The organism is Desulfosarcina widdelii (assembly GCF_009688965.1).
GTDB classification, from domain to species: domain Bacteria; phylum Desulfobacterota; class Desulfobacteria; order Desulfobacterales; family Desulfosarcinaceae; genus Desulfosarcina; species Desulfosarcina widdelii.
The window spans coordinates 5,931,836-6,162,521 of sequence record NZ_AP021875.1; the positions used below are offsets into that span (position 1 = coordinate 5,931,836).

208 protein-coding genes, 2 pseudogenes and 1 riboswitch (2 of these 211 cut by a window edge) are annotated in these 230,686 nt (G+C 55.5%); of the genes and pseudogenes, 103 read left to right on the plus strand and 107 right to left on the minus strand.

Annotated elements, in window-relative coordinates; translation table 11 throughout:
* On the minus strand, nucleotides 1-1,507 hold the 5' portion of the coding sequence (locus GN111_RS27165) for an arylsulfatase (protein ID WP_197740433.1). Its footprint begins 119 nt before the window's first position; only the first 1,507 of its 1,626 coding nucleotides appear in the window; its start codon is at nucleotides 1,505-1,507; its stop codon lies beyond the left edge, outside the window.
* 524 nt (nucleotides 1,508-2,031) lie between these two features.
* Between GN111_RS27165 and GN111_RS27170 the strand changes: the two genes are divergently transcribed.
* The gene (locus GN111_RS27170; RefSeq protein ID WP_155306755.1) at nucleotides 2,032-2,409 is read left to right on the plus strand and encodes a response regulator transcription factor; all 378 of its coding nucleotides are present in this window, start codon (nucleotides 2,032-2,034) and stop codon (nucleotides 2,407-2,409) included.
* 34 nt (nucleotides 2,410-2,443) lie between these two features.
* On the opposite strand, the gene GN111_RS27175 is transcribed toward GN111_RS27170, so the two are convergent.
* From GN111_RS27175 to uvrA, 10 genes are all read right to left on the minus strand, one after another.
* Nucleotides 2,444-3,463 carry a PilZ domain-containing protein gene (locus GN111_RS27175; RefSeq protein ID WP_155306756.1) on the minus strand — a complete coding sequence of 340 codons (1,020 nt, stop codon included), beginning with the start codon at nucleotides 3,461-3,463 and terminating at the stop codon, nucleotides 2,444-2,446.
* 12 nt (nucleotides 3,464-3,475) lie between these two features.
* Entirely contained in the window at nucleotides 3,476-4,291 is an 816-nt protein-coding gene (locus tag GN111_RS27180) for a hypothetical protein (protein WP_155306757.1), read from the minus strand.
* Nucleotides 4,292-4,295: 4 nt separating this feature from the next.
* A complete protein-coding gene (locus GN111_RS27185; protein WP_155306758.1) occupies nucleotides 4,296-4,832 on the minus strand; it encodes a bacterioferritin in 537 nt (178 codons plus the stop codon).
* Between the two features lie 37 nt (nucleotides 4,833-4,869).
* A complete protein-coding gene (locus GN111_RS27190; RefSeq protein WP_155306759.1) occupies nucleotides 4,870-5,685 on the minus strand; it encodes a methylenetetrahydrofolate reductase in 816 nt (271 codons plus the stop codon).
* A gap of 30 nt (nucleotides 5,686-5,715) precedes the next feature.
* Entirely contained in the window at nucleotides 5,716-6,882 is a 1,167-nt protein-coding gene (locus GN111_RS27195; RefSeq protein WP_155306760.1) for a PAS domain-containing sensor histidine kinase, read from the minus strand.
* A gap of 199 nt (nucleotides 6,883-7,081) precedes the next feature.
* The gene (locus GN111_RS27200; protein WP_155306761.1) at nucleotides 7,082-7,345 is read right to left on the minus strand and encodes a hypothetical protein; all 264 of its coding nucleotides are present in this window, start codon (nucleotides 7,343-7,345) and stop codon (nucleotides 7,082-7,084) included.
* 173 nt (nucleotides 7,346-7,518) lie between these two features.
* A complete protein-coding gene (hrpB, locus tag GN111_RS27205; protein WP_155306762.1) occupies nucleotides 7,519-10,065 on the minus strand; it encodes an ATP-dependent helicase HrpB in 2,547 nt (848 codons plus the stop codon).
* 82 nt (nucleotides 10,066-10,147) lie between these two features.
* Complete coding sequence (locus GN111_RS27210) at nucleotides 10,148-10,915, minus strand: response regulator (RefSeq protein WP_155306763.1); 768 nt, start codon at nucleotides 10,913-10,915, stop codon at nucleotides 10,148-10,150.
* On the minus strand, nucleotides 10,869-13,274 hold the full coding sequence (locus tag GN111_RS27215; RefSeq protein ID WP_155306764.1) for a cache domain-containing protein: 2,406 nt from the start codon (nucleotides 13,272-13,274) through the stop codon (nucleotides 10,869-10,871). The genes GN111_RS27210 and GN111_RS27215 overlap by 47 nt, the downstream gene beginning before the upstream one ends.
* A 99-nt stretch (nucleotides 13,275-13,373) precedes the next feature.
* The gene (uvrA, locus tag GN111_RS27220; RefSeq protein WP_155308169.1) at nucleotides 13,374-16,220 is read right to left on the minus strand and encodes an excinuclease ABC subunit UvrA; all 2,847 of its coding nucleotides are present in this window, start codon (nucleotides 16,218-16,220) and stop codon (nucleotides 13,374-13,376) included.
* A 387-nt stretch (nucleotides 16,221-16,607) separates the two neighbouring features.
* On the opposite strand from uvrA, the gene GN111_RS27225 reads away from it, so the two are divergent.
* On the plus strand, nucleotides 16,608-17,234 hold the full coding sequence (locus GN111_RS27225) for a DUF3786 domain-containing protein (RefSeq protein ID WP_170302482.1): 627 nt from the start codon (nucleotides 16,608-16,610) through the stop codon (nucleotides 17,232-17,234).
* A gap of 103 nt (nucleotides 17,235-17,337) precedes the next feature.
* On the opposite strand, the gene GN111_RS27230 is transcribed toward GN111_RS27225, so the two are convergent.
* Nucleotides 17,338-18,081: a dienelactone hydrolase family protein gene (locus GN111_RS27230; protein ID WP_155306766.1), complete on the minus strand. Its 744-nt coding sequence runs from the start codon at nucleotides 18,079-18,081 to the stop codon at nucleotides 17,338-17,340.
* 445 nt (nucleotides 18,082-18,526) lie between these two features.
* Between GN111_RS27230 and GN111_RS27235 the strand changes: the two genes are divergently transcribed.
* Nucleotides 18,527-18,979: a GNAT family N-acetyltransferase gene (locus GN111_RS27235; protein ID WP_155306767.1), complete on the plus strand. Its 453-nt coding sequence runs from the start codon at nucleotides 18,527-18,529 to the stop codon at nucleotides 18,977-18,979.
* Between the two features lie 157 nt (nucleotides 18,980-19,136).
* Here the strand turns inward: GN111_RS27235 and GN111_RS27240 are convergent, their stop codons facing one another.
* From GN111_RS27240 to GN111_RS27265, 6 genes are all read right to left on the minus strand, one after another.
* A complete protein-coding gene (locus tag GN111_RS27240; RefSeq protein WP_155306768.1) occupies nucleotides 19,137-19,721 on the minus strand; it encodes a hypothetical protein in 585 nt (194 codons plus the stop codon).
* A gap of 22 nt (nucleotides 19,722-19,743) precedes the next feature.
* Entirely contained in the window at nucleotides 19,744-20,727 is a 984-nt protein-coding gene (locus GN111_RS27245; protein WP_155306769.1) for an alpha-ketoacid dehydrogenase subunit beta, read from the minus strand.
* Between the two features lie 33 nt (nucleotides 20,728-20,760).
* Nucleotides 20,761-21,723 (minus strand): thiamine pyrophosphate-dependent dehydrogenase E1 component subunit alpha, encoded by a 963-nt coding sequence (locus GN111_RS27250; RefSeq protein ID WP_155306770.1) that lies wholly within the window; start codon nucleotides 21,721-21,723, stop codon nucleotides 20,761-20,763.
* A 384-nt stretch (nucleotides 21,724-22,107) separates the two neighbouring features.
* Nucleotides 22,108-23,343, minus strand: coding sequence for a serine hydroxymethyltransferase (glyA, locus tag GN111_RS27255; protein ID WP_155306771.1), 1,236 nt, complete (start codon nucleotides 23,341-23,343; stop codon nucleotides 22,108-22,110).
* 2 nt (nucleotides 23,344-23,345) lie between these two features.
* On the minus strand, nucleotides 23,346-23,735 hold the full coding sequence (locus GN111_RS34530; protein ID WP_155306772.1) for a histidine kinase N-terminal 7TM domain-containing protein: 390 nt from the start codon (nucleotides 23,733-23,735) through the stop codon (nucleotides 23,346-23,348).
* A 423-nt stretch (nucleotides 23,736-24,158) separates the two neighbouring features.
* Nucleotides 24,159-24,395, minus strand: a complete 237-nt coding sequence (locus tag GN111_RS27265) for an ArsA family ATPase (protein WP_155306773.1) — start codon at nucleotides 24,393-24,395, stop codon at nucleotides 24,159-24,161.
* Nucleotides 24,396-24,695: 300 nt separating this feature from the next.
* On the opposite strand from GN111_RS27265, the gene hmcA reads away from it, so the two are divergent.
* From hmcA to GN111_RS27315, 11 genes are all read left to right on the plus strand, one after another.
* On the plus strand, nucleotides 24,696-26,369 hold the full coding sequence (gene hmcA / locus GN111_RS27270; RefSeq protein WP_155306774.1) for a sulfate respiration complex hexadecaheme cytochrome HmcA: 1,674 nt from the start codon (nucleotides 24,696-24,698) through the stop codon (nucleotides 26,367-26,369).
* Between the two features lie 18 nt (nucleotides 26,370-26,387).
* The gene (gene hmcB, locus GN111_RS27275) at nucleotides 26,388-27,506 is read left to right on the plus strand and encodes a sulfate respiration complex iron-sulfur protein HmcB (protein ID WP_155306775.1); all 1,119 of its coding nucleotides are present in this window, start codon (nucleotides 26,388-26,390) and stop codon (nucleotides 27,504-27,506) included.
* Nucleotides 27,506-28,723 (plus strand): sulfate respiration complex protein HmcC, encoded by a 1,218-nt coding sequence (hmcC, locus tag GN111_RS27280; RefSeq protein ID WP_231715574.1) that lies wholly within the window; start codon nucleotides 27,506-27,508, stop codon nucleotides 28,721-28,723. Before hmcB ends, hmcC begins: the two co-directional genes overlap by 1 nt.
* Before the next feature lie 83 nt (nucleotides 28,724-28,806).
* On the plus strand, nucleotides 28,807-28,950 hold the full coding sequence (gene hmcD, locus GN111_RS33460; protein WP_170302054.1) for a sulfate respiration complex protein HmcD: 144 nt from the start codon (nucleotides 28,807-28,809) through the stop codon (nucleotides 28,948-28,950).
* A gap of 73 nt (nucleotides 28,951-29,023) precedes the next feature.
* On the plus strand, nucleotides 29,024-29,707 hold the full coding sequence (gene hmcE / locus GN111_RS27285) for a sulfate respiration complex protein HmcE (RefSeq protein WP_155306776.1): 684 nt from the start codon (nucleotides 29,024-29,026) through the stop codon (nucleotides 29,705-29,707).
* A 142-nt stretch (nucleotides 29,708-29,849) separates the two neighbouring features.
* Nucleotides 29,850-31,238, plus strand: coding sequence for a sulfate respiration complex iron-sulfur protein HmcF (gene hmcF, locus GN111_RS27290; RefSeq protein WP_155306777.1), 1,389 nt, complete (start codon nucleotides 29,850-29,852; stop codon nucleotides 31,236-31,238).
* 50 nt (nucleotides 31,239-31,288) lie between these two features.
* The gene (locus GN111_RS27295) at nucleotides 31,289-32,200 is read left to right on the plus strand and encodes a universal stress protein (RefSeq protein ID WP_155306778.1); all 912 of its coding nucleotides are present in this window, start codon (nucleotides 31,289-31,291) and stop codon (nucleotides 32,198-32,200) included.
* A 226-nt stretch (nucleotides 32,201-32,426) separates the two neighbouring features.
* The gene (gene divK / locus GN111_RS27300) at nucleotides 32,427-32,780 is read left to right on the plus strand and encodes a DVU0259 family response regulator domain-containing protein (RefSeq protein ID WP_155306779.1); all 354 of its coding nucleotides are present in this window, start codon (nucleotides 32,427-32,429) and stop codon (nucleotides 32,778-32,780) included.
* A gap of 212 nt (nucleotides 32,781-32,992) precedes the next feature.
* Complete coding sequence (locus tag GN111_RS27305; protein WP_155308171.1) at nucleotides 32,993-33,445, plus strand: RrF2 family transcriptional regulator; 453 nt, start codon at nucleotides 32,993-32,995, stop codon at nucleotides 33,443-33,445.
* A 110-nt stretch (nucleotides 33,446-33,555) separates the two neighbouring features.
* Nucleotides 33,556-35,832 (plus strand): ATP-binding protein, encoded by a 2,277-nt coding sequence (locus tag GN111_RS27310; RefSeq protein ID WP_155306780.1) that lies wholly within the window; start codon nucleotides 33,556-33,558, stop codon nucleotides 35,830-35,832.
* 48 nt (nucleotides 35,833-35,880) lie between these two features.
* The gene (locus GN111_RS27315) at nucleotides 35,881-37,809 is read left to right on the plus strand and encodes a hybrid sensor histidine kinase/response regulator (RefSeq protein WP_155306781.1); all 1,929 of its coding nucleotides are present in this window, start codon (nucleotides 35,881-35,883) and stop codon (nucleotides 37,807-37,809) included.
* Nucleotides 37,810-38,378: 569 nt separating this feature from the next.
* Here the strand turns inward: GN111_RS27315 and GN111_RS27320 are convergent.
* The 9 genes from GN111_RS27320 to GN111_RS27360 form a co-directional block, all read right to left on the minus strand.
* Entirely contained in the window at nucleotides 38,379-40,781 is a 2,403-nt protein-coding gene (locus GN111_RS27320) for an ATP-binding protein (protein WP_170302483.1), read from the minus strand.
* Nucleotides 40,742-41,953 carry an amino acid ABC transporter substrate-binding protein gene (locus GN111_RS27325; protein WP_170302484.1) on the minus strand — a complete coding sequence of 404 codons (1,212 nt, stop codon included), beginning with the start codon at nucleotides 41,951-41,953 and terminating at the stop codon, nucleotides 40,742-40,744. The genes GN111_RS27320 and GN111_RS27325 overlap by 40 nt, the downstream gene beginning before the upstream one ends.
* Before the next feature lie 580 nt (nucleotides 41,954-42,533).
* A complete protein-coding gene (locus tag GN111_RS27330; RefSeq protein WP_155306784.1) occupies nucleotides 42,534-43,445 on the minus strand; it encodes an ArsA family ATPase in 912 nt (303 codons plus the stop codon).
* A gap of 5 nt (nucleotides 43,446-43,450) precedes the next feature.
* Entirely contained in the window at nucleotides 43,451-43,744 is a 294-nt protein-coding gene (locus GN111_RS27335) for a DUF7990 family protein (protein ID WP_231715576.1), read from the minus strand.
* 5 nt (nucleotides 43,745-43,749) lie between these two features.
* On the minus strand, nucleotides 43,750-44,178 hold the full coding sequence (locus GN111_RS27340; RefSeq protein ID WP_155306786.1) for a hypothetical protein: 429 nt from the start codon (nucleotides 44,176-44,178) through the stop codon (nucleotides 43,750-43,752).
* Between the two features lie 153 nt (nucleotides 44,179-44,331).
* Nucleotides 44,332-46,077, minus strand: a complete 1,746-nt coding sequence (locus GN111_RS27345; protein ID WP_155306787.1) for a carbon starvation CstA family protein — start codon at nucleotides 46,075-46,077, stop codon at nucleotides 44,332-44,334.
* Between the two features lie 30 nt (nucleotides 46,078-46,107).
* Entirely contained in the window at nucleotides 46,108-46,500 is a 393-nt protein-coding gene (locus GN111_RS27350; RefSeq protein WP_155306788.1) for a response regulator, read from the minus strand.
* Between the two features lie 252 nt (nucleotides 46,501-46,752).
* Nucleotides 46,753-48,132: a sigma-54-dependent transcriptional regulator gene (locus tag GN111_RS27355; RefSeq protein WP_155306789.1), complete on the minus strand. Its 1,380-nt coding sequence runs from the start codon at nucleotides 48,130-48,132 to the stop codon at nucleotides 46,753-46,755.
* Nucleotides 48,129-49,610 (minus strand): two-component system sensor histidine kinase NtrB, encoded by a 1,482-nt coding sequence (locus GN111_RS27360; RefSeq protein WP_155306790.1) that lies wholly within the window; start codon nucleotides 49,608-49,610, stop codon nucleotides 48,129-48,131. The genes GN111_RS27355 and GN111_RS27360 overlap by 4 nt, the downstream gene beginning before the upstream one ends.
* A gap of 261 nt (nucleotides 49,611-49,871) precedes the next feature.
* Here GN111_RS27360 and pyk point away from each other — a divergent pair, with 261 nt between their 5' ends.
* A complete protein-coding gene (gene pyk / locus GN111_RS27365; RefSeq protein ID WP_231715577.1) occupies nucleotides 49,872-51,386 on the plus strand; it encodes a pyruvate kinase in 1,515 nt (504 codons plus the stop codon).
* A 277-nt stretch (nucleotides 51,387-51,663) separates the two neighbouring features.
* Here the strand turns inward: pyk and GN111_RS27370 are convergent, their stop codons facing one another.
* Nucleotides 51,664-52,161, minus strand: a complete 498-nt coding sequence (locus GN111_RS27370; RefSeq protein WP_155306791.1) for a hypothetical protein — start codon at nucleotides 52,159-52,161, stop codon at nucleotides 51,664-51,666.
* A gap of 228 nt (nucleotides 52,162-52,389) precedes the next feature.
* Here GN111_RS27370 and GN111_RS27375 point away from each other — a divergent pair, with 228 nt between their 5' ends.
* Nucleotides 52,390-54,114 (plus strand): FAD-binding oxidoreductase, encoded by a 1,725-nt coding sequence (locus tag GN111_RS27375; RefSeq protein WP_155306792.1) that lies wholly within the window; start codon nucleotides 52,390-52,392, stop codon nucleotides 54,112-54,114.
* Nucleotides 54,115-54,200: 86 nt separating this feature from the next.
* Here GN111_RS27375 and rbr read toward each other — a convergent pair whose 3' ends face one another.
* The 4 genes from rbr to GN111_RS27390 all read right to left on the minus strand — a co-directional run bounded on the left by rbr (nucleotide 54,201) and on the right by GN111_RS27390 (nucleotide 56,747).
* Nucleotides 54,201-54,776, minus strand: a complete 576-nt coding sequence (rbr, locus tag GN111_RS27380; RefSeq protein WP_155306793.1) for a rubrerythrin — start codon at nucleotides 54,774-54,776, stop codon at nucleotides 54,201-54,203.
* 381 nt (nucleotides 54,777-55,157) lie between these two features.
* Nucleotides 55,158-55,355: a hypothetical protein gene (locus GN111_RS33465; protein WP_170302485.1), complete on the minus strand. Its 198-nt coding sequence runs from the start codon at nucleotides 55,353-55,355 to the stop codon at nucleotides 55,158-55,160.
* On the minus strand, nucleotides 55,319-55,513 hold the full coding sequence (locus GN111_RS27385; RefSeq protein WP_155306794.1) for a ferredoxin: 195 nt from the start codon (nucleotides 55,511-55,513) through the stop codon (nucleotides 55,319-55,321). The genes GN111_RS33465 and GN111_RS27385 overlap by 37 nt, the downstream gene beginning before the upstream one ends.
* A 328-nt stretch (nucleotides 55,514-55,841) precedes the next feature.
* Complete coding sequence (locus tag GN111_RS27390) at nucleotides 55,842-56,747, minus strand: adenylate/guanylate cyclase domain-containing protein (protein WP_155306795.1); 906 nt, start codon at nucleotides 56,745-56,747, stop codon at nucleotides 55,842-55,844.
* Between the two features lie 366 nt (nucleotides 56,748-57,113).
* A riboswitch (cyclic di-GMP riboswitch) is annotated at nucleotides 57,114-57,207 on the plus strand.
* A gap of 67 nt (nucleotides 57,208-57,274) precedes the next feature.
* Between GN111_RS27390 and GN111_RS27395 the strand changes: the two genes are divergently transcribed.
* Entirely contained in the window at nucleotides 57,275-59,500 is a 2,226-nt protein-coding gene (locus GN111_RS27395; RefSeq protein WP_155306796.1) for a PKD domain-containing protein, read from the plus strand.
* Between the two features lie 617 nt (nucleotides 59,501-60,117).
* Nucleotides 60,118-61,377, plus strand: a complete 1,260-nt coding sequence (gene ltrA, locus GN111_RS27400) for a group II intron reverse transcriptase/maturase (protein WP_231715578.1) — start codon at nucleotides 60,118-60,120, stop codon at nucleotides 61,375-61,377.
* Between the two features lie 105 nt (nucleotides 61,378-61,482).
* On the opposite strand, the gene GN111_RS27405 is transcribed toward ltrA, so the two are convergent.
* The 4 genes from GN111_RS27405 to GN111_RS27420 form a co-directional block, all read right to left on the minus strand.
* Nucleotides 61,483-62,733, minus strand: a complete 1,251-nt coding sequence (locus GN111_RS27405; protein ID WP_155306798.1) for a thiolase family protein — start codon at nucleotides 62,731-62,733, stop codon at nucleotides 61,483-61,485.
* Nucleotides 62,734-62,847: 114 nt separating this feature from the next.
* Entirely contained in the window at nucleotides 62,848-64,704 is a 1,857-nt protein-coding gene (locus tag GN111_RS27410) for an acyl-CoA dehydrogenase (RefSeq protein WP_155306799.1), read from the minus strand.
* Between the two features lie 381 nt (nucleotides 64,705-65,085).
* Nucleotides 65,086-66,585 carry an SDR family oxidoreductase gene (locus GN111_RS27415; RefSeq protein ID WP_155306800.1) on the minus strand — a complete coding sequence of 500 codons (1,500 nt, stop codon included), beginning with the start codon at nucleotides 66,583-66,585 and terminating at the stop codon, nucleotides 65,086-65,088.
* A 1-nt stretch (nucleotide 66,586) separates the two neighbouring features.
* On the minus strand, nucleotides 66,587-67,045 hold the full coding sequence (locus GN111_RS27420; RefSeq protein WP_155306801.1) for a MarR family winged helix-turn-helix transcriptional regulator: 459 nt from the start codon (nucleotides 67,043-67,045) through the stop codon (nucleotides 66,587-66,589).
* Nucleotides 67,046-67,471: 426 nt separating this feature from the next.
* Between GN111_RS27420 and GN111_RS27425 the strand changes: the two genes are divergently transcribed.
* From GN111_RS27425 to GN111_RS27470, 10 genes are all read left to right on the plus strand, one after another.
* Nucleotides 67,472-68,614 (plus strand): acyl-CoA dehydrogenase family protein, encoded by a 1,143-nt coding sequence (locus tag GN111_RS27425; protein WP_155306802.1) that lies wholly within the window; start codon nucleotides 67,472-67,474, stop codon nucleotides 68,612-68,614.
* Nucleotides 68,615-68,689: 75 nt separating this feature from the next.
* Complete coding sequence (locus tag GN111_RS27430) at nucleotides 68,690-69,826, plus strand: acyl-CoA dehydrogenase family protein (protein ID WP_155306803.1); 1,137 nt, start codon at nucleotides 68,690-68,692, stop codon at nucleotides 69,824-69,826.
* 150 nt (nucleotides 69,827-69,976) lie between these two features.
* On the plus strand, nucleotides 69,977-70,642 hold the full coding sequence (locus tag GN111_RS27435) for a TetR/AcrR family transcriptional regulator (RefSeq protein ID WP_155306804.1): 666 nt from the start codon (nucleotides 69,977-69,979) through the stop codon (nucleotides 70,640-70,642).
* Between the two features lie 6 nt (nucleotides 70,643-70,648).
* Nucleotides 70,649-71,200, plus strand: coding sequence for a PHP domain-containing protein (locus GN111_RS27440; protein ID WP_155306805.1), 552 nt, complete (start codon nucleotides 70,649-70,651; stop codon nucleotides 71,198-71,200).
* A gap of 236 nt (nucleotides 71,201-71,436) precedes the next feature.
* Nucleotides 71,437-72,585, plus strand: a complete 1,149-nt coding sequence (locus GN111_RS27445) for a thiolase family protein (RefSeq protein ID WP_155306806.1) — start codon at nucleotides 71,437-71,439, stop codon at nucleotides 72,583-72,585.
* Between the two features lie 11 nt (nucleotides 72,586-72,596).
* Nucleotides 72,597-73,778, plus strand: a complete 1,182-nt coding sequence (locus tag GN111_RS27450; protein ID WP_155306807.1) for a thiolase C-terminal domain-containing protein — start codon at nucleotides 72,597-72,599, stop codon at nucleotides 73,776-73,778.
* A gap of 180 nt (nucleotides 73,779-73,958) precedes the next feature.
* The gene (locus GN111_RS27455; RefSeq protein ID WP_155306808.1) at nucleotides 73,959-76,982 is read left to right on the plus strand and encodes a long-chain-fatty-acid--CoA ligase; all 3,024 of its coding nucleotides are present in this window, start codon (nucleotides 73,959-73,961) and stop codon (nucleotides 76,980-76,982) included.
* A gap of 152 nt (nucleotides 76,983-77,134) precedes the next feature.
* The gene (locus GN111_RS27460; RefSeq protein ID WP_155306809.1) at nucleotides 77,135-78,022 is read left to right on the plus strand and encodes a MaoC/PaaZ C-terminal domain-containing protein; all 888 of its coding nucleotides are present in this window, start codon (nucleotides 77,135-77,137) and stop codon (nucleotides 78,020-78,022) included.
* A gap of 81 nt (nucleotides 78,023-78,103) precedes the next feature.
* Nucleotides 78,104-79,264, plus strand: a complete 1,161-nt coding sequence (locus tag GN111_RS27465; protein ID WP_231715579.1) for an acyl-CoA dehydrogenase family protein — start codon at nucleotides 78,104-78,106, stop codon at nucleotides 79,262-79,264.
* 328 nt (nucleotides 79,265-79,592) lie between these two features.
* The gene (locus GN111_RS27470) at nucleotides 79,593-81,446 is read left to right on the plus strand and encodes an acyl-CoA dehydrogenase (protein WP_155306810.1); all 1,854 of its coding nucleotides are present in this window, start codon (nucleotides 79,593-79,595) and stop codon (nucleotides 81,444-81,446) included.
* A 574-nt stretch (nucleotides 81,447-82,020) separates the two neighbouring features.
* Here GN111_RS27470 and GN111_RS27475 read toward each other — a convergent pair.
* A complete protein-coding gene (locus GN111_RS27475) occupies nucleotides 82,021-83,223 on the minus strand; it encodes an ATP-binding protein (RefSeq protein WP_231715817.1) in 1,203 nt (400 codons plus the stop codon).
* 22 nt (nucleotides 83,224-83,245) lie between these two features.
* On the opposite strand from GN111_RS27475, the gene GN111_RS34535 reads away from it, so the two are divergent.
* Nucleotides 83,246-83,506: an RES family NAD+ phosphorylase gene (locus GN111_RS34535; RefSeq protein WP_353740192.1), complete on the plus strand. Its 261-nt coding sequence runs from the start codon at nucleotides 83,246-83,248 to the stop codon at nucleotides 83,504-83,506.
* 25 nt (nucleotides 83,507-83,531) lie between these two features.
* Here GN111_RS34535 and GN111_RS27480 read toward each other — a convergent pair whose 3' ends face one another.
* From GN111_RS27480 to GN111_RS27500, 5 genes are all read right to left on the minus strand, one after another.
* Nucleotides 83,532-84,935, minus strand: coding sequence for an efflux transporter outer membrane subunit (locus GN111_RS27480; RefSeq protein WP_155306811.1), 1,404 nt, complete (start codon nucleotides 84,933-84,935; stop codon nucleotides 83,532-83,534).
* 283 nt (nucleotides 84,936-85,218) lie between these two features.
* Entirely contained in the window at nucleotides 85,219-87,174 is a 1,956-nt protein-coding gene (locus tag GN111_RS27485) for a MacB family efflux pump subunit (protein ID WP_155306812.1), read from the minus strand.
* A gap of 64 nt (nucleotides 87,175-87,238) precedes the next feature.
* Nucleotides 87,239-88,435 (minus strand): macrolide transporter subunit MacA, encoded by a 1,197-nt coding sequence (gene macA, locus GN111_RS27490; protein WP_155306813.1) that lies wholly within the window; start codon nucleotides 88,433-88,435, stop codon nucleotides 87,239-87,241.
* 341 nt (nucleotides 88,436-88,776) lie between these two features.
* On the minus strand, nucleotides 88,777-89,016 hold the full coding sequence (locus GN111_RS27495; RefSeq protein ID WP_155306814.1) for a hypothetical protein: 240 nt from the start codon (nucleotides 89,014-89,016) through the stop codon (nucleotides 88,777-88,779).
* Nucleotides 89,017-89,078: 62 nt separating this feature from the next.
* A complete protein-coding gene (locus GN111_RS27500) occupies nucleotides 89,079-90,086 on the minus strand; it encodes a PilZ domain-containing protein (protein WP_155306815.1) in 1,008 nt (335 codons plus the stop codon).
* Between the two features lie 191 nt (nucleotides 90,087-90,277).
* On the opposite strand from GN111_RS27500, the gene GN111_RS27505 reads away from it, so the two are divergent.
* The 4 genes from GN111_RS27505 (at nucleotide 90,278) to GN111_RS27520 (ending at nucleotide 95,310) form a co-directional block, all read left to right on the plus strand.
* Nucleotides 90,278-92,128 (plus strand): GNAT family N-acetyltransferase, encoded by a 1,851-nt coding sequence (locus tag GN111_RS27505; protein WP_155306816.1) that lies wholly within the window; start codon nucleotides 90,278-90,280, stop codon nucleotides 92,126-92,128.
* 187 nt (nucleotides 92,129-92,315) lie between these two features.
* A complete protein-coding gene (locus GN111_RS27510; RefSeq protein WP_155306817.1) occupies nucleotides 92,316-93,293 on the plus strand; it encodes a CoA transferase subunit A in 978 nt (325 codons plus the stop codon).
* Nucleotides 93,294-93,496: 203 nt separating this feature from the next.
* Nucleotides 93,497-94,273 (plus strand): CoA-transferase subunit beta, encoded by a 777-nt coding sequence (locus GN111_RS27515; RefSeq protein ID WP_155306818.1) that lies wholly within the window; start codon nucleotides 93,497-93,499, stop codon nucleotides 94,271-94,273.
* A 35-nt stretch (nucleotides 94,274-94,308) separates the two neighbouring features.
* On the plus strand, nucleotides 94,309-95,310 hold the full coding sequence (locus GN111_RS27520) for a protein kinase family protein (RefSeq protein WP_170302486.1): 1,002 nt from the start codon (nucleotides 94,309-94,311) through the stop codon (nucleotides 95,308-95,310).
* Between the two features lie 14 nt (nucleotides 95,311-95,324).
* On the opposite strand, the gene GN111_RS27525 is transcribed toward GN111_RS27520, so the two are convergent.
* From GN111_RS27525 to GN111_RS27560, 8 genes are all read right to left on the minus strand, one after another.
* Entirely contained in the window at nucleotides 95,325-95,495 is a 171-nt protein-coding gene (locus tag GN111_RS27525; protein WP_155306820.1) for a hypothetical protein, read from the minus strand.
* 239 nt (nucleotides 95,496-95,734) lie between these two features.
* Nucleotides 95,735-96,166: an FKBP-type peptidyl-prolyl cis-trans isomerase gene (locus tag GN111_RS27530; protein WP_155306821.1), complete on the minus strand. Its 432-nt coding sequence runs from the start codon at nucleotides 96,164-96,166 to the stop codon at nucleotides 95,735-95,737.
* Nucleotides 96,167-96,208: 42 nt separating this feature from the next.
* Nucleotides 96,209-96,427, minus strand: a complete 219-nt coding sequence (locus tag GN111_RS27535) for a hypothetical protein (protein ID WP_155306822.1) — start codon at nucleotides 96,425-96,427, stop codon at nucleotides 96,209-96,211.
* A gap of 73 nt (nucleotides 96,428-96,500) precedes the next feature.
* Nucleotides 96,501-97,652: an osmoprotectant NAGGN system M42 family peptidase gene (locus GN111_RS27540; protein ID WP_155306823.1), complete on the minus strand. Its 1,152-nt coding sequence runs from the start codon at nucleotides 97,650-97,652 to the stop codon at nucleotides 96,501-96,503.
* A gap of 6 nt (nucleotides 97,653-97,658) precedes the next feature.
* On the minus strand, nucleotides 97,659-99,398 hold the full coding sequence (ngg, locus tag GN111_RS27545) for an N-acetylglutaminylglutamine synthetase (protein ID WP_155306824.1): 1,740 nt from the start codon (nucleotides 99,396-99,398) through the stop codon (nucleotides 97,659-97,661).
* A gap of 16 nt (nucleotides 99,399-99,414) precedes the next feature.
* Nucleotides 99,415-101,187, minus strand: coding sequence for an N-acetylglutaminylglutamine amidotransferase (locus GN111_RS27550; protein ID WP_155306825.1), 1,773 nt, complete (start codon nucleotides 101,185-101,187; stop codon nucleotides 99,415-99,417).
* Nucleotides 101,188-101,343: 156 nt separating this feature from the next.
* Entirely contained in the window at nucleotides 101,344-102,456 is a 1,113-nt protein-coding gene (locus GN111_RS27555; RefSeq protein ID WP_155306826.1) for a mechanosensitive ion channel family protein, read from the minus strand.
* 7 nt (nucleotides 102,457-102,463) lie between these two features.
* Nucleotides 102,464-103,318, minus strand: a complete 855-nt coding sequence (locus tag GN111_RS27560; RefSeq protein ID WP_155306827.1) for an HAD-IIB family hydrolase — start codon at nucleotides 103,316-103,318, stop codon at nucleotides 102,464-102,466.
* A gap of 286 nt (nucleotides 103,319-103,604) precedes the next feature.
* Between GN111_RS27560 and amrS the strand changes: the two genes are divergently transcribed.
* The gene (gene amrS / locus GN111_RS27565) at nucleotides 103,605-104,618 is read left to right on the plus strand and encodes an AmmeMemoRadiSam system radical SAM enzyme (RefSeq protein ID WP_155306828.1); all 1,014 of its coding nucleotides are present in this window, start codon (nucleotides 103,605-103,607) and stop codon (nucleotides 104,616-104,618) included.
* 15 nt (nucleotides 104,619-104,633) lie between these two features.
* Here the strand turns inward: amrS and GN111_RS27570 are convergent, their stop codons facing one another.
* Both GN111_RS27570 and GN111_RS27575 read right to left on the minus strand, forming a co-directional pair.
* Nucleotides 104,634-105,563 carry an Lcl C-terminal domain-containing protein gene (locus GN111_RS27570; protein WP_155306829.1) on the minus strand — a complete coding sequence of 310 codons (930 nt, stop codon included), beginning with the start codon at nucleotides 105,561-105,563 and terminating at the stop codon, nucleotides 104,634-104,636.
* Between the two features lie 22 nt (nucleotides 105,564-105,585).
* Nucleotides 105,586-105,987, minus strand: coding sequence for a hypothetical protein (locus tag GN111_RS27575; RefSeq protein WP_155306830.1), 402 nt, complete (start codon nucleotides 105,985-105,987; stop codon nucleotides 105,586-105,588).
* A gap of 362 nt (nucleotides 105,988-106,349) precedes the next feature.
* On the opposite strand from GN111_RS27575, the gene GN111_RS27580 reads away from it, so the two are divergent.
* The 9 genes from GN111_RS27580 (at nucleotide 106,350) to GN111_RS27620 (ending at nucleotide 113,650) form a co-directional block, all read left to right on the plus strand.
* Nucleotides 106,350-106,640, plus strand: coding sequence for a sll1863 family stress response protein (locus GN111_RS27580; protein WP_155306831.1), 291 nt, complete (start codon nucleotides 106,350-106,352; stop codon nucleotides 106,638-106,640).
* Between the two features lie 237 nt (nucleotides 106,641-106,877).
* Nucleotides 106,878-107,177: a sll1863 family stress response protein gene (locus tag GN111_RS27585; RefSeq protein ID WP_155306832.1), complete on the plus strand. Its 300-nt coding sequence runs from the start codon at nucleotides 106,878-106,880 to the stop codon at nucleotides 107,175-107,177.
* Between the two features lie 31 nt (nucleotides 107,178-107,208).
* Nucleotides 107,209-109,344, plus strand: coding sequence for a VTT domain-containing protein (locus GN111_RS27590; RefSeq protein WP_155306833.1), 2,136 nt, complete (start codon nucleotides 107,209-107,211; stop codon nucleotides 109,342-109,344).
* Nucleotides 109,345-110,031 carry an endonuclease/exonuclease/phosphatase family protein gene (locus GN111_RS27595; RefSeq protein WP_155306834.1) on the plus strand — a complete coding sequence of 229 codons (687 nt, stop codon included), beginning with the start codon at nucleotides 109,345-109,347 and terminating at the stop codon, nucleotides 110,029-110,031.
* A 246-nt stretch (nucleotides 110,032-110,277) separates the two neighbouring features.
* Complete coding sequence (locus tag GN111_RS27600) at nucleotides 110,278-111,012, plus strand: SDR family oxidoreductase (RefSeq protein ID WP_155306835.1); 735 nt, start codon at nucleotides 110,278-110,280, stop codon at nucleotides 111,010-111,012.
* A gap of 63 nt (nucleotides 111,013-111,075) precedes the next feature.
* Nucleotides 111,076-111,438, plus strand: a complete 363-nt coding sequence (locus tag GN111_RS27605; protein ID WP_155306836.1) for a hypothetical protein — start codon at nucleotides 111,076-111,078, stop codon at nucleotides 111,436-111,438.
* 207 nt (nucleotides 111,439-111,645) lie between these two features.
* A complete protein-coding gene (locus GN111_RS27610) occupies nucleotides 111,646-112,653 on the plus strand; it encodes a DHH family phosphoesterase (protein WP_155306837.1) in 1,008 nt (335 codons plus the stop codon).
* A gap of 263 nt (nucleotides 112,654-112,916) precedes the next feature.
* On the plus strand, nucleotides 112,917-113,162 hold the full coding sequence (locus GN111_RS27615; protein ID WP_155306838.1) for a hypothetical protein: 246 nt from the start codon (nucleotides 112,917-112,919) through the stop codon (nucleotides 113,160-113,162).
* Between the two features lie 83 nt (nucleotides 113,163-113,245).
* Entirely contained in the window at nucleotides 113,246-113,650 is a 405-nt protein-coding gene (locus tag GN111_RS27620) for a pyridoxamine 5'-phosphate oxidase family protein (RefSeq protein ID WP_155306839.1), read from the plus strand.
* A gap of 80 nt (nucleotides 113,651-113,730) precedes the next feature.
* Here GN111_RS27620 and GN111_RS27625 read toward each other — a convergent pair whose 3' ends face one another.
* Nucleotides 113,731-115,212 carry a BON domain-containing protein gene (locus GN111_RS27625; protein ID WP_170302487.1) on the minus strand — a complete coding sequence of 494 codons (1,482 nt, stop codon included), beginning with the start codon at nucleotides 115,210-115,212 and terminating at the stop codon, nucleotides 113,731-113,733.
* A gap of 245 nt (nucleotides 115,213-115,457) precedes the next feature.
* Here GN111_RS27625 and GN111_RS27630 point away from each other — a divergent pair, with 245 nt between their 5' ends.
* From GN111_RS27630 to GN111_RS27660, 7 genes are all read left to right on the plus strand, one after another.
* Nucleotides 115,458-115,724 (plus strand): hypothetical protein, encoded by a 267-nt coding sequence (locus GN111_RS27630; protein WP_155306841.1) that lies wholly within the window; start codon nucleotides 115,458-115,460, stop codon nucleotides 115,722-115,724.
* 89 nt (nucleotides 115,725-115,813) lie between these two features.
* Complete coding sequence (locus GN111_RS27635) at nucleotides 115,814-116,278, plus strand: universal stress protein (protein WP_155306842.1); 465 nt, start codon at nucleotides 115,814-115,816, stop codon at nucleotides 116,276-116,278.
* A gap of 209 nt (nucleotides 116,279-116,487) precedes the next feature.
* The gene (locus GN111_RS27640; RefSeq protein ID WP_155306843.1) at nucleotides 116,488-116,877 is read left to right on the plus strand and encodes a response regulator transcription factor; all 390 of its coding nucleotides are present in this window, start codon (nucleotides 116,488-116,490) and stop codon (nucleotides 116,875-116,877) included.
* Nucleotides 116,878-117,024: 147 nt separating this feature from the next.
* Nucleotides 117,025-117,687 carry a response regulator gene (locus GN111_RS27645; RefSeq protein ID WP_155306844.1) on the plus strand — a complete coding sequence of 221 codons (663 nt, stop codon included), beginning with the start codon at nucleotides 117,025-117,027 and terminating at the stop codon, nucleotides 117,685-117,687.
* Nucleotides 117,688-117,740: 53 nt separating this feature from the next.
* Complete coding sequence (locus GN111_RS27650) at nucleotides 117,741-119,027, plus strand: sensor histidine kinase (protein WP_170302488.1); 1,287 nt, start codon at nucleotides 117,741-117,743, stop codon at nucleotides 119,025-119,027.
* A 32-nt stretch (nucleotides 119,028-119,059) separates the two neighbouring features.
* On the plus strand, nucleotides 119,060-119,602 hold the full coding sequence (locus tag GN111_RS27655) for a YIP1 family protein (RefSeq protein WP_155306846.1): 543 nt from the start codon (nucleotides 119,060-119,062) through the stop codon (nucleotides 119,600-119,602).
* A gap of 68 nt (nucleotides 119,603-119,670) precedes the next feature.
* Nucleotides 119,671-119,892, plus strand: coding sequence for a hypothetical protein (locus GN111_RS27660; protein WP_155306847.1), 222 nt, complete (start codon nucleotides 119,671-119,673; stop codon nucleotides 119,890-119,892).
* A gap of 90 nt (nucleotides 119,893-119,982) precedes the next feature.
* On the opposite strand, the gene GN111_RS27665 is transcribed toward GN111_RS27660, so the two are convergent.
* Entirely contained in the window at nucleotides 119,983-121,389 is a 1,407-nt protein-coding gene (locus GN111_RS27665) for a UTP--glucose-1-phosphate uridylyltransferase (RefSeq protein WP_197740434.1), read from the minus strand.
* A gap of 386 nt (nucleotides 121,390-121,775) precedes the next feature.
* Between GN111_RS27665 and GN111_RS27670 the strand changes: the two genes are divergently transcribed.
* From GN111_RS27670 to GN111_RS27680, 3 genes are all read left to right on the plus strand, one after another.
* A complete protein-coding gene (locus GN111_RS27670) occupies nucleotides 121,776-123,002 on the plus strand; it encodes a cation:proton antiporter (RefSeq protein ID WP_155306849.1) in 1,227 nt (408 codons plus the stop codon).
* A 74-nt stretch (nucleotides 123,003-123,076) separates the two neighbouring features.
* Entirely contained in the window at nucleotides 123,077-123,766 is a 690-nt protein-coding gene (locus GN111_RS27675) for a MarC family protein (RefSeq protein ID WP_170302489.1), read from the plus strand.
* Nucleotides 123,767-123,960: 194 nt separating this feature from the next.
* Nucleotides 123,961-124,218, plus strand: coding sequence for a hypothetical protein (locus GN111_RS27680; RefSeq protein ID WP_155306851.1), 258 nt, complete (start codon nucleotides 123,961-123,963; stop codon nucleotides 124,216-124,218).
* Between the two features lie 13 nt (nucleotides 124,219-124,231).
* Here the strand turns inward: GN111_RS27680 and GN111_RS27685 are convergent.
* The 4 genes and pseudogenes from GN111_RS27685 to GN111_RS34040 all read right to left on the minus strand — a co-directional run.
* Nucleotides 124,232-124,555: pseudogene (locus GN111_RS27685) on the minus strand (DUF4010 domain-containing protein); the annotation flags it as partial.
* A 15-nt stretch (nucleotides 124,556-124,570) separates the two neighbouring features.
* Nucleotides 124,571-125,500, minus strand: a complete 930-nt coding sequence (locus tag GN111_RS27690) for a universal stress protein (protein WP_155306853.1) — start codon at nucleotides 125,498-125,500, stop codon at nucleotides 124,571-124,573.
* 112 nt (nucleotides 125,501-125,612) lie between these two features.
* Nucleotides 125,613-126,959 (minus strand): APC family permease, encoded by a 1,347-nt coding sequence (locus GN111_RS27695; protein WP_155306854.1) that lies wholly within the window; start codon nucleotides 126,957-126,959, stop codon nucleotides 125,613-125,615.
* Between the two features lie 107 nt (nucleotides 126,960-127,066).
* On the minus strand, nucleotides 127,067-127,318 hold the full coding sequence (locus tag GN111_RS34040) for a BON domain-containing protein (RefSeq protein ID WP_155306855.1): 252 nt from the start codon (nucleotides 127,316-127,318) through the stop codon (nucleotides 127,067-127,069).
* A gap of 281 nt (nucleotides 127,319-127,599) precedes the next feature.
* On the opposite strand from GN111_RS34040, the gene GN111_RS27705 reads away from it, so the two are divergent.
* A complete protein-coding gene (locus GN111_RS27705) occupies nucleotides 127,600-127,770 on the plus strand; it encodes a desulfoferrodoxin FeS4 iron-binding domain-containing protein (RefSeq protein WP_155306856.1) in 171 nt (56 codons plus the stop codon).
* A gap of 161 nt (nucleotides 127,771-127,931) precedes the next feature.
* A complete protein-coding gene (locus GN111_RS27710; protein WP_197740435.1) occupies nucleotides 127,932-128,309 on the plus strand; it encodes a SpoIIAA family protein in 378 nt (125 codons plus the stop codon).
* Nucleotides 128,310-128,470: 161 nt separating this feature from the next.
* Here the strand turns inward: GN111_RS27710 and GN111_RS27715 are convergent, their stop codons facing one another.
* The 4 genes from GN111_RS27715 to GN111_RS27730 all read right to left on the minus strand — a co-directional run bounded on the left by GN111_RS27715 (nucleotide 128,471) and on the right by GN111_RS27730 (nucleotide 130,633).
* Complete coding sequence (locus GN111_RS27715) at nucleotides 128,471-129,391, minus strand: SufB/SufD family protein (RefSeq protein ID WP_155306857.1); 921 nt, start codon at nucleotides 129,389-129,391, stop codon at nucleotides 128,471-128,473.
* Nucleotides 129,372-130,145, minus strand: a complete 774-nt coding sequence (locus tag GN111_RS27720) for an ATP-binding cassette domain-containing protein (protein WP_231715580.1) — start codon at nucleotides 130,143-130,145, stop codon at nucleotides 129,372-129,374. Before GN111_RS27720 ends, GN111_RS27715 begins: the two co-directional genes overlap by 20 nt.
* Nucleotides 130,146-130,151: 6 nt before the next feature.
* Nucleotides 130,152-130,283: a DUF3096 domain-containing protein gene (locus GN111_RS27725; protein WP_155306858.1), complete on the minus strand. Its 132-nt coding sequence runs from the start codon at nucleotides 130,281-130,283 to the stop codon at nucleotides 130,152-130,154.
* Between the two features lie 116 nt (nucleotides 130,284-130,399).
* Nucleotides 130,400-130,633, minus strand: a complete 234-nt coding sequence (locus tag GN111_RS27730; RefSeq protein WP_155306859.1) for a hypothetical protein — start codon at nucleotides 130,631-130,633, stop codon at nucleotides 130,400-130,402.
* A gap of 472 nt (nucleotides 130,634-131,105) precedes the next feature.
* On the opposite strand from GN111_RS27730, the gene GN111_RS27735 reads away from it, so the two are divergent.
* Nucleotides 131,106-131,849, plus strand: a complete 744-nt coding sequence (locus GN111_RS27735) for a PRC-barrel domain-containing protein (protein WP_155306860.1) — start codon at nucleotides 131,106-131,108, stop codon at nucleotides 131,847-131,849.
* Nucleotides 131,850-131,903: 54 nt separating this feature from the next.
* Here the strand turns inward: GN111_RS27735 and GN111_RS27740 are convergent, their stop codons facing one another.
* The 5 genes from GN111_RS27740 to GN111_RS27760 form a co-directional block, all read right to left on the minus strand.
* Complete coding sequence (locus GN111_RS27740; protein WP_155306861.1) at nucleotides 131,904-132,332, minus strand: OsmC family protein; 429 nt, start codon at nucleotides 132,330-132,332, stop codon at nucleotides 131,904-131,906.
* Between the two features lie 56 nt (nucleotides 132,333-132,388).
* Entirely contained in the window at nucleotides 132,389-132,679 is a 291-nt protein-coding gene (locus GN111_RS27745; RefSeq protein ID WP_155306862.1) for a sll1863 family stress response protein, read from the minus strand.
* A 126-nt stretch (nucleotides 132,680-132,805) separates the two neighbouring features.
* Nucleotides 132,806-132,982, minus strand: coding sequence for a hypothetical protein (locus GN111_RS27750; protein ID WP_155306863.1), 177 nt, complete (start codon nucleotides 132,980-132,982; stop codon nucleotides 132,806-132,808).
* Nucleotides 132,983-133,142: 160 nt separating this feature from the next.
* Nucleotides 133,143-134,519, minus strand: coding sequence for a dihydrolipoyl dehydrogenase family protein (locus GN111_RS27755; RefSeq protein WP_155306864.1), 1,377 nt, complete (start codon nucleotides 134,517-134,519; stop codon nucleotides 133,143-133,145).
* Between the two features lie 32 nt (nucleotides 134,520-134,551).
* Nucleotides 134,552-134,728: a hypothetical protein gene (locus GN111_RS27760; RefSeq protein WP_155306865.1), complete on the minus strand. Its 177-nt coding sequence runs from the start codon at nucleotides 134,726-134,728 to the stop codon at nucleotides 134,552-134,554.
* Nucleotides 134,729-134,808: 80 nt separating this feature from the next.
* Between GN111_RS27760 and GN111_RS27765 the strand changes: the two genes are divergently transcribed.
* Both GN111_RS27765 and GN111_RS27770 read left to right on the plus strand, forming a co-directional pair.
* Nucleotides 134,809-135,030, plus strand: a complete 222-nt coding sequence (locus GN111_RS27765) for a hypothetical protein (protein ID WP_155306866.1) — start codon at nucleotides 134,809-134,811, stop codon at nucleotides 135,028-135,030.
* Nucleotides 134,990-135,751, plus strand: a complete 762-nt coding sequence (locus GN111_RS27770; protein ID WP_155306867.1) for a hypothetical protein — start codon at nucleotides 134,990-134,992, stop codon at nucleotides 135,749-135,751. Before GN111_RS27765 ends, GN111_RS27770 begins: the two co-directional genes overlap by 41 nt.
* Here the strand turns inward: GN111_RS27770 and GN111_RS27775 are convergent.
* The gene (locus tag GN111_RS27775) at nucleotides 135,748-136,779 is read right to left on the minus strand and encodes a hypothetical protein (RefSeq protein WP_155306868.1); all 1,032 of its coding nucleotides are present in this window, start codon (nucleotides 136,777-136,779) and stop codon (nucleotides 135,748-135,750) included. The two genes, GN111_RS27770 and GN111_RS27775, sit on opposite strands and share 4 nt — an antisense overlap.
* Before the next feature lie 150 nt (nucleotides 136,780-136,929).
* On the opposite strand from GN111_RS27775, the gene GN111_RS27780 reads away from it, so the two are divergent.
* A complete protein-coding gene (locus GN111_RS27780; protein ID WP_155306869.1) occupies nucleotides 136,930-137,955 on the plus strand; it encodes an FUSC family protein in 1,026 nt (341 codons plus the stop codon).
* Between the two features lie 146 nt (nucleotides 137,956-138,101).
* Entirely contained in the window at nucleotides 138,102-139,112 is a 1,011-nt protein-coding gene (locus GN111_RS27785) for a YitT family protein (RefSeq protein WP_155306870.1), read from the plus strand.
* Between the two features lie 78 nt (nucleotides 139,113-139,190).
* On the opposite strand, the gene GN111_RS27790 is transcribed toward GN111_RS27785, so the two are convergent.
* The 6 genes from GN111_RS27790 to GN111_RS27815 form a co-directional block, all read right to left on the minus strand.
* Nucleotides 139,191-139,892 carry an ABC transporter ATP-binding protein gene (locus GN111_RS27790; protein ID WP_155306871.1) on the minus strand — a complete coding sequence of 234 codons (702 nt, stop codon included), beginning with the start codon at nucleotides 139,890-139,892 and terminating at the stop codon, nucleotides 139,191-139,193.
* On the minus strand, nucleotides 139,880-140,644 hold the full coding sequence (locus GN111_RS27795) for an ABC transporter ATP-binding protein (RefSeq protein WP_155306872.1): 765 nt from the start codon (nucleotides 140,642-140,644) through the stop codon (nucleotides 139,880-139,882). Before GN111_RS27795 ends, GN111_RS27790 begins: the two co-directional genes overlap by 13 nt.
* Nucleotides 140,637-141,644, minus strand: a complete 1,008-nt coding sequence (locus GN111_RS27800; protein WP_155306873.1) for a branched-chain amino acid ABC transporter permease — start codon at nucleotides 141,642-141,644, stop codon at nucleotides 140,637-140,639. Before GN111_RS27800 ends, GN111_RS27795 begins: the two co-directional genes overlap by 8 nt.
* 14 nt (nucleotides 141,645-141,658) lie before the next feature.
* A complete protein-coding gene (locus GN111_RS27805; protein WP_155306874.1) occupies nucleotides 141,659-142,573 on the minus strand; it encodes a branched-chain amino acid ABC transporter permease in 915 nt (304 codons plus the stop codon).
* 247 nt (nucleotides 142,574-142,820) lie between these two features.
* Nucleotides 142,821-143,993, minus strand: a complete 1,173-nt coding sequence (locus GN111_RS27810; protein WP_155306875.1) for an ABC transporter substrate-binding protein — start codon at nucleotides 143,991-143,993, stop codon at nucleotides 142,821-142,823.
* Nucleotides 143,994-144,186: 193 nt separating this feature from the next.
* On the minus strand, nucleotides 144,187-145,002 hold the full coding sequence (locus tag GN111_RS27815; RefSeq protein ID WP_170302491.1) for a Rossmann-like domain-containing protein: 816 nt from the start codon (nucleotides 145,000-145,002) through the stop codon (nucleotides 144,187-144,189).
* Between the two features lie 386 nt (nucleotides 145,003-145,388).
* On the opposite strand from GN111_RS27815, the gene arfB reads away from it, so the two are divergent.
* The 7 genes from arfB to GN111_RS27850 all read left to right on the plus strand — a co-directional run bounded on the left by arfB (nucleotide 145,389) and on the right by GN111_RS27850 (nucleotide 150,656).
* A complete protein-coding gene (arfB, locus tag GN111_RS27820; RefSeq protein ID WP_155306877.1) occupies nucleotides 145,389-145,802 on the plus strand; it encodes an alternative ribosome rescue aminoacyl-tRNA hydrolase ArfB in 414 nt (137 codons plus the stop codon).
* Between the two features lie 7 nt (nucleotides 145,803-145,809).
* Entirely contained in the window at nucleotides 145,810-146,175 is a 366-nt protein-coding gene (locus GN111_RS27825) for a translation initiation factor Sui1 (RefSeq protein WP_155306878.1), read from the plus strand.
* 72 nt (nucleotides 146,176-146,247) lie between these two features.
* A complete protein-coding gene (locus tag GN111_RS27830) occupies nucleotides 146,248-146,937 on the plus strand; it encodes an HAD family hydrolase (protein ID WP_155306879.1) in 690 nt (229 codons plus the stop codon).
* A 327-nt stretch (nucleotides 146,938-147,264) separates the two neighbouring features.
* Nucleotides 147,265-147,930 carry a molybdate ABC transporter substrate-binding protein gene (modA, locus tag GN111_RS27835; protein WP_231715581.1) on the plus strand — a complete coding sequence of 222 codons (666 nt, stop codon included), beginning with the start codon at nucleotides 147,265-147,267 and terminating at the stop codon, nucleotides 147,928-147,930.
* Between the two features lie 38 nt (nucleotides 147,931-147,968).
* The gene (locus GN111_RS27840; RefSeq protein WP_231715582.1) at nucleotides 147,969-148,700 is read left to right on the plus strand and encodes an ABC transporter permease; all 732 of its coding nucleotides are present in this window, start codon (nucleotides 147,969-147,971) and stop codon (nucleotides 148,698-148,700) included.
* Entirely contained in the window at nucleotides 148,697-149,761 is a 1,065-nt protein-coding gene (locus GN111_RS27845) for an ATP-binding cassette domain-containing protein (RefSeq protein WP_155306882.1), read from the plus strand. Before GN111_RS27840 ends, GN111_RS27845 begins: the two co-directional genes overlap by 4 nt.
* A gap of 133 nt (nucleotides 149,762-149,894) precedes the next feature.
* Entirely contained in the window at nucleotides 149,895-150,656 is a 762-nt protein-coding gene (locus GN111_RS27850; RefSeq protein ID WP_197740436.1) for a Rossmann-like domain-containing protein, read from the plus strand.
* Nucleotides 150,657-150,791: 135 nt separating this feature from the next.
* On the opposite strand, the gene GN111_RS27855 is transcribed toward GN111_RS27850, so the two are convergent.
* The 4 genes from GN111_RS27855 to GN111_RS27870 all read right to left on the minus strand — a co-directional run bounded on the left by GN111_RS27855 (nucleotide 150,792) and on the right by GN111_RS27870 (nucleotide 153,030).
* On the minus strand, nucleotides 150,792-151,229 hold the full coding sequence (locus GN111_RS27855) for a rhodanese-like domain-containing protein (protein WP_197740437.1): 438 nt from the start codon (nucleotides 151,227-151,229) through the stop codon (nucleotides 150,792-150,794).
* Between the two features lie 99 nt (nucleotides 151,230-151,328).
* Nucleotides 151,329-152,444, minus strand: a complete 1,116-nt coding sequence (locus GN111_RS27860; RefSeq protein WP_155306883.1) for a cytochrome c3 family protein — start codon at nucleotides 152,442-152,444, stop codon at nucleotides 151,329-151,331.
* Nucleotides 152,445-152,453: 9 nt separating this feature from the next.
* Nucleotides 152,454-152,669: a hypothetical protein gene (locus GN111_RS27865; protein WP_155306884.1), complete on the minus strand. Its 216-nt coding sequence runs from the start codon at nucleotides 152,667-152,669 to the stop codon at nucleotides 152,454-152,456.
* 10 nt (nucleotides 152,670-152,679) lie between these two features.
* A complete protein-coding gene (locus GN111_RS27870; protein WP_155306885.1) occupies nucleotides 152,680-153,030 on the minus strand; it encodes a NifB/NifX family molybdenum-iron cluster-binding protein in 351 nt (116 codons plus the stop codon).
* Between the two features lie 493 nt (nucleotides 153,031-153,523).
* Between GN111_RS27870 and GN111_RS27875 the strand changes: the two genes are divergently transcribed.
* Nucleotides 153,524-154,867 (plus strand): sigma-54 interaction domain-containing protein, encoded by a 1,344-nt coding sequence (locus tag GN111_RS27875; RefSeq protein WP_155306886.1) that lies wholly within the window; start codon nucleotides 153,524-153,526, stop codon nucleotides 154,865-154,867.
* A gap of 90 nt (nucleotides 154,868-154,957) precedes the next feature.
* Here the strand turns inward: GN111_RS27875 and GN111_RS27880 are convergent, their stop codons facing one another.
* From GN111_RS27880 to GN111_RS27915, 8 genes are all read right to left on the minus strand, one after another.
* A complete protein-coding gene (locus GN111_RS27880) occupies nucleotides 154,958-155,176 on the minus strand; it encodes a FeoC-like transcriptional regulator (protein ID WP_155306887.1) in 219 nt (72 codons plus the stop codon).
* A 216-nt stretch (nucleotides 155,177-155,392) separates the two neighbouring features.
* On the minus strand, nucleotides 155,393-156,748 hold the full coding sequence (locus GN111_RS27885; protein ID WP_155306888.1) for a sigma-54 interaction domain-containing protein: 1,356 nt from the start codon (nucleotides 156,746-156,748) through the stop codon (nucleotides 155,393-155,395).
* A 272-nt stretch (nucleotides 156,749-157,020) separates the two neighbouring features.
* Nucleotides 157,021-158,790, minus strand: a complete 1,770-nt coding sequence (locus GN111_RS27890; RefSeq protein WP_155306889.1) for an acetate--CoA ligase — start codon at nucleotides 158,788-158,790, stop codon at nucleotides 157,021-157,023.
* Between the two features lie 226 nt (nucleotides 158,791-159,016).
* Nucleotides 159,017-160,564, minus strand: a complete 1,548-nt coding sequence (locus GN111_RS27895) for a B12-binding domain-containing radical SAM protein (RefSeq protein WP_197740438.1) — start codon at nucleotides 160,562-160,564, stop codon at nucleotides 159,017-159,019.
* Entirely contained in the window at nucleotides 160,561-162,423 is a 1,863-nt protein-coding gene (locus GN111_RS27900; protein WP_155306890.1) for an ABC-F family ATP-binding cassette domain-containing protein, read from the minus strand. The genes GN111_RS27895 and GN111_RS27900 overlap by 4 nt, the downstream gene beginning before the upstream one ends.
* 31 nt (nucleotides 162,424-162,454) lie before the next feature.
* Nucleotides 162,455-163,420, minus strand: coding sequence for a M55 family metallopeptidase (locus GN111_RS27905; RefSeq protein WP_155306891.1), 966 nt, complete (start codon nucleotides 163,418-163,420; stop codon nucleotides 162,455-162,457).
* 362 nt (nucleotides 163,421-163,782) lie between these two features.
* Nucleotides 163,783-165,672, minus strand: coding sequence for an adenylate/guanylate cyclase domain-containing protein (locus tag GN111_RS27910; RefSeq protein WP_155306892.1), 1,890 nt, complete (start codon nucleotides 165,670-165,672; stop codon nucleotides 163,783-163,785).
* A gap of 372 nt (nucleotides 165,673-166,044) precedes the next feature.
* The gene (locus GN111_RS27915; RefSeq protein ID WP_155306893.1) at nucleotides 166,045-166,782 is read right to left on the minus strand and encodes a 1-acyl-sn-glycerol-3-phosphate acyltransferase; all 738 of its coding nucleotides are present in this window, start codon (nucleotides 166,780-166,782) and stop codon (nucleotides 166,045-166,047) included.
* A 186-nt stretch (nucleotides 166,783-166,968) separates the two neighbouring features.
* On the opposite strand from GN111_RS27915, the gene GN111_RS27920 reads away from it, so the two are divergent.
* Nucleotides 166,969-167,637 (plus strand): NUDIX hydrolase, encoded by a 669-nt coding sequence (locus GN111_RS27920; RefSeq protein ID WP_155306894.1) that lies wholly within the window; start codon nucleotides 166,969-166,971, stop codon nucleotides 167,635-167,637.
* Nucleotides 167,638-168,013: 376 nt separating this feature from the next.
* On the plus strand, nucleotides 168,014-169,054 hold the full coding sequence (locus GN111_RS27925) for a GAF domain-containing protein (RefSeq protein WP_155306895.1): 1,041 nt from the start codon (nucleotides 168,014-168,016) through the stop codon (nucleotides 169,052-169,054).
* A 274-nt stretch (nucleotides 169,055-169,328) separates the two neighbouring features.
* Here GN111_RS27925 and GN111_RS27930 read toward each other — a convergent pair whose 3' ends face one another.
* The 10 genes from GN111_RS27930 to GN111_RS27975 all read right to left on the minus strand — a co-directional run bounded on the left by GN111_RS27930 (nucleotide 169,329) and on the right by GN111_RS27975 (nucleotide 177,475).
* Nucleotides 169,329-169,988, minus strand: coding sequence for a cytochrome b/b6 domain-containing protein (locus GN111_RS27930; protein WP_155306896.1), 660 nt, complete (start codon nucleotides 169,986-169,988; stop codon nucleotides 169,329-169,331).
* A 2-nt stretch (nucleotides 169,989-169,990) separates the two neighbouring features.
* Nucleotides 169,991-171,625, minus strand: a complete 1,635-nt coding sequence (locus GN111_RS27935; protein ID WP_155306897.1) for a tetrathionate reductase family octaheme c-type cytochrome — start codon at nucleotides 171,623-171,625, stop codon at nucleotides 169,991-169,993.
* 209 nt (nucleotides 171,626-171,834) lie between these two features.
* Nucleotides 171,835-172,977: a rhodanese-like domain-containing protein gene (locus GN111_RS27940; RefSeq protein ID WP_155306898.1), complete on the minus strand. Its 1,143-nt coding sequence runs from the start codon at nucleotides 172,975-172,977 to the stop codon at nucleotides 171,835-171,837.
* Between the two features lie 74 nt (nucleotides 172,978-173,051).
* On the minus strand, nucleotides 173,052-173,396 hold the full coding sequence (locus GN111_RS27945; RefSeq protein WP_155306899.1) for a cytochrome c family protein: 345 nt from the start codon (nucleotides 173,394-173,396) through the stop codon (nucleotides 173,052-173,054).
* Between the two features lie 56 nt (nucleotides 173,397-173,452).
* Entirely contained in the window at nucleotides 173,453-173,767 is a 315-nt protein-coding gene (locus tag GN111_RS27950) for a DsrE family protein (protein ID WP_170302492.1), read from the minus strand.
* 29 nt (nucleotides 173,768-173,796) lie between these two features.
* The gene (locus tag GN111_RS27955; RefSeq protein WP_155306901.1) at nucleotides 173,797-173,970 is read right to left on the minus strand and encodes a hypothetical protein; all 174 of its coding nucleotides are present in this window, start codon (nucleotides 173,968-173,970) and stop codon (nucleotides 173,797-173,799) included.
* Between the two features lie 31 nt (nucleotides 173,971-174,001).
* On the minus strand, nucleotides 174,002-174,289 hold the full coding sequence (locus GN111_RS27960; RefSeq protein ID WP_155306902.1) for a hypothetical protein: 288 nt from the start codon (nucleotides 174,287-174,289) through the stop codon (nucleotides 174,002-174,004).
* A 15-nt stretch (nucleotides 174,290-174,304) separates the two neighbouring features.
* Nucleotides 174,305-174,550, minus strand: a complete 246-nt coding sequence (locus tag GN111_RS27965) for a sulfurtransferase TusA family protein (RefSeq protein ID WP_155306903.1) — start codon at nucleotides 174,548-174,550, stop codon at nucleotides 174,305-174,307.
* A gap of 21 nt (nucleotides 174,551-174,571) precedes the next feature.
* A complete protein-coding gene (locus GN111_RS27970; protein WP_197740439.1) occupies nucleotides 174,572-175,768 on the minus strand; it encodes a YeeE/YedE thiosulfate transporter family protein in 1,197 nt (398 codons plus the stop codon).
* Nucleotides 175,769-175,792: 24 nt separating this feature from the next.
* Nucleotides 175,793-177,475, minus strand: coding sequence for a DUF3373 family protein (locus GN111_RS27975; RefSeq protein ID WP_155306904.1), 1,683 nt, complete (start codon nucleotides 177,473-177,475; stop codon nucleotides 175,793-175,795).
* Between the two features lie 240 nt (nucleotides 177,476-177,715).
* Here GN111_RS27975 and GN111_RS27980 point away from each other — a divergent pair, with 240 nt between their 5' ends.
* Nucleotides 177,716-179,083, plus strand: a complete 1,368-nt coding sequence (locus tag GN111_RS27980) for a sigma-54 interaction domain-containing protein (RefSeq protein ID WP_155306905.1) — start codon at nucleotides 177,716-177,718, stop codon at nucleotides 179,081-179,083.
* 3 nt (nucleotides 179,084-179,086) lie between these two features.
* Here the strand turns inward: GN111_RS27980 and GN111_RS27985 are convergent, their stop codons facing one another.
* Nucleotides 179,087-180,226 (minus strand): ATP-binding response regulator, encoded by a 1,140-nt coding sequence (locus GN111_RS27985; protein WP_170302493.1) that lies wholly within the window; start codon nucleotides 180,224-180,226, stop codon nucleotides 179,087-179,089.
* A gap of 192 nt (nucleotides 180,227-180,418) precedes the next feature.
* On the opposite strand from GN111_RS27985, the gene GN111_RS27990 reads away from it, so the two are divergent.
* The 8 genes from GN111_RS27990 to GN111_RS28025 all read left to right on the plus strand — a co-directional run bounded on the left by GN111_RS27990 (nucleotide 180,419) and on the right by GN111_RS28025 (nucleotide 189,251).
* The gene (locus GN111_RS27990; RefSeq protein WP_155306907.1) at nucleotides 180,419-180,808 is read left to right on the plus strand and encodes a helix-turn-helix domain-containing protein; all 390 of its coding nucleotides are present in this window, start codon (nucleotides 180,419-180,421) and stop codon (nucleotides 180,806-180,808) included.
* Nucleotides 180,809-181,129: 321 nt separating this feature from the next.
* Complete coding sequence (locus GN111_RS27995) at nucleotides 181,130-181,393, plus strand: phosphoribosyl-ATP diphosphatase (protein ID WP_155306908.1); 264 nt, start codon at nucleotides 181,130-181,132, stop codon at nucleotides 181,391-181,393.
* A gap of 224 nt (nucleotides 181,394-181,617) precedes the next feature.
* Nucleotides 181,618-182,466: an ATP phosphoribosyltransferase gene (gene hisG, locus GN111_RS28000; RefSeq protein ID WP_155306909.1), complete on the plus strand. Its 849-nt coding sequence runs from the start codon at nucleotides 181,618-181,620 to the stop codon at nucleotides 182,464-182,466.
* A 232-nt stretch (nucleotides 182,467-182,698) separates the two neighbouring features.
* On the plus strand, nucleotides 182,699-183,115 hold the full coding sequence (locus GN111_RS28005; RefSeq protein ID WP_170302494.1) for a rhodanese-like domain-containing protein: 417 nt from the start codon (nucleotides 182,699-182,701) through the stop codon (nucleotides 183,113-183,115).
* Nucleotides 183,116-183,178: 63 nt separating this feature from the next.
* On the plus strand, nucleotides 183,179-185,338 hold the full coding sequence (locus tag GN111_RS28010) for a thioredoxin domain-containing protein (protein WP_155306911.1): 2,160 nt from the start codon (nucleotides 183,179-183,181) through the stop codon (nucleotides 185,336-185,338).
* Nucleotides 185,339-185,390: 52 nt separating this feature from the next.
* Nucleotides 185,391-186,086, plus strand: a complete 696-nt coding sequence (locus tag GN111_RS28015; protein ID WP_155306912.1) for a glycine/sarcosine/betaine reductase selenoprotein B family protein — start codon at nucleotides 185,391-185,393, stop codon at nucleotides 186,084-186,086.
* Between the two features lie 18 nt (nucleotides 186,087-186,104).
* The gene (locus GN111_RS28020; protein ID WP_155306913.1) at nucleotides 186,105-186,347 is read left to right on the plus strand and encodes a nucleoside/nucleotide kinase family protein; all 243 of its coding nucleotides are present in this window, start codon (nucleotides 186,105-186,107) and stop codon (nucleotides 186,345-186,347) included.
* Between the two features lie 147 nt (nucleotides 186,348-186,494).
* Nucleotides 186,495-189,251 (plus strand): ATP-binding protein, encoded by a 2,757-nt coding sequence (locus GN111_RS28025; RefSeq protein ID WP_170302495.1) that lies wholly within the window; start codon nucleotides 186,495-186,497, stop codon nucleotides 189,249-189,251.
* Nucleotides 189,252-189,268: 17 nt separating this feature from the next.
* On the opposite strand, the gene GN111_RS34045 is transcribed toward GN111_RS28025, so the two are convergent.
* Both GN111_RS34045 and GN111_RS34540 read right to left on the minus strand, forming a co-directional pair.
* Nucleotides 189,269-189,793 (minus strand): NUDIX domain-containing protein, encoded by a 525-nt coding sequence (locus GN111_RS34045; RefSeq protein WP_353740193.1) that lies wholly within the window; start codon nucleotides 189,791-189,793, stop codon nucleotides 189,269-189,271.
* A gap of 160 nt (nucleotides 189,794-189,953) precedes the next feature.
* Nucleotides 189,954-190,343, minus strand: a pseudogene (locus GN111_RS34540) (HhH-GPD family protein); the annotation flags it as partial.
* 263 nt (nucleotides 190,344-190,606) lie between these two features.
* Here GN111_RS34540 and GN111_RS28035 point away from each other — a divergent pair.
* Nucleotides 190,607-192,244 carry a HEAT repeat domain-containing protein gene (locus GN111_RS28035; RefSeq protein WP_155306915.1) on the plus strand — a complete coding sequence of 546 codons (1,638 nt, stop codon included), beginning with the start codon at nucleotides 190,607-190,609 and terminating at the stop codon, nucleotides 192,242-192,244.
* 56 nt (nucleotides 192,245-192,300) lie between these two features.
* On the opposite strand, the gene GN111_RS28040 is transcribed toward GN111_RS28035, so the two are convergent.
* Nucleotides 192,301-193,110 (minus strand): universal stress protein, encoded by an 810-nt coding sequence (locus GN111_RS28040; RefSeq protein ID WP_155306916.1) that lies wholly within the window; start codon nucleotides 193,108-193,110, stop codon nucleotides 192,301-192,303.
* A gap of 510 nt (nucleotides 193,111-193,620) precedes the next feature.
* Here GN111_RS28040 and rsxC point away from each other — a divergent pair.
* The 6 genes from rsxC (at nucleotide 193,621) to GN111_RS28070 (ending at nucleotide 199,286) form a co-directional block, all read left to right on the plus strand.
* The gene (gene rsxC, locus GN111_RS28045; RefSeq protein WP_155306917.1) at nucleotides 193,621-194,985 is read left to right on the plus strand and encodes an electron transport complex subunit RsxC; all 1,365 of its coding nucleotides are present in this window, start codon (nucleotides 193,621-193,623) and stop codon (nucleotides 194,983-194,985) included.
* A 28-nt stretch (nucleotides 194,986-195,013) separates the two neighbouring features.
* Nucleotides 195,014-196,006: an RnfABCDGE type electron transport complex subunit D gene (locus tag GN111_RS28050; RefSeq protein ID WP_155306918.1), complete on the plus strand. Its 993-nt coding sequence runs from the start codon at nucleotides 195,014-195,016 to the stop codon at nucleotides 196,004-196,006.
* Nucleotides 196,007-196,310: 304 nt separating this feature from the next.
* Nucleotides 196,311-196,982, plus strand: coding sequence for an RnfABCDGE type electron transport complex subunit G (locus GN111_RS28055; RefSeq protein ID WP_155306919.1), 672 nt, complete (start codon nucleotides 196,311-196,313; stop codon nucleotides 196,980-196,982).
* The gene (gene rsxE, locus GN111_RS28060; protein WP_155306920.1) at nucleotides 196,975-197,583 is read left to right on the plus strand and encodes an electron transport complex subunit RsxE; all 609 of its coding nucleotides are present in this window, start codon (nucleotides 196,975-196,977) and stop codon (nucleotides 197,581-197,583) included. Before GN111_RS28055 ends, rsxE begins: the two co-directional genes overlap by 8 nt.
* A 12-nt stretch (nucleotides 197,584-197,595) precedes the next feature.
* Nucleotides 197,596-198,387, plus strand: a complete 792-nt coding sequence (locus tag GN111_RS28065) for an electron transport complex protein RnfA (protein ID WP_155306921.1) — start codon at nucleotides 197,596-197,598, stop codon at nucleotides 198,385-198,387.
* Nucleotides 198,375-199,286: an RnfABCDGE type electron transport complex subunit B gene (locus tag GN111_RS28070; protein WP_155306922.1), complete on the plus strand. Its 912-nt coding sequence runs from the start codon at nucleotides 198,375-198,377 to the stop codon at nucleotides 199,284-199,286. The genes GN111_RS28065 and GN111_RS28070 overlap by 13 nt, the downstream gene beginning before the upstream one ends.
* A 99-nt stretch (nucleotides 199,287-199,385) precedes the next feature.
* On the opposite strand, the gene gdhA is transcribed toward GN111_RS28070, so the two are convergent.
* The 4 genes from gdhA to GN111_RS28090 form a co-directional block, all read right to left on the minus strand.
* Nucleotides 199,386-200,735 carry an NADP-specific glutamate dehydrogenase gene (gene gdhA / locus GN111_RS28075; RefSeq protein WP_155306923.1) on the minus strand — a complete coding sequence of 450 codons (1,350 nt, stop codon included), beginning with the start codon at nucleotides 200,733-200,735 and terminating at the stop codon, nucleotides 199,386-199,388.
* 171 nt (nucleotides 200,736-200,906) lie between these two features.
* The gene (locus tag GN111_RS28080; RefSeq protein WP_155306924.1) at nucleotides 200,907-203,876 is read right to left on the minus strand and encodes a PEP/pyruvate-binding domain-containing protein; all 2,970 of its coding nucleotides are present in this window, start codon (nucleotides 203,874-203,876) and stop codon (nucleotides 200,907-200,909) included.
* A gap of 179 nt (nucleotides 203,877-204,055) precedes the next feature.
* Entirely contained in the window at nucleotides 204,056-205,639 is a 1,584-nt protein-coding gene (locus tag GN111_RS28085; RefSeq protein ID WP_155306925.1) for an FMN-binding glutamate synthase family protein, read from the minus strand.
* Nucleotides 205,640-205,910: 271 nt separating this feature from the next.
* The gene (locus tag GN111_RS28090; protein ID WP_155306926.1) at nucleotides 205,911-206,666 is read right to left on the minus strand and encodes a GAF and ANTAR domain-containing protein; all 756 of its coding nucleotides are present in this window, start codon (nucleotides 206,664-206,666) and stop codon (nucleotides 205,911-205,913) included.
* 153 nt (nucleotides 206,667-206,819) lie between these two features.
* Between GN111_RS28090 and GN111_RS28095 the strand changes: the two genes are divergently transcribed.
* Nucleotides 206,820-207,947: a class II glutamine amidotransferase domain-containing protein gene (locus tag GN111_RS28095; protein ID WP_155306927.1), complete on the plus strand. Its 1,128-nt coding sequence runs from the start codon at nucleotides 206,820-206,822 to the stop codon at nucleotides 207,945-207,947.
* 209 nt (nucleotides 207,948-208,156) lie between these two features.
* On the opposite strand, the gene GN111_RS28100 is transcribed toward GN111_RS28095, so the two are convergent.
* Together GN111_RS28100 and GN111_RS28105 are read right to left on the minus strand one after the other, a co-directional pair.
* A complete protein-coding gene (locus tag GN111_RS28100) occupies nucleotides 208,157-209,290 on the minus strand; it encodes an NAD(P)-dependent oxidoreductase (protein WP_155306928.1) in 1,134 nt (377 codons plus the stop codon).
* Between the two features lie 144 nt (nucleotides 209,291-209,434).
* Nucleotides 209,435-210,217: a 16S rRNA (uracil(1498)-N(3))-methyltransferase gene (locus GN111_RS28105; RefSeq protein ID WP_155306929.1), complete on the minus strand. Its 783-nt coding sequence runs from the start codon at nucleotides 210,215-210,217 to the stop codon at nucleotides 209,435-209,437.
* Nucleotides 210,218-210,326: 109 nt separating this feature from the next.
* Between GN111_RS28105 and GN111_RS28110 the strand changes: the two genes are divergently transcribed.
* The 13 genes from GN111_RS28110 to GN111_RS28170 all read left to right on the plus strand — a co-directional run bounded on the left by GN111_RS28110 (nucleotide 210,327) and on the right by GN111_RS28170 (nucleotide 225,615).
* Nucleotides 210,327-210,557, plus strand: a complete 231-nt coding sequence (locus tag GN111_RS28110; RefSeq protein WP_155306930.1) for a ribbon-helix-helix protein, CopG family — start codon at nucleotides 210,327-210,329, stop codon at nucleotides 210,555-210,557.
* A gap of 5 nt (nucleotides 210,558-210,562) precedes the next feature.
* A complete protein-coding gene (locus GN111_RS28115; protein WP_155306931.1) occupies nucleotides 210,563-210,946 on the plus strand; it encodes a type II toxin-antitoxin system VapC family toxin in 384 nt (127 codons plus the stop codon).
* A gap of 11 nt (nucleotides 210,947-210,957) precedes the next feature.
* Nucleotides 210,958-211,599 (plus strand): metallophosphoesterase family protein, encoded by a 642-nt coding sequence (locus GN111_RS28120; protein ID WP_155306932.1) that lies wholly within the window; start codon nucleotides 210,958-210,960, stop codon nucleotides 211,597-211,599.
* 130 nt (nucleotides 211,600-211,729) lie between these two features.
* Nucleotides 211,730-213,217, plus strand: coding sequence for a sigma-54 interaction domain-containing protein (locus GN111_RS28125; protein ID WP_231715585.1), 1,488 nt, complete (start codon nucleotides 211,730-211,732; stop codon nucleotides 213,215-213,217).
* Between the two features lie 48 nt (nucleotides 213,218-213,265).
* Complete coding sequence (locus GN111_RS28130) at nucleotides 213,266-216,676, plus strand: DEAD/DEAH box helicase family protein (RefSeq protein ID WP_231715586.1); 3,411 nt, start codon at nucleotides 213,266-213,268, stop codon at nucleotides 216,674-216,676.
* Nucleotides 216,677-216,687: 11 nt separating this feature from the next.
* Nucleotides 216,688-218,190, plus strand: coding sequence for a type I restriction-modification system subunit M (locus GN111_RS28135; protein WP_231715587.1), 1,503 nt, complete (start codon nucleotides 216,688-216,690; stop codon nucleotides 218,188-218,190).
* A complete protein-coding gene (locus tag GN111_RS28140) occupies nucleotides 218,187-219,317 on the plus strand; it encodes a restriction endonuclease subunit S (protein ID WP_155306935.1) in 1,131 nt (376 codons plus the stop codon). Before GN111_RS28135 ends, GN111_RS28140 begins: the two co-directional genes overlap by 4 nt.
* Complete coding sequence (locus GN111_RS28145; protein ID WP_155306936.1) at nucleotides 219,317-220,960, plus strand: AAA family ATPase; 1,644 nt, start codon at nucleotides 219,317-219,319, stop codon at nucleotides 220,958-220,960. The genes GN111_RS28140 and GN111_RS28145 overlap by 1 nt, the downstream gene beginning before the upstream one ends.
* On the plus strand, nucleotides 220,960-221,844 hold the full coding sequence (locus GN111_RS28150) for a hypothetical protein (protein WP_155306937.1): 885 nt from the start codon (nucleotides 220,960-220,962) through the stop codon (nucleotides 221,842-221,844). The genes GN111_RS28145 and GN111_RS28150 overlap by 1 nt, the downstream gene beginning before the upstream one ends.
* A 226-nt stretch (nucleotides 221,845-222,070) precedes the next feature.
* Nucleotides 222,071-222,292: a DUF2188 domain-containing protein gene (locus GN111_RS28155; protein ID WP_155306938.1), complete on the plus strand. Its 222-nt coding sequence runs from the start codon at nucleotides 222,071-222,073 to the stop codon at nucleotides 222,290-222,292.
* Between the two features lie 153 nt (nucleotides 222,293-222,445).
* The gene (locus tag GN111_RS28160) at nucleotides 222,446-223,720 is read left to right on the plus strand and encodes a nucleotidyltransferase domain-containing protein (RefSeq protein ID WP_155306939.1); all 1,275 of its coding nucleotides are present in this window, start codon (nucleotides 222,446-222,448) and stop codon (nucleotides 223,718-223,720) included.
* The gene (locus GN111_RS28165) at nucleotides 223,668-224,519 is read left to right on the plus strand and encodes an SEC-C domain-containing protein (protein WP_170302496.1); all 852 of its coding nucleotides are present in this window, start codon (nucleotides 223,668-223,670) and stop codon (nucleotides 224,517-224,519) included. Before GN111_RS28160 ends, GN111_RS28165 begins: the two co-directional genes overlap by 53 nt.
* Nucleotides 224,482-225,615: an SAVED domain-containing protein gene (locus tag GN111_RS28170; RefSeq protein WP_197740441.1), complete on the plus strand. Its 1,134-nt coding sequence runs from the start codon at nucleotides 224,482-224,484 to the stop codon at nucleotides 225,613-225,615. The genes GN111_RS28165 and GN111_RS28170 overlap by 38 nt, the downstream gene beginning before the upstream one ends.
* A gap of 536 nt (nucleotides 225,616-226,151) precedes the next feature.
* Here GN111_RS28170 and GN111_RS28175 read toward each other — a convergent pair.
* Nucleotides 226,152-227,300, minus strand: a complete 1,149-nt coding sequence (locus tag GN111_RS28175; RefSeq protein ID WP_155306941.1) for a ribonuclease D — start codon at nucleotides 227,298-227,300, stop codon at nucleotides 226,152-226,154.
* Nucleotides 227,301-227,424: 124 nt separating this feature from the next.
* Here GN111_RS28175 and thrS point away from each other — a divergent pair, with 124 nt between their 5' ends.
* From thrS to fdhF, 3 genes are all read left to right on the plus strand, one after another.
* Nucleotides 227,425-229,341 carry a threonine--tRNA ligase gene (gene thrS / locus GN111_RS28180; protein WP_155306942.1) on the plus strand — a complete coding sequence of 639 codons (1,917 nt, stop codon included), beginning with the start codon at nucleotides 227,425-227,427 and terminating at the stop codon, nucleotides 229,339-229,341.
* Complete coding sequence (locus tag GN111_RS28185) at nucleotides 229,331-229,753, plus strand: VanZ family protein (protein ID WP_155306943.1); 423 nt, start codon at nucleotides 229,331-229,333, stop codon at nucleotides 229,751-229,753. Before thrS ends, GN111_RS28185 begins: the two co-directional genes overlap by 11 nt.
* A gap of 80 nt (nucleotides 229,754-229,833) precedes the next feature.
* On the plus strand, nucleotides 229,834-230,686 hold the beginning of the coding sequence (gene fdhF, locus GN111_RS28190; RefSeq protein ID WP_197740442.1) for a formate dehydrogenase subunit alpha. It continues 1,913 nt past the right edge of the window; 853 of the gene's 2,766 nt are visible here — the first part of the coding sequence; it begins with the start codon at nucleotides 229,834-229,836; its stop codon lies off the right edge, out of view.

Consider the following 230,686-nt stretch of genomic DNA (forward strand, 5'->3'; position numbering starts at 1 on the left):
CCTGCATCGGACCGAGGATATAGGCGCGGTCGATCACCCAGTCGTGGTAAGTGTTCGAGTTGTGCTGGGCTTTCTCGAATGGGTCACGCCTGAGATTGAACACTAACGGAAGACGCAGCTTGATGAACGGTTCACGCCAGATCTGCAACTGATGGGCACGGTTCTCCAGATAGACCGCCTTCCAATCCCCGACGCGGATGGCACAAACCTCGCCCCCATCGGTCACGTAGACGAACTCCTTTCGCGGGCTGGCCTTCTGGTCCTCGGCGATGGTCTTGAACGTGCCGGCCTTGGCGAGATAATCCAGCATGTTGTAGCCGTCGATGTAGTTTTTGTACTTGCGCCCGTTCAACTTAACGCCTTTTTTCAGCTTCTCCTTGATATCAGGCGCTCCGGCAGCCGCCGCAAAGGTCGGCAGCCAGTCTTCGTGGGCAACAATGCCATTGACGGTCGCGCCGGCAGGGAACTTGCCCGGCCAGCGGACAAACGCCGGCACGCGGAATGCGCCCTCCCAGTTGGAGTTTTTCTCGTTTCGGAACGGCGTGTTGGCTGCGTCCGGCCAGGTGTTGTAGTGCGGGCCGTTGTCGGTGGAGTAGAGCACGATCGTGTTCTCGGCCACACCCAATTCGTCCAATAATTCCAGAAGCTCGCCGACGTGCATGTCGTGTTCGACCATGCCGTCGTGGTATTCATTGGAATTGGGACCGGCAAGATTCTTGTGGGCTGCCTTCACGTGTGTGCGGAAGTGCATACGTGTCGCATTCCACCAACACATCCACGGCGTGCCGGACCCTTGTTTTCGTATGATGAAGTCCTTGGCGGCAGCGAGGGTTTCTTCGTCAATCGTCTCCATCCGCTTACGGGTCAGCGGTCCGGTGTCCTCGATTTCCTGTTTGCCATCGGGCAGGGCCTTGGCCTTGATAACCCCGCGTGGGCCGAATTGCTCTCGGAAGGTTTTACCGTTAGCTAGTTTCAAGTCGCCGGGATAGTCACGATTTTCCGGCTCCTCCTCGGCGTTGAGGTGGTAGAGGTTGCCCAGAAACTCATCGAACCCATGCATCGTGGGCAGGTGCTCGTTCCGGTCGCCCTGGTGATTTTTGCCGAATTGACCGGTGGCGTAGCCCTGGGCTTTGAGCACTGTGGCGAACGTGACGTCCGTCTTCTGCCAGCCCTGCTCCGCGCCAGGCATGCCGACTTTGGTCATCCCGGTGCGAACCGGCACGCTGCCGTTGAGAAACGCGGCACGGCCGGCGGTGCAGGACTGTTGCCCGTAATAATCGGTGAAGGCAACGCCTTCCTTGGCGATGCGGTCGATGTTGGGTGTCCGGTAACCCATCATGCCGCGGTTGTTGTGGCTGATGTTCCAGGTGCCGATGTCATCGCCCCAGATGACCAGGATGTTGGGCTTTTTGTCTGTTGCGCCTGACGCCGGCATGGCTGCGAATGCCAGCGCAACGGCAAGCGCCGCACACATCAGACAAAAAGTTCTTGTTGACGATGCTTTCATTGCTGTCTCCTTTCATTCTCTGTTATGATTTTTTGAGCTGGGATACTACTTGTGGCACTCGACGTGTTTTTGATGAACCGTCTCTAAGCAAATTCATTGCAAGCCATCAAAAGCAGAATCCACGGGGAGGAATGAGGATGGCCATAACTGAATAAATCAATAGATAGAACTTGTTGTCTTGCAACGAATCGAACAAACTACAAGCAAGTTTAAACTTAGGATTTTGATCATGCAATCATATTGGAATGTTAATTCTTTCAGGATAATTGAGAAAGCAGGATCAGCATTTATAATAGCTACGATGTGTCAACTTGCAAACATTTTATCGGTGCGATGCAAATTGGGATTGTAAAAAGCGTTGACCGTTAGCCCCGGTGATAAGGCCCATCCCCGCGTTGTAAATACCGTTGAAGCCGGGTTTGGATCTCTCAAAAAACTTGCAAAAAGATTTCGGATGGTCCTATTCTTATGGCAACGGCTTTTAGGGTGTTCAACGAAACCGCGACATTACGAGACCACCAACCATGATGCATCGCAAAAAAATTCTGATTGTCGATCCGTCACCCAATTTTCTCCGCCAACTGAAAGAGACCATCGAATTCCACGAAACCCTTGTGGACGTCGCCGATGCGCCCAATGCCGACCGTGCCAGGGAGGTCCTGAGAAAACACCTTCCCGATGTGGCCTTCATCGAAGTTGAGATGCCTTTGGATGAAGGCCTGGCCCTGATCCGGTCCATCCGCAGGTTGGCGCCGGACAGCCGGATTGTCGTGCTGACTGCCAATGCTTCAGAGGATTGCAGAACCCAGTCCCTGGAACATGGCGCCGACGATCATCTTCTCAAGGAAGCGGTTACCGGCATTCGGCTGGTCGATCTCATTCACGAGATCATTCGCCGGTGAGCAATCCTTTGCCGGAGCCGATTGCCGTTTACGGTCAGGAGGTGGGGGGGCTCCCCGGTGCATGGGCGGTAGGCGTGCAGCGGGATTCGGTCAAAGATCGGATGACCTGTTTCTGATAGAGCGTCAATGCTTCGAAGTGCACGCCGATCCCCTTGGGGTCCCGCCGAACCACCGTCCCTTTGATGCCGCAGGTTTTTTCCAATATGGGAGAGGAAAGGGATACGATCAGCCTCTGTCCCACTTTTAGTGGCTGTTCGGTTTCGATGTACACACCGCCTTCACTGATATCCCGCATATTGCACTGATAGGTCCAGTCACTGATATCATAATCAACACCCACCAGACAGTCGTAACGGTCAAATTTCCTCTGGTTGGGCCGCTGACTCTGTTTTTCGTCCAGGATGCGGCCGCTTTCCAGCAGCAGATTCATCAGTGGCGCATCGAACTCCTTTTTGATTTCGCAGGGCGCGTAGTCAATATCGATCAGCACGTTTTCCCATGTTAGAATGTGCAGGGCGGCGGCTTTGCCTTCGAGCAGCCCCATTTTAGCGGCGACGGGCTTGCCGCCGATTAGGTGGATGGTGCCCAGCTTTCCCTTGGCCGTGATCTGCAGGGTACAGGCGCGCCGCTCCAGTTCGAGCATCTGCAGAAATGAAGAAAGTGATATGCCCCGTACCTGTCCGCCGTAATCGATCTGAAGTTCGGTGAAAATCCGTTTGGTGAGCATGCTGATATCCAGGGCCTGATCGAAGTGAATGACCGAAGGCATCTGCCGCAGTTTGGTGCGGAGCATGGACGATGCATTGTTGGTCATGACGATGGCGCGGGTTTCCGGATAGTCAGCGCCCAATACGGACAGCAGTTCAAAGGTATCCATTTCAGGGAGGTGCATACCGGTGATCAGAACGTGGGTCTCGTAGGCGGCGAGGGTGTCGATGGCCGTTTGAATGTTAATCGCAGGCAGAACCTGTAGAAACGTGCTCTGGCTTTTCAAGAGTCCCACAATTGTATGGAGCGTAACGGGATCGTTGTCGACAATCAGGATGTTTTTCATCGGTTACCTGGCTTATCGTTTCGGTGTCAGGGTGAAGGATATGGTCCCCGGATAGGGGAACCGGTCCGTTTTTCGGATGCCGAGATCTTCCAGATCCTGATAAAAAAAGCATTTTTCTGCTGAAAAAACAAACAGTTTTTCGAAGCCGGCAAAGACTACGTCATATCCCAGGGGTGCCAGCACGGCCGCCACCGGCGCAAATACGCCCATGGCTTTCCAGCGGTTCCCGACCAGGGCATGGATTTCCATCTGGCTGAACCCCCCGGGATTTTCGAGGTAGCGCAGCCACGGTTTATAATCGGCAAAGGCCAGGATACTCTGTTTCTCGATCTCCCGGACGCCCATGAAGCTTGCTGCCCCCAGGCTTTCCAGGCTGAGTTCGGTTCCGAAGCGTTCATGCAGCGCTGTGATGAGATCGGTCAGCAGGGCTTCGAAGACGGAGATGGGCATGGCCGGATGGCTGGCGGAGGATTCAATGTGGAACGAAAGCCACGAATGAACGATGGCAGGAGATCCTTCGGCCCGGCGCCGCTGGCTCAGGCGCAGGGTAGCCCGATAGGGCCCCTCACTGGTCGAAATGGTGTGTTCGATCAGGGTCCCGTGATCAAAGGTCTTTTCGATCACCGGCACGGCGTTCGGGGCGGCCCGGGCGACCGGCGGGCAAGCCAGGGGCAGTAAGGCCGTTACGGTCACCAGCAGAATGAGGAATACGGCTTGCCATCGCCTGCGGCAGGCCGCAGGGACGGCCCTCCGGGACGAGAAATTTGCGCCCCGGAGAAGATCCGTCCGCGTGCACTCCGAAAAGAGGCTTTTAAACGACGCGTTCAAACCGTTATTCGCCTTCGCTGACGACAAATCCGCTGGGTCCGAGACCGGTGGCCGAGGATGTGCCCGCAATCTTGGCCAGGTAGACATTACCCAGTTTTCCGATATGGTTGTTGATGCTGTCGAAATAGTTGAAGTGGGCCTGCTCCTCGTCGATGATCTGTTCGAAGAGTTTCATGCTGACGCTGTCGCCGTTTTCGCGGCACACCAGTAAAAACTGGTTGTAGACGTCGATGGTGGTATCTTCAAGGTCGGCATCGAAAGTGTAAACCTTCTCCACTTCCTGTCCTCGGGTGACCTTCTGGTCCGGCTCCGAGGTGGGCTCTCCGCCCAGCTCCTTGATCCGCTCGGCAAAGGCTTCCGCATGGCGCATTTCGTCGATGGCGATGAGCTTCATCTTGCCGGCCAGTTCTCCGTAGTCCATGTCATCCAGGTTGTAATGCTGGTTCATGTATTGGGAAATGGCCGTGAGTTCCATGGCGCGGGCCCTGTTGAGCGCTTCGATTACTTTTGCCTTTCTCTTTTCTCTTGATGCTTGAGCCATTTTGATCTCCTTGTTTGGAATGAGTAAAAAAATCGCCCTAGATCTGCAGGATTTCGGGCATGATTTCATAGTGGTCGAAGGGCGGCATGATGCAGGCGCCGGCAAAGCGCGAGCGAGCCAGGGCAAATATTTCCCTGGCATTGGCCACACCCTCGGCTATGGGGTCGGCCGCTTCGTGCAGGCGTTTTCGCAGGGCTTCAGGCACGGCGATGCCGGCCACCTTGGTGTGAAGGAACTCCGCATGGCGCGGGGTGCGCAGCGGCAAAATGCCCATGACGACCGGAATCCCGAGGTCCCGCGTCACGGTCGTGATCTCATCGGCGCCGGCTTCGTCGTATACCGGCTGGGTGACGGCAAACTGGGCCCCTGCCTCCACTTTGCGTTTAAGGTGGGCCACCGCCCGTTCCAGTCCATTGGTCTCGGGGTGGCGGTCGAAGACCACGCCGGTGTGCATGCCGGCTTTTCGGGCCATTCCCACCAGCTCGTATACATCGGCGTCCCTAACGGTTGAGGTGTAGTGCCGGTCCTTGAGGGCCACGAAATCTCCCGTGGCCGCCAGCACCGTATCGATGCCCAGGGCCCTGGCGCCCCACAGCTCGCCCTGCAGTCCGAGGCGATTGTGGTCCCGGGTGGTCAGGTGCAAAATGGCCGGTTTGCCCGTGCGCTGCCGGATCAGGGCGCACAGGGCCATGGCGCTCATGCGAGGTTTGGCCACTGGGTTGGTGGCGACGCTGAAACCGTAAAAGGGCAGCTTCGCCAGCGGCCGCAAGGCGTCCAGAACGCTGGTTGCATCCGGTCCGTCCGGCGGAACGACTTCGATGGTGACGACAAAGGATTCCGTGTTCATGTTCATTTTTAGGTCCCCCGACGGCCTGCCGGTTGTCTATTTTCGAGGCAGTATATCGATGGCACGGTCCGTTGGCTTCAAGGGAATCCGCAAAGAAAAAGTGGTGCCTTCTCCAAGAGATGTGGAGAAATCGATTTTTCCATTCAGGTATTTCTCACCGAACAGTTTCATGGAGTAGGTTCCCAATCCTCTTCCCGAATCGGCTTTAGTACTCACGTTGCGTTGAAAGATGCGATCAACGACGCTTTTGTCAATAGCCCGATGGTTCCAGACGAAAAACGAGAGCGACCGGTCATCGGAATCGAACCAAACCTTGGCGGTTTCTCCCCTGTCTGTTGCTTCCAGGGCATTGACGATCATGTTGGTCAGCACACGGGTCAAAAGGAAAAAATCCGATTTGAAGCGAACCTGCAGGTTTTGATCGGAGAAATTGATGGCTCGCTGTCCGGCGGCCGGATGAGACGAAAAGACGGCCTTGAGTTCCGTGAAGATCTGTTCGACGGTAATCGGCGTCAGTATCAGCTGATAGCCTTCTTCCATCGTCTGGGTGAGATGTTTTTGCATCTGCACCTCCCTGGCGAGGCGCACCGCAAGGCGGTGAATACGCTGAATTTCCCGACGATTTTCGTGCGTGGTCCGTTTTGCCAGGATTTCGCTGTAACCCAGCAGGCTGTGGATAATGTTGCCGATATCGTGGAAAAAAACCCTGCCCAGGGCTTCCCACTGCTGCCTGTGGGTGATGTCCTGAATGAAAAGCAGGATCATACGATTTCCCTGCACCGTTATGGGGCAGGCCCGAACCCGGAGAAACAGGTCGCTTCGGATACTGTCGGACGCGACCTCGATGGCGCAGGTTCGTTCCACGGCTTCGTTTCGGGCCATACACGATACGATGGCAATAGCTGCACCGCAGGTTGCACAATACCTGGACGTGCCGCAGCCGCCTTCATTGGCATCGCGGTGAATGCAGCCGATGGCTTCTCCAGGGCGAAGCCCCAGGGCCAGTTCGGCGTTGTCGATGCCCAGCATGGAAAGAAACGCATCGTTTACGGCCAGGATCTGACGATGTTCGTTGAGTACCGCCACCAAACCGCTGACGGTATTCAACAGGCCATCGATCACCGGATTGGCGACAGCCGAATCGATATCCCGCTGGAGCGTTTTTCTGGGCAGCCGCTCGGCTGGTGCAAAGTATGTTTTCATCGACGGTTCAAGTTCGGATATGGGGTGCGAAATCCGCGCCGTTTTGTCTGTTAACGGGACATCCCCATGGAGCCCCGCCGGCCGAAACGCATTGTTTGTTTGAACTGATTATTAATTTATATTTCTGTTTTGCACAGGTCAAGCGTGGAAGCCTCACGGCGCCGAAACGGGGAGTACGTACGGTGCATGGTCGATCTCCTTATTTCCCCATGATCATCAAAAGCGGGATGAAAACCAGTCCGGCCAGGGCCAGATACAGGCCGTTTAAAATCCGCTGGTATTTGTAGCGGGCCTCCTGGTCCGGCTCCTCGCGGGTAAGCTTTTTAAACCTGCGGTAGTCGTCCAGCCAACCGGTCATCAGGTCCACGGGATACCCCTTGTCCTTGAGGGTCATCTTGATCTGCTGGAGGGAGTGCAATGCAAAAACGAAAGCGCCGATCAATCCAAAGTGCATCCAACTCATAAAAGCCGTCTCCTTGAAGGTAGGTGTTGCACGCGCGCGAATGCCGCCATCCGCGGGGTCGTCGCGTCTTCAACCAGCGGCCGCGGAAACCGGTTCGCCCTATGGGTGGAACAGATGACGAGTGTTCGGGAATCATTGCCACTTTAACACACATTGGTGTGCCGGGCTACCGTTCAGTTATGCCTGCGCGCCTTGACCCGGGAGGTTGGGGGTGCTGTCATGGGGTCGTCCGGCCAGGCGTGCTTGGGGTAGCGCCCCTTAAGTTCCTTTTTCACCTCCGGGTAGCCGTTTTGCCAGAAGCCGGCAAGGTCCCGGGTGATCTGGACGGGGCGGCTCGCCGGCGAAAGCAGGTGAAGGGTCAACGGCACCCGGCCGCCGGCGATGGCGGGTGTGGCCCCAAGGCCGAACATTTCCTGCAGTCGCACCGCCAGGACCGGTTCCGATCCGCTGTAGTCGATGGGACGCCGTGATCCGCTGGGTACGGTCAAATGGGTGGGCGCCAGTTTGTCCAGCCGTCGCTGCTGCTTCCAGTCGAGATGGCTCAGCAATGCGTCGGAAAGCGTTTTCGAGGACAGATCGCTCAACCGCCGCATGTCGCCAAGAAAAGGGGCCAGCCACACCTCCAGCCTTTCGGTCAGGGCGATGTCGCCGACATCCGGCCAGGGGCCGTCCGGCGCGTCGATGCGGGCCAGCATCGTCACCCGAGCCTGCCAGGTCCGCAGCTTTCGCGTCCAGGGCAGACAATCGATGCCTGTTGATCGGATGCCGGCAAGCATGGCGTTCGTCACCGCCTCGGAGGGCGGATTCCGGATGGTCTCGGTTGTAAAGACAATTGCGCCCAGAACCTGTTCGCGTAAGGCGGATACGGCCTGCCGCCGTGAATCCCAGGAGACGTTATCGCGCCATTGGACGCGGTGGGCAAACTGGTCGAGCAGATCTTCCTTTTCGGCGGCGGCGGCCAGGAAAATGCCGGCTTCCCGCCGGTTGCCGTCCAATTGCGGCGCCACCAGAAACGTACTGGCACCCAGCGGTTCGGACGGATCGAGAAAGGCGCCGCTCCCGCTGCTGAGAAGAAACCGTCCCGGACTGCCGGACCGTTGGCGGGCGATGCGGTCGGGGTAGGCCCAGGCCAGCAGCCGGCCCGGTTCGGTCCTCTTGCCGGGTCGACCCTTCATATTCAGACGGTGCTGAAGGACTGCGGACACATTGAGAATGCGTCTTACGGCCGCAGGGTCAACAGTGCCGTCGTGAATGCGAAATTGCTTTTTCTCGCGGTACGCCCCGATCGCCTCCAGGCGAAGCTTCAGGTCGGCGTCCCGCCAGCGGCCGGTAAAATGGATGGGATCGCGTTCGCTTAAAATGGCCGCCAGATCGCAGGCGGGTTGTCCCATATTCGCGTCCATTGCCGACAAAACCATGTGGGCCAGGCGGGGATGCAGGGGCAGTTCGGCCATGCGGCGGCCGTGGGCGGTGATTTTACCTTCGGCGTCCAACGCATCCAGATCGGCCAGCAGTTGCCTGGCATGGGCAAAGGCAGCCGCCGGCGGTTGGTCCAGCCAATTCAGGACCGCGGGATCGTCCACGCCCCAGACGGCCAGTTCCAGGGCCAGGGCGGTCAGATCGACATCGAGAATCTCCGGTCGGCTGTGGGCAGCCAGGGCAGGGGTATCCGCCTCCCGCCAGAGACGGTAGCAGATGCCGGGTCCCAGGCGTCCGGCCCGCCCCCGACGCTGGTCGGCCGACGCCCTGGAGACCGGCAGGGTGACCAACCGGGTCATGCCGCTGCCCGGATCGAAGCGCGGAGCCCGCTGCAGGCCGCCGTCCACCACGACCCGGATGCCTTCTATGGTCAGGCTGGTTTCGGCAATGGACGTTGCCAGAACAATCTTATGCCGCCCTTCCGGCGGCGGCGTGATGGCGGCATCCTGCCGATCCCTCGGCATGGTGCCGTACAGCGGGGCGATGGTCCAATCGTCGGGCAGATTGGCAGCCTCCAGCAGCCGAACCGTGCGACGGATTTCGGCGGCACCGGGCAGAAATGCGAGGATATTGCCTTCGCCGGCGCGTGCCGATTGCCGGATCACCCCGGCCATGGCCTGCTCCGGCGATTGGGTTGCCGGTCGCACACAATAGCGGGTCTCCACGGGAAACATGCGCCCGTCGCAGCGGATCACAGGCGCATCGTCCAGCAGAGCGGCCACCGGCGCCGGGTCCAGGGTGGCCGACATCACCAGCAGCCGCAGGTCTTCGTTGAGGACACCCTGAACATCCCGGCACAGGGCCAGCCCCAGATCGGCGTCCAGGTTGCGTTCGTGGAACTCGTCGAAGATGACCAGCCCCACGCCGGTCAGGGCCGGATCGTTTTGCAGCATGCGGGTAAGTACGCCTTCGGTGACCACCTCGATGCGGGTTTGCGGTCCGATGCGGCTTTCCATGCGGACCCGGTAGCCGACCGTTTGGCCTACTTTCTGCCCCAAGATCGACGCCATGTAACGGGCGGCGGCACGGGCGGCCAGTCGCCGCGGCGCCAGAAGCAGGATGCGGCGCCCGGCCAACCTCACTTCCTCCAAGAGGGCCAGGGGGACGATCGTGGTCTTGCCGGCGCCGGGCGGCGCCACCAGTAAGGCGCATGAGGCGACATTGAGGATCTTTCTCAGATCACCGAGAACTTCGTGTACGGGAAGCCGTTCGGCAGAAGGTTTGCGGGTTCGGGTTTGCATCGTGCCATGGGTATAGCACAGAAAAAGGCGGCGTGTATCGCCCGGAAAAAATGAATTGGATGGCGTGGGTCCATGTTAAAGGCTAATTTATGGCAGGAGAAGGGGTCGTCTCCCGGTCCAGCGTTTTCCGCACCATCGTTAACAGGATGCCGATTTCGTAGGGTTTGCTCACAAACCCCTGGGCCAGTTCGTCGAGAATGGTTTTGTTATCGCCTTTTGGGGCATCGCCGCTGGTGATCAAGACCGGAGTGGCGGCTTTTTTTTCTCTGAGCTTCTCCAGACAGCGTACGCCGCCCATGCCGGGCATATTCAAATCGAGAAGAATCAGATCGATCTTCTCGCCGAGTTCCTGGTAGCGGACAAGTCCCGATTCCCCGTCTTCGGCCTCGATGACCCGGTATCCGAATCGCTCCAGGATTTCCCGACCTACCTGACGCACCGCCTGATCGTCATCGACCAGCAGAATCGATTCGTGACCTTTCGGGTATTGTATTTCCTTGTCCGACGGTTTTTCTGCCGGGTGGGCCCCTACGGCGGCCGGAAAATAAATGCTGAATACGGTGCCTTTTCCGATCTCGCTATGGCAGTCGATATAACCGTTGTGGCTTTTTACGATGCCGTAAACCATGGCCAGACCGAGTCCGGTTCCTCTGCCGGTTTCGCGGGTGGTGAAAAAAGGCTCGAAGATATGCTCCCGGGTGTTGGTATCCATGCCGATGCCGGTATCCGTGACGGAAAGCATGGCATACGAACCGGGGACGGCGCCGACATGCGAACGGCAATAGGCGTCATCCAGGTCCACATTACCCGTTTCGATGATTAATGTTCCGCCGTCCGGCATGGCCGGCATTGATGCCCAGGTTCATCACGATTTGTTCGAACTGGACCCGGTCCGCCTCGACGATGCGCAAATCCGGCGCCAGCCGGGTTTCGATCCTGATCATGCGGGGAAGGGTGCGCTGCAGGAGTTTGACGGCTTCCCGCAGTTCCAAATTCAGATCCATGGGAACCAACTGGCTTTCGATCTTACGGCTGAAGGTCAACAACTGGCGGGTGAGTTCGCTGGCGTGGCTGCAGGTATTCTTGATGACGGTCAGCATCTCTTTTTGGCGGATCGAACATTGTTCATCCATCAACAAAAGTTGGGTGTAACCGGAAATGGCCTGCAGGTTGTTGTTGAAGTCGTGGGCGATGCCTCCGGCCAGGGTGCCGACGGCATCCATTTTTTGCGCTTGCTGGAGTCGGGCTTCCATGGCTTTCTGATCGGTGATGTCGCGGCCTTCAGCGATCAGCATCGTGGCCTTTCCGGAGTCGTCCATTACCGGTTTCAAAGAGAAGTCAACACAACGGCGCTGGTTGTCGGCGCCAATATTGATGACCTCCATGCGTTTGAATTGTCCCTGGCAAGCAGCGGCAACGGCATTTTCCAGTTTGTTGCGGACCGCTTCGTCATCCTGCCAGAAGGGTGTCTCCCAAAATTTTTGGCCGACGAATCGCTCCCCGCTGGCGCCGATGAAATCCAGTGCCGTCTGGTTGATGGATCGAATGCTGCCGTCCGGCGAAAGCACGCCAATGAACTGGTACGTCTGGTTGAACACGGCCTCGAACAGGGCTTCGCTTTTTTTCAGCGCTTTCTCGGTGGCCCGCTGTTCGGTGATGTCGAGGCCCGCTCCGACGATGAATTCGACTTCGCCGTCGGTGCCGGTGGTGACGGCACTGGACCATTGGATCAGGCGCTGCTGACCATCTTTGGTGATCCAGTGATTCGAATGCCGGTATCCCTGTTTCTTCCTGGAGAGATCGTCAAACGTAATTCTCAGATTCTCTTTTTCGGCGTCGGGGATCAGTTCGGCGAACAGATTTTGCCCCTCGATTTCATGGGCGGAATAACCGCTGCACTTTTGGCAGGCCCGGTTGAAAAGGACGATGCGGCCGTCGGGGGCGACCACGATGACCAAAGCGTCCACCGTTGAGAGAATCAGTTCGTTGAAGTCGTTGGCCTTCTGCAAGGAATCGGCCGTTGCGCGATGCTTATCGATTTCTGCTGTGAGATCGCCATGATACGATTGAAGTCGCTCTAAAAAGGCGTTGAATGTGCGCTCCAGGAGGCCGACTTCATCTTCGGGCCCCGGCGTGACCCGGACCGTCAGGTCACCCTGCTCGCCTTTGGCGATAATCGTCAACAGGTGGCGCAGCCGCCGGGTAATGGAGTCGCTGACGAAAAGGGTCAACAGGGCACTTAACAGGACCGAGATAAAGATGAAAGCGATGGTGACGTTGCGGGCATTGCGAATCGGGGCGTAGATTTCATCCATATAGCCCGATGACCCCACGATCCAATCCAGTTCTTCGATATGCCCGAAAAAGGCGAGCTTTTCCCGTAATCGTTGATCTCCCGGGTTTTTCCACCGATAGGTCACCTGCCCGGATTTTTGAGAGACCATTTTTTTAAAAAATTCGATGTCTTCGACCGGTAATTGGTAGAAGTTTTTCCCCTCCAACTCGGGATGGATGATGATGTCTCCCTGGCGGTCAACCACGAAGACATAACCGCTGTAACCGAATTTCAACTCCTTGACGTTGGTGCGGATTTCTTCCATGGGAAGAATCTGTCGGAATTCGTTCCGGTAAGTGGAGACGGAGATGATCCAGTCATAGGGTTCGAAATAGGCCATATACAGGGCTTTGGGCCGGGGGGCCGTTTCGCCGGGGTTTTGCCAGTCATATTCGAGATAGCCGGTCTTCAGACGGGTCTGTTGGCGAATAAATTCATGTTGGATAAACTTGTTGCCCTGCACTCCGGGGTTGGGATGAACGACGGCCACCCCCTTGCTGTCAATGCAGTAGATATAGCCGGTGCTGCCAATGGTCTGGCCCAAGAGAATGGTGCGGATGCGGCTGCGGGCCTGCGCTTCTGTCAGTTGTCCATCCAGATATTGTCCATGGATCAGTCGGGTGATTTCCAGATTGCGCTCGGCAACGGCGCGCAGGTAGTTGGCAATCGATGCCTTCGTGGCAGTTTTTACCAGATTGACGATACTTCGGGTGGCGTTGCTCAAGTCGCTTTCGATGTTGATCTCAATGGCCTTTTTCACAAGAACCAGGGCACCCAGGCCGCCGCTGGTAAAAAGGATCGTCGAAAGACTCAGATAAACCAGGAGCAGTTTGTTGCGCAGACTCAGGTCCGCGGTTTTTCTATATAGCTGCAATGGTTATCTCCTTTTCGAATACAAACGGCCTCTTGGTCTATTATTGACCAGTTCGGAGATAACTTAATGAACTCATGTAAGATTCTGCGGCGATATTGGCTATCTCCCGGTTCGGAGGATGTCGCGCAGAAACCGGCCGGTGTAGCTCTCGTGTACCGCGGCGACCGTTTCGGGCGTTCCCTGGGCCACCACCCGACCGCCTCCCTTGCCCCCTTCCGGCCCCAGGTCGATGATCCAGTCGGCGGTTTTGATCACGTCCAGGTTGTGCTCGATCACTACCACGGTATTGCCGCTGTCCACCAGACGATGGAGGACGGCCAGGAGCATTTCGATGTCCTGGAAATGCAGGCCGGTGGTGGGTTCGTCCAGAATGTAGAGGGTGCGGCCCGTGGCCCGTTTGGCCAGTTCCCGGGCCAGCTTGATGCGCTGGGCTTCGCCGCCGGAAAGGGTCGTGGCCGCCTGGCCCAGTTTGATATAGGAGAGGCCGACGTCCATGAGGGTGTCCAGGATGCGTCGGATGCGCGGATGGTTTTTGAACAGGTCCCGGGCCTGCATGACCGACAGGTCCAGCACGTCGGCGATGGAGTGGTCCTTGTACTTGATTTCCAGGGTGGCGTCGTTGAAACGCCGGCCCCGGCAGGTTTCGCAGGGCACGTAGACGTCGGCCAGAAAGTGCATCTCCACCTTGATGTAGCCGTCGCCGCTGCAGGCCTCGCAGCGGCCGCCCTTGACGTTGAAGGAGTAGCGTCCTTTCTTGTAACCGCGCATCCTGGACTCGGGCAACTGGGCGAAGAAGTCGCGGATGGGGTCGAAGACCTTGGTATAGGTGGCCGGGTTGCTGCGGGGGGTGCGGCCGATGGCTTTCTGGTCGATGTTGATGACCTTGTCCAGGTGCTGGAGTCCCTGAATCGTTTTGTGGCGGCCCGTTTCAAGCAGGGCGCGGTGCAGCTTGCCGGCCAGGGCCGGGTAAAGAATCTGGTTGATCAGGGTGGACTTGCCGGCTCCGGAGACGCCGGTGACGCCCACCAGAAGGCCCAGCGGGATGTCCACCGTCAGATGGTCGAGGTTGTTCTCGGTGGCATCGACGATGGTGATTTGCCGTTTCCCTGCTTTTCGCCGGGCGGCCGGGGTTGCGATCTCCTCGCGGCCGCTGAGGTAGCGGCCCGTAATGGAAGCCTTGCGGCGCATGATCTGCTTGGGCGTCCCCTGGGCCACGATTTCGCCCCCCAGGTGGCCGGCGCCGGGGCCGAAGTCCACGATCCAGTCCGACGCCGCCATGGTTTCGCGGTCATGCTCCACCACGATGAGGGTGTTGCCGATGTCCCGCAGATGGCCCAGGGTGTTGAGAAGTTTGATGTTGTCCCGCTGGTGCAGGCCGATGGAGGGCTCATCCAGAATGTAAAGCACGCCGGTAAGCTCCGAGCCCACCTGAGAGGCCAGGCGGATGCGCTGGGATTCGCCCCCGGATAGGGTGGGGCCCTTGCGGCTCAGTGAAAGGTAGTCCAGACCAACGTTGACGAGAAATCCCAGCCGGCCGGTGATTTCCTTGAGCAGTTCTTCGGCAATGATTCTGCGATTGCCGGAAAGTTCCAGGCCGGTGAGAAAGTCCCGGGCCTCCCGGATGGTCATTTCGGTGACGTCGATGATGGAATTCCCGCCGATTTTCACGGCCAGGACTTCCGGCTTCAGGCGTCTTCCGCCGCAGGTGGCACAGGGACGGGTGGAGAGAAAGCGGCCGTAGTACTTCTTGGCGTTTTCCGATTCGGTCTGCTTGTAGCGGCGCATGAGGGTATTGAGCAGGCCTTCGAAAGTTGTGGTATAGGAACCCTGGATTTTCTCCGCATTCCAGGTTACCGTCAGTTCCCGTCGCCCGGCACCGCAGAGGATCAGGTCCTTCTGGCGTTTGGGCAGACGCTGCCAGGGGGTGTCGAGATCCACCGCCCACTGCTCTTCCATGGCCCGCAGTTGTTCGGCGGTCCAGGAGCCGTTCAACCGGCCCTTGCCGGTAAAGTGGCCCTGCCAGGGGATTACGGCCCCCTGCCGGATGGTCAGCTTGGGATCGGCGATCACCTTGTCCGAATCCATGGCCAGGCGGGAGCCGATGCCGTTGCAGTCCGGGCACATCCCCAACGGGGAGTTGAAGGAGAAAAGGGGCGGGTCCAGTTCCGGGTAGGCGATGCCGCAGCAGGAGCGGGCTTCGCTCATGGCGATATCGCCCGCATCCATGCGGTGGACGATGATGCTGCCCTGCCCCAGCTTCAGGGCGGTTTCCACCGAATCGGTCAGCCGCTTGCGGAAGGCCGCATTCGGAGCGATTTTCAAGCGGTCGATCACGGCCTCGATGGTGTGCTTCTTGTAGCGGGCCAGGGTCTGGACGGCTTCGATGTCCTGGACCACGCCGTCGACCCGCACCCGGGCGTAGCCCTGCTGCTGCAATCGGGCGACGACCTCGCGGTGTTCGCCTTTGCGGTTGTCGATGACCGGTGCCAGAATCAGGATTTTGGTTCCTTCGGGCATCTCCAGGATGCGTTCCACCATGCTCTGGGCGTCGCCCTTGCCCACGGGGTTGCCGCATTTGACGCAGGTCTGCCGGCCGATACGGGCAAAGAGCACCCGCAGGTAGTCGTAGATTTCGGTGATGGTGCCAACGGTGGAGCGGGGATTCTTGCTGGCCGATTTCTGCTCGATGGAGATGGTGGGCGACAGGCCCCGGATGGTTTCGTAGCGCGGCTTTTCCATCTGGCCGATGAACTGGCGGGCGTAGGCGGAGAGGGACTCCACGTAGCGCCGCTGCCCCTCGGCGAAAATGGTGTCGAAGGCCAGACTGGATTTGCCCGAACCGGAGACCCCGGTGAAGACGATAAGCTTCTTTTTGGGCAGGCTGACATCGATGTGCTTGAGGTTGTGCTCCCGTGCCCCACGCACTTCGACGCGGTCTAGCTCCATGGCGTTCCGCTTGCCACGGCTTTTTTTGACCGTCGCCGTGGCAGTTCCGTTGGGATGGTGTTTCATCCAATCTTTCCCTATGCGTTCGACGGTGAACGCTAGCGCCCACCGGTTGCGATCCGATTGAAAAACCGGTTGCCATAAGGGCCGCCGGCTGTGATAAACATTAACGTCTCCTTAAGAAGCCCGATATCTTCGTTATGCTTCATCCCTCGTCGCTGCGGAGTATTGACCATACGCCTCACTCCTCGGGACTCGCAAGCCTCGATCTCGGGCTTCTTACGAAGACGTCACAAATATGGTTTTTGATCAATCTCGGTGAAAACAATAAGTATCGATCGCCCTTTTGTCCACGCGAACCATTGCTCATGCCACGAGGAGATGCCGATGACCTGGACTGAAAACGGATCGGTCTACGACGAAACTTACCGGAACTATTTGGAACAGCTTCGAACCAGAAATTTTAACGGTAAGGAGGCGGTCCTGGGCGTCGCCGTGGATGGCGAGACGGTGGTGGTGCCCTATTTCAATGTGTCCCTTCGACTGACCGCCGAAGGGTTGAAAGACGATGCCGGGCGTCGGCCGGATTTTTCCGACTGCGTGGTGGTGTGCCGCTACCTGCTCATGTGTCCGCCATTCGAACCGACGCGGAAAGAGTGGGTGGCCTACCGCGATTTTCCGGATGCCGGCCCGCTGACGGTTTTCTGGGCCGATACCGTGGAAAAGCCGCTGGCCGGGACATTCGCCGACAGCGTCGATGCGCTGCGAAAAGCGTGCGATGCGTTGGGCGGCGTCGATCCGGAGATGGCCATCGCCTGCGATCTGTGCCGTCGCTTCTCGCCGCTGCCCAAGGTGCCCTTGCTGCTGGTGTTCAACGACGCCGAAGACGGATTTCCGGCCGCCGCCTCGGTGCTGTTCGAAAAGCGGGCCTCAGCCTACCTAGATGCCGAGAGTCAGGCCATTTTGGGGCATCGTTTGACACAACGACTGGTCGTCGCCTCTGGAAAAGAATAGTTTTTATATTCAATCAAGCTTATGGGGGTAAACGGGGCCATCCTTGGCCCCGCGAAAGTGCCTTCCTGGCTTTGATTACCGATTGCAACTTGCTAATCACCGATCACCTTTTCAATGTTTCCGAGAGAAAGTCGACGAATCGCCGCCACGATTTTTTATCCGCAGTTTCGTGATACCGCTCTTGACCGAAAACCGTGAAGGCATGCTGCGCCCCACCGTAGGTGGTCATCTCATGATCCACGCCCGCCGCTTCGAGCTGTACGGCCAGATCGGCGAACTGCTCCATGGGAATTGCCGTATCCGCCGTGCCGTGCAGAATCAGGAATTTTCCCCGGGCGTTGGAATAATCCTGCCCCTCGGGGGTTTTCAACCCCCCATGGAAAGTGACGAAGCCTTTCAGGTCGGCACCGGAACGGGCCCATTCAAGCACCGCAGCGCCGCCGAAACAATAGCCTGCGGCAACGGCGTTTTCCACGTTGGCCCCCTTTTCCCTGGCCGTTTCCAAGGCACCGTTCATCAGCGCCCGCATTTTCTGTCTGTTTTTATACAGCTCACCGGTATGCTGCCGCTTGTCCGTGACTTCTGTCGGCCGCACGCCGGCACCGAACAGATCCAGGGCAAAAACGGCATACCCCAGATCGGCCAGCATGTTGGCCCGGATGACTTCATAATCCGTCAACCCGTCCCAGTCATGAACCAGCAGCACCAGCGGGGCCTGTTCAAAGGGGGTGATATAATAGCCCTCATAGGGTTGGCCGTCGATCTGGTAGGTTACCGGCGCCCCGGTGGCGCCATAGGCGGCGGTGGAAAAGGATACGAGTAGAAATATGATGATGAATTTTCGCATGGCGAACACTCCTTTTGGTTTTGATTTCAGTCCGGGCATAATCTGCCCTGATCTCCGATGGAGAGTCGAATCTCGTTTAGGTCGAATAATCGACTGTTCGATAAAATTAATACACGATGACTGTGAAGTCGAATGATCGGGCTGATGCTGGAACAAAAGACGGGGACAGGGGCTATCGTCAAGCGGCGAAACACTTTGATTGTGATATCCAGTAGATATATCTTCCAAAAACAGAATATCATCCTCTCTGGCTTGGGGTTTACTGCTTGATTTGATCGGTAAATCAGACCATAATGCCCCCGGACCAACAGAAAAACCCCTTTAAAAATCCAAATGTTGTCGATCCAGAACCGGTTCAGTCCAACAAAACTTTTAACGTCGGCTGCGTGCCACAAAAGCGCTTAATCGTCAGTGCTCTATCGCTTTATTAGAAGGAGCGAAAGTTTTGAATATTAGAAAAGCAGAATTAAAAGACTTATCCTATTTAGTTGATTTTACTTTGGAGGAGGCTCGTGAAGCTGAAGGCGTAATAAAGATACAGGAAACATTGAGTTTGGGGATAGAAACTGCTCTGAAGGACAATAAAATCGCTGCTTATTGGGTATTGGTTGATGAAGAAGATTATCCAGTAGGAAGCGTGTCTGTCGTAAAAGAATGGAGTGACTGGAATGCTGGTTATTACTGGTGGATACAAAGTATGTACCTTAAGCCTGAGTATAGAGGAAAAAGGCTAATGGCTCTGCTAGTCGAAACGGTAAAGAAGGAAATGTTTGTCCAAGGTGGTTTAGAACTTAGGTTATACGTTCATAAAAACAATACTGTGGCTAAAAAAGCATATGAAAAGTCAGGCTTCATTTACTCGGACTATGAAATGATGAAGTTGAGTTCAAAGCACTAAAGATCGTTTTATCACTCCGGCAAGTAAAGACACCAACTCCGTCATGCCGGACTTGATCCGGCATCCAGACTTTTCCTGGTTTCCGGCTTCCGCCGGAATGACAAATATTGGTTTTTTATGTTGCCACAATAATAATTGGTAAAATTCTTGGCGCGTCCTAATTTATGATTTCGATACAATCAGTTGCATGGGTCATCACTATCAGGTGACCTCCATCTTTTATTTTTTTACACGCTCCGGAACATGATATTACTTTGTCTTTTTCTCCATGTATGCGTTTAATTATACTTTGTTCGCCATCATAACCTTGCCAATTAAAAACCGCATGACACATAGCTCTAACAAATTCAGCCTCTGAGGAATTAAACATCGTCAAAATCTCATTTTTACATTTTCCGACAATCGCTTGTATCAATTTTATAGGGATGATTTCAGATAGAGGAGACAGTAATCTGAGTAAAGGATTGATTTCGTTTTTTGAAACGGCACTTCCGAACAAATAAACATTTCTTATGCCTAACTTGTCTGCAATCTCAAGCGAAACAATACCACCAAGAGAGGAACCTGCGACCGAGTCTGATTGCGTAATACCGTATCGCCTTATAACACTTTCTGCTACCTCGGAAATGGTTTTTTCACCATTATATTCCGGCCAGTTAATGAACTTGGCCTCTGCTATTTTTCGCCAAGGGCCAGAATACATGTTTGCATTGGCACCCATTCCCGGAAGAATATAAATCATTTTCTAATCACGAACACGTCCCTCATTTTACAATAATTTCTTTTACCGCCGAAATAAGATTTTTTTCGCTGGGAATGTAAAAACGTTCCAGAGGCGGACTGGCAGGGACCGGTATGTCAGGACCGGTCACCCGCCGCAGCGGCGCTTTTAAGCGATCAAAAGCCTCTTCCATCACCACGGCTGAGACTTCACCGGCAAATCCGCCGGTTCGAGTGGCCTCATGCAGTACAACCAGGCGACCGGTTTTGCGTACAGAATCAAGGAGCGTCTTTTTATCCATCGGCACAAGTGTGCGCAGGTCTACGATCTCCAGGTCAATCCCCTCCTGGGCCAACTGTTCGGCCGCCTTCAATGCCACCCCCACCATCTTGGACCATGTAACCAAAGTGACATCCGTACCCTGACGTTTAATGTCGGCCTTTCCAATGGGAATCAGATAGTCCTCCTCTGGAACCGGGCCGGGCACGAAATAAAGCATCATGTCCTCAATGAAAATTACGGGATTCGGATCCCGGATCGCCGATTTTAAAAGGCCCTTGGCATCGGCCGGTGTGGCGGGCATGACGACCTTCAGTCCCGGGCAGTGGGCCGCCCACGCTTCCAGGTTGTGCGAATGCTGGCAGCCGGCACCGAAGCCGGCACCGCTTTTGATGCGCACGACGAGCGGAAAAGCCGATTTACCGCCTGATAAGTACCGCAGTTTGGCGGCATGATTGACGATCATATCTGAAGCGAGGGTGAAGAAAGGATTGAACATGATTTCCACCACCGGCCTGAGCCCGACCGATGCTGCTCCTACCGCCAATCCTGCGATAGCCGCTTCTGAAACGGGAGTATCCTTCACCCGTTTCGCACCGAAATCTTTCAATAAGCCGTCGGTGGGAAGCATCGGGCTGCTGTGGATACCCACTCCGATTCCCTCTCCAGCCAGGAATACATCGTCATCCCGCAGCATTTCTTCTCTGAGTGCCTGATTGATGGCCTGTCCCATTCCAAATGACTGCATGCTTTTATTCCTTTCATTATGGAATGTTCTCGATTATGCGAATAGATCCTCAAGGGCCTCGGGTGGCTCGGGATAAGGGCTTTCCTCTGCAAAGCGGATCGCATCCTGCACAATGGTATCGATGCGTGTTTCCAGTTCGCCCAGTTCATCTTTGCTGATAAGCCCTTGGGCAAGCATTTCACCGCGCAGTTTAGGGATGGGGCACATTGCCTGCCACGCCGCGATTTCTTCCTTGGGCTGATAGATCTGCAGATCGGCTTCGCCATGGCCTCGCCAGCGGTAGGTTTTGTATTCGATCAGGGTGGGTCCACTTCCTGCAGCAGCGCGTACGCGGGCCTCCACGGCCGATTCGTATACTGCCAGCGCATCGTTGCCATCGACCACAACACCAGGAATGGCATAACCGGCGGCCCGGTCGGCGATGTTCGGCACGTTGGTGTGCTCTTCATAGCGCTGAGCACCGGCGTAGAGATTGTTCTCGCATACAAAAATTACAGGAAGCGCCCAGACACTCGCCAGATTCAGGGCTTCATGAACGGACCCCTCGTTGGCGGCGCCATCTCCGATAAAACAGACCGTTACCTGTTTTTCCGCCCGGTACTGTTGGGAGAAGGCAACGCCGACGGCAATGGGTGGTCCGCCACCGACCACGGTGGTTGTGCAGAGTGCATTGACTTCGGGTACCGCCATGTGCAGGGTTCCGCTTTTTCCCTTGTTGCAACCCGTGCGTTTGCCGAATATTTCAGCCATCAGTGTCTTGGGATCAGCCCCCTTGGCCAATAAATGACTGTGGCTGCGGTGGTTGGTGATGATCACATCCTCCGGTTGAAGTGCTGCACATACGCCCGCACCGACGGCCTCCTGCCCGGTACACAGGATCATCATTCCTGGAATCTTATGCTCGATCTTGCACAGTTCCGTCAGCTCCTCCTCGAACCTGCGGGAAAGCAGCAATGACCGGAGCATTTCCATCTTCTTTTGCCTGGGAATCTGCATCCTTCCCTCCTGACGGTGTTAATTTGACAGGATTATTTTGACCTAAATTAGGCGATTGTCGAACTTGCCGCAGAATCAAGGCAGCTGCTGCGGCGCTATAGTCGGCTATGCGCCGTAGCTGCTAACGCCGAAGATGCGGTGAGGTCGGCAATCCCGAAGCGGTTTCGCCTTTTGAGATGGAAAACTACAAACAAACTACTGAAATCATGGTGTTCGTCTATTTTCCGAAAAAGGCGAAACGTTTAATTTAGGGTTGATAAACGAGCGGTTAATTATTCAATTATAAAATCGTGTTGATGATAACACTACGCATACAAACTTGTCACTCAATAAAAAGCGCAATTACGAACCCCTAAAAGTGGTTATGGGAGGGAAATATCGACGTCAGGCGTACACCGGATACCGGCGGCACAGTTTTTTCACTTGATGGTTTGTTTTGTTCAGCACGGTCGGATCGTCCGACTGCGACAGGACCCTATCGATCATCCCTGCAATCGTGATCATTTCCGAATGACCCATGCCTCGAGTGGTCAGGCCGGCACTTCCTAAACGCAGGCCCGAAACGCTGCCCGGCGTACGAACATCGCTGGGGATCACATTTCGATTCAGAACGATGCCTGCAGATTCCAGTGCAGTTTCAGCCATAGCGCCGTTTAATTTTTTGGAAGTGAGGTCAATCAGCACCTGGTGATTATCTGTACCACCGGAAACGATGCGGTAGCCCTGGGCGTTAAGCGATTGGGCCAGTATCTTTGCATTTTCTACAGTCTTTTTCTGGATTTCAATGAAGCGGGGCTCCATGGCCAATTTGAAAATCAGGCCTTTTGCCGCAATCAGGTTCACCGCGCTCGTCCCCTGACATCCCGGAAAGACGGCCGCGTTCAGGCGTTGACCGAATTCTTCCCTGGCTAGGATCACGCCGCCACGACCGCCCATCAAGGTTTTGTAAGTCGTAAAGGTGACAAAATCGCAGCAGGGCACCGGACTGGGAATCACCTTGCCGGCCACTAAACCGGCTAAGTGCGCCATGTCGGCAAGGCAATAAGCGTTGACCTCCCTGGCGATGACAGCGATCTTCTCGTAATCGATCAAGCGTGGATAGGAACTGGCCCCAGCGACGATCATTTTGGGTTTGACCTTGTAAGCCAGGTCCCTGATCCGATCGTAATCGAGGCGCTCCGTTTTCGGGTCCACGCCGTAATGCGTAAATTCGAAGCATTTGCTGGTGATGGAAGCACGGTGCCCGTGGGAAAGATGGCCACCGTGGGGAAGCCCCATGGAAAGGACGCTGTCGCCCACATCGAGAACCGAAAAATAGACTGCCAAGTTGGCCGATGTTCCGCTATGGGGCTGCACATTGACATATTCTGCGCCGAAGAGCTCCTTTGCCCGCTGAACGGCGATATCCTCGATTTCGTCAACATGTTCACAGCCGGCGTGAAATCGTTTTCCGGGATATCCTTCTATTGTTTTGGTGTTCAAAATCGACCCAAGGACTTCCATGACGGACGGTGGTGCATGATTTTCAGCAGCTATCATATCGAGCGTCTCTTCGATACGGATTCTTTCCTTTTCGATCAGGGTTGCAATGCAGGGATCCTCTCTTTTCAAATGGGACATTTCTACTCCTTTTGCCGGACTCTTGCCATGTGAAAATTGTAATCGCGTCCTACATTTAGATGATGGGATTCGTTGGTAAAACACAACGGAATGAAAAAAAGTGTTGGAAAGGCAACCAGGCCAATCGAGCGGATGTTTAGCCAAGCATCCAAGCACGCGTATTCCAAACAAAAGGCAAGGCCGGCCACCGTTATCGTAAGCAGACAAATTTCCTTGATCTGGAACCAGAAAATTTTGCTTGGAAAATCCTCGGAGGCCATTCCCAGAGCGCTTGCGATCAACTTGATTACCATGACTACCATGATAAAAATCAAGCCTTTCGCTCCCGGGACATGCCTGTGGCGCCAGCTGTGGATTCCAATAGCCACAGCGAGTAAGGCCGCAGGCAGCATTGGTCACATGTATGGCGCGGTATGGTATAAACCGGTCATGCCTTATCGCAAGTACAAAATATCGTACTTTTCACCGGTAATGCCGTTGAATTGTCGAGTCGGGATGCAGCGGCAATCAAATACCATCGTATTTATGAATAGGGATAATTACTTATGACATATCCGATTTTTGCAAAAGATGTCAATTCTGTCCAACAAAGAGAAAGGCAGTGTTATCCATCTGTCATCTCCAACTTATGCCAGATTTCAGATTGATTCTAAGTTACCGTAGAAAGCTTGGACGCGCTTTACCTTCAATCGGTGATGGAACAAAATGCGCCGGGACCGTCGGCCGCCGCGTGCGTCAGTCCGGAAAGGCCGAGAATGCCCCCGGGAACCAGGAGACGCTTGGAAAGACGCTGAGTAGAAAAGATTTCGGCGATGTCATCCGGCGTCTCTTCCGGTCCCCATTGTATTGACCACGATACAGGAAATGGGAATATCGATGTCGGCCAGGCGCCTTTCGATGCACCGGGGTTCGGAGAGGCTGAGGCGCTCATTGTTCAGCACCAGCTTCACATGGGTGCTTGGGGACATGAAGCGGGATTTGAGACGGGTATGGCTTTCGATCCGTTCGTTCAGTTTTTGCCGGACCCGGTCGGCCTCGAACCCTGGACCCATTTTGATTTCGATATGATTTACTATTTCTCTTGGCCTGCCCTTTAATGCTCCTATTCAAATCTTTTACTATAATTCCGGTGTTCTAAAAAAAAGCAAATTGCATGGAAAATTTTTCTTGACTTGGTCCGTTTTATTCTATACCAAATTCGGAGGAATATATCCTACCTTCATGGTAGTAAATTATCCTACTCATTCAGTAGAATATGTCGGATCGACGATTTTCAATCGGTTCGGAATGGAGGTGCGATCGGCCGGAAACGTAGTTTTCACCAGAGTTCGTTTCAGGCAAAGGATGAGCGTATGTTGCATGACATCGGTAAGATGCGTTTGTTGATGGGCCTGCTGGCGGTATCCGGAATGGTCTTTTTCGCCTTTCAGGCAGTTGGTAGCGGGCCGGAAAAGGCCTCGGGGTCGCTTCGTTCCGATCTCGTCGAGATAACGACGAGGCTGCCGAAGGGCAGGAGCGAGATGGAACGCGTGATCTTCCAGCACGACAGGCACACCGCAGTGTTGGCGGAAGACTCCTGCGCCTCCTGTCACCCCAAGACGGAAAAGGGTATCGTGTTCCGGTTCCGGCAGATCGAACCTGTTGCCCCGGAAGAAGCCAAGGACCTCTACCACGAAGGCTGCATCTCCTGCCACAAGGAGACGAAGGCGGCCGGCAAAGATAGTGGGCCGCTGGCTGCGGATTGCCGGGTGTGCCACAAGGATGACACGAAGTACGCCTCCGGATGGTCCGAAATCATTTTTTCTAAATCACTGCACTACCGCCACGTGGCTTCCAATGCCATCCGTCCCATCGATGGCGCGACCGCCCGCAAGGACGGCGGGAACTGCAGTGCCTGCCACCACGCCTTCGACCTTAAGGCGGAAAAGCTCGCTTATGCCAGGGGCGAAGAGGGAAGCTGCGGCTACTGCCACAAGTCCGTGGCAACCCGGGATGACATGATTCGCCGCAACGTGCCCGCCATTCGTGAGGCGTCCCATGTCTCCTGCGTGGGCTGCCACACCGATCGGGCCGTGGAAAAGAAGAAAGGGGGGCCCACGACCTGCGCCGGCTGCCACGACAAGATCGAGCGGGCGAAGTACAAGGTGGTGGAAGAGATACCGCGACTGAATCGCAATCAGCCCGACGCCGTATTGCTGGCAACCGGCCTGAAAATGGCGGCGGCCGAAGGAACTCAGCCAAAGGCTGTCGTGGATGCCGTTGCTTTCAACCACGTCAGCCACGAAAAGGGCGTGGAATCCTGCAAAACATGCCACCATGCGTCTCTGGAAAGCTGCGGTTCCTGCCACACCCCCGGCGGAGACGAAAAGGGCGGCTACGTGCGCCTCGGGCAGGCCATGCACGGACAGGGCGCCAACGCTTCCTGCGTATCGTGCCACGAGACGTCAAAGCAGAATTCCTCCTGCGCCGGCTGCCACAACCAGATGCCTGCCAAGAAGTTCCAGGACACCAACTGCAGGCTCTGCCACAATATCGACCCGGTGACCATCACTCCCTTCGCAGGCGACAAGGACGGGTGTGCGAGGATAGCCGCGGAGGAAGTGGCAGCGCGCACGCGGACACTGCCCATGGTGGCCCGAAAGGACATCCCCGAGACAGTAACCATCGACGCCATGGTCAACCGGTTCGAGGCGGTCAAGCTGCCCCACGGCAAGATCGTCCAGGCCATCTACGACAGCCTCGGCGACAATCGCATGGCATGTTACTTCCACCGGGAACCTACCACGCTCTGCCAGGGATGCCACCACCACAGTCCGGCATCGCTGAAACCGCCGCGCTGCGCATCCTGCCACGGCGAGCCCTTCGTCGAAGGACCCGGCGGACGTCCGGGTCTACAGGGGGCCTATCACCTGCAGTGCATCGGCTGCCACGAGGATATGGGGATCGAAAAGCCCTCGGCCAACGACTGCTCGGCCTGCCACGCGAAACGCAAGCAGGGAGGGACCCCAAGAGCAACCTCTCAGTAACGCAGTATAGGAGTGAACATGTCTGTTTCCCGGAGAAAATTTCTCGGCTGGCTGAGCGCGGCCGGCGTCGGCACCCTGGTCGGGACCTCCGCCCGTGCGGCGGGCAACAAGCATTTCACCGGCTACCCCGGCAGCTTCGGCGTGCTGCACGACACCACGCGCTGCATCGGCTGCCGTCTATGCGAGAAGGCCTGCAACACAGTCAACGAACTGCCCGACTCCGACCCGTCCTTCGACGATTTGAATGTCCTCGAACAATCCCGTCGGACGGACGCGGCGCACTATACGGTGGTCAACAGGCTCGCCCCGGTTCGAGAAGGCGGCAAACCGCTGTATGTCAAGAAACAGTGCAACCACTGTTTGGAACCGGCATGTGCTTCGGCCTGCTTCGTCAAGGCGTTCAAAAAGGACCCCAGCGGCGCGGTCAGCTACGACGCGTCGCTCTGTGTGGGTTGCCGTTACTGCATGATCGCCTGCCCTTTCAACATTCCGGCCTACGAATACGACGAGCCGCTTACCCCCAGAGTGATGAAGTGCACCCTGTGCCAACCGCGGATCGAAAAGGGAAAGCTGCCGGGTTGCGTGGAGATCTGCCCCGGCGAGGCCCTGACCTTCGGCAAGCGCGACGACCTGATCGACATGGCCCGCCAACGTATCCGCAAATACCCGGGACGTTACGTGGACCACGTCTACGGCGAACACGAGATGGGCGGCACGAGCTGGCTCTATTTGAGCCCGGCACCTTTCGAGAAGCTGGGCATGCGCGAAGATCTCGGCGTCAAGCCCGCTCCGGAACTCACCGCCGGTGCGCTGGCCGCGGTGCCGGTCATCGTCGGGCTCTGGCCGGTGCTGCTCACCGGCGTCTACGCCATGGCCAGGCGCCGGGACCGCATTGCCGCAAAGGAATTGGCCGACGCCGTGGCCGCGAACCAGGCAGCCGCGGACGAGGCCCTCGCAGTCAAGATGGAGGAAATGCGCACCAAGGCGGCCAAGGAAAAGGAAGCGGCCATCCAGCGAGAGGTGAAAAAAGCGCTGGCCGAGGCCGAGGAGGCCCGAAAGGCGGCCGAAGAAGCCGCAGTCGCCGCTTCGGACGCCGACGCCGAACCGGAAGCGAGCGATAAGGAGGAGGACAAGTAATGTCTGAGTCGACCCACGCCTCTGCCCCCGTTGAAGTACGGCCCACCAAGCCGGGTTTGAACGTGTTCAAACCGCAGATGAACACGTTTACCGTGGTGACGGGCGCCCTTATTCTCATAGGCATCGTACTCACGATTCTCCGGTTTACTGGTGGACTGGGCGCAGTGACCAACCTTGACGACAACAACCCGTGGGGCATCTGGATCGGATTCGACCTGCTCTGCGGCGTCGCGCTGGCGGCCGGCGGCTACACGACATCGGCCGCCTGCTACCTGTTCGGATTCAAGCGATTTCACTCTGCCGTGCGTCCGGCCATTCTCACGGCTTTTCTCGGCTACGCGCTGGTGGTCTTCGCGCTGCATTACGACGTAGGACGCCCCTGGCGACTGCCCTACCCTATATTCTGGTCCCAGGGAACGTCGTCGCTCCTTTTCGAAGTAGGCCTCTGCGTTTTTCTTTATCTGACCGTGCTCTTTGTCGAATTCACGCCTGCGGCCCTGGAATGGGTAGGGTTGAAATGGATCCGAAAAATCGTCCTGAAACTGACGGTAGTGCTCACCATATTCGGTGTCATTCTTTCCACCATGCACCAGTCTTCGCTTGGGGCGCTGTTTCTTATCGCCCCGTCGAAACTCCACCCCCTGTGGTACTCGAGCTACCTGCCCGTGTTTTTCTTCGTTTCTTCCATGTTCGCGGGCCTGTCCATGGTGATCTTCGAGGGGACGCTGGCCCACAGGTGGCTGAACAACCGGATGGACGCCACCCACCTCAAAGAAGCCGACGGCGTTGTGCTGGGCTTCGGGAAAGCCGCCGCTTTTATCATGGCAGGCTACTTCTGTATGAAGTTCATGGGCGTCTCGCTGGACAACAACTGGGCCTACCTGGGCACCGGGTACGGAATCTGGTTTCTGGTGGAGATTTTCGGTTTTGTGGCCGCACCTGCTTTTATCTACGCCATGGGCGTTAGGGAGAAGAATCTCGTCATGATCCGCTGGGCCGCCGTATGGACGGTGCTGGGAATCGTGGTCAACCGATTCAACGTCTCACTGGTGGCCTTTAACTGGCATCTGCCGGCCGCAGAGCGCTACTTCCCCAGCATTCCGGAAATCGGCGTTTCGGTTTTCATCGTGACCGTCGGGCTGGTGGTGTACCGCTTTATCGCGGTCAACATGCCGATTCTACACGAGCACCCGGACTACACGGACGAGCATTCCTGAATCGTTAATTGAAGAATTCGTCCACTGGGTGAACGAGGCAACGATTCAACGAATCGACCGATCAACGAAGAACAGGAGTCAACATGGGTACCATGATCTACACGCTGCAGGACTTCATGACCCATTCCAAGGGCATTACCTATCTGGTGATGGGGGCGACGCTGATTGTTTTTCTGCTGTTCTGGAGCTTTCTGACCGGACGGGACAAAAAGAAGAATACATACTGAGAAGGAGCCGCGGCATCGAAACGGAAACCTGTCCGCTTTCCACCCGGGCCGCGGCAACTTCGGGAGGCATCTCATGTACTGGTTACTCACGGGCCCGTTGTTCTGGCTTTCCATCCTGGTGTTCGTGTTCGGTCTGGCTTACCGGGCTTTGATGTATTGCCGCGGGTTGAACTGGCAGCTGGACCGCGTGGCCTACTCTGCCCACCCCAAGGCCGGCATGAAGGGGGCGGCGCGCTCCATCTTCTACTGGCTGATGCCCTTCGGCACCCGGAGCTGGCGCAAGCAGGCCTTCATGACCGTTTCCTCTTTCTCGTTCCACGTCGGCGCGGTGCTGGTGCCCATTTTCCTGCTGGCCCACAACGAGTTTCTCAGGGACAAGATCGGATTCGGCCTGCCCGCTATACCCCAGGGTCTGGCTGATGCGCTGACCTGGCTCGCCGTGGCCGGCGCGGTCGGACTCGTCCTGCGGCGGATCGCATTGCCCGAGGTACGCATCCTGACGACCGCCTACGATTATCTCATCCTGGCCATGGGTGCGGCACCGCTGGTCACCGGTCTCCTGGCCCGATACGGGATCGGGGAGGGACAATTCTGGCTGCTGGCCCACATCTTCTTCGCCGAGGTGCTGCTTATCGCCGCGCCCTTTACCAAAATGTCCCACATCATCCTTTTCTTCCTGTCCAGGGGGCAGTTGGGAATGGACTACGGGATCAAACGCGGTGGCATGAAGCCGTTCAGCAAGGGGATGGCGTGGTAAGGATGGCCGACGGAGGCGCTGGGGCCAGGCCTGCCAGCCCCCGGACCGATCAACGGAACGATGGGGAAATGGAGTGATGGGAAGGCCAATACCTCAACACGCCGCCACGCCATCACCCCGATAGATCATTGAGGAGATCGACATGCCGGAAGGAAAGTTCTGCAACAAGATGCCGGTGAATACCGAAGAAGAGCTGAAGGCGCTGCTGGGCGACACCGGCGGCAAACAGTACTACGAAGAGATGAAACGCCTGGATGTGGACAAGGACAAGCTCTGGACCACCATTCAAAACACCTGCAAGTCGCGCATCCGGACCTGGCTCGAGATCTGTGCCCACTGCGGCATGTGCGCCGACAGCTGCTTTCTCTACCTGATCAACGACTGCGACCCCGAGCAGGTTCCGGCCTACAAGATCCAGTCCACCCTGGGCGAGATCATCCGCCGTAAAGGGGACGTCGACAACGCATTCATGCGGAAAACCATGGAGGTGGCCTGGGCGAAGTGCACCTGCTGCAACCGTTGCGGCATGTACTGCCCGCACGGCATCGACATGGGCATCATGTTCGGCTATCTGCGCGGTCTGCTTTACGGACAGGGATTTGTGCCCTGGGAGCTGAAGATCGGCGCGGGCATGCATCGCGTCTATCGAGCCCAGATGGACGTAACGCAGGAGGACTGGGTAGAGACCTGCGAATGGATGGCCGAGGAGTGGGAGGAGGATTACCCGGGCCTGACCATTCCCGTCGACAAGCCTGACGCGGACATCATGTACACCTGCAACGCCCGGGAGGTGAAACACTATCCCGAAGACCTGGCTGAAGCGGCCGTGCTCTTCCACTTGGCCGGAGAAAACTGGACGGTGCCAAGCGAGGGCTGGGAGGAAACCAGCCTGTGCATGTTCGCCGGTGACTGGGAGGCCTGCAAGATGCAGGTGCTCCATGTCTACGATGCCATGGACAGGCTCAAGCCCAAGCGGATGGTGGGTACCGAGTGCGGCCATGCCCACCGGGCCACCGTCATCGAAGGGCCATACTGGGCCGGACGCGAGGACGGCCAGCCGCCGGTGGAATGCCTCCACTACGTGGAATGGGTGGCCGAGGCGCTGCGCGAGGGGAAGCTGAAGATCGACCCGGCCAAGCGAATCAAAGAGCCGGTGACCCTTCAGGATTCCTGCAACTACATCCGCAACCAGGGCCTGAAGGAGGTCACCCGGGAGATCATGAGCTACATGGTCGAGCCGGGCTGTTTCGTGGAGATGAACCCCAACGGCGAGCACAACTACTGCTGCGGCGGCGGGGGTGGATTCAACGGCATCGGCCTTTTCCGCCCGCAGCGCAACAAAGCACTGATCACCAAGCGCGACCAGATCCTGAACACGGGGGCCAAGCTGGTTATCGCTCCCTGCCACAACTGCTGGGACGCCATCCGGGACCTGGAGGAGGAATACAAGATCGGCATCCGCTGGTCCTTCCTCAAACCGCTGCTCATTGACATGGTCATCGTCCCCGATCATCTCAAACCCAAGGACTGAGGCCGGCCAGGGCCGGATCTGCCATCCCGAAACCTGTCAGGAGGCGCCCCATGTTTAAGACCATACTCTTTGCCACAACCGCAACTGAAGCCTGCGACCATTCCGCACGCACGGCCTTCCAGATCGCCAAACAGTATGATGCCGAGCTCACGATGCTGCACGTACTCGGCGTTCCCAGCAGGGGATACAGCCAGATGGTTCGAGACGTGAAAACCGGTGAAGCGGTCAACGTGGACAACGAATACAGGGCGTGGGTGGTGGAGGAAATGAAAACCTACTACGCCCATCAGCTCGAAAGCTACGACAGGGTGAGGCTCGAAGTGATCGAAGGCCATCCCCACCGGGAAATCCTCCGCTACCTCCGGAAAAACCCTGTGGATTTAGCCATGCTGGGCGGTCCCACGGGTGGAGAGGACGATTCCGTCTACAAAAAGATCGTGGCCGGCTCCACCATCCACCGGGTGGCCAAACACGCACCGTGTCCCATCCTGTTCGTGGCGCGGCAGGCAGCCTCCTTCTGGGGGGGGATATCCAACATCGTATTCGTGACGGATTTTTCAAGGGCCTCGGACGCGGCATTCAAATACGCCGCCGGGATGGCTGAATCGGTTTCCGGGGAGTTTCACCTGTTCCACGTGGTGGATATCAGCGGCATGCAGGGCGGCATGGTCATGGAACAGGAACTCATCGAAGCCCGGCTCCGGGAGGCGCGCAGCCAGATCAGGAGGCACTATGTCAAGAAGCTCGGCGCCTTCCGGGACTATTCCGTGGATGTATGGGAAGGATTGCCCTACGTGGAGGTCGTTAAATTCGCCCGTGAAAAACAGGCCGATCTCATCGTCATGGCTCATAGCACCCGGGAGAAAGACCCGGAGAGCGTGCGTCTGGATAGCAACATGGAGCAGGTGATCATGCGCGCCAACTGCCCCGTACTCAGTGTCAACCGTCCACAGCCGATCTGAAGGAACCGCCTGAATCCTTTAAAAAAGGTGAGACGGAGCATAAAGCAAGCGAGGATCAGGAAAAACCGGAGTGATGGATTGTTGGCGTATCGAAAGAAATCCGTATGCTTTTCCATCGCGCAGTGACCGGGATAACCCGAATCCAATGACGGGACCATGAGGCCATCTTCCCGATTCCTTGAGTAGATGGCCGCGGCCCGATTTCATAAACGAGGAGAGATCTGGGATGAGCAAAAAGATTCTTGTCATCGATGACGATCCGGATGTGGTGGAATACCTGACGACGCTTCTCGAGGACAACGGTTTTACGGTCTGCTCCGCCAACGACGGAGAGGCCGGGGTGGAATTGGCGAAACAGGAACGACCGGACATGATCACGCTAGACCTTGAGATGCCTGGAGAATGGGGGCCCAGGGTTTTTCGGCGCCTGTCCAGGGAAGATGCGCTGAAAAACATCCCGGTGGTCGTAATCAGTGGACTGTCCGGCAATGAGCATGCCATTCAGAAAGCCGTTGCCAGCCTGACCAAACCGTTCGACCGCGACGAATTGATGAAGGTGATTCACGAAGTGCTCGGCTGATTCGAGCGTATTCCGGACGTCCGGCGACATAAGACCCCGAGTTCGGGAGCGTGCGATGCCGCCGGTTCCCGGACGGGGCTTGACCGGGGGGGGGAATCGCGTATAATCGTTGCGGGCGCATCGCACCGGGCTCTTGCGTCCCCGCCCCACAAAAGGGAAGTGTTTTTTTGGCGAAATCCAAGGCTGACAACTGCCAGACATCTCAGGGATCTATGCGCCTGACTACAAAGAGCAGATATGGAACGAGAATGATGCTCGATCTGGCCATCTACGCCAAGGACGGTCCGGTTCCGCTGAGCGACATTTCCCGCCGCCAGAACATCTCCGTCAAATACCTCGAGAAATTGATCCGCAAGCTTAAATCGGCCGGGTTCGTGAAAAGCCAGCGTGGGCCCTTCGGTGGGCATATGCTGGCCCGTTCACCCGACGAGATCACCGTGGGCGACCTGGTTCGTGTGCTGGAGGACTCGACGGCCATCGCCGACTGTGCCGAGAGCGACGATCCGGTCTGCGGCGTGTGCAACCGCGCCGGGGACTGCCTGTCCCGCTGGGTCTGGGTAGCGGCCAGCCGCGCCATGTTTGACACCCTGGACAGCATCTCCCTGGCCAGGCTGGTCAACTCGCCCAAAGACGGCTCATTTCCAGGCCCTTCAAGTGCTGCATAGCTTTTGTTGAACGGGCCGCTTTGGAACGGCCGAGACCAAACCTGATCCCGCCCCCGTAGATCAGGTGACCCGAGACGACTTCCGACAATTGCTTGAACGGACATTATGTTATGGTCAATCCCGCATCGTGGTTTCGAAAAAGCCTTGCCGCCAGGCTGATTCTGGCCGTGGGTTTCACCCTCCTGGTGTCCATATCCGCCTGGGCTTATTTCAACATACGATATCAAAAGCAGCGGATGATGGATACGACCATGGCGGCCACCGATCGTCTGGTGGACACGATCCGGCTGGGCACCAACTACGCCATGCTCCTGAACTCCCGCGATGAAATCCACCAGATCGTTCGCAACGTGGCGCGACAGGAGTCCATCGAAAACGTCCGCATCTATAACAAGTCCGGAGAAATCAAGTTCTCCAATTTCCCCGAAGAGGTGGACCAGCGAACCAATATCAAGGATGAGGCCTGCTATATCTGCCACCGGACCGAACCGCCGGCTGATTCGTTGGACCTGCGGGAGCGAATCCGAATCATCGACAACGGCGACGGCGACCGCAGACTCGGGATCATCACACCCATCTACAACGAACCCAGCTGCGCCATGGGCGACTGTCACGTCCACCCCGGGGACAAGAAGGTGCTGGGGGCTCTGGATCTTGTGGTGACCCTGGCACAGGCGGACCATGAAATTCTGCTCTTTGAACGGGGGACCGTGGGACTGGCGGTTTTCCTTTTTCTGGTGACTTCCACGATCATCTTTTTAGTGGTGCTTCGCTTTGTAAACCATCCCATCAAGCGACTCATCGCAGACACGCACGCTATTGCACGTGGAGATTACGACACGCGCGTGAAATTCCAGCGCCAGGAAGACGAGTTGGGGCAGCTGGCCGCCGCGGTCCACCGAATGGGCATGCGCATCGGTGAACACCAGGCGGCGTTGGAAGACAAACGGGACGAATACCAGCGCCTGTTCAACATGGTCCCGTGCCTGATCACGGTCAACGACGCCAACTATCGCCTAATCGCGTTCAACCGGGAATTCGAACGGACATTTGCGCCGGAACCTGGAGACTACTGCTACCGGGCATACAAAGGGCGGACAGAACGCTGCCGCGTCTGCCCGGTGGAGTTGACCTTCCAGGACGGATTGCCGCACGAGAGCGAGGAACATGGAGTCAACAAAGACGGATCCCCCGCATACTGGCTGGTGAAGACCTCGCCGGTAAAAGACGCAGAGGGCAACGTGGTGGCCGCCTACGAGGTGAGCCTGGACATCACCGAGCGGAGAAAACTGGAGGAGCAGCTCAGGCAGTCCGAGCAGAATTACCATGCCATCTTCCATAACATCCCCAACCCGGTATTCGTTCTCGAACCCGAGAGCCTGGAAGTGCTGACCTGCAATCAAAGTGTTCAAACGGTGTACGGCTATGCCCGTCACGAACTCATCGGCCACAGCTTCATGAAACTGTTCGGACACGACGGAATCAACGGTGACCCTGACGTGCTGCGAGCCAGTTCGCTGATGAACCACGTGCGCCAGTATACCAAGGAGGGTATCCCACTTTACGCCCGCATCCGGTTGGCAGAGTCGGTGTACACGGGCGACCGGGTCATGCTCGCGATCACCTCGGACGTAACCAAACAGCTGGAAGCCGAAAAGCAGCTTATCCAGGCCTCCAAAATGGCCACACTGGGCGAAATGGCCACCGGCGTCGCCCACGAGTTGAACCAGCCCCTGGCCGTCATCAAGAGTGCCAGCAACTTTTTCGTCCGCAAGATCGACAACCAGGAGGCGATCTCCGAGGACGTCCTGCATACCATGAGCCTGGAAATCGACCGCCACGTAGACCGGGCCACCAAGATCATCAACCATATGCGCGAATTCGGCCGGAAGTCCGACCTGGTCCTCATCCCCGTTCGCATCGACGATGTGATGAAGAAGGCTTTCGAGATGTTCAGCCAACAGCTCAAGGTTCGCGGCATCCACGTCCAATGGGAACTGGCGGAAGAATTACCGGACATTTCAGGGGACCCCGACCGGCTCGAGCAGGTTTTTATTAACCTGCTCATCAACGCCCGCGACGCCATCGAGGAGAGGGTGCAACGCGACGGGCGGGATATCGAAAAACGGATCACCATGCGCTCCAGCACTCGCGACGGCGAGGTGACCGTGGAGGTCTGCGACACGGGAGCGGGAATCCCGGAAAAGATGCGGGACAAGCTCTTCGAGCCGTTTTTCACCACCAAGGACGTGGGCAAGGGCACGGGGCTCGGCTTGTCCATCAGCTATGGGATCGTAAAGGACTGCGGCGGCAATATCGTAGCCCGATCGAACGAGGAGGGCGGAGCGTGCTTTGCGATTCGGTTTCCCGCGTTGGAGGTCGGTTAAGTTTTCGATCCGCCGATTGACCCATCGACGAATCAACGGAAAAGGCGCATGGGCAAGGAAAAGGTTTTACTGGTAGACGACGAAGAAGGTATTCGCACTGTGCTGGGAATATCCCTGGCCGATGCCGGCTATGACGTGCGAACCGCTGCTGACGGGGAAGAGGCTCTTGCTGTTTTCGCCGATCACCGGCCCTCCATCGTGCTCACCGACATCAAGATGCCTGGCATTGACGGCATCGAACTGCTCAAGCGCATCAAGTCTCAGAACCCGGATACGGAAGTAATCATGATCACCGGGCACGGGGATCTCGATCTGGCCATCGAAAGCATCAAACACGAGGCCACGGACTTCGTCACCAAACCTGTTCATCCCGACATCATGGACATCGCATTGAAGCGGGCCAGCGAGAGGCTTACCATGCGCCGCGAGCTTCGCGCCCACACCGAAAATCTCGAGCACCTGGTCGAACAGCAGGCTTCACGTCTGGTGGAAATGGAGCGTCTCAGCGCCGTGGGACAAGCGGTGGAGGGAATGACGGCTGCCATGGGCAATATCGCCGCTGACCTGGTCACCGGGTTGAGCATCCTCGACGAAATGCCCTGCTTCGTCGCCGTCCACGACAAAGATCGCAAGATCGTGGCCACCAACCGGCTCTACCTGGAGCGGCTCGGGAACCGCGTCGGCCAGGACAGCTGCGATGTCTATGGTTCGGCGGACGATGAAAGCGACCGAGAAACCGTCTGCCCGGTAGAGAAGACCTTCGAAAGCGGCGCCGGACAGCGGTGCAAGGCATGGATCAGCTATCTCAACGGTGAACGATATCCGGTTATCGTCCACACCGCTCCCATCCGAAACAGCCGCGACGAGATCGAACTCGTCATGGAAGTGGCCGCGGATGTCTCCGAAATCCGACGGCTCCAACAGACGCTGGAAACCACCCGGAAGCGCTACCGCCAGCTCTTCGACGAGGTGCCCTGCTACATCGCCGTGATGGACCCCGAATTCGACGTGGTGGCCACCAACCAGGGACATACCGAGTTCTTCGGGGACGCCATCGGCAAAAAATGCTTCAGGGTATGCAAAAATCGGGGGGAACGGTGCCCGGAATGCCCGGTGGCCGACACATTCGCCGACGGCATGAGTCATCAAATGGAAACCGTGGTGACCGGCGCCAACGGTGAGCGGCGCAACGTACTGGTGCGTACCACGCCGCTTCGCAACAACGCGGGAGAGCTGACCCAGGTCATGGAGATGGCCACGGACATCACGGAGCTGCGCCTGCTCCAGGACAACCTCTCCATGCTGGGGCTGATGGTGGGCTCGGTCTCCCACAACATCAAAGGCATCCTCACCGGCTTGGACGCCGGGCTGTACCTGATGAACACCGGCTGGGAGAAAAAACTCCCAGAACGTGTGGAGCGCGGTTACGAGAAAGTGCGCGTCATGACCGATCGTATCCGCAAGGTCGTCCTTGATTTGCTTTACTGTGCCAAGGACCGCGAACCCCAGTTCGATACCGTTTCGATCTCCGATCTGGTGGAGGACGTCCGCAACGTCATCGAACCCAAGAGCCTCGGAAAAAACATCGCCATCGACTGGACCTTGGACCCGGCCCTCACCACCCTCGAAGCCGAAGAGGGCACGCTGCACGCCGCTCTGGTGGCCATCTTGGAAAACGCCGTGGAGGCCTGCATGACCGACAGGAGACAAAACGCCCATCGAATCCTTTGCCGTGTGACAGGAGACGGGCCGGATGCCGTTTTGTTCACCATCACCGACGACGGGCCAGGTATGCCAGCCGAGATCCGGGAGAAGCTTTTTGACCTGTTCTACTCCTCCAAGGGCAGTAAAGGGACCGGCTTGGGGCTTTTTCTCGCCCACCGTGCTGTAGCTCAGCATGGCGGCCGCATCGACGTCGAGAGCGAACCCGGTCAGGGAGCCACTTTCGCCATCCGCATTCCACTACGTCGCAGATAGGCCAATCCGTTTTTTGCCGAAAGTTCTGGTTGCGCCGACTTCACCGTAAGGATTAGCAATTTAAATTCCAGGAAGGCCTTTAAAATAGCGGCGCGAAAAACTGTATGAAACGAGATGGCAAATGCCAGATAAACGCATTAGGATCCTATCCGGAGTTCTTAATTTTGGTGGCCCTGTTTTCCACAATTTTGATTTTTGGCGGTGTCCGGCCGCCAGATGGCCATGGTAAATTCAGGCTGGATGTAGAATAGGTTCCAAAAACTGGGAAGCGCCTCAACTTCAATCGGTGATGTAGCAAAAGGCGCCGGGACCGTCGGCCGCCGCGTGCGTGAGTCCGGAAAGGCCGAGAATGCCCCCGGGAACCGATTGTCTTTTTGGGGGAACCTGGCTATGTAGAGCAGTACAGAACAGTCTCTAACTTGTGTCCGTTCAGAAAAGGCCAATTTACCCGATATCTTTGTTGCGCGAAAAATTTTATCCTCGGAATATCGACCATATGCCTCCGGTATAATTTTTCGTGCGCCTCGATCTCGACCGAATTTGCCTATTTCTGGATAGGCACTAACTTGTTATTTTTCCAACTCTTCCTTAACGGCCAATCCCAAATTTCCGAGAGTAACCGGCTTCTTTATATATCTGCCGGCACCTAATCTTTGGGCTTCCTTTACATTATCTGATTCAGCGAATCCACTTATGATGACAGCCTTCTGGTGAGGATGAATCGCGATTATTCTCTTGTATGTTTCACAACCATTTACGCCCGGGTCCATAATCATATCGAGCAGTATCAGGTCCACAGTATTGCCTTTGAGATATTCGACCGCTTCTTCGCCACTGCCTGCAGCGACAGTTTTATATCCTAAGGTGTCTAACATCTTGCAGGATATATCTCTTTGGCTTTCGACATCGTCAACCACCAATATCGTCTCTCCTTTTCCCTTGAGATCTTCAAGGGACAGGGGCAGTTCCTTTTCTGATATTTCATCCCTTGTTAGCGGAAAGTACAAATCAAATGTTGTGCCGTTCTCGTCACTTTTTACATCTACGTAACCTTCATGATCCTGGACCACATTCCACACAACCGACAGGCCCAATCCGGTGCCGCTTTTGCCCATTATCTTCTTTGTGTAAAACGGCTCAAATATCCTCTGCAGGTCATCGGATGCTATTCCGGGACCATCGTCCGATATTGACAAGATGGCGTATTCACCAGTCTTTACATCGTTATAGCCTTTTAACGGTCTGTCTATATAACGGTTCATCGTCGATATGGTAACATTGCCTTCACCCTCGATTGCCTCCGAGGCGTTTGACACAAGATTCATAATTGTTTTTCTGATGTGAATAAAAGAACCGTTTATATTGAACAAATCGGTGTCGAAGTTGGTTTGAACTGTAACTGTGGGATGAAAGCTTTTAAGTTTTTTGAATTCTGGTGAATCCAGATACTCTTTGACCAACTCATTTAAGTTCAGTGGCTTTTTGGTGGTGGCCACGCCTCGTGTTATGGTCAGCAGATCCTGGACGATGGCAGCAGCCCTGTTCCCGGACTCCTGTATTGTCTCGATTGCCTTTCTGTACTTGCTGTCCTTAGGCAATTCCAATAAAAGTACTTCCGGATAGCTTACAATGCCCGATAAAACATTATTCAAATCGTGGGCTACGCCGCCTGCCAGCAGACCCAGGCTTTCCAGCTTTTGCGACCGAAGCATCTGTTCACTGATCCGCTTCTGGTCTCGTTCTTTTTCCATCAGCTCGAACTCGGAGCCCACCATCCGGCCTATTGTTTTAACGAATTGCATATCCCAGTCGTTGATTTCCCGGGCCTCTCCGAAAAGATGAGCGCAGCCGATTGTACGGCCATTTCGGTCCGAGATGGCCAGGCCGATGTAGCACTCGGGTTTGTTGGCAACGATGCCCTTGAAGGCCGCAAATTGTTCTGTGGCCCCGTGCTGGATCACGGTTGGTTCTGAACGGCCATTCAATAATTCGCAGGGTAAGCCGTTGGCGAGATCGTCCAATTTAAGGCTGTGGCCCTTTGCCTCTGCAACTGCTACGATGCGGAAACCGGTGCCTTGCTCTTCGGCCCTGCTGATTGCGGTGTTGAGGTTCATCGCCTCAGCAATCACCCTGGCAATGGCGTGGAAAAGATTTTTACCCCGATGCGTTGTTCCGATGGTGTAGAGGCGCTCCAGCCATTGGGTATGCGAATTCAGCGAGGACATCATTTCGGCGATATTGTGGCTCAAAAACTCAAACTCGTAGATGCCTCGGTAATCAGGAGGACGCTTTTCACGAACGGCTGCGATGATCTGCTGAACCGGATTGCGCAGCCCTCGCGCCAGTGCGAAAATCATGACAGAAAGTCCCAGCAGCAGGACAACGATTGTGAACGCATAAATCGCTTTGACCCGATCGATTAACGGGGTAAAAGGTGTCGTGTCGCTTATCAAATCAATGTGCCAGACCCAGGGTTTGAAATCAAAATGATGGAAATAGTAAACTTTATTTTCGATCCGCAGGTTCCAGGTTGTCGATTTTTGATGGATCTTGGCGATATTGGCGAGTAATGCGGAATCGATCTGGAAAGATAAAAGCACCTTTTCTTTTCTCTCACGGAGGAGAATGCGCAGGTTGTGCCGTTTGGCATAATCCTCTATAGCTCCCAGGGTCAGCGCCCGCCTGATTCGCACCATTTTTGCGTTGCCCATTTGGCCGCTCTGCAACAGCGTCGTGAAATTGCTGTCACAAATGTCGTAGATTTCCCTGGTGGTCCGGGCCAGGGAAGCGCGGATTTCCTGTTCTGCGTAATCGGAGATGGTTCGCAGTACAAAAAAATAGAAACCGATGCCCACCGCGCAGACCACTAGGACAACCGGAGCGATCATTCGCAGCGTTAATTTATTGAAAATGGGCGCTTCAGAAGTCATGGTCAAAATCGTGCCTTGGCGGTCTGAATGGCTTCCGGCCATACGAGTTCTTTCTGCCCGTTTTGCCATTGGATGATGAACGCTTGCTGACGAACCTGTTTTCCGGTCTGATTGACTCCGAATCGGCCGATTATTGTCATGGTGTCGAGGTTGAAAAGCAATGCGCGTACCTTGTCCCGATCGATACTTCCGGTCTCTCTGATGGCCTCGGCCAGTACCTGTCCACCTGCATAGGCCAGACCGGCGTGATAGCCAGGCGCTTCGCCATACGCCGCAATAAAATCGGTTTCGAACTTTTTGGCTCCGGGATAGTTGGCGCGAGGTTCCCAAAGAGAGGTCGTGAAGACGCCCTCGGCTTCTTCGCCGCAGCGGTCACGGAAAGCCGGAAATGTAGGACCCACCGAAGCGTATCGGGCTTTTGGACGCCATCCGACGCGTTTCAGCGACTGGGCCATATGTACGGACTCATTAATGTGTCCGCATACAATCAACACATTGGCACCTGATTTTCTGGCCTTGATCACGAGGTTGTCGAGTCGCTCGGTCCCCTTTTTGAATTTTTCGAAAAGGGCTGTGTTCAGTCCAAAGCGCCGGGCCCAGTCCCGGGCGCCATTGGCCAAATCCACCGAAAAGGAGTCGTCGGCACAGAGAATCGCGATGTCATCCAGATCGTTTAATACCAGAAGTTCCATAAAGCCGACAACAAATTTGCTGGCCGTAGTGTAGACGCCGATCACATTGCGGTAGCCTTTCTCCCACAGCCGGTCAGCCGCAGCCCCGGCTACCAGTATTGGGATGCCATGCTGCTCTGCGATCGGCAATACCGCTTCCGTGATCAGGCTCGAATAGGGGGCAAACAGAAAGTCAACCTTTTCCGTTTCGATCAACTCCCCATAGAGCCTACGGGCGGTCTCCGGTGAACTGCCGTCGTCCTTGCAGACAATTCGTACCTGCCTTCCGAGAAGCCCTCCGGTGGAATTGACGTGCTGCCCCCAGATTTGAAACCCTTTATGCAATGCGTCGGACATCACTGCAAAGCGCCCAGTCAGTCCCAGACTTACGCCGATCTTAATCGGTTCCCGGGCTGCGGCAGGTGCGAGCATCAGGCTCCAAAACAGGCAAAGCAGCCAGATGACCACCGCGGATTTTCGGACAGCCACGATCCATGCTGCCCAGTTTCCTGTTTGCTGGACATGTCTTAATGCGGTTTGCATTGTAAACTCCTTAAGCATTCGGAACGAAAATAAAAACAATGCCATATTGCGGGACATGAGCAAGTGTTCGACGAGGCCCGAACATTCATCATCGTACATTATTGCCAACAGTTCTCAGTCACAGGAGATTTATCTCTCAACCGTATAGCATTTGCCCTTTTTCCCCTACTATGGCTTCAGGAATGTGGTGGTATTTTGGATACAATTGCAACGCCACGAGAGTCAACGTTTCTTGAAATGTACGCAAATTCGGTATGTTTCTATGATTGGATCGGTATTCGAAAACCAATTTTAAACTACAATTCTATTTGCTGCCAGCGATCCGACGGGACGTACATCAACAATGGTCGCTTAGGTATGAGATGATTCAGCATACCAGATTGTGATGGAAATACAAGATATTGGGATGGACAATCGGACTGGCTCATCTGTGATGGGTTGAGCGTCTTCCATAAAAATTAAAGCTTTTAAATCATATGCTTAACCACCATTATACAAATTGCGCAGCGCTTCGACGGAAACGGGCAGCGTCCTATCTGCCACGCATTAATGTTCCAGATTTAATGTATATTTTTACAATTCAGCATCCTTCGGCGATTGAGCAGAGGGCGCCGGCATTGCCGGCCACTACCTGCTCGAGTCCTTCAAGGCCGAGAATGCCTCCGGGAACCAGCGGCAGCATGGAAAGGCGCTCAGTAGGAAAGATTTCGGCGATGTCATCCGGCGTCTCTTCAGGTCCCATCTTGTTGACCACGATGCGGGAAATGGGAATATCGATGCCGGCCAGGCGCCTTTCGATTCGCCGGGCCTCGGAGAGGCTGAGCCGGTCGTTGTTCAGTACCAGGTTCACATGGGTGCTTGTAGACATGAAGCGGGATTTGAGGCGGGTATGGCTTGCGATCAGTTCGTCCAGTTTTTTTCGGACCCGGTCGGTCTCGAACTCGCAGGCGCCCATTTTGATTTTGGAGATGATTTCTTTTTTATCGCAGATGGCGCCGCGAAGTTTCAGCAGTTCGTCGAGCCATACCAGACTGATGGAGGGCAGCGAGAAGAACCGCAGGGAAAGGGCCGTGGGGGCCATGTCGAAGACAATGGCATCCTGGCCGCCGGCGGCCTGTATGACATCTTCGAAGGCCAGCAGCAGGGCATATTCTTCCAATCCCGGCGCGTACTGCAAGACGTTGAAATGGTCCTGCAGGTTGAATGCGCTCTGGTAAGCGTAGGTGCGTTTAAGGTGATTGCGGGTCTCTTTCAGATAGCGGCGGATCCAGTACTCGGTGTCGATCTCCCGCACCGCGAGGTTTGGGGCCACCGGCCGGGATTTGCCGGAAAAGCGCATCCCGAAAATATCGCATTGGTTGTGCGCCGGATCCATGGATACGAGCAAAGTTCGCCGTCCCGTCGCCGCCAGGTGAACGGCGGTCAGGGCCGATGTGGTGGACTTGCCCACACCGCCTTTGCCGATGAAAAAATGGATGGGGAGCTCGGACATGGCAGTCAATCGATATCCAGTACGGAGAAGAGTTCTCCCAGCGGATCATGGGCCGTTGACACCTTGGCCAGCATAACGGCGCATTCATGCTCCATTTCGGGCATCAGGTCCATGGTGATCTGGATGGGCGGCGAGGGAATGCCGACGAAAACCCCAAGCACCAGGAGCGCGAAGATGTTTTCCAGCTCTTCGACCTCGTATTCGACGGTTTCCACGGCCTTGCCCCTGGCGACTTCGTCCATGGTCCCCCAGACACGCCGGAGTCGGCTGCATAAGGCGGTAAAGAGATGCGCTGCCATGGACATCACTGCACCCGGAACACCCGGCGGTCGAACGCCAGCCTTTTTTCCGACGGATAGTGGTAATACAGCGCATAGAGCATGGCCAGCAGCGCGCCGCCCAGATAGAAAGTCGGTGCGGCCAGGGTGTATACGGCCAGGGCCAGATAGGGAGTCGCCATGACAACGATCAAAAGGCTGTTCTGAAACCGTGAAAATTCAGTTTCCGATGTCTGCCGGCGCCGGTGCATGCGATGGGCAAAGGCCGTACGGACCATGATCGGAGCGGCTGCGGCGCTGACGACAGCCAGAATGAACAATACGGGCACCCAACCGGCCATCGTTGCCGCGTCGATGGGATGGATGCCCAACGACCGCAATAGCAGCACGTAGCTGAAGCCGATCAGCGCCGGTGCCAGCATGAGCATAAACCGTTTTTGAAGTGTGGCTTTCATTTCTGCTCCTTATGAGATCGACGGGCCTGTCTGCAATGACCAACCTCTCCCATCGATGATCGCCATCGCCTCCGATGCCCCGCCCGTTCCCGGTGGTTCGGTTCCAAATGGAACGGACGGGGCGCTGGGGGAGAGGACCCAGACAGCGGTGCGTTAAACGGATGTCACCCGGCGGGCATCGTCCAGGGCGATGTCGTCGGTGGAGAAGAATTTGACCACCCCCTCGATGACGATCCATGCCGCGATGATGATGATCACAATATTGATTGTCTGCAAAAGCAGGTTGTGCTGAGAGCCGAATTTGAACTGGTTCATCACGGCCGCCCACAGGGTCATCACCGCCATGAAGACGGCCGGAATTCCGGCAACCACCCACTTCAGCCCGCCTTTGGTTTTCAGGTACAGGGTGATGACGATCAGGGCCAGGGCCGCCAGGGTCTGGTTGACCGCACCGAACAGGGGCCAGAGCTTGAGGGCTCCTTTCCCGCCGGCGCCGGTGGCGAAGGCCAGGATGCCTGCGGTGCCCACGGCGATAAAGGTGGCCACATACTTGCCGGTCAGAACTTCCATTTTGAGACTGGTGAACAGTTCAGAAAGGACGTAGCGCTGGATCCGGGTGGCGGTGTCCAGGGTGGTGCCGGCGAAAGAGGCCACGAAGACCGCCATGATGGCCAGAGTGAACTGTTTGGGAATGCCAATGGTATTGATCATATTGGCCGCGCCGTCCACGAAGGCGCTGATCTTGGACCCAAGGCCGGCTGCGGCGGCCCAGGACGAGTAGTGCGTGGTCCAGGCGGCGACGCCGGTCAGGGTTTCACCGGCTTTGGTGGTGTATCCCAGGCCGATACCGGCGGCCACGGCAACGATCACCAAGGTGGCCAGGGCGCCTTCCATGAGCATGGACCCGTAGCCGACGAACAGCGAGTCTTCTTCGCTGCGGACCTGTTTGGCCGAGGTGCCCGAAGAGACCAGCGAATGGAAGCCTGAAATGGCGCCGCAGGCGATGGTAATGAACAAAAAGGGCCACATGGGCGGGGCCTGGGCCGGCTGGGCCTGAACCGCCGGAGCCACGATTTCCAATCCTCCGAAAAAGGCGGCCGCCAGCACCCCCAGGATCAGCAGGACCATGGCGATGACCAACTGATGGGAGTTGATGAAGTCCCGCGGCTGGAGCAGGGCGGTGACCGGCAGGACCGAAGCGAAGAAAGCGTAGACCATCAGAATGATGGTCCACACACCGGTGGCCGGAATGCCGGCGATGGCGGGCATTTTCATGGGAAGGTACGGGCCGATGAAGACGGCCAGGTACATGAGCAGGATGGCCCAGATGGAAAGTCCCATGACTCCCATTCCTTTTTTATACACCAGGTATCCGAGCACCATGGCGATGGGTACTTCCACCCACACGGCCAGCACCGACTGGGGATACATGGCGAAAATGATGGCGATCACCAGCCCGAAGATGGCAATGACGATCCACAGCTCCAAAAATACGATCAGGAAGAAGAGAAAGCGGGTGCGGCTGTTGATGTACTTGGAGGTGTAGTCCGAGATGGATTTCCCCTGGTTGCGCATGGAGATGATCAGGGCGCCGAAATCGTGGACCGCGCCCATGACGATGCTTCCGATAAAAACCCAAAGAAGGGCCGGCACCCATCCCCAGATGATGGCGATGGCCGGACCGACGATGGGGCCCGTTCCGGCGATGGAAGTAAAATGGTGGCCGAAAATGACCTCTTTTTTGGTCGGCACGTAATCGACACCGTCTTCCATGGAGACCGACGGGGGCGGGGACTCGCCCGAAAGGGCGAAGATCCGCCTGCCGATATACCGGCCGTAAAGGTTGTACATGACGATGTATCCGGCAAATGCCAGAACCACGATAATCAATGCATCCATGCTGCCTCCTTTCGATTGGTTGAAACCGGGTTATTTATTTCTCCCGTCCATCAGGCGGGTTAAAGACGTTTCGATGTCCTGCATCTGAAACGGTTTGGCGATATAGTCGTTCACCCCGGCCGCAAAAGCTTTTTCCGCCAGTGCTTGATCGCCATGGGCGGTGATCAGGATTTTTAGGGGGGCGGCAGGAAAGCGCCGGATACGATCGAAGAAGACCAACCCGTCCATCCCCGGCAGCCGGTAGTCGGCGATGATGATGTCATATTCTTTTTCCCGGAGTGCATCGATCCCGGCTTCAGCGTTTTCCACGGCGTTGAAAAAGCACCCCTCACTGTCGAAGAATGCCCCCATGGAATCGCGGATCCACTCGTCGTCATCGACCAGAAGAATGTTTTTGTTTCGCAACCTGGTGAGCAGGTCCATCGTCACTCTCTCGGTAGTGCTATCAATCAAAGGTCAATTTGCCCGATAGCTGTGTTGTTCCTGAAATAAATGCTTTGAATATCGACCCTACAACTTGGAAGAGCAGCATCTATGCCAGGCGATAAAGAAAATAAAACAGCTAAATATCAGAATGTTATGATATTAGTGGAAGGGGGTGGATCGATGAAGTAGAGGATTTTAGAAACGGGATTCGAAATTTTTCGAAAAAGGATGGACAAAGGCCGGCGGAGTTCAGGAATCGCCGGAAAGAATCTTTTTACGGCGGTAGCGGAAGGTGTGGTGGTTGAGGCCCAGCAGGCCTGCCGCGCGGCTTTCATTGCCGTCGGCCATTTTCATTGCCGCTTCAATATAATGTTTTTCCACGGACCTTGTAAGGGAGGTAAGATCGAGGCCGTCCGGCGGTATCGGAGGAAAGCCCAGGGTGCATGATTCCAACGGTTCGGGGGAGGCCTCCAGACCGAGATCGGCGGGCGTCAGGGTCGGTCCCGCAGCCGTCAGCACCCCCCGTTCGATAACATTTTTCAGCTCCCGCACGTTTCCCGTCCAGTCGTGGCTCAGCAGGGCCTTTTCCGCCGCGGAAGAGAACCCGGTGATCGACTTGGCGAACTTCCCGCCGAATTCGACCATAAAATGGCGTGCCAAAGGAAGTATGTCGTCGGGTCGGGCGTTGAGGGAGGGAATTTTTACCTCCACCACTCCCAGGCGGAAGTAAAGATCCTTGCGGAACTCTCCCTTTTTTATCATGGCATCCAGATCCTGGTTGGTAGCCGAAATCACCCGGGTTTGCAGCGTCTGAAGGCGGACGCCCCCCACGTGGTAGTACTCACCCTGTTCGAGAAACCGCAGCAGTTTGGCCTGGGCCTGCAAGCTGAGATCGCCGACTTCATCCAGAAAAAGAGTCCCGCCGGCGGCCATTTCCACGAGGCCGCGTTTACCGGCCCCGGCACCGCTGAAGGCGCCCTTTTCGTAGCCGAACATCTCGCTTTCCAGTAGATCCCTGGGGATGGTCGCGCAGTTGACGGTGACGAACGGCCCTCTGAAATTGGGGCTCTGGTAGTGAATCGTGCTGGCGACCAGTTCCTTGCCGGTACCGGTGTCGCCCTGAATCAGGATGGGTGTGTCCGGGCTCTGGGCCACCCGGCCGACAAAAGTCATGACATCCTGGATCACATCGCTCTGGGCGATAAAATAGGGAATATGGGCCTGCAGGAACTGTTGCTGGAGTGTTCGAACCTCCTGTTGAAGCCGCACGCTTTCCAGTGCATTGCGGACCGTCGCTTCCAGGCCGGCCATCTGCAAGGGTTTGACCACATAGTCGTAGGCGCCCAGTTTCATGGCCCGGACAACGGTGTCGATTTCCTCGAAGGCGGTGATCATGACGACCCGCAGACCGGGATGCCGTTGGTAGATCTCCTCCAGGGCCTGCAACCCGTCCATGCCCGGCAGCCCGATGTCCAGCAGCACCAGGTCCGGCAGGCTTGCCTGCATGGCCGCCAGGGCCGGTTCCGCCGATGGGAAGGTTTCGATGCGATAGGCGTCGGCAAAGGCTGTTGCGATGCTGTCCCGGACGAGTTCTTCATCGTCGATGACATGGATGGCGAAAGGTCTCATTTTGGAAGCGGTTCTCCGGGTAGCGGCAGGTCGATGGTGAACTGCGCGCCGCCGTCTTTTCCGGCCGGATCGGCGGTCAGCCGGCCGCCATGATCCGCGACGATGCGCTGGCTCAGGCTCAGGCCGATGCCGGTGCTGCCGTTTTTGGTGGTGTAAAACGGATCGAAAATGGCCGACTGCAGCGCCTGGGGAAAGCCCGGCCCGGAATCCGAAACGACGATCCGCACGCTGTCCGGCCCCGGCAACGAGGCGATCCGGATCGTTTTATTCGTTTCGGTGTGCTTCAGTGCTTCGGCGGCATTGGTGATCAGGTTGAGGACCACCTCTTCGATGAGGGTGGGATCGAGCAGACATTGGGGCAGGTTTTCGGCGGTTTCGGTTTCGAGACGGACCCCGCTTTTCCTGAGTGCTACCCGGGAGAGGTCGATGGCCTCGCGCACGGGCCGGTTGGGATCGCAGGCAATGAGTCGAGGAGCCCCCGGTTTGGAAAAATCCATGACCCGTTTGATCACCGATTCGATTTTGCGGGAGGCCGAGCGCAGCTTTGCCAGGATGGCGACCGCCTTTTCGTCCGCGTGGCGATGATAGCATTTTTCCAGGGTATCGAGATAAATGTTGATGCCGGACAAGGGGTTGCGGATTTCATGGGCGATGCCCGTGGCCACCCGCCCCAGAGAGGACATTTTGTCGCGGATGCGCAGCAGGTGCTCCATCTCTTTGGCCGGCGTGATGTCCATCATGTTGACCAGCAGGGCCTGCCGCCCCCGGTACCGTGTCGTCACCGCACGGCAGTGAACCCATTTGACCCCTGAACCGGACGGATTTTCTCCGGGAAGATAAAACCTGAAATCGATATCGCAAGGCAGCTGCGAGCCCGATACGAGCCGGCGATAGTACGCCTCGACCTTGTCGGCATCTTCCGGATGAATGCTGTCCCGGTCCAGCAGCTTGTTGGCTCGCGGCAGGGGGCCGAGCAGCCGCTCCTGTTCCGGGTTCTGATAGACCACCTCGTCGTCCTGGACGATGGAGATGCCGGTCAGCGATCCTTCCACCAGCGAACGGAAACGATCCTCGCTTTCCTGAAAGGCGGTTTCGGTCCGGTGGCGCGCCGCTACCCGCCCCAAGATTTCGGCGACCAGAGCGAGCAGTTGGCGTTCTTCGTCCAGGAAAAGTGATTTTTCGGAAGGGTAATGGTTTTCCAGATACCCGATCTCCACAACGCCGATTTGCTTCTGCCCAACGGTAATCGCCTCGGAGACCATCCAGTCAGTTTGCCGGAAATGTTCGCTGGTGCGCTGGGTGGTATCCATGCGGATGGCGGCGCAGGCGCTTTCGGGAAAACGAAGGGCTCTCGGCAATTCGGTCGCCGTCCTTTCAAGCAGGGTCGTCAGCGATACCTGCCGCCGGTCGGCCAGTTTGGAAATGGTAAAAAGACAGTTGAGCCCCCTGTTCGGGCTGTGCGGTTTACGGGTAGACATCAAAGGATCACTTTGTTGGGATAAATAGCCGGTCGATGGAAAAACCGACGCCTGCAATTTCTGCTATCTCGTCGCTCAAAGGTTGTCAATGAGCGATTGGGCAATTTGAAAATAGAGGCCGATGCCGGCCATTTTTCGTCTGAAGTTACTTTCGATTTTTCCTTGATTCTTCGATAAAGTCCGCTTACCATTCATAAAAGTTTACTGCCCGACCTGTTTGCGGTACGCTCCATCGCAAAAGCGTTGTCCGGATTGTTTGGCGTGCCGTCTTCGCGCGACCGCTTTCGACAACCCCTGTTTTTCCAAAACGCCGGGCGCCGCATTTTTGCGGCAGGCAAGAAAGGGCTGAACATGACCATTCGCACCAAAATCGTGGCCACCATCGGCCCGGCTACCAATTCCCGTGAAATGCTGGAAAAGCTGGTTTCCGCGGGAATGAATGTGGCCCGGCTCAATTTTTCCCACGGCAACTACGAAACCCATTCCGAAGCGATCCGCAACATCCGCTCCATTGCCCGCATGCTCAATCGGCCGGTGGCCATTTTACTGGATCTCCAGGGGCCCAAGATTCGGGTGGGCAAACTGAAAGACGGTGAACCGGTGCGTTTAAAGCGCAATGCGGATTTTGCCATTACGACCCAATCGATGCCAGGAACCGATCAGATGGTTTCGACCACCTATGCGAGCCTGCCGGCCGATGTCCAGTCCGGGGACAGTATTCTTCTGGACGACGGTCTGATTCGGTTGAAGGTGGAGTCCAAAAGCAGCGACACCGTGTTCTGCAAGGTGAGAAATGGCGGCTGGCTGAAGGAGCATAAGGGTATCAATCTGCCCGGAGTAAAGGTTTCGGCGCCATCGCTGACGACGAAGGACATCCGGGATGTGAATTTCGGTATTCAAAACGGCGTGGATTACTTCGCCCTGTCCTTTGTACGCACCGCCGAAGATTTGGAGGCCATCAATGCCATCATGAAAAAGCAGGGCGTGGCGATTCCGGTGATCGCCAAGATCGAAAAGCCCGAGGCGGTGGATAATCTGGACGAGATTCTGGATGCGGCCGACGGCATCATGGTTGCCCGGGGGGATCTGGGCGTGGAGATGCAGCCGGAACTGGTGCCGATTATCCAGAAAAAGATCATTTCCGCAGCCATCTGCGGCAACAAACCGGTGATCACCGCCACCCAGATGCTGGAAACCATGAGCGTCAATCCCATCCCCACCCGGGCCGAAGCCTCCGACGTGGCCAATGCGATTTTCGACGGGACCGACGCGGTGATGCTTTCCGGCGAGACCGCTTCCGGGAAATACCCGGTCAAAGCCGTACAGATGATGGCCAAGATTGCCGAGCAGGCCGAAACCTCACCGTTTCTCAAAGTGAATCTGCACCATGAAACGGATCAGAAGGACCCGGTCACCCAAGCCGTGGCCCAGAGCGCCGTGAACATCCTGCATGAGGTCAATGCCCGCTGTATCATCGCTTTTTCCGTCTCCGGCAGCACCTCCAAAAAGATCTCCAAGCAGCGTCCGTCCAAACCGGTGTATGCTTTTACTTCCAGGATGAGTACCTACAATCGCCTGTCCCTTTTGTGGGGGATCACCCCGATGTTCATTGCCGACATCGAGAATGCCGTCCGCCTAGTGGAATCCAGCGAGAGTCTGCTCATCGGTAAAGAGTGCGTCCAGAAAGGCGATCTGGTCGTTCTGGTGATCGGGATGGGGCTCAAATCCGGATCCACCAATATTATCAAGCTTCACCGGGTGGGACATCAGGATTGACGGGGCGGGTTCGTAAGAAACCCGATATCGGCGTCATGCTTCATTCCTCAGGATTCGCAAGCCTTCCTGCTACGTCTGCTGTTGGCGGGAGTTCTCGGGGTTCTAAGGAAGTGACATCTGCTTAGGCGCAGTTTTTCGTTGGAGCGGCTTCCTTTCGGGTGTGTGGCCATGGGTGGTCTGAAAAGCTTTTACGAACCCGCCTGACACGCGGCATATGCGTTTATCAGGTTTGATAATCGCTGCCTGCTGAACCGGTTCGCCGGAGACCTCTGGTCAATCAGGCGGCGTTGAACTGATCAATGATCTTTTTTTTCAGCCGCTGGAACCAATTTTTTTCGCCGGCCGATTCGTCTTCGGGGAGAATGCAGGCCCGTTGGAGAAACTCCCCGAACTCCGGGTTGATTTTGCCAAAGGCCACGATTCTGTCGATGGAGAGTAGATTGTCCAGCGTCGGCGCCGACATTTCGATATGCGACGACCGCCGGATGGTTTCCATGGTGATGGAAAGGGCATAGACGGTGATATTTTCAGCCAGGTCCCCGGCCGACAGTTCCGGTCCGGCGGGGCGGTCGTACTGCAGCAGTTCGTGGATGCAGGCCACAAGTAGCGGGTCTCCCGTATCCAGCGTTTCGGTGCATTGATCCACGGCAAAGTTTCGGTCCAGAAAGTCGTCACAGTGTTTCTGGAGGGTTTTCAACCAGTAATCGTTTAAATTTTGCGGCAGTATGGCGCTGGGTCCACGGGACAACACTTCATTGGAAAACCTGGGCAGCATACACAACGCTCCTTGTTTTTGAATTTTCGATCATCCTTACCATACCCGGCGCAGTTCCTGAAACGGTAAATTTCCCCCACTACCATTTGTCGACGCATTGACAGACGACCGGTCAACTGGTAAGACCTCTTACCAGCAGGGTTCACCGTGCCGTTCCCACCGCATGAAAACCGGTGAATCGGCCGAACCGCTGCGCAGCATCCGGATGTTTATATCGGGGAGATTGCCATGGGAGATCAAAAGGGGCCGCAACCCAACTGGATCGAAGCCGCACCACCGAAGGGGTCCTTTCGTTCGATTTTTAAATGGGGCGATCCGCACGCCTACAAACATCCCAATGCCCGGCTGTACCGCCTGCTCAAGGAGGCCTTCAGCCTGGCCGACGATCACTTTAAAGTGCCCATCGACGACGGCTGCCGGCCAGTGGCTTTCGATCGGCCGGCCAAGGCGGTTTCTCCCGAGCAGGTGACGGCCATCCGCCAGATCGTAGGCGACGAAAACGTTTCCGCAAAAAGCTACGATCGGCTGAAATATGCCACGGGAAAGACGCTGGAAGAGTCCCTGCGGCTGCGGCAGGGAGAAGTCCAGGCCGTTTCCGATCTGGTGGTCCACCCCCGCCACAAAGAAGATGTCCGCCAACTGGTGGCCTATTGCGACCGGGAGCGGATACCGGTTGTCGTATACGGGGGTGGGAGTTCGGTCAATTTTGGGCTGCGGCCCGCCAAAGGCGGGATCACCCTGGTGATGGGGACCCATATGAACCGGGTGGTGCAGTTGAACGAAACCAACCAGACCGCCACCGTGCAGGCGGGGATCATGGGGCCGGATTACGAAGCGGCGCTGAACGAGGCCCCCCGGCGCTTTCAGGCCCGCCACCGGTATACCTGCGGCCACTTCCCGCAATCCTTCGAATACTCGACGGTGGGGGGCTGGGTGGTCACCCTGGGTTCCGGGCAGATGTCCTCCTACTACGGCGATGCCGGTGACCTGGTGATCAGCCAGGAGGTCGTCACGCCGTCCGGAGACCTCAAGACCCTCGATTTCCCGGCAACGGCCAACGGACCCTCGGTCAACCGCATGCTGATCGGCAGCGAAGGCTGCTTCGGTGTGCTGGTGGAAGTCACCCTGAAGATTTTCCGCTATCTGCCCAAGAATCGGCGCTATTTCAGCTTTATCTTTCCTTCCTGGGAAAAGGCGGTGGATGCGGGGCGCGAAATTTCACAGGGCCAGTTCGGTATGCCGGCCGTCTTTCGCATCTCCGACGAGGAAGAGACTCACATCGGGCTGAAGCTCTACGGCATCGACGGCACGCCGCTGGACCGGTTCATGCGCCTGCGGGGATACCCGCCCTACAAGCGCTGCCTGATGATCGCCACGGCCGAAGGAGAAAAGCGGTTTGCCCGCAATGTGAAGCGCTGCGCCAAGGCCATCTGCCGGCGTTTCAACGGGCTCTACCTTTCCGGTTATCCCACCCGGAAGTGGGAGCCGGGACGCTTCAAGGATCCATATTTAAGGGAAGATCTCAACGATTACGGGATTCTTATAGACACCCTGGATACCGCCGTAACCTGGGATCGGATTCACCAACTGCACCAGGGGGTGCGGGCGGTGATCAAATTGCGGCCGGCGACGATCTGCATGACCCACGCATCTCATTTCTATCCCCAGGGAACCAACCTTTACTTTATCTTCATCGCCCGGGCCAGGGACATCGACGACTACACCGCATTTCAGGATGAGATCCTGGACGCCTTTCAACGCTTCGGCGGTTCTCCCACCCATCACCACGGGATCGGCAAGCTTTTCAGTCCCTGGATGGATGCTCACCTGGGCGAGGCCCAGATGGCCGTTCTCAGGGCGCTCAAACGCCATTTCGATCCCAACAACATCATGAATCCCGGCGGGCAGCTGGGGCTGGATCTGGAAGGCCGCCATTGGCGGGAGATCCGCTGAGAGGCAACAGCCTGCTTTTCGTCGTAGACACGGTCAGCAGTGTTCCATACTTGATGGACTCGTAAAAAGTCGTGTTTCCGAGCCCGTCAATACTTGGGGTCAAAAACCTCGAAGTAGTTAGACGGACGTACACAGGCCGGGCATTTTTCCGGAGCCTCGCTGCCCTGGTGAATATATCCGCAGTTGATGCATCGCCAGGTACAGCTGGATTCCCGGCGGAAGGCGCGATTCGTGGCCATATTTTCGGCCAGTTCCCGAAATGTCTCTTCATGCCGCACTTCAGCAACCGATATGGCGTCCCAGACGTCGGCCGCCCGAACCAACCCTTCCTCCCTTGCGACCTGAGCAAATCCAGGATACAGGCTGCTGTGGACATATTTCTCCAGCTCCGCTGCTGCCACCAGATTGGCCTTTGTATCCTTGACCACGCCAGTCAGGAAACTGGCGGTCACTTCCAATTCCCCGCCGTTGAAAAATTTAAAAAAGCGCAAGGCATGTTCGCATTCCTGGCCGGCAGTTTCCCTGAAAATGCCGGCAAACTGAATATAGCCTTCCCTGGCTGCCTGATCGGCAAAAAAGGTGTAGCGGGTGGTTGCCTGGGATTCGAAAGCATAGGATATCAATAAATTTTTAGCGGTACGGCTTTCCCTGAACGCCACCATACAAATATCTCCTAAACAAGATCCGAATATCGCGGATTTCAATTTTTTGATCGGAAGACCAATAAAAGGAGCGGTAAACCGCCCGCGGTGCGGGGAGGATGCCGCTCATTCAATCCACCCCATCGTTGCATAACAACATGCGAAAATTATTGTTACCGTTTGAAAATATAGATAAATAATAACAACCACAAGGCGTCTTAGTAATGCACCAAATGTGATTGTCCCGCAAAAAGTCCCAGACTCGTCATGCCGGACTCGATCCGGCATCCAGAAGGTATTGGAATGACTGGATTCCGGCATACGCCAGAATGACATCAACTTACGGGTTCCGACTTTTTGCGAAACTATCGAATGTGAGTTGCCGGAAAAACAATGATTGTCTCATGTTGTTCCCCTTACGGGAAAGCCGGAGCAATCCAGATCCGGCGTTGCCAAGGGATTGCAGTAGATCACTACGGCGGCACCCTTGACGCCTTGGCTCTGAATCGCCCCGGCTTTTACAACGTTGGGGTCCAGTCTACTGAAAAAGGCCGAAACGGCGGTCAGTCTTCGATAATCGTGATGGCATCCGCGCCACATTCGGCGGCCGCCTGGCGAACGACAGCTTCATACTTTTCCGGAATTACATCGAACTTGACGATAGACATGAGTTGATCCTCGTCATATTCAAACACTTCAGGGCAAAGGTTGTTGCAATTTCTGTCTCCCATGCACTGGCTGTCGATTTTAACTTTCATCTTTTCTCCCCCTTGTATTGGTTGTGGTTTCTCGTTTTACCGTATTCGTGCCCATTCAGAAATGGTCAATCCAATCTTGCCCTTGGCCGATATCTTTGCTGCGCGAAAAATTATATCCCAGGAATATCAACTATATGCACCCCAAGGGCATAAAACCCGAGCTAAAATTGGTCGCGTGCTTTCCTGTCCCGCCTGATCTTCAATGGGAGATCTCGACCAAATTTTCCTATTTCTGGACTGGCACTAACTAAGCCAAAATATACAATTGTTTGCGTCTTCGTTTTTTACCCGCTTTTCTGGCGGGCGCTAATTTTCAGCCGGCAAGGATCTATAGAATTTTGTACCGCACCGCCAGTTGCTCATCTTCGCCGATTTTTTTACCCAACCGGATCAGGCCCTCGCCTTCCAACTGGATGGCGTCCCGGCGCAGGAAAATGGGTTCATCCGCATTCATTTTCAGGAAGGTGCCGTTGGTGCTCTGGTCGATCAGCAAAAAGCGGTTGCGCTGCAGTTCAATGCGGGCGTGCATGCGGCTGACCATGGGGTCGTCGATGATCAGATGGTTGGCAGCACCTCGGCCCATGGTGAAGATCGGCCGTTCGTGGTCCACCAGGATGCGTTGCTGCAGATATCGGATTTGAAGGAAATCCTTTTTTGAGGTCAGGGATGCGATCATCTCTTCGGTGAAGGAACTGGACATGGTCATCTGTTCCGGCTTGCCCCAGACCAGTTCATGGATTTCCATGATATCGTCCATCCCCCGAACCCGGGTCCGGTCGACGATACGCGCCATGCGCTTCAGATCCGACTTCATCTGCACAAGGGTTTCTTTGTTGGTGATGATCTGATCGCTTTTGGCCAGTTCGACCATGCGCGCGCCCACATTGGCCGCGTCTCCAAAAACGTCCTGTGACTCACAGATTGCATCCCCGTGATGGAATCCGATCCGCAGATGGATGTTGGCCTGAATCATCTTCGAATCGAAAGCGATCTCCTCATGCATCTGCCTGGCGGTTTCGGCGGCGTTGTCGGGCGTCGGGAAGGTTCCCATAACAGCGTCCCCGAGGGTTTTGATGAATGTGCCGTCGTTCGCCTGGATCAACCGCTTTAAATGGGAGAGGCATTCGGCAATCAGCTCCCGGGCTTTCGACCCCCCGAAAGTATCATAAAGACGGGTGCTGCCTGCGATGTCGGCAAAGAGAACAGTCAATTGTCGGGTGGGAAAGGTGGCCATGTCCGAAGCATCCGTCGTTCCGATGATTGTTGATTGGAAACGATCAGTCGCACATTCTCACGGTGGTGCCGGGTTGTCAAGATAGCGGCGGGAATCGGTGCCGGTCAGTCCTCGGAAAAGGAAGCCCTTTTTGCGCGTGCGGGTCCGTTTTCCCTTATGCGCAAGAATTGAACTTTCATTGATCGCCAGCGTTACTTTTTCTGCACGGACTGAATAATGGTTTGCCTCCACGATTGGTACCTCGATTACTAAAAAATGAGATCGAAATCGATGTGAAAACAATATGTTGAGTTTTGATCTATCTGTCGGTCGTTATTTTGGTACTGTATTTGCTGATATCCCTCGATAATACAGTATTACCGCAATGCTCGATAACGGCAAACCACTCGAAAGGGTGGGACGCAAAGCCACTGGCCTAAATCTTCTCCGGCCGGGAAGACAGGGCAGCAGGGCTACCGAAGGCAAACGGATGCATCCTCTGCGGATTCACCGATTGTCGAATTTAACGAATCTCGGAGGATTGAAGTATGTCCAAACGGTCTTTCAACCCGTTGCTGAACTGCGTATGTATACTGCTTACCATTGGCGCCATCTTGCTATCCGCCAATAGCGGTTTTTCCGCGGATACCTATACCGTACCCCAGACCGCTGAAGTGACAATATCCTGGGACCCCAACGACCCCACCCCCGAAGGGTACCGGATCTTCCAACGCACGGAAGGTGAATCCTACGAATACAGCCAGCCCTGCTGGACCGGCTCCGATACCCAGGGGACAGTCTACAACCTGGACTGGAACACTACCTATTATTTTGTTGTACGGGCCTATGAAGGCGACCTGGAGAGCGCCGATTCGGAAGAAGTGTCCTATCAAACGCCGGTGTCCGAAACAACGACCTACACCATCACAGCCGCAGCCGGCAATAACGGCAGCATCTCACCCAGCGGCAGCGTGGCGGTTGCCGAGGATGCCGACCAGACGTTCACCATCACTCCCGACAGCGGGTATTCTATCGCAGATGTCCTGGTCGACGGTGTGTCCCAGGGCGCCATCGCGTCCTACGCATTCAGCCAGGTTGCCGCCGATCATACGATCACGGTGGAATTTACCGCCGATACATACTGGATTTCCGCTTCCGCCGGAGATCACGGCGATATCAATCCCGTGGGCGACACCGAAGTGGTTCAGCGTGGCAGCCAGACCTTCACGATCACTCCCGACGACGGCTATAGTGTGGCCAGCGTCGTAGTTGACGGCGTGGACCAGGGACTGCTCACTTCCTATACCTTCGATAGCATCGACGCCGATCATACGATCACGGCCAATTTTTCCGCTAACACCTATGCGATCACCGCCTCCGCGGGAGAAAACGGCAGTGTGTCTCCAGCCGGCACCACCAGCGTCGAGCATGGCGGCAGCACAACCGTTACGATCACCCCGGACAGCGGCTACGCAATAGCGGACGTTCTGGTGGACAGCGTTTCCCAGGGCGCCATCGAATCCTATACATTCAGTAATGTCACTGTCGACCACAGCCTGCAGGCAACATTTACCGCCGATACCATCAGCCCGATAAACCAGGCCCCTGTCGCGGATGCCGGCCCCGACCAAAAGGTGGACGAGGGCCAGGCGGTCACGCTCAACGGGCTCAATTCCACCGATGCCGATGACGGCATTGCCGAATTCCAGTGGTATCAGATTCAGGGAGGCGAGGTTGTGCTGAGCCGAGCGAATCAGGGACAAGCCAGTTTCACCGCGCCCGATGTGGACGAATCAGGGGTGTCCTTGGTGTTCGAACTCCATGTGACGGATTATAGCGGCGAGACCACCGTTGACACCTGCATCGTGAACGTAACCTGGGTCAACGAGCCGCCGGCCGCCAATGCCGGCCAGGCTCAGACCGTGAATGAAGGCGATGTCGTCACTCTTTCCGGCACCGGTTCCTCCGATCCGGACGATGGAATTGTCCAATACGAGTGGCAACAGACTCAGGGTCCCGCAGTGACCCTATCGGGGAGCTTATCCGAAGTTGCCTCTTTTACCGCTCCGGACATCGACTCCGAAGGCACTTCACTGGTCTTCCAACTCACGGTTACCGATGACGGTGGGCTTAAGGATACCGATTCCTGCCTGGTGTCCGTCGCCTGGGTCAATACACCGCCCCAGGCGGATGCCGGAGAAGACCAGCAGGTCGGTTCGGGCGATGACGTTACGCTAAACGGAACCCGATCTACGGATCCCGACGGCGATACGGACCTGTCCTACCGCTGGCGCCAAACCGAAGGCACCCCGGTGGAACTGTCCGATGCCACCGCCGGCCAACCCGGTTTCGTTGCCCTGGAGATCGAAGAAGAAATGCAGACCCTGACCTTCGAGCTGACCGTTACGGACAGCCAGGGCCTGCAGGATCTGGACACCTGCCAGGTTGTCGTTACGGGGTCCACGGAAGAGGAAGCGGACACCTCGGCGCCCGTTCTGACCGTCACCTCCCCGTACCGTGACTCGGTAACCACCAGCCGGTTCTATATCAGTATGTCCGGCAGCACGTCAGATGATACGGGCGTGACACAGGTCACCTGGAAAAATGATCGCGGCGGCAGCGGCGTAGCCAATGGAACGGAGCATTGGACGATTTACGCGATTCGCCTGAGTTATGGCACCAACGTCATCACCCTGACCGCCACCGATGCGGCCGGTAATGCGACATCGGTAACCAGAACCGTGGTTTACCAGTCCAGATGGTGGTGGTGGTAGAAAGGTAAACGCTATTCGGTGAACTGGAAAAACAACGGCCGGGGAGAAATCCCCGGCCGTTTTATTTTGGTGCGCCCGGCAGGGCGCACCCACTTGGAGGTGAGAGTCCTCTACACACCCGTCAGGGGGAAGTGTTAGCTGAACGGCAACTGCGGCATCGCGAGGTGTTGTGGGGAGGAAGCCGAAGGCAAAACGCTGGCCCGACGAACAGGAATCGCATACGAGGCACGCATGTCGGATGAGGAGCCCAATATCTCTAAAGTCCGATACCTGACCGGAAGGCATGCGTGTATATGCGGCGGGCATAAGCGTGAAGGTGGGTGCGCATTACCCGGGGAGATCTGTCCGCCTGCCATGTGCTACCGGGGCCGTGAGGCGTCGGGATGGGCGGGCAGAAGTCAGCCGAGGGCATAGTAGGTCCACCGACCGGACTAAAGGCCTGAACATGGTGTATGGCAAGGGAGCCGAGTGTTTCGATGACGAAGACAGCCGCAGAAGGGTGCTCTGAGACGGGTGCCGCCATGGCCGAGGGTAGGGGACGGTATCCCCGAGAGTACGCCGGTGGTGCAGGCATCGTCACGGCAACGAGCGGGCACTGCCTTGCGGAGCACAGCAGAATGATGGAAGCGGTGGTCGGATGCGAGAACATGCTTGAGGCCTACCAGCGCGTACGCGCCAACAAAGGCGCCGCTGGCGTTGACGGCATGGACGTCGACGAGTTGTGGGACTATTGCAAGGCCCACTGGTCTCAGATCAGAGCGGAGCTGTTGGAGGACCGGTACAAACCGCGGGCCGTGCTTGGGGTCCAGATCCCCAAGCCTAACGGTGGGATGCGCCAACTGGGCATCCCGACGGCGTTGGACCGCTTGATCCAGCAGGCCGTGCATCAGGTGTTACAGCCCATCTTCGATCCTGATTTTTCCGAGTTCAGCTACGGATTTCGGCCCGGCCGCAGCGCGCATCAGGCTGTGCTCCAGGCACAAAGCTATGTTGCCGACGGCCGGCGCTGGATAGTGGATATGGATTTGGAAAAGTTCTTTGACAAGGTCAACCACGACATCCTGATGTCGCGGGTGGCGCGCAAGGTCAAGGACAAGCGGGTGCTGCGCTTGATACGCAGATACTTGCAGGCGGGAATGATGATGGACGGCGCAGTCAGCGCGCGAACCCAGGGCACGCCCCAAGGTGGCCCGCTGTCGCCGCTGTTGTCCAACATTCTGTTGGATGAGCTGGATAAAGAGCTTGAGAGACGAGGACACCGATTCTGTCGGTACGCGGACGATTGCAATATCTACGTGCAGTCCAGGCGGGCCGGCGAGCGTGTCTTAGCCTCGATCACGCAGTTTCTCAACCAGCGACTGAAGCTCAAGGTCAACGCAGCCAAGAGTGCGGTCGATCGGCCCTGGAAACGCAGCTTTCTGGGCTACAGTATGACGTGGCACAAACCACCGCGCCTGAAGGTGGCCCCCAAGGCGATCAAACGTCTGAAGCAGGGGCTACGGGCGGTATTCCGGTGGGGCCGAGGCAGATCGCTTAAGGCCACGATCATGACCCTGGAGCCGAAGCTACGCGGGTGGGTGAACTACTTCAAGCTATCGCAGGTGAAAGGCGTTTTCGAGCAACTGGACGGATGGATACGGCGCAAACTGCGCAACATCATCTGGCGGCATTGGAAGCGGAATTTTACCAGAGCGAAAAACCTGATGCGCATGGGATTGTCGGAGGAGCGTGCATGGCGTTCGGCTACCAACGGGCGCGGCCCGTGGTGGAACTCAGGGGCCTCGCACATGAATCAGGCCTTTCCAAAACTCTATTTTGACAGGCGTGGCCTCGTGTCACTGCTCGATCAACTGCGAGGACTTCAATCTACAACGTGAACCGCCGTGGTACGTGAACCGTATGCCCGGTGGTGTGAGAGAGGGAGGCCGCGAGGCCTCCCCCTACTCGATGGTCGATATTCAATGGGGTTGCGGCAAGAGAAGCTACATCATCTCTACCCCGCAGGCCATGGAAACGCCGCCGCCGCCGCACAAGGTGGCCAGCCCCAGGGATTTGCCGCGGTTTTTCATGGCATGCAGCAACGTGACCATGATGCGGCAGCCGGTGGCCCCTACCGGGTGGCCCAGGCCGATTCCCGAGCCGTTGACGTTGGTGATTTCCCGGTCCAGACCCAAATCCCGTTCGCAGCCGATGTACTGAGCGGCGAAGGCTTCATTCAACTCCACCAGGTCGAAATCGCCGATGGTCATGTTATGGCGCGCCAGCAGATTTTCCACGGCCGGCACCGGGGAGAGGCCCATAACCGACGGGTGACAGGCCCCGCGTCCGGTGGCGACGATGCGCGCCAGGGGTTTCAGTCCCAGTTCCTTGGCCTTTTCGGCGGACATGATCACCATGGCGGCCGAGCCATCGTTGATGCCCGAGGAGTTGCCGGCGGTGACCTTTCCTATTTTAGGAACGAAGGCCGGGGGCAGTTTTTCCAACTGGTCCATGGTCAGGCCGGGCCGGAAATGTTCGTCGCGGGCGAAGACCAGCGGATCTTTTTTGCGCCGCGGAATTTCCATGGGGACGATTTCGTCGGCAAAGGAGCCGTCGTCGTTGGCCCGCTCGGCATTGTTCTGGCTTTTCAGGGCAACTTCGTCCATCTCCCGGCGGGAAATGTCCTTGTACTGGGCGATGAATTCGGCCGTCTGCCCCATGATGTAGGGCTTGCCCACAAACATGCTCAACGGCGGCTGGGTTTCGTCCACGGGACCGTCTTCCGGATGAGGGATGATGTGGGAGCCGCAGTGCAGGGCATGGATCATGGCGTCCACAAAGACGTGGTCCTGGAGCCGGCAGCCCCAGCGGGCGTTGGGCACCTGGTAGGCCACGCCGCTCATATGCTCCACGCCGCCGGCCAGAATGACGTCGGCCATGCCTGCCTGGATCATGGCCATGCCGGAGAGCACGGCCTCCATGCCGGAGATGCACACCCGGTTGATGGTAACGGCGGTGATTGAATCGGGGATCCCTGCCAAAAGGGCGCATACGCGGGTGACGTTGAGGGCGTCGGCCGGCTCCATGCAGCAGCCGAAGCGCACATCATCGATGATGGCCGGATCGATGCCGGCGCGTTTAATGGCTTCCTTCATGGTGACGCTGCCGATAACGGCGGCGTTGGTGTCTTTGAGTGTGCCCCCGAAGGCCCCGATGGCCGTCCGGCAGGCGGATACGATAACGACATCTTTCATGTTCTTCTCCTGTTTGGGGGTGGAACGTTAGTTTTCTGAGTATATCTTTCAATGAGCGTATGGTCCAAACGAGATAATCCGGTTCCGCGAACTGAGAATCGTCTATAACACCTGCTAAAGCCCTCCGAACCCCCGCTCGCTGATCTTCAAGGTCGCGTCGTCGGAAGCCCGGACCGCGGCAAGCCGTCCCAACGCAACCGGAAGTACGGAGCGGATGAAATAGCGGGCCGACTGGATTTGACCGTCGTAGAAAGCCGCGTTTTTATCCTTTTCGAGGAGGGCCTGTTTTTTCTCGCCCGCTGCGTCGCCGACGATTTTGAACAGCTTGGGGGCCGCGATCACAGCCCGCCAGAGCAGCATCCACCCCATGATTACGTCTCCCATGGCCATCATGAAAGGATGGGCGGAGGCAAAAGCGGTTTTGAATTCGGGGCTCATGGCCTGCTTGCCGATGGCCATGGCCGTTTCACCGAGCTGGTCAACGGCGGCTTCCAACGCCGTCGCCATGGGGCTGAGCGCATCCATGGCCTTGGCCTGTTCGACGATGGACTTGATTTCACCGAGAAAATCCATGAACACGGCGCCATTTTTCATGCCCAGCTTGCGGCCCAGCAGATCCATGGCCTGGATGCCGTCGGTGCCTTCGAAGATCGAGGCGATTTTACAATCCCGGGCCAACTGCTCGACCGGGTAATCCATGGTGTACCCGCAGCCGCCGTGTACCTGCATGGCCTCGATGCAGACCTCGAAGCCGCGTCCGGCGCAGTAGGCTTTGATCAGCGGGGTAAGCAGGGCAATGAAATCGTCGTTGCGTGCCCTTTCGCTTTCATCGGCCGCGCATTCGGCCAAGTCGAAGCATCGGGCCACAAAGTAGATGAAACTTCTCATCCCCTCCACATGGGCTTTCATCCAGAGCAGCATACGTCGCACATCGGGGTGGCGGATAATGGGCACCGAGGGTGCTTCGGCATTCTTGCCATCGGCCAGATCCCGCCCCTGAATGCGCTCCCTGGCGAAGTTGACCGCGTGCATGAATGCCGCCGTGGCATTGCAAAAGCCCATGAATCCGACATCCAGGCGGGCCTCGTTCATCATATGGAACATGATTTTCATGCCGGCGTTTTCTTCTCCCAGCAGCAGGCCGCGGCAGATGCCTTTGCTTCCCATGGACATGGAGCAGGTGGCGCTGCCATGCAGGCCCATCTTCTCTTCCGTGCCCGTACAGACGATATCGTTGGGCTCGCCCAGACTGCCGTCCTCGTTGACCCAGATTTTGGGAACGATGAAAATGGAGATGCCCTTGGTGCCGGCTGGCGCACCCTCGATGCGGGCCAGGACCGGGTGGATGATGTTTTCGGTGAGATCGTGCTCACCATTGGTAATGTAGATTTTGTTGCCCGTAATGGCATAAGTGCCGTCGTCCAGGGGCTTGGCCGATGTGATCAGGGCGCCCACGTCGGATCCGGCCTGCGGTTCGGTGAGGTCCATGGTTCCACCCCACTGGGCCGTATAGAGTTTTTCCAGGAACAACTCTTTTTGCTTCTCGGTGCCGAAAAGCTCGATCATCTTGCCGGTGCCGTGGCCTTCCATGGCGTAAATCACCATGGCGTAGTTGGCCCCGATAAAGTATTCGCCGGCGGCGCGCATGACCATGTGGGGCAGTCCCTGGCCGCCCACGGCCGGATCTTCGGTAAGGGAGGTCCACTCGTTTTCGACCATCAACTGGTAGGGCCGCCGGTAGCACTCCGGAACGACGACCTTGCCGTTTTCGAAGCGCACGCCGACCCGGTCTCCCTCGGAATGGGTGGGCAGCACCTCCTTGATACCGAAGGCCCGGGCTTCGGTCACCACCATGTCCACCATTTTTTTGTTCAGGTCGCGATGTTTTTGAGTTTTAAACAGTTGCTCGACATCCAGTTGTTCGTAGAGGACAAAGTCGATGTCCCTGCGGTCTGCGATCTGTTGCGCCATGGCTCCATTCTCCTGTACGATAAAAATGGTGCCACTGCCGGTTGCGCATCGCGGTGAGCAGCTCTGCGGTAAGATTCACAGCGCTGCATCATCTTTGCATGTACGCCTGCGGGCGTGATCTGTCGGCAATCGCCGAACCCATCGAAACGACGGCTGACAGTGGCAAGTGAGGGATAAGTGATGATTTGTTAGTATAGGGCCAGGGCCTTGTCAAGCAAGGCAGTGCGTGAATTGCAAGTAATTGTTGAACTCGGTTCAATAGCCACTGGCAGCCGGTGTGCCGAAAAATTAGAACCAGTCAAACCACCTGCTGAGCGGGTGGTCAGTGAATTTTGTAAGTTTGAAGCGGCGGTCTGTTCGTTTGCCGGCTGGCAGGGGTTATCAATCGCTGGGCCCCACCCATGGTGAGGGATTTCCGTAAACTACGAACGGTCCCGGGTTGATGGAACCTCCGCCGATGGGCATGTATCCCATACCGATGAAAAGGGCGGGGTTGATTTTACGCAGTTCGTCGCGCATGCCGTGGACCGGTCCTTTGTTGTAAACGCTGTAGTCCAGTTTAAAGCTCTCTTTGCGATCGAAAACAGAGGTGCCCACGGATGTCTTCATGCGACGGGTGCGCCAGATGGTGCCGTCTCCTTCCTTTTCCTGGAATAGATTGTACCCCTGCCCGTTTTGGGCGGCTTCGGCCGTAAAGCCTTTGCCCAGCCAGCGTCCCGGCCCGAAAAAGTGTTGGGTATAAAAGTCGGCCGCCGGCGCCATAATGCCTACGGCCAGGTTTTTGGCCTGGTATTCTCCCTGAAGATCGGACAGGGTCGGCGGTGTTGCGGAATGAAAAAGCTGCATTACTTCGGATTTCGACAAACGCTCGATATCCGCCAGGGTGGCCTGCTCGGGCGGAACGCCGAGAATTTGCTCCATGGAACGGCCATCCCATCCGCTGCTGCCGTTTTGCAGGATGTTGATCCCGGTGACCAATAGATTGAGGACAATCAGGACGGCCAGCACCTGGGCTGCGCTTTTCATCCATGCAAACCCCTTCTTTCGGTGGGCAGCGGTCGCGCTTGACGCGTTCGGATCCCTTCCCGTCCAGGTGTCGTTGGCCCGCCACATCCCCAGCGCCTGGTTGAGGCGGTCCATGAGAGAAATCGGAAGCAGCACCTTGGTCAGCGGCGTGAGGATTTTTACCGGCAGGGACGGAATGGCCACCATGGCTTTGTTTTTGCGGATGCCGGCCACGATTTTGACGGCCACCACCTCGGGATCCAGAAGACGCGTGCCGGCCACCATTTTCGAACCGGCGAACATGCCGGTCCCGACGGTGTTGGGGCAGACCGCCGTAAAGCCGACGTTGCATTTGCGTTTTTTCATCTCCTGGCGAAGGGCATCGGTAAGGCCCACCACGCCGAATTTGCTGGCGCAGTAAGCCGAAAGGTTGGGCAGCGCCAGAATGCCGCCGGCCGAGGCGACGTTGACCACATGCCCGCTGTTCTGTGCGACCATGGCCGGTAGAAAGGCCTTGCAGGTCCAGAACTGGGCCGTCAGATTGACCGTCAGGATTTTTTCGATGGTTTCGTCCGGCAGTTCGTCCAGCGGCGCGGCCTTTACGATACCGGCGTTGTTCACCAGGATGGAGACTGTGCCCATTTCCTTTTTGATGGTCTGCGCCAGCTCGTAAACGGCCTTGCGCTCCGAGATGTCGCAGGTGTAAGGCCGGCAGACGCCCAGGGCGGATAATTCGTCGGCCGTGGCCGAAAGGGCGTCGGCATTGACGTCCACCAGGGCCACCTCGCACCCGGCTTCAAGAAGCAGTCGACTGACACATTTGCCCATTCCCATGGCGGCCCCGGTCACTACAGCCAATTTTGCGTTCAGCTTCATCTTATCTTTCCTTTTTCGGTTGGGCGTCTTGCGTATCGAGGATCTCTTTCAACTGTCGGGCTGTCCGGATGACTCCCTCGATATCGATATCCGCACGGTTTTTCAGGTTGGACAGGAGCAATGCAAAGGTATGTTCTTCCACCGCCCGCACCAGGTTTTCTCCTTCGGCTGCGATCTGCACGATTCGCCTGCGTTTGTCCCCGGGACTCTGGCGCCGTTGCAACAGGCGGCGCTTTTCCATGCGGTCGATCAATCGGGTGGCCGTGCTCACCGGGATTTTCATTTCGGCCGCGATATCGCCCATGGCGGCTGGCCCCTGTCTTCTGAGGAACTGCAGCAGGTAAATCTGTTCATAGGTCAGGCCGAACCGCTCGACCTTCGCGCGTTCGAAGCGATAGATGGCCTGCAGGGCGCCGAATAGGATTTCGTCCAGTTGCTCTCGGGAGATGGATCCCAGCATGGTTTTCCTGTCGATGGCAGAGCAAATCAAGATTGTGGGTCAGGGTTTGGAGAAAACCTGACGGATTTGATTGCAAAATGCAAGTAAATTTTTATTTGCATCAATAAATGAAACCATTTTTTGTTCTGGCCGCCGTTCAGTATTTTGCTCTGTTCATACGGTGATCTGTATTAATATACAATAAATAATAGTAGTTATCATCTATCAATGCGATTTGTTACGTCAGGAGCAGTCTAAATTCGTAATTTGAACAAGATTCGAATTTATAATTAACTTCAAATATGGCTTGACAAGGAGGTACGGATCAATTAATGGGTGGATTCAAAGGTTGAACAAGATTCGAATTTATAATTAACTTCAACTGAAGCGCCAGTTGCGACGGGCTCCAAACGGCGACTCGCCGATTGAGGGAAGGGAAAAGAGACCATGGATTTTGCATTTACCAAAGAGCAGCTCATGTTCAAGAAAGAGGTCATCCGGTTTGCCAAAAAGGAGATCGTCCCCCGGGTACAGGAGCATGACCTCAAAGAGGCCTTCGATTTCGAATCGTTCCGCAAAATGGGGGAATTCGGTCTGCTGGGGCTGCACTTTCCCACGGAGTACGGTGGGGAAGGCGCCGATGTCGTCACGACGGTGCTGGCCGGCGAAGCACTGGGCGAAGCCGGGGTGGACGGCGGCCTGACCCTGGCTTACGGCGCCCATACCTTTTTATGTGCGGACACCCTTTTCCGCAACGGCACCGAGGAGCAGCGCCGCAATTACATCCCCAGACTGGCTTCGGGAGAGTGGATCGGCTGCATGGGATTGTCCGAGCCTGATGCCGGCTCCGACGTGGCCTCCATGACCACCACGGCGGAAAAACGCGGCGACAGCTATATTCTCAATGGCACCAAAATGTGGATCACCAACGGTCCCATCGCCGACGTGGCCGTGGTCTACGCCAAAACCGATCCGGACCAGGCCCACGCCGGCATCAGCGCTTTCATCGTAGAGAAGGGCACGCCCGGTTTTTCGCCGGGGCGGCCCCTGATCAAGATGGGAGTGCGCACCTCCCAGACCAGCGAACTGGTGTTCAACAACTGTGAAATCCCGGCCGACAACCTGCTGGGAAAAGAGGGCGAAGGCTTTCTCTACGCCATGCAGACCGTGGAGTGGGACCGAAGCGCCCTGTTGGCGCCTTTCGTAGGCGTTACCACTTACATGCTGAAGAAATGCTCCGATTACGCCAAGGGGCGCGTCCAGTTCGGTCGGCCCATCGGCAAATTCCAGGCCATCAAGCACAAACTGGCCGACATGCGCATTTTCGGCGAGGCGGCCCGAACATTGGTCTACCGCATCGCCTGGTGCAAGGACCAGGGGCGCCCCCTCAACCATCTCGAAGCGGCCATCGCTAAATTGTATATCGGCGATTGGAGCCTTGCGGTAACCAACGATGCCGTCACCCTGCACGGTGGCTACGGCTACACCCACGAGTTCGATGTCGAACGAATCTTCCGGGATACCCGGCTGGCACCCATTGGCGGCGGCACCTCCGAGATCCAGAAAATGATTATTTCGAAATTGATTTAACCCTGTTCTAAAAAAGGGAGCGTTTTCGGGATTCGAAAATTAAACCTTTCTTCAGTCGGATCGTAGGAGAAAAACATGAATTTTGATTTTACCGATGAAGAGAAAAACTTTTTCTCTGAAGTTACAAAGGCGATGGAAGCGGTAGCGGAAAACCGGGATTTCGAATCCGGAGATCTCGATACGGTTCGTGACAATCTGGCCGAAGCGCTTGCCGCGCTGGCATCTTCAGGCTACTTGAAACTGGGTCTGAACGCAGAAGATGCCCCGTTTTCCGGGACATTGCCCCTCATGGCGGCCATGGAGCAGTTGTCCGGGATCTCGCCTTCTCTCTTTCTGGCCGTGGAGATGAGTACACGCATGTTCGGCCGGGTGGTAGCGCTTGACCAGGAGGCAGGCAAAAACGCGGACATCCTGTCGGCCCTGGCCGCCGGAAAAACCGTGGGCGCCGTGGCCCTTTCGGAAGAGAGCCTCAACGTGGAAAACGACCCGCTGACGACAATGGCTACCCGTGAAGGCGACGCCGTGCGGGTCAGTGGAACCAAAAGCCTGGTGACCAACGGACCGGTGGCGGACTGGTTTGCCGTCGTAGGCATGCTGGACGAAAAGGTGGCCGTTTTTCTCATCGAAAAAGGTGCCCCCGGGCTGAAATTGACCGACCGCCAGCTTACCATGGGCTATGACGGGCTGGCGATCAGCGGCCTGGAAATCGACGGCTGCAAGGTACTAGCGGATCAGGTCCTGGGACCCTTTGACGCCGCACCCTTTTTGGAACAGTTGAAACTCTGGGAGAATCAGGTTCTCATCGCGTCCTCACTGGGCCTCATGCAGGCAAGCTACATAACAGCAAGGGATTATGCCAAAGAACACCGGTCCGGCGGCAAGCCGATCATTGCCTACCAGGAAGTAGGGTTCAAGCTTTCGGAAATGCTGACGCTCTACCAGACCGCCCAGTTATACGCCTATCGGGCTGCCTGGATGGCCGACGACAGCCCCAAAGAGGCCGGGGTGCTGACCCTGTGCGCCAAGGTTTTCTGCACAGAGTCGGCGGAGATCGTGGCCGGCAAGTCGCTCCAGGTTCAGTCCAAGGACGGCTACCTGGCCGGCGGCAAGGCGGAACGGAGCTACCGCTGCGCCAAATACGGACAGATTGCCGGTGTTTCCACGGAAATCGCCCGGGTCAAGATTGGTGATGCGGCCTTGGGCAGATTTTAGCGCTGCCTGGATAAAACCGCCTTCCGGATCCGAATAAAAGGGTTTGTGTCGGAGCCGGTTTTTCGATAAACAGGCGATGCGACACCGGCAGTACCCGGCAGCGGTTGCCATGGAAATGCTGTCGAAAGCTAACCCGATTCCGGAGAGGAGATGAAAGCTAAGAAAGAAAACCAGGAGAACGGGGCGCCATTGTCCAAAAGCGCCCTGCGCAGGCAGCGCGAGCGTGAGCAGCGTCTGGAGACCATTCTGGGCGCCGCCCAGACCTTGTTCGCCGGGGAAGGCTACCACAAGGCCAGCATGGAAAAGATCGCCGATTCGGCCGAAGTATCCGTCGGCACGCTCTATTTTTACTTCAAGAACAAGGAAGACCTGCTGGTTAAACTGCTCAGCCAGATCGGCTTCGATCTGCGCAACATGCTGGGTGCGGCTTTTAAAAGCGCGGACATTTCGATGGAAGGCATTCGGGAGGCCGGGCGAATTTTTTTCGCCGAGTTTTGCCCCCACTATCCGGAAAGCATCGCCATTTTTTTTCGGGAATCGGTGGGGCAGAGCGAGCTGGTGGAAGCCCATCGAAAGAAGATTTTCGATAAGCTGATCGATGACGTCCGCCAGGCCCTGATCCGGGTATGCGACAATCAGGGCGCCCGGTTCCAGAGCGATCTGTCTGCCGAGGTGATGGCCACCAGCATCATGGGCATGTTCGAACGCATCGCCTACCAGTACCTGATCTGGCAGGACCGCTCCGAGGACTTGGCGGTAATCGGGCAGGATGCCGTGGATTTCATCATCGGTGGCATCGAAAGGCTTTTTCGGTGAAGACTTATGCATCTGAAAGGCGCCCTGCATGTCCACACAACCTGCTCCGACGGCAACCTGTCTATCAAGCAGGTCGTGGCGGCCTATACGGGGCTGGGGTTCGATTTTATCGCCCTGACCGATCACGATTACCTGATGCGCAACGGCTGCTACGATAAGGTGCGGTACCTGAAAACCGACTTGATCGTGTTCACCGGGCTGGAATTGACCGTATTTGAAAAGGGCTACCTGCATGTCAACCGCATTGACGGAGACCGGGAGACGCTGCACATTTTTAACCACCCGGCGGAAATGGACCTTCCGCTGGCCAAGGCGATTGAGCGCATCAACGCCGTGGCCGAGCGGCTGCCCATCGATGCGGTGGAAATCACCACCAAGGGATTTCGAACCCCGGAATACGAGATCGACGCGATTCCCTTTCCCAAAGTGGCCACCGACGATTCCCACACCCGGCAGGGATGCGGCCGGGCCTGGGTCGAAATGGACTGCGCCCGAGATAAAGACAGCATTATCCGGGCGATCAAGAACAACGCATTCTGGAACTGTTATGCTGGCTGAACCATCGTCGCCAGCCGTGTAAGCCGGAAGATCGAGAGCAAAGAAGCCGACTGGATGCCGGTGTCGCAACCCATCCAAGAAAACTTCTCACATAGTTTCGTTCAATCACCAATAGAGAAAAGAAGCGGTAAGGGATTCGATCCGGGAAGCCTTGTCGATCGACAGCCGGCTCGGAGGGCTTCCGGTTTCCGAATCCCAATTCCCCAATCCCCTAATGATCAAGGAGGATCGCTGCCATGGCAAGACGAGTTGGCATTTGTGCGGTGGCACAAACCACCTATGAACCGGACAAATGGTACGAACGTTTCCAGGGCATGGCCCTGGAAGTGCTCGAATCGCTCCAGGAGCAGACCGGCGTTGATTTCTCACCCGGCAAGGGCATCGGCATGTCCATCAACGTTTCGGACGACATCTTCGACGCCCGAACCATTTCCGACAACGGCATGACCGACGTTCTCGGCGCCCACTTCGGGTGCGAAGAGAAGATCGCCCAGGAGGGCATCCAGGCCCTTTATTACGGCATGGCGGCCATTCAGTCGGGACACGAAGATGTGGTGTTGATTCTCGGCCATTGCAAGGAATCCCAGTGCGCCAGCCGCAACATGGTCACCCATGTGGCCTTCGATCCTTTCTACACGCGGCCGGTGGGATTGGATTTCTGCGCTGCCGCCGGACTGCAGGCCCAGGCCTATGCAGACAAGGCCGGCATCACAGATGAGCAGTTGGCCGAGGTCGTGGTTCGATGCCACGCCAATGCGTTGAAGAACGACCGGCTGCCGAAGGTGGAAGCGGTAACGGCCGACCAGGTGATGATGTCGCCCATGCTGGCCGATCCGATTCGCCAGCTGCATGCCTATCCAATTTCCGACGGTGCCGTCGGGATGCTGCTGGTGGCCGAAGACCGCGTGAAAGACTTTACCGACACGCCGGTCTGGATCACCGGTGTGGGCAACTGCATGGATTCCTTCTTTTTGGGCGACCGGGACCTGGCTTCCAATTTCGCCCTGAAGCAGGCCGCTAAGCGCGCATACAAGCGCGCCGGAATCGACGATCCCAAAATCGCCTTCGACGTGGTGGAGGTATCGGATTTTTACGCTTACCAGCAGCCCATGTGGCTCGAAGGCCTGGGAATCTGCGACGGGGGCACGGGCGGTCTGGCTGCCAGCGCCGGGACCGCGGGCAAAGCGGTGATCAATCCCTCCGGAGGAAGCCTGGCCGGCAACCCCCTGATTCTGGGCGGTCTCGTACGGGCGGCGGAAGCCTCCCTGCAACTCATGGGCAAGGCCAATGGGCATCAGGTCAACAATGCCGCTACGGCCCTGGCCCACGGCGTGATGGGGCCGGCGGGACAGTTTCATTCAGTCGTCACCCTGGCACGGGATTAAAGGAGGAAACCATGCAGAAAAATAGAAATGTCGGCATTATCGGCGTCGGACAATCGGTTTACTCCAGTCACCGCGAAGAGGTCAACCAGCCGGAGATGATCCAGGAAGCGGTTGCCGAAGCACTGGAGAATGCAGGAATCACCCTGGATGACGTGGACTGCATCGTTCATGGCAACATGGAATTGTTCGAAATGGTGCATCAGCCGGATTTGTGGCACACCCTGGGCTCCGGTGCTTTTGGCAAGGAATGCCTGCGGGTGACCACCGGCGGAACCACCGGGGCTACCCTGGTATGCGCGGCCGACCATCTGGTGGCTTCGGGCCTTCACGATATTGTATTGGCCATCGGGTTCGAAAAGCTTCAGGAAGGCCATACCACAGGCGGAATCACCAACATGGCCGATCCGTTGTGGGGGCGTCAGCTGCAGACCGGAGCCCTCACCGGCATGACCGCGGCCCAGATGATCGATGAATTCGGCGAGGAGCGTGCCAAAAAGGTGGCCATGAAGTACCGTATTCTCATGGACAAACACGCTATGAAAAACGAGAAGGCCCACCGCCGGTTGGGGCTGGAGTTTGACCAGGCCGAAGACCTGGCGGTCAATTCTCCTGCTCTCGTGGGCGAATTGCGCATGATTCACATGTGCTCCCAGAGCGACGGCGCCTGCGTCATGATCTTCGCATGCGAGGAAAAGGCCAAGGCCCTGTGCGATCAGCCCGCATGGATCAAGGACCACGTCACGGCCCACCGCGAGGAGATGTTCTGCATCTTCGGCGATGCCCCGGTGCTCAGCACCCACCGCTTTGCGGCCAAGAAATTGTTCGAACGCTGCGGCATTTCCGATCCCAGAAAAGAGATCGATCTGTTTGAAATGTACGATCCTTCCAGTTGGTGGGGCTCGGACTGGCTGCGTGAATTTCTCCTGCTGGAGGGCGACGAACACCTGAAGATGATCGAAAACGACGAAATCGCCATGGACGGTGCCTTTCCGGTCAATCCCTCCGGCGGCGTCATCGCCTCCAACCCCATCGGTGCCACCGCCATGGTGCGTGTGGCCGAGGCGGCCCTTCAGGTCATGGGCCGGGCCGGCAGCCACCAGGTTCCCAAGACGGTCAACCAGGCACTGGCCTCCGGCTTCGGCGGCACCATGTGGACCGTGTTGACTCTGTTGACGCGGGAAGTGCCCTGGTGATGACGGAGGCCTGGGGTCGGAGTTCGGAAGTCGGAAGTCGGAAGACGGAAGACGGATGATGGACGACAGAAGACGGAAGACGGAAGTCGGATGACTGAGGTCGGATGACAGAAAAACCGAGAGTAGAAGCGGCTTTTGGCCGCGATTAATCAAAGATTACTCATTTGGAGGAACCTTATCATGAACCTGGGCACCTATCTGGATACGGCCGTGCAGCGCTTCACGGACCTTCCCTATCTCCAGTTTTATGACCAGACCGTTACGTATGGCGAATTCGGCAGGCAGGTCAACATCCTGGCCAATGCTTTGAAACGCCAGGGATTCGAAAAAGGCGATTTTATTCATGTGCTCGTGCAGAACAGCCCCCAGACCCTGATGGCCTACTTCGCCATCCAGAAGATCGGCGCCGTTGCCGGACCGGTCAACGGATGGTGGAAGGCCCCCGAGGTGGAGTACCTGCTCAACGACTCCAAGGGCCGTGGGCTGATCATCGAAGACCAGTATCTGCCCATCCTGGACGAGATCAAGGCCAACTGCCCCCACCTGGAGAAGATCATCGAGGTGAGCGACAATCCGCGTCCCGAGCACATCGATCTCGCCGGTTTGCTGGCCGAAGGCGACGACACGCCGGTCGTGTGCGACGGCGACGCCGAGGATACGGCTTACATTTTTTACACCTCCGGCACCACCGGAAACCCCAAGGGCGTGCTGCTGTCCCACAAGAACGTCCTGGCCGACGTGGACGGGATCACCCGGGCGCTCAACCTGGAAGAGAACATGACCGCCCTGATCTTCCTCCCCCTGTTCCACGTCAATGCCATGATTTCATGCACGTTTGCCCTGGGCATCGGCTTGCAGATCGTTTTGCGCCGGCAGTTTTCCGCCAGCGAATTCTGGGAGGTGGTGGACCGCTACAAGGTAAACTTCTGGTCGGCGGTTCCCGCGGTTTACCAGATCCTGCTTTCGGATCCCACCCGCCAGAAGTACGATCTGAGCAGCCTGCAGTTCGGTATCTGCGGTGCCGCGCCGCTGACCGAAGAGACCATGAAGAAATTCCAAGATACCTTCAACATTCCCATCGTCGAGGGATACGGACTCACCGAGGCCACCTGTGTGAGTACCATCAATCCCCGTGACGGGGTCAGAAAAGTGGGCTCCATCGGCGTGCCGTTGCCCGGTCAGGAGGTCAAGATTCTGGCCGAAGGCGGCAGCGAATGCCCGACCGGCGAGGCCGGCGAAATCTGCATCGGCGGCGACGTGGTCATGAAGGGCTACTTCAACCGGCCCGAGGAAACAACCGAAACTCTTGCCGACGGCTACCTGCACACCGGCGATGTGGGGATCATGGATGAGGACGGCTACATCTTCATCGTCGACCGCATCAAGGACATGATCATTCGCGGCGGCGAGAACATCTACCCCAAGGAGATCGACAACCTGCTGGCCACCCATCCCATGATCCAGGAAGCGGCTACGGTGGGAGTGCCGGACGAGACCATGGGTGAGGAGGTCAAGGTGTTCGTCATTCCGCTGGACGACGAACTCACCGAAGAAGAGGTGATCGACTTCTGCAAAAAGAACCTGGCCAAGTTCAAGGTTCCTAAATACGTCGAGATCCTGGAGGACGATTTTCCCCGCAGCCCCATCGGCAAGGTGCTCAAAAAAGAGCTGCGTCAGTGGGGCCTGACGCCCAGGCCGAAAAAAGCCCAGGGACCCCAGGTAACCGTGGACGATATCTTCGGCACCATGGAGAGCCGGGTCAATCCCGAGGGGGTGGCCGGCGTCAATGCCAACTACGGATACATCATCACCGGTTCCGGCGGCGGCGAATGGACCGTGTGCGTGGCCGTCGGCGACGTGAAGGTCAAGGAAGGTTTGCATGACCCGGCGGTAACGACCACCTGCGCGGCCAAGGACTGGATCGCCATCACGCTGGGCAAGCTGGACGGCATGACGGCCTTTTCCTCGGGCAAGCTCAAGGTGGAAGGGGACATGGGCCTGCTGGTCAAGGCGGCCAATTTCTTCAACAAATACCAGCCTCCGGCAGCGGCTCCCGAAGTGACGGTGGAAGATATCTTCGGCACCATGGAAAGCCGGGTCAACCCCGAGGGAGTGGCCGGGGTCACGGCCAACTACGGGTACATCATCACCGGCTCGGGCGGCGGCGAGTGGACCGTGTGCGTGGCCGACGGCGACGTGAAGGTCAAGGAAGGGCTGCACGACCCTGCCGTGACGACCACCTGCGCGGCCAAGGACTGGATTGCCATCACCTTGGGCAAGCTGGACGGTATGACGGCCTTTACGTCCGGCAAGTTGAAGGTCGAAGGCGATATGGGCCTGCTGACCAAAGCGACCCAGTTTTTCAAAAAGTACACTCCACCGCAGGCGGCGCCCGAGGTGACAGTGGAAGATATTTTCGGCACCATGGAGAGCCGGGTCAATCCCGAGGGGGTGGCCGGAATCACCGCCAAGTACGGTTACATCATCACCGGTTCCGGCGGCGGCGAATGGACCGTGTGCGTGGCCGACGGCGACGTAAAGGTCAAAGAGGGATTGCACGATCCTGACGTGACCACCACTTGCAGCGCCAAGGACTGGATCGCCATCACGCTGGGCAAGCTGGACGGCATGACGGCATTTACCTCCGGTCGGCTCAAGGTGGAAGGCGACATGGGCCTTTTGACCCAGGCAACGAAGTTCTTCAAGAAGTACACGCCGCCGGGTCCCGCCGCCCAGGAGGAGGAGAAGGAAGAATTGCTGCGGCTCAACCAGATCCTCTCCATTCCCCAGCGCTTTGCCACCGGCCCCGTGATGGGAAAATTTCTCAAGGCCTTCAAAGAGAAAAAGATTCTGGCCAACAAGTGCCCCGAATGCGGACGGCTTCAGCTTCCCCCCCGGGAAGTCTGCGCCGAGTGCAAGGTCCGCGCGGAAGAATGGGTGGAAGTCGGTCCCGGTGGGGTTATCGCCACACCGGACATTACCTACTATGCCAGCCCGGATCCGCTTACCGGCGAGAGCCGGGAAACGCCCTATATCTCCGCCCATTTTCTCCTGGACGGCTGCAAGGGGCATGAAACCCTGTGGCACGAACTGGTGGCCGACGACTTTTCCAAGGTCAAGCGCGGGGTGCGGGTGCGCCCGGTATGGAACGAAAAGCGCATCGGGGCCATTACGGATATCAAGTATTTCGAGATCGTGGAGTGACGTGGGCTGATCGATCCTTCGGGAAAGCTGAAAAACACGATAAGAACAAAAAAAGGGTCGAGGAGGAGAGGATTCGAGGGGAAGGTTGAATAAGTTTCACTCGACCCCTTGAATCCTCGAATCCTGGAACCCTTCCTTCAAAAGGAGATCAGATGGATACCAAATATGCCGATAGTTTTGTCGTCGAAGGCAAACTGGCCCTTCCCTATCAGTACTTTGCCGGTCTGACGGGCAGCCGCTTCATCACCACCATCCGGGATCAGAAAAAGATCAAGGGGCTCAAGTGTGAAAGCTGCGGCAAGGTGTTCGTGCCGCCCCGTTCCACCTGCGAGCAATGTTTCGTCGATATTTCCGACAACTGGGTAGATGTGAAAAATACGGGAACGGTGACCGGGTTTACCGTGATCCGCTACAATGAGCCCCACCAGCCCTTTGACCCGCCTTACATCCAGGCCCTGGTTCAGTTGGACGGCGCCGACACCCCCCTGGTTCACATCGTCAAGGGGATTCCCGTCAGCCAGATGAAAAAGGGGCTGCGGGTCAAGGCGGTGTTTGCCAAAAAGACCACGTCCACCATTATGGACATCGACCATTTCCGCCCGGAGGTACAGGACGCCGTCAAGATGGGCTACACGTATGATGAACTGGAGATCGGCATGACCGCCTCGTTCACCAAGACCATCACCGAAACGGATGTCTACCTGTTTGCCGGTATTTCGGGGGATTTCAACCCCATGCACATGAACGAGGAGTTTGCCAAAAAGACGCCTTTCGGCACCCGCATCGCCCATGGGGCTCTGCCCCAGTGTCTTTGCGCTCCGGTGCTGGGCATGAAGCTGCCGGGGTTGGGCACCGTGGCCCTGGAGATCACCACCCGCTTCAAGGCCCCCACCTACTTCGGCGATACCATCACCTGCGTGGGCGAGATCATCGAGAAACTGGAAGACCGCAAGTGGGCGCGCATGTCCCTGACCTGGACCAATCAGGATGGAAAGCTGGTGGCCGAGGGCAAGGCGCTGGTCATGCCGCCCCAGGCATAGGGAATCAGGGAATCAGGAATTGTGGGATTGAGGACTTACGGAATTTAATACTTTGACATCATCGCATTGGAATTAAAAGCCATGAGCATGGAATATTCAACCAAGGCTTCCTGTCAGCAGTATTTCACCAAGGCCCACGACATGGTGCGCCGCTCGGTCAAGGAATTCATCGACAAGGAGGTTAAACCCTTCATCGACGACTGGGAGGAGGCGGGAAGCTTCCCCAAAGAGATTTACAAGAAGGCCGGGGAAGTGGGCATTCTGGGGATCGGCTATCCGGACGAATGCGGCGGAACGCCCGGCGACATCTTTTTCACCATTGCCGCCAGCGAAGAGCTAATGCGTTCGGGCTCCGGCGGCTTCGTGGCCGGACTGGGTTCGTTGAACATCGCCCTGCCGCCCATTGTCCGGCGGGGCACAGACGAACAGAAAGAGAAATTCGTCAACCCGGTGCTTGCCGGCGACCGGATCGCCGCCTTGGCCATTACCGAACCCGGCGGCGGTTCGGATGTCTCCAATCTGGCCACTACGGCCGTGCGCGACGGCGACCATTACGTCGTCAACGGCAGCAAGACCTTTATCACCAGCGGTACTCGGGCCGACCAGATTACCTGTGCCGTGCGTACCGGCGATCCCGGCGCCCACGGCATCAGCATGCTGGTGATCGAAGCCGACACGCCGGGTTATTCGGTTTCCTCTCCGCTTAAAAAGACCGGCTGGTGGGCATCGGACACCGCCGAAATCTTTTTCGACGACTGCCGGGTCCCGGTGAGCAACCGGATCGGCGAAGAGAACCAGGGTTTTTACGCCATTATGGAGAATTTTCAGGGCGAGCGGCTGTCGCTGGCCATCATGGCTTACATGACCGCCCAGATGGCCCTGGAAGAGGCCCAGGCATACGCCAAGGAACGCACCGCTTTCGGCAAAACGCTGACCGGGTTCCAGGTAAACCGCCACAAGCTGGTGGATATGGCCACCCTGGTGGAAGTGGCCAAAGAGTACACCTGGCGGGTGGCCGCAAAGATCGACGCCGGCATCGACCAGATCAAGGAGGTCTCCATGGCCAAGAATTTCGCCTGCAGCGTCAGCGACCGGGTGACCTTCGACGCGGTGCAGCTGTTCGGCGGATACGGATACATGCGCGGCCATCTGGTGGAGCGGCTTTACCGGGATAACCGCATCCTTTCCATCGGGGGCGGGACGACGGAGATTATGAAAGAGATTATTTCCAAACTGATGTAATGCGTGCCCATCCACAAACGGCATCTTTTGGCCCAGGCCGGCGTTCTCACTCCACCGAAATCCTCAACGTAGCGCTGCTACGCCTGCGGTTCCGCTGTCGCTGCGGCCTTGGCCTGAACCAAAATCTACCATTTGTGAATGAGCACGGAATTGAGGAATTGAAAGAATTAAAAAATCCAAACAAATCCTAATAATCCAAATTCAAAACCATGGTGTTTCGATTTTATTTGGTCTTTTGGGTATTGTCATTTGGGATTTATTTGAGATTTGGTGCTTGTTATTTGTAATTTCCGGTTTGTCCGGTATGAAAAATGGGAGCTAAACAACCATGGCATTGGAATTAGCGGAACGACGAGACGTAGATTTCGTATTATATGAACAGTTGGAGTTGGACAAGCTGATCGAACATGATCGGTTTGCGGAGTTCAATAAAAAGACCCTGGACCTGATCGTCACCGAGGCCCGCACGCTGGCCGTCAAGGAACTCTTGCCCGCCAACGTTCCGGGAGACCGGGATGGCTGCATCTTCGAGGCCGGCGTCGTGAAGGTGCCCGAGGTCTACCGCAGGATTTTTGAACTCTACCGAGAAGGGGAGTGGATCGCCCTGTCGGACGACCCGGAGGTAGGCGGACAGGGGCTGCCGGTCACCGCCACCTCGGCGATTCACGAATACTTCGGCGGCGCCAACACCGCCTTCTGCATGTATCCGGGGCTTTGCCACGGGGCCGGCAAACTGGTGGAGATTTTCGGTACCGACGACCAGAAGAAGCTGTACCTGGAGAAGATGTATTCCGGCCAGTGGGGCGGTTCCATGCTGCTTACCGAACCCGATGCCGGCAGTGACGTGGGCAATCTGACCACCTCGGCCAAGAAAAACGATGACGGCACCTATTCCATCACCGGCAGCAAAATCTTCATCACCGGCGGCGAGCAGGACTTGACCGAGAACATTATCCATCCGGTCCTGGCGCGCATTGAAGGGGCACCGGCCGGAACCAAGGGGATTTCGCTGTTTCTGGTGCCCAAGATCCGGGTCAATGCCGACGGCAGTTTGGGCGAGCCCAACGACGTGGTCTGTACGGGTATCGAGGAGAAGCTGGGCATCCATGGCAGCGCCACCTGTTCGCTCACCCTGGGGGGCAAGGGGCAATGCATCGGCACCCTGCTGGGCGAGGAAAACAAGGGCATGCGGGCCATGTTCCACATGATGAACGAAGCCCGGTTGGGTGTGGGAATCCAAGGCTTTGCCATGGCCAGCGCCGCTTTCTCCTTTGCCCTCAATTATGCCCGGGAGCGCAAACAGGGCAGGAACCTGCTCGAGATGATGAATCCCGATGCGCAGTCGGTGCCCATCATCCAACATCCGGACGTGCGGCGCATGCTCATGTGGATGAAGTCCTACGTGGAAGGCATGCGCAGCTTTGTTTACTACGTGGGCAACTGCTTTGATCGCGAGGCCATTGCTGCCGACGACGCCGAGCGGGAGCGCTGGCAGGGGCTGATCGAACTGCTCACCCCGGTGGTCAAGGCCTACTGCACGGACAAGGCCTTCGAGGTTTGCACCCAGGCGGTACAGACCTTTGGCGGCTATGGCTACACCATGGAGTATCCCGTGGAGCAGTACCTGAGAGACAGCAAGATCACCAGCATCTATGAAGGCACCAACGGCATCCAGGCCATGGATTTCCTGGGCCGCAAGCTGGGCATGAAGAAGGGCCGGTATTTCATGGCGCTGCTGGAGGAGATGAACAAGACCGTGGCAGCGGCCAAGGCCGTTCCCGCCTTGGAGGCCATGGCCCTGACCGTGGAAAAGGCGGTCAACCGGCTGGGCGAAACGGCCCTGAACCTGGGCACCACGGCCATGAGTCCGAAGGTGATGACGGCCTTCGCCTTTGCCCAGCCGCTGCTGGAGGTGACCGGCGACGTGGTCATGGGCTGGATGCACCTGTGGCGGGCGGTGGCCGCCGCTCCCGGGCTGGAAAAGCATGCCGGCAGCCTGGATCCGGTTGCCCGCAAGGAAAAGGCGGAGAAGAACAGGCACGCCGCATTTTACGAAGGCAAGCTCCGGGTCGCCGAGTTTTTCATCCACACCCTGTTGCCCACCACCATGGGCAAGATGACGGCCATTTCCGGCGTCTGCGATGCGGCCATGGAGATGCCGGAGCGGTCTTTCGGGAATTAACCGGCAAAAGAACTTATTTTGGATTAAGGGATTGAGGGATTCTCTGGCGAGGCGTCGGTTGTTTTTCAATCCCCAATTCCACAATCCAAAAATTGATGGTCTCGTAAAAAGTACCAAACTCGTCATGCCGGACTTGATCCGGCATCCAGAACACATTGAAATAACTGGATTCCGGCCTGCGCCGGAATGACGACAATATGATAATTTCGACTTTTTGCGAGTTCATCAAAATTGCTGCTGGACTATCTGTGCGGCAACGCCTCGATGCTGCGCCAGCCGAAAACCTCGCCGTGTTTTCTCGAAAGATTTCTGTCTCCACCATAGATCAAATGAAAACAGCCTTCGGGCAACCCAGATATTTTCTTGAAATATTGCGAACCTTACAAAATAGGAATGCCAATCCTAAACTGTAAATGACCGACCACCCGCTCTGCGGGTGGTCGGTGATTGAAGGGATGGGGGATAGACACTTGCCCTGGCTGATCAGATCCAAGTCCCTCCCGTGAAGGACCGAAAGGTCCGGATGTATGGCGGCTTCCGCAGTCGCTGCCTACAAGACGGTTCTACACCAAACCTACTCAATCATGGCAGGCGGTGTCACCCGGATTCCCTTTCTTATCTCATAGGGTTCATCAACCGGGGCGACAATCCATGCTTTATCAGGATTTACGTTGTCGAACAGCTCATAAAAGCCTCGCGACGGCTTTGGCGCTTTTGAGAGTTTACACTCAAAGAAATAGTTCGTCCCCCCACGCTCAAGAATCAAATCCACTTCAGCTCCATTGGATGTCCTCATGAAAGCGGACTTCCAGCGATTATGGCCGGATATCAGGTTCTCGATCACAAAGCCTTCCCAGGATGCACCGGCTACGGGGTGAGCCAGGAGCGCATCATACCCTTCAATATCAAGAAGGGCGTGCAGGATACCGCTGTCCCGGAGATAGACTTTTGGCGATTTGATCAATCGCTTTTTCAGGTTGGCTTCGGCAGGAGGTAATAACCGCACCATGTAGGTTTGTTCCAATAAGGCGAGATACTTTTTCAAGGTAGGAATAGAGATATCGACAGCAGCTGCCAGTTTGCTGTAATTGACCGTTTGTCCGTGATAGTGGGCCAGCAGGCGCCAAAGCCGCTCAATGAGCGGTACCGGGATGGCGAAGCCCAGCGCCGGGATATCCCGCTCCATGAAGGTACGGATAAAATCGTGTCGCCAGTCGAAACTGTCCTGATCATTGGCGGCCAGGGTAGATTCCGGGAAGCCTCCCCTGAGCCAGGCATCCTCCCATGAAATCTTGTCAATCACTTCCCTGAGTTGAAATGGAGTCAGGTCGAGGTAGGCAATACGCCCGGCAAGTGTTTCCGTGGACTGTTTGATCAAATCACGGGAAGCCGAGCCCAGGATAAGAAATCGTCCGGGCCGCCTTTCGTTATCCACCTCCGAACGAAGAACGGAAAAGAATTCAGGGAGGAGTTGAATTTCATCCAGGCAGATAAGTTGTGCTCGATGACGGTCGAAAAACAACTCCGGTTCCGTTAATTTGTTGCGGTCAACCCGGTTCTGAAGGTCCAGGTAAACGGATGGGATCTTTTGCAGGAACTTTTTCGCGGTTGTTGACTTGCCGGATTGTCTGGGACCGAGAAGCGCAACAACCGGAGCACGGTCAAGCGCTTGGCACAACTCCTTTTCAACCAGTCTTGTTATGTATCCATGCATATCGGAAATGACAATGTTAAATTTGCATGGATAATATACCGTATCGACAACGGTGTCAAACACCAAAACCGTTCACCTAATATCGGTGAAATTTCCGGAATCGTTTGTCCATAGGGTAGCGAAAGCGGATTTGCGGCCTGACTGGTCGAATTCTCCGGAACCTGAAAGCATAAAAATTATTGGTGATCGCTGGATTGCGTCAGGATCATCCCCAGAGCTTCGGGTGCCCGGCGTAATCGTACCTGATGAGTGCAATTACCTTCTAAATCCGCAACACTCGGGTTTTGCAACCATCACCATTGGATCCTCCCGCCGATTCAGCATCGACCCGCGTCTATTTGTCTGAATGGCACCGTCACCAAAGGCGGTAACTATTCTTGCTGAGACTCCTCAGCCACAGTCGCATCGCCGCCAAGGGCCTGGTAGAGGGTCATCATGTTTTTTAACTGGTTGTAGCGGTTTTTGGCCAGCGCCAGGTCCGCCGAACGGCGGGTTTCCTGTTGATCCAGCCAATCCTGCACGCCGGTCTTGCCCGACGTATAGCGCACCTCCGAAACCCTTTCGGCCTCTTCGGCCAGGGTCAGGGAGCGGCGCAGGGCGTCTTCCTGGATTCTATAATGCTTGCGGGCCGACAGGGCGTCCTCGACTTCCTGCAAGGCCTCGTAAAGCGTCTGCCTGAACTCGACAACGGCCTGTTCATAATCGGCTTCGGCGATGCGGGTATTCAGCTTGGCCTCGTTCCACTGCACAAAGGGCAAGGTCAGCCCCGCCCCCAGGGATGCCACCGGATTTTGCAGGAAGTTAAACAGCTCGGTGCTGCTGGTGCCTAAGGCCCCGGTCAGGCTCAAGCTGGGATAATAGCTGGCGCGGGTCGAGTTGGCATCGGCCAGGGTGCTGCGCAGGCGCATTTCGGCAGCCATAAGGTCCGGCCGGCTGCCCAGGACAGCCGCCGGGAGGCCGGCATCCAGGGCCGGCATGGGCATTTCGATCAGCCGTTTCGGATCGGCCATCAAATGCTCCGGGGCCTGATCGAACAATACGGCCAGTGCATTGCGGGCCTCGACCATCTGCTGCTCCAAATCGGCCAGATCGGCCTTCTGGCTCTCCACATTCTGTTCCGCCTGCAACAGGTCCAGCCGGGAAACCTCCCCGGCCTCGTATTTTACCTTTACCAGATCCAGGGTTTTTTGTGTGTAAGCGATGCCCTCTTTGCTGGTATCGATGGCCTGGTTGAGATAGGCGATCTGCCAGTACAGGCCGGCGGTGGTTCCCACCAGGGACAGTGCGGTGGCGGCCCGGTCCTGGGCGGTGGCCTGGGCCTCCCATTCGGCGGCGTCGCGACTGCTGGCCAGCTTGCCCCAAAGGTCCAGTTCCCAACTGAGGCTCGTGTTGGTTCCCGAGCTTTCCGTGCGGTCGCCGTGTTCGAGATCCTTTTGAATGCCGCTGCTGGCGCTGACGGACAGGTCCGGCGTAAGGTTGGTGGCTTCCAGGTCGGCGGAAAGGCGCGCCTTGCGGACCTTGATGGTGGCCGCGGCCAGGTCGTTGTTGGTGGTCAGGGCCAGTTCGATCAGGCGGTTGAGCTGCGGATCATCAAACACCAGCCACCACTGCTGCGTTGCCAGGACCTGTTCGCCGGTTTCCGGCTGGGTCAGCCATTGGTCCGGCAAGGCAACCTCTGGCTGCTGATACTCCTTGCGGATCATGCCGGCACAACCGTGCAGGACCAGCAGGCAAAGAAAAGTCGAAAGAATAGCGATGGTTTTGTTGTGGATCATTATCCGATAATTTCCCCCCAGACATTTATTCGGTCCAGAGAACCTGTTCCTTTGGGTAAGGTCATAGATGTTTGGCTCCGCCGTAATAGTCGTGTAGGAATTCAGGAGTCAGAATAAGGTTTTCGCCTTCGGCTTATTCGATCTTTTCCAAAAGACGGAGCGAAGCGACATCAAAATCCTTCTGACTCCTGAATTCTGTCTTCTGACGCCTATTGTATCTCGTGATTGCATTCATCCACCCTTCCAGGGCGAACCCAAAGCCGAGTCCTACGTGCCCGGATATTTATTCCCTTGCCAGGGCCTCGATGGGATCGAGCCGCGCAGCGTTGCGGGCCGGCAAAAAGCCGAACAACACGCCGATGAAGGTCGAGCAGGCAAAGGCCATAACGATCGATAGAATCGAAAACTGCATGGATATGGCGCTGACGAAATACGAAAAAATCACCCCGACCCCGAAGGAGAGCAGGATGCCGATGGTCCCGCCGATCATGCACACTAGTACGGCTTCGATCAGAAACTGCTGCATGATATCGGTCTGCCGGGCGCCTACCGCCATGCGGATGCCGATCTCACGGGTGCGCTCGGTGACGGACACCAGCATGATATTCATCACCCCGATGCCGCCGACTACCAGGGAGATCACCGCAATGGACGAGATCAACAGGGTCAGGGTGGTGGTGGTTTTCTTCACGGTTTTCAAAATGCTGTCGGAGCTGCGGGTGAACACATCCTTGGTGCCGTGGCGGGTGGTCAACAGGTGCTCGATGCCCTGCTGGGCGATCTCGTTGGACATGCCGTCGGCCACGCGCACGGTGATGGAACTGAAAAACTGCTGGCCGGAAATCCTGCTCATGACCGAGGTATAGGGCATCCACACATTCAGGTTCTCGTCCTTGAACGCCGAGTCCTTCTCGGCGGCAACCCCGACGATGGCAACCGGCACGTTGCCGGCAAGAATCGTCTGACCGACCGGTTTTTCGCCGTTTGGAAAAAGTTTCTTTTTGGTATTCTGATCGATCACCGCCACCTGGGACAGATTTCTGATGTCGCGTTTCAGAAGGGTTCGTCCTTTTTCCATGGTAATGTCTTTGACGCGGAAATAGGCTTCTCCGACACCCTTGATGGAAGCGCTGGCCACGATATTGCGGTAGCGCAACTGCTCGCTGGAATTGATGTTTGGCGTCAGGCTGTCCACATAAACCTGAGCGCCAAGCGCTTCCAGGTCCGCCGGAACCAGGGTTTCGACCCGTCCCGAGCGGATATCGCCCCATCCCTTACCGGGATAGATATCGATGGTGTTGGTGCCGATGGAACTGATATCGTCGATTACCTTCTTTTTGGCACCCAGTCCCACGGCAACCACACTGACGACCGCCGTTATGCCGATGACGATGCCCAGCATGGTCAAAAAGGTTCGCAGGCGATGGGTGGTCATGGCGATCCAGGCCATCTTGAAGGCCTCCAGGAACAGGCCGAACTGGGTGACCCACCGGCTGTGTGCATGTGCCTGGGATGTTCTTCGGCCTTCGACTGCAATGGCGTCGGGGGCATCGGGGTTGGGCTCGTCGGAGATGATTTCTCCGTCCATGATCTTGACGATCCGCTGGGCCTGGCGGGCCACCGTGGCATCGTGGGTGACCAGGATAATGGTGTGCCCCCGGGCATGAAGTTCCCGCAAAATTCCGATTACTTCCATGCCGCTCTTGCTGTCCAGCGCGCCGGTGGGCTCGTCGGCCAGGATCACTTCCCCGCCGTTCATCAGAGACCGGGCAATGCTGACCCGCTGCTGCTGGCCTCCGGACAACTGGCCGGGCCGGTGATGGCCCCTGCCGGCCAGCCCCAATCGCTCCAGAAGCGATGTGGCGCGGGCCGCGCGCACCTTTTTGTTGATGCCATTGTAAACGGCGGGCATCTCGGTGTTGCCGACGGCGTCGAGGTGGGACAACAGGTGGTAGCTCTGGAAAATGAAGCCGAAGTGGTCCCGCCGCAAAGCGGCCAGTTCGTCGCTGTCCAGACGGCCGGTCTCTTTGCCGTCCACCGTGTAACTGCCGGCAGTGGGACGGTCCAGACACCCGAGAATATTCATCAGGGTCGATTTGCCCGAGCCGGAGGCGCCCATGATGGCGATCATTTCACCGGCGTGGATCTTCAGATTCAGCCCTTTTAGCACTTTGACCCGCTTCTCACCCGACGGGAAAGAGCGCTCCAGTTCGGCTATTTCAAGCAGTACCCTGCGCATGGTTTTATCCTAAAATTAGCGATCCGCTTTTAGCAATTCGTTGTCAGCCCTTATCTGTGGAACCCTACCTTCCGGGAGGCGGCCCCCTGAAACGTTTTTGCCGACTGGAAAGATCTTGGGCGGCGGACTGCGAGTCGCCGACCACTACCCGCTCCCCTTCGCTCAGCCCGCTGACCACCTGGATGTGGATATTGTCCTTGAAGCCAGTTTCGATCCGCCGGGGTTCCGCACGGCCATCTTTGAGCACGCGTACCTCATAGCGGCCGTTGCCCAGGTCGCTGCCCAAAACCGACAATGGAATGGAAAGCGCCTTTTTGACCTCTCCTAGGACGATGGAGACCTGGGCGGTCATGAAAATCCGCAGCTTGCGATCAGGGTTGTTCACCTCGAACTGGCCGTTATAATAGGTTGCGGCGGAGCTGATGGTTTTGGCCGAGGTATCCGTATCGGTAATGCTTTCCGGCGCCGGGTCCACCGAGCGAAGCACGCCTTCGTAGCGGGTGTCCGGATCTCCGAGGGTACTGAAAAAGACCGGCATGCCCGGTTTGACGCGAATGACATCCGCCTCGGAGATCAGGGATTTTACGGTCATGACATCCAGGTTGGCCAGAATCAAAATGGTGGGCGCGGACTGGGTGGACACCAGGGTCTGTCCTTCGTCGGTTTCCACCGCCACGACCGTTCCGTCCATGGGCGCCACAATCTGGGTGTAGGCGAGGTTGGTTTTGGCCGTATCCAGGGCGATCTTGGCCTGGGCGATGCTGGCATCCAGGGCGTCGATATCGGCCCTGGCGCTCTCCAGGTTGGCCCGGGCGCTTTCCAGATCCGCCTTTGCCGAGGCATCCCGGGAGCGCATGGTCTGCTGGCGTTCGTATTCCAGTTCATACTGTTTCAGCAATGCCTCTTTGGACCGTTTCTGAGCCCGGACACTTTTCAGTTGGGCTTCGGCGTCCTTGAGGTCGTTCTGCTTGACCGACGGATCGATCACCGCCAGCAGTTGCCCCTTTTTCACCTGATCGCCCAAAGAAACCTTCAGCGTTTCGATCTGTCCGGACACCTGGGCGCCCACGTTCACCTTCCTGTAGGCATCCAGGACCCCCGTGCAGGAGACGGTCTCCTGAATATCCCGTTTGACTGCAGGCACCGTGACATAGTCGGGCTGCTCTGCCGGCTGCAGCCGTTTAAGCGCATACCAGACGCCTGCCGTGACGATCAGCACCACCATTGCAGCAACCCAATACCGTAGCTTCCTTTTTTGCATGTCGTATTTGTCCTGAAAATCCTTTTTCCCGCGGTTAACCTTTCGAAAACGCATTCCAATTTTTATCCAAAAACGCCGCTGAAATCCGTCCGCTATTTATCGGTACCTTCGGTTGGCATGCGCCGTTTTTCCACTGCTATATAAACGCCGGAAAAAGCGTTTTCCTGCGAAATTATTTTTAACGGGTTCGGAGGCTGTCAGGGGTTCTTCAAGGATTGGGATGAGAAGCGGTTCGGTAAGAAAGGATCACCGGTTGAAAAAGCACAGAAGATCATCCGCCATGCCGGAAGGGAACATGATCGTAGAGCATGCATTCGCCGGCCCGCCGGAAAAAAGGCGCGCTATCTGCCCTTGATCTGATTGAACGGCTTGCCTTCGTCGTTGCCGACCCATTTAACGGCGCCGGTTGCCGTATCGATAATGAACAGATCGGGGAAATTGCCCCTGACGACGGCCGTCAGCCGGTACCTGCCGATCTGCGGCCTGTCGCCGATGGAGACGGCACCGGTCAGCAGCAAAAAGATCAGGGCAATAACGATCCCCAGCAGGACCAAACCCGGTTTTTCAAACATCGATTTCATGGCGGTGCCTCCCTGGTTTTCAAGGTTGCGGTCAACCGAACCATCACTCCGGTAAATTTTTTTTACGCATGACCGGTTGGCGACGCAATGGGAGAACAGCACGATTCGATCAGGCTGTTGATTACCTGCTTTTGCTCCGGTATGATCGACTGAAAATGAACGCCGATGCCCCCGGCATCCTTGCGCACGACCTTCCCCCCAATTTCGCAGGACCGCTCCAGCATGGGAGAATAAAGGGTCAGCACCATTTTCTGCCCCATCCCGACGGACTGCTCAGTTTCGATATACGCGCCGCCCTCGCTCAGATCGCGCATATAACACTGGTAGCGGGTATCGTCGATGCGGTATTCCACTCCCACCAGACAGTCATAGCGGGTGTGCCGGCGCAGGTTGTGCCGCCGGCTCAGTGTTTCGTCCATGACCCGCCCGCTTTCCAGCAGCAGGGTCATCAGGGGTGTGTCGATTTCCGTTTCCAGTTCCCGGGGCTTGTAGTCAATGTCGATCCGTACATTCTGCCAGTTGAGAATTTCCAGGGCAGCCGGCTTGCTGGTAAGCCTTTTCACCCTGGCCGCAACGAGTCTGCCATTGATGATATAGAGGGTGCCGGACTTGGATTTGGCGGTAATCAGCAGGGTGCAGGAGCGCCCCTCGAGCTCGATCACCTGCAGCAAGAAGGAAAGGGACAGGCCCCGGAATTGCCCCCCGAAGTCGATCTGAAGTTCCGTGAAAATCCGTTTGGTGAGCATGCTGAGGTCAAGAATCTGATCGAAGTGGATGACAGAAGGCATCGCTTTGATTTTGCTGCGCAGCCCATCGCTGGCATTGTCGGTGACAAGAATGGTGCAGATTCCGGGATCGTCGGAAACCAGCAGGGCCAGCTTGAAGGCATCGGTCTCCGGGATGTGCATGCCGGTTATCAGGATGTGGATGGTTTTTTGGGCAAGAATTTCCAGCGCCGAAGGGATGTCGCCGGCCGGAAATACCTGAATGAAATGGCTCTGATTCTTCAGCAACCCGGAAAAGATGTAAAGGGTGAAAGGATCGTTATCGACAATCAGGATATTTTGCATGGGACAAAAAATAGTCTAAAATGGATTTGCATCCGGATTTTTTTACCGTGTAATATGATTCGATTCATGGACATTCATCTTCGTTATCCTGTCCTGCAGGATTCTACCGAACCCATGGGTATTTGTCCATATTAACGGCGTAAAAGGCATGAAATGATCCAATTGCGTAACAGCGAGGCCTCTTGTCGAAAATGAAAACTCGCCCGATCTGGAAGGAGAGCGTTTCGACTTCCGAAAACGTGCTGGAAAAAATCAAACCGGGCATGCGGGTTTTCATCGGTACCGACGTGTCGGAACCGTTGACACTGGTCCGATATCTGAAAGAATCCAACGCCGACAACCTTTTGGATCTGGAACTGTTTCAATTGGTGAGCCTTGGAGAGGCCATCGAGGTAACTGCCCGGCACTCGGACAAATATCGTCTGAAAACGTTTTTCAGTGGATGGGAGGCCCGCGAAGCCGTTTCCGAAGGATTCGCCGATTTCATTCCCAGCCGCTATTACCAGATCCCAGCGGTATTCAAATCCGGTCAGATTCCCATCGACGTCGCTTTCGTCCAGATCACACCTCCGAACAAGGCGGGCTTTTGCAGCCTGGGCGTTTGTGCGGATGTGGCCCTGGCCGCCATCGAAAAGGCGACCCTGGTGGTCGGCGAGATCAACACCCAAATCCCATGGACCTTCGGGGATACCTTTGTTCCTTTCTCGAAATTCGATATGACCGTCGAAAGCACCGAACCGCCGATCTATTTCGACCGGTGGAAGGTGGACGAGATTTATGATCGTCTCGGGGCCAATGTCGCGACCCTGATCGAGGACGGCAGTTGTATCGGTTTTTCGGTGGGCCCGCTTTACGAATCTCTGGGCCACCACCTCCGATCAAAGCGTGACCTGAGCATCCACACCCCATTTTTTTTCGACAATCTGATGGATCTGGTCAATTCCGGAGCAGTGACCAACCGCCACAACAGCGTATCGCCGGGAAGATCCCTGACATCCTATGCTATCGGCACCCGTAAGCTGATGCATTGGCTGGACAACAATCCCCTGGTAGAATTTAGAAGCATCGATCAGGTATTCGATCCCATTCATATCAGCCGAACCCCCAAAGTTGTGGCGGTTCTGCCAGCCCGTGAAATCGATCTGTCGGGGAGACTGACCCTTCATACCGGAAAAGGCAATGTGGGCTCGGGACCCAGCGAAGTGGTCGATTTTTTCAACGGAGCCCTGATATCCGAAGGCGGCCGGGCCATTTTTGCGCTCACCAGCCGCAACCGCGAGGGAAAATCGAACATTCTGATTTCGGTTCGAAGACAGCCGAACCAATTCAGCTTGTGGGAATCGGTGACCACGGTGGTTACCGAATATGGATCGGTTAACATGAAGGGCCGTTCAGTTCGTGAACGCGCCCAGGCACTGATCGATATTGCCCACCCGGATGACCGGGCCGAATTGGTGGCAGAGGCCAAAAGAAGAAAAATCATCTACCCGGATCAGATTTTCCTCACGGAAAGCGCCTATCTTTACCCGACTGAGATCGAATTCGAAAAGACACTCAAGAAAGATACCAGGGTTCATTTTCGGGCACTGAAACCTTCCGATGAAGAAAACATGCGCAAGTTCTTTTACCGGCTGTCCACCAAATCGGTTGAGTACCGTTTTTTTTACCCCATCCAAACCATGTTTCACTCCGATATGCAGGAGTACGTCAACATTGACTACCGCTATTCTCTGTCGCTGGTCGGGCTGCCTGAGGATCCCGACTGCGACCGGATTGTTGCCGAAGCGCGCTTTGACCAGCTCGATTCCGAGACGCCTTATGCTGAATTATCGTTCATGGTGGACGAAGAGTATCAGAATATCGGCATCGGCACCTGCCTTTGCGAAAAACTGACGCTCCTGGCCAAAGAGCGGCAATTAAAAGGATTTACCGCCGATATATTGATCGAAAACAAAAAGATGCGTCGTGTTTTCCGGAAGATGGGCTGGAACATAAAATCCAGACGCTCCGGAGGGATCGAACGGCTCACCATGGATTTTTAGAACTGATTGCAATCCGGCCATCGCCAAGCTTTCACCTTGACAACACCTTTGGCGTTGCAATAAACGAATTTTTCACGCAGGTCGTATCGTAGCGATTGGATCGTCTATCTTTTAGCGTTCCGGCAGCTTTCGATTCCCTGGCCACCAACAATCAATTTTCAAACCGAGCGTTCCGAAAAGCAGGCCTATGAATCTCGATGCCAACAAGTTGATGCCCATATCGGAGGCCGTTGACCGTTTTGTACCCGATGGCGCCCACATTTCCATCGGTGGATTCACCATCAACCGCAATCCCATGGCAGCTGTGTACGAAATCATCCGCCAGAAAAAACGCCATTTGCATCTGTACGCCCACTCCAATGGGCAGGGGGTCGATGAACTGATCGGGGCAGGCTGTGTGGACCGCCTCGAAATCGCCTACGGCGGCAACGGCCGATTCGCCTCTACTTGCATCCGTTTTCGCAAGGCGGTGGAGTCCGGCCGGCTGGCGGTGGAGGATTACTCCAATTACCAGATGACCCTGCGGTTCATGGCCGGCGCCATGGGGGTCCCTTTTTTGCCCACACGGAGTTCATTGGGGTCGGATATCGCCAATCGGTGGGGCTTTTCAACAACCCTGCGCCGGGAGGAGCCGCGCCTGCCTGATCGCAAACTGGTGATTCAGGATAATCCCTTTGAAGGCTGGTGCGATACCGAGAAGGTCGTGCTGGTGCCGGCCATCAATCCCGACGTCACCATCATTCATCTGCAGGCCGCCGACCGGCAGGGAACCGGCCGCATCACCGGACTGCCCTTCGCCGACGTGGAGCAGGCCAAAGCCGCCAAACGCCTGATCGTCACCTGCGAAACGCTGGTCGAAGACGATCTCCTGCGAGGGGCGCCGGAGCGCAACCAGATTCCCTTCTTCTGTGTGGATGCCGTGGTGCATCTGCCCATGGGCGCATGGCCGACAGCCTGCTACCGCCATTACGATTACGATCCGAGCCGGCTGCACCACTACCGCCAGGCAGCACTGGACGATGGGCGCTACCGGGACTACCTGGAAACGGAAGTTCTCTCGACGGGCAGCCACGAGGAGATGATCGGCCGCATCGATCCTGCGCAGCTGGAGAAGATCAAGGCGGATGAGCGGACGGGGTATGCGGTGGGGTTGGACCGGCGATAAGTAACGGAAAGGGCATCTATCACCCGATTTCGGCGTTGGGCGGCGAATCCGAATCCTTGAAATACTCCATATATTCCTCCGGTTCGAATTCGCCGCCCGCCTTGAACTCGGGCGAAATCTACCCTTTCCGGCCGATACCTGTTAAAGACCGAACGGATAAAATCGCATTCCACGCGTAAAATGAGAACACGGAAATATTACCCATGACCAAACAAACCGACTACACCCAACGCGAGATGATGGCCGTGGCTGCCGCCCGGGAGATCCGTGACGGCGACATCGTCTTTTGCGGCACCGGCATCTCCATGCTGGCCGCCATGGCCGCCAAGCACATCAGTGCCCCCAACTCCGTGATTTTTTTCGAGACCGGTGCCATCGACTCCCAGCTTGAGGAGGTGCCCCTGGCTGTGGGCGACTCCCGGGTGATGTTCGCCACATCGGTCAACGGCAGCCTGGCCGATGCCTTCGCCACCATGCAGAACCGCTTCACAGGCCGGAAGGTGGTGGGGATCATGGGCGCGGCCCAGATCGATCCATACGGCAATCTCAACTCCACCGTCATCGGCGACTACGATGCCCCCAAGGTTCGTTTTTCCGGCAGCGGCGGTGCCTGCGACGTGGCCTCCTTTGTCAACCGGACCATCATTTTTATGCAGCACGCCCGGCGCAAATTCGTCCCCAAGCTGGACTACCTCACCAGTCCGGGATGGCTCGACGGCCCCGACGGCCGTAAAAACGCCGGCCTGCCCGGCGGCGGACCGGCTTGCGTAATTACCGACATGGCCATCATGGGATTCGACGAACGGAGCCGCAAAATGCTTCTGCGGGGGTGCTTTGCGGGTGTAACCAAAGACACGGTGCTGGACAACATGGGGTTTTCCGTGGACACTTCACGGGCCGAAACGATCCCACCGCCGTCGGCGGAAGAGTTGGCCATTTTGAGGGAAAAGTGCGACCCCCAGCGTTTGATTCTGGGATAGCAACCTCTCCCGGAATGCAGAGAAGAACGTCAACAATGGCAAGCGATCATCACCCTTCAGAGAAATCCCAAAACGGGACGCCGGCGATGGACAGGGAAACCATCGATCGGCGGGTGGCCGAACTGTTCCCCAGTCTGGCGGACCGCCGCCAGTTTGCCACTCATATCGATACCACCGATTTTTACAAAGTGGACTACGGCGATGTTCTGGTGCTCGGCAATCATCCCTACCTGATTCTGAACAACGCCAAGGAAGGGCGCTTCGGCCTGGACGACCAGGAGAAATTCTGGGTCAAGCGCGCCATAGATCTGGACAGCGGCCAGCGAAAAATCATCAAGCTGGTTTTCTTCGAAAAGTTCGAAGCCCGTATCGGCGATACGACCTTCGATTGCTTTCGAAGTCCCCGCAAGGAGGCGCGTATTCTTTCAAAGGTGGGTAATCATCCTCATTTCATGCATGGATATGCTACCGAGGACAGCCAGGGGAACATTATCCGCGTATTGGATTTCATCTACGGAAAATCGCTCCACAATACCGTCGAGGACCTGACCTGCAGCCATTCGGAATACTTCTGCAAAATATTTCCCGAGGTGTTCAAAAACTTTATTACCTGCGTTGAAGCCATCGGATTTTTGCACCGGCAGAACGAGAAACACGGCGACATCCGGCGGGATCATATCCTTATCGATCGGGAAAGCGGCAATTACCGGTGGATCGATTTCGATTTCAACTACCGCCACCGTGAGAATATTTACGGATACGATCTTTTCGGCATCGGCAATATCCTCATTTACCTGGTGGGAAAGGGCGATGTTCTGCTTCCGGACCTTTCTCGAAGTTCTCATCCCGCCATGGACAGGATTACACCGGAAGACCGGAACATCGTTTTCCATCACCGCCTGGCCAACCTGAAACTCGTCTACCTCTATATTCCGGAATCCCTCAACCGCATTTTACTCCATTTCTCGATGGGCGCCAACTGGTACTACGAACATGTGGATCAGTTGCTGGAAGATCTTTCCTGTGTGCATTTGTGATCCTTAAAACCGAATCAGGTCATCTGAATCAGAAGAGATTTGATTTCCGACACGTCTTCATCCAAATTTGCCGGGAGCTCTTCTTTGATGTCGCTCACTTCGTCGGCAATCGCCTCGACCCTTTCTTCTATGGCTTCAAGCTTCTTCTCGATCATGACCAACGCTGCCTTTATTTCGGCATCCATTGTCCCCCCTGTTTCTTTGTCAGTGCCCATCCAAAAATGGCCCATTTGCCCGATATCTCTGTTGCACGAATAATTTTATTCTCGGAATATCAACCAGATACACCCCAAGGGCATTTCCTTCGGGTACCTGCGGTAAAATTTTTCGTGCGCCTCGATCTTGACCGAATTTTCCTATTTCTGGATGAACACTGGTTAAGATTCATGGACCCTGATTGTTACTATAGGATAAACGCACCGTTTTATGCAAATTCAACCAGCTTGATGTCAAATGTGAGCGTCTCCCCGGCAAGCGGGTGATTGGCATCCAGCGTGACGGTTTGATCGGAAATGTCGGTTACTATCGCCTTGACGTCGTTTCCATGATCGTCTTTGACTTGAATCCGGCTGCCGACTTCAAGGTCTTCATCCTGTTCCGGCACCTGGTAAAGGGGAACCTCGGAAACTAATTCGGACTTTTTTTCTCCAATGGCCTCATGGGGCTGCAGCCGAACTGTTTTTTTCTGGCCCTCCATCATTCCGATTACGCTCTTTTCGAAACATTCGATCAGTTTTCCTTCTCCGATGGTCAATTCCAACGGTTCTCCGTCGCCTGTCGTCGCAATTTCGCTGCCATCGTCGGCACAGCAGGTAAAATGAACCCGGACGGTATCTCCTTCCTGCACGCTACGCATATGATCACTCCTTTTTCTGTTGAGAGGTAATTTCCGATCCATTCAAGCTTGACAGTATCGGTTGTAGACGTCGTACTGAGTCGCATTGATTTTCTCGTCGTTCACGGCCTGATCATCTTCGATTTCAACGGGTTCCGTGAACAGATCGTACTCCAGGGCCTTGACAATGCCCTGGGGTGTGATCATCAGGGCCTGGCCGTTCTCGTCTTCATCCAGATGAACGAATGATTGGCCGGTTTTTTTGTTTTTGCAGATTTCCATAATGACGTGTTCTCCCAAAGTCCTGTTTGGTTGGTTTAAAGGTAATGGCGATGATCCCGATCCACACCGTTCGTCAGGTTTCAATTTGAATCACCTCCCGATCGGGTTGATGGGGAAACCCGTTCAAAGATGCCAGCGTGTCTTTGTCCCGGCTGAATGTCGGTGCACTTTGGACGTACAGCGCTATCAGATCGGCAACGGCGATCAGAGACGACAGGTGCGTCCGTTCGTATCCGTGAGATCCGTCCAGGCCAAACCCCAGCAGAGCGGTACGGGTGTCGTTGCCCGCCTCGATGGCCGAAGCCGAATCGCTGCGATAGAAACGAAAGACATCCTTGATCAGGTCAATCCCGTTTTCCCTGCCAAGGGCCAGCAATTTGCGGCTCAGGTGATAATCGAATGGGCCGGTCTGATCCATCATGCACACAACGGCATGAAACTCCGTCGCATTCTGGTTGGGGGCCACCGGTGCGTGGTCGATCACCACCATTTCGGTCACATCGCCATATACGGCTGCGGAAGCCCCCGACCCGACCTCTTCAAAAATGGTAAATATCAGATGACAATCGATGGGAATGTCGATTTTTTCTTCCTTAAGGGCCTTGGCCACGGTGAGCAGGATGGCCACGCCGGCCTTGTCGTCCAAATGGCGGGCGTTGATGAAACCAGCATCCGAAATCTCGGGCAGTGCATCGAAGGCGACAAAATCGCCGACCTGAATATCGGTTTTGATCGTTTCTCCCGGCTGTTGCCCTTCGTCATCCACGCGGAGTTCTACGTGGTCCCAGCCGGCGGGTTGGGTATCCACAGCTTCGCCGTAGGCATGGCCGGAGCTCTTCAGCGGCAGTACCGTCCCCCTGATCGGCCCACTGTCGGCATAGATCGTGACGCGACCGCCTTCGGCGAAACGGCTGGACCACGTGCCCACCGATGCGATGGCCAGGCGGCCGTTGGGTTTTACCCGGCGAACCATGGCGCCGAGGGTGTCCAGATGGACCGTCACAGCCCGGTCCAGCGTGTCACGCATGCGGCCTTTCAATGTGGCCCGGATGGCCCCCCGCCGCGTGACATTATGGGCGATGCCGAGCTTTTGCAGCTCCTGGCCGACAAAATGAACGATCTGATCGGTGTAACCGGACGGGCTGGGGATGTTCAGCAAAGCGACCAGGATGTGCTTCAGGTAGTGAGAATCGATGGGAACGCGGGTCACTGGTTTTTTCTCCATTCAGGCTCAGGCGGCGGTTTGCGGGAAAAGCAGATCCACAAACCGTTCTGCCGTGGGCTGGGGTTCATGGTTGGCCAGTCCCGGTCGTTCGTTGGCTTCGATCATGACATAATCGGGCCGTTTCGGATCGGGAACGATCATGTCGAGACCGGTAACCGGGATATCCAGCGCTTCGGCAGCCTGCTCGGCGGCCTCGACCAGGACCGGATGGATGATCGGGGTTACGTCTTCGATGGTTCCGCCGGTGTGCAGATTGGCGGTTTTGCGCACCCGTACCTTCTCTTCGGCGGGAATGACCGCCTCCAGGTCGTATCCGGTCTGCCGCACGCAGCGCCGGGTTTCGCCGTCCAACGGGATCCGACTTTCACCGTCGGTTGCGCTGGCCCTTCGGCGATTATACTTCTCGATCAGTTCGCTCAGGCGGTGCCGTCCGGTACCGGTAATGACCGGTGGCCGGCGTATCGCCGCCGCAACCATTTTGTGATCGATGACAATCAAACGCAGATCCTCGCCGGACACATAGGATTCCAGAATTACATCCTCGCAGAAGCGACTGGCCCATTCGACGGCCTTTTCGAGGGCTTCGGCCGAGCGCACGTCCACGCTGATGCCATGGCCCTGTTCCCCTCGGGCGGGTTTTACCACCACCCGTTGAAGGTCTTTCAGGATGGCTGCGTTGGCCCCGGGATCGTCAAGATTGGCCGGGAACTGCTGTGGCACATTCAAACCGGCGGACCGCAGGACCCGGTGGGTCAGGCGTTTGTCGTCGCAGCGGCTCATGGTGATGGCCGAGGTCAATTCGGTCAGCGATTCCCGGCAGACGATGGATCGTCCGCCGTGGATCAGCCGGAAGTAGTTGTGCTCATCGTCGATGACCTCCACGCGAATTCCGCGCCGCCGGGCTTCATCGGTGATGATCCGGGCATACAAGTTCAGTTGTTCCTCCGGGGGTGAAGCCGTGAAGAAGGGCTCGTTGATCTGGTTTTTGCGCTTGACGCAGAAAACCGGCACGCGCTGGAATCCCAGCTTTTCATACAGCGCGATGGCTTCGGTGTTGTCATGCATAACCGACAGATCTAAATAGCTGCGGCCGCGCGCCAGATAGTGCTCAGCCAGATGACACACCAGGGCCTCGCCCACGCCGGGTGCGTGAGCCTGGGGATCCACCGCCAGACACCACAGGCTGGCACCGGATTCCGGGTCGTTGAAGGCCTCGACGTGGTCCAGTCCCGTCACCGTACCGATAATCCGTTTGCTTTTCAGGTCTTCCGCCACCAGATAGGTCCGTATTCGGGAGGTGTTGGAACCCGTGAAAAATGAAGGATCCGCGGTAACCATTTTCCGGGAGCGGTAGATTCGATTGACGGCTTCGGCATCCTTCCGGGTGTCCAGCCGTCGCACGGTGAATGTCGGCCACCGATTGCGGCCGGGACGATAGTCGTGGAACCACAGCCGATAGGTATGCGACGGGTCCATGAAAAGTTTGTCCGGCCCCATGGATAGCATGACGTGGGGATCGCGCAGGTAAAAGGCGATATCGCGCTTTCCGGCGCCCTCCTTGCAAATCGTGTCGAAAAGGGTCGTTGCGTCGTTAAAGGTGTGGCCGAAAAGTATCCGTCCCCATCCCATCTCCACGACCGCGTCGTTTTTCAGGCGTACGGCATCCGGCCCTGTGGCCGGCTGCCAATTCTTCAAGGAGAGGCTGTTCATGCGTTCCAGACGGTCTTTGCGACTGCGGGCATGCATTGTGTTGACCTCCTTTTTACAGTCCCTGAACGGACAGCCAATGCTCGAGAACGACGATCTGCCAGAGCTTGGACCCGCTCAGGGGGGTGATGTGTGCGTCGGGATCCCGGAAAAGATGATCCACATAGTCCGGGTTGAAGATCTTCCGCTGTCTGCTTTTCGTGCCATGGAGCGTATCGGAGACGAAGTCCAGGTAATCGCCGTCCAGGTATTTTAAGGCCGGTACGGGAAAATAGCCTTTGGGGCGATCGATGACATCGGCGGGAATCACGGTTCGGGCCGCCTCCTTGAGCACATATTTACCGCCATGGTTCACTTTCAGTTCGGCGGGAATCCGGGCGGCAAATTCCACCAGCTCATGATCCAGAAAGGGAACACGGGCTTCCAGTCCCCAGGCCATGGTCATGTTGTCCACACGTTTGACCGGGTCGTCGGTCAACATCACCGTGGTGTCGATCCGCAGGGCGCGGTCGATCGTGGATTGTGCGCCGGGCCGGGAAAAGTGGCGGCGGACGAAATCGAGGCTGTGATCCTCGCCCACGAAGCGTTCGTCGACTGCGGCGGCATATTCGGTATGCGGGCGGTCGAAAAAATGACCGACGTAATCGAAAACCCCATCGCGACTTTTCATCATCGGCGGGTACCAGTGATACCCACCGAAGATTTCATCGGCGCCCTGGCCGCTTTGAACGACCTTGACATGCCGGGATACGGCCTGGCTGAGCAGATAAAAACCGATGCAGTCGTGGCTGACCATGGGTTCGCTCATGGAGCGGATGCAACTGTCCAGAGCAGGCAGCACCTGTCCGTCCTGCGCTTCGATTTTGTGATGGTCGGTGCCGTAATGACGGGCAATGATGTCCGAATAGAAAAATTCGTTGCCCGCTTCATCGTTGACATCCTTAAAACCAATGGAAAAGGTGTTGATATTCCACTGACCCAGTTCAGCCAGCAGGCCCACAACCAGGCTGGAGTCGAGTCCTCCGGAGAGCAGCACGCCGACGGGGACATCGGCGGTGAGTCTTCGCTTGATGGCCTTGCGCAGATAAACCAGCAGCAGTTCCGCCCATTCCTCCAAGCCGTATTCCCGTTCGTCGGCTTTGGGGGTGAAATCCAGGGTCCAGTATTCCTTTTCATGAACGCCGCCGTCAGGGTCCACGGTCAGCGTCGTGCCAGGCTCCAGTTTTTTGACGCTCTCGAGAATCGTATGGGGTGCCGGCACCACCGAATGAAAGGTCATGTAATGGTGCAGGGCCACAGGGTCGATGGCGGTGTCGATATCGTCGTAAACCAGCAGCGCCGGCAAGGAAGAGGCGAAACGAAAGGCGCTGCCCGTCTGGTTGTAGTACAGCGGTTTGATGCCCAGCCGGTCCCTGGCGATGAATGCTTTGCCGCTGTCCCGGTGGACAATGGCAAAGGCGAACATGCCGTTGAAGCGTCTGACGCAGTCTTCTCCCCAGGCGTGATAGGCCTTGATGATGACTTCGGTGTCGCCCTGGGAGAAGAAGCAGTAGCCTTTATCTTCCAGTTCCTTGCGTAGCTCCGGGTAGTTATAGATCGCGCCGTTGAATACGATGGACAGCCCCAGGGCGTTGTCCACCATGGGCTGGTGGGCGCGTTCGCTCAGGTCGATGATCTTCAACCGACGGTGTCCGATGGCGTTGCCGCCGTGGACATGCAGGCCCAATGCATCGGGTCCGCGTTTTTTCAGGGCCTCCGTCATTTCGAAGACCGAAGCGACATCGGACGGGTGGCCGTTAAAGCTGATCTGGCCGCAAATTCCACACATGGCTTCAGGGTCCTCCTTCAGTTTTTTCTCTGTTCCGTATAATCCCGGGAATCATATGAAATTGCCAAAAGATGCCGGCAATCCGCTGACGGGATTCAACGTCGAATATACCAAAGCGGTACGGTGTTCATATGGGGGGTTCTGTGTATACGGGTTTCATGCAGGCTGTATTGACGCCGCAGTCTGTTCCGGTGCCGTGTTTCGGGAGCTATGGTTGAGGTAAAGCGTCTGGGTGGGGTAGGCGAACCGGATCTGCCGTTCTTCGAACTGCCGGTAGATTTCCAGATTGATGGCCTGCTGGATGTCCATGTAGACATTGTAATCCGGTGAAAGCACATAATAGACCGTTTCGAAGGTGAGCGCGAAGTTCCCGTAGCCCTGGAAATGCGCGCGGTCGAATCGCACGTGATCCTGGTCTTCGATGATTTTACGGATCAATTCGGGGATCGCCTTCAACGCTTCATAATCCGTCTGATAGACGACGCCGATGGAGAAAACCACCCGTCGCTCGGCCATGCGTTTGTAATTGCGGATGCGGCTTTTGAGAAGATCGCTGTTGGAAAAGACGAGCTGTTCGCCGGACAGGCTGCGAATGCGGGTGGTTTTCAAACCGATGTATTCGATGCTGCCCATGTGCGTATCGACGATGATGAAATCCCCGATCACAAACGGCTTGTCCAGCAAAATGGAAAGGGAGGCGAAGATGTCCCCCAGGATATTCTGCAGCGCCATGGCGACGGCAATACCGCCGATGCCCAGGCTGGCCACCAGGGTGGTGATCTTGACGCCGGGGACATTGTCCAGGGCCAGCAGCACGGCAACGGCAAACAGCACCGCCCGTGAGACGAAGGTCAGGGCGCGCAGGGTGGTAATGCGTTCGCCGGTATCGTGCACGTATTTTTTCTGATAGCGTTTGTACCAGAAGGTGATGAGTACATTTAGGGACCGGGTGATCTGCAGGATCACCGCGATCGTTGCGATGGCGGGGACCCAGATACTCCACTTTTTGGGGATATCCAGCCCCTGAATGCCGATATAGGCAAAAAGCACCGCCACAATGGGCATGGAAACGCTTTTGACAATCGCGGCGATCAGGGCATTGACATCGTCGTCACGCTCCTGGTCGCGTCTGAAGAGATGGCGTACGAGAAAATCCCGAATGAGTTTGACGGTCAGCAGCAGGCCGACGGCAATGCCGACGGCAATCAGCCAGGTTTCGACCGAATTGGACCATAGTTTGGTGTCGAGGATGTTTTTGATGTCCAGCATGGGCGCCTCAAGAAAGTACCGATTTCAGCCAAGCGGCGGTCTCGGGAAAGAAGTGGACTACGCCTTCGATGACCCCGGCAGCGTAGTTGCCATTCATTTGGCCCCATCCGCCTCTGGCCGGATAGAGTTGGTCCGCCATACCGTTTTGCGACAGTCGCTCCAACGCCGTCTGCCGTAAACTTTTGGAGGCGTTGTTCACCAGGATTGCCGGGAGCCCGCTGGTCAGCACATCCAGGTCATTGCCGCTGTCACCGGCAAAAACGACCCTGGATTCATTGAGCCGTTCCTCCGCCATTAGAAAACGGATGGCCTCGAGCTTGTTGGCCCGCCGTGGAAGAATGTCCAGCAGTCCGCATCGGGCCTCCTCGTCACGGCTCCAGATGACATTGGCCACGATGCCGCGGTCCTCCAGAATGCCGGCGATCTTATCCTCTAACTGTTGGGTGCCATTCGAAAAACTTGTGAAGTAACTGACTTTATATCGATTCTGTTTTTCCGGCGGCTGAAGGCGAAAATCGTCGATCTCCAGATCCTTCAACATCCGGACGATGTCGTCGTGGCCGCTTCCGCGCCAGTTTTGTCCGATCTCCTCCTGCCATACCGAATTGGCCAGCCATCGGCCGCCGATAACCCGATACATCGTGGTGCCCACATCGCCGATGACGAAGTCGGGTTCGGGAAGCTCATATTCCTTGATGGCCTGATCGACGAGCCTTTTATCGCGCCCGCTGACGTAGGCCAGCCTGAGTTTCGGATGGGCGGTCAGGTGAGCCAACACCTTCCGCGCCTGCGGAGATTCCGGCTCGGCGCCATTGGGGATCAGTGTCCGGTCCAAATCACTGGCTAGTAGAAGTGTCTTCATGGCATATCCGTAAGTTATAGACTTTTGACTTCCGGTTGCATCAATATCATCCGGATTCATTTTTGAGGATGTTGCTCGATGACTTCATCGCACCGATGAAAATCTACATAAATCGTGAGGCTTCAACCATGGGGGGACAACCCCATTATTTCATGCGACAGGCCCTATTATTGGGTGCCTATCCTTTTGCGGGCGGTCGTGGATGCGCACTCTGGTATTGGCATGGGTTTACTAAATCGAAATTGTAATTTAAGATTAAAAAACAAGACAACATGCGAGGTGGATCATGCATGAAGCCCGATTTTTCGAAAAACTGGAAGATGACAAGGTCAAGTGTCACCTCTGCGCCCACGAGTGCACCATCGATCCGGGCAAGCGGGGAATCTGCGCGGTGCGCGAAAACCGCGAAGGAACTCTGTATTCGCTGGTCTACGGCCGTTTGATCTCCGGAAACGCAGACCCCATCGAGAAAAAACCGCTGTTCCATTTTCTGCCCGGCACGCGCTCCTATTCCATCGCTACCGTAGGGTGCAACCTGCAGTGTCAGCACTGCCAGAACGCCGATATTTCACAATACCCGCATTCCCACGACGGAGACATTACCGGTACAAACCTGACGCCTGCCCAGGTCGTTGCCAAGGCTGTCGCCAGCGGCTCGGCCTCCATCGCCTACACCTACACCGAGCCGACGATCTTTGCCGAGTTTGCCTGGGACACCGCCCGGCTGGCCCGTGAAAAAGGCCTGCGCAATGTTTTCGTCTCCAACGGATTTATGACCGAGGCTTCGGCAACCGCCATGGCCGATGTCCTCGATGGGGATAACATCGACCTGAAAAGCTTTTCGGACCGCTTCTACCGCAAGGTCTGCAAAGCCAGACTCCAGCCGGTGCTGGACACCATCACACGTATGAAGAAGCTGGGCGTGTGGGTTGAAGTGACGACCCTGCTCATCCCGGGCCTGAACGATTCTGACGAGGAATTGCACGACATTGCCCAGTTCCTGCATGCCACGGGACCGGAAATTCCCTGGCATGTGACCGCTTTTTATCCCACCTACAAGCTGCTCGACCGACCGCCCACGCCGCTGGCAACCCTGCGTCGCGCCAGGGAAATCGGACTTGCGGCCGGTCTGCGCTACGTCTATACCGGCAATATCTCCGGCGATCCGGGGGAGAATACTTTTTGTCCGGGCTGCGACCGTCTGCTTATCGAACGCAGCGGATTTTCCATTCGGCAAAACCGCATCGCCGATGGCGCCTGCCCCGAATGCGGCGCCCGCGTGGACGGTGTCTGGCGGTAAGGACCGGTACGTCGCCTATCGGCCGAGCACCGGCCAGAGAAAGAACTCCTCATGGGGTTTGAACCCCACACCGACCTGGCCGTCGCGGGTATACAGGGTCCAGGCGTAGCGAGGTTCATAGACGCTGGTGGTCGAGGACCAGTAGGCATCCTGGATCTCGGTAAAGGGATGGCCGGCGGGAAGGGCAGGGGTATGGGCATCGAGTGCCACCAGGCTTTCCAGTTCCCGGATATTGGGCAGCCGCCATTCGTGGTCTTTTTCCGATCCGGGCCCGCTGAGGGATTTTACCGCCGAAAGGGCGTCCTGCCAGTTCAGGCGACGACCGACCGGGTTGGCGTTCCTGCTCCAGATCAATCCGGTTTTTGTGTCGTAAACACAGTCGCCGTCGATCAAGAACCGGTCGCCATGGCTATGTTTATTTCGTTCCTGTGCCTTGGCCCCCGGGCATACCGGCCAGAGCAGGTATGAGCCCTGCTTCATGCCCCTGTGGACGCGGCCGCCGCCCAGATGGACATACCAGGCCTGATCGGGAAGGCGGCAGCAACTGTCCCGGGTCCAGTAGTAGCCGTTGAAGATATTCTCGAAGGGATGATTCTCCCCAATGGCCGGATTGATGTGCTGGTGGCTGATCAGTGAAAAGAGAAGATCCCGGGACGGAAGCTGCCAGTCGCCATAGCCATGCGTGCGGCGGTCCCGCATTTTCGCGACGGTGGCCAGGGCTTCATGCCAGGTCTGTGGAAATCCGTCCGGATTGGCGTCCCGGGCCCAGATCACTCCGGTGAGCCTGTCCTCGACCACACGGTTTTTGGGTGAGAACCGCTGGTCGCGCATGCGTTGATGCACTTTCCCGACCGATGCGTCCTGGCCGGTGCCGCTGCAATCGATATGCTGACCGTCTTGCGTGTAGCAGCGAACCTGATCGGTCTCCAGAAGATCGTGATGCATATCCGCCCATCCTTTCCGTCGGTTACTGGTCAAAGGCAATGAACGGCTTCGATTCGATATAACCGCCGTCGTTGAGCATTTCGTGGTTCTCGACGTCCGGTGCGAAACCAAAGGTATCCACGCCTTCTCCGAAAACCCCGGGAAGGGAGTGGCTGACCGAAGCGGGAAACGCGCCCGCGGAAAATTGCATCCGCGTGATGATCGGTTTGGTGGGAACCTGCTCGAACCTCAGGATTTCCTCGATGTACACGTTGACGATGTTGACCATCTCTTTGGCACTGGTTTTCATTTTTTTGATATGATCTTCGAATTGCGAGACGGCATCGTCGGGATTTTCTGCATCCACGATGCAGGTCAGATACCCGTGCCGCTGTCTGTCGTCGTTATCGATTTCGTCGAAAGAAAAATGGCCGATAAAGAGCATGGTTGCCTCCCTTTGGGTTGGCTGGTTAAGTGTCGAAAAACGATCCTATTAAAGATTGACGCTGCATGGAAAGTAGCGACAGGCCCTAAATGGTTGCTGGGGAGACCCTATTTTTCATGCAAGGAAACCGCTTCGCGGATGTTATAAGGAAAGCCCTTGAAAACCCCGTCTCGCCAACAATTCATCGCTTTTTTTCGCCGCTTGCCTCGATGGGTGGTCCCGCTTATAATAGTGCTGTTGTTCGGGCGGTTTGTCCTGTTTTTGTTGTTTCACCTGTGGTCGTAATTTTTTTCAGGATATTAGGAACCACCCGAGAACCTGGGTCGGCGATGCCGGCACGTTTGCGTTGAAAGGAAGCGGCCATGTCTACAAAAACAGTTTTTCTCGAGACCGTCAAATCGAGATTGGCGGCTCTGAAAGCCGATGCGGATCTCCTGCAGTCAAAGGCAGGGCGGATTGGCAATAAAGAGTTGCGCCAGTATACAAGGACCATTCAAGAGATCCTCGCAAAGATTCAGCAGGTCGAAAAACGGTTCACGACGAGCAGTAAGGCGAACGTGGACACTTGGCCGGCCCTGAAGCGGAAGACAGAAGATGCCTTTATCCAAATCGAAGCGCTTGTAAAAAAGGCCAAAGAGACGTATCTGCATTAATTGGATGGGCACGATCTACCCACTATCTGATGTTTTAATCAATGCCTGCCCCCATTTCCTCGTCGGCGTCCTTTTCCTATAGTATATGTCGCCACCTTGAAGCGTTCCATAATGGGAGGATCCATCGAAATCGATGGGATCAGCCTGCCTCGAGCATTCGGAATGCCCCCGATCTCGATGGTCGCTTAACCACAGGAACGCTTTTTAATCCTCGACAACTGGTAAAGGAGGTTAACGATGTCCAAAAGAGACCTTTTTGTCGAAAATCTAAAACGCAAGCTGGACGGATGGAATGCCGAACTGGACAGACTGGAAGCCAAAGCCGATGCCATCGATGCCCAAAGCCGGGAACGCTACCGAACCACCGTACAGGAAGTGAAAGAGCAGGTTCAGCAGTTGGAAAATAAATACCTGGTGCTGAAGAATTCTACGGCGGATGCGTGGCAGGATTTGAAGTCCGGGTTTGAACTCGCCTGGCAGGATTTCGAGGCCGGCGCCAAAGCGGCCTTGAAAAAAGTGACCGGAAATAAATATTGACGACTCCTGTTACCGCTAAAGGATATTCTCAGTGGAAAATTTACTGGATCCTTCGAAGAACTGTTATCGGCAGGTAAAGGCCCGTCGTGCCGCCTTCATTGTCGATGGCGAGGCCTATTTCCGTGCGATCCATGAATCGCTCCGAAAGGCTCGCCACAGCATTTTCATCGTCGGGTGGGACCTGCACAGCGACCTGCGTCTGGTTCGCGGAGAGGGTCGTGGCGGCTGGCCGTCCCGTCTCGGAGCGTTTCTCGGTCACCTGGTCTCCGAGAAAAAGGGGCTTCACGTCTATTTGCTGAATTGGGATTTTGCCATGATTTATGCCCTGGAACGTGAGTTTTTCCCGCGGTACAAACTCAAGTGGCGAACCCACAAACGCATCCATTTCCGCCTGGACGGCAACCATCCCGTCGGGGCCTCCCAGCACCAGAAGATCGTTGTGGTCGACGATGCCGTCGCTTTTGCCGGCGGATTGGATCTGAGTAAATGGCGCTGGGACACATCGGCCCATCGGCCAGACGATGAACGCCGTGTGGATCCGGACGGCAATCCCTATCCCCCCTTCCACGATGTTCAGATGGTTGTGGATGGACCGGCCGCAGCAACCCTGGGCGAACTGGTGAGAAAAAGGTGGTCTGACGCCAAGGGCGAATCCCCGGTTGCCGCGCAGACGAACCCTTCGCACGATCCATGGCCTTCCAGCATCGATCCGGATTTCGAACCGGTGCAGGTGGCGGTGGCCCGGACCCTTCCGACCTATGAAAACAGGCGGGGCGTGCGTGAAGTGGAGCATCTTTATCTGGACAGCATCGCGTCCGCCCGGCAATTCATTTACATCGAGAACCAATATTTAAGCTCCCATCGCATCGGCCAGGCCCTGAAACAGCGCCTGGCGGAATCCGACGGCCCCGAGATCGTCATCGTTCTGCCGGAAAAAACCGGTGGGTGGCTCGAACAGCACACCATGGATGTGCTGCGGGGCCGGATTCTGCGCGAACTGCGGAAAGCCGACCGATACGACCGCCTGCGCACCTATTACCCGCGGCTGGCCGAAAATCCCCACTGCGTCTTGATGGTGCATGCCAAAGTCATGGTGATCGACGACACGTTCGTACGGGTGGGATCTTCCAATCTCAGCAACCGCTCCATGGGGCTCGACTCGGAATGCGATCTGGCCATCGCCGCCGGAACCGAAGAATCGGTTCGTTCGACCATCGTCCGCTTTCGTAACCGGCTGCTCGCCGAACATCTGGGCATCGACGGCAATCGCGTGGCCGATGCCGTCGAGAAGAACGCATCGCTGATCCAGGCGGTCGAATCGTTGCGCGATGGTGAACGCACCCTGGTGCCGTTGCCCGGCGAAGTGCCCCCTGAAGTCGACGAATGGGTTCCCGAGTCGGAGCTGCTGGACCCGGAAAAACCGGTGGAACCGGAGGAATTCCTCGACTATGTGGTGCGTCCCGAGCAGCAATCCCTGGCCTACCGTCATCTGCTCAAAATTGTTCTGATGATTTTCGGGGTCCTCCTGCTGGCGGGTCTGTGGCGCTGGACGCCGGCCGGAGAGTGGCTGGATGTCGCTTCTGCGAAAGCGGCCGCCGAGTGGATTCGCCGGCAGCCCATGTCTCCTCTTCTGGTGGTCGGCGGATACATCGTCGGCGGCCTAGTCGTTTTTCCCGTGACCCTGATGGTGATCGCCACCGTGCTGGTGTTCGGCCCCTGGTGGGGCTTTTTCTACGCCCTGATCGGATCTGAGTTGAGCGCCCTTGCCCTGTTCTGGATCGGACGGCTGATGGGCCAGAACACCGTTCGACGTTTCGCCGGCAGCCTGATCAACCGCCTCAGTCAAAAACTGTCCGAATCGGGTGTGATGACCGTGATCACCTTGCGAATCGTTCCCGTGGCTCCGTTTTCGGTCATCAACCTGATCGCCGGTGTTTCCGATATCCAGTTGAAGGATTTTACCCTCGGCACCCTGGTGGGAATGGTTCCCGGCGTCATGGCCATCGTTTTACTGGCCGACCGCATTTCGGCTTCTCTGCAAACACCGGATCTGGGGCGTTTTACCGCCCTGGCGGTGGCGGTGCTGGTGGTCGTGTTCGGCCTCGTCCGGCTTCGTCGATGGGTCGATGGCAGGCGCGGTCGGCGGACGAAAGAGAAGGCTGACTGAATGCGTCTGCGCGTTGCCACGTACAACATTCACCGCTGCATCGGTCGTGACGGCTTCGAAGACCCGGATCGGATCGCCGATGTGCTGCGCCGTATCCATGGCGATGTGATCGCCCTGCAGGAAGTGGCGTACGACATCACCGGGCCGGTAAAAATCCTCGAAGACCTGGCCCGGTCAACAGGCACCGAGGTGATCGCAGGACCGACGCTGCTGGAAGAAAAGGGGCAATACGGCAATGCCTTGCTGACACGCATCCGACCTGTCGGGGTCCGGCGCCTGAATATCAGTGTGCCGGGCAGGGAACCGCGCGGTGCTCTGGCGATGGAACTGGGGATCGGCGGTCGCACGGTCCGTATTGCGGCGACCCATCTCGGTCTTCGTCCCGGAGAGCGGCGCTTCCAGGTTCGACGGTTGTTGACGCTTCTCGATCCGAAAGCGGCTGACGTGACGATCGTTCTGGGCGATTTCAACGAGTGGTACCTCTGGGCGCGGCCGCTGCGATGGCTGACCCGCCGATTGGGTGCCTTGCCGGCGCTTCCCACATTTCCCAGCCACCGCCCGTTGCTGGCCCTGGATCGCATCTGGGTGCACCCCCCTGAAAGCGTCATCCGGTTGCGCCTTCACTGCAGCAAGAAGGCGGCCATGGCGTCGGATCACCTGCCGCTGGTCGCCGACCTTCGCATATAAAATGGGAAAGTTCAGATCACCTGCAGCGTAAAGCCCCTTTTTCCGTTTTGCGCTTCTTTTACCCGCTACCTTTTTGGTGAATACACTATAGGCCCCATGGCAACCACTGGCGGCATGCCTTATTTTTTAAATGTTATGCTGTCATATTAGAATTCAGTTGGGTGATTTTCAAAACGTGAGCATCGGAGTCCTCCCGCGATGGCATCGTTTTTCAAAGATTGTCGCAGCTGCAGAAAGGAGTGTTCCATGAAACCATCGAAACAGCGCGTTGCCCTGGTTACCGGGGCCAACCGTGGAATCGGGTTTGCTGTCGCCGAACGGCTGGCTCAAAGCGAATATACCGTGATCCTGGGTGCACGGGATGAGGATAAAGGGGCGCAGGCGCGCAGTGCGCTTGAGGTGCATGGACGGGATGTTCACGATGTGCCTCTCGACGTAACGGAAGCGACCTCGATCCAGGCCGCCCTGGGCAAAATCAAAGACGTGTTCGGTCGACTGGATGTGTTGGTCAACAACGCCGGTATCCAGATCGATGGCGAAACCACCATCCTGGAACTGGCGCAGGTGACGCTGCAAAATACTTTAGAGACCAATGTCTACGGTCCGCTTCTGTTGAGTCAGGCCTGCATCCCTTTCATGAAGGCGAACGGGTACGGCCGCATCGTCAACATATCCAGTACGCTGGGAGCCTTGAGCGATATTGCCAATCCGGAATCGCCATACACCGGCGTCGATTCCCCGGCCTACCGCATGTCCAAGACCCTGCTCAATGCCATGACGGTCCTGCTGGCCAAGGAACTGCGAGGCAGCAACATCCTGGTCAATTCCGTCTGTCCCGGCTGGGTTCGAACGGACATGGGCGGCCCCCGGGCGCCCCTTTCCGCGGAGGCGGCAGCCGAAACTCCGGTATGGCTGGCGACCCTGCCCGATGGGGGACCGACCGGCGGCTTTTTCAGGGACCGCCAGCCCATTCCCTGGTAGGTTTCAGGTTGCCGGCATGGCAGTTGTCGGGCAATCGATGGCAAATCTTTTTCAGGGGGGAACATGGCTCAGAAAAATCCACTTATCGGCAGGTGGCAATCCAACAAATCAGAAACGATTCAAGAAATGAAAGGGTGTGGTGAGTATACGACCCGTCAAATCTCCTCGATAACATCGAAGGTTCCTTTTGGTGAGTTGTCGTTGACGATCAATGCAGATACGATTACCTCATTTTTTCAAGGTTTCGTCGATATCGATAAATACAAGCTCCTGGACGTCGAACAAGATTTGGTCAGGATCGAGTTTCATAATAAGCTGAGTGAAGAAGATGAGATCATGCCAATTCAGGTCCGGGGCAGCAGAATGTGGATGCCTTCTTCCTTGGTTAATTTTAGAGAAGTCTTTGATCGAAGACACCCCGCTTGAGTTGCCTGCAACCCCTCGGATTGGTTTTTTACGCCGCAGAGCACCGGCGATCATCAGCCCCCTCTCTCCTTTCGAATGGTGCGTTTTTTTCGAACCACGATGGTTTGCCTGCCTTGCCATCGAAGATTATGGGCGCTTCACCCCATATACACAGCGCGATGAAATGAATTATACTGCTCCGAGTTGAATGGCTCAGGAGGTAAATCGATGCATGCTCCATTTGGCAAAACGGTTTCCACGCTCAAGAAGGTCCGGAAACTGCAAACCGCCGCCGGCCCGGGTGACAGCATGGCCATTCTGGTGAATGCCGATCCGGACGCGCTGGCATGCTCCCTGGCGCTCAAACGTCTCTTCTGGCGCAAGGTGCAGCCCATCCACATTTTTCGTACCAACCGCATCGATCGGGCCGACAATCTTGCCTTCGTCAGGCTGCTCGCTATTCACAGCCGCCATATCCAGCGGTTCAAAAGATCCGCCTACCGCAAATTGGCGCTGGTGGACTCCCAGCCCGCGCACCACAAGCGGTTTGCGGCCATTGATTTTGACATCATCATCGATCACCACCCGCGGACCGAAGGACTCGACGCGCGCTTCATCGACATCCGGGAAGAATACGGGGCCGCCGCTACCCTGTTGACCGAATACCTCAGGGCCGCCAGGATCAAACCCTCTTCGCGCATCGCAACGGCCCTGTTTTACGCCATCAAAACCGATACCGACAATTTTATCCGACCGACCGTGGCTCGGGACATGATTGCCTTCCGCTACCTCTACGACTATGCCGATCTGAATATCGTCAAAAAAATCGAGTCCTCCGAAATTACCCGAAAGACGCTGTCCCGTTTTCAAAAGGCCCTGCAACGCCTCCGTTTTGTCAATCAAATCGCAACTGTTCACATGGGGCAGGTCAACAATCCCGACACCCTTGTCCAGATCGCCGATTTTTTCTTCAAGATGGCCGAGGCCTCTGGCAGTGTTGCCTCGGGAATCAGCGGCAGCCGGCTCATCGTCGTCATCCGCAACGCCGAACTTCGGCACAACGCCGGTAAAATGGCCCGGGATCTTTTTGGCGATGTAGGTTCCGCCGGTGGCCACAAGGACTCCGCCAGGGCTGAAATTCCCTTGAATCGCCTTGATTGCGGTTCAGACCGGGACTCAGACTGCCGCCAATTTGTTTTCGATCGCATCAAAACGGTATCCTGGGAAGGCCGCTGATATTCTTTTTATATCTCTTCCCAAAAGGGAGCCGCAAAAATTCGGCACCCGTTTGCTGCACGCAGAGACAACGGAGGAAAGAATACACTTGCCTGAAGCTTGAATTACGGTGCGTCCCCCATTCCCTTTGTCTTGAATGCAGGCTAAATTGATCCGCATCTGTTTTACTTGTGAGAACTTATTATACATGAACAGATCGCGTAAACATGAACGAAGAAAGGAGAGTCTTATGCAGGAGAAAGAAAAATACAGAGCGGAAATCGATGCCAGACTGGTTCAATTCGGTGAGACCCTGCTCGAGCTTAAAACCAAGAAAAAAACTCAGGGATTCGGTGCAGCCCACCCTGGATCTCGATACCACGGAAAACAAACACAAGGAGGCGGCCGCCAAGGTTACGGCCTTGGATGCCTCTGACGGTGAGAATTGGAAGCACTTGAAATCTGACCTGGACAGCCTCATGATCGATATCGAAAAGGATTTGAGGCAGGCCCTGGCTTATTTCGGATAAAGCGTGGCGGATGGGTTTCCGTTTGCGAGAAGGGGCCTCACCCGCCCACCATCCCAATTTTTTTAAAATATAAAGGAGGCGACATGGAAAGAAAACAGGTCATGGCCATGTTCAACAAAGAGACACGCATCGGAGCATTGGCCACAGCCAATAAGCAGGGAGAGGTGAATGCGGCCGTTTTCGGTTCGCCCCGCATGATCGATGAAGATACCGTGATTATGGCCATCGGCGATAACCGCTCCTACCGGAACCTTCAGGAAAACCCCAAGGCCAGTTTCATCGTGGTCGAGCCGGGGCAGGCCCCTGCAACATGGAAGGGGGTTCGGCTGTACCTGGAGGTCGATTCGATGGAACGCTACGGTGAATTGCTGGATTCATTTCGGGAAAAGATCCGTGAACTTGCCGGAGACCGCTCCGCCAATGCGATTGTGGCGGCGATCCGTTTCAAAGTGACCGAGGTGCGTCCGCTGATTGCACCGGGAGGTTGACGGTTGACCCCCTGAAATATAAAGGGGGCAATCGTGGGAAGGTATATGATCGCTGCTTATCCGTCCGGGCTTTTTTCAGGTCAACGCCAAAGTCCCAGCGCCGCATCCAGGCCGGATGGGCCAGGCTTTTCCATGAATCGTTCGGCAAACGTCCCGCCGCCATTCAACGCCAGTTGGGTTTGCACCGTTTGTGCGCCCCCTTCGAAGGCATTCTGGACGGCAATGCGGCCGACAAAGCGGTTGGCCACCCCACCTTTGAGAAGGGCCCGGCCGTTGGTCACGGTTACGGTGATTCGATCGCTGTCTACATAGGGGCTCCAGAACAATTCATCTTCAATTGCCGACTTGATGTCGCTGTCTTTTTCGCTTGCCGTTTTCTCATCCGGTTGGACTTTTATGCGGTTTTCGACGGTGAGCACCCCGTCGATCTGGGAGGCGATATTCTCCGCCCGGATTTTCTGCCCCATGGTTTTCACCGAGCCAGAAAGGCGCACATGGTTGTCTGCCACGTCGACACCGAGATCGAGGGGATGCAATTCGGCATCGCGCTTAAAAACGTCCCGGATCATACTTTCGACTTCCGCGTCGGTGGGAAAGGCCCGATAACGCAGGTGGAGCTGGTTGTCCACCTTCCAGACCCCGGTGGTATTGAGAGCGTCCGCCTCGGCCGCCCGTTTGGCATACAAGGTGTCCACAACACCGGACAGGGTGACGACGCCGTTGATTACAGACACGTCGGGGTTGGCCGCGTTCACCCGTGGATCCATGAGAAGGGCGTCCTCCACTGCCTTCAAAATCGTCTGGTCGGACTGTTGGATATAGGGAGAAGGGCGCTGCATAGTTTCCTTTTGAGGCCATTTTGCGATCAGCTGGCGATCCTCCACGGCAACCACACCGGCCACCCAGGCATTTTCGGCGGCGCGGCGTTTTTCCGCGGCAGTTCTAACGTATCCTTCCAAGCGCACCCTGCCACCGGTCACCGCCACATCGATGCCTGATGCATCGACATACAGATCGGATTGCAGACGTTTCATTATGTCCATTTGAATCGTCTTGTCGTCTCTGTGTCGCCCGGGGATGACCACGATTTGATTTACGATCTTCGTTGCACCCCTGACAGACATGGCCCTGCGTTCGGCCAGCCGGCTGCGCACCCAGGAATCCACCGTGCCCTGCAGGGTCACGACACCCTTTTCGACGGCAACCGTGTTCTCCCCGATCCCCAGGGATGCGGAGCGCGCCAAGGCGGCGCGGACATCGCGAGCGACAGCGTCGTCTTCTCGCAGGGCAGGTACAACGCGGGTGTCGTCGATCACCGCACGCACTCCTCTGACGCTCTCGGCGATGCGCGCTATCTGGTTTTTTTGCAGCAGGTTGTCTGTGGAACCGGACAGCATGACGACGCCGTCGTTCACATGAATCTCGACGTTTTCGGCCGAAACAGCGGTTTCAGCGGCAAGATAGCGCTGGATGACGCCGCGGATCTTGCCGTCATCAATGGGCGGTGCCGCCGCTGCCGCCTGCGCCAGAAAAACCGTTGTCAGAAAGACCGTCAGAAGCATGCGGACAGCCCCACCTTTCCTGCTGTGTGTTCGACACCTTCGGGTTGTGGGAAAAAATCTTTTTGGACCAGATGGTTGAATCATCGGCATTCTCCTTTCCTGCCCCGGCGGCCAACCGGGAAAAGCAAATCCGGTTTGGGTCGTAAGGCCGGGCAATCGTCCCACGAAGCGACGGGTAGTATTCTCATGATGATTCTTACAATAGCGTCCCGACGGCATCGGTATAAATAGGGGAGTCACGGTATTTGGCTGCCAAGACCGGCTTATTCCGCGGCCGTCGAGGTGCCTTGAACGGCTTTTCCATCCTCGTAAAAAGGCAACTACTTGATGAACCCGTAAAAAGTACCAGATTCGTCATGCCGGACTTGATCCGGCATCCAGAACCAACTGAAATTGCTGGATTCCGGCTTACGCCGGAACGACGAAAAGATGAAAATTTCGACTTTTTACGAGACGGTCAACTACTGGCGGTTTTGGCCTTTAATGGGGGATTCCCGTTATTGGCCGACTGACTGCCGGATGGTATAATCTCACCATAATCCAGTTTGACAAAGAATGGGAGGCGTCCTCATTTCAACCATTAGAGAAAGGAGCGCATCAGATGAAAAATATCGCCAAAATCCTTTGTCCCGTAGACTTCAGCGAACCTTCCCATGCGGCCCTGGATTCGGCCGTAGACCTGGCAGAGCGCTATTCCTCCGAAATTATCCTGTTCCACGCCATCAGCCAGATCGATCCGACACCGACTCCCTCCTACACCATGACCAACCATCTCATGGATCAGGTTCACCTGTTTCTGCAGGAGATGACGGAGAACGCGCACAAGGCCTTGAAAGACTTGATCGACAACCATATCGCCGGCCGGGTGGCATCGAGGCAGTTGGTGGAAATCGGTGACCCGGCAACCAGCATCGTCAACGCGGCCAAAGAGGAGAAAGTGGACCTGATCGTCATCGCCACCCATGGCAGAAGCGGAATCAAGGGATTTTTCTTTGGATCCGTCGCCGAAAAAGTGGTGCGGACCGCCGAATGTCCAGTGCTGACAACGAGACTGCAATCCGACTGATGCCTCCGGCCAGAAAACCGCCGGCGGAAGGCTTTGAACCCGTCCCGTCGAAAACCCATGGCAAGCGGTTCCCCTTATTAAAAGGCTGCAAAGGTTGCTCCCAATATCGGCCCCGACGAAAACAATTAGGGTCTATACCCCATTGCTCAACTGGGATGTCTTCTATAACGTTGTAGGACAAGGGATAAAACCACTTGGTGAGAACAGCCATGTCAAGCCGTCAAAAGATTTTGATTCTCGACCCCTCTCCGATCTTTCGTAATACACTGAAAGAGGTGATCCAGACCACGCAGCCCCATGTGGATATCGACGAGGCCGGTGATGCCGAACAGGCCGAGAATATTCTCAGCCAACGACCCGTGGACGCGGTGTTTCTGGATATCGCCCTTCCCGGAAACAACGGTATCCCATTTATCGGCCGAATCAAGCGCCTGGTTCCACGGGCCTGCATTGTCGTCTTGAGCAGCCATGATTCGGCCGAGTACAAGGAAGCCTCGATTCAAAAAGGGGCCGATTATTTTATTTCCAAGGATCGCTCCGGCGGGTTGCGTCTGCTCGATGTCATCGATGAAGCCATTCGAGGACGAGAGATCGCCTGATATTGCAATCCGTGGTTGGATCGGGTTTGCCATTCAACCTGATTTGGGTTAAACTACGTCATCTACCATTGTAAACGGCATTGCTTTTTTCCTCTACCGGTTTTTCGACCGAAATGTCAGCGAACCAAACATCGGAAGGGCAACCCATTGGACCGCAAGCATCATATTTTCATCGTCGAAGACCACCAGTTGTTTCGTGAAGGGCTTAAATCCATGCTGAACGGCCGGGAGGATTTCGAGGTCGTCGGGGAGGCGGAAGACGGCCTGGAAGCGGTGCGGAAAATTCGAAAGCTGAAGCCGGATCTGGTTTTGCTGGACCTTTCCATGCCCAAAATGGGCGGTATTTCCGTAATGAAAGAGGTCAAACGGGAATTGCCGGATACACGGATTCTGGCGTTGACCATTCACGAGTCCGACCAGTATGTTCTGGAAGCGTTCGAAGCCGGAACCGACGGCTACTGCATCAAGGACGCCAGCCGGCAGGAACTGATACTCGCGGTGGACAGTGTACTGGCGGGCAAAACGTACATCAGTCCGGGCATTTCGGGTCAGGTCATGGAAGGATATATCACCGGAAGGAAAAAAATGAAAAAGCACTCCCGCTGGGATACCGTTACTCAACGGGAGCGGGAGGTGCTGAAGTTGCTGGCCGAAGGTCATACCAATAACGAGATTGCCGATTTTCTCAGCATCAGCGTCAAAACGGTGGAAAAACACCGTGCCAATCTGATCGGAAAGCTCGATCTGCATAATGTCGCCCAGTTGACATCTTACGCCATCGAAAAAGGGCTCATAGAGCCGAAAACCTGAACAGTTCGAAGTGCCGCACTGGCATTCCAATGTCCTGGCAGGAAGTCTGCGTGGTGAAAACGTTCTTCCTTCCACCGGCTTGCCCTACCGGAGTAAAAGACCTGCTTATGCCCGAACCGATCCATCAAACTGTACCCGATGAGGGTGACGTCATCGATTTTAAAATCGAAGCCCCTTATTTTCAGGCACTTTACAACGCTCCCGTGCCGGTTCTCATTACCCGGGAGGACAGTCGGCTACTTTTGATCAACCGGGCCATTCAGGAGGCGACGGGGTTTTCAGTTAAAAATCTTGCGACGATTCGGGACTGGGTTGAAAGACTCCAGGTAAAGTGTACGGAGGGGAACGAGAATCCTTTCGCCGATCTTTTCGAACCGGAAGGAACATTGCGGCCCTCTCGCGTAACGGTCAGAACAAAAAGCGGCGAGACATTGATATGGGAGCTGTTCAATGCACCCCTGGGCCGTATGGCCGAGGGCCAGCGCCTGGTCATCACGATTGCCTCGGATGTAACCGAGAAGATCAATCACCAGCAGCATCTGGAAAATGTGATGGATCAACTCGAAAAGGAAGTGTCCAGACGGACCCGGGACCTGAATTTAACCATCGAGGCGCTGGAAAAGGAGATTGCCGAGAAAAATCGCATGAGCGATGCCTTGACCCTTTCCCGGGAACGATTGACACAGATGTCCCGACGCACCTTGCACGCGCTGGAAGCGGACCGACGAACGGTATCCAAAGAATTGCACGACAGCATCGGCGCCAGCCTTGCGGCCATCAAATTCAGCCTCGAAGAAAAAGAGATGAAACGGGATCATAACGATGGTCGGCTGGAAGATTCACTGGAACAGGAAATCGCTTATCTTCTATCGACAATTAAAGAGACCAAGCGTATTTCCGCCAACCTGCGCCCCACGACCCTCGACGACCTGGGACTGATGGCCACCATCCAGTGGTATCTGAGGCAGTTTCAGCGCATGTACGGTAATATCCGCGTCGATTATTCCGCAGCCATCACCGAAGACGATGTTCCCGAACCGATGAAAATCATCATCTACCGCATCATTCAGGAAGGGCTCAGCAATGCCGAAAAGCACAGCGAAGCTCAATCGGTTCGCCTGCGCATGGAATTCGCCGACGAAAGGCGATCCATTTCCCTGCTCATCGAGGATGACGGCCGGGGATTCGATGTGAAAAAGGCGATTTCCAAAACAGACCCTTTGAGCGGGTACGGTCTGACCGCCATGCGAGAACGCTGTGAGATCTTCGGCGGCTCCTTTCGCATCGAATCCCGGATGGGTGAGGGGACCCGGATCCATGCAATTCTTCCCGTAAAATGATACCGATCTAGTTTTTTTATAAGGAGAAAAACATGACATCTTTTTTCAATCGCATCGTGTTGTCCGCAAGATTGAATCCAGGCATTTATGAAGAGGTTGAAGCGGACCGGAGCGCCATGGGGCAAGCGATAGCCGTGGTGATCTTGTCCAGTGTGGCCGCCGGTATCGGCAGCCTGCGTTATGTGGGAACGTCAGGCCTTGTATTGGGGACGCTTTCCGCCTTGCTGGGCTGGTTCATTTGGGCGGGCATCACCTACTTCGTGGGCACCCGACTTTTGCCGGTGCCCGAAACACGCGCCGACTATAGCGAATTGCTACGTACCATTGGATTCGCCAGTTCTCCCGGGATCATCAGAATCCTGGGTTTCGTCCCCGGATTGATGAACACGGTCTTCTTCGTCGCCGGTATCTGGATGCTTCTGGCCATGGTGATCGCCGTTCGCCAGGCCCTGGATTACCAGAGCACCTGGCGGGCAGTGGGCGTTTGTCTGATCGGCTGGATCATCCAGGCAGTCGTGATCGCATTGTTCTTCAATTTTGCCGGTATTTCTCCGGTCGAACAAGGCGCTGTCTGAGGCGCCGTCCAATTATTAAACAGTCGAGAAGAGACAAACCCATTTTTTCAAAGGGAAAAGAGGAGCCCATGAAGCCTGTGGTGACCCTGCAACTGGAAGAAGACACCGTTCGATTCACACCCGATGGCAGCATCGCTGTTGTCGATGCCATTGGTGCATTGAGTCAATCCCCGCGTCCGGAAATGATCTGGAACGCCCTGAGGCGTGATCATCCGGAAGCTGCAAGTCTTTGTGCTGACTTCAAGTTTTCCGGCGATCAGGCCGCTTCGGTGGCTGATAGCGAAAGCTGAGAAGTGATTCAGGCGCTTCTTTTGGATCATCTGTTGGAGACCGATCCAGATTGATTCCGCTTTTTGCCCCTATTCATTGCCGGTAGGGATTCAGACGCGCAAGGTGCCTTCAAGGCTGCGATGAGGTTCCATATCATATGTTCCATCGTTTTCGTTGAGAAGTTCGACCCCGCCTTTCAGCCGAACATCGTTCCCGAAACGAATGTCTCCATCGATAGTCAAGGATTCGCACTCCAATAAGGACGGCGCCCCGCAGGGAAAGCGATACTCGAACTGGTCGATGGACTTGTAGTATGCCGGGTCCAGACGGATCTGCACGCGCCGGTCGGTTTTGCGCTTTGGGTTGGGAACCAGCCGGTACCGGCTGGTGAGTACGTAGTGATCCGAACGGAGGGCAAGCAGGTCGTTGGTGGATTTTACCGGGATGAAACGCCTACGGGGAACGCGAATCGCACCGACCTTGTCGAATACCGAAATCGCGGCGCCCACGGCCGTTTCCAGTTGGTAAACCGGCAGTGAATCCGGATCCCTGGGATCCAAAGTCTTGCGGTTGCGGATCATGGGCAGTCCCAGAATCCCTTTTTTGCGTGCCAGGATTTTTTTAAGGGCAGGCAGATGAATCCAGACATTGTTGGTGTTGAAGAACTTATGGCGCCGGATGTCCTGAAAAGTCCTGACGTCGGCTTCGGGTGTCTGGGCAATTTCGCGCAGCACCAGTCCGCCCGATTTCATTCTGGCCAGATGACCGCCCTTCTTGTCCGCGTCGGTGCGGTCGGCCGCCTCCATCATGAAGGACAAGCCGCTTTCAACGAAATATCCCAAAATGGCCGGATCCAGCACAGCTCCCAGATTGTCGGCATTGGATACGAATGCGTACGCGTAGCCGGCCTTGAGCAAACGGTCGAGCATGCCGCTGGACAGTAAGGCGGGATACAGATCCCCATGTCCCGGTGGACACCACTCCAGGTGCGGGTTGTCGGCGTGATGCATCGGCCCCAGGTCCCGTGCCGACACTTTGGGGATTTTGTGCTGCAGAAAATCCAGAGGGACCGGCTGCCTTTTCAAATGGGAATAGCCGGAAAGCGCTTTCCGCGTGTCGTCCTGGGTCGAAAAACTGTTCATGAAAATCACCGGTGGTTCTGCATCCAGTGCAAGGGCCTGACGGACGATGATGTCCAGAAAACTCAAGCCATTTTTAACCTGTAGCAGGCTTTTGGCCTTTTGCATGCCCATGCTTGTACCCAGGCCGCCATTGAGCTTGATGATGGCCGCCCGATGCATGGCCCGTTCACCGGCGGCGACCCGTTGGTCTGTGCCCAGTTTTTCCATTTCGGGGAGGGTTTCGATCGGTTCGATTTCCGTTTCCGGAAGGTTGCCGGTCTGCCCTGCCACCAACTGGTCGTAGTAATGTTTGAAATGGTCGATGACAAGCTGTGGCAGGTTCTCGTCCTGCATTTTCCTGAATAGCGGTTCGAATCCTTTGTCTCTTCGTCCCATGTCCGTTCCTTTCTGCATAGAATCAATGGCCGCACCGAAAAAAACGTATTTTCCCCGTGATGATAACGGTAACGTATATCGGACCATGCGTTGACCGTATGGGGCATTGACCGTAATTCGCGTAATTCGGGCAGGTATATCGGTTCCCTTTCCTGATACAATTCTTTCAACAGCTCAGTATCGGACTTTTTACACCCTTACTTTTCCTTACATACCGAGCATACCCCATTAACAACCTCAGTCGAACCGGGATAGAATAAACAGATTATTGAGTAAGCTTGAGAAATACGCGTGAACAATTCGACCTATATTTTCGATTTATCGGAAACGCTGTCTTCACCGCGGTAGGGACTCGCGCAAAAGACAGAAAGGAATGAGGCCAAATAATGGAAATCCTGTATGTTTTACTGATACTTTTAGTGATCACACGCGCTTTCGGAGAAGTTTCCGTTCGTCTGGGGCAACCGGCACTGGTCGGAGAACTTCTGGCAGGCATTGCCTTAGGTGCCGTCATCCGACTTTCGCCGGATGGCTTTCCGGTGATGCATGGCATCGTCGATGATGAGGTCTTCACGGCCATTACCGACTTGGGTATATTCTTCCTGATGCTCATGGCGGGACTTGAAATGCGGCCAAAGGAACTGGCAGAACAGTCCAAAGGGGCCATGTTTATTGCTCTGGGCGGATTGATGATCCCCCTCTTGGCTGGATTTTCAATCGGCTGGATGTTCCTTCCACCTTCCGATGTCCGTTTGGCCCAGGCCCTTTTCATCGGTACGGCGCTATCCATAACCGCCGTTCCGGTGGCTGCCAAGGTGCTGATGGACCTTGACCAGCTGGGATCAACCGCCGGTAAGATGATCATCTCCGCCGCGATTGTGGACGATATCCTGGGCCTGCTGCTATTGGCCGTCTTGACCGCCGTCATCCAGACCGGAGAGATGCCGGATGCAGCGGGTTTGCTGTGGCTGGGCGGGCAGATCGCACTGTTTCTGGTCATCGTGACAACGATCGGACGCTACGTTTTGCCTTATCTGGAAAATGCATTTAAGAGCAGCATGAGTGAAGAGTTCGAATTCAGTATACTGCTGGTTGTGGCTCTCGGTTTTGCCGTGCTTGCGGAAATGCTGCATATGCATTTTATTCTGGGAGCCTTCGCGGCCGGCCTTTTCTTTACCAAGCGCACCCTGCCGGAAGCGATGTATCGGGCGGTGAAGCAGCGTACGTCGGGAATCACAACGGGTTTCCTGGCGCCGATCTTTTTTGCCTCCATCGGATTGCACCTGGATCTGGCCGCATTTTCCAACATCCCCCTGTTTTTGGCAATCCTTATTGCCGTCGCCATCGGCTGCAAGCTGATCGGCGCAGGTCTGCCGGCCTATTGGGTGGGGCTGTCCGCCAGGCATTCGCTGGTTGTCGGGATCGGTATGAGCGGCCGGGGGGCGGTGGAACTGATCATCGCGGATATCGCCCTGCGGGCCGGTCTCTTTTCTCAGCCGACGCCCGCGCCGGCCATCGTGGCCAATCTGTTTTCAGCCATCGTCATTATGGCCGTCGTCACCACCTTGATGACACCCATCGGTCTGCGTCTGGTCCTGGACCGAGATGGATGAAAGGGATAGGAAAACCATAGATGCAATGGGCAACTACGGCTTTTGGCCGATTGCCTGACATCGGAAATGGGTGCATGGCAATGAGTGTCGATTGGGATCTGATTTCAAATTTCGCCATCGCGATGCTGGCGATCATCAACCCGGTAGAGAAGATTCCTCTCTGGATCAAGGCGTCACAGGGCGGCAAGAGCCGGTTTCAATGGTTTCTGGCCGCACTGATCATTCTATCCTGTGCCCTGATCCTGTTGATATTTCTCTGGTTCGGCCAGTACCTGCTGCTGAAGCTGAAAATCGATCTCGCCAGCTTCAAAATTGGCGGTGGTTTGATTCTGCTGCAGTTTGGTTTCAGCATGCTGAAGGGCAGGGCGGTCCAGCTCGAAGATGACGAGCCGCAGGCCTCTGAAGCGCTCAAAGAACGGGTATTGAAGCGATACAGCCAGGTGTTCATTCCCATTGGCGTACCGGTAATCGCCGGACCCGGGGCCATTACAACCGTCATCATCTACGGGTATCAAAGTCGTTCACTGCAGACGGACCTTCTTTTAAGCCTCACTGTAATCGGTGTGCTGGCGATTTTGTACCTCATCCTGCTGGTCAGTCCCATTATCAGAAAAATCATCGGCGATCTTCCGCTCAACCTGATTTCAAGGGTCTTCGGAATGATCCTGATCGCTATTGCCGTGCAATTCATGGTCGAAGGGCTGGCTGCCGTCTTTCCGGGATGGATTGCACCCGGTCCTTGGCCGGCCGCCGGAAAATTGTGAATCAACGCAAATCTCAGATTCTTTCCGAAATGAACCGCTTATGACACCTTTCCCTTATGAGATACATGATCGACCCCATGGCATCGGTCGGTCAGGCATGCTAAATTTAAAATAAAATGAATGTGATGGTAATTTTCGAATGTCTCATCATGTTGCACAGGAGTTGAATCACCCAAAAAAATGAAGGGGGTAATATGTTAACCCGTGAAGCGCTTTGTCTGCACATCCGAGAATTGTATCCCGATATCGGTGCCTGTGGAATCGATGTCAACGTGGAGCACGACGATCAGAATGACCGCTGGACCGTCTATCTCAGGAAAGACGGGAAGCAGCTCAAGACATATCTTGAACCTGGAGATGCCGAAGGGTGCATGCAAGGAAAACAGTGCGTCAGTTTAGGAATTGAGATCAACCAGCTGAAGGACAGCATCGATCGGATGCCGAGCCGGTAGTTTTTCGATCCGCTTACAGGAAAATGAGGAGTGCCGGCAGTGCGATGCAGGAGAAGCAGAGCATCGTCATTCTGAGCATCTTGATGTCTCCGATGAAGGCGACAATCGCCAGTTTGAAAGCCAGGTTGGCGACAAAGGCGATGAGTATGCTGATTCCCGCCTGGTACAGACCAAGCACATCTTTTCCGGCCAGCCGGGAGTTAGAAAGCGTTATCACATCCACATCGGTCAGTCCTGAAATCAAAGCGACATCATAGACGCCTTTCTCGCCGGAAATTTCCTTTCCGGCGGAGACCGATACCAGGACCACAGCATAGATCAACCCGAACAGAAGGGCCTTTTTTAACTCTGCCTATATTGAAATGTCTTCAAGGGATCTTAAACCTTCCGGGTCCGTGATCGAAATCACCGGACAAGCGGAACGAAAGGAAACCCGTTCCACGGCATTGCCTGGATACCATTTGCCCTTCTTTTCTTTGGTGTGCGAGCCCATCACAATCAGATCGGCGTCTGATTTTTCGGCGCATCTCAGGATTTCCTCATGGGGCAGGGCACCACCCCACACACGATACTCATGATCCACGCCCCGGATCTCGTCGTGGCAGAAATCCCGGAGGCGTCGATTGGCGGATTTTACATCCGCTTCGTAGTTATCCTGGGAGTACCGGGTGTCCGGAGGAACCGGTACCATGTGGAATAGCGTCGCCTTTGCCTTGAGGGTACGGGACAGCCGGGCGGCAAACCGAAGCGCACTTTTGCACGACATCGAGAAATCGATGCCCACCAGAATCCGTTTGAATTTCAGTTGCTCCGTGGAGGTGGGTCGGTTCACGATCATCACCGGGCATCTTTCCCACATGAGCACCCCCTCCACGCTGCTCCCGATGTTAACGGAGACCCGAACAACACCCTTTTCTTCGGCTCTGGAGGAATGCGGCCCCATGACGATCAAGTCGGCGCGGATGCGGCTTGCATACCGGCTTATTTCGTGCCATGGAAGCCCGATGGCGACCTCGATATGGCACGTTTCGCCATCCGGCAGTTCTCCGGCGCAGCTTTCGGAGATCTGTTTCCTGACGTTCTTCCGGTAGTCCGACGTAGCCGGCATCTCTTCTCCTGTTCGATAATGCTGCACGATATCCCGATTTTTCCTCGAAGCGGACTCGAGGACATGGATGATATGCAGTTTTGCGCCGTTTGCATCCGCCAGTCGAGCAGCGGTCACCACTGCAGCATCCTGAACCGAGACTCTGTCCGTTGCAGCCAATACGTTGGTAAACATAAAATCTCCTTTATCGGGTAGGTTGTGCCAACCCCATCGTTCCAGTAGAACACTGCGGCGGTACCCCTGGCGCCTTGGCACCGAATCGCCCCGGTTTTTGCAGCGTTGGGGTTTATCTCCTATCTTTGAGGTAAAAAACGGCACCACCGAGAACAATCCACACCACGGCCACGGCCCAGGCAACCCGGCTGACCTGTACCAGCCACAGGGACAGGACGATGCCGGCGGTGATCCCCACGCCCGGAAGCCAGGGCGACAAGGGCACCCGGAAGGGGCGTTCACGGTCCGGCCAGTGTTTCCGCAAACGAACCACCGTTGTGCAAACCATTAGAAAAACCAGCAAGAACATGATGTTGGTACTGGCGGCGATATCTTCAATGGGCAATGCCAGCGTCATGGCGACCATCAGAGAACCAACCGCGGCGATTGCCAGATGAGGTGTTTTCCTCGTCCGGTGGACGCGGGCCAGCGCAGACGGGAGGTCACCGGCTCGTCCCATGGCATAGGCGATGCGGCTGGATCCATAGATGGTGGCATTCAATGCGCTGGCCGTACTGGCCAGGCCCGCAATCAACAAAATGATTTTCCCCCGGGGTACGAATTGTCCGGCGGCCTCCATCAGGCCGAGTTCTTGCAGTCCACCCAGGTAGGCGGCTACCGTTTTTCCGTGGGGAGGCGTGACCGCTCCAAGCAGGACGACGGCGACCAGGATATAAAGAGACATGGCGACCAGGATGCTAAGAAAAATGGCACGGGGAATCGTGGATCCCGGTTTTTTAACCTCTTCGCCGGATTGGACGATGATTTCATACCCCTCGAAGGCGACAAAGGTAATGCCCATGGCGCTCATCAAGCCACCGAGTCCCTGGGAAAAAAACGGCCTGAAAGCAGACAGACGGTCGTTGCTTTGGAACAGAACGCTCAATCCGAGTGCCACCACGATCAGCAAAATGGCTACTTTCAGTCCCGTGATCCACACTTCGAGTTTTCCGGTATGTTCGGATCCGCGGTAATTGATCCACAGCAGCAAGGCCAACACGCCCACCGACATCGCTGTGGCGAAAAAAGCTGGCGGCCGGTGGGCGGTGAGTTCGATTACAAGCTGTCGGGTAAATGATCCGAATGCGGCCGCATACAGCGAGCAGGCGATCAGCTGGGCGAAAGCGCTCATCCATCCGGCGAAGAATCCGAAAAACGGTCCAAGTCCCGGTTTGGCCCAGACATAGGCCCCTCCCGCTTCGGGCATCATGGTGGCCAGTTCGGCGTAGCAGGCGCCTACGATCAGGGCAATGACGCCGTTGAGCGCAAATGCCAGGATCAGGGCGGGACCGGCTTTCCCGGCGGCCATGCCCGTAAGCACAAAGATGCCGGCACCGATCATCGCCCCGACACCCAGCGCTGTCACGCTGGGTGTACGCATGGTGCGGGCGAGATTTTTCGATTGTTTCGTGTCGGACATGGTTATCCATCGATTGGGTCAGGCGGCCGGTACGGCCAATACCTTTTCGGGTGAAGATTTCTTCCTCTGCCCAGCAGCAGTAGACCGTAAGATCACCGGTAGAAGAATCACTGAACAATCAGCCGGTTGTTAACGATGGCGGCGCCGCCTTCGCAGGCGTTTTCGGTGGCGGCCTTGAATTCTCGCAGCGAATCTACCGTTCCGGTCAAGGTTGCCTTGCCTTCCTCGACACGGACCTGGATATCTTCACCGTTAACGAACGGACTCCAGAAAAATTCGTTTTGAATATCTTCTTCGATCCGGTGTTCAACGCGTTTGACTTGGCATTCATTTTTAAATTCAACGGGAGCAAAGTAAATGGGGGGAACGCACTATTTTCGCATATGTGCGAACCCATGGAAACCGGATGGCCGCCGATGTCGACCAATGTCGAAAGGGTCGGAATCGGTTCCATCGACGCAAACCTGGCGCTACCCTGTTGGACCAGAGCAATCGATCCATATTTATGGATATACTGACGGGAAAGTTTGTAAATAGAGGATGTCCCCCATTGTCGTTTGGTCTACAGCGGGTAGAATGCTTTTAGTCTCAAGTTTTTTAAACGGGGCATCGGCCCTCAACCCAAAAAAAGGAGGATTTCATGGGAGCGGTAAAAGATGAGATTTACAAATGCGAAACCTGCGGGAATGTCGTCCTTGTATTAGAGGGCGGCGACGGTGACCTGGTGTGCTGCGGAGAGAACATGCACCTGTTGACGTCGGATGAAGCCAAAGCATTTTCCGACCGTATGGGCAAACCCGGTTCGCCGTAATTGAACACCTTATGGTTGATGGATATGGATACAGGTGCCGGCCCGTAAATCATTCGCCGGCACCTGTTTCTTTTTTAATCTGTCCATAACGCCGGGCATCCTGGCCGGGGGTTGGTCCAAAGATCCGGCTTGGCTATTCTCAATCAAAAAAGGAGGCTGATATGGCGATCGGTTTTGACGAGATACAGCTTGAAAAAACGGAGAAGGGCGCCATTGTCACGCTCACCATCAAAAAAAAGCTGGATAAGGAAGATTACGAGACCTTCGTTCCCATGATCGAGCGTCAGATCGAAGCCGGCGCACCTATCCGTTTGCTTGTTGAACTGAAGGACTTTGAAGGTTGGACGGCGGGCGCCCTGTGGGAAGATACCAAGTTCGCCGCCAGACATTTCAAAGACATCGAACGGATGGCGGTAATCGGCGAGTCCCGGTGGGAAAAGGGCGGCACCTTTTTTTTCAAACCGTTCACCGCTGCCAAAGTCCGCTATTTCGACAACCGGGAAATGGAGCGCGCCCGCCAGTGGATTCTCGAAGATTGATCCGGATTGACGCTTACACCCGCTGAACCCATGCCGGGGAAACCGTTTGGAAACCCTCGACCATAAACGGCACGGGTTCCAGCTGGTTTTCATTTTTACGGCTCTTTGAAACACGTTGGAATTGCCGGTAGGCTCATCCCTGTGGTCCTGCCCGCTGCCCGTCAGGCCAAAAAACCCTGGATGATCCGATTTACGGCCTCGTCATAGGTGAGACCCAGGCTCATCAGTTTCGTGAGTTGGTCGTTTGCAATTTTTCCGATGGAAGCTTCATGGGTCAGTTCGGCATCCGGGTGTAAGGCACGCAGGGCCGGAACGGTCTGGTTGTTGCCGTTGCCCATGAGGATGGCGTCGCATTCGATGTGTCCGTAACACTTGGCGTGGGCCGTAAGGTTGACGTAGAAATCCTGCTTGGAATCGTCTTTGAGAACCGAACGGGAGATGATGTTCGACCGACTGTCCGTTTCCAGCAGTTCGATCTCGTTGGTGGAGGTCGCACTCTGCTCGCCGTCGGTCATCACGCGCTCGGTCATCAACAGAACACTGCGGCTGGCGATTCTGGCCCGGTTAAAGCGCTTGGCCTCGTCGGCGCCGCCCATTTGAGTCAATTCCATTTCGGCTTGCGCATCTTCTTCCATCACCACTTTGGTGGTCGGATTCAATGTGCGTTTGCCGCTGCCTTCACCGATGGCAAGGTGTTTTTCCACATATCTGATTTTAGCCCCGGCTTTGATCCGAAATTCGTGAACGCCCGAATGCCCTTCCGATTCGGGACCGCCGCAGTGAATCCCGCAGCCGGCAACAATCGTCACATCCGAATTCTCGCCGATAACAAAGGTGTTGTAGACGACATCGTGCAGGCCCGATTGGGACAGAATAACCGGAATATGGACGGATTCGCCGACGGTTCCCGGCTTTACGTCGATAATGATGCCATCTCTTTTGGCATTGGTCTCGATATTGATGTTCGCCGAAACCTCCCGCCCCAACAGCTCACCGTTCTTGCGGATATTATAGGCCCCTTTGGGGATGGTTTCGAGGTCGGCCACTTCCGCCAAGATTTTTTTATCGATAGCATCGAGCATCGTTTTCTCCTTCGCATGTGTCGCTGAATGAACAGACGCTTAAATCCTCCAGCATCGGCATGGCGCCGTCAAGATCGCCGACATAGGCAATCCTTCCATCTTTGACCAGCAGAAGCGTTTCGGCCGCTTCGAGAAAGGCCCTGTTATGGCTGACGACAATGGTGGTGGTCCGGTGTTCCTTTTGCTCCCGTTTCAGCAGCTCCACCATGGGGCCGATGGTCCACAGATCGATGCCGGTGTCCGGCTCGTCATAAATCGCCACCTGCGGCTGAGAAGCAATCACCGTTGCCAGTTCCATCTTTTTGATCTCGCCGCCGGACAGTTTGCTGTCCACCGGTTTGTCCAAAAAATTCATGGCGCACACGCCGACCCGCGCAATGATATCCACCAGCTTGTTCTCGTCATCGGTGTCCGCTGCGATGGAGAGCAGATCCCGGAACGACATGCCTTTAAACCGTGCCGGGTGCTGAAACCCATACACGATTCCAGCCGCAGCCCGCTCATGGATGGGCAGGGTGGTGATATCCTTCCCATTGAAAAAAATCCGTCCCTGAGTCGCTGGATGGATGCCCATAATGAGCTTGGCAATAGTGGTTTTTCCCGACCCGTTGGGTCCGGTAATAGCGTAAAATTGGCCCGATTCGAACGTAAACGTGAGATTGTCGATAATTGTCCGCTGGGGTGTATCTTCCGGGCTTTTTTCCGTCGTTGGAACCTTGAACAGAAGGTTGCGAAGTTCAAGCATGATATTCATTCTCTCCTATAGGTGCAGCAGGCCGATGATGCCCGCGAGAATCAGATAAATGGCGACGATGTAGTTCAACAGCCTTGGAACGATCAGAATGAGCAATCCGGCCAGGATCGAAACAACCGGCAGTATTGAAAAAGGCATGTAAGCATCCTCCCTTCTCATCAGGATTGGTATGTGAAAGGGGGCCTGGTATTGAAGTGCCGACGACCACGGAGATGGCCTTCTCCAACCCAGTAATTCGACGATAGACGGTATTGTCAAACGCCCCGCTGGGCCTCGAAGCACTTCCTTTCCACATACCCGGATGTTTTTGAATCGAAAACCGCCTCGTGCTCATGGATCCATCGAGGCGGCCCCTCCCAGGCACCACAGGCAATCACCACGGGATCGCCCAGGTTGAACGGCTCACCGCAGGCTCTGCAGGTTTTGTGCTGCATCAATTTTTCACGGTCCATGATGCCTTTTCCGGGGCTTTGTTTTCTGAATTCCATGATTGCCTCTCCTTCGACCATACGGTCATTTTCGTTTGTTTGGGTTTTGCTTGTGCCGCCGCTTGCCGTTCTGCTGAATCTTATCCTATCGCATGGCCGCCCGGGCAGGTATGGGGTGCATCGCTTAGTTCTGTTTCAGGAGGGATGGATTTACATTTGACGGGCGAACGCGTTTTCATCAAAAGTCTGTAGGGTTGGCTCATTGATCGTTCGATGGTCTATTTTTACCATCTCATTGAGCTGTTTAGCCGCCGTCGATACCCGCGGCATCTTTACCGGCCGGATATTGTCCCGGTCACGATTCGAATAAGCGGTACTGAAACCGCGCTTTGTGAATGGGCAACAAGGCCTCGACAAATGCATGCTAAACCCCATTTGCAGCCATCGGTCGTCTCGATAGTATCGAGGTGTTGCATTCGTTATGTGTCGGTTAAACCCGTAAGATTTTGGTTACCCGGAAAGGAGGAAAAAAATGCTGCGCAGTTTGAAAGACATCCGAGGATACATATTGAGCGCCCTGGACGGTGAGATCGGGTGCTGTAAAGATTTTTTGTTCGAAGACCGCGCTTGGGTTGTCCGCTATATTGTGGCCGATACCCTTAAATGGCTCCCCGGCCGTAAGGTGCTGATTTCTCCCATGGTGGTTGGCGATGCGTCTGCTTCGACACGACAAATAAAAGTAGGATTGACCAAAGAACAGATCAAAGCGTCTCCCCCGCTGGACAGTGCCGCGCCTGTGTCTCGCCAATACGAAATCGCCTACAGCAGACATTACGCCATGCCTCATTACTGGGGCGGGTCGGCGAAGTGGGGTTCACACGCTTATCCGCACCTTTTGGCCAAAGAGGCGGCGGCGACGCACCTTCCCACGGAAACCGATGCCGATTGCAACCTGCGGTCGGCCCGCGAAGTATCCGGATACCGAATCCAGGCCAAGGATACCAAAATCGGCCATTTGGACGATTTGATCATGGATTACCTGTCCTGGACCATCCGTTACCTGGTCATCGATACCAGCAACTGGCTGCCGGCTGCAAAGAAAGTTCTGGTTGCGTGGGATTGGACCGGCCTGGTGGACTATAAACGAAGTCGAATTATGGTGAATCTGGACAGCAACCAGATCAAGGAGAGCCCCGAATACGATCCCCGCAAACCGGTCAATCGGGAACTGGAGACGGTTTTATACGATTATTATGGAAGACCTTATTACTGGTAGCCCCGGCGGCTGCAGGCCGCCGCGTTTGCAAACGCCAAACGGATCGATCGACGATCAGGTTTTCAGCACCGCGACAAGGTCGATACTCGCACCGGTCAGCAACTGGGACACCGGACACCCCTTTTTGGCCATTTCAGCCTGTTTTTGAAACTCCGCTTCATCAATACCGGGTACCTCGGCTTCGCTTTGCAACAGGATATGGGTGATTTTAAACCCTTCTTCTACCTGATCGAGGGTAACCGATGCTTGGGTCTGGATCTCTGCGGGGGGATAGCCGGCCTTCTCGAGCAGCATCGAGAAGGCCATGGAAAAGCACCCGGCGTGTGCCGCGGCAATCAACTCTTCCGGGTTGGTGCCTTTGGCACCCTCGAAACGGGTAGCGAATGAGTAGGGCCCTTCAAAGGCGCCGCTTTCTATTTTGATCGTGCCACTTCCTTTTTTCAATGTTCCTTTCCATCTGGCACTCGCGTTTCGTTTTTTCATTGCAGTCCTCCTTTGATACGGTTTTGGGTCAATCGTGTTTGTTCTTGTCTTTTCATTTACCGAAACCTGGACTGAGCGGAACGCAAGGCCTCACCGAGCGAATCGGCCGCGCGCTCGAGCCCTTCCTTCAAATCGTTCCATGCCTCCGAACCCCCTTTTCGCATCTTTTCCAGTTTTTCTTCAGCCGCATTGCGCTGGTTCTTCAATGTTTCGAGCTGATCCTGGTAGCTTACCCGCGCATCGGCCTCCTTTTGTTTGGCCTGGGCTTCCAGTTTGGCGATGTCGGCGTTCCACTCATCCAGTTTGGCTTTCATCTTTTCCACGTATGCATCTCTGGTGTCACTCATGATCGTTTCCTTTCCGGTCTATCCTTGCCGTCGAACAAGCCGGCAAACGGTTCATCAAACGAAAACGGCGCTGGCCGAATCGATCCGCGGCAGCGCCGTTTACAGATTTACGAAATCTGAATAAGACTACCGGTCCAGTTCTCGTTGTCTCTTCTCTCTGGCCGGCCTTTCCTTGCTCAAGCAGCCGGAGCCTTCCTCTCGATTCTTGTCGTAGGTGTAGGCCCGTCCACTCCTGACGGAAAGCTTGTCCATGGTTTTCTGACGTTCGCGCTTGCCTTCGATGATGCGGTCTTTTTCGGTCATTTGATTTCACCTCCTCGCATTAGTTGCCAGCGGTCATTTGCCGACGCGCCGGGTTAAATTTATCGTAACGCATACCATACGGGAATGGGGTACATCGCGTAGTTGTGCTTCAGGAGGTGTGGATTTGCCTCGATATCATCTGCTTACCATGAGGAAAAGGTCACAGAAGTGGCTTGAGCATGTAGATGATATCGCTTTCCCTTGACGGGTAGGGCGTCATGACGCTCTGACGGTGGAGTTCGTTGGCGGGAATCCGGTTGTGCATGGCCAGGGTGAAGGTGTTGATCAGGCCGGTGGCGTTGTCGGACAGAATGTGGGCGCCTAAGATGCGGCGATCCGTTCTGCCGATCATGACCTTGAACGCAGCCGATTTCATGCCCACGCGCCTGTAGGTCGGCCAGCCGAGTTCTTTGCCAGCGCTTTTCTCATAGTCAATGCCATCGTCTTTCAGTGTATCTTCGGTGGCACCAACCATTCCGTACTGCGGGTAGGTGAACAGCACGGCCGGAACGGCGGTATAATCCATGAAGGTTTCATAGCCGTTGTCTTTGCAACTGCTGACAATGTTGGCGGCGGCTGTTTGCGCCTCGGCGTCGGCCACGCGGGCCAGCTGAACGGTCGCGGCGCAGTCGCCCGCGGCAAAAATGCCGGGACTGGTGGTTTCCATTTTCTCGTTGACCGTAATTCCGCGCCGCGAACTCTGAACATCGGCACGATCCAGCGCCAGATCGGTAATTTCCGGTTCCCTGCCGGCACCGTGGACCACCAGATCCGAATCGAAGCGTCGGCCGTCTTCCGTCCGGACGGTGAACGACGACCCGGTCTGCCCGATGGAAGTAATGTTCACATCGTTGTGGATGGCGATGCCGGCTTTCGCCGATGCATCGGACAGCAGTTCGACCATTTCTCCATCGAAGGGCCCTAACGGGCGCGGTCCGGCTTCCAGAATGGTGCAGCGAATCTCCTCGGAACCCAATCGTGCGGCAAAGTGGGCAAATTCGAAAGAGATGAAACCGCCGCCGACAAAAACGATCTTTCGAGGCAACCGGTCCAGTTCCAGAAAATCGCTGCTGGAAACCATCAACTGGGCGCCGTCGATGGGCAGTTTCATCGGAGCTGCACCGGTGGCCAGGATCGTGAACCGTGTGGCGATTCTACGACCATCCACGGATATCGTCTTGGGATCAACGAATCGGGCATGCCCCGGTATGAAATCGATGCCGGCCTTTTTGAGGCCATTGACCGTGTTGGTGGGAACCTTCGCAGTGAAGCGGTTTTTGGCCTCCTTGAGCTGGGACCAGCTGCCCAATGCCGGGACCGTGATGCCGAGATCGGTTAAATGACGTGAGCGAGCCACCGTTTCGGCGCCTTCATAAAACCACTTTTTGGCCTGGCATCCGCTCAGCGCGCAGGTTCCTCCCGGCTGCTGGCCGTGCTCCACAAGTCCCACCGAAAGGCCGTTGCGGTTGAGTTCGTAGGCGGCGGCCTGGCCGGCAGTGCCGGAACCGATTACAAGCGCATCGTAGGTGCTAGTCATAAGGCCCTCGCTTTATTACCTGCAAAAGTTTTCTAATACGCGTTGAGCCGTTGGAGCCGTTTACGGGCCGCCTGGCGAACGTCTCGGTCCGAATCGTTTTGGACAACCTTCATCAGCAATTCCTTGTTCTCTTCTTCCATAATCGCTCTCTTCCTGACTTTCGGGTTGGATCGAGCAATTTTGGGCAGAAAAAGATCGCGAAATTTCATGACTTCATCACCTCCTTATCATTGTAAACAGAATCTTATCCGGCCCTATGCGCGTCATCAATAGGGTGCGGACAGTATTTGTGGCCACTTTGCCGGCCGGAGAGACCCAGCGCATCGTCAGGCGAATAGGCGTTCGATTGAAAAACGATGGTTACGACCAGGATTTTGCCCCGAAATACAGGATTCACCTGATTGCCTTCGGTGGGGGCTTTGGTATTTTTGGCCAATCGATTCATTTTCTGGAAATGGAGATACTTGCCAATGGGGTTTTTTCCATGCTGGAGCGAATCTCTCCGGAATAATTTTTTTTCTGAATTCACCCAGGCGACCCGGGGCGCATTGGCTTCTGGCCCGGCCAATTGCGGTTTCATCCGCAAGAAGATCAAACCGGAGCTGCCGACCCATTCCGGCAGTCCTCCTGTGCTTTCCCGCTGGCGTCCCGGCTCCCGCGTCTCATGGATTTTGCGGCATTGGGGCAGGCTCAGCGTTTTTCTGTCCTTCCTGCTTTTTTTTCAGATTGCGGCGACAGGGGTTGTCCGGTGCGTACAGGCTTCTTCTTTGAACCTGCGTCTCAATAACAACCAACGGCTGTTGCAGATTGAGGCCCGGAATGTCGATCTGAAAGAGATATTCTCGAAACTCGCCGAAACCGCCCACATTACTATCGAGTACCCTGTTTCCCTGCAGAAGAAGGTTACCATGAAAAGATCGGACATCTCCATAGCAGATGCCTTGAAAGAGATGCTAAAGGGAATCAATCACGTCATTTTTTATTCCGGAACCCGTTCACAAAAGGCTCGGATTTCCAAAGTCTTGGTATTCAACGAATCGGAGCCGCGCAAACCACTCAGCAACAGGGAAAAGCGCCTGGCAAGAAGAATCCAATCCTATAGAAAGCAAATCGATACGTTACGGCTTCGATTGTCTTCGGTCGATTCCGGCAGCAGCAGGGGAAGACGGTATTCGAATCGGATCCGCCGGCTGGAAAAAAGCATTCAACGGCTTCAAAGACAGATCTACTAACCTTCATCAGGGGGCGTTTCGACCCCATAGCGGGCTTTGGCTTCGGCTTCGATCCGGGCGAGGTCGAGTCCCAAGTCCTTTATAGGCGAGATCAGGTCCATGTGGTATTTCTGGGAGCGTTTCCCTGGGTTTGTGGCGCAGTAGGTTCGCAGTACGCCGACAACTTCATTTCCGTCATGCGCGGCGAAGATATGGTCCGTAGTGAAATCTGTTTTTTTTCTTTTGATTTCAACGAGAAGTTTGTTGTTTACCCTTTCAAAAGTAAAAGTGCTGAATTCTCCGAACCTGCCGATTCCCAGAATCCGGATCAGTCCCGTCAAACTGTTGTCTTTATAGCGCGTATCGTGACAGACAATCACAAAGGGCGGATATAAGACGGTTCCGTCCACAACGCTTGAGTGCTCCTGGGCCGTATCGAGACGTTCGGCATACAATTTCAGGCGCCGCCGGGACAGATTGAATTCCGTTTTGCAATAGGCGAAATACATGTGTGGATCTGTAAGGCCGATGGAGACGCAGGTGCTGATCCGCGTCCGGGAACCATAAGGAGGGTCCATATAGGTCGGACAGTGGCTGCGGACGATATCGTTCGAATCGATATCGATCGGGATCTTAAGGCCAATCTTCCTTTTGCGTTTAAACGCCGCTGTCTTGAACGTGTAAATGCGCCGTGCCGCCCGCGCAAAAAAACCGCTGTCCAGATTTACGCTGTTAACCACTCCATCCGGGAACAGAAGTGTCGCATTGTCGAATTGCAGGCTTTCTCTGATCTTTTCTCGAAATCGGGTTTCATCGAAGGACGCCAGGGGGCGATAGGTGATTTCCCGCTCGTCGACATCCTGATAGATCAGACCGCCCGGAATGAAAATTGCGCCCTTGTTATCCAGTTTGCCGGTGGCGCCTTCTTCCAGCTTTTCCGGCAGCTGCCCCTGCTGCAGGCAAAACAGCATTCGCCACAGGCTATCCGTGCGGATCGCAATGAGTTCTTTGAACAAGATGGTGCTAATAATTTCCTTTTTTGGGGGCATTCTCGAATCCTTATCGCGGGTTTTGCCTGTGACAACCTTAGCTTACGCCTCTTCTGGAGTCAAATTGCGTTTCCAGTCTATCGTTTTTCAGGCCTTGCTTTTAAAAAAGTTCTTTAGTATGCAAAGCGGCTTTTTTTCGGAAGAGGTACAATGAGCAGCGTATCGACAAATTTGATCCATGGATTCAAGACCGCTTTGGCGGCCGTTCTGGCCTACTATCTGACAACGATTCTATCGCTGGATTTCGGATACTGGGCCGTCATATCCGCCGTAATTGTCATGCAGGTGTATGTGGCCGACTCCGTGGAGATGTGTTTTTATCGCCTTTCCGGTACCATCGTCGGAGCGGTATTGGGTGTTGTCGTACTCCTGGCTATTCCCAAAACAGCTTTTTTCACCGGGGTCGCTCTATTCGTCACCGTAGGCATTTGCAGTTTTCTCACGCGGTTTAATACCCGATATCGAATGGCGGGCATCACGGTTGTCATTGTCGTAATGACCGGACTTTCCGTTCAGGATGTTTACATTTTCGGGTTGTATCGCGTTCTTGAAATCTGCATCGGAATTCTTTGCGCTTTTCTCGTCTCGGTTCTGGTTTTGCCGAAACGTAAAGTTGACATGCTACGGGCCGCGCTTGAAAGACAGGCAAAGGTGTGCGCCGAACGATGTCTGATCCTGGTGGATGCCTTTGTTTCAAGGCAACAAAATGTGGAGGAATTGCCTGTCGCCGAACTGGTTAAAGATATTTGGAAAAATCATGAGCTGCTACAGAAGGCCAGCCGAAATGAATCGCTGATCTACAGCAAGAAATTCAATGAAAAATTTCCCCTTAAAGTCTCGGTCATCAACCGTTCGGTAGAGCACCTGCGCAATATGGTCCGGGCGCTGAATGCTTTGGATGATCACGGATATGACATCATCATGTCCGGGGAGTTGAAAAAACTTGCCGAAACGAGCGGTAGCACCCTTGTTCTGTTTATCAAAAATGAATATTCGACCATCGGGGAGGACCTTGAAAAAACCATTTCGGAGTTGGATGACAGGCTTGCCAGTATCCGTAAAGAAGGACTGGTAAGGCGGTTCGATTCCAGGAAGCTCGTACAGGTCTTTTCGTTTTACAGCAGTCTGCTTTACTTTGCCGACGATATCCTTTCCGCAATCAAAGAGGCCTCATAGCCCCCTTCCCGATAAAGCGCATTCGATCTGCCCTCCGGCGACGAACCATCTAAAGGAACGGTATTGAAGGCCGATCGGGTTTGTGATAGCCCGCGGTACATGCAATCGAGTCCGGCCGGTACCCACTCAAACCATAAGGATGAAAGATGGCGTTCAACGAATCGCAGCCGAAAAAGAACAGAAAAATTAAGATCCCGAGCAGCATCAGAAGACAATTCGAACAGCCGTTAGCCAGAGAAATTCTAAGGTTGATCTGGCGCCAGGGGAATATTGCCTTAGGCACACTGGTGGCAGCCCTGGGATTTACGGTTTTTCAGGTTCCCTTCAAGCTGGCGGCTGGCGGCGTAACCGGTCTGGGCATCATTCTGAATCAATTTATATCGCTTCCGGTCGGCATGATCTATTTGGTGTTGAACATCCCGCTCATGGTTCTTGGTTTTTTCCAGCTCGGGCGCTGGCGGTTTCTGGTCTCCTCGGTGCTGGCCGTGATCTGTTTTTCTTTCGCGACGGACCTTTTCAATGTTTATCTGCCGACGGTCACCAAGAGATGGCCCATCACCGATGATCTTCTACTGGCCTCCATCTATGCCGGCGTATTGTTCGGGATCGGCATGGGCATCATCTATCGGGCCGGCGGAACCATCGGCGGTACATCCATACCGGCGCGAATTCTCTATGAAAGGATGGGCTTTCCCCTGTCGCAGTCCTATCTGTTCAGCGACGGCGCCATCATCCTTCTGGCCGGCCTGGTGTTCCGGTGGGAGGTCGCCCTGCTGGCGATCCTCAGCCTGGTTCTTTCGGGCATCGTTTCCGATCTGGTGCTGGAGGGCGTCAGTCAGGTGCGTACGGCCACGATCGTCACCAAGAAGCCCGATGATGTGCGACTGGCCATCATCTACCAACTCAGACGAGGCGTCAGTTTGTGGTCCATCCAGGGCGGGTATTCGAAAAGCGAGCGGACCATGGTATTTTGCACGATCCTGCGCTCCCGTGTAGCGGATCTGAAATACACCATCGCCACGGTGGATCCGGACGCTTTCATCATTATCGGCGTGGCCCAGCAGGTTGTCGGCGGATATGGCCAGCGGCTGCCGAGTTCGGCGCTCAAGATGAGTAACGGCTCTAAATCGGAGGAAGCTTCGACGGTCAGCGGATGAGAAATCTGCGACCGAGGCCCTTGCGCCGGTCCACTTGGAGCCTGTGCGGTCCTCACTTACAGATGCATTCGGGCGGGATCAGACCCCCAGATATCGGGATTTGAGGCCCTCGTCCGCGGCCAGTTCATCAGTCGTTCCCCGCCAGACCACCCGTCCGTTTTCCATGATGCAATGGCGGTCGGCGAGATTCATTAACGCATCGAGGTTTTTGTCGATCACCAGAATTGCATGGCCGTTGGCTTTAAGGGTGGCCATCCCCTGCCAGATTTCCTTGCGGATCAGCGGGGCCAGGCCTTCGGTAGCTTCATCGAGGATGAGCAGCCTGGGATTGGTCATCAGGGCGCGGACTACCGCGAGCATCTGCTGCTCGCCGCCGGAAAGCTGGTTGCCCAAATGATTCAGGCGGTCCGCCAGGCGTGGAAAGAGGGCCAGAACCGTTTCCAGGGTATACGGCACCGGGACGTTCAGGCGATTGGTGGCGGTGGCCGTCATGTTCTCCCTTACGGTGAGGTTGGGAAAGATCTGGCGGCCCTCGGGAACCAGGCCGATGCCCGACCGGGCGATGGCGTAGCTGGGCAGACGGTGGATCTCCTTTTTACCGAAGGCGATCCGGCCCGAGCGGATTGGGGTCAAGCCCATGATTGAACGCACCGTCGTGCTTTTGCCCATGCCGTTGCGCCCCAGCAGGGTAACCACTTCGCCTTCGCGAATACAAAGGTCAACGCCGAACAGCGCCTGGCTTTTGCCGTAAAAGGTTTCGATATGTTCTACGCAAAGCATCGGTTGCCTTCATTTCCCAAGTAAGCTTGCCTCACTTCCGGATCGTTCCGAATGGCCTGCGGCGTTCCGCTGGCAATGGCCTTTCCATAGACCAGCACCGTGATGCGGTCGGCCAGCGAGAAAACCGCCCCCATGTCATGTTCCACCAGCAGGATCGTGACCTCGGTTTTCAACCGTCGAATCAGTTTGGTCAACTCCACGGCGCCGCCGGGACCCATGCCGGCATAGGGCTCGTCCAACAGCAGCAATTTCGGTTGGCCGACGAGGGCCATACCCACTTCCAACTGCCGCTTTTCCCCGTGGGAGAGGTGCGAGGCCGGTATCTCCGCCCTCTCCTCCAACCCCACCCGTTCCATGGCCGGGCCGATGGCCGGACGAATCACCGGATCGTCGACGGCCTTCCTCCAGAAACGGAAACTGTGCCCGTTGTGGGCCTGAATGGCCAGAGAGAGATTCTCCCTGACGGTGAGGCGCTCGAAGATGGAGGTGATCTGGTAGGATCGCGCCAGTCCCAGACGTGCCCGCCGATGGATAGACCTCCGGGTGATTTCCTTGCCGTTGAAAAAAATTCGGCCGCCGTCCGGCAGCAGTTCTCCGCAAAGCTGGTTGAGGGCGGTGGTTTTGCCGGCACCGTTGGGGCCGATCAGGGCATGCAGTTCTCCTTCGGCTATCTCCATGGAAAAGCCGTCGCTGGCCGTAACGGCGCCGAAGTGTTTGACCAGCGAATCGACAGTGAGAAGCGGCTTAGCCATGGGTGCTGTTTCCTCCAGCGATCCAACCATAAATGCCGCGCTTGGCAAATAACACCACAAAAACTAGAAACGGCCCCAGGTAGACCATCCAGTGTTCGGTGTAGATGGACAGGATCTCTTCGGCCAGCAGTAGGGCCATAGCACCCAAGACCGGCCCGAAAAGGGTTCCCATGCCGCCAAGCAGCACCATGACCAGGATTTCTCCGGAACGGGTCCAGTGCATAAGGCCGGGACTGACGTATTCGGTCTGGTTGGCAATCAGGGCGCCTGCCAGTCCGGCCCCGGCCCCGGCAATGACGAAACAGACCAGGCGGTATCGGAAGGTTGGAAAACCTAGCGACTTCATGCGTCGTTCGTTTTCGCGACATCCCTTCACGACCATCCCGAAGCGGGCTGCGGCCAGTCGGAAGGAAAAAAAGAGAAAAACGGCCAGAGCGCCCAGACATAGGTAGTAAAACTGGACGTCGCTTGCCAGATCGAGGCCGGGAAAGGTGTTGCGCGCGAAAAGACTGATGCCGTCATCGCCACCGTAGGCTTCCAGGGAAACGAAGAAGTAGTAGAGCATCTGGGCGAAGGCCAGGGTGATCATGATAAAATGCATTCCGGTGGTGCGCAGGCTCAAGGCGCCTACCACGGCGGCCGCCACGGCGGATATCGCCACGGCTGCCGGCCAGACCACCAGACCATTTTCGCTGCCGCCGACGACAATCGGCCAGGTGAGAAAAGGAAGATTTTCCAGGCTGTGAAAGGAGGAAATACAGACCACATAGGCACCGATGCCGAAAAACGCGGCATGTCCCAGGCTCACCATGCCACCCAGCCCCAGCATCAGGTCAAGGCTGACCGCGGCCAGGGCATAGATCAGGATACGGCTGAAAAGGGTCACCAGATAGACTTCGTCGATCATTTGCGCGATGGGCGGAAGTGCCAGGAGCAGCAGGGCAGCCGCCGCTACGATAATCGTCCTGCGATTCGGAAAACGGGCCAGCGGGATTTGCATGGTTCAATTTCTTTTTAATTGGCGCCGGGCAGCAATCCTCTCGGACGCCACACCAGGATCACCGCCATGAGAATATAGACCGACATGGACGCCAATGAGGCCGCCACCCCATCGGCATAGGCGGCGCTGAAAACCGTTCTCAGAAGCGTCGGGAGAAACGCGCGGCCGAGGGTGTCCACCATGCCCACCAGCAGAGCGCCGACCAGGGCGCCGCGGATAGACCCGATGCCGCCGATGACGATCACAACGAAGGTCAGGATCAAGACGCTTTCGCCCATACCGGCTTCCACCGCGAGGATGGGACCGGCCATGACGCCCGCTAGGCCGGCCAGAAGGGTGCCCAGGCCGAAAACCAGGGTGTAGAGCAGGCGGATGTTCACGCCCAGTGCTGCGGCCATTTCCCGGTTGCTGGCACCGGCGCGGATCTGCATGCCCAGACGGGTGCGGGTGAACAGCAGGTAGAGCAGCACGGCGACGATTATACCCACAGAGATGACGGCGATGCGGTAGCTGGGGTAGGGGACGCCGGGAATGATTTCGACGCTTCCCGAAAGCCACGGCGGTACATCCATGAACAGCGGCTGGCGCCCCCAGAGGATGCGCGTCAGCTCGTTGAAGAACATAATCAGCCCGAAGGTGGCCAGTACCTGATCGAGGTGCTCTTTTTTGTACAGGCGTCGGAGGACCAGGGCCTCCACCAGCATGCCTGCCAGGGCCGAAGCCGGAAGGGCGGCCAGCAGGCCCAGCAAAAACGATCCGGTGCGGGCGGCGACAGTCGCGCCGACATAGGCCCCGATCATGTAAAACGATCCATGGGCCAGGTTGATCACCTGCATGATGCCGAAGACCAGGGTCAGGCCGGCGGACATGAGAAAAAGCATGATGCCCAGTTGGAGGCCATTGAGGAGTTGTTCGATGAAAAGGAGCATCTTTTTCTGAAGTCGGAGGTCAGAGGTCAGAAGACAGAGGTCGGATGACCGATGATGAAATCTGACAGGGCACTTAACCGATGTTAGCCGATGACATTGGAGGAACGGTAGCTTGTGGCTCCCCGCGTAGCGGGATCTTCGTCACGCAGAGGCCGCAAGGCTTTCGCAACCACAGGCGTAGCAGCGCTACGTCGAGGATTGCGAAAGCCCGAGAACGCCGGCATGGGCCGCAAGATGCCGTTCCGTACTATTTCATTTTGCACTGTTCGACATATACATTGCTATGATCCTTGAACACCGCCTTGACCGTCCGGTTGGTGTAGGTACCGTCGGCGGCCTTGACCACTTCGCGGATATAGATGTCCTGAATCGGGTGCTGGTTGGCGGAAAAGGCGAATTTTCCCCGTACGGTGTCGAAGTCGGCCTTGCGGATGGCCTCGCGCAGGGCACCCAGATCACTCACATCGCCGTTCACCTGTTTCAGGGCGCTGCCCAGCAGGCGGGCGGCATCGTATCCCTGGCTGGCGTAAAGGGTGGGGGTGCGGCCGTAAGTTTGCCTGAAAGCGGCCACGAACTGCCGGTTCGCCGGATTGTCCAGATCGTGGGACCATTGGGAGCCGTTCTTGACGCCAAGCGCTGCGTCCTTGACCGCCTGCAGCAGGCGTTCGTCAAAGGAGAAGGCCGGTCCGAACACCGGGATGGTCTGGTTCAGGCCCGCCTGGGCGTATTGCTTGAGGAAGTTGATGCCCATGCCGCCCGGCAAAAAGAAGTAGACGGCATCGGGACCGGCGGCGCGGAGGGCGGCAATTTCCGCGGCGTAGTCCGACTGGCCCAGTTTGGTGTAGACTTCGCCGGTTATATCCCCCTGGTAGTAGCGCTTGAATCCGTTCAGATGGTCTTTGCCGGCCGGATAGTTGGGGGCCAGCAGGTAGACCTTCTTGAACCCGGAGTCGTTCACATACTTGCCCACCACTTCATCTATGTTGTCATTCTGGTAGGCCACGTTGAAGTAGTTCTTGTGGCAGCCTTTGCCGGCCAGCAGCGATGGCCCTGCATTGGCGCTGACATAGATCACATCCTGGCGCACCACTTTGGGAACCACGGCGATGGCCACATTGGAAAAAACGATGCCGGTGAGAATTTTCACCTTGTCGCGCTTGATGAAGCGGTCGGCAATCTGTTTCGCTTTTTCCGGCTTGCGGCCGTCGTCATCCACGAGAAGCTCCACCGATATGCCGCCCAGCTTGCCGCCTTCCTGGTCGATGGCAAGTTGGAAGCCGTCCCGGATTTCCTCGCCCAGGTAGCCGGCTTTGGTGGACAACGTGGTAATCATACCGATTTTAACCGGCTCCAGTGCCCGGGCCGGACCCGCCAGCGTCAGCATCAGGATCATCATTCCCGCGATCAGCAGTCGTTTCATTGTCTTCCCCCTTCTTTTCGGATCGGATTTTTGTCCATCGCGCGTCGCCTTTGGCCCGCGTTTTTTCATCGAAGCGTTACTATTTATAGAAACATTGGGAATAATGCAAGGGGTATTTTGATTGGCTTATCAAAAAAGTACGGTCAGGGCTGGGATAAAGGGGGCAACCGGATGTAGGGTCTGCGTGATGTTGTCAGGCGGCAACCGGTTTTTTGGACCAGGCGATGAATTGGATGCCCAGCTTTTTTATTTCGCGGAACGACATTCCCTTGCGGATGCCGGCGAATACAGGGTCCGGGGCGACGACCTGACAGCCGGCCAGTACATCCACGCCATGGGAAAAAAGAACGGGCGACATCGGTGTGGTGGGACCGATGACAATGGTGTAAGCTTGCGCAGATTTTTCCAGGTAGGTTGCCATGGCGCGGGTAATCAGGGTGGTGCCGGTCAGGCCGAGTACTTTGCAGCGGCCTAAGATTTCGTCCCACTGCTCCGGCGGCGTTCCCCCGGCAACCTTTTTAAGCTCAAACAGGTGCAGTGCTTTCACCTGACTGCGGAGCCAGCCGGTAAAGGGAAAGTCGCCCACTAGCACGGTTTCCTCATTTTTTCCTTTTTGGGCCATGATGCGCGAGGCTTCGATGTCAGGCTGGTTTTGTGGCGGGATCATGCCTGCATTCAGGGCCGCGGCCCCCAGGCTGATGGAAAACGCGCCGGGTTCTTTCAGCTCTTCGGCCGCTTCGCACAAGGGCTTGCCGATCAGATCGTCGACCATGTTGCGTTCTTCATCCGTCGGTACGGCACCCAGCGTGGAGGCTATGCCGACACAGGCTGACCCATTGTCCTCTGCACGGACGCCGATAAAATGGGAACCCACGGCAATATCTGAAATGATCGCCGAGGGATTGTCCATGGAAAGAAGAAGACCGTCAATCAGTTTGCTTTCGTTTCCTTCGGCGCATCGCTCTACAGGTGATGCAACGCGGCTGTTGTGGCTGCATTGGCAGGGCATGAAACGTATCCTGGAAAAAATTGGGGTATTGTCCGATGGACGCTGTCTGGACCGACCGCCTGGCAGACAAAACGCCTGCGCCCGAATGGCAGGCGCGGCTGAGAAGAGTGCCATCGATTTTCGCTGTCTTGCAAATCAAGCGGAATTGTCCGATATTGTCAAGCACGAACTTGTGCCCATTGGAAATTGCTAACAACTGCTGAATGTAATCCCAAAATCAATGGGCTTGTAAAAAGTAGGAAATGCCAGATTTGCGGCATTCCGGCGTATGCCGACGCACGTTGTGGCGCTTTAGCGCTATCCAGTCATTTCTATACATTCTGGATGCCGGATCAAGTCCGGCATGACGAGTCTGGGACTTTTTGCGAGACTGCCAAAGTTAAACGATGCTTGAAATCAACAGCCAATTGTCTATCCCGGACGAAGAGATCGAGATGATTGCCATCCGTGCCCAGGGATCGGGCGGGCAGAATGTGAACAAAGTGGCTTCGGCGGTTCACCTGAGGTTCGACCTCCTGGCTTCTTCCCTGCCGGAATCCGTCAAGGCAAGGTTGATGTGCATCCCGGACCGGCGCATTTCAAAGAGCGGCGTCATCGTGATCAAGGCCCAGGAGCACCGGACGTTCGAGAAAAACCGCGAGGCGGCCCGGCAGCGATTGACAGCGTTGATCCGAAAGGCCACGACCAAACTCAAAAAGCGCAGGCCCACGCGCCCCAGTCGGGGATCGGTGCGGCGGCGGTTGGACAGCAAGACGCGCAGGGGAAAGGTGAAGGCATTGCGGCGCAAAGTAACCCAATAAGGATGATATGAAACGCTTCGAAGAAAAAAATTCGCGATTGGTCTACTCGACCGAACAAGGACGTACTTGCCCGGTTTGCAAAAAAAATATCAACCGCTGCACCTGCAGCAAAAAGAGCCCGCAACGGGCCGGTGACGGCATTGCACGGGTGGGCCGGTCCACCAAGGGCCGCAAGGGCAAAGGCGTAACCGTGGTTACCGGCATTCCGGAGAATGACGGCCAATTGAAGCAGATCGCCAAAACCCTCAAACAGAAATGCGGCAGCGGGGGGACGGTAAAAAACGGCACCATCGAAATCCAGGGCGACCACCGGGACCTTCTGGTGAGCGAACTCAAAGGGATGGGGTACACGGTCCGGCTGTCGGGAGGTTGAGGATGAAAAGGACCGAAGACGGAAGCCGGATAACGGCGGAACCAAAGGAACTGTTGGGCGGAGATCGATAAAATGAGCAAAGAAGACAACGATTCGATAACAGACTTTCAAGCCGTCATTTTCGATCTGGATGGCACATTGCTCGATACCCTGGACGACATTGCCGACTCGATGAACCGAATGCTGGAGGAGAAAGGCTTTCCGGTGCATACCGTCGATGCCTATCGTTTTTTTATCGGCAACGGCTGGCGGATGCTCGTCACCCGCGCGCTGCCTGAAAAACAACGCTCGGACGAACGGATTGACGCCTGCGCGGTGCGATCACGGGAAATTTATCACGAAAACTGGAACTGCAAAACCCGGGTTTATGCGGGCATTTCCGACCTGATGGAACGATTGCAGGAAAGGGGCATTCCCAAAGCGGTATTGTCCAACAAACCCCACGATTTCGCCCTGCGATATGCCGATGCCTACCTGGGGCAATGGAAATTCAAAGCGATCCTGGGATACAGCGACCGCTTTCCCCCCAAGCCGGACCCGACGGCAGCGCTGGAAATTGCCGAGCGGATCGGCATCCCTCCCGCGAACTTTCTTTTTGTGGGCGACAGCGCCGTGGACATGCGGACGGCCAATGCCGCCGGCATGCGTGCCGTGGGCGTCGCATGGGGATTCAGGGGCGCCAGGGAACTGCAAGATAGCGGATGCCGTACGTTGATCCATCATCCTCTGGAGATCCTGCCGCTGTTGAAATCACTTGCCTGACCCCACTTTAAATCCACCAAACCGAAATTCATGCCCTATTTTTGTTGTTATCGGTTATCTTTGGTAATTTTTAGCCGTATTTCTCGGCACAAAAATTAACATTGACACGGTATGGGTATATGCTTATAACCGTATCACCGATCCTCTTGGTTTTCTTCATCATCGGCAATGCGGATGTCGAAGCGAAATAGGCAAAAGCCCTGCCATTTTCAAATTAAAAGAGAAGGGAAAAAGATGAAGCGGTTTTGGGTATATGCGATGCTTGTTTTGGTATGGTCTGCTCCAGTGTGGGCCGCCGATCTCATGGTATTCAGCGGGGCGGGGCTTATGAAGCCGATGGAGGAGATGCGCAAGAATTTTGAGCGGCAGCGCGGGGTAACGGTGGATGTGCATTACGGCAGCTCTGGCGAAATTTTCGGCATGGTTGCCGCCGGCCAGCCCTGTGACGTGCTGATTCCGGGGGCCGCCAAATACACCATGGATGCCCTCAAAAACGGCTGGGTAGAGAAAGAGACCATCCGAAATCTGGTCCTTCATCTACCCGCGATCGCTGTCCCGAAAGGAAACCCTGCAAAAATCGATGGCCTGGAAGATCTGGCCCGCAAGGGCGTTCGGGTATCCATCGGCGACCCCAAGGCGCCGGCCATTGGTCGCGTTTCCAAAAAACTGCTGGAAAAAACACAATTATGGGAAAAAGTGCAGCCCAATATCAACGTCTATGCACCTACCGTCAACCAGCTGCTCATTTACGTGGCCCTCAATCAGGTCGATGCGGCCATAATCTGGAAGGATCTCACCAGCTGGGCGGAAGCCAAGGGCAAAATCGAGGTGGTCGATATCGATCCGGACAAAAACATCATCAAGACCATTCCCACGGCGGTCTGTACCCGGACCCAACACCGTGAACGGGCACTGCAGTTCAATAACTATGTCGCCTCCGCCGAGGGGCTTTCCATCTGGAAAAAATGGGGATTCGAGCCTTGCGCCGAATAGCGGTGTTCCAAATCAGCTGCATCGCGATATCCTTGTTGATGACATTTCTGCTGGTGTTCGCCATCGTTTCGCTGTTTCTGGTGCCGGATCTCAAAGATGTCTGGCATAACTTGCTGAGCGAAGAGATGCGCTTTTCCCTCAAACTCTCCCTGGTGACCGGCATGGTCTCCACATTGCTTGTGATGGTGATCGCCCTTCCGATCGGTTATGCGCTTTCGCGATTCGATTTTCCTTTCAAAGGCTTTGTCAAAACCATTCTGGATTTGCCGGTGGCCTTCCCGGAACTCGTCCTCGGGCTTTGTCTGCTGCTTCTCTTCGGCAATACGTTGGTAGGAGAACTTCTCAGGCGGTTATCGGTCAATTTGGTTTTTACCAAGCAGGGTGTCGTGGCCGCGCAATTTTTCACTGCCTTGCCCTATGCCAGCCGAATTTTGAAATCGACGTTCGATTATATCAGTCCGCGACTGGAGTTCGTATCCCGGTCCCTGGGCTACTCCCAGATGGAAACCTTTTTCAATGTGTCCCTGCCGCTGGCCAAAAACGGCATTCTCGCCGCAACGGTGATTTCCTTCGCCCGCTGTATCGGCACCTTCGGCACGGTGTTGATTCTTGCCGGCGGCACCTATATGAAAACGGAGGTGCTGCCCATGACCCTCTACCTGAACATCTCCTACGGCAACATGGGCATGGCGCTTACCAGCGGCATCGTGCTGACGACGGTTTCCTTTATCGCCATTTTTATTTTCGAGAGGACAGAGGTCGGCATATGAGTTTTGTCGACATAGACGATCTTTCTATCGATCTCGGAGAATTCAGCCTCAAAGGCGTTTCGTTGTCGCTGGAGCGGGGGGATTACCTGACGATTATCGGTCCGACCGGAGCCGGCAAGACCATTTTTCTGGAAACCATCGTCGGTTTCTGGCGGCCCGACCGGGGGCGTATCGTCCTGGATGGAAGGGACATCACCACGGAGCCGCCTGAGTATCGTCATATCGGCATCGTTTACCAGGACTATGCCCTGTTGCCGCACATGACCGTTTATCGGAATATTGCCTACGGGCTCAAGAAGCATAAACCGGAAAATATGGATGAAGCGATCCGCAAGATGGCCCGATCGCTTCACATCGACCATCTGCTGCACCGAAAACCCATTACCCTGTCCGGAGGAGAACAGCAGCGGGCCGCGCTGGCACGGGTGCTTATCGTGGAGCCGTCGCTTCTCCTCATGGACGAGCCTTTTTCGGCCCTTGACCCGCAGACGCGCCGCCGGGCCCGCCTGCTTCTGAAAGAGGCCATCGGCGAGCGGGCCACGACAGTCATTCACATTACCCATGACCTTGACGACGCCTGGGCGCTGGCCAATAAGCTGGCGGTATTCAAGGACGGCCGTTTGCTTCAGATGGGAGCGATGGACACCGTTTTCAGCCAGCCTAAAAATCGTTTCGTCGCCGAGTTCGTTGGCACCGGATTTTTCAGCGGCACCGTTGTTTCCCGCGAAAACGGTTGCGTCAATATCGACGTGGAGGGCACCTGCCTGCAGAGTTTGGATCGGGCCGACAAGGGCAAACCCGTGAATGTGGCCATCCGCTGTGAAGACATCCGCGTTTCGCGCAAAAAACCGTCGGTTGCCAACGGATTCAATATACTGAACGCCACCTTGAAAAACGTCATACCCGAGGGGTCGTCGTCTCTGCTCGACCTGCGGGTTGACAACCTCGAGATGAATGCCCTTCTCACCCAAAACGCCATGAGACGTCTGGATGCCCGCCGAGGAGACAACCTTTATGCGTTGATCAGAAAGGAGCATGTAAAAATCGTGCAGGATGGCTGACTTCAAGATCCAAAACGGCCGGCGTCAAACCTGCTCTCAACTCAATCGATAACCAATCGCTCAATGGTCGGTCTGTCGGAACGATAAAGGTGACGGACCTGATCGCTGCCAGAAAGAACAGGAGGAAAACCGTATGAACGGCAAGTACAAAGGATGCCTGAAGATCGACGATTTGACCTATGAACAACTCAAGGAGAAAATGGCCCAAATTGCATTGGAAAACAGCCTGCAAGAGCAAACGGTAAACGTTGTCTCGGCCCGTACACTGAAGCCAGTGGAATCGATCGGCAACCCCGAACGAAAGGACTTCCCGCTCGTCAAGGGAAGAGAAGTGATGGTAGAGGCGGATTTTCACGGAGCCAAAGGGCAGGCCTTTACCGATATGCCCGGCGAATTTCAGGGAACCGTCGGCGAAATCCTTGAAATGGACCTGGAGAACAATTTGGAGCGGGCCGTTTTTATCGCGAGCCTCAATGCCGTCCTTCGTCATCTCCAATGTCTGGAATGCACCATCCACTGCAAGGACGAAGAGCCCGAAGAGTGCGCCCAGTGCCTGGTCGATTACGTCCGCAAGGAATTTGGCTCCCCGAAAATTGCCTTTATCGGCCTGCAACCGGCCATGGTCGACCACTTGGCCCGCAACTTCAACATGCGTGTAACGGACATGGACCCGGATAACCAGGGGCAGACAAAATACGGTATCCCCATCGAACCGGTGGACCAAACCAGCGATGTCATCCAATGGGGGGATGTGGTGTTTGCCACCGGCAGCACCTTGGTCAACAACACCTATCGTTCCCTTATTCAGGACCGTCCCCTGGTTTTCTACGGGGTGACCGTGTCGGGGATCGCCTACCTGACCGATTGCCCGCAGTATTGCTATAACGGTCATTAGCCGCCATTGGATTGATCTTTTGGCAGTTCCTTGCCAAAACGCCGGTCCAAGCCGGTTTTTCACAAACAAAACCCCATTCACGCTCAACGGGGGAATGGGGTTTTATTTGAGAATGACAGCCAGCGCGATCGTTTTCTAGTCGATGGGATATCCGGCCTTTTCCCAGGCCATCCAACCGCCGGCCATGGATTTCACGTTTTTATAGCCCATGCGGCAAAGGGTGCAGGAAGAGAGACAGGAGCGCCCGCCGGTTTTACAGTACATGACAATTTTTTGGTTCTTATCGGGAACCTTTTTGTCGATTTTAAACTCCAGAAGCCCTCGGGGAATATTTATGGCTCCGGGGACGTGCCCCATTTTGTATTCCTTGGGCTCCCTACAGTCGATAAAAAGATATTCTCCCCCATCGAGAATATCCTTGGCCTCGGATACCGTGACCTCGCAGACATTCTTCTTGGCCTCCTGTACCAGATCGTCAGCTGTCATGTCCGTTTTCTGGGTCGTCGCGCACCCACCGACGATTAATCCCAACGAAAGAATCAGTGCAATGGCCAGGTGTGTCGATCGTTTCATCGTCTTCCCTCCTTTTTTAGCGATCCGTCCAAATGGTGGGCGAATGAGCCCCTTTCAGTCCCTTATTCAGCAAGCTTCTCCCCTGGCGCAACATCAGGGCTACTGGGCGACCTTTTCCGGCACCTGATCTTCAGCCACAATCACGGTTCGGTTGGCATTGAGATATTTGGGGATAACGTCCTTTTCCAACAGGAACAGGCTTGCCTTGCCGTGGCAGGCGTTGCACGATTCGTTCTGGGGCGTTTTGCGTTGAATGTTGTGCGGGGTTGCCATTTTCCAGGTGGGCAGTGAATCGAACTTCGCGAGCCCGTTTTCCACGTAAAATTTGAACGATTCTCGGTCCACCGGCACATGCCGCAAAGTAATGTACTTTTCCGGCCGCCGCTCGGATTGGAGCGGATTCAGGCCGATCTTGAAATCCATCGTCGATGCCTCGGTCTTAAAATATTTCAAGCCCTGTTTATCTCTACCGAAGTGGCAGGCGGTGCAGTTTTTATAGGGCATGGCGTGGCAGACTTGGCAACTGACCCGATCCTTGTGCTGTTGATGCTGCTCCTTGTTTTCACCGTCGGCGGCATAGATCGTTTCATGGCAATCCAGACATTTGGGTGCGTTTTCCACCTCGTAGCGATTGGCGTAATCATTCCCGTCTCCGTGCATCTCATCGGCCGTATGGCACTTGCTGCATTTGAAGTACTTTTTTTTGTGCACGTCCGGAGGAATGCCTTTGTTTTTGCCCATATACTCTTTTTCGATGCGGCTGCCGTGACAGGCCGTGCATACGGTATGCATGGGTGGTCTTCTCTGAAAAAGATGACTTTCCAGCAATCCGCCTTCAACCGCGTCTGGCCGGCTTATATGACATTGCCCGCAACTGCTGTGGCAGGAGGTGCAATGGGCTTGGCGGGCGGCGTTGACCTTTTCATACACGGCCGGATCCTCGCTGGTGCGTGCATCGATAATTTTTTTAAACGGGGCGAGGCTGATATGCAGGCTGCTTTGATAATGTTCGGCGATGTCTTCATGGCAGGCCCCACAGGTATCCGTAGGATCCGGATAGGATGGGTCCTTGACAACGCCGACATGGGCCTTCTTCCAGTCCGGTTCGCTCGGGTCTCCGCCATGGCACTCCTCGCAGCCCATTTCTCCGTGGTTTTCGTCTTCGGCGAATTCACTATCAACGTAGATCTTTTCATGCGGCGCCAACGGCGTCACTTCGCCGCCTCAGCCTTCGCCTTTGGTTTCTTTGGAGGCGCCGGGTTTATTTTTGGCCAGCTTGGATAACTCACGCGTTATCTGGATCAGTTTTCGCGGATTGGTGTGACAGCTAAAACAGTGGTTCTCGCCCTCGGCTGCCTGAACGACGATTGGCTGAGAAAAAAAGAGCAGGCAGACGGCAATCACCGACCCACTGGCCCTGAAAAATTGGATGCGTTTCATTGACTCACTCCTATATATGGGTGCCTTTGTGGTTTGAAGATGCGTGAAACCCCGGCCCTATTTCTCCGGTCATATATGCTTTGAGAACGGACTCGATTTCTCCTGTGATATTGCCGATCAGTTCGATTTTTTTGCCGACAACCATCTTTTCCATGACTTCGCTGATGCCGCTGCAGATGACGACATCCACCCCGGATTTATGAAGAATCGTCAGCCGCTCGTTTAAAGAGAGCGCATCCAGGTAAAACTCTTTTCTATCGACTTCCCGGTCTTTTTCGATATCTACCAGAAGCACCCGGGTACAGGAATCGAAAACGGGCGAAACTTTCATCCTGAATGTGGGGATGGCGATTCGAGTCACAATTTTCTCGGTTCATGGTTCAGGAATTTATACATACTCGCCGGGCAACAAGGGCGATAACAAAACCGAGTGTTCGATGGGCAAGCCGGCAACGACGGCGACGGTCGATCACCAACAACTTCGAAAAGGTCGTGTTGATAAAAAGCGTTATACCTATTAAAGCAGAACTCATACCAATAAAGAAAATGTCGTTTGTAAAGATTTTAACTTACGGGATATTCAGGAAATTTTGTGAGACAGGGATTATGGAAGCCAACGGCTTGGCCGGCCGAAGGGAACCGGATGCATCTTTTTTTAAACAGAAGCTGCTGCAAAACGTTCCTAAAAACGAGTTCAGCAAGTTTTGAGCGATTGACATACAATGGGTGAACCGATTAAGATAAATTCCAATATCCTTTCTTTTGCGCCGTTAAGCGTGTGAATTGTCATTCTCTTTCGCCCTGAGTCGATCCGATGACATGCTCTGGGCCCAGCAGTTGCTGAGGTACACGCCATGAATTATCCTAAAAAACAAATCCAGGCGCACCATCAGATTATTTTGGACAGTATCGCCGACGGTGTTTTTACGGTGGATAAGGAGATGAACATCACCTCTTTCAACCGCGCTGCGGAAGATATCACCGGGTTTTCCAGAAAAGACGCAGTCGGGCTGCCATGCTATGACGTATTGAGGGCCAACGTTTGCGAAGAGAGCTGTCTGTTGCGGCAAACGATCGATACGGAACAACCTGTGATCAACTTTCCGGTTTATATCCTGCGGGCGGATAAAAAACTGATTCCCATCAGCGTGACCACAGCTTTGCTAAAGGACGCCGCCGGGCGGGTTGTCGGGGGCGTGGAAACCTTCAGGGATCTGACGGCCGTGGACAAACTTCGCAAAGCGATCCGCAAGCAGCATTCTTTCGAAGACATCGTCAGCAAGAACGCCACGATGCTGGATCTTTTCGCCATTTTACCCCAGGTGGCGGAAAGCAATTGCAGCGTGCTGATCGAAGGGGACAGCGGCACGGGCAAAGAGCTTTTCGCCCGGGCGATTCATAATAACAGTACCCGGAGAAACGGTCCCTTCGTGGCCGTCAATTGCGGCGCCCTGCCGGACAGCCTATGCGAGTCCGAACTCTTCGGATACAAGGCCGGCGCCTTCACGGACGCCAAAAAAGACAAGCCCGGCCGCTTCGCCCTGGCCGAAAACGGGACGCTTTTTCTGGATGAAATCGGAGATGTCTCACCGGCCGTCCAGAGTCGTCTTCTCCGCGTTCTCGAAGAGAAGGTCTATGAGCCGCTGGGGGCCACGGAAACATGTGCAAGCAATGCGCGGGTCATCACGGCGACCAACCGGGACCTCCAACAACTGGTCCGGCAAGGGAAGTTCAGAGACGATCTTTATTTCCGGATCGACATCGTCAAACTTTCCCTGCCGCCCCTTTCGAAAAGAAAAGAAGACATTCCGTTGTTGTTGGATCATTTTATCGACCAGTTCAACCACCTGACCGGGAAAAAGATTATGGGTATCTCCCGAAAGGCGGTGGCTGCGTTGATGCTTTACGACTGGCCGGGAAATGTCCGCGAGCTTGAAAATGCCATCGAGCACGCCTTCGTGCTTTGTCTGGAGGGGATGATTCGCCTGCACCACTTGCCGGCAAGGGTTGTTCCTCAAGGTGGGCTGCCGTCGGAATCCAGGGGATTGAGTTTACGGGAAGCCGAAAAACGGACCATCGTGCAGGCGCTGGAAAGAAATCAGTGGAAAAAGATGGCCACGGCCCGTGAACTGGAGATCGACAAAAACACCCTTCGCCGAAAAATCAAACGCCTTGGAATTATCGAACCCCAGGCCTGATCGATCACGGGCCAGGCAAAATGCGCTCCTTTTGGATTCCTGTCTCGTGGAAAGGGGCGCCATCTAAAACCTCTTTGGTGTTCCGCCAATTTACAGATGCGTATTGGCGCCTACCACAAAAAGTCCTTCGTTGGTGGATTTGACTTCCACCTGGCCTTTGCGAACCATGTCGGATAGTAGCTTTACGACTTCATAGCTTCTTGCGCTGAAAGCGTGCGTGATCTGTTTGACCGAATGGGGCCGATTGGCCACCATGGACAAGATGAGGTCACTTGTCGCCCGAACGCCCTGTTCTTTCGCGATTTCCATACGTCTGCCCCCTCTTTTGATTGCGTGGTGTATTAAAATCAATAAATGACGCTCGTTCATAAAATGACAAAGCAATGAACGTGCCATCGTCCCGTTGCGCTGCACAGACGGCCGGTATTCCTGCATTGACAATTAATGACTGGTTTTTTTACCGCTTGGTTGGGTGGGATTTTGGCGGAATGTCGTGCAATTTGCACGAATCGGCTTTTTGCACGGTTACTTTTTTCTGCTGCGGCCATCCGTTTCCGGGGGCAGGATGTGCAACGCTCTGATTTTTCGATACAGGGTGCTGGGATCGATTCCCAGATCCCGGGCGGCGGCCTTGCGATTGCCTCCATGGCGGCGCAGCGCCTCGGTGATCATCACCCGCTCCATGGCCCCGAGACTCATGTTGTTCAGCGATTTCGTATCTGCAGCCGCAGGCCGCAACTCCGGGGGCAGGTGATGCAGTTCGATAGTCATTCCCCGGCAAAGCACAAAGGCCTGCTCGATGATATTTTCCAGCTCGCGGACATTGCCCGGGTAAGGATGCTCCATGAGCCGGGCCATGACCTCTGCCGACACGCTGGTGATATTCTTTTCCTGCAGGCGGTTGAATTTCTCTATCAGATGTTCGATGAGCAGGGGGATGTCCTCGCGACGATGACAAAGGTCCGGCAGTTTTAATTGAATCACGCGAATGCGATAGTATAGATCACCGCGAAAGACCCCTTTTTGAACCAGTTCGGAAAGGGATTTGTTGGTGGCGGCCACGACACGCACATCGATGGGAACCGGCTGTTCGGCCCCCAACGGTTCGATCAGGCCGTCCTGCAATACCCGCAGCAGGCGGATTTGCATGGCCGGAGAGATGTCGCCGATCTCGTCGAGAAAGATGGTGCCCTTGTGGGCTATGGTGAACCGGCCCGCTTTATCGCGTCTGGCATCGGTGAATGCCCCGGCCTTATGGCCGAACAGTTCGCTTTCCAGCAGGGTGTCCGGCAGGGCCGCGCAATTGACCGGAACGAAACGGTGCTTTTTGCGCGGGGACAGGTTGTGGATAGCGCGGGAAAACAGCTCTTTTCCGGTGCCGCTGGCCCCTTCGATCAGCACATTGCTGCTACTTTTGGAAATCTGGGGAAGAATGTCGAACAGCCGCTGCATCTCCGGGCTGCGGCCAATGATATCCTCGAACGTATAGCTGCTGTGAAGCTGTTTCTGGAGCTGCTGGATCTGGCTGAGATCCTGGAAGGTTTCCACCCCGCCGATAATTTTTCCGTCATCGTTTTTGAGGATCGCCGTGGAAACGCGAATAGGCACTCGCTGACCCTGATGATTGACGATGAATGCGTTGGCATTCACGACGGGCTGGCCGGTTTGAAACGTCTGTTTCAGGGCGCAGTTATCCTGACAGATATTGGCCTGAAAAATTTCACGGCAGGGACGATTCAGGGCCTCCTGGCGGGGAACGCCGGTAGCTTTTTCAGCGGCGCGATTGAAAGCCGTAATACACCAGTCCAGATCGATGGTGAAGACACCTTCGTTGATCGAATCGAGAATGACATCGCGGGCATCTTTTGTTTGAAGTACCATGCGATCTATTTTATGAATTCAGGTCCATGCATTCAGGTCCGGGCTTTCGGATTCAATCGTGCAATATGCATAAGAACATTTGCTTAAAAATGGCATAATGCACGACTGACGTCAACCCGACATTTGGAGAGATATTGAAGCGAATGAAAAAGTGAACGGGCCTACCTGGTTCGGTGAATGGAAAAACGACGGCCATGGGCAACCTCCTCCATTTTCCGGAGGCTGCCATGGCCGTTTTTCTTTTGGGCTTTATCCCTTTGCGGGGATGCGGTTTAATTCTTGTGCTTGGAACTCAGCTCCGGAAAATCCCAGTAGAAGTATTCTTGGGCCTGCGGACCTTCGCCCTTTTCCTTCCGGGCAATTTCATTTTCTCTCAGCTCGATTCGCCGAATCTTGCCGCTGATGGTCTTGGGCACCTCGGTAACGAATTCGATGATTCTGGGGATTTTGAACTTGGCCAGAATGTTGATGGTGTGTTTGAAGAGATCGAGGGCCAGATCCTTGGACGGCTCGAATCCGCTGTTGAGAATTACGTAGGCCTTGACCAGTTGGTGGCGTTTGGGATCGGGGGCGCCGATAACCGCCGCTTCGGCCACGGAGGGATGCTCCACCAGGGCGCTTTCGACCTCGAACGGTCCCACACGATAATCGGACGATTTGATCACGTCGTCGGCGCGGCCCACGAACCACCAGTAGCCGTCGGCATCGAAGGAGGCGCGGTCGCCGGTGTAGTAGTAATTGCCCACGAAAACGCTCTTCATTTTCTCAGGGCTGCCGATGTACTCGGTGAAGAGGCCCAGCGCCCGCCAGCGGTCCAGCCGTACGCAGATGTGACCGGGTTCGTCAGGGGTGGTGACCTCATTGCCTTCGTCGTCCACCAGAACGACGTCGTACATGTAAGAGGGGTATCCGAAAGAGCCGCTGCGCATTTTGCCCGTCATCCAGGGCGGGTTGCCGATCATGGCGGTGGATTCGGTCTGGCCGTAAAAATCCCGAATCTCCGTGCCGGTATACTTCTTCCACTGGGTGATCACCTCGGGGTTCAGCGGTTCGCCGGCGCTGATGGACTGGCGTAGGGCGGACAGGTCGAATCGATCCATATCCAGGTTGATGAACATGCGCCAGGCCGTCGGCGGGGCACAAAAAGTGGTGACCTTGCAGTTGGCCACGGTGCTGAGGTACTGGTTGCCATCCAGTACCGTGAAATTGAAAGCGGTGGCCGTGGCACCCACATTGAGGGGACCGAAAAAGCTGGACCAGGCCCACTTGGCCCAGCCCGGTGCGCTCAGGTTGTGATGGATGTCATCCGGGCGGATGCCCGCCATGACCGCGGTGGAGAGGTGCCCGATGGGATAGGAAGCTGCGGTGTGGCCAACCTTTTTGGGCAGCCCGGTGGTGCCGGAGGTAAAAAAGCAGAACAGCAGGTCGTTGGGCTTGGTCTTTGCGGCGTCGGCTTCACCGGACTCTTTGTCCAATTCATCGTAACTGGTCCATCCTTCTTTTTCGCCGATTACGATCTTGATTTTGGGTTTGACGCCGGTGGCCTCGATGGCTTCGTCCATCATATCGGTGAAGGCCGCGTCGGAAACGATGGTATCCGGCGGATAGCTTTCGAAGCGGTACTGCAATTCCCGCATGGTCATGGTCGTGGCCGTCGGGACGATCACCAGGCCGCCCTTGACGCAGGCATAGGTCGCAAACCAGGTTTCCGGCACGATGGGAACCATCATGTACATGTTGTCGCCTTTTTGGACGCCGGAATTCCGAAGCGCGTTCAGGCACTGGTTGCTTCTGACGGCAAATTCTTTATAGGTATAGCTTTTTTTCTCCTGTGTGGCGATATCCGCCCATATCAGGGCCGTGTTGTCGCCGCGTTCTTTAACGTGGAGCCCTTCAAAAATTTCATCCGCCCAGTTGAAGTACTCGGGGAGTTCCATGGCGTTCAGCTTTTTGAAAAACGCTTTGGCTGCGGCGTCCTTGTCTTCGTTGTCCGCCATCATGTTCAGATCCATGACTTCCTTGTACAATGTCTCGATGCCCATTTGATACGCTCCTTACCGTTTTTTAAGGTTGATAATCGGATAATCGTTGCTGTTCAAAAGGCCTCTCCACCTTAAAAACAGTTGTATTGGAACAGGCAAAAAACGGCAATCGGCGAATGGACGAAATTTATGTGGTGAATTGCCCTCGGTGAAAGTAGGTGATGCACCTACAACGGGTCGGGCGATCCCTCAGACGGCCATTGCCTGTCGCTGCCGAGAAGCCTCTTTACATGTTCATCCGAGTCTGTAAATGAAAAAACGGTGCATGGTTGGAGGTGAAAAAGGGCGGGTCGTTGTTCAAAATTTCCTGAATGCCCGGCTGTTTTTTGAAGACCTTGGATAAAAAGGGTCTCACCCGGCTGCGGCCCCAGCCCTTGGGATGCAAGAACTCCCGGTACAGGGAAAGATCGCCTGCATAAAAATCAGCCGTATCCAACCTGCCGGCCTCACTGCCGTGGGCCGGCAGGTTGAAGATGGCCAGATTGAGAAAATCGATGCAATCGGCATGGTCGACCGTGAACGCCAGCGTTCTGAGGGCCGCGGCCTCATCCTCCGCCGGCGTGCCGAACAGCAGATAGACGTATGTGGCAATGCCCACCCGGTGAAGGGCGCTCAGTGCCCTGGATGCCATAGCGATGTCGATTCCCTTGGAAAGGGCATCTAATACCGCCTGATCGCCGGACTCCACCCCCAGTTTGAGCATCACGCAGCCTGAATTTCTCAGCCCCTTGACGAAGTTCGGATCGGTGAGGTGGCGGGTGATCCTGGCAAACCCGTACCAGGCAACCCCCGGTGGGTGCTCGATCAGGTGCGCCATGAATTTCGGGGAAAGGGCGTTGTCCAGGAAGTGGATCAGGCCGGCACCGATCCGGTCCCTCAGCCGTTGAAGATCGATGCCGATCACAGCGGGCGCTTCGGTGAGGTAGACGCTATTCTCGGCGGTTTCCGGGCAGAAGGCGCATTTTTTCCAGTAGCAGCCCCGCGAGGTACTGTACGGCAGTACCCGCACCGGTGCGAGATACCGGTCCAAATCGAAGGAAGAAAAATCGCAGCCGGTAACCGAGGGTTCGGGCGCGCTTTTTTCCGTGCACCGTTCGATCAGCCAATTTTCTCCCGGCCCGCAGATCATGTCGTCGATCAGACCGCCGAACGGACTTTCAAACCCCGGTATATTCATCCAGGAGGTGACCAGGCCGCCGCCGCACACGATGGCCGTTCCGGGAAGGCGTTTGCGGACATAGCCGATCATGGCAAAGGCACACAGGGCCTGGCTCATGAAATTGATCGAAAACCCGAAGATTTCCGGTTCACGCTGAGAAAAAAAAGCGGCCAGGGATCGAGAAAAAAGCGGGTAAAATAGATTGGATTCAAATTGTTCGGCGGCCCGGACCAGATCGGCGCTTCGCACCGGCGAAAGCGATTGAGAAGCGAAGTTGGAAAGGGAGGCCGCGAAACCGGCCGGCTGGCCGGCCATGTGCAGGATGCGATTGAGGTCCATGACCGCCCGTTTGTAGCGGTCCCGGTTGCGGTACAGATCCGCGGCGCGCAGGGCGGCCAGATTCTCTTCTCGATGATTCAGGGCCCGGCGGGTCCAGGTGTCGTTGGCCGCCAACGGCTGTTCGAGAAGGCCCAGGAGGCAGTCCAGGCCGGCGTCGTAGACCCGGCAGTCGATGCCGTTGGCGCGAAGGGCACCGGCCAGCTTGGCGATCCCCGCCGGGGGCTCGCAGGGTTTGGTGATGGGTGGGGAAATAAGAAGGATGGATTTGGGTGTCACCCTTCCAGTTCCTCCAACCGCTTCTGGAACTTTTTTTCCAGCCGCTGGCGCTGCTCGTCCATCTCCTCCATTTCGGCAAAGCGCGTCTCGATGATGTCCTGGCAGGAACGGATCTGTTGGGAAAGCGTGGCAATTCGCTGGCCGTCACCATCCTGGGACGCAGTGACCATTTCCCGATTGGCCTGGTCCAACAGGCTTTCGTTTTTTTCGATTTCCCGTTCCGCCTTGGCGATGGCATCGTCCATGGGTTTGAGGACCTTGGATTTTTCGGTGATGATTTCCGAGCGCAGCCGCCGAAGTTCCTTTTTGTTGTAACGGGGCGGCGCCGGCGTCATCTCCGATTCCGCGCAGTCCTGCCGCCGGGTCATGACCGCGGCATCTCCCCAGCCACCCTTTTCCAGAAAGTCCTGGTAGCCGCCGTCGAACATGCGGGCGCCGGCATCGTCGAAAACGATCAGTCGGTCGGCCAGGGCGTGGAGGAACATCTCGTTATGGGTGACCATGATCACCGCACCGTCGAAATTGTCGATGGCTGCCAGCAGGGCGTCGCAGGCGTCCATGTCCAGGTGGTTGGTGGGCTCGTCCAGCATCAGCAGGTTCACCGGGGTGACCAGTAGCTGCCCCAGCATCACCCGGCTTTTCTCACCGCCGGAAAGAACGCCGATTTTTTTCAAAGCACTTTCGCCCTCGAACATCATGGCTCCGCAGATGTTGCGGGCCTTCTGGCGGTCCACATCCGGCTGGGCGTAGAGGATTTCTTCTTCCACGGTACGGCTGTCCACCAGGGTCTGGATGTTGGTCTGTTCGAATACACCAGCCTCGACCTGCGGATTAACCGTAATCTTGCCCGATGCCGGCTCGAGCGTGCCGGCCAGGACTTTGAGCAGGGTGGTCTTGCCCCGGCCGTTTTTGCCCACGACGCAGATGCGTTCTCCGGCCAGGATGGAAAAGCCCAGGTCCCGGAACAGGGGCCGGTTGGCTCCCCAGGCAAAGGAAAGGTCTTCTGCGGTAAGCACCTGCTTGGCCTTGAAGGGCTTGTTGCGGAAAGAGAATTCCAGCCCCTTGATTTCCTCCAGCTTGTTTTTCTTTTCCATCTTGGCCAGGGTCTTGACGCGGGACTGAACCATATTGGCCAGCCGCGCCTTGGCCCGGAAGCGAGAGATGAACAGGCGGATCTCCTTTGCCTTGCGCTCATCGTTCAGGCGGGTTTTTTCGTAGATTTCCTCGTCCTGGGCGATCTGTTCGTAATATTTTTCCGTGTTGCCGGCGATCTTGCGAGCCTTTTTGCGGTGAATGCCCACGGTGTGGGTGACCAGCTTGTCCATGAATCCACGGTCGTGGGTGATCAGCATCAGTTCGTGAGGCCAGGTCAACAGGAAATTCTCGATCCAGCGGATGGAGGTGATGTCCAGGTAGTTGGTCGGCTCGTCCAGAAGCAGCAGGTCCGGCTCCGAGACCAGCACCTTGGCCAGGTTGAGCCGTACCTGGAAACCGCCGCTAAAGTCGTGGGGATCACGCACCATGTCGCCGTCGGAAAAACCCAGCCCGTCAAGGATTTTCTCCACCTTCCAGTGGTGGTCCTTTTCGGCCGCTGTGAGCCCTTTCATGCCCTCGGCCAGAACGGTTTTTTCTGTGAACCGGATGTGCTGGCGCACGTAGCCGATGCGGTAGCCCTTGGGCATGGTGATGCTGCCGTCGTCGTAGCCCTCTTCGCCGACGATGATGTGAAACAGGGTGGACTTGCCGTGGCCGTTGCGGCCTACCAGGCCCACCCGCTCCTTGGAATTGATCTTGAAGCTGACGCCGTCGAACAGCTCGCGGCCGCCGAAGCTTTTCCGTAAATTTTCTATGCTTATCATGGCGCTGGTATAGTGGAAGGCGGTATGGGTGTCAATCGCGAGGAAAAGCTTTTAACTGTCGACGAACCCACAAAAGGCCCAGCCAACCGATTGCGTTGAAAAGCATGAGGCTGAAAGGCAGCGTTCTTTCCGCCAACGGGGGAAGATAGCACAATCGAATCAGACGGTTGTAGAGGGTATCCATGTCCGGCGCATCGATGCGCACTCTGGCACCGGTGCGGTCGAATCCCCATCGGTCGGCCATCCTGGCGGCTGCTTTCGCTCCATCCCGGATGGCGATGACGGCATGGAAGGGGCCTTTCGGTCCATAGGGCTGCGTTGTTCTGTTGGAAAACGCCTTTGCAGCGGATCGGGCCAGGTCCCTGCGCCAGCGGTCGGCATCCAGGGCTTGCGGCGGCATGCTTTTCTCGATGGAAAAGGTATGGATGCCGGGTATGCGTTCACGGGCCTGGGTGCAGGCGACCGGGCAGCCGGAAAAGAAAATGGCAGGAAGACCAAAAGGGGCCAGCACAGCGGCGAACAGCTCCACCTCGGCCAGCGGCCGGCCATTGACCTTCAGGGATGCCAGCCGGGAAGTCAGGGTGTGGGCGAGAAATCCGCTGGTGCCGGCGGCCGCATGCATGCCGAGCATCATGACGCCGTCGGCGCTGTCGGGATCCCCCAGACCCGGTACGGGTCCCTGGCGGTAGCCGCAAACAACCGCGGCCCGTCTGTCGATCATCTCGGGAAGAAGATTGTACCCGGTGCGATGAAAATCCTTGACCGTCACCCGCCCGACACCGGCATCAAAAAGCACCTTGACCACCGCATCCACATCGCGGGACATGGCGGCGCATGCGTGGGCCCAGGGCTGCGTGAGAAATGACGACGCTCTGTAACTGCCGCAGCCGCTGCTGCCTTCGATGTCGGCTATGATTAATATATGGCGATAGGCGGGCGCATTCATATTAAAACCCATGTTCTGATAATGCATGACAATGGTGGCTATGGCCGGCATTGCGGTCTCGACCGTAACTCGCACGCTACCATATCCGCCGTCGAAACGGAATTGCCAGGTTTTCTATGGCCATAACGGGAATTGGTGGTAGGTGGAAATGTGGAATCGTCTTAATTGATCTTCAGTCGGGCCAAAGTAGGGATAAGGTATCGTATTCTGTATCGGTGTCTTGATCGATCTCGGATCCACGGAAGGTGGATATCAGCTGTCGGGCTTGACTGGCAATTCGTTGGAGAAATCTTGACTTTGGCAAACTATTATTCCGATGCGTATAGATCAAATCAATCAATGAAAATGCAGGTCCGGTAAGACGATGCCATCAAATCAAATAAGCCATCATTGATACAAGTGAGCTATTACTATCATTTTTCTGGAATTCCCGCCTTGTGATACGCTTCAAGAAGGCGATTTTTCTGTTCTATATTAGAAATATCAAATTCTTCAATTTGCGCCGTAGTATAAGTTGGTTTAATCCGCAAAACTTCGGCAGCAGCTTCACGTGCCTTTTCCTCATTACCCAACAACTGATATGAACACGTTAATCCCGAATAGGCAAAAAGATAATCTGGGTTGCGTTCTATGGCCTTATTCCACAATGGGATTGCCTTTTCATATTGTTCAGTTAATGCATAGGACCAAGCCAGATTATTCAAATAATTGATTGGTGTGACTGGATTGAGGCGGATTGCCTTTTCCAAAAGAGGAATAGCTTCATCATAGCGCCCCGCAAACCTGAGCACCAATCCATAAAAGAAAATGGAACTTGCAGAGTTTGGGCTTAATTCGACAGCTTTCTGCATCTCGACAATGGCCTTTTCGTATTGTTTTCTTAGCATAAATACGCAGCCAAGTAATCGATGTGAAGTGGGATCTGTACCAGACAGGTCTATGGCCTTGTGGGCCAACTGCTCGGCTGTTTTTAGCGATTTAGCACGATCCTTGCTTCGGTAGAACCAGATATCGTCTAAATGCGTCCATCCCAGCAAAGTATAGGCAATTCCATAATCGGGATCCAAGGCAATCGCTTCTTCGGCTAATTTTCTGGCTTGAAGGGTATCTCCTTCTGTTCTGCGCAAGAATAGCTCAGACCCCTGTATTATTTTCTCATAGGCTTTTAGGTTTGTCGTTTTTACTGTGGCATACCGGCCATGGCTTTCATATGCGATATTCACTTGTAGTCCAGCCATGATTTTCATGGCAATTTCATCTTGCAGCTCAAAAATATCCTTGATTTTTCTGTCATAATTTTCAGCCCATATGTGGTGGCCTGAAGTTGCATCTATCAGTTGTGCGGTGATGCGGAGCTGATCATTCGACCGTTGAATGCTTCCCTCAAGGATGTATTTAACTCCGAGCGCTTTGGCTATTTGTTGAACAGTCATTTGTTTGTCCCTAAAAGCAAAACTGGACTGTCTTGCTATAACAATAATGTATGGGATTTTTGATAGAGATGTGATGATTTGTTCAGTGAAACCATCACTGAAATACTTTTGGTCTTTATCTGCACTCATGTTGTCAAATGGCAGAACGGCAATAGACGGCTTATCCGGCCAAGGGTGAACCATCTTTTCCACCGAGGCGGATTCTATTTCGGGATCACGGGGATAAAACAGCCATATCAAAACAGCGCTGGCTATCAATAACATGGCGATAGCAACCGAAGCTGATTTCTTAAGTTTCGTAGGTGCTGCTTTGGGCTCTCCGATAATCCTGCCCTCATCTTCTGGAGCCAATAGAATGCGGTAGATCCTAACCGGTTCGTTGATGTTTTTTACTGCATGCTCCCCCAAATATTCAAATCCCTGGCGCACCTTCTTTTTAACCTGATCGTAAACGCCTCTGGAAATACAGATGCCGCCGGGTTCGGCCAGGCTTTCAATTCTAGCGGCAACGTTTACACCATCACCGTAAATACACTCATCTTTATGAATGATATCGCCTAAATTGATTCCGATACGAAAAACCATTCGACGGTTTTCGGGAAGTTTACTGTTTTCGATTTCCAGAGTGCTCTGTATCTCGACTGCCCCGTTGACAGCGTTTAAAGCACTGCCAAACTCCGCCAAAATATTATCGCCGGGAGTATCGACGACACGCCCCTGGTGCTTTTGGATCAAGCCGGAAATGATTTTTCGATATGCAGTAATGGTGTTGACGGTAGTTTCATCATCATCGCCCATCAGCTTGCTGTAGCCTTTGACATCCGCACTAAGAATCGCCGTTAATTTGCGTTGCGTAGCGTTCTCTGCCATAGGATTCTCCCGGAATGATCGAAGGATGCATTACCAAATCATCAAGATATCGGGATCGCTTTTGATTCAACTGCGTTTCGAAATAATTGTGGGCACAGAGCAAGGAGGGGGGAACGATGAACTATTCCCGATATTTATAAATAGAATGGATCGGTTGTAAGGGTCAAGCGCCGATTCACAATTCTAATCATCATCTAGGAATGACAGTTTGATTTTAGCGATTTGGAATTACTTGAAAGTAGCTGCCGTCGCCACACTTTGGCGGATATTGGAAATAGATGGTTCGGACATGTCAATCGGGATTCCGGTAGCCATAGTTGAAATCGAAGAGGATTGTTTGAGAGAATTTACAATCTTATTTTTGGTTGCAGGTCAGCGCACGAGGCTGGAGGCCATGGCGACCATCGGAACAACCGGCTGCTCCATTCCAAAGCAATATCGGTCCCGCCGGGATTCGAGGTCGTGAATGAGCGCCTGTTTGAATCCATCCGGACCGTGTTGGGACATCAGGCGGTCGCGATACTCGCCAATATCGACGCTTTCCAGGCGCATGCGCAGGGTCTTGAAAAGCCGGGGCAGGGGGCTTTGTCCGGGGATCTGCACGTGGTGCAGGCCGGCGCTGTAGGTCAGCAGCATGCGTCCTTCGGGGATGCTTTGAAGGATGTCGGCAATGCCGCCCCGCACAGTCATGGGCCGGCCTTTCTTGTCCAGGCCGTTGGCCCGCATCATGCGTCCTTCAGGCATGATGATCACCATGGAATCGGGCTGGACTGTTGTCAGCACCTGATCCCAGGTGTGGTCGTTTTTGCGGGTGATAGTAACCACATTCCTGGCCACCATACGAAAAAAGAACCCCATCAGCGGGCGGCGAGTGGCCTTGTCGGCAACGGGCATGAGTCCCTGGAACGCGATGCGCCGGATGAATTTGTTGGGGAATCCTCCGACGAACAGGGGCTCGTAGAGGCTGGTGTGGTTGAGAAAGGTCACCAGGCGCAGTTTCCGCCAGGGTTCGGCGGGCGGCTGGTGTACCCACCGGATGTCGAACCGATAAAAGAGGCGGCTCAGGCCTTTGATGCCCCGCAGCATGGTGTAGATGCACTCTTCTCGCATAGCAGCCTTCGATGCAAAAATCGTTGCGGTTCCTGATGAATTCTGCGATCCTAACGCACAACTTGCTGAAAGTATAGATTTTCCGTACTTATTTACAAAAGTTTTACAATGTTTGCTGGGTCATGATAATGGTAGTATCATTCAGAACCTGCAACCAACCCGAACATTGAAAACCGGTACTTATCCATGATCGACCTCACCTGCAATAAGAGTCTGCTGAATCGCATTCGTGCGAACCTGGACCGTTTTACGAAGCGCACCAAGGCCATTGGCGGCTTAAAAGAGGCTGCTGTGGCCATCGCAATTGTCGATACCCGGAAAGCGCCGCATCTTAACGACACCGACTCCCGGGAATCGGGGAAGGGTCAGGCGGCAATCATCCTCACCAGGAGGGCGACGAACCTGAGAAATCATGCCGGTCAGTGGGCGCTGCCGGGCGGCCATGTGGAAGCCGGGGAGCATCCGGAAGAGACCGTATTGAGAGAACTTGAAGAGGAGGTCGGGCTGCGGCTCGATGCAGATCGGATTATCGGGCGTTTGGATGATTATGGCACGCGGTCGGGCTTTCTCATCACGCCTGTGGTTGTCTGGGCGGGTGCGGATGTTTCTCTGACGGCCAATACCGATGAGGTCGCAGCTATTCATCGAATTCCCCTGACCGAACTGTTGCGCGACGACGCTCCGATGCTCGAAAAGATTCCCGAAAGCGAAAAACCGGTTCTGTTTATGCCCATCGGAAAGGATGTTGTGGCCGCGCCGACCGCGGCAATGATTTACCAATTTCGGGAAGTCGCCCTGTGTGGAAACGACACCCGCGTCGATCATTACGAACAGCCCCGCTTTGCCTGGAAATGATCGATGGCCGCGGCTGTCAAAAAAAGAAGCGTTTAAAGAAGCACGGGAAGACCCTCAAACGGAGCGCGGTTTTACCATTCCAGCGCAATATATTTCTTTCGCTGCAATAATTATCATTCGCCTGTTATCCCGCGTATATCTTCAAGGGGGACTTCCTTCCATTTGTGCAAAAATCAATATCTATCAGAAATAAATGAATAAAATAGTTCAGGCAATCAGACGCTAACGCCATTGACACGCGCCTTTGAAATAGGAATTGAGCCGTTTCGACTGGAACCATTTTTGCTTTTCTAGTTTGATTTAATCTCCATGACAGCATCCGATTCCATTTTGCTTTCATCAACGTGACAAAAACTTCAATGGAGACTTTCGTCGCATGAAACAACAACACGATTATCTCAGGCTGTTGCTTGACGTCACCAAAACCCTCACCGCTGAGCTGAACATGGATAAGGTCCTGCATCTGATCGCCTCCCGGGTTCCTGAAGCGGTTCAAGTGGATGCAGCGACCATTCGCCTGCTGGACCCGACCGGGAAGAAGTTGGTTTTAAAAGCCGCTTCCGGTCTGAGCGATGCGTATTTAAAAAGAGGCCCCATCGATGCAGAGGAGAGTGTGCTCTCGGCCCTGAAGGGAACGCCGATTGCAATCGTTGACGCCGACAATGACCCCCGAATTCAATACCCCGAAGCCGCCCGCAAGGAGGGGATAAAAAGTATTCTGGTGGCCCCCATTCCCATTCGGGGAAAAATCAACGGGGTGTTGCGGCTGCTGTCGCACACCCGGCGCGAATTCGAGCCCTTGGAGATCGAATTCGCGGCTGCCCTGGCCGAACAGTGCGGCATTGCCATTGAAAATGCGCACATTTACGACGAACAGAAACGCCAGTTGAACTATTTCAAGGGCGTCTGCGAAATCAGCAAAACCATCGCTGAAACCCGGCAGTTGGACGATATCTTTAATTTCATCGTCACCAAACTGCCCGAGGTGATGGATTTGAAGGCCTGCACCCTGCGTCTGTTCGAATCCTCAAAGGGACAGCTGGAACTGAAGGCGGCATATGGATTGAGCCAGGCCTATCTCGAACGCGGGCCAATCGACGACGAACTGGCGACCTATTTCATCTTAAATGGCGAACCGGTATTGATCTTGGACGCCACGAGCGACGTTCATACACAGTATCACCAGGAAGCCGCCAATGAGGGGGTGGGCAGCATCCTGGCCGTACCGCTTTCAATCCGCGGCGAAATTATCGGCGTTTTGCGCCTGCTAACGGCGGAACAGCGTCATTTCTCCGAAAATGAAATCAATTTTGCCATGACGGTCGCCGAACAGGGTGGCGTGGCCATCCAGAACGCCATCGATTATCAGAAAATGGAAAGCCTGTTGAAAGACTGCGATTCAGGGGGCCCGAGATAGGGAGCACTCTATCCGGCCTGGACGGAGAAGCTTGACCGCTTTCGCGAATGAAAAGAGAAAAAGAAAAGCCCCGGATTGAGCGGATCGATCCGGGGCTTTTGTTCAGTATCCATCCAGAAATGGCCAATTTGCCCGATATCTTTGTTGCGCAAAAAATTTTATCGTTGGAATATCAACCATATACCTGCGGTAAAATTTTTCGTGCGCCTCGATCTCAACCAAATTTACCTATTTCTGGATGGGCACTATTTATGAAGAATGAAAATGGAGTTGCTCAACCGGCCGGCTGGCGGTCGCCGTGCTTCTCCCACTCCTGCACATCGCCTTCTTCCACATCTTCCCAGCCGGTGATCATGGCTTTGACATGGGCGGTGACGGTGTGGCCGGTGGTGGTCATGTAAACGTGCACGATGACAAAGCACAGGATGGCAAATGCCCCGGCCGTATGGACGAAAGCAATGACATCCAGGGTGAGCCAGTCCAGCCCCCAGGATTTCCAGGAATTGTAGCCCCAGTACAAGAATCCCGACAGCATTTGAATGGGCAGGAGGAATGCCGCCAGGGACAGGTAAACGATGCGCTGGAGGGGATTGTGTTTGGCCTCCTTGCGCTTGGGCACCGGATGGCTTTCGCCCCGAAAGATGCCGTAGCTGTAGTACAGGATCACCTGGAACATCTTCTTGGTGGTTGGGATGTACTGTTTCCACTCACCGGTGGTGAAGACCCAGAACACAAAGAAAGCAAAAGCGATCAGCCAGCTCAGGCCCACGAAATTGTGCACATCCACAGCCTCGTCGAATCCCAGGAAGGGAAAGGTGCCATGCACCTCGAAGCCGGTGACCAGCAGCACGAAGATGAGGGCCATCTGCAGCCAGTGCCAGAAGCGCTCGTAGCGGGTGTACAGGTACATATTGATCCTTTTTTTATCAGACATGTCTACTTGCCCTCCTTTCGCCCGTTGGTGAACATGCGGGTCAGGCCGTGGAGTCCGACGCCCAGCAGGTGGCCCAGCACCAGAATCCATCCCACCGAATCCAGCAAGGTGAACTTGTCCCGGCCGGGCATGTAGAAGCCGGCCAAACTGGCCAGACGGCTTTCGTCACGGGTGTGGCATTCGTTGCAGGAGACCACGTTCTCCTTGGGGGCCACCATGTGGGTAATGGGAAAGACATAGGTGGTGTCCACGAAGTCGAACTCGCCGGAAAAGGGAATACCCAGGGCTTCCTGGCCTTTGGTCAGGGCATGGTTCCAATCCAGGGTTGTCCAGTAGCCGTCGGGACCGGAGAGCATGGGACCGAGCAATGTCTTGTGGACTTTGTCATAGGGCTGCTTTCCGCGATGAACCTTGAATGGGAAGATTCGGGCGTTTTCGTCGTCCCGGCTGCCCACCGGATGGCTCACCCGGACGACCTGGCTGGGGTCGATGGCATCGCGGGCCGTGGTACTGCTGATGGAGCCGTTGTACCAGAAGTACTCGGGTTTGACGTTCTTGTCCCATTTGAACTGACCCTTGATGGACATGTAGTCGTGTTTGCCGAATTCGTCCTCGGTTTTGTAAGGCTTGCCGTCCTTGAGTTTTCCGGCCTGGGACCAGTCCCAGGACATCTTGGTGGGATTCACCCGGGCGAATTTCGGGATATGGCAGCTCTGGCAGGCCACCTTGTCCGTATGGTCGTTGGCCTTGGAGTCGGCTTTGTGCGGGGTGCTGCTGTGACAGGACTCGCATGTGATCTTTGTGGTCAGGTCATCCTCGATCAGGCTTTTGCGGTCCGTGGCCGCCGGTTTCGTATAGACCCGGCCGGCGATGTTGTGCAGCTTGGTCGTGTGACAGCGGGTGCAGGTGAAGTTCTGCCCGTCACTGCCCATGTGGACATCCAGGGCCTTGTTGGGCTTGGTCAACGAGGTGTCCAGGTCGCCGTGCTTGACCCCGTCGCCGCCGCCGCCCTTGAAGTGGCAGGAACCGCAGTTCTGACGCTCGGGCCGGACCACCGCCTGAACCGCTGCCTGGATATTGGCGCGGATTTCGTTGGCGATCTCCTGCTCTTCAGGATCGTCTGAGCCGTCGAACGCTTCAAAATCCTCGAAGGATTCTTCCCAGTTGATCGATTTCTGGCCGTGGCAGTTGAGACAGTTGACCGCTTCGGTTTTTTTCCCCCATCCCGGGTGGCAGCTCAGGCAGCCCTTGTCCTGCATCCTGTCGGCCGAAATGCAGAAGTTATTGATGGAATCGCCGCCCTTGCCATGCACACTGCCGTCTTCGGTAGTGTAGGCCTGCCAGGTCCAGTGAATGGTCTGGTGGAACTGGTCCGCGGCTTCCGTGTGGCAGGAGATGCACGCCCGGGTCACTTCCGGACCGGATCTAAAGTCCTTCTGAAGCGCCTTGAGTCGGGAGTGGTCGGTGGTGATCCACAACTGTTTGCCCTTGATGGCCTGGTCTGCCATGGTGCGGCCCGGTGCCCGGTCCTCGGCGTCGTCCGTCGCACCGAAGGCGGCGGGCGTCGATATCGACGCGAGGAAGAATAAAAGCAGGGTGCACCAGAAGGTGGATAGGCGCCCTCTGGTTGACTTCATCGTTTCCCCCTATGGGTTACTTGGTAAGTATAAAACTTCATGAGCACTGGCGAAGAGGCACGCCGGCACATATTCAACGGTACGTCATTCAGGTCAGCGAAAGCATTGGGATTCGAGGAGTTGGCAAAAGTCTATCAGATACAATCCGGTATGTCATCCGTTAATCATTCGATGCTTCCCGCAACCCCTCGATGGCAATGCGTCATCGGCTACATGGGCAGTTTTTTCAGGGTGAAGGAACCATCTTTCTTGATGGTCATCTCACCGTCAACGTAGAACACGTTTTTCAACTCCGGCCGGACGTCCTGAACCATGTAGAACGCCTCGCCGCTGCGGGCGCCGGTGCCGCAGATAAAAACCACGGGCTTGTCGGCGGGAAGCGTCTTGATTTTCTCTTCCAGATCGTCGATGGGGATATTCACCGCTGTTTTCAGGCTTCCCTTTTTATACTCGTCCGCATCGCGGACATCGACCAGCAGAATCGCTTCAGGAGAATCGTTGACCAACCGCTTGAATTCGGCGTGATCGATGCTGCCCTCTTCTTCTCCAGCCTTTATTGCAGTGGCGGCAGCGACGTTCGTGGTCGGCTTGCCCGCATAGGCGACCCAGGCCGGATAGCCTTCGGCGAAAACCTTGACGTTGGTGTAGCCCATGGCGATGGCCTTGGCGGCACTCTTGTGGCTCAGCTTGCAGTGCAGCCCGCCGCAGTAGAAGACCACCAGTTTGCTCTTTTCTGCGGGCAGTTGATTTTTCAGGTCGTCGAACTGCATGTCGGGGATGCTGATGGCCGTTGGAATGTGGCCTTTGTCATACTTCTTGCGTTTGGGACGCGAGTCCACCAGGACCATGTCGGCGCCTTTGTCGATCTGCGCTTTGATCCATTCGGCCGACACAGCCGGATAGTTGGATTTGTCCGAGATCCATTGAGGATAGCCTTCGGCAAAAACCTTGACGTTGGTGTAGCCCAACTTCTCCGCCTTTATGGCGGACTTGTGGCTGAGCTTGCACTTCAATCCGCCGCAGTAGAAGATCAACAGGGCGTCCTTGTTGGCCGGCAGCTTGTCGGTCATTTTGTCGAACTGGCTGTCGGGGATGCTGACGGCCATGGGGATGTGCCCTTTGATGTATTTGGGCTTGTATGGACGGGCATCGATGAGCATGACGTCTTGTGACAAGGGGATGGACACGTGCTGTTTCACGAAAGCCATGTCCACGATGTCGTGAAAGGGGGTAAAGGCCGGCTCGGCGGACGCTTTTTCCGGCGTGGTCGTTTCCCGGGTTGTGGCGCAGCCGGTCAGGGCTGCGCTGAGAAAAAGCAGGCAGAATGCCATGATCGTCAGTCGTCGAAACATGATATGCTCCTTTTAAAACCGTTTACGGGCAGCCCGGATCGGACTGCCCGGATGGATTGACAGCCGCAAGGCGCCTATTTGCACTTGGCCGGTGTGGGCGAGTCTGCTGCATGATCGTGCAGATAGGTGTAAATGTCGGTCAGATCGTTTTCGGAAAGGGCCTCCCATTCCGCTTTGCATCCGAAGTCACCGAAATCTTTTTTTTCGAAGACCCGGGTCCACTGGGCCTGAGTTTTAGCATCCGGGCTGATGGGCGGTTTGGGGGAATCTACTTCCCCTCGCTCCATGCAGGCCTTGTAAACCTTTCGGTAGGTGTATTTGCCTTTGCGTTTGTTTCCTTTTTCAAGGGCCAGGGTGACGCCGACCGAGGAAAAAAGAAAGATCGTTGCGGTGATGAGAAAGATTGCTTTTCTGAACATGTTGCCTCCTTTGAAGTTGAAATTAATGATATATCGTGTTGAACTTTAGCGGTCGCTTAAAATACCAGATAGCGGTCCGACTGGGCCAACATTTCGGCATTTTTGGCCTGGGTGGCGAAATCCTTGAACCCCACGCCCGGCACCTCGTCTTCCCGGCCATGCAGTCCATTGGCCCTGAAGCTGACATCGCACACGGACAGCTTTGCCTTTCCCACCAGTTCCTTGAATTGCCGCTGCATGGTCAGGCGAACACCACTGCCGGTGAAAAATACGTTGACCGATTTTCCCTTTTCGTGGGCGGCCCTGGCCAGATTAACCACGTGATCCAGATGTTTGTCCGTGCTGACTAGAATTCCCAAAGAATCCGTCATGGTCATTTCTCCTTGGCTGTCCAAAGCGATCACCACCAGCAGATCACTTTGTCGTTTTCGAATATCTTGTCGACCAACGCCGGCCAGTCGACCGGCCCGTCATAGAGACCCACGACCGACGCCGTGTTGTCCGTGGACAACGAATCAGTGAACTTCTCCACCGTTTCGTCGGGTTCGGATCTGAGGATGTGAAGTACTTTCATGGCGTTGTTCCTTGTTTTATGACTGTTCGGGTCAAAAGGGGATGACCACGTCGGCGGTGCTGACCATTTTCGCGACATCCGCCAGAGTGACGTGCTTGAACCCGTACTTCTCCACGTTGGCCGAGTTGTTGGAAAACCTTTCGCCTTCCATTTCGTCAATGAACTCCATGTTGTCCCGGTAGGCCTCGTCCATATGGGCGATTTCGTGATGCAGGACGAACATCTGGACTTCGGTGTCTTCCAGCAAAAGTCCCAGGCTGGTTCGCAGGCCTTCGTACTGTTGTTCGGGGTCCCGGATCAAAACGGCTGCCTTTTTCATGGATGACCTCCCGGACTAATTTTTCATGATGTAGTAGCGGGTGAGCCCCATTTCACCGTCGATCATGCCTAAAAAGGTGTTGCCGTTTTTGGCACCGAAATCGGGGATGTCCTTCTTGGAGCCCGGGTCGGTGCCCACAATCTCCAGGATCTGCCCGGCCTTCAAGCCCTTGAGGGCTTTCTTGGTTTTCAACAGCGGCATGGGGCAGCTCAGCCCGCAGGTGTCAACGGTGCTGTCGGGTATAATCTTGTCGAGTTCCATTGTCGTGCTCCTTTGAGTCGGCTAAAAAATAACCAGTTTTTCGGTTTTCTCGTTCCATGCGGCCATCAGCGTCCACAGCAGTAAAATGGCCATGAACAGCGGAATGCCGAGTTGCCAGGAGAAGACTCCCGGCAGGTAGAGTCCTTTTCCCAGGTAATGGCGGATGTCATAACTTTCGATGAAGCGCATGGCCGCGGCATTGGTCAGGGCGAAGGAGATCAGGGTAATTCCGAGCTTGGTGTGGCCTTCGGCCAGACGCCACAAGGTGCTGCTGGCACATCCGCCGGCCAGGAGCATGCCGAGCCCGAAGATTGTTCCGCCCAGCAGGCTGCCCAGCCAGAAAGGATGAAAAACCCCCATGGTATCCGGCTGGATGTAATTCCATTTGATTACCGCCGAGCCCAGTCCATAAACCATCAGACTCAGGGATACGACTTTGACCATTTCGGCCTCGCCGGTCATGAACGGATCGCGGAAGGCTCTTACGAAACAGAATCGCGAGCGGTGCATGACTACTCCGATGAGCAGGCCGAAGATGAGAAGTCCCCCGACCAGGGCCTGATCCACAGCGCCATAGAGATAGACGGCGATAATCATGAACAGCAGCAGGACGATGCCGGCCGCCGGTTGAAAGCTCTGCCAGACGGCTGACCAGCGGCGGTTGCCTTCGTCTTCGATCGTACACACGGCCGTTGCCGGCAGGTGCTCCATTTCCCAGAGCAGAACCTTCAACCCCATCCAGGCCCCCAATCCGAGACCGAACATCATGGTATAGCCGCCCATGGAGAAAACGCCGATGGCCGAGTAGAATCCGCCCACATTGCATCCACCGGCGAGGGCGGCGCCTGCACCCATGAGGATGCCGCCGATCATCCCCTTGGCATACTCCCGCCGCGGTGCCCGGCGAACCGAAAATTGGCGGCTGAGCAGTGCCGATGCCAACGCACCGGCAAAGATGGCCAGGTTGGTCACCGAATGGGGGTCCATCCAGGGCGTCAGGGGCCGCTCGGTTCCCAGGCCGATGAGGTAGTAAAACCAGTTTCCCCAGTTGCGGTATCCGCCGGAAATTCCCCACATGCCGTTCCACAACAGGATCATCAGGGCCAGGACGGCGATGAGAATGCCGGCCATGTAACCGGACCAGGCATTGGCAAACAGAAACCGATAGCCGTTGGCCACTTCTTCTTTCAGGCTGTGCAGCAGACTGGATTTGTCCACGACGTTTTCCTTAAAACCTGCTTCCTAATACCGGAAGGTGAGGCTGATGTAGCCGTCCATGACTTTGTCGACGACTGGATTGAACGCATCGAGAGAACTCAACTCGTCGATTTTCACGGGTTCGCCCATGGGACTGCCGCTGCCGGTGTATTCATAGTCGTAGTAGCGTACGCCGATGGTGGCGAAGAAGTTGTCGTTGACAATGGGCTGGTGCCAGTAGCCTTCGTAAACATGGCCGCGGACGGCCAGTTTGCTGGCCACCACCGAGTCCTCGGCACCACTGAAATTGAACCAGTACCTGGAACCGTAATTGTACTCCAGGCCAAACCGGGCATCCCAGGGCATGGCAAAAACCGCGCCGAGGTAAATCATATAGCCGTCGCGGTCTTCCAGTTCGCCATTAGAGTTGAGAAGTCCTTGACCCATGAATTTGTAGAAAGGATTTTCCGACGTCCTGGACGGGCTGGTATGGCTCCACGAACCGGCAACGAACAGATCGATGTCCTTGTCGAAGCGTTCGGTCAGGTTGGTCCGCAAAAGCAGGGAAGCTGCATCCCAGTCGCCGATTTCGGTGTACGGTTCCAGACGGGTGATGTATCCGCCTTCGTTCTGGCTGAATGTAAAGGTGCCATCTCCATTGTCACTGACAATAAAGGGCATGACGGACAATCCGGTGAATCCGTCGGTGATGTCCCAGGCATGGGCATAGTTGAGCACGGCACTGGTCGAGTCGTTGTCGAAGAGGGTGGCGATGAAACCGCCGAAGTGAACATCGTCCACATCGGGCTGCCGGGCGTTGAGGGCATACGAGTTGCCCCAGTCGCCCTCGAATCCCTGCCCGTAGCAGATTTTGAACGCAGCACCGGGGATGCCGGTAACTTCCTCCAACCCCAGGTTGTAGGACGCACCGTCAAACTGCCAGTTGATGATGGTGGCCAGTGGAGAGCCTCCTTCGAGACTGTAATTCATGTATTCCAAAGGGGGGCCGTCGGTTCCCGGGCGCCGGCCAACAGAGAAATTTGTGGGCACTCGGCCCCAATCTTTTTTATAATTGAAATAGGCCCGTTCCAGTCGGATGGTGTCCCCATGGGGAAGGCTGGAGATGTTGCCGTCCAGGGTGACGTCATTCAGACTGCCCTGGTTGAACTTTACTCCGCTGCTGTCCCCGAACACTTTATAGGCGGCCAGACGGCCGTCGAAGTTCAACTGGTCGTTGACCTTGGCCTTCATGGTGAGACGGAATTTGTTGGTGAGGATGATATCATTGGTTGCATCGTATTTGTCGGGAACCATCACTCCCGGAGGCATCATGGCCAGCATTCCGGGCAGGTCCGCCGGAGAGAGAGTCTGGCCGATTAAACCGCTGGTAAGCATGCTGGGCGCCACCTGGATATCGCTGTAGGACAATGTATCTCCCCGGGAGCGGAATTCTATGCCAAAGGCGACCTTGTCCGTGGCCGCATGCAGTTCGGCCTTGTCGAGACGGTCATTCATCTCCTCGACTTCTTCCTTCTTGGCCTCGTTTTTCTTTTCCATCTCAGCGAGTTTTTCCTGCACCGCCTGCATTTCCCTGGTCATTTGCTCGAGCTGTTGCTTTAGTTGCTGAACATCGTCCTGGGCTGAAACGGGGTTCGAGACAGCAAAGCACAGCAGGCATGCCAGTCCGATGATGCCGACTGTTTTGATTCCTCCTCTGGTTGCGTTCATTTCTCCTCCTTGGGGAACTGTTAACCCAATACAAATTCGTGGGGCGATGTTACTTTTTCAGCAAAGGGTATGCCAGGAGAAAACAGACTGGTGCTGATTCCCATAACTTATAAAAATAAAATGGAAAATTTTTTTGGTGAAGAAGCTTGCACAAAAGGACGAAACCTTTTATGTTAACGCATGTTAACTTTGCAGATTAACATGTTGCTGCAGTTGCGTTAACACTTAGCGGAGGATCAGATGGATATCGCCAAATACTGGAAAACCATTGTCGATACGCTGCAAGACGGCCTGATGGTGGTGGATCCGAGCGGAAATATCATTGCCGCCAACCCGGCTGCCGAGCGGGTAACCGGCTATACGGCCGAGGAACTGGTCGGAAAATCCTGTCGGATATTGAATTGCACAGGATGCAAAATCATCGGAAAAGGCGCCGGCAAACAATGGTGCGGGCTCTTCGTCCGGGGGGGCATCAGAGAGAAAAAATGTCTGATCACCAACAAGGACCGCCACTCGGTGCATATCGTCAAGAGCGCATCCGTGCTGCGCAATGAAGATGGTGATATTATCGGCGCCGTTGAAACCCTGACGGACATTACCGAAAAGATACGACAACAGCAGGAGATCAGCACGCTGCGTAAAACCTTTTCCCTGGACGAAGGCTTTCACGGCATTCTGGGAAAATCGCCGGTGATGCTGAATCTTTTCGAAATGATCGAAAACGTGGCCCAGTCGGATACGCCGGTGATGATCCAGGGCGAAAGCGGATGCGGCAAGGAGCTGGTGGCCCGGGCCATTCACCGGGCCAGCGGGCGCAGCGACAAGCCCTACGTCAAGGTCAATTGTGCGGCTTTGAACGAAAACCTGCTGGAAAGCGAATTGTTCGGCCATGTCAAGGGCGCTTATACAGGCGCGGATCGTGCGCGTGTCGGCCGGTTCGAATCCGCCCACGAGGGCACCATTTTCCTGGACGAGGTCGGCGACATCCCTCCCTCCGTCCAGGTCAAGCTGCTGCGGGTCCTCGAGGAGCGAAAGATCGAGCGGGTGGGAGACAACCGTTCTGTCCCCGTGGACGTGCGGGTGATCACCGCCACCCACAAGAATCTGGAAGAACTGATCGAGCAGGGCCTTTTCCGGGAAGACCTCTATTTTCGGATCAATGTCTTTCCCCTGTTCTGTCCGCCGCTTTCCCGGCGTCGGGAGGACATTCCGCTGATTGCCCAGAGCTTTATCCGCCGCAACGCGGTGAGCAGCGGCAAGAAAATTCTCGGTCTGACCCCGGAAGCCTTGGAGGCGTTGACCGAGTATAACTGGCCCGGCAATGTCCGGGAGCTTCGCAATGCCGTCGAGTATGCTTTCGTCTTGTGCCAGAGCGGTGGGATCGGCGTGCAGCACCTGCCGCACAAAATTGCCGGCGGTGGCTTGGTCCGACAGGCGGCCTGTGAAATGGACCCGGATTGCGCCAAGGAGCGGGATGATTTGATCGCAGTGCTTCGCAATGCCGGCGGAAATCAGTCCGAGGCGGCTCGGATGCTCGGTGTCAGCCGGGTGACCATATGGAAACGGATGAAGCGTTTCGGTATCGACATGAAAAAGGACGTGGGCTGACGATCACGCTTCGACAGGGGGACCCAGAGCGGCCCCGTCGATATCGATGATACGGGTCAACCCGTCGTGGGCTTTGGTACGGTAGGTGGTCACATTGGTCAGCTTCGCGGTCATCTTGCCCATGCGATCCACCTGAGCCTTGATTTTATTGGCATAGCCGGCCAAAGGATCGGCCGCATCGGCTTTCATGATCATGAGTTCGGTCAGCCCGCTGATGGTCTGAATGGGTTGGTTCAACTCATGGCACACGGCGCCGGCCATTTCGACAACGCCCTGGAGCCTTTCTTTTTCCGCCCTTTCTTTTTCCGCTCGTTTTTTTTCGGTGATCGTATCGCGAAGCTGCCGGACCAGCATCGATTTTTCGATGTGGACCCGCAGTCGTGCCAGCAGTTCTTCCTGGAAAAAAGGTTTGACCAGATAATCCGTGGCTCCGGCCTGGAAAACCTTCAGCAGTTGCTGCTGGTCGGCAATGGAGGTGAGGAAAATAATGGGCACGTTGTCCATATGCAAATCGCTGCGGATCGTTTCGCATAGGGCAATGCCGTCCATTTCGGGCATCACCAGGTCGGTGATGATGATATCGATTTTTTCCTTTTCGCGTCTTACGATGTCCAGTGCCTGAAGTCCATTTTCGGCCTCTATTACCGTCCAGCCTTCACGGGAGATGTTCTGCACCAGGATGTCGCGCGCAAGGGCGCTGTCGTCCACCACCAGGACGGTCATGCCCTCTTTGTTTTTGGCCGGCGAAAGAATACGTTCGACGGTTGCCAGGACCTCCTCTTTGTGAAACGGTTTGGCGATGAAGTCCGCAGCACCGGCCTCGAAGCCTTGGCGCCGGCTTTCGACATTGTCGTTGGCCGTGACGAAAACGATATGGGGCCGCTTTTCTCTTGTCAGGGACACGTCGTTTTCATGATAATCGCTCAGAATTTTCCGGCATGCGCTGAAACCGTCCATTTTGGGCATGTCGACATCCAGCGTAATCAGGTCGGGTGGGTCTTCGGAAAGTGCCATGGTGAGTGCTTCGATGCCATTTTTGGCTTCGAGGATCGCATAACCGACCGGCTCCAGAATCTTCTTGATTACGTTTCGCATGGTCGTACTGTCATCGACGACTAAAATGTTTCCACAGGGTTTTGGCATCCGGGTATCCTCATGTTCGGTTGTTGGCAGTATTTGCCGATGCCCGAGTTTGTATCGGGCAGTTAAATGAATATCGGTCGCTCGTATATTGGACTTGAGACTTGACATTTATACCACCGTGTGGGACCCGTAATGAAATCCAAGTGCTAACCATCCGAATCGCGCCGATTAGGCATCGTTCGCAGGGGGAAGATGAAAGCGGCAACATTCAGCAAGTTCCGGAAGAAACTCAACAAGACCCAGAAGCAGATGGCCCAGCTTCTGGGAACTTCCATCAAGGCCATCCACAGCTATGAACAGGGGTGGCGGACCATTCCAGCCCATGTTGAGCGGCAGCTCTATTTTCTCCTGGCCTGCAAGCTGCAAGGGCAAAACAGCGAAGCCTGCTGGGAAAAGCGAAGCTGCCTGCCGGAGCAGCGGGAGCAATGTCCGGCCTGGGAATTCGCTTCCGGCGATCTATGCTGGTTCATTAACGGTACCATTTGCAATGGACATGTCCACGGCTCGTGGCAAGAGAAGATGGAACTTTGCCGCACCTGTTCCATATTTAAATCGATCCTGAAAAAAATCGAACGGCTGTGAACCGATTCGAACGAATCTCCTGCGCAATCCTTAGTTACTTTTTCAGCAGGCTCAAAAATACCACAATGTGGCATTTTTTTTCTTGACAGCCGGGAGGGTCGTATTTATTATTTTTCTAACACCCCATATGTATCACTCAATCCCTCTACCCCTGGCGGCCCTGCATTCCACCCCACAAAATGCGGGGCCGCCATCCTTTTAACTCCCTGTTTTTTCCGATGCCACGTTGTTAGACGCCCACTTTTTTGTTAAGAGAGCCGTCATTGATAATCATGCCACGATCGTTTTAGGCGGTGGTGGCCCGCAAGGAAGGTCGATACGATGAAATCGTTCGAAGTGCTTTTTGCCGAACTCAAGGACAAGACGGCGCGAAAAGATCCCCATTCGGGAACGGTACGGCAACTGGAAAAAGGGGTTCATGCCATTGGTAAAAAAGTGATCGAGGAGGCCTGCGAAGTGTGGATGGCCGCCGAGCACGAAGGCCGTGAACGCACGGCCGAAGAAATTTCCCAACTGCTTTACCACCTGCAGGTGATGATGATTGCGTGCGAGTTGGAGTTGGAGGATGTCTATCGCTACCTTTGATTACCCACAAACGGCATCTTTCGGCCCATGCCGGCGTTCTCCCTCGGTCGAAATCCTCAACGTAGCGCTGCTACGCCTGCGGTTTCGACATCGCTGCGGCCTTGGCCTGAGCCAAAATCTACCATTTGTGGCGGTTTACAATAATGTTTCAATCTAATGCCATTCTAACAAACTCCCTATAATTACAGCAAACTCAATAACGCCGCACCAAGGAATTCGTCGATATGCTGAAAATCGCCATACCCAATAAAGGCTCCCTTTCCGAGGATGCCGTGCAATTGATCCGGGAGGCCGGATACAACTGCCGGCGCTATAGTCGCGAACTGATCGTCATGGACAATGTCAACCAGGTGGAGTTTGTCTTCCTTCGGCCCCGGGACATCGCCGTCTATGTCAGCAAAGGAATTCTGGACATGGGGGTCACCGGCCGCGACCTGGCCCTGGACAGCCGATCCGACGTGGCCGAACTGCTGCCCCTGGGCTTCGGACGGTCCAGCTTTGCCTACGCCGTTCCCGCCGGGTCGGATCTGACCCCCGACGGTTTCGAAGGGCTTCGCATTGCCACCAGCTACCCTCAACTGGTGATCGAAGATCTGCAGCGCAGAGAGATCGATGCGGAGATCATCCGCCTGGACGGGGCCGTGGAGATTTCCATCCGACTGGGGGTGGCCGATGCCATCGCCGACGTGGTCCAGACCGGACGAACCCTGGTCGCAGCGGGACTGGAAGTGGTCGGGGAGCCCCTGTTGCACAGCGAGGCCGTACTGGTCGCCCGGACCCGCGATATCGAGCGCCAGGAAGCCGTCAACACGTTTCTGGAGCGGATCCGCGGTATCGTCGTGGCCCGGGAGTATGTCATGGTCGAGTACGACATCCCAAAATCCATGCTGGAAATGGCCTGTGTCGTCACTCCGGGCATTGAATCTCCCACGGTTTCACCGTTGAGCAAAGAGGGTTGGGTGGCCGTCAAATCCATGTCCCGGCTGCGGGATGTCAACCAGATCATGGACAGCCTGACCAAGATCGGCGCCAAAGGCATCATCGTCACCGATATCCGCACCTGCCGGATTTAAGCCCTTCAGCACAATCCACACCATTTACCCTCAATATCCGAACACCGTGTCACCCCGCGGCAGGCGGTCAAACGGACGATCCCTTTTTTGCCGGTTGAACCGCCTTGCCGTTGTCCCCATCGTTGCAAAATCGGAATCGATCCTTAACATTACCACAATGTGGTAATCGTGGCCCGCGAGCGGCGGCAGTCTCATGGGGCCGTCAATACCCTCCGAATATCAAGGGGGCTGTATGAGAATCGCATTCAAGGCACTGGTCTGGGTTGTGCTGATATTGGCAGCCGGCGGACTGGCAGACGGCGGTTGGGCGCAGAAGTCGTCCGCGCAGTCTATTTCCCCCCGCGAGTTCAAGCAGTTGCTCGACGAGCGAGGAAATGATTCCGATGTAGTTGTGCTGGATATAAGAACGCCAAGGGAATTCAAGAGCGGACATATTCAAGGGGCGCAGCTGCTGGACTACTATTCAAGCGATTTCGTCGAGAAACTCAAGCGTCTGGATCGGGAGAAAACCTATTTGGTTTACTGCCGCAGTGGCAACCGGAGCGGAAAGAGCCTCAAGATTTTCAAACGACTGGGTTTCCAGCGGGTTTATCACCTTGAAACCGGCATTGTCGGTTGGCTCAAAGAAAAGTATCCGATCATTCATTAGTCCTGCCGGGCGGGACAAAACGCCTGTTTTCGACCCCCAACTAGATAAGAAAATGGTGGCAACATGACCCTCGAAATGGAATACCGAAACATGCAGCGGCTGCGGGGAGACGCCTACCGTCCCCGAACCCGGCATCTCGACGCGCAGGGACAGCCGGTGTATACCAACCGCCTGTTTCTTCAATCCAGCCCCTACCTGCTGCAGCACGCCCACAACCCGGTGGACTGGCATCCCTGGGGAGACGAGGTTTTCGATATCGCCCAACGCCTGGACCGGCCGGTTCTGCTCTCCGTGGGCTACTCCACCTGCCACTGGTGCCATGTCATGGAAGAGGAATCCTTCGAAGACGAAGAAATCGCCGTTTATATCAACGAAAATTATATCCCGGTGAAAGTGGACCGGGAAGAGCGTCCCGATGTGGATTCCATTTACATGATTGCCGTGCAGGCCATTTCCGGCCAGGGCGGCTGGCCCATGACCGTGTGGCTGACGCCGGACCGCCAACCGTTTTACGGGGGAACGTATTTTCCGGCACGGGACGGCGACCGCGGCGCTGCGGTGGGATTTTTTACCCTGCTGAAAAAGATCCGCGAGAGCTACGATTATCGGCGGGACCTGGTTGTCCAATCGGCAGGCGAACTCTCCCGGGCGGTCGGCCAGATGCTGACGCCGGCCGGCGGCGACCGCCTGCCCATGGACGGCGTTCTGGAACGCGCCGTCGCCTCCAGCAGGACTCGGTTCGATGCCGTAAACGGAGGGGTCGGCGGGGCGCCAAAATTTCCCAGTTCGCTTCCGGTTCGATTATTATTGCGTCACCATCGACGCACTGGCGACGCCAAGAGCCTGGAGATGGTGGTTCTGACGCTGGAGAAAATGGCGGCCGGCGGCATCTGCGACCAGATCGGCGGCGGCTTTCACCGCTATGCCACCGACGCCGGATGGCTGGTTCCCCACTTCGAAAAGATGCTTTATGACAATGCACTGCTGGCACCGGCGTACATCGAAGGCTGGCAGGCCACAGGAAATCCCCGTCTGCGTCAGGTGGCCGTCAATACCCTCGAGTATGTGGCCCGCGAGATGACGTCGCCGCAGGGCGCCTTTTTCTCCGCTACCGATGCGGACAGCCTGACGCCGGCGGGCCGCCGGGAGGAAGGCTATTATTTTACCTGGACCCAGGCGGAACTCGAAAACGTATTGGGCAGTGAGGGTGCTCAATTGGCTGCCGCCGTATACGGTGTTCGCGCCGAAGGCAACTTCGAGGGCCGCAGCATATTCTTTTTGCCGCGGGGTATCGACGAGACCGCCAAATCGCTGGGCCTTTCCGTTGAAGATCTGTCCGTCGCCCTGGACCAGATTAACGGGAATCTGTACGCCCATCGCCAAGAGCGTCCGGCGCCCCTGTGCGACGACAAGATCCTGGCCTCCTGGAACGGGTTGATGATTTCCGCTTTTGCCCGCAGCGGCATGGCCCTCGAAGACCTGACTTATATTCAGCGGGCCGAGCGGGCCGCTGATTTCATCTGGGACCGGATGGTTGCAAACCGTCGGCTTGGGCGAAGCTTTAAAGACGGGACCGTTTCCGGAAATGGATTTCTCGAAGACTACGCCTTTGTGATTGCCGCCCTGCTGGACCTTTTCGAAGCGACCGCAGAACCGATGTGGCTCGATCGGGCCATCGCGTTGGACGGTACCCTTGCCGAGCGGTTTGCCGATTCCGATAACGGTGGGTTTTTCATGACCGCTGACGACCATGAGGCGTTGATCGCACGGGAAAAACCGATGCTTGACGGCGCGCTGCCCTCGGGAAACGCCATCGCCATGATGAATCTTTTGCGACTGCACGGATTGACCCTGGCGCCCGCTTACATGGAACGGGCGGAAAAGGGATTGCGCACGTTTTCGACATCCATCGAAGCCCATCCGGGGGCTTTCGGCGAGATGCTCATGGCGCTGGAATACTACCTGCATCCACCCTGCCAGGTGGTCATCGTGGTGCCGGCCGGCAAAGACCCCCAACGGTTTATGCATCGACTGCGGACCGCCTTTCTACCGGGCAGCCTGGCCATGGCCGTTAGCGAAGACCGCGCCGCCGGACTGGCCCGCCAGGCGCCGTTATTCAAAGGTAAAGCCGCGGTCGAAGGCAAGGTCACGGCCTATGTTTGCCGCAACGGGGCCTGCCGGCTGCCGGCCACCAGCGAAGAGGAGATGATGGCGCAGTTTTAAGTATCCCTGTTCATCGATACGGCATCCCAATCGGAAGATAAGGAGCGAAAACATGAGTGAAACAAACGATCATCCGGAAACGTTCGAATCCTTCAAGAACTCTTTTTTTTACGGCAGCCGTTCGGACCTGAGTTTCAAATTTTTGTCCCATCTTTCCGACGACCAGGCTGCTGCTTTTTTCCAGGGGCTTTTGTCCAAGCTCGTGGACGCTTATGATGACGGGAACGCAACACCGATTTACGAGCATGTCCGCCAGGGCCAGGTGCTCTCCTATGCTCAGGAGGCCAGGGCCGTATACGAAACGGGACCCTTTGTCCTTATGGAAAAGCCCCTTTCCGAATCCCGCCTCATGCTGCTCACGTCCAGCGGTCATTTTGTTCAGGGCGACGACCCCGAGCCGTTGGGGATCGAGAACATGACCCAGGCCCAGGCGGAGCAAAATATCATGTCTTTTATAAAAGCACCCCCCACCTTGAGCACCATTGCGGTGGACACCGATACGGATCGTCTGGTGGTGCGCCACGGCGGCTACGACGTGCGCGGCGCCCGCAAGGATCCCAACGTGAGTTTTCCCCTGCAGCGCTTGCGGGAATTGGCCGCCGAAGGGCGTTTTGCCGAACTTTCCGATCCGGCCTTCTCTTTTGTCGGGGCCTGCTCCCAGACCCGCCTGAAGAAGATCACAGGACCTGGTTGGGTTCGGCGGTTCAAGGAGCAGCAGGTCGATGCCGCACTGCTGGTGCCTGTCTGACCGGTCTGTCACGTGTCCGTGGGACACGTTGCGCGTCTGATGGAAGAGGCGGGAATTCCGACCGTCGTGGTTGCCGTGGCTGCCTTTGAACAGCCTTTGAGGAAGATGGCGCTTGCCCGTGTTCTGCTGACTCCTTTTCTGATGGGCCGTCCGGTGGGGCCGGTCGGCGATGCTAAAACCCAGAAACAGGTCCTGAGGGCCGCACTGGGCATGCTGGAATCGACGCAACGACCGACAGTGACCGTTTTCCCACAAGCCTGAGCCGGTCCGACCTTCTTCCAGGAGTTCCCTAAGATTAAAAAAAGCTATTGATAGCTTGCCCGCCTGCCGATATATCTTGGCGCAACCGATCGTTAACACCCATCGTTTCCTTTTATGTGGCAAAGGGCCAAGGATATTTTTACGATCATGCCCCAGGACGATTTCAAAAAAGAAGATCAACGCCCCGACCGTTCCCGGCGCACCCTACATCGCGACCTGATCGTAAGCATCGTACTGGTGGTGACGGTCGTCTTTTTCTTGGTGGCCGTCTTTGCCTACGGTTATCTGACTCACAAAGCCAAGGTCAAAAGCCGCGAAACCATAGCGGAGTTCAGCGAATATCTGCACGACTCTTTAGAGCTTCCCATCTGGAACATCGACGAAGAGGGGATCGACAAGATCTGCAATTCGTTTTTCGAAAACGCCCTGGTGGCCAGGATGAAGGTAACCGACCACGAAGGAACGGTCTTTTTCGAAAAAGAACGCAGCGATACCAAAGCCATCATTGAATCGCGGACAACCATCCTCCACGGCGAAGCGGTAGTCGGCTACCTCGAGATTGCGCTGAATTCCCAATTGTTCGTCGAACAGCAGCGCCACCTCATGTGGCTCAGCATTGCCGGACTGATCGCCGCCCTGTTGGTGCTGGTGGCTACGTTGCGCATTATATTGAAGGTATTTCTGATCTCTCCCCTGAACCAGTTGATTCAGCGGACCGAGCAGATTGCCCGGGGCGAATACGATTCTGTCGACCTGAAGGCGCCTCAGGCGGAGATCCGCACCATCGTTTCGCGTTTCAACACCATGGCCGATCGCATCCAGCGTCGTGAGCGATCCTTGAAAAAAGTCAATCTGCGCCTGGAGATGGAGATCGAAAAACACCGCGATGCCCAGGCGGCCCTCTTAAACTCCCAGGAGGAGTTGCATTCGATCATCCGTTCCACACCTGATATCATCTTTCGACTGGACACCGTGAGTCGGTTTACCTTTGTCAGCGATGCCATCCGGCGATATGGCCTGATGCCCGAGGAACTGCTCGGCCGATCTATTCTGGACTTCGTGCACCCGGACGACGTGGATGCCGCCAGAAACCGAATCGACCAGCGCCAGACCGGCCGCAGCCTCAACCGGCTGGCCATCCGTGCCTTCGGTCAAACCTGTCTGGCGAACAAGGAAAGCGGGCAGATGTCCGAGCAGAATCCTGTATTTTTGATCGATGCGGAAGGCCTTTATGTGTCCGGAGACGGGGGGATCAAAGTTTTTGTGGGCACCCAGGGGATTGCCAGGGATATCACCGAACAGCGGCAGATGGAGTCCGCCCGCCTGGAAAGCGAGGACCGCCTCCTGCTGGCACTGGACGTCAGCGGCGCAGGGATCTGGCAACTGGACCTCAAATCGGGTTCCATTATTGTGGACGACCGCATTTACAACCTTTTGGGATACGAAGAGGCCGACCTGATCAATGGATTGCGATTGATGCGCGACAAGACCGATCCTGAAACCTGGGAAGCCATTCAAAGGAAATTCGGTCGTCACGTAGCCGGCATGGCGCCGATGTTCGATTATGAGTTCAACCTCCAGGCCAACGACGGGCAATGGAAGTGGTTTCACACCAAGGCCAAAGTGGTGCGGTTCGACAAAGACGGCCAACCGGAAACCATGGTAGGGATCATTATCGACACCAGCGACAAAAAAGAGTCCGAAGAGGAGCGGGAGCGCCTGGAACTGAAACTGCAACAGGCCCAGAAAATGGAGGCCATCGGTACCCTGGCCGGCGGCATCGCCCATGACTTCAACAATATTCTGGGTGCCATCTTAGGCTATGCCCAACTCACCCAGATGCAGACGGCAAGCGACCTCCGGGTGCAGGGGTATGTGGGCAACATCTTCAAGGCCAGCGAGCGGGCCAAAGGTCTGGTGGAACAGATTCTTACCTTTACGCGCCAGGGCAAGTCCCAGAAAATGCCTTCGGATATCTCCGTTGTGCTCAAGGAGGTGGTGAAACTGCTACGCGCCACCATCCCCACCACCATTGAGATCATCCAGAATATTCCCTCCAACCTGGGCACCGTCATGGCGGACCAGACCCAGATCCATCAAGTGCTGATGAACCTTTGCACCAACGCGGCCCACGCCATGGAGGCTCGGGGAGGGGAGTTGACCGTCACCCTGGAAAGCCATGTCGTGGAAGCCGGTGCCCAGGCCACCGATAAAGATCTGGCTCCCGGCCGTTATCTGAAGCTTTCGGTTGGCGATACCGGTACCGGCATGCAAAAAGCGGTGATCGATCGTATTTTCGACCCTTACTACACGACCAAGTCCCTGGGAGAGGGGACGGGCATGGGGCTGGCAACGGTGCATGGGATCGTCAACGACCATGGCGGCCGGATATTCGTCGAGAGTGTGCCCGGTGAAGGTTCGGTCTTTTCCGTTTTCTTTCCCGTCCTTGAAAACCCGACAGCATCGACGCCCAGTCCAACGCCGGAATACCCCAGGGGGAGTGAACGCATCCTGTTTGTCGATGACGAGGAACTCCTTGTCGAGGTCGGTGTGGAGATGCTCAAAGATCTCGGTTACGATGCCGTGGGCTTCACCCGACCGGCCGAGGCCCTTGACCTTTTTCTGGAACGACCGGATGAAATCGACCTGGTGATCACGGACATGACCATGCCCGGTATGACCGGAGATCAAATGGCCGTAGAAATGATGCAGCACCGGCCCGACATCCCCATCGTCATCTGCACCGGCTTCAGCAAGCGAATGACTGCAGTTCAGGCCACATCCACGGGGATCCGCGCGTTTTTAATGAAACCGGTCACCGTCGAGGAGCTTTCCCGGACCATCCGCGAGGTGCTGGACGGAACTGAAGCTTCCATGCCGGAGGTTCATGGCGCCGAGGGGTAGAAAGCGAACCGCCCTTTTCATTCGCCCAGGGCCAATTCCAGAACGTCCAGAAATTTGTGGTTGGCCTTGTGAAGGGGAAGGTCGGAAAGTGTTCCGAAGGATATCCAGCGGTGGCTCCGGGCACTGTTGAGCCGCACCCGTCCGGCCGAATACCGGCACAAAAAGACGTCACCGGTGAGCTTGAAGTGGGTGTAGGCATGTCGAATCCGCGTCAACTGACGCTCCATGGAAACGGTCAGTCCGGTTTCCGCCTTAAGCTTCTTTTCAAAATCCTCTGCCACCGTTGGCCTGCCGTCTGCAGGGATGGCTGGAAATTCCCATAGTCCGCCCAAAAATCCTTCCAACTGACGCTGTACCACCAGCATTTTTCCCTTTTTCAGGATCACGGCGATGGCCAGACGACGATGGGGAACCGTTCGAGAGGGATCGCGTTTTGGATAATTGGCCGTGCGGCCGTTTTGATATGCGCGGCAACCCTCGGCCAGCGGGCAGCCGCCGCAGTCTGGGTTTTTCGGCCGGCAGACCAGAGCCCCCAGTTCCATGATCGCCTGGTTGTAATCTGCCGGCCGTTTCGGGGCTGATCAATTCCCCGGCCGGTTCCTGGAAAGCCTTGTGTGATCCGCTGCGGTTCACGGGAAAATCGATTTCCAGCAATCTGGACAGCACCCGCTTGACATTGCCGTCCACCACGGGAAGCGCCTGATTAAAAGAGATGCTCAGGACAGCGGCGGCGATGTAATCCCCCACACCGGGCAGGGATCGAAAATCGGAAGGATCGTCGGGTACGGCCCCCTTGAAGCGGTCCACCACGATGCCGGCGGCACGATGCAGATTACGGGCCCGGGAATAGTAGCCCAGCCCTTCCCAAAGCTTGAGCACTTCCTGAAGGTCGGCTTGGGCCAGCAGGTTCACGGTGGGGAAACGTTTCATGAAACGAAGATAATAGGCAATAGCCGTGTCCACCCGGGTCTGCTGAAGCATCACTTCGGACACCCATATGGCATAAGGGTCCGATGTCTCCCGCCAGGGCAGACGGCGTCGGTGAGCGGTGTACCAGGAGAGCAGCCGTCGGCGAATGATTTGCTTGTCCATCAAAGGTCATCCCCATTGTCGAGGTAATAGCCAGGGTGCGGATGGTGCACAGAGATCGAGATTTTCAGGGACCCGTCAATATTGGGGGTTAAGTATCGAGCCAAAATGGCGATATACTACTTGTACCCTTTTGTACCCGCATTTACCTCAATATAATCTCAATTATGGTCGTGTCGACATTCAGGTCGCATCGGCCCCGTAGTGCAGGGCATCAGTCATCGTGTCTTTAAACTGTTGCCTTCGGAAAGGATGGAATATCGCCCATGCCGGAGATAAACGCCGCCGATTTCATAGAAGAACTGCGTTTCGATATCCGTGAAAAAGATATGATCAAGGCCAAGCTGGTCCTGTCAAAAATCGGGGTCGTGGAAGAGCCTGTTCGCAAAATGGCCCTTTTCGAACTAAACCGGGCCGACGACAACTTTGCCATTCCCCTGATCGTCAACCTGATTGCCGAACAACGGGACCTGTCCCAGTCCTACCCCCAGTTGAAAGAGATCCTGTACGCCAAAGCACTCTACAATCCGGAACTGTTGCTCTCCATGCTCACCCGTGAAAACAAGCGGGAAAATCGGACCGTCCTGGTGGAGGTGGCTGGGGAAATCCGCCTTGAAGGCGCCGCCTCCCAGCTTTTGGGCATCCTCAACGAAGATGAGGATGAGATGATCATCAAGGCCGTGATCGGCGCGTTGGGGCTTATCGGCGAGTCCGGGGCGACCACCGCCATATCGGAGTATCTCTATTCGGGGAGCCTGGAGTTGACCATCGCCGCGATTTACGCCCTGGGAGGGCTGGCTACTCCCACGGCCTTTCAGCGGCTGGCGGAAAAGCTGGGGGCCGATCCGGATCTGGACATCATGATTCTGGACGTATTCGCCACCGACCAGAGTCCCGAAGCCATCGAACGGCTCAACGAGGGCCTCTCCTCCCATTTCGCCCATCTGCGCAACGCCGCCAAGCAGCGCCTGCGGGACATGGGCGGCAAAGCGGTTCCCATACTGATCGACAACCTGCACCACGACGATCCGGATCTTCTTATCCATACCCTCAACGTGCTGGGCGAAACCGGTGACGAAAGCGCTATCGTACCCATTCGCAAGCTGCTGCACAACGAGCCCAAGGACGCCAATGTGCGCTTCGCCGCTTACGAAGCATTGGGGATGCTGCCGGTCGAAAAGGGGGCGTTTGCCCTGGCCCAGGGACTGTCCGACCCGGTGGAAAACGTCCGAGCGGCCGCGGCTGCAGCCATCGACCGCAACTACAGCACCATGCTGGCGGCCGGGTTAAAAAACATGATTCGGTCCGGCGATGAAGAAACCCGGCAGCTTGTCGAGACCGTGCTCAATTCCGGTTGCGAAACAATTTTCCTGGATCTTGTCGAAGAGGAGACGTTTCGAACCAGCGCGGTGGACTTCCTCAGCAGTCGGGCACATCCCGATGTACGCACTCACTTTGCCGAGCTGATGGAGAAAAACGGCCTGGGCGACCTGTCGGGCCAGGTGGCCGATCAGGCCCGTGAAGAAACCGTCGCGTCTCTGAAGGTGTTCGCCGTGGATGATTCCAAGATGATCTTAAACATCTATCGCAGCATCCTGCACAGCCTGGGATGCGAATCGACCCTGTTCGAGTTCCCGGCCGAAGCCCTGCAGGCGATTAAGGACGATCCTCCCGACTTCATCTTTACCGACCTGAACATGCCCCATATCAACGGTATCGAGCTGATCCGGGAGGTGCGCTCGCAGTTCGACAAAGACACCCTGCCGATTGCCATGGTGACGACCCAGAACGAAAGCCAGGACAACCAGGCCGCCTACGATGCTGGCGTCAATGCCATTTTGAACAAGCCTTTTACCGCCGAGGACCTCGGCAAGGTGTTAAAGGAATTGGGCAAGATGACATGAAAAAGACCCTGTAACGGCTTATGCGTTCGCTGTTTGTGACGGTAGGGTTTTTCTTCTCAGATGACCCATACGGCCAGTTCGTTGGCCAGTCTGAGCACCTGGTCACTCACCCGGCCGATGAAAAATTCGTCGATGAAGGTGATCAGTCCGCGGCGGCCAACCACCACACTTCCGAAATTGTTTTCCTCGGCTTGCCGAACGATGTGGGTCGCTCTGTCCCGTCCCACGGTATGAATTCTCAAAGACAGCCGTTCCGAGGGAACGCCTTCCTCCAAGAGACGGGTTCGGGCTTCCTCCAATTGTTCGCCAATCTTCTCCTTCCCGATGACGATCCGACTGGTGCAGTTGTCTATTTTGAAATAGGGATCCTCTCCCGGCCAGAATTTCTTTTTGCTGTCAATCATGCTGTAAAGCTGAAGATGGTTGTCCGACTTGCCCACCAGGGCGCCGACGCAGACCACGCCCTTCATGGCTCCATGGGTGCCGTCGAAGGCCACCAGAAAGTGTTTGGCCTCGGGGTTGCCGCCCACCACGACGATGGGAATATGCTTGATCTTGGTTACCAGTTTCATGGCCGTGCTTTTGACCAGCCAGTCCTTGAACCGGCTCCATCCAGTGCGCCCGACGACAATGGCGTGGTATCCCTCATAACTTTCTTTGAGAATGTCCTCGGTGACGCCCAGGTTTTTGGATGGTGTTTTAACCGTTATCGCGGAATCGGAAAATCCTTTTTGCCTGAAGTACGCCCGGGCGCTGTCCATTACGCTGGCAATGTCCTGTTTCTGTTCGGTGGCCCATCGTTTCAGCCCGGTCACCCGAGTTTTGTAGTGGGGATAGGCGTCCAGGTCGGAAAAGAGTTCGAACAATTGGGCCTGCACATGAAACAGGACGATTCGGGTTCGGTCCGGCGGAAAAAACGCGGGCTGCGTAACGGATGGCCCGCAGGGACTGCTCGCTGCCGTCAACTGCCACGAGAACTTTATGCAACGGAGTACTTTCCTGCACGCATAACCTCCTGATTGAAAGGGTTTACAAGGGTCTTCACCCCGGGGCGGTCAATCCATCTATATTAAAGATATTATCGTTTCGACAACCGCCCGTCAATATCGTAAACTGCTCCAGTGTTTAATTGACATCTGGCATTGATTCGTTCATGAGAAATGGCTTCCGGGTGGCCATTCGACTGGAATTCGATTCAAATACGGTTGCCTTATGAAAGTGAATTTTGGATCTTGACATTCCAGATGGAAACATTCATAATTTTTCGGTTAGTTGGAATCGGATTCGTTATGGAAAAGATTTCCCCTGGGAAATCTTTTTGTATTTGGGACGGTTAAAATGAAGGTCACAAAAAAAATGAAATTCATGGTGTCGCCATGGGGTTGAAACTCAAGGGATATGACGGCAACGGCACCTTCGCCCATGGCGTCCATCCGCCGGGCCGCAAGGGACTGGCAAAGGATGCACCCATCCGGGTGATGCCCACACCGGGTTCGGTGGTACTCTCCCTGCATCAGAATATCGGAGGGCCGTGCGAACCGGTCGTCAAACCGCGTCAGAAAGTTGGCTGGGGTGAGTTGATCGGCAAGGGCACCTCATTCGTATCCACAACGCTGCACGCGTCGGTTCCCGGTGTGGTCCAGCGTTCCATGCGCACCACCCTGGCAAATGGCCGGCACATGGACACCTTGCCGATCAAAACCGATGGAGAGATGCCGTCGGACCGGGCGTTGTGGGACGAAATTTTCGGAGGCAGTTGGCCGACCACCGGCCTGGATGCCTACGATCCGGTCCAGATCAGCCGGGATATCAGCGATGCCGGTCTGGTGGGGCTTGGGGGCGCGGCCTTTCCCACCCACGTGAAAATTTCCCCCAACGACAAAAAGCCGGTTCACACTCTGGTTGTCAACGGCTGCGAGTGCGAGCCGTATCTTACCTCCGACTACCGGCTGATGCTTGAAGCGCCGGCTCCCATCGTCACCGGCGCCCTGCTGGCGGCGCGTAGTGTGGGCGCCGAGCGCATCGTCATCGGCATCGAAGACAACAAGATGCCGGCGGTGGAGGCCATGAGAAAAGCGGCCGATGGCACCGGCATTCAGGTGGCGGTCGTAAAAACTAAATATCCCCAGGGCAGTGAGAAGCATTTGATCTACGCAGTGCTCAAGCGTCCGGTTCCTCTGGGGGGCCTGCCTGCCGATGTGGGTGTGGCCATCAGCAATGTGGCGACCATGGCGGCCGTGGCCCGGGCCGTGATTCACAAGAAGCCGTTGACCCATCGGGTGATCAGCGTTACCGGCGGAGGGATTGCCAATCCTTCCAATGTACTGGCTCCCATCGGGATTTCCTTCGGTTCCCTCATCGAGTTTTGCGGCGGCTTGACACCCGATGCCGCCCGCCTGGTAGCCGGGGGCCCCATGATGGGGTTTGCCTTTTCCAACCCCGATACACCGGTTACAAAGGGTGCCGGTGGCCTCACCGTGATGTCGAAAGAGGAGGTCAAAGCCGGTGAAGAGAGCGCCTGTGTCCGTTGCGGCAAATGCGTGGACGCCTGTCCCATGAATCTGGTGCCGACCAAGATCGCCCTGGCATCCCGGCATCAGGACATCGCCTTGTCCCGGCGATACAACATCATGGCCTGTTTCGAATGCGGTTCCTGTGCATACACCTGCCCGGCCCACATTCCACTGGTCCAACTGATTCGGGCCGGCAAGGCCCGACTCGTGGCCGCAGACCGGGGTTAAGGGAAGGACAATGGAGAAAAAAAAGAATATGCAGGAAATAACCTCCCCCGCCACCGATCCGAACGAACCGGCTGCGCCGGTGATTCACGTGTCCCCTTCTCCCCATCTGGCCCAGTCGGCATCCAGCACCAGGCGGATGATGGTGGATGTGCTGATCGCCCTGGCACCGGTGGTGGCAATGTCCCTGTTCGTTTTTCGGGGATACGCCCTTTTTCAGTTGGCCGTCTGCATCGCCGGGGCGCTGGCGGCGGAACTGCTTTTCGTCAAGATGCGCGGCCGTGTGACGACCTTAAAAGATTGCTCGGCCATCGTTACCGGCGTGATTCTGGCCATGTCACTGCCCGGTACGGCCCCCTGGTACGTGGGTGCGATTGCCGCCTTCGTTGCCATCGGTATCGGAAAGGTCATTTTCGGTGGTCTGGGCATGAACCTGTTTAATCCGGCCATGGTGGGCCGGGCCTTCGTAATGATTTCTTTTGCCGGGGCCCTGGCCGCATCGGGATTCGAGGACGTTCAGAGCGCCGTGGACGCCATATCCCAGGCTACCCCCATGAACGCTTACAAGATGAACGGCGTGGTCACCCCGCTGGCAGCGCTTTTCTGGGGGACTACCAATGGCAGCCTGGGGGAAACCAGCGCCCTGGCCTGCATCCTGGGTGGGCTATACCTGATCGTCCGGCGGACGGCTTCCTGGGAAATCCCGGCGGGATTGCTGCTGGCGGTGGCGGTGATCGGCGGCCTGGCGGATGTGATCGGGCCGGCTGACGGCTGGACGGTGGTGCACCACATTCTGGGCGGTTCCGTGCTTTTCGGGGCTTTCTTCATTGCCACGGACCCGGTGACCAGCCCCCTGACGCCCAAAGGCAAATTTGTATTCGGACTGGGGACCGGCATTTTGATCATGATTCTGCGGCTTTTTTCCGGATATCCGGAAGGTGTGATGTTCGCCGTGCTGTTTATGAACGCATTGACGCCGCTGATTAACCGGTGGAGTATACCCACTCCTTTTGGTGCCAATTAATGATGCGTGTCCGTTCATAAATGGCCAATTTGCCCAATATCGGTGTTGTGCCTGAAATTTGATCTTCGGAATATCATCCATATGCCTGCGGTCAAATTTCTCGCGCGCCTTGATTTCGACCAAATTTGCCTATTTCTGGACGAACACGCCTGTATGGATGGGATTCTGCGTTTTGATCCTAAACAAAGGCTACTTCATTCAGGCTTGTAAGCAGCCTTAAGGGTTTGAGAGTTTGACCATCGTTGGAGCGGCTTCCAGCCGCGATCATATATTGTCTTGGTTTTGAGCGGGGCAAGGATTGCTTATGAACAGTGAGAAAAAAACGTTTGCCGAGAAGTTGAAGACGAGCAGTCTCGTACAGGCCTGGCTGGTGCTGCTGCTGGCGGTCAGTTTCGGGATTTCGTTGGCCGGTGTACAACTGGCCTTGGGGCCGATCATCGAGACTAATAAGGTCAACGAAACCCTGGAAAGGGTTCCCGAACTGGTGCTGGGAAAGGATCTGGCCGACAAAATGGCGGCTCAGAACCAGAGCCTGGAAATCGCCGCCCACCGGGTGGCCGTTGACAAGGCGGGACAGGCGAAAACGTACAGCGTCTATGAGGCGCGATATGCCGGCGAGCTGCGCGGTTGGGTGATCAAGACCAAGGGACAGGGGTATGCCGACGCCATCGAACTGCTGGTGGGACTTTCCCCGGATCGGAAATCCCTGACCGGCCTGTTCGTTCTCGACCAGAAAGAGACGCCCGGGTTGGGCAACAAGATCGTAACAGCGGATTGGCGTGGCCAGTTCATCGGCGCACCGACCAGCCGTGCCCTGGTGGTGGTCAAAAGCGGAGCCGCGAAGCCGGGCGAAATCGATGCGGTTACCGGCGCCACCATTTCCTCCAACAGTGTCACCGCCATGATCAACACGGCCGTCGGCGATTTACGCCAGCCTTTGAGTGTGATGGAGAAAGGGAAGGACGACAATGGCTGATCAACCCACCGCCACCGAGCGACTTATTAACGGAATCCTTCCGGAAAACCCGGTCTATCGGCAGCTTCTGGGCCTTTGTCCCACGCTGGCGGTAACCAATGGCCTGCAGGCTGCCATCACCATGGCCGCGGCCGTGGGATTCGTGCTCCTTTGCGCCAACGTGATCACCAGCCTGATTCGTAACCTGCTCAAACCGCATCTGCGCATCGTGGTCTTCACCCTGACCATCGCTACCTTCGTGACCATTGCCGACCGCCTGCTGGCTGCCTACCTCTACCAGATGAGCAAAACCCTGGGGCCTTATATCCCGCTGATCATCGTCAACTGCATTATCATTTGCCGCTGCGAGGTCTGCGCCTCCAAGCAGTCGCCTTTTACGGCGGCAGCCGACGCTGTGGGACAAAGCCTGGGATTCGGCCTGGCTCTTTGCAGTATCGCCGCCATCCGTGAGATTTTGGGAACCGGAGCCCTGTTCGGTATACGGCTGTTGCCGACTGTCTGGCCCGATTGGGTGATCATGGTGCTGCCGCCCGGCGCCTTTCTTACTTTTGGCCTGTTGCTGGGGTTGGTGAACTGGCTTGCTGAAACACGAAAAGCATAGGAAACAGAGTCAATGAGTTATCTTATCGATATCCTGCTTATCGCCCTGGGTGCGGCGTTGATCAACAACTTCGTGCTCCATTATTTCGTGGGCATCTGCCCCTTCATCGGCGTCTCCCGCCGGGTGAGCATGGCCGTTGGCATGGGCGCTGCGGTGACTTTCGTCATCACCATTGCCGCCTTCATCTCCTGGACGATCACTACCTTCGTGCTGATGCCCGGTGCGCCCTTGACCCGGAGGGCTGCCGGATTGTTCATGCCGGCCGAGGCCGCCGCCGGCGTAGACCTGACGATCTTATGCTACATCGTCTATATCTTCGCCATCAGCTCTTCAGTGCAGTTCGTGGAGATGTACGTGCGCCGGTTTTTCCCCCTGCTGTACAAGGCCTTCGGCGTTTTCCTGCCCCTGATTACCACCAATTGCGCCATTTTGTTCGCCTGCCTGACCATCATGGCCAACGTGGTGGGGGTGGACAATCCCGGCGACCGTTGGGACCTGGGACGATCCCTGACGCTGGCCTTTTTCGGCGGTGTCGGTTTCACCATCGCCATCGTCATCATGGCCGGTATCCGGGAAGAGCTGGAGTTGTGCGACGTACCCGCACCGTTTCGCGGTGCGGCCATCACCCTGGTTGTCGGCGGCATACTGGCCATGGCCTTCATGGGCTTCACCGGTGTTGATTCGGGTCTCAGGGATGCCCTGACCCGCAAACCAGCGGCAGCCGAGCAGCAGTCTCTTTCACGGACCGCGGACCCTGTAAAGGGTCTTGTTCAAGGAATTGCGGAGGAATCATGTCTTGGGTAATCGTCGGCCTGGCCGCAGGCACCATGCTGATCATGGCCTTGGTGCTGTCGTTTATTCTGGGTTGGGCCAATCAGGCCTTTCATGTGGAAGTGGATCCGCGGGTGGATGCAGCCATTGACGTGCTGCCCGGTGCCAACTGCGGCGGTTGCGGGTATGTGGGCTGCGGCGAGTACGCCGAGGCCATCGTCTTGGACAACGCGCCGATAAATAAGTGTACTGTCGGCGGCGAAAGCTGCATGATGGCCCTGGCGGACGTGATGGGCGTGGATGCAGAAGCCAGCTATCCCTGGCGGCCGGTGGTGCACTGCGGTGCGCGAACCGACGACCGTCTGGGGCGTACCGAATACCATGGGGAACAGCGCTGCGGGCCGGCCAACCTGGTGACCGACATTCAGGGATGCATCTACGGCTGCCTCGGGTTCGGCGACTGCACACGGGCCTGTAATTTCGACGCCATCCACGTGGTCGACGGCCTGGCCCGGGTGGATTACGAAAAGTGTGTCGGCTGTGGAGCCTGCGCCAAGGCGTGTCCGCGCAACATCATCACCATGGCTCCCTTCAAGAGCGAGCAGATGTTGGTGGTGGAATGTTCCAACCTGGATGCCGGCAAAGACGTCAAATCGGTCTGCAAGGTGGGTTGCGTGGGCTGCAAAGCCTGCGAACGCGCATCGGGGATGTTCAGCGTGGTCAACAACCTTTCGACGATCGATTACGAAGATTACACCGTCGACAATGTGAAAACCGGACTGCAGGCCCTTAAGAAATGTCCCCGCAACCGACTGGTCTTTGTGGGCAAACCCACCGATACAGACATTCTGGCGGTAGCCGATGAGGAACTGCCCGAAGTGATCATGCCTGATTTCAAGACCACGGTGGATGACACGGAATGGCGCGGCTAAAGTAAATCTGTCTGAAACATAAGCCCCCTGCCGCATCCGGCAGGGGGCTTTTTACATGTCAGACGTTATTTTGTTTCTATGCTATAAATTGAATTTTTTCTATACCAATCCCTGGTCGAGCATGGCGTTGACCACCTTGACAAAGCCGGCAATGTTGGCGCCGATGAAATAGTTGCCCGGATCTCCGTATTCTGCCGATGCATCCAGGCATGTTTGATGGATGCTTTTCATGATGATTTGAAGGCGTTCGTCCACTTCTTCGCGGGTCCAGTTAAGCCGCATGCTGTTTTGTGCCATTTCAAGACCGGAGACCGCAACCCCGCCGGCATTGGCTGCTTTCCCCGGCGCATAAAGCAACTTCTGATCCAGAAAGCGATCAATCGCTTCAGGTGTGCAAGGCATATTGGCCCCCTCGCATACCAACTTGACGCCGTTGCGGATCAGATTGTCGGCATCCTTCCCGTTGATTTCGTTTTGCGTAGCACTGGGGAATGCGCAGTCGGCCGGATGATTCCATAACGGGTTGTGGTCCAGCGTGGAATCCGCTTCAGTATACTCTGCAGCGGAGTATTTGTCGATATACTCCTGGATTCTTCCTCTTCTTAAGTTTTTGAGACGTTTGACGTAATCCAGTTTGTCGCGGTCGATGCCCTCCTCATCATAGATGAAGCCGGAAGAGTCCGAGAGGGTGACCACCTTGCCGCCCATGTCGAGTAATTTTTCAACTGTGTATTGGGCAACGTTGCCGGAGCCGGAAACCAGGCAGGTCTTGCCTTCGATATTATCCTCTTTGGTGGCCAGCATTTCGGCAGCAAAGTATACGGAGCCATAACCGGTTGCTTCGGGGCGGACTAAACTGCCCCCCCATCCCAGGCTTTTGCCGGTTAGCACCCCGGTGAATTCGTTGCGGAGTTTTTTATACATGCCGAAAAGAAAGCCGATTTCTCGGGCACCGACGCCAATATCTCCAGCCGGGATGTCGGTGTTGGGACCGATGTGGCGGAACAGTTCCGCCATGAAGCTTTGGCAGAAACGCATGACCTCATTGTCCGATTTCCCTTTGGGATCGAAATCGGAACCGCCTTTGCCGCCGCCCATGGACAGGGTCGTCAGGGCATTTTTAAACACCTGTTCGAAGGCCAAAAATTTAAGAATACTAAGGTTGACGGAAGGATGAAAACGAAGACCTCCCTTGTAAGGTCCGATAGAGCTGTTCATTTCGATGCGAAAGCCTCGATTGACATGGGCCATGCCCTGGTCGTCCATCCAGGGGACCCTGAACATGATGACTCGTTCGGGTTCCGTGATTCTTTCCAGGATTGCACTATGACGGTACTCGGGATTGCGGTCCAGAACCGGCTTCACCGATTCGATGACTTCGTGAACGGCCTGGTGAAATTCTTTTTCGACAGGATCTCTGGCTTCGATCGTTTTCAGGATGTCCGGCATGTTCGCCTCCTTTTAAAAATTGTGAATGGTTAAGGCATTTCGTTAACATTGCAGCATCGATATGGCATACAAATCGGCAAGATAACCGAGCCATTATAATCTTTGGCGGTGATTGCCGTTATCCGAATCGTGGCCGCCGACCGCCCCACGGGGAAAATTCCGTGTTGGGGATCAAGCGGGTTTCACCATGACGCATTGGGATGACCGTCCATCAATTTTTATTACAATGGGATGCTCCAGTCGGACATGTCGAATATAGGACATTTCCTGAACCACCGGAAGATGGTCGAGCCAACTCCACTCCAGATAATCATCCGAGCCCTCGTTAACCGTCACGTAAAAAATCCCCTGTGAAGTAATATTTTGAAAAAAATGAGATCCTTGGGAAGGGTCTGCCTTGAGATTGGAATCTCTTGATTCGATGATCGCCCCTGCTCCTGAAATGTGATGCCACTGAACCGGAATACCTAGCCAGCGGTCGGAGGACCCCCAGCGGCCGGGACCGGCAAGCAGGTAACGGCGATTGGCGTTGACCAGGGACGTATTTACTCGGCCGATTTCATCCACCATCTCTGTTGTCGCTTCTTTTTTGAATGAATCCGGTTTCACATAGACGATATCGGCGATTTCTTCGTTTTTCCCATTGCCCAGCGCCTGCGAGGAGGTGCAGAAGGCGTTACAAATATCTTCGGGATTGATTCGGACTTCGAAACGACCCTCACCGGTAACCATGGGACGAATCTGGAGAAGATGAAACGCTTCTTTTCGGCTCCCCTTCGATCCAAGGGTAACGGAAAACTCGATTTCCACGGGGCACCCCATTCCCCTTCTGCCCAATTCCAGGATTTCAGCGAGCACTCCCGGAAGGGGAAAAGATCCGTACTTGAGGACTTGGGCGAAGGTAAGAACCTTTACACCTTGGACGGTACTGGTGTCGCGAATTCGATGTTCGTCGGGTACATAGGTGCTGGACAGGGATAGAACGGGGGCCTCCTGAAGGGCATCGTCCAGCCTTCGCCGTTCTAAATTGCCGTTGGTTTCGAAGTCCAACTTTTCCGGATAGTTCTTGATTCTCAACGCGTAGAAGCGGTGCTGAGAATTTTTGAGAATGTCATCGATGACCGAGAACTGAGGTAGAATGGAAGGATACCGGGGGGAAAATCGGACGGTTTTTTGGCCCTCGACCACCGTTTTTCCCAAACCCAAAGCAATGTGCGTGATGCCTTCCTCCGGCTTCATCGGTGGAATCGGATAAAAGTTGTGAGATTGGGCGACCCCGGAAATCGCCGGATAAAAGAAATCGCCATAGGATCGGCCGGCAAGCTCTTGAACAATCACCGCCATGGCTTCTTCCTGGGGGGCGTTCCCGGTCGCTTTGGAAAAGGCGCGCGGCCCCTCGTAGAAAGTTGAAGCATATACAAGCTTTACGGCGGTTAGCAGATGGTCGAGCCTGCGGTTGAGGGATCGGTGATTGTTAGGGATCATATAGGTTTCATAAAGACCGGCATAGGGCTGAAACTGGGCATCTTCCAGCAGACTCGACGAACGGACCGAAAGAGGATATTCGACCTGGCCCAGGAACGTCTTCAGATCTTCAACCAGCCAGTCGGGCAGGGCCGCTTCGAGGAACAGTTGCTTAATGACATCGTCGGGGAGTGCTTGTCCGGCAAGCCTCCTGAGGTTGTTGTGCGTAATGAAGGCCTCGAACCCGTCCGTACTGATTACGAGTGTTTGGGGTATACGGATGTCGATGCCGGGAAATTTCTCATAAATGCTCATGTCCTGTTGCAGCAGGGCCGACAAGAAAGCTAGGCCTCGTGCCTTGCCACCCAGGGAGCCATGGCCGATTTTCACGAAGTCCATTATCCTGGCATCGAAACTTTTTTTGCTGAACTGGGCCACAACGCCCTTCTGTTGCCATTTGCGCATTTCTTTGATGCCGGCGATAATATAACCTCGCAAGGATTCCGTGTCCTGAAAATCCCGGGCGTGGACCTCTCTGAATCTGGATGCCAGGGCGATTTCGGATCGCCCCATGATCCAATTCGAAAAATGATTCCTGTGGGCATGGTGCCACAACGATGCCTCCGGTATTTCCGGCAGCAGGGCTTGCAGTGATCGCAGATCGGAGGCCCGGGCAATTTCCTTTCCGTCGGGCATGCGGAAAACGAAATCCCCGAAACCCAAATGATCCATAAAAAAATCATGGAGCTCGGAAAGCAGATCGGGTGCATTTTTATCGAGAAAAATTGCCGGGATGCGTGCGGCCCGCTCACGGTTGACCGACTCGGCGCTGAGAAGCAGCATCGGAAGGTCCGGTATCTCTTTCTTGAGTTTGGAGAGAAGCAAAAAACCTGCGTCCTCGGTTAACCGGCCGTTTTTGGGAATCCGTGTATCTGAGATAACACCCAAAAGATATTCCTGGTAGCGGGTGCAAAGCGCCAAGGCATCCTCGTACGTGTTCGCCAAGAGAATTTTGGGCCGGGATCGCATCCGCAACAGTCGATGTTCTTCATTCAGCCCGACGCCGAGCACCGCCTGGGTCTGCTTTACAATTTCTCTGTAGATCAGGGGTAAAAACGAGGAATAATAAACGGGGGAGTCCTCAACTAGGACCAATACACGAACTTTGGCGTTTATGGTGTCATTGGAGACATTCAGATGGTCCTCGGTGTTTTTTACCAGTGCCAGAAGCAGATCCGAGTTCCCCGACCAGATAAAGACCTTGTCAATGCCACTGCAATCCCGATTTTCGGGTAGCGGAAACACTCCCCGAGGGCTATGGCTCAGCAGGATGACGGGCAGGCCCGGTGCGTTTGCCTTGATCTGGAGCGAGAAGGAAAAGGCATCCATTTCATCTAAATGCGGGGTGGTGATGACTAGATCGATGGTTTTGTCTTTAAGAACCGCGAGGGCATCCCGAGCCGAAGCTGTCCGGGTCACCCGCGGTGGGTGGCTTAAATTCAATCCGCTGTATTCGTTTATAATTCTCGATGCAAGACTGCCGTCCTCTTCCATGATGAAGGCATCGTAAGGGCTCGATACCAAGAGAATTTCCTGAACCTTGAACGGCATCATTTCGTGGAACATCTTGAAATGGGAGCAAAATTCTTTGGCCGGGGCATTTTGCAGTCCAGTCATCTCCGCCTAGTTCCTTTTATCCAATGGCTGACAGCCGGTTCAGGTCTGTGAGGTTCGGAAAGCAACGACGTTGAATATATAACTGAAACTGAAAAATAAATCAAAAAATGAGATAAACTAAAAAAGGGGCGGTGAAAACCGCCCCTTGTATTCATTCCTGCTGTATCCCCGCGGGATGATCATGCATCGATAATTTTCAACGCTTCTTCCCGGTAGGCGTTCATGACATAGGGGATTCCGGTCACGGAGGCACATTCTTCCGTCAGTGAAAAGATATCGTTTCGGGTGATGTATTCCACTTTCCAGTTTCTGGAGCCGGCCATGATCTGCTGCAGGCCGACCTTGATCTTATCCACCGCACTGAAAATTCCCACGGCGCCAAGGGGCAGCGAAGCGACTTCGGAGCCGTATTTTTCCTTGAGTACCTCATAATTCATGAAAATCTCTTCCTTGGTCGTGCCGAATTTGGATACCGTCGACGGGAGTCCGCCCTGTTCCCCTCGCAGCCATTTTTCGGTGTTTTTGCCGACCATGCCCGGAATCATCAACGCACGCCCCATGCAAACGGCTTTGCAATAGGGGGCGCCCAGGGCCAGGGCCTTAAAAACATGATCTTCGGATGAAAAACCGCCTGCAAAGGCGATGTCCGGGACCGGTCTGCCCTTTTGGGCCAGGCGGTCACACAATTCATAGGCCATGGAATGTAGGTAGATGGACGGAACACCCCATTCGCACATCATTCTCCAGGGGCTCATACCCGTTCCCCCCGGGGCCCCGTCAATGGTGAGCAGATCGATTTTAGCGTCGCTCGACCAGCGGATGGCCATGGCCAACTCCCGCATGGGATAGGCTCCGGTTTTCAACGTGATCCGTTTGGCGCCGAGTTTACGAAGTCGATCCACCTCGGCCATGAAGCCCTCCTGGTCAATGAATCCCAATCGGGAGTGGCGCTCGAACTGCTTCAGCGGTCCGGCCTTGAAGGCGGCTTGGAAAGCCGGGACCTCTGGATCCGGAGTGACGATGTAGCCGCGCTTTTTCAGCTCAATGGCCCTTTCCAGAGAGTTGACCTTGATTTCTCCGCCGATGCATTTGGCACCCTGGCCCCATTTCAGCTCGATGGTTTCGACGCCTAACTTTTCGATGACATATTCCGCCACTCCGTTGCGGGTGTCTTCCACGTTCATCTGTACCAGGATGTCTCCGTAGCCTTCGTGGAAGCGTCGATATTCTTTGACCCGGCGGTCCATTTCCGGCGATTTGGCGACTTTCCCCTTGCTGTTGAATTCGAGTTTTGGATCAATGCCGCAGACGTTCTCGCCGCACACCAGAGTAATGCCGCTGATGGCCGCGCCAATGGCGAAATGCTCCCAATTTTTGCGTGCGATATCCGTGCTGCCCAAGGCTCCTGTGAAAATTGGCACTTTCATCTTGACTTTGCTGTCGACGCCAAAGGCGGTTTCGGTATCCACGTTGGGGAAGGTGGCTTCATCGGGGTTGGGATTAATGCCATTGGCACCCATTGCGTAGCCGTTGATATTCAGGTGGGAGTAGTCGACCGGGTAATCCTTGTCCGCACCTGCAGTGATGCTGCCGAAGGGTTGCGGATAGAGCAGTTCCCGCCCCCTAAATGTGGCTCTGAATAGATCGCAGTTGCCTTTGCAGCCATCCACGCATCGGCTGCAAAGCCCGGACTGTGGTGCGACGTCACGGGAACGGTTTTTGGTTTCGAGGGCTTCGTTTGCATTGGGTCTTTGAAGATTCATGATTCCTTTCCTTATTTGTTTAGACGTTGAACCGCTATGCCACTCGTGCGAGCCGACCGGCAATGCTGCCACAAAAAAAGGCGACCTTCCTCTCGGAGGAAGGCCGCCTATCCAAAACCCAAAAAGGCGTCTTCCCCGATTCGGGACAATTCACAGACGCCTTTGTCGTTTCTTTTAGTTTTACACGCCGTTGTGTAAAAATAAGGTTCACTGAATTCAGCTACAGCTATCAACGTATTGAGTTAATGTCAATGAGTAAGTTAAGTATGGCTTATTTTGGATCTTTTTTCAGGGCGTGGGGAATGCTGGAGTAATATCCCAAATCCTCGGACAGCAAAATAGCTTCGGCGACCGCTCGCATGGATTTACGGCTGTCCATGCTTCTCTTCTGGATCCAGCGAAATGCACTGTTGGCAGTCAACCCTCTACGGCGAACCAGAATCTCCTTGGCCCTTTCAATGAGTTTTCGGGATTCCAGTTCCTCCTGGATAACCTGGGCTTTGAGCATGAGTTCCGTATTCATGATAGCCAGCGCGGCTTGGTTGGCCACTGCGGTCAAGAGATTGATTTCGGTCTTGGAAAAGGTGTGCGGGGTCGCCGTGAAACAGTTGAGCACCCCAATGATCCGCTCGTCTTTCAGTTGGAGGGGGACGCCCACCATGGAAACCAGTTTCAGCTTGCGGGCCATCTCCTTTTCCTTGAACCGTTTGCTGCGGAGTACGTTTTTGATGGTAATGGGCCGTTTGTGGGTCACCACATATCCGACGACACCTTCATTTAAATTCAAGGCGCGGTCCTTGACGTATTCCGGATCGATGGATTGCGTTGCTTTCAGTTTGATTTTGGGAGGCTTTTCGTTTTCATCGACGAGCCACAGGGAACAGATCTCTACTTCGGTGACCTTGGCCGTGACCATGACAATGAGTTTGAGCAGATCTTCTAGAAACAGGTCCGACGCGATGGCCCGACTGATATCCGTCAATGCCTTGATGTAGCCGTCGTAGGTGTGCCGGTCGCCTTTTTCCATGTCCGGATGGTACAATGGAGAAGTTCACATTTCAATGCTTTGTTTGGCGGCGCAACCGGGTGGGTGGTTTATTATTGACATTTAGCATAACTAAAATAATATCAATAAAATCACTTCAACGAATACGATTTGCAATCCCGACGAGGAGGTTCCATGTGCCGGTTGCTCGCCATCACGAGTCGCGACCCCGTTTCTCCGGAAAGGGCTATTGCCGGTCTTGCCGCCATGCGCGAGGGCTATGACGGATCGGGTGTCGGCATGCTTTTGCGGGACATCGGTGGCCCGCTCGCCAACATGAAAAATATTCCGGTGCTGTCGGGCATCTTTTCTTCGGCGGGGCTCAAGCGGTTGGACCGTTTCATGATGGCCAGGGGGTTCACCACCAAGTACAAGATCACCTTCAAGACCAACGGCCGCCGGCCGGCCGGCGTACCCAAGCGGGATGTTTACCTGGTGAGAGCCTACGACTATCCGACGGAATGGGAGGAAACCCCGGAAAACGAATTGTTGCAGCGCCTGATGCCGATCCGACTGGAATTGAAAGAGATGGGCGAAGCGGAAAAAGACATGGCCGTTTTTTCATTCTGGCCGGATACGATCATGATCAAAGAGGTCGGCGATCCAGTGGCGGTGGCCGACTATCTCCAACTGGACCGCAAGGACCTGACGGCGCGTCTGATAATGCTTCAGGGCAGGCAGAACACCAATCACGAAATCGACCTTTACGCCTGTCACCCCTTTTTTCTGGAGGGGTATTCGACCATGACCAACGGAGAGAATACCGCTTTTATCCAGAATCGAGAATTTCTTCTTTCCAGGAAGTTTGCGGGATACAGGGGGTATGTATCCGATTCGGAAGTGTTTACCCACAGCCTTCACTACTTCGTCGATTACCTGGGGCTGGATCTGGCCTGCTACAAGCATGGCATAACGCCTTTGACCGATGAGGCCCTGCGAAGCCATCCGGACGCCGCTTTTCTCACCCATCTGAAATATGCCTGCCGGAACCTTATCATCGACGGCCCGAATTGCGTGATCGGCTGCCTGCCGGACATGACGCTTTTTATGGTTCAGGACCGCAAAAAGCTGCGGCCCGGCGTCATCGGAGGCGACAACGGGACCTTCGTGTTTGCATCCGAAATGTGTGGCCTCGATGCCGTCATCCCCCAACGGAATAAAACCTTCGATTTGCAGCCCATGCATCTGGACACCGCCATCGTTCGCCCGGACCGCAGCGCGGTGGAGTTGGTCAGGCAGACGGATGCTGTGTTGGCCAATTGAGTCGGTGAGGGCTCAAAAACGGCATCTTTCGGCCCAGGTCGGCGTTCTCGCTCGGCCAAAATCCTCAACGTAACGCTGCTACGCCTGCGGTTTCGACCTCGCTGCGGCTTTAGCCTGACGCAGATCCCGCCCCGCGGGGAACCAAAATTTACCATTTCTGAGTCCTCACAGTGCGCGCCGGCAGTCTTTCCTATTTTTTTAGTTTGTATTTAGGGTGCGATTCCCAATTCGTCTGCATTGACGATACTGGGGATCGCCCGCGGGGATTGGTCGCCGAGAAAAGGCAAAATATCCGGCTTTCCCCAGAGCGGATCGCCGCGCAGCAGGCCGGCAACATTGCAGGCCGCCAGGATGGCCATGCCTTCGCGGGTCCAACGGGTCGCCGAGGCGATATGCGGGACGACAATCACATTGTCCAATTGGTCCAGACCGGCGGCCATGGCCGGTTCATGTTCGAAGACGTCCAGGCCGACGCGAAAATCCGGATGATTCCGGCAATGGTCCACAAGGGCGGCTTCGTCGATGACCGGACCGCGGCTGGTATTGATCAGGATGGCGTCGGTCTTTATCAAAGCGAGGGCGTGGGCATCGATGAGATGGTGCGTACTGTCATCCAAAACGGTGTGGATGCTCACGCAGTCTGCCGCTTTCAGCAGGGCTTCCAGATCTACTGCTCGCCGGCAGGTTACCGGCGGCAATCCCCGGGCATCACGGAATTTGCTGAAATCGGATACAAAATTTTCCAATTCGGAGTTGTCGCTCAAATCATAATAGACCACTGACATGCCATGCCCCTGAACCATCATGCAGGCATAGGCGGTGCCGATTCTGCCTGCCCCGATGATGCCCAGGGTTTTGCCATTGAGCAAATTGCCCAGAAAAAGATCGGGAAGCCAGCCGGCGTAGCAGCCCGCCCGCATGAAGCGCTCGGCCTCGCCCAGGCGTCGGGCCGCTGCGAAGGTGAGCGCGACGGCCATTTCCGCCGTAGTTTCTGTCAGCACGCCCGGCGTGTTGCCCACCGGAATGTCCGCCCGGGTGGCTGCTTCCAGATCGACGTTGTTATAGCCGACCGCATAGTTGCTGTAAGCGGTGCCTCCTGCAGCCTTGAGCGCCGTGAAAAGCGTTTCTCCCCAGGTCTCGGTGAGCTGGCCGATGGCCCCATGGCAGCGATTGCCCATGGCGGCCCGGATGGTCTCGATATCCAATACCGATTTCTCCTGACAAACATCCACCCGGCAATCGGCGGCGGCGAGAATATCGATCCATCGGCTTCCGGGCAGCGTTTTGGTGACGATGACGCGGTATTTGCCGTTGGGGTTGTGGGTGTGCCATGATTGGTTCATGGTTTGTCGTTCCTTGTTCTTCGTTTCGGTTTGATTGGCAGTGATCGGTGATCAGTGAACGGTGATCGGTGAGGCGGAAAGCCATGTCAGCAATTCCCCAATTCCTGAATTCCTAAATCTTTCAATGCCAATTCCGTTTTCCGTTCACTGTTCACTTGCATCACCCATATCACCGAATCGGTATTGTAAAACCGTAAAAGCCGCCAAAGCAGCGGTTTCCGCCCGCAAGATGCGCGGTCCCAATCCGCAAATGAGAAAGCCGCGTTCTCTGGCCATCCGCACCTCGTCTGCGGAAAAACCGCCTTCCGGCCCCACCACCGCCAGGATCGATAGGGGAGAGGGCAGGGACTGCGAAGGTAGCTTTACCGCCAGCGGTTCTCCCTCCCAGAAGAAAATTTTTAGATCGAAGCCGTCCGACGCATTGAGAACCTCCGTCAGGGAGTCGGCCGGCTCGATGGTCGGAATGCGACCACGGCGGCATTGCTTGCCGGCCTCTATGGCTTTTTTGCGCCAGCGGTCCAGCCGTTTTTCCAGGCCCCTGGCTTTGGGGCGAGAGACCGAGCGGGCCGCGTAGAACGGCCGCCAGCAATGGATGCCCAATTCCGTTAAAGGGCGGATCAGGTCGTCCATTTTGTTCTCCTTGAGAAATCCCTGGGCCAAGGTGATGCGGGTAGGGGATTCGGTGGTCAGCGGGTAGGACTCGACAATAGTGAACCGGACACGGTCCAAGTTTGCCGATACAATCTGTGCCCGGTAGCCATTGCCCGTGTCGTCGAAAAGTTCGACTTCATCGCCGTCTGAAAGGCGCAGCACCCGACAGATGTGGCCGGCCTCGGAGCCGGTGATCTCCGTGCAGGCCGTATCCACCATTTCCGGTGGGATGAAAAAACGCCTCAAAATTTTATGGTTGCTGTTTTTGTGCGGCATGCCTACCTGTTTTCACCAAAGCGGCTCACCTGTCAAGGTGATTATGGCAGCCTTGACAGGGCATCGTCGCGATGTATATGTATGATGTATATATGAAAGGAGACGGGATATGACTCGAACCCAAATCTACCTTACGGATAAACAGCGTGCAGAATTGGCGATGATCGCAAAGCAATTTGGGAAAAAACAAAGTGAAATCATTCGTGAAGCGATTGATCGTTTCATCGATCAGACCGGGCAAAGCAGGAAGGAAACGGCCTTGAGGGAAGCTGCCGGAATCTGGAAAGATCGAAAAGACCTTCCCGATTTCAGGGCGATACGATCCGAATGGGACAGGTAATGGGGATGCAGGATTCAATCCTTGTAGACACCGATGTACTGATCGATTTTTTACGCGGCGATAACAAGGCCGTTGCGTTTATTGAGAATTTTTCTTCTCGAATCATTCTTTCATCCATTGTCGTCGCCGAATTGTACGCCGGCGTAAAGGGCAGCCAGGAACTCGCAGTCCTTGAAAATTTTCTGTCTCTTTTTCGTATTGTTCCTGTAACGGCTGGGATTGCCAAAAAAGGCGGACTTTATAAACGCGATTTTGGCAAATCACATGGCGTTGGAATTGCAGACGCGATCCTGGCCGCGACAGCCGACATGGAGAAAGCCAGATTAAAAACGCTGAATGTAAAGCACTACCCAATGATCAAGGGCTTGCAACCCGCCTATAAAAAGTAACGGACCTTAACATGTTGATTTATGCTGCCGCCGACCTTCACGGGCGTCCGGAACGCCTCGCTGCCATTGAAACCCACGTTGCCACCCAACGGCCGGACCTGCTGGTTCTGGCCGGCGACCTTTCCCGCCGCATGCGACCCGATGAAGTGGCCGGGTCGCTTAGCCGTCTTTCATTGCCGACTTTTTTTATTCGGGGGAACAGCGACAGCCGGCGGCTGGAGGCCTCCCTTGGCCGGCCCCCCCGACTGCAAAACCTGCACGCCACGCGCAAGATCGTCAACGAAGTCGGTTTCGTGGGTGTCGGCGGAACCTTGCCACTGCCGTTTCACTCCCGCCTGGGACTTGCTGAAAGTGCCCTTGTGGCCCGGCTTTCCGATCTGCTGCAGCCCGGCGACGTCCTGGTGGCCCATCCGCCGCCTTACGGTGTCCGGGACAGGGTGCTGGGCCGGTTCCATGCCGGCAGCCGGGCCGTGAAACGGCTGGTGGAGCGCCGTGCGCCGGCACTGGTGATTTGCGGCCATATCCATGAACAAGCCGGTATTGAAACCCTCGGGAAAACCGTGGTGGTCAATTGTGCCATGGGCCGGTCCTGCAACGGGGTTTTAATCCGTTATGACGGCGAATCGGTGCCGGAGTGTGCCATCCTGCCGTGAAATCATTGACTTATCGACGAATCGAAAATAAAAATTCTGCAATAATACTTTTTTGGCCTAAAAAAGGTATCAATGTTGATCGCATCCATTTAAACAAAACACCAGCCACTATGCGTTCATGAAACAAATCTTGATATGCTGGATCGGTCTGACGGACGTCAGAGCCGCCAAGGAAGAAAAGCAGGCCGGGGTGGGCCCCATCGTTCAGGCCCTGGCAGCAAGGGCGTTTGATGAAATCTGGCTGATCAACGATTTGGTGGATAAAGATGCCGGACTTTACCTGGCCTGGCTTGAAAAACAAACAGAAGTGCCCGTTGTCACCCGGCGGGAGAAACTGACCAGTCCTACTAATTTCAGGGAAATTTATGAAGCCGCTGTCCGTTGCATAGAGACCGTGCAGGCTCGGCACGGAAAAGATGTATCGCTGACCTATCATATCAGCCCGGGCACGTCCCACATGGCGGCGGTCTGGGTAATTTTGGCAAAAACGCGCTTCCCGGCCGAACTGATCGAGTCGTCAACCCAGGCAGGTGTTAACACCGTCTCCTTTCCCTTTGACATATCCGCCGAATTCATTCCCGACCTTTTAAAACCATTGGACCGGCGGCTGGTCGAACTCAGCGAAGGGCTGCCACCTGAAGCGCCTGAATTTGCGCAAATCCTTTATAAAAGCACGGTGATGAAACGGCTTATCACCAAAGCCCGCCATGTGGCGCCGCGATCCGTTCCGGTATTGATCGAAGGTGAATCTGGAACCGGTAAGGAACTGTTGGCCCGGGCTATTCATCGTGCAAGCCCCCGCAAAGGCGGTTTTATTGCGGTCAATTGTGGGGCCATTCCTTCTGAACTGGTCGAAGCCGAACTGTTCGGCCATGTTAAAGGGGCCTTTACCGGTGCCGAAAAAGAGCGCCGGGGCGTATTCGAAGCGGCCGACGGCGGCACCCTGTTCCTAGATGAACTGGGAGACCTTCCACTATCCGTGCAGGTCAAGTTCCTGCGGGCACTCCAGGAAAATGAAATTGTCCGTGTTGGCTCCACAAAGCCAATCCAGGTGGATGTTCGGCTCATCGCTGCCACACACAAGGATCTGATCGCCGAAACGACTGCCGGCAGATTCCGTTCCGATCTGTTTTACCGGCTGGCGGTAGCAGTGTTGAAAATTCCACCCCTGCGGGAGCGTAAAGGGGATATCGGCTTTTTGATCGGCCGGCTCCTTGAGCAAGTCAATCTTGAAAGCGCCAACGAACCCGGTTATAAAGATAAAAAAATTTCTCCGGACGCAAAAAATTTTCTATTGCAACATTCCTGGCCGGGAAACGTCCGGGAACTCTTGAACACACTACGGCGGGCCGCCATCTGGACCACTGGCCGGACCATTACCCGCCTGGATGCCGAGGAGGCATTGATTCCTCTGGCTTCGGCCGGAAGTTCCGGCGTATTGAATCAGCCGTTGGGCGACGGCTTCAATCTCACCGACACAATTTCCGGCGTTGCACGACATTATATCGAACGTGCGCTTCAGGAATCCGGCGGAAAAAAGAGAAAAGCGGCTGAATTAATAGGATTTTCAAATTATCAGACCTTGACCAACTGGATGAAGAGACATGGCGTGGAATAAAAAACGGCATCAACGTTGCTTTATACCCTGGTCATGGGGACAATCCTGATGCCATCGACGAATTTCGAATTCATGCGGCCCAATTGGCCTGAGCTGGCCGATTTGTGCGGGTTTGCCGAGATCTATGCCCATACCGATCCGGCCAGCGCCCTGATAAAGCTGCGCAGCTTAGTCGAAAACATCGTCCAAAGGATTTACGAGGAAAACCAATTCCCGAAAGAATACAATGCCTCGCTCAACGATCTGATGACCGGCGATACCTTTCGGGCGGCGGTTCCACCGGTCGTGGTCCAGTCCTTTCACCTGATCCGCAAGGCCGGCAACCGGGCAGCTCATGGACGGCCAGTCGATACGGATGAGGCCCTAAAGGCACTGAAAGATGCCTTCGATCTTTCTCGTTGGTTTTTCGTCATCAGCGGCGGTTCCCGCGAGAACTGGCCGGTTTACCAGGCGCCGATGAAACCGGACGCGCCGGACGAAACCAAACGGCACACCCTGGCGAAAAATATCGCCCTGCAAGAGGCCCGGCTCCGAGATGTTCTCGGGGAACTGGAAGCCTCACGCCTAAGGGCCGTCACTGCCGAGAAAAAAGCCGAGGAACTGGAGCGCCTGCTTCAGACCGGTATGGCCGCGGCGGACGAACTGGCCTTCAACGAGGCCGAGACCCGCCAGCGCCTTATCGACGCCCAACTGATGGACGCGGGCTGGCATGTGGCCCCGGACGGTGAAAACACGGCGGACGTTTCCCAGGAAGAAGAAATCAAATACCAGCCCACCAAAACCGGGGTGGGATATGCGGACTACGTGCTTTGGGATGACGACGGCACACCCCTCGCCGTGGTGGAAGCCAAGCGTACCGTGGAAAATGCCGAAAAAGGGCGGGAGCAGGCGGCCTTGTACGCCGATGGCCTGGAGAAAATGTACCCTGGCGCCCGGCCGGCGATTTTCTACACCAATGGCCATGACATCTACCTGTGGGACGATGTGCAGAATTATCCTCCCCGTAAGCTGTTCGGCTTTTATTCCCGGGAGAGTTTGCGCAATCTGCATTACCAGCGCAAAAACCGCAAACCGTTGGATACCATCCATGCGTCGCCCGAAATCGCCGGCCGTCTGTATCAGCTCGAAGCCATCAAACGTGTTTGCGAGCGTTTCGGTTCCAGCCGACGCAAGGCCCTGATCGTGCAGGCCACAGGCACCGGAAAAACTCGGGTGGCCATCGCCCTGACCGATCTATTGATCCGGGCTGCCTGGGTCAAACGGGTCCTTTTTCTGTGTGACCGCAAGGAACTGCGTAAGCAGGCAAAAAACACTTTCGTGGAGTTCATCCAGGAACCCCTCACCATCGTGAGCGCCAAAACCGCCAGCGATCGGGATCATCGCATCTACCTGGCCACCTATCCGGCCATGAACAAAATCTTCCAGTCCTTCGATCCCGGCTTTTTCAACCTGATCATTGCCGACGAATCCCATCGCAGTATTTACAACCGCTATCGGGGCATTTTCCGTTATTTCGACGGGCTTCAGGTGGGCCTTACCGCCACCCCCGTGGATTTCATTTCCCGTAACACATTCCGACTTTTCGGCTGTAACGATCAGGACCCCACGGCCAACTACACCCTTGCCACGGCCATTGCCGAAGGCTATCTGGTTCCTTACGAGGTTTACACCCACACCACCCGTTTTTTGCGAAAAGGCATCAAGTACCGGGACCTCACCGAGGCTCAGCGCCGCGAACTGGAGGAGGATGGCGAAGATCCTGAAACCTTCGATTACGATGCCCGTGAGGTGGACAAGCAGATTTTCAATAAGGACACCAACCGGATGGTCCTGAGAAATCTCATGGAGAACGGCATCCGGGAGGAAACCGGCCAGCACCCGGGTAAAACCATCATCTTTGCACGCAGCCATGACCACGCCGTTTTGTTGGCCACCTTGTTTGACGAGCTGTATCCTCAATATGGCGGGAAATTCTGCCGGGTGATCGACAACTACGATCCCCGGGCTGAACAGCTCATCGACTATTTCAAGGCTTCCGGCGGCGGACGGGACGATCTTACCGTGGCCATTTCCGTGGACATGCTGGATACGGGCATCGATGTGCCGGAGATCGTCAATCTGGTTTTTGCCAAGCCAGTTAAATCCAAGGTCAAATTTCAACAGATGATCGGCCGGGGAACCCGTCTCAGGCCGGACTTGTTCGGTCCGGGCAGCCACAAGAATGTATTTCGGATTTTTGATCACTGGGGCAATTTCGATTATTTTGACGAAGTCTACGAGGAAGCCCAGCAGGATAATCACAGGCCCCTGATGCGGCAGGTTTTCGAATCCCGCCTGCAACTGGCCGAGATTGCCCGGAGCGCTTCCGAAACCGCCGTGTTCGAGAACTGCATCGAGCTGATCCGAAGGGATATAGACGCCCTGCCGGACAGAACCATTGCCGTGCGGGAAAAATGGAAGGAGAAAAAAGCCCTTCAAAACATGGCCACCCTGCGGCAATTCTCCGCCGCCACCCGGGCGTCTCTTACCACCGCCATGGCGCCTCTGATGCAGTGGGTAGATATTCGAGGACAGGCCGATATTATCCGTTTCGATGGCTTGATGACCGATTTACAGACGGCCCTGATCCAAAAAAGAGCGAATTTTCAACGTCTCAAGGAGCGATTGCTATCCCAAGTTGCCGGGCTGCGGCGAAACCTTAACCAAGTCAAGGCCAAGCAGTCCGTTATTGACCAGGTGGAACGGGAAAGCTTCTGGGAATCGGTCACGGCCGAATCCCTTGAAACCATCCGGCTGGAGTTGCGCGGCATTATGCAGTTCAGGGAAAAGACGCCGCCCCCACCCAAACCCTATCCCAAGGTCATCGATGTCAAGGACGATGGCGAGATACACGAAAAACGGGATACCTTTCTCACGGAAAACGACATGGCCGTTTACCGCCGGCGGGTGGAAGAGGCCCTTTTGTCCCTGTTCGACACCAACGAGACCCTGAAAAAAATCAAGGCCGGCGAACCAGTGAGCCGGGAAGATCTGGATGCCCTCGTCTCGCTGGTGCTGACCCGGCATCCAGATGTGGATTTGAAACTCCTCAGGGAGTTCTATCAGGGGAAAGCTTATTCACTCGAATTCATCATTCGCTCCATCATCGGCATGGATTCGGCTGCCGTGCGCGAGCGTTTCGAGAATTTCGCCAAAATCCATGCCGACCTGGACGCCCGCCAGCTCCAGTTCATGCGCATGCTCCAGGCCCATATCAGCCGACATGGTTCCATCGAACTGGAAACCCTGTACGAGGCGCCGTTCACCACCCTTTCGGCCGAGGGGATTGACGGCGTGTTCACCGATGAGCGTCAGGTCGATGCCCTCATCGGCATTATCGAAACCTTTCAGCCGGAAGCGTCCGGTTTGGCCCATGTTCCACCCGATTATTTCCAAGGAGTACCTAAACAGAACATATGATAAACGGTGAGATGAAATCCAAAGTCGATAAATTGTGGGAAGAGTTCTGGACCGGGGGCATCACCAATCCCCTGACCGTGATCGAACAGATTTCCTATTTGATGTTCGCCCGCCTGCTCGATGTCATCGAGCGCCGCAACGAAAAGCGGGCCAGGCGCACCAATGCGCCGTTCAAACGCATCTTCGCCGAAGACCAGCAGCACTTGCGATGGTCATCCCTGGTGGAAATGGGGGCACCTCAAATGCTCCCCCTGATGCGGGACGAGGTATTCCCCCATTTTAAGAACGTGGCCATGGCGGACACTCCCTTTGGCGAATACATGAAGGACGCCCAACTCCTGATCCAGAAACCCACCCTCCTGGCCACGGCCGTCACCATGATCGACGCCCTGCCCCTGGATCGGGGAGACGTTAAAGGCGACCTGTACGAATACCTTCTGGGGAAACTCACCACCGCCGGCATTAACGGTCAGTTCCGCACCCCCCGGCATATCATCCGTATGATGGTCGAACTGGTTGATCCCTGTCTGGAGACCGGCGAAAAGGTGGCAGACCCGGCCATGGGCACCGCCGGCTTTCTTGTTGGCGTGGTGGATTATCTGCTGGAGAAATACTCCTCGGCGGATGGCATCCTGGAGCAGGAAGGCCTGGGCAAGGCCTTCACTGGCGATCTGATGACGCCGGACCAGCGCATGCATCTGGAAAGCGCCATGTTTCACGGTTTCGATTTCGACGCCACCATGCTGCGCATCGCCGTGATGAACCTGATGCTCCACGGCATCGACGCGCCCTTTGTCAAATATCAGGACTCGCTCAGCAATACCTTTACCGACCGTTTCCCGGACCAGGCCGCCGACGCTTTTGACGTGGTCCTGGCCAATCCGCCATTCAAGGGTAGCCTGGACTATGAGGACGTACATCCCACCCTTCTGGCCAAGATCAAAACCAAGAAGACCGAGCTGTTGTTTGTGGCCCTGATCCTGCGCATGCTCAAGCTCGGTGGCCGCTCGGCCACCATCGTGCCCGACGGTGTTCTGTTCGGTTCCTCCAAGGCCCACGTGGGTCTGCGCAAAATGCTGGTTGAGGAGAACCAACTCGAAGGAATAATTTCTCTGCCTTCGGGTGTATTCAAACCCTACGCCGGGGTTTCCACCGCTATCATCGTCTTCACCAAGGGCGGCCGAACCGATCAGGTGTTTTACTACGATGTCACAGCCGACGGTTTTTCCCTGGACGACAAGCGCACCAAGGTCGAGGCCAACGATATTCCGGATGTGATCAAGCGCTGGAAAGCGCGTGATCCGAAAAAGGATACGGACCGGACCGGAACATGCTTTTTTGTTCCCAAGGAGAAGATCAAGGCCAATAAGTATGATTTGTCTATAAACCGCTATAAAGAGGTTGTTTACGAGGAGGAGGTGTATGATCCGCCGAAGGTGATTTTGGAGCGGATGAGAGCGTTGGAGGAAGAAATTTTGGCGGATATGGCGGAGTTGGAAGGGATGTTGGGATGAAAAAAGGTTTAGAGAAACTATGGCTTTTTGACCTTTGCAATCCTAAGCAATGGAAAACCCTTTCCATGAGTAAACTTAAGGACAGTGGATATCCAGTTTATGGGGCTAATGGCAAAATTGGATTTTACGACGAATACAATCATAAGAAGCCAACTATTTTAGTTACATGCCGAGGAGCCACATGTGGCCAAGTCCATATTTGTGAGCCCTATTCATATGTAACTGGAAATGCGATGGCTTTGGATGACCTTGATGCAAACAAGGTAGATATCAAATACTTTTTTCATCGCCTAAAAAGCCGAGGGTTTTCAGATGTGATTTCAGGAACTGCTCAACCTCAAATCACAAGATCGAATTTGGAATATGTTCATTTTTTTCTCCCCTCTCTTGAAAAACAAAAACGCATCGCCGCCATCCTCGACAAGGCCGACGCCATCTGCCGCAAACGGGAAAAGGCCATCGAACTCGCGGATGGCTTCTTAAAATCCGTTTTTCTGGATATGTTTGGTGATCCGGTGACGAATCAGAAGAGGTGGCCGGAAAGGAAGTTGTCGGAAATATCGGAAATTAAATCAGGGGTAACAAAGGGAAGAAAATTCAACGGCAAAAAAACGTCTTTTGTACCTTACATGCGCGTTGCAAATGTCCAAGATGGCTTTATTAATCTGGATGATATTAGCGATATCGAAGTCCTTGAAAGTGATGTTGATAAATATAAATTATGCAGTGGGGATCTATTGTTAACGGAAGGTGGTGACCCGGATAAACTCGGCAGGGGGGCGGTCTGGGAAGGAAAAATCGATCCATGCATTCATCAAAACCATATTTTCAGAGTGAGAACAAAAAAGGAAGTCGTCCTTCCTGAATACTTAAGTATGCAAATAGGGTCGAATAGGGGGAAAAGATACTTTCTACGGTCTGCAAAACAAACAACAGGGGTTGCCTCAATCAATATAACACAACTAAAGAATTATATAGCTTTAGTTCCCCCAATGGATATTCAAGAACGATTCTATTTTATAGAGAAAAAGTTCAAGGACTTTCGACGAAAGCTATTACAAGAAAAGCACAATAGCGATAATCTGTTTAATTCCCTTTCCCAAAGAGCCTTCCGAGGAGATCTCTAATGATCGTCAATAGCCTAACGCTTTCCAATTTCAAGGGCATTGGTGATCCCGTTACAATCGATTTCAAACCGGTTACACTCCTGTTCGGTCCCAACAGTGCCGGAAAAAGCACCATTTTCCAAGCTCTGCACTATGCCCATGAAATCTTTGAACGGGCCAACCTCGATCCAGACGCCACCCTTTCCGGGGGCCGGGGGCTTGATCTTGGTGGTTTCACAAATCTGATCCATAACCACGATATATCGAGGCCGGTTACCCTGCGTTTCGATTTTGATCTGCAGGGTGAGGACCTGCCCGAATATCGGGACTGGGTTGATGATGATATTGGGCCAATCCACTATTTTGAATCTGACCTTTATGGAATTCCGGCCCGCGCCAAGTCGGGGTGGGTGGAAATAGCGATCCAATGGAGTTCAATGGCGGAGCAACCGATTCTTTCTACGTACTCGGTTGGATTAAATGGGCAAAAACTGGCCGCCATCAAAACATCCGAAGATGGCCGCCAGACCTATTTGACGGACTTTCATATGCTCCACCCCATTTTCAGGGAGCCGGACACCGACGATGAAGTTAGAGCGATTCTGAAAAGAGCTATGGCGGATAATGAGCTTCAGGATGTTGAAAAACTTGGTCCGATGTTTCCCCTGTTTCTGACGTTTCAACAAGCTGACGATGGATCGGTTAATATCGACAGTCCCCTGTCTATTGCCGGACAAAAACGAACGGCATTGCCGGTATGGGGGAAATCCCTTGCCTTTGATCATGAGACCTTGTCCGATAGTGTTGATTACGATTCTCGAACCATCTTTACTGCCGTTGCCAGTTCGTTGATTGTCGGTCCCGGTGAACTGCTGCGGGATGCTCTGCGAAAGTTCAAGTACATCGGCCCGATCCGCGAAATCCCTTCACGGAATTTTCGGTCCGTTCGTTCTCCGGACGCTTCCCGCTGGGCCAACGGACTGGCGGCCTGGGATCTATTGCATCATGCATCCCCGGTCCTCATTGACCGATTGAATGAATGGGTCGCCGGTAGGGAACGTCTGGATACGGGCTACCGGATGGAATTGAAACGCTACAAGGAGATGGACATCACCAGCCCTCAGATGATCGCCCTGGAGCAGGGTGACGTGTTGGATGAGATAGAAAGCATCGACAGCGACTTGAAGCGCCTTCCCGTGAAAACCCGTCTGGCAATCCGGGATGCAATATCAGACATCGAACTGAAGCCCCAGGACATCGGCGTGGGCATCTCCCAATTGTTACCCATTGTTGTTGCGGCCCTGGCCACCGAGGACGGCATGGTTGCCATGGAACAGCCGGAGCTGCATATCCACCCGGCCCTGCAAGTAGCACTTGGAGATCTGTTCATTCACCGGGTGAAGGAGCGAGAGGTTTGCTTCCTGATCGAAACCCACAGTGAGCATTTGCTGTTGCGCTTTCTGCGTCGTATCCGGGAAACAACGGCAAATGAACTCCCGACCGATGTGGACGGACTGTCACCGGAACAACTGTCCGTCCTATTCGTAAAAAAGAGTGGCACAGGCGTGGAGGCTACTCAACTCAAGGTTGACGAAACCGGCGAATTCGAAGACGAATGGCCCGACGGCTTTTTCGAGGAACGGGACGGGGAGCTGTTTTTCTGATGATTTTCGAATTCGCGGTTTCACCGGAACTGTTCGCTGACTGGCAGGATGTCCGGTTTCTGGTTGCTTCTTTCGGCAGGGAAGAGGGGCGTCTGGTTTCCGAAATCCCCCGAAAAAAGTGGAAAATGCTTGTCTTGCAGGCCATCAAACGCTCGGACAACGGCGAGGTCATGAAAAAGCGCCTGAAAGAGGCCGCCACCCGTTTGATTAAAAGAGCACTCTATACCCGCCAAACCGCGCCTGAAGTCGATGCCACCGACTGGCTTGCCGCCGCCCTTGCTGCCCATGAACAGCGCCCCTTCCGCGCGATTATCGTCGATACGTATGACGGTGATCGGGATGATGTGCTTGCATGTGATTTGAGCCTGATCGACCATCCCCTCTGGCGGGTTCCAAAGGATGAATCGGTCGAGCGCAATGCCGCTACTATGTTGGGTGTAATTCAATCCATCCTGGACTGCGCTGGTGAAGTGGTGCTGGTGGATCGCAATTTCCGGCCAGATCAGCAACGATTCCGGAACGTCCTGATCCGCCTCATGGAATCTCTATCAACCCGGCCCCATGGCCCCCGCATCGGCAAGATTGTGTATCATGTCGGGGACGATATCGAGATAGGTCATCTCGAAACCCAATGTAGAGCTTGCATCGCTGTCCGCATACCCGCCAGCATAACTCTCGAAATCGTTGTCCATCCCCGTGACAAACTCCATGACCGCTTCGTCCTCACGGACATCGGGGGCGTTTCCTTCGGCCAGGGACTCGACGAAAGCCTCGGCTCCGGCCCGGACAAAGTTCTCGTCAGTCGCCTTTCGGAAACCACCTACAAGGAATGGTGGCGTAAGTGTAAATCCACAACGGTTTCCTTCCGTATTGTCTCTCCTTGAGTCCTTTCACTTCTCGACACTTTTTAATTTCAAAATATAAATAAACTTGTTTTACGATAAATTAGTTTATTATAGGTTTTATCCCGCCAGACATCAATCCATAGGCAAAAACGTACACAACACTTTGTAATGATAATTAAAATTCAATATTAAAAGCGTATTTTGCCTTTGGCACAATGATCGCATTATCAATTGGTAAATATTTTATGAGAGGAGGTGAATCTCAATGGGCAAGAATCAACACATCGTACCCCAAGGTGATCGTTGGGGCGTCAAAGGCGAAGGGAATTCCAAATGTACCTCGCTTCACGACACCCAGAAAGAGGCTATTGATGCCGGCAGGGACATCGCGCAGAACCAACAGAGCGAACTCCTGATCCATGGCGCTGACGGAAAGATTCGGGAGAAAAACTCCTACGGCAACGATCCTTTTCCACCGAGAGGGTAGCGGTAATGACCTGCATCCATCTTTTGTCGGATGCAGGCCTACTACACACTATATATAGTGGAATGATGTTGACGAAGATCAATATGTACTTATTTTGTAACGATTTATATTTTTCTGTATCCGCCCATAAAGGGCGAAACGAGGCAAGCCACCATGAATGATGAAATCAAGTTCCGCTACAACCAATTCCTTGAAAACCTCTCCGACAGACTTGACATTCCGCCAAGCAAATACCAGCAGGCTGTTGAGCGCTACCAAGCCGTGGGAAAGTGGTTAAACGAGGGCGAATACGAGGGTAGCGACGGCCTGCCTTCCATCTATCCTCAGGGATCGTTCCGGTTGGGAACGGTTGTCCGCCCTCTGCGCGACGGCAAGGAAGCCGACTATGATATCGACCTTGTGTGCCGGCTTGCATTCGCGAAGGGAAATATCATTCCCGAGAAGATCAAACACATGGCTGGCCGACGGCTGAAGGAAAACGGCCGTTACAAACCCATGCTGGGCAAGGAAGGCAAGCGTTGCTGGACGCTGCATTACGCCGAGGCCGATGGCGTCGGGTTTCATATGGACATTCTCCCGGCAGCCTATGAAAAGGCAAAATTCATTCAGGCCTTGATCCAATCCGGCATCCCCGAGCATCTCGCGATGGAGGCCATTGCGATTACCCACAAAGACCATGGCGAATATGATTGGCTCTCCAGCAATCCCGCCGGATACGCACAATGGTTCGACAGCGTAAAACAGGTGGCTCTTGAACGGATCGCAAAAAGAGAAAAACAACTCATTCTGGAAAGCACCGATACCTTATACGCCAACGTCGATGCCGTTCCCGACCAATTGGTCCGGACGCCGCTGCAACGGGTAATCCAGATCCTGAAACGCCACCGGGATGCAAGGTTTGCAGGTCATTCGCTGGAAGACTGCAAACCCATCTCCATGATCATCACCACCCTTGCGGCGCGCTTCTACAATAACGAAGTTGACCTCTATTCCACGCTTGAAAATGTCGTACGGCAGTTAAGCGCACATGCCCGATTGCTGAATCCTGGCTATATCCTTGAAATGGCCGAAAGCGACTTTCGATACATTCAACGGAACGCCGATGGGACCTGGTATATCCCAAACCCTGTCAACCCGGAAGAGAACTTTGCCGACCGCTGGCACGAAGACAACAATCGCCGCGCAAAGGCCTTTTTTCAGTGGGTCGCATGGGTGGCGCAAGATCTATTGGATGTTCTGAAGGCATCCAGCATGCCGGAAATCGGCGAATCCATGCAAAAAATTTTCGGCGAAAAGATAACGCGGGATGCATCAACCGGGGTGTTCGTGCTGGGTGCGCCAGCGGTGGTCTCTGCCAACCGGCATCAGGAGCGTCATGTCGAAATCAAGAAACCTCTCAAACCGTATGGCCACCGTTTTGAGAACTGAAAAACGGTCAATTGTTCGCAAACACTTTGAAGAACTGCATCAATTTTATCGTGAACTGGTTCTTGATGAAACTGATACCGGTCTTTGGACGATACGTGGCGAATTAAAACTTTCAGCGTCCTATAATGAGGAATACATCCAGGACAGCTTTCACGTAGAGATTCTGATTCCTCCGGATTATCCAGAATCCGTTCCGATTGTCTGGGAAACAGAGGGCCGGATACCAAATGGCTTTCACAAATACCGCAGTAAAGCGTTGTGCCTGGGACCGCCCTTGCAAGTGAAGATGAAGTTCCGGGAGAACCCGACACTTCTCGGATTTGTTGAAAATTTGCTTATCCACTATCTTTTTGGGCGTTGCAGCTACGAAAAGAACGGTGTCGTCCCCTTCGGCGAATATTCCCATGAAAGAGGCATGCTCGATTCGTACAAGGAGGCATTCCATTTGCAAACGGACATACAGGCGTTGCAGATGGTAAAACTGATTGCGGAAGGTAAGTACAAGGGGCATTTGACGTGCCCTTGCGGAAGTGGCAAGCGAATTCGTCACTGTCATGGCCCACAATTAATCAAAATTTCCCAATTTCAACGACGTTCAGAATTCTATGAAGATTATTTCACATGCATTATGGAATATATCCGTGGGGGAAATGAGCTTCCCTTGTTTTTCCGAAATAAGAAGCTGGAAAAACGTTTAGCCAAGGAATATCGCTCATATCTATCAGCAATGAACCCATCGACAATGCAAAACATGGGGGTTAATGACCATGTCGGTGACAAGTATTTCAGGAAGCATTAGAAATCATTTATGGGGAAAGGCGGGTGGCCGTTGCGAATATGAAGGGTGCAATAAGCCATTGTGGTTGGACACCTTGACCCAGGCGGAATTCAATACGGCCTACATTGCCCACATCATTGCAGACAAACCGCATGGCCCTCGTGGTGACGAGGAGCTATCGGCAGAATTAGCCAATGCGCTATCCAACCTCATGCTGATGTGCGACGAACATCACCGGCTGATCGATATAAAAGATGTCGAGGGCCATCCAGTTGATCGTTTAAGAGAGATGAAACGGAAGCATGAAGAACGCATCGAACTTCTGACTTCCATCCAGGAAGATAAAAAGAGTCATATATTGCTGTATGGCGCCAATATCGGACAACAATCTGCCCATGTGAGTTGGGATAAAGCCGCCGTGGCAATGGTACCGCAGCACTATCCTGCCGAAGCCCAAGCCTTTGAAATCGGCATGGTCAACAGCGCCTTTCGGGACGATGAACCGCGTTACTGGGAAATAGAAAGAGAAAACCTGAGACGGCAATTCAGTGAAAAAGTCCGCAGCCGCCTGCAAAACGGAAGCATCGATCACCTGTCCATCTTCGCACTGGCTCCCCAGCCGCTGCTGATGGAATTGGGACACCTGCTTTCAGATATCCCGGTAGCCGATGTTTACCAGTTGCACCGGGAGCCGCCAGACTGGAAATGGCAGACATCTGATGGACCATTTGAATTTGTCGTGAAACAGCCAGAAAATGATGGAAAACGTGTGGCTCTGAATCTATCCTTAAGCGCCACAATTGACGACTCGCGGATCAAGGCCGTTCTGGGTGCCAACATCCCCATATGGCGGTTGACTTCATCACCAGTTGCCCCCAACAACGATATTTTGAAAAGCCGAGAGCAACTGGCCCTGTTTCGGCAAACCTTCAGGTGGTTGATGGATGAAATCAAACGCGTACATGGACAAGACGCCGAACTGCATGTTTTTCCGGCCGTACCCGTGGCGATTGCATTGGAAATGGGACGAGTACGAATGCCCAAAGCGGATCTTGCATTGCATGTTTATGACCAGCAAAATGGGAGTGGTTTCCGGCTTGCTTTGATTGTCGGATGATTCGTTTGGTCAGGATGAAGTGAACAAAGAGATTTTCGAGCAAGTTGAAAATTTTAAAAATATCAGGTGGCTTGAGGGTTTACCTTTCGGAAAAACTCGCACAATTGGTGCGAAAAATCAATTTGTATAAAACTGCAGCCAATGATTCCCGATTGCCATACAATTATGATATTCGGTCAACCAGCTTGCCTATCGACTAAATTGAGCGTTTCAAGTTTCTACGGATGAGTGGGCCTGCCTATCCCGAATAGCGAAAAGACATCTTCCTTCCACAAGAAGCAAGCTCGACAATCGCAACTCAGTATCGCCTTGATGACGCATTTGGGGGTAAACTTGCGACAGACTCGCGACGCAACTGACGACAGGCCTCAAGGCAAAGGAATCGCGTGGTCATAGGCGACTGTGATGGGGCGGGCAGTACATGATGGTGTTACATGTTCGGGATGGAAGGGGCGAGACGTGTTCCGCCCCTATGGTCAGCGGTGCTGTAAATTGGCGGAATCCGGCGGCGAAAAAGAAAACTCAGCGTCCGAAAATCACGGTACCTCAGCCAAAACCTGTATTATTTCTTTCCCGAACGCCTTCACCTGCCAGTTGCGGAGGCCCTCTACCTCACGAAGCTGACCGATGCCGGTAGGCTTTTTAACGGCAATGGCAGTCATCAGGGCCTTGTTGAACAAAAGGGCGGGGTCCAGTTCCAGCTCGGCGGCCACTCGGTCGCGCCAGGTTTTAATGGCTTTGATGCGGTCCGGGACCCTGGGCGATACTTTCGGTCGCCGCTTGCGTGGATAGACCGGAAGATTTTTGGTCGGAATCGCCTTGGCCTTTTTAACCACGTCGGCGATGGTTTTGCCGTAGATGCGGATCTGTTTAGCACTCAGGCAGCCGGCGCGATCCAGCGCCTCGGGCGTATCCGCCATTTCGTTGGCGATGGTCAGCAGCGATTTGTTGGAAAAGACCTTGAACAGGGGGCGGTCCTTTTTCATGGCCAGTTTCCGGCGGTACTGCAACAGTCCCTCCAGGATCGCCAGGTTGCGCCGCTGCAGGCGGCCGGCGCCGCGAAAGCGCAAAAACAGCGGCTCCTCTCCGTTTTCCACTGGCCGAACACCGGACAACAGGCGGCACTCCTCTTCGACCCATTCCAGGCGGTTTTTGGCCTCCAGTTCTTCCATGAGCATACGGGCCAGGGGAATCAGGTGGACGGCGTCGGAAGCGGCGTATTCGATCATCCCGTCTGGCAGCGGACGCTGTGACCAGTCTTTTTTCTGGTAGCGTTTGTCCATGACCACGCCGAATCGCCGGTTGACCACCGCACCCAGGCTGGTTTCCTGCTCTCCCAGGAACATACTGGCCAACTGGGTGTCGAACAGATTGTCAATCTCGATGGAAAAATCCCGGTACAGGGAGCGGACATCGTAATCCGATCCGTGCAGCACCTTGCAGACCTTCCTGTTTTTAAATATGGGCGCCAGCGGCGACAGGTCGTTGACTTCCAGAGGATCGATGACCACATTTTCGCCATTGCCGGCCATCTGCAGCAGACATACCTTTTCTCTGTAATGGAACATGGAATCCGCTTCCAGATCGACGCCGAGCATCTTTTCCCGGCAAATGCGATGGGCGAATGCTTTCAGATCGGCAGGTGTCTGGATCAGTTGGAAGGATGGCGCGTCAACAGGGTTCATTTTTTTTTGCTTGACCCGCAGGGGGTTTTTCCTTAAAACTCGTAAGTTGTTTTTTTATCAATAAATTGTTGGCTGGCTCTCAGCCGGTTTCACGCATAACCGTTACAGGAAAGCGAATAGAAATATGATACATATCACACTTCCCGATGGAAGTCGAAAGCCCTTTGAAGACCAACCCACGGGATTGGCCGTTGCCAAGAGTATCTCGGAAGGACTGGCCCGTGAATGCGTGGCCATGGAAGTTGACGGTCAGCTTGTGGATTTGAATCGAACCATCGAGAACGATGCAGCGGTGCGTCTGATTACCACCCGTGATCCGGAAGCCCTTGAAATTATGCGCCACAGCGCCGCCCACGTCATGGCCCAGGCGGTGATGCATGTTTATCCCGACGCCAAGCTCACCATTGGCCCGGTGGTGGAAGACGGCTTTTACTATGATATCGACATGCAGCCGCTCTCCGAAGAGGCTTTCCCCGAGATCGAGGCCGAGATGAAACGCATCGTCAAGGCCAAGATTCCAGTGGAGCGCCACGAGGTTTCCAAAGCCAACGCCCTGGAATTCTATAAGAACGAACCCTATAAAACCGAAATGATCTCCGAGCTGGCTGACGGCACCATTTCGTTTTACAAACAGGGCGATTTCACCGACCTGTGCCGGGGGCCGCACGTGCCGCACACCGGCTTTGTGCGAGCCTTCAAGCTGATGCGGGTGTCTGGCGCCTACTGGCGGGCCGACCAGTCCAAGGCCCAGCTTCAACGGATTTACGGGACCGCTTTTTTCGACAAGAAGCAGCTCAAGGCTCACCTGGAATTCATCGAGGAGGCCAAGAAGCGCAACCACCGCAAGATCGGCACGGCCATGGACCTGTTCAGCTTCCATGACGATGCGCCGGGAATGGCCTTTTTCCACCCCAAAGGGATGGCGGTATGGAACGCGCTGCTGGATTTCTGGCGCGAGGCCCATCGCGAGGCCGGGTATGTGGAAACCAAGACGCCTATCATTTTAAAACGCGCCTTGTGGGAGAAGAGCGGCCACTGGGAAAACTACCGCGAGAACATGTACACCACCGAGGTGGACGACGAGGCATACGCCATCAAGCCGATGAATTGCCCTGGCGGAATGCTTTTGTTCGGCACCCGTCCCCATTCCTATCGCGAGCTGCCCCTGCGGGTAGCGGAGATCGGTCTGGTGCACCGCCACGAGATGTCCGGCGTGCTCAACGGCCTTTTCCGGGTGCGGTCCTTTCACCAGGACGATGCCCACCTTTACATGATGGCCGATCAGATCCAGTCGGAAATACTCGATCTTTTAAGGCTCGAGGAGAAAATGTACAGCCAGTTCGGCCTCGACTTCCATCTGGAGCTGTCCACCCGGCCGGAAAAATCCATCGGTACCGACGAGCAGTGGGAGGTCGCTACCGAAGGATTGCGCGCCGCCCTGGATGCTTATGGTCGAGACTACCTCATCAACGAGGGCGACGGCGCTTTTTACGGGCCCAAGATCGACCTGCACATCAAGGACGCTCTGGGCCGCACCTGGCAGTGTGGAACCATTCAACTGGACATGAGCCTGCCCGAGCGCTTCGATCTGACCTATGTCGGCAAGGACAACGAGAAGCATCGGCCCATCATGCTGCATCGCACGGTGTTCGGCTCCATCGAACGGTTTCTGGGGGTTCTCATCGAGCATTTTGCCGGCAAGTTTCCCCTCTGGTTGGCTCCGGTTCAGGCGGTGCTGCTGCCCATCAACGACGATCTGATTCCCTTTGCCGAAAAGGTGGCAAGTACCATGATTCAGGCGGGGCTGCGGGTCGAGGTGGACGACCGCACCGAAAGCCTCAACCGCAAGGTTCGCGAAGCCCAACTGGCCAAGACCCCGCTGATTCTTACCTGCGGGGGCAAGGAGAAGGAGGCCGGCACGGTTTCCGTGCGCACCCTGGACGGAAGTGTGCATTACGGCATCCCAATGCAGCAGTTCATGCAGCAGGTAACCGCCCACGTGGCCGAAAGGCGGTTGGAGCTGGATCTGTTTGAAAAATAAATCCATGCTCGGTCACCACAATAAATTCATCCTCTGGCTGCCGGTAATCATCCTCTGCCTGGCGATTTTCCTGCAGTCCTGCTTCCCCTCGCCCGACATGGGCCTTTCCTTTCCATTGAAAGACAAGGCGCTGCATCTGATCGCCTACGGTTTGCTGGCTGCGCTGTTCGTCCGGGCCTGCCGCTGGACCTGGCCCGGACGGTTTTCCGGGGTGCAACTGATGCTCCTGGGAATTGGCTTTGCCACTTTGTACGGGTTGAGCGATGAATTTCATCAGTCCCTGGTGGCGGTGCGCCAGGCCGAACTCATGGATGTCGCGGCCGATTTCGTCGGTAGCATCCTGGGATCGGCGGTCTATCTGAAGATGCCGGTACGGCATTCCCGGATTGACAAAACAGGAGACATTTTATAAAAAAAACTGTTCGTGTGCCTTCAATCGAAGCGAATGCCAAACCACGTCAATTGGACCTTCCCCAAAGGAGTGCCTGAGCTATGGAACAGACAAACTTGATGGTGATCAACGGAAACGAACTTTCCTTCGAGCCGGGAGAAACCATCCTCGAGGTGGCCCGACGGGCGGATATCGACATCCCCACCCTGTGCCATTTGAAGGGAGCCACGCCCACCGGCGCCTGCCGGATCTGCGTGGTGGAGGTCGAAGGCGCCGAAAACCTGATGACGGCCTGTTCCACTCCGGCGGCCGCCAACATGGTGGTGCGTACCGAGTCGGCCAAGGTGGTGGCCTCGCGCAAGGAGACGCTGCGACTGATGCTCTCTTCGGGCAACCACAACTGCGCCGTGCGCGGCCGCGACGACCGCGATTGGACCCAGTTTCAACTGGGGGTAGAAAAGGATGACGGCAGCGATGCCCTCTGCACGGTGTGGGGGGATTGCCGGCTTCAGGATCTGGCCTACCGCTATCAGGTCACCGGTGAAGATTTTAAAGGCACCTCGGCCAAGTACCCCATCGAGATGGTCAACCCGTTTATCGTCCGGGATTTTTCCCGCTGCATTCTTTGCGGGCGCTGTGTCCAGGCCTGCAATGAGGTACAGGTCAACAATGCCATCCAGTTCGGTTACAGCGGTGCAAAATCCAAGATTATCGCCGCCAACGACAGACCCCTGAAGGATTCCGACTGCGTCTTCTGCGGCGAATGTGTGCAGGCGTGCCCGGTGGGCGCCCTGGTGGAAAAGGATGTGCGCTATCATGTACGGCCCTGGGAGACCGAGAAAGTCCGCACGACCTGCAGCTACTGCGGCGTGGGCTGCCAGATGTACCTGCACACGAAGGACAACCGGGTGGTAAAGGTGACCGGTGCGGACGAAGCCCCCAATCACGGAAGCC

Excerpts from the sequence above, each read along its gene's own strand:
- GN111_RS27625 (WP_170302487.1), bottom strand. The coding sequence starts at position 115,212 with ATGCTTCTGACGGTCTTTCTGACAACGGTTTTTCTGGCGCAGGCGGCA.
- GN111_RS28145 (WP_155306936.1), top strand. The coding sequence starts at position 219,317 with ATGATCGTCAATAGCCTAACGCTTTCCAATTTCAAGGGCATTGGTGAT.
- GN111_RS27295 (WP_155306778.1), top strand. The coding sequence starts at position 31,289 with ATGTTTAAGACCATACTCTTTGCCACAACCGCAACTGAAGCCTGCGAC.
- GN111_RS27655 (WP_155306846.1), top strand. The coding sequence starts at position 119,060 with ATGACATCTTTTTTCAATCGCATCGTGTTGTCCGCAAGATTGAATCCA.
- GN111_RS27465 (WP_231715579.1), top strand. The coding sequence starts at position 78,104 with ATGAGCATGGAATATTCAACCAAGGCTTCCTGTCAGCAGTATTTCACC.
- GN111_RS27660 (WP_155306847.1), top strand. The coding sequence starts at position 119,671 with ATGAAGCCTGTGGTGACCCTGCAACTGGAAGAAGACACCGTTCGATTC.
- GN111_RS27435 (WP_155306804.1), top strand. The coding sequence starts at position 69,977 with ATGAAAGCTAAGAAAGAAAACCAGGAGAACGGGGCGCCATTGTCCAAA.
- GN111_RS27375 (WP_155306792.1), top strand. The coding sequence starts at position 52,390 with ATGGGAGATCAAAAGGGGCCGCAACCCAACTGGATCGAAGCCGCACCA.
- GN111_RS34045 (WP_353740193.1), bottom strand. The coding sequence starts at position 189,793 with ATGGAACTGGGGGCTCTGGTCTGCCGGCCGAAAAACCCAGACTGCGGC.
- ngg (WP_155306824.1), bottom strand. The coding sequence starts at position 99,398 with ATGCATGCCCGCAGTCGCAAAGACCGTCTGGAACGCATGAACAGCCTC.
- GN111_RS27225 (WP_170302482.1), top strand. The coding sequence starts at position 16,608 with ATGACCTGGACTGAAAACGGATCGGTCTACGACGAAACTTACCGGAAC.
- GN111_RS27575 (WP_155306830.1), bottom strand. The coding sequence starts at position 105,987 with ATGCTCTTTATCGGCCATTTTTCTTTCGACGAAATCGATAACGACGAC.
- GN111_RS28100 (WP_155306928.1), bottom strand. The coding sequence starts at position 209,290 with ATGAACCAATCATGGCACACCCACAACCCCAACGGCAAATACCGCGTC.
- GN111_RS27720 (WP_231715580.1), bottom strand. The coding sequence starts at position 130,145 with ATGAATATCATGCTTGAACTTCGCAACCTTCTGTTCAAGGTTCCAACG.
- amrS (WP_155306828.1), top strand. The coding sequence starts at position 103,605 with ATGCATGAAGCCCGATTTTTCGAAAAACTGGAAGATGACAAGGTCAAG.
- GN111_RS28130 (WP_231715586.1), top strand. The coding sequence starts at position 213,266 with ATGCCATCGACGAATTTCGAATTCATGCGGCCCAATTGGCCTGAGCTG.
- GN111_RS27695 (WP_155306854.1), bottom strand. The coding sequence starts at position 126,959 with ATGTCCGACACGAAACAATCGAAAAATCTCGCCCGCACCATGCGTACA.
- GN111_RS34530 (WP_155306772.1), bottom strand. The coding sequence starts at position 23,735 with ATGCTGCCTGCGGCCTTACTCGCTGTGGCTATTGGAATCCACAGCTGG.
- GN111_RS27265 (WP_155306773.1), bottom strand. The coding sequence starts at position 24,395 with ATGGGTCCAGGGTTCGAGGCCGACCGGGTCCGGCAAAAACTGAACGAA.
- GN111_RS27230 (WP_155306766.1), bottom strand. The coding sequence starts at position 18,081 with ATGCGAAAATTCATCATCATATTTCTACTCGTATCCTTTTCCACCGCC.
- GN111_RS28015 (WP_155306912.1), top strand. The coding sequence starts at position 185,391 with ATGAGTGAAACAAACGATCATCCGGAAACGTTCGAATCCTTCAAGAAC.
- GN111_RS27640 (WP_155306843.1), top strand. The coding sequence starts at position 116,488 with ATGTCAAGCCGTCAAAAGATTTTGATTCTCGACCCCTCTCCGATCTTT.
- arfB (WP_155306877.1), top strand. The coding sequence starts at position 145,389 with ATGCTTGAAATCAACAGCCAATTGTCTATCCCGGACGAAGAGATCGAG.
- GN111_RS27425 (WP_155306802.1), top strand. The coding sequence starts at position 67,472 with ATGGATTTTGCATTTACCAAAGAGCAGCTCATGTTCAAGAAAGAGGTC.
- GN111_RS27900 (WP_155306890.1), bottom strand. The coding sequence starts at position 162,423 with ATGATAAGCATAGAAAATTTACGGAAAAGCTTCGGCGGCCGCGAGCTG.
- ltrA (WP_231715578.1), top strand. The coding sequence starts at position 60,118 with ATGATGGAAGCGGTGGTCGGATGCGAGAACATGCTTGAGGCCTACCAG.
- GN111_RS27560 (WP_155306827.1), bottom strand. The coding sequence starts at position 103,318 with ATGAAGACACTTCTACTAGCCAGTGATTTGGACCGGACACTGATCCCC.
- GN111_RS27805 (WP_155306874.1), bottom strand. The coding sequence starts at position 142,573 with ATGCTCCTTTTCATCGAACAACTCCTCAATGGCCTCCAACTGGGCATC.
- GN111_RS27170 (WP_155306755.1), top strand. The coding sequence starts at position 2,032 with ATGATGCATCGCAAAAAAATTCTGATTGTCGATCCGTCACCCAATTTT.
- hmcB (WP_155306775.1), top strand. The coding sequence starts at position 26,388 with ATGTCTGTTTCCCGGAGAAAATTTCTCGGCTGGCTGAGCGCGGCCGGC.
- GN111_RS27245 (WP_155306769.1), bottom strand. The coding sequence starts at position 20,727 with ATGCAGTCATTTGGAATGGGACAGGCCATCAATCAGGCACTCAGAGAA.
- GN111_RS27570 (WP_155306829.1), bottom strand. The coding sequence starts at position 105,563 with ATGCATCACGATCTTCTGGAGACCGATCAGGTTCGCTGCTACACGCAA.
- GN111_RS28105 (WP_155306929.1), bottom strand. The coding sequence starts at position 210,217 with ATGCCGCACAAAAACAGCAACCATAAAATTTTGAGGCGTTTTTTCATC.
- rsxE (WP_155306920.1), top strand. The coding sequence starts at position 196,975 with ATGGCTGATCAACCCACCGCCACCGAGCGACTTATTAACGGAATCCTT.
- GN111_RS27635 (WP_155306842.1), top strand. The coding sequence starts at position 115,814 with ATGAAAAATATCGCCAAAATCCTTTGTCCCGTAGACTTCAGCGAACCT.
- GN111_RS28115 (WP_155306931.1), top strand. The coding sequence starts at position 210,563 with ATGCAGGATTCAATCCTTGTAGACACCGATGTACTGATCGATTTTTTA.
- GN111_RS27195 (WP_155306760.1), bottom strand. The coding sequence starts at position 6,882 with ATGAAAACATACTTTGCACCAGCCGAGCGGCTGCCCAGAAAAACGCTC.
- GN111_RS28150 (WP_155306937.1), top strand. The coding sequence starts at position 220,960 with ATGATTTTCGAATTCGCGGTTTCACCGGAACTGTTCGCTGACTGGCAG.
- GN111_RS27310 (WP_155306780.1), top strand. The coding sequence starts at position 33,556 with ATGGTCAATCCCGCATCGTGGTTTCGAAAAAGCCTTGCCGCCAGGCTG.
- GN111_RS28170 (WP_197740441.1), top strand. The coding sequence starts at position 224,482 with ATGACCATGTCGGTGACAAGTATTTCAGGAAGCATTAGAAATCATTTA.
- GN111_RS28035 (WP_155306915.1), top strand. The coding sequence starts at position 190,607 with ATGCCGGAGATAAACGCCGCCGATTTCATAGAAGAACTGCGTTTCGAT.
- GN111_RS28175 (WP_155306941.1), bottom strand. The coding sequence starts at position 227,300 with ATGAACCCTGTTGACGCGCCATCCTTCCAACTGATCCAGACACCTGCC.
- GN111_RS27440 (WP_155306805.1), top strand. The coding sequence starts at position 70,649 with ATGCATCTGAAAGGCGCCCTGCATGTCCACACAACCTGCTCCGACGGC.
- GN111_RS28055 (WP_155306919.1), top strand. The coding sequence starts at position 196,311 with ATGAACAGTGAGAAAAAAACGTTTGCCGAGAAGTTGAAGACGAGCAGT.
- GN111_RS33465 (WP_170302485.1), bottom strand. The coding sequence starts at position 55,355 with ATGTGGCGCGGATGCCATCACGATTATCGAAGACTGACCGCCGTTTCG.
- thrS (WP_155306942.1), top strand. The coding sequence starts at position 227,425 with ATGATACATATCACACTTCCCGATGGAAGTCGAAAGCCCTTTGAAGAC.
- GN111_RS27495 (WP_155306814.1), bottom strand. The coding sequence starts at position 89,016 with ATGAAATCGATGTTTGAAAAACCGGGTTTGGTCCTGCTGGGGATCGTT.
- GN111_RS28010 (WP_155306911.1), top strand. The coding sequence starts at position 183,179 with ATGACCCTCGAAATGGAATACCGAAACATGCAGCGGCTGCGGGGAGAC.
- GN111_RS27920 (WP_155306894.1), top strand. The coding sequence starts at position 166,969 with ATGATCGACCTCACCTGCAATAAGAGTCTGCTGAATCGCATTCGTGCG.
- GN111_RS27370 (WP_155306791.1), bottom strand. The coding sequence starts at position 52,161 with ATGCTGCCCAGGTTTTCCAATGAAGTGTTGTCCCGTGGACCCAGCGCC.
- GN111_RS27795 (WP_155306872.1), bottom strand. The coding sequence starts at position 140,644 with ATGGCTAAGCCGCTTCTCACTGTCGATTCGCTGGTCAAACACTTCGGC.
- GN111_RS27530 (WP_155306821.1), bottom strand. The coding sequence starts at position 96,166 with ATGCGTAGCGTGCAGGAAGGAGATACCGTCCGGGTTCATTTTACCTGC.
- GN111_RS27450 (WP_155306807.1), top strand. The coding sequence starts at position 72,597 with ATGCAGAAAAATAGAAATGTCGGCATTATCGGCGTCGGACAATCGGTT.
- GN111_RS27705 (WP_155306856.1), top strand. The coding sequence starts at position 127,600 with ATGGGAGCGGTAAAAGATGAGATTTACAAATGCGAAACCTGCGGGAAT.
- GN111_RS27315 (WP_155306781.1), top strand. The coding sequence starts at position 35,881 with ATGGGCAAGGAAAAGGTTTTACTGGTAGACGACGAAGAAGGTATTCGC.
- GN111_RS27670 (WP_155306849.1), top strand. The coding sequence starts at position 121,776 with ATGGAAATCCTGTATGTTTTACTGATACTTTTAGTGATCACACGCGCT.
- GN111_RS27730 (WP_155306859.1), bottom strand. The coding sequence starts at position 130,633 with ATGGAATTCAGAAAACAAAGCCCCGGAAAAGGCATCATGGACCGTGAA.
- rsxC (WP_155306917.1), top strand. The coding sequence starts at position 193,621 with ATGGGGTTGAAACTCAAGGGATATGACGGCAACGGCACCTTCGCCCAT.
- GN111_RS27540 (WP_155306823.1), bottom strand. The coding sequence starts at position 97,652 with ATGGAGAAAAAACCAGTGACCCGCGTTCCCATCGATTCTCACTACCTG.
- hrpB (WP_155306762.1), bottom strand. The coding sequence starts at position 10,065 with ATGCAAACCCGAACCCGCAAACCTTCTGCCGAACGGCTTCCCGTACAC.
- modA (WP_231715581.1), top strand. The coding sequence starts at position 147,265 with ATGAAGCCGATGGAGGAGATGCGCAAGAATTTTGAGCGGCAGCGCGGG.
- GN111_RS27480 (WP_155306811.1), bottom strand. The coding sequence starts at position 84,935 with ATGATCCACAACAAAACCATCGCTATTCTTTCGACTTTTCTTTGCCTG.
- GN111_RS27815 (WP_170302491.1), bottom strand. The coding sequence starts at position 145,002 with ATGCCCTGCCAATGCAGCCACAACAGCCGCGTTGCATCACCTGTAGAG.
- GN111_RS27550 (WP_155306825.1), bottom strand. The coding sequence starts at position 101,187 with ATGTGTGGAATTTGCGGCCAGATCAGCTTTAACGGCCACCCGTCCGAT.
- GN111_RS28110 (WP_155306930.1), top strand. The coding sequence starts at position 210,327 with ATGACTCGAACCCAAATCTACCTTACGGATAAACAGCGTGCAGAATTG.
- GN111_RS27980 (WP_155306905.1), top strand. The coding sequence starts at position 177,716 with ATGGATATCGCCAAATACTGGAAAACCATTGTCGATACGCTGCAAGAC.
- GN111_RS27330 (WP_155306784.1), bottom strand. The coding sequence starts at position 43,445 with ATGTCCGAGCTCCCCATCCATTTTTTCATCGGCAAAGGCGGTGTGGGC.
- GN111_RS27915 (WP_155306893.1), bottom strand. The coding sequence starts at position 166,782 with ATGCGAGAAGAGTGCATCTACACCATGCTGCGGGGCATCAAAGGCCTG.
- GN111_RS27185 (WP_155306758.1), bottom strand. The coding sequence starts at position 4,832 with ATGGCTCAAGCATCAAGAGAAAAGAGAAAGGCAAAAGTAATCGAAGCG.
- GN111_RS27175 (WP_155306756.1), bottom strand. The coding sequence starts at position 3,463 with ATGAAAAACATCCTGATTGTCGACAACGATCCCGTTACGCTCCATACA.
- GN111_RS27760 (WP_155306865.1), bottom strand. The coding sequence starts at position 134,728 with ATGAAATTTCGCGATCTTTTTCTGCCCAAAATTGCTCGATCCAACCCG.
- GN111_RS27680 (WP_155306851.1), top strand. The coding sequence starts at position 123,961 with ATGTTAACCCGTGAAGCGCTTTGTCTGCACATCCGAGAATTGTATCCC.
- GN111_RS27690 (WP_155306853.1), bottom strand. The coding sequence starts at position 125,500 with ATGTTTACCAACGTATTGGCTGCAACGGACAGAGTCTCGGTTCAGGAT.
- GN111_RS27770 (WP_155306867.1), top strand. The coding sequence starts at position 134,990 with ATGGGGTTTTTTCCATGCTGGAGCGAATCTCTCCGGAATAATTTTTTT.
- GN111_RS28050 (WP_155306918.1), top strand. The coding sequence starts at position 195,014 with ATGCAGGAAATAACCTCCCCCGCCACCGATCCGAACGAACCGGCTGCG.
- GN111_RS27785 (WP_155306870.1), top strand. The coding sequence starts at position 138,102 with ATGGCGTTCAACGAATCGCAGCCGAAAAAGAACAGAAAAATTAAGATC.
- GN111_RS27845 (WP_155306882.1), top strand. The coding sequence starts at position 148,697 with ATGAGTTTTGTCGACATAGACGATCTTTCTATCGATCTCGGAGAATTC.
- GN111_RS27840 (WP_231715582.1), top strand. The coding sequence starts at position 147,969 with ATGACATTTCTGCTGGTGTTCGCCATCGTTTCGCTGTTTCTGGTGCCG.
- GN111_RS27855 (WP_197740437.1), bottom strand. The coding sequence starts at position 151,229 with ATGAAACGATCGACACACCTGGCCATTGCACTGATTCTTTCGTTGGGA.
- GN111_RS27250 (WP_155306770.1), bottom strand. The coding sequence starts at position 21,723 with ATGCAGATTCCCAGGCAAAAGAAGATGGAAATGCTCCGGTCATTGCTG.
- divK (WP_155306779.1), top strand. The coding sequence starts at position 32,427 with ATGAGCAAAAAGATTCTTGTCATCGATGACGATCCGGATGTGGTGGAA.
- GN111_RS27885 (WP_155306888.1), bottom strand. The coding sequence starts at position 156,748 with ATGGTACTTCAAACAAAAGATGCCCGCGATGTCATTCTCGATTCGATC.
- GN111_RS27850 (WP_197740436.1), top strand. The coding sequence starts at position 149,895 with ATGAACGGCAAGTACAAAGGATGCCTGAAGATCGACGATTTGACCTAT.
- GN111_RS27905 (WP_155306891.1), bottom strand. The coding sequence starts at position 163,420 with ATGCCGGCCATAGCCACCATTGTCATGCATTATCAGAACATGGGTTTT.
- GN111_RS27745 (WP_155306862.1), bottom strand. The coding sequence starts at position 132,679 with ATGAGTGACACCAGAGATGCATACGTGGAAAAGATGAAAGCCAAACTG.
- GN111_RS27510 (WP_155306817.1), top strand. The coding sequence starts at position 92,316 with ATGAATCTCGATGCCAACAAGTTGATGCCCATATCGGAGGCCGTTGAC.
- GN111_RS28085 (WP_155306925.1), bottom strand. The coding sequence starts at position 205,639 with ATGAATCTTCAAAGACCCAATGCAAACGAAGCCCTCGAAACCAAAAAC.
- GN111_RS27740 (WP_155306861.1), bottom strand. The coding sequence starts at position 132,332 with ATGAAAAAACGAAACGCGAGTGCCAGATGGAAAGGAACATTGAAAAAA.
- gdhA (WP_155306923.1), bottom strand. The coding sequence starts at position 200,735 with ATGCCGGACATCCTGAAAACGATCGAAGCCAGAGATCCTGTCGAAAAA.
- hisG (WP_155306909.1), top strand. The coding sequence starts at position 181,618 with ATGCTGAAAATCGCCATACCCAATAAAGGCTCCCTTTCCGAGGATGCC.
- GN111_RS28005 (WP_170302494.1), top strand. The coding sequence starts at position 182,699 with ATGAGAATCGCATTCAAGGCACTGGTCTGGGTTGTGCTGATATTGGCA.
- GN111_RS28160 (WP_155306939.1), top strand. The coding sequence starts at position 222,446 with ATGAATGATGAAATCAAGTTCCGCTACAACCAATTCCTTGAAAACCTC.
- GN111_RS27675 (WP_170302489.1), top strand. The coding sequence starts at position 123,077 with ATGGCAATGAGTGTCGATTGGGATCTGATTTCAAATTTCGCCATCGCG.
- GN111_RS28025 (WP_170302495.1), top strand. The coding sequence starts at position 186,495 with ATGCCCCAGGACGATTTCAAAAAAGAAGATCAACGCCCCGACCGTTCC.
- GN111_RS28120 (WP_155306932.1), top strand. The coding sequence starts at position 210,958 with ATGTTGATTTATGCTGCCGCCGACCTTCACGGGCGTCCGGAACGCCTC.
- hmcC (WP_231715574.1), top strand. The coding sequence starts at position 27,506 with ATGTCTGAGTCGACCCACGCCTCTGCCCCCGTTGAAGTACGGCCCACC.
- GN111_RS27535 (WP_155306822.1), bottom strand. The coding sequence starts at position 96,427 with ATGGAAATCTGCAAAAACAAAAAAACCGGCCAATCATTCGTTCATCTG.
- GN111_RS27515 (WP_155306818.1), top strand. The coding sequence starts at position 93,497 with ATGACCAAACAAACCGACTACACCCAACGCGAGATGATGGCCGTGGCT.
- GN111_RS27340 (WP_155306786.1), bottom strand. The coding sequence starts at position 44,178 with ATGAAAGCCACACTTCAAAAACGGTTTATGCTCATGCTGGCACCGGCG.
- hmcF (WP_155306777.1), top strand. The coding sequence starts at position 29,850 with ATGCCGGAAGGAAAGTTCTGCAACAAGATGCCGGTGAATACCGAAGAA.
- GN111_RS27190 (WP_155306759.1), bottom strand. The coding sequence starts at position 5,685 with ATGAACATGAACACGGAATCCTTTGTCGTCACCATCGAAGTCGTTCCG.
- GN111_RS27960 (WP_155306902.1), bottom strand. The coding sequence starts at position 174,289 with ATGAAAAAGGCAGCCGTTTTGATCCGGGACCCCGAACAACAGTACGAA.
- GN111_RS27355 (WP_155306789.1), bottom strand. The coding sequence starts at position 48,132 with ATGAGACCTTTCGCCATCCATGTCATCGACGATGAAGAACTCGTCCGG.
- GN111_RS27940 (WP_155306898.1), bottom strand. The coding sequence starts at position 172,977 with ATGTTTCGACGACTGACGATCATGGCATTCTGCCTGCTTTTTCTCAGC.
- hmcA (WP_155306774.1), top strand. The coding sequence starts at position 24,696 with ATGTTGCATGACATCGGTAAGATGCGTTTGTTGATGGGCCTGCTGGCG.
- GN111_RS27350 (WP_155306788.1), bottom strand. The coding sequence starts at position 46,500 with ATGGACCTGCTCACCAGGTTGCGAAACAAAAACATTCTTCTGGTCGAT.
- GN111_RS27825 (WP_155306878.1), top strand. The coding sequence starts at position 145,810 with ATGAAACGCTTCGAAGAAAAAAATTCGCGATTGGTCTACTCGACCGAA.
- GN111_RS28070 (WP_155306922.1), top strand. The coding sequence starts at position 198,375 with ATGTCTTGGGTAATCGTCGGCCTGGCCGCAGGCACCATGCTGATCATG.
- GN111_RS28065 (WP_155306921.1), top strand. The coding sequence starts at position 197,596 with ATGAGTTATCTTATCGATATCCTGCTTATCGCCCTGGGTGCGGCGTTG.
- GN111_RS27875 (WP_155306886.1), top strand. The coding sequence starts at position 153,524 with ATGAATTATCCTAAAAAACAAATCCAGGCGCACCATCAGATTATTTTG.
- GN111_RS27990 (WP_155306907.1), top strand. The coding sequence starts at position 180,419 with ATGAAAGCGGCAACATTCAGCAAGTTCCGGAAGAAACTCAACAAGACC.
- GN111_RS27865 (WP_155306884.1), bottom strand. The coding sequence starts at position 152,669 with ATGAAACGCATCCAATTTTTCAGGGCCAGTGGGTCGGTGATTGCCGTC.
- GN111_RS27665 (WP_197740434.1), bottom strand. The coding sequence starts at position 121,389 with ATGGGACGAAGAGACAAAGGATTCGAACCGCTATTCAGGAAAATGCAG.
- GN111_RS27555 (WP_155306826.1), bottom strand. The coding sequence starts at position 102,456 with ATGCTGGACATCAAAAACATCCTCGACACCAAACTATGGTCCAATTCG.
- rbr (WP_155306793.1), bottom strand. The coding sequence starts at position 54,776 with ATGGTGGCGTTCAGGGAAAGCCGTACCGCTAAAAATTTATTGATATCC.
- GN111_RS27750 (WP_155306863.1), bottom strand. The coding sequence starts at position 132,982 with ATGACCGAAAAAGACCGCATCATCGAAGGCAAGCGCGAACGTCAGAAA.
- hmcD (WP_170302054.1), top strand. The coding sequence starts at position 28,807 with ATGGGTACCATGATCTACACGCTGCAGGACTTCATGACCCATTCCAAG.
- GN111_RS27935 (WP_155306897.1), bottom strand. The coding sequence starts at position 171,625 with ATGAAGTCAACCAGAGGGCGCCTATCCACCTTCTGGTGCACCCTGCTT.
- GN111_RS27460 (WP_155306809.1), top strand. The coding sequence starts at position 77,135 with ATGGATACCAAATATGCCGATAGTTTTGTCGTCGAAGGCAAACTGGCC.
- GN111_RS27325 (WP_170302484.1), bottom strand. The coding sequence starts at position 41,953 with ATGCAAACCGCATTAAGACATGTCCAGCAAACAGGAAACTGGGCAGCA.
- macA (WP_155306813.1), bottom strand. The coding sequence starts at position 88,435 with ATGCAAAAAAGGAAGCTACGGTATTGGGTTGCTGCAATGGTGGTGCTG.
- GN111_RS27390 (WP_155306795.1), bottom strand. The coding sequence starts at position 56,747 with ATGGCCACCTTTCCCACCCGACAATTGACTGTTCTCTTTGCCGACATC.
- GN111_RS27320 (WP_170302483.1), bottom strand. The coding sequence starts at position 40,781 with ATGGCCGGAAGCCATTCAGACCGCCAAGGCACGATTTTGACCATGACT.
- GN111_RS27500 (WP_155306815.1), bottom strand. The coding sequence starts at position 90,086 with ATGCAAAATATCCTGATTGTCGATAACGATCCTTTCACCCTTTACATC.
- GN111_RS27360 (WP_155306790.1), bottom strand. The coding sequence starts at position 49,610 with ATGTCTACCCGTAAACCGCACAGCCCGAACAGGGGGCTCAACTGTCTT.
- GN111_RS27995 (WP_155306908.1), top strand. The coding sequence starts at position 181,130 with ATGAAATCGTTCGAAGTGCTTTTTGCCGAACTCAAGGACAAGACGGCG.
- uvrA (WP_155308169.1), bottom strand. The coding sequence starts at position 16,220 with ATGGAGCTAGACCGCGTCGAAGTGCGTGGGGCACGGGAGCACAACCTC.
- GN111_RS27605 (WP_155306836.1), top strand. The coding sequence starts at position 111,076 with ATGGCTCAGAAAAATCCACTTATCGGCAGGTGGCAATCCAACAAATCA.
- GN111_RS27485 (WP_155306812.1), bottom strand. The coding sequence starts at position 87,174 with ATGCGCAGGGTACTGCTTGAAATAGCCGAACTGGAGCGCTCTTTCCCG.
- GN111_RS27965 (WP_155306903.1), bottom strand. The coding sequence starts at position 174,550 with ATGGAACTCGACAAGATTATACCCGACAGCACCGTTGACACCTGCGGG.
- GN111_RS27950 (WP_170302492.1), bottom strand. The coding sequence starts at position 173,767 with ATGACGGATTCTTTGGGAATTCTAGTCAGCACGGACAAACATCTGGAT.
- GN111_RS27830 (WP_155306879.1), top strand. The coding sequence starts at position 146,248 with ATGAGCAAAGAAGACAACGATTCGATAACAGACTTTCAAGCCGTCATT.
- GN111_RS27910 (WP_155306892.1), bottom strand. The coding sequence starts at position 165,672 with ATGGCAGAGAACGCTACGCAACGCAAATTAACGGCGATTCTTAGTGCG.
- GN111_RS27975 (WP_155306904.1), bottom strand. The coding sequence starts at position 177,475 with ATGAACGCAACCAGAGGAGGAATCAAAACAGTCGGCATCATCGGACTG.
- GN111_RS27755 (WP_155306864.1), bottom strand. The coding sequence starts at position 134,519 with ATGACTAGCACCTACGATGCGCTTGTAATCGGTTCCGGCACTGCCGGC.
- GN111_RS28090 (WP_155306926.1), bottom strand. The coding sequence starts at position 206,666 with ATGGAAAAAGGCGACCGGCACACCTACGACGGCTACATCAAGGCATTG.
- GN111_RS28140 (WP_155306935.1), top strand. The coding sequence starts at position 218,187 with ATGAAAAAAGGTTTAGAGAAACTATGGCTTTTTGACCTTTGCAATCCT.
- GN111_RS27345 (WP_155306787.1), bottom strand. The coding sequence starts at position 46,077 with ATGGATGCATTGATTATCGTGGTTCTGGCATTTGCCGGATACATCGTC.
- GN111_RS27955 (WP_155306901.1), bottom strand. The coding sequence starts at position 173,970 with ATGAAAGTACTTCACATCCTCAGATCCGAACCCGACGAAACGGTGGAG.
- GN111_RS27410 (WP_155306799.1), bottom strand. The coding sequence starts at position 64,704 with ATGGCGCAACAGATCGCAGACCGCAGGGACATCGACTTTGTCCTCTAC.
- GN111_RS27595 (WP_155306834.1), top strand. The coding sequence starts at position 109,345 with ATGCGTCTGCGCGTTGCCACGTACAACATTCACCGCTGCATCGGTCGT.
- glyA (WP_155306771.1), bottom strand. The coding sequence starts at position 23,343 with ATGTCCCATTTGAAAAGAGAGGATCCCTGCATTGCAACCCTGATCGAA.
- GN111_RS27200 (WP_155306761.1), bottom strand. The coding sequence starts at position 7,345 with ATGAGTTGGATGCACTTTGGATTGATCGGCGCTTTCGTTTTTGCATTG.
- GN111_RS27405 (WP_155306798.1), bottom strand. The coding sequence starts at position 62,733 with ATGAAAGATGTCGTTATCGTATCCGCCTGCCGGACGGCCATCGGGGCC.
- GN111_RS27240 (WP_155306768.1), bottom strand. The coding sequence starts at position 19,721 with ATGATTTATATTCTTCCGGGAATGGGTGCCAATGCAAACATGTATTCT.
- GN111_RS27930 (WP_155306896.1), bottom strand. The coding sequence starts at position 169,988 with ATGTCTGATAAAAAAAGGATCAATATGTACCTGTACACCCGCTACGAG.
- GN111_RS27445 (WP_155306806.1), top strand. The coding sequence starts at position 71,437 with ATGGCAAGACGAGTTGGCATTTGTGCGGTGGCACAAACCACCTATGAA.
- GN111_RS27925 (WP_155306895.1), top strand. The coding sequence starts at position 168,014 with ATGAAACAACAACACGATTATCTCAGGCTGTTGCTTGACGTCACCAAA.
- GN111_RS27800 (WP_155306873.1), bottom strand. The coding sequence starts at position 141,644 with ATGCAAATCCCGCTGGCCCGTTTTCCGAATCGCAGGACGATTATCGTA.
- GN111_RS28095 (WP_155306927.1), top strand. The coding sequence starts at position 206,820 with ATGTGCCGGTTGCTCGCCATCACGAGTCGCGACCCCGTTTCTCCGGAA.
- GN111_RS27710 (WP_197740435.1), top strand. The coding sequence starts at position 127,932 with ATGGCGATCGGTTTTGACGAGATACAGCTTGAAAAAACGGAGAAGGGC.
- GN111_RS27600 (WP_155306835.1), top strand. The coding sequence starts at position 110,278 with ATGAAACCATCGAAACAGCGCGTTGCCCTGGTTACCGGGGCCAACCGT.
- GN111_RS27505 (WP_155306816.1), top strand. The coding sequence starts at position 90,278 with ATGAAAACTCGCCCGATCTGGAAGGAGAGCGTTTCGACTTCCGAAAAC.
- GN111_RS28165 (WP_170302496.1), top strand. The coding sequence starts at position 223,668 with ATGTCGAAATCAAGAAACCTCTCAAACCGTATGGCCACCGTTTTGAGA.
- GN111_RS27305 (WP_155308171.1), top strand. The coding sequence starts at position 32,993 with ATGCGCCTGACTACAAAGAGCAGATATGGAACGAGAATGATGCTCGAT.
- GN111_RS27335 (WP_231715576.1), bottom strand. The coding sequence starts at position 43,744 with ATGGCAGCGCATCTCTTTACCGCCTTATGCAGCCGACTCCGGCGTGTC.
- GN111_RS27890 (WP_155306889.1), bottom strand. The coding sequence starts at position 158,790 with ATGGGCATCGAGACATTGTACAAGGAAGTCATGGATCTGAACATGATG.
- GN111_RS27615 (WP_155306838.1), top strand. The coding sequence starts at position 112,917 with ATGCCAGACTGGTTCAATTCGGTGAGACCCTGCTCGAGCTTAAAACCA.
- GN111_RS27470 (WP_155306810.1), top strand. The coding sequence starts at position 79,593 with ATGGCATTGGAATTAGCGGAACGACGAGACGTAGATTTCGTATTATAT.
- GN111_RS27520 (WP_170302486.1), top strand. The coding sequence starts at position 94,309 with ATGGCAAGCGATCATCACCCTTCAGAGAAATCCCAAAACGGGACGCCG.
- GN111_RS27880 (WP_155306887.1), bottom strand. The coding sequence starts at position 155,176 with ATGGAAATCGCGAAAGAACAGGGCGTTCGGGCGACAAGTGACCTCATC.
- GN111_RS27610 (WP_155306837.1), top strand. The coding sequence starts at position 111,646 with ATGCATGCTCCATTTGGCAAAACGGTTTCCACGCTCAAGAAGGTCCGG.
- GN111_RS28155 (WP_155306938.1), top strand. The coding sequence starts at position 222,071 with ATGGGCAAGAATCAACACATCGTACCCCAAGGTGATCGTTGGGGCGTC.
- GN111_RS27420 (WP_155306801.1), bottom strand. The coding sequence starts at position 67,045 with ATGCTGGGATCCATCTCCCGAGAGCAACTGGACGAAATCCTATTCGGC.
- GN111_RS27620 (WP_155306839.1), top strand. The coding sequence starts at position 113,246 with ATGGAAAGAAAACAGGTCATGGCCATGTTCAACAAAGAGACACGCATC.
- GN111_RS27735 (WP_155306860.1), top strand. The coding sequence starts at position 131,106 with ATGCTGCGCAGTTTGAAAGACATCCGAGGATACATATTGAGCGCCCTG.
- GN111_RS27455 (WP_155306808.1), top strand. The coding sequence starts at position 73,959 with ATGAACCTGGGCACCTATCTGGATACGGCCGTGCAGCGCTTCACGGAC.
- GN111_RS27790 (WP_155306871.1), bottom strand. The coding sequence starts at position 139,892 with ATGCTTTGCGTAGAACATATCGAAACCTTTTACGGCAAAAGCCAGGCG.
- GN111_RS27780 (WP_155306869.1), top strand. The coding sequence starts at position 136,930 with ATGAGCAGCGTATCGACAAATTTGATCCATGGATTCAAGACCGCTTTG.
- GN111_RS27385 (WP_155306794.1), bottom strand. The coding sequence starts at position 55,513 with ATGAAAGTTAAAATCGACAGCCAGTGCATGGGAGACAGAAATTGCAAC.
- GN111_RS27415 (WP_155306800.1), bottom strand. The coding sequence starts at position 66,585 with ATGAAGCTGAACGCAAAATTGGCTGTAGTGACCGGGGCCGCCATGGGA.
- GN111_RS27715 (WP_155306857.1), bottom strand. The coding sequence starts at position 129,391 with ATGCTCGATGCTATCGATAAAAAAATCTTGGCGGAAGTGGCCGACCTC.
- GN111_RS27810 (WP_155306875.1), bottom strand. The coding sequence starts at position 143,993 with ATGAAACGACTGCTGATCGCGGGAATGATGATCCTGATGCTGACGCTG.
- GN111_RS27585 (WP_155306832.1), top strand. The coding sequence starts at position 106,878 with ATGTCCAAAAGAGACCTTTTTGTCGAAAATCTAAAACGCAAGCTGGAC.
- GN111_RS27985 (WP_170302493.1), bottom strand. The coding sequence starts at position 180,226 with ATGCCAAAACCCTGTGGAAACATTTTAGTCGTCGATGACAGTACGACC.
- GN111_RS27945 (WP_155306899.1), bottom strand. The coding sequence starts at position 173,396 with ATGTTCAGAAAAGCAATCTTTCTCATCACCGCAACGATCTTTCTTTTT.
- hmcE (WP_155306776.1), top strand. The coding sequence starts at position 29,024 with ATGTACTGGTTACTCACGGGCCCGTTGTTCTGGCTTTCCATCCTGGTG.
- GN111_RS27775 (WP_155306868.1), bottom strand. The coding sequence starts at position 136,779 with ATGCCCCCAAAAAAGGAAATTATTAGCACCATCTTGTTCAAAGAACTC.
- GN111_RS27395 (WP_155306796.1), top strand. The coding sequence starts at position 57,275 with ATGTCCAAACGGTCTTTCAACCCGTTGCTGAACTGCGTATGTATACTG.
- GN111_RS27525 (WP_155306820.1), bottom strand. The coding sequence starts at position 95,495 with ATGGATGCCGAAATAAAGGCAGCGTTGGTCATGATCGAGAAGAAGCTT.
- GN111_RS28080 (WP_155306924.1), bottom strand. The coding sequence starts at position 203,876 with ATGACTGGACTGCAAAATGCCCCGGCCAAAGAATTTTGCTCCCATTTC.
- GN111_RS28135 (WP_231715587.1), top strand. The coding sequence starts at position 216,688 with ATGAAATCCAAAGTCGATAAATTGTGGGAAGAGTTCTGGACCGGGGGC.
- GN111_RS27210 (WP_155306763.1), bottom strand. The coding sequence starts at position 10,915 with ATGCCGGCCATGCCGGACGGCGGAACATTAATCATCGAAACGGGTAAT.
- GN111_RS27580 (WP_155306831.1), top strand. The coding sequence starts at position 106,350 with ATGTCTACAAAAACAGTTTTTCTCGAGACCGTCAAATCGAGATTGGCG.
- GN111_RS27725 (WP_155306858.1), bottom strand. The coding sequence starts at position 130,283 with ATGCCTTTTTCAATACTGCCGGTTGTTTCGATCCTGGCCGGATTGCTC.
- GN111_RS27430 (WP_155306803.1), top strand. The coding sequence starts at position 68,690 with ATGAATTTTGATTTTACCGATGAAGAGAAAAACTTTTTCTCTGAAGTT.